Origin of the sequence: Arthrobacter sp. FW305-BF8 (genome assembly GCF_021789315.1) — a bacterium.
Taxonomy (GTDB): Bacteria; Actinomycetota; Actinomycetes; order Actinomycetales; family Micrococcaceae; genus Arthrobacter.
In genome coordinates, this window is sequence record NZ_CP084561.1 from 4288676 (window position 1) to 4519361 (window position 230686).

General features: G+C 66.4%; 206 protein-coding genes and 2 pseudogenes (2 of these 208 cut by a window edge). 115 read left to right on the forward strand and 93 right to left on the reverse strand.

The window, feature by feature from the left end:
• Positions 1–807, reverse strand: the 5' portion of a protein-coding gene (locus LFT45_RS19505; RefSeq protein ID WP_236805226.1) for an aspartate transaminase. 402 nt of this gene lie to the left of the window's left edge; the window shows 807 of its 1209 coding nt (coding positions 1–807); it begins with the start codon at positions 805–807; the stop codon falls past the left edge of the window.
• A 242-nt stretch (positions 808–1049) separates the two neighbouring features.
• On the opposite strand from LFT45_RS19505, the gene LFT45_RS19510 reads away from it, so the two are divergent.
• From LFT45_RS19510 to LFT45_RS19550, 9 genes are all read left to right on the forward strand, one after another.
• A complete protein-coding gene (locus LFT45_RS19510; protein WP_236809447.1) occupies positions 1050–1583 on the forward strand; it encodes a hypothetical protein in 534 nt (177 codons plus the stop codon).
• A 99-nt stretch (positions 1584–1682) separates the two neighbouring features.
• On the forward strand, positions 1683–3860 hold the full coding sequence (locus tag LFT45_RS19515; protein WP_236805227.1) for an amylo-alpha-1,6-glucosidase: 2178 nt from the start codon (positions 1683–1685) through the stop codon (positions 3858–3860).
• Between the two features lie 187 nt (positions 3861–4047).
• Positions 4048–5709, forward strand: a complete 1662-nt coding sequence (locus LFT45_RS19520) for a TIGR04028 family ABC transporter substrate-binding protein (RefSeq protein WP_236805228.1) — start codon at positions 4048–4050, stop codon at positions 5707–5709.
• A 1-nt stretch (position 5710) separates the two neighbouring features.
• The gene (locus LFT45_RS19525; protein ID WP_236805229.1) at positions 5711–6670 is read left to right on the forward strand and encodes an ABC transporter permease; all 960 of its coding nucleotides are present in this window, start codon (positions 5711–5713) and stop codon (positions 6668–6670) included.
• Complete coding sequence (locus tag LFT45_RS19530; protein WP_440157894.1) at positions 6667–7545, forward strand: ABC transporter permease; 879 nt, start codon at positions 6667–6669, stop codon at positions 7543–7545. Before LFT45_RS19525 ends, LFT45_RS19530 begins: the two co-directional genes overlap by 4 nt.
• Positions 7542–9215: a dipeptide ABC transporter ATP-binding protein gene (locus LFT45_RS19535; RefSeq protein ID WP_236805230.1), complete on the forward strand. Its 1674-nt coding sequence runs from the start codon at positions 7542–7544 to the stop codon at positions 9213–9215. The genes LFT45_RS19530 and LFT45_RS19535 overlap by 4 nt, the downstream gene beginning before the upstream one ends.
• A complete protein-coding gene (locus LFT45_RS19540; RefSeq protein WP_236805231.1) occupies positions 9212–10357 on the forward strand; it encodes a putative FMN-dependent luciferase-like monooxygenase in 1146 nt (381 codons plus the stop codon). The genes LFT45_RS19535 and LFT45_RS19540 overlap by 4 nt, the downstream gene beginning before the upstream one ends.
• Positions 10290–10958: a CMD domain protein gene (locus LFT45_RS19545; protein ID WP_236805232.1), complete on the forward strand. Its 669-nt coding sequence runs from the start codon at positions 10290–10292 to the stop codon at positions 10956–10958. The genes LFT45_RS19540 and LFT45_RS19545 overlap by 68 nt, the downstream gene beginning before the upstream one ends.
• A complete protein-coding gene (locus tag LFT45_RS19550) occupies positions 10955–11575 on the forward strand; it encodes an alkylhydroperoxidase domain protein (RefSeq protein ID WP_236805233.1) in 621 nt (206 codons plus the stop codon). Before LFT45_RS19545 ends, LFT45_RS19550 begins: the two co-directional genes overlap by 4 nt.
• Before the next feature lie 170 nt (positions 11576–11745).
• Here LFT45_RS19550 and LFT45_RS19555 read toward each other — a convergent pair whose 3' ends face one another.
• Together LFT45_RS19555 and LFT45_RS19560 are read right to left on the reverse strand one after the other, a co-directional pair.
• Complete coding sequence (locus LFT45_RS19555; RefSeq protein WP_236805234.1) at positions 11746–12027, reverse strand: efflux RND transporter periplasmic adaptor subunit; 282 nt, start codon at positions 12025–12027, stop codon at positions 11746–11748.
• On the reverse strand, positions 12024–12539 hold the full coding sequence (locus LFT45_RS19560) for a flavin reductase family protein (protein WP_236805235.1): 516 nt from the start codon (positions 12537–12539) through the stop codon (positions 12024–12026). Before LFT45_RS19560 ends, LFT45_RS19555 begins: the two co-directional genes overlap by 4 nt.
• Positions 12540–12756: 217 nt before the next feature.
• On the opposite strand from LFT45_RS19560, the gene LFT45_RS19565 reads away from it, so the two are divergent.
• From LFT45_RS19565 to LFT45_RS19580, 4 genes are read left to right on the forward strand one after another with little or no spacing between them, the layout of a single operon-like run.
• Positions 12757–13167 (forward strand): TOBE domain-containing protein, encoded by a 411-nt coding sequence (locus LFT45_RS19565; protein ID WP_236805236.1) that lies wholly within the window; start codon positions 12757–12759, stop codon positions 13165–13167.
• A complete protein-coding gene (modA, locus tag LFT45_RS19570; RefSeq protein WP_236805237.1) occupies positions 13164–13967 on the forward strand; it encodes a molybdate ABC transporter substrate-binding protein in 804 nt (267 codons plus the stop codon). Before LFT45_RS19565 ends, modA begins: the two co-directional genes overlap by 4 nt.
• Positions 13942–14805, forward strand: a complete 864-nt coding sequence (locus LFT45_RS19575; RefSeq protein ID WP_236805238.1) for an ABC transporter permease — start codon at positions 13942–13944, stop codon at positions 14803–14805. The genes modA and LFT45_RS19575 overlap by 26 nt, the downstream gene beginning before the upstream one ends.
• Positions 14802–15851, forward strand: coding sequence for a sulfate/molybdate ABC transporter ATP-binding protein (locus tag LFT45_RS19580; RefSeq protein WP_236805239.1), 1050 nt, complete (start codon positions 14802–14804; stop codon positions 15849–15851). Before LFT45_RS19575 ends, LFT45_RS19580 begins: the two co-directional genes overlap by 4 nt.
• Here LFT45_RS19580 and LFT45_RS19585 read toward each other — a convergent pair.
• The 10 genes from LFT45_RS19585 to LFT45_RS19630 all read right to left on the reverse strand — a co-directional run bounded on the left by LFT45_RS19585 (position 15839) and on the right by LFT45_RS19630 (position 26548).
• A complete protein-coding gene (locus tag LFT45_RS19585) occupies positions 15839–16678 on the reverse strand; it encodes a nucleoside hydrolase (RefSeq protein WP_236805240.1) in 840 nt (279 codons plus the stop codon). The genes LFT45_RS19580 and LFT45_RS19585 overlap by 13 nt on opposite strands.
• Positions 16679–16729: 51 nt before the next feature.
• Positions 16730–17992 (reverse strand): MFS transporter, encoded by a 1263-nt coding sequence (locus LFT45_RS19590; RefSeq protein ID WP_236805241.1) that lies wholly within the window; start codon positions 17990–17992, stop codon positions 16730–16732.
• The gene (locus LFT45_RS19595; protein WP_236805242.1) at positions 17989–18534 is read right to left on the reverse strand and encodes a TetR/AcrR family transcriptional regulator; all 546 of its coding nucleotides are present in this window, start codon (positions 18532–18534) and stop codon (positions 17989–17991) included. Before LFT45_RS19595 ends, LFT45_RS19590 begins: the two co-directional genes overlap by 4 nt.
• Positions 18531–19112, reverse strand: coding sequence for a sugar O-acetyltransferase (locus tag LFT45_RS19600; protein ID WP_236809449.1), 582 nt, complete (start codon positions 19110–19112; stop codon positions 18531–18533). The genes LFT45_RS19595 and LFT45_RS19600 overlap by 4 nt, the downstream gene beginning before the upstream one ends.
• Positions 19113–19202: 90 nt before the next feature.
• Positions 19203–20741, reverse strand: a complete 1539-nt coding sequence (gene arfA / locus LFT45_RS19605) for an arabinosylfuranosidase ArfA (protein WP_236805243.1) — start codon at positions 20739–20741, stop codon at positions 19203–19205.
• 64 nt (positions 20742–20805) lie between these two features.
• On the reverse strand, positions 20806–21702 hold the full coding sequence (locus LFT45_RS19610; protein ID WP_236805244.1) for a carbohydrate ABC transporter permease: 897 nt from the start codon (positions 21700–21702) through the stop codon (positions 20806–20808).
• A gap of 2 nt (positions 21703–21704) precedes the next feature.
• Positions 21705–22697, reverse strand: coding sequence for a carbohydrate ABC transporter permease (locus tag LFT45_RS19615; protein WP_236805245.1), 993 nt, complete (start codon positions 22695–22697; stop codon positions 21705–21707).
• A 44-nt stretch (positions 22698–22741) separates the two neighbouring features.
• Positions 22742–24043 carry an ABC transporter substrate-binding protein gene (locus tag LFT45_RS19620; protein ID WP_236805246.1) on the reverse strand — a complete coding sequence of 434 codons (1302 nt, stop codon included), beginning with the start codon at positions 24041–24043 and terminating at the stop codon, positions 22742–22744.
• A 246-nt stretch (positions 24044–24289) separates the two neighbouring features.
• Positions 24290–25291, reverse strand: a complete 1002-nt coding sequence (locus tag LFT45_RS19625) for a LacI family DNA-binding transcriptional regulator (protein WP_236805247.1) — start codon at positions 25289–25291, stop codon at positions 24290–24292.
• 42 nt (positions 25292–25333) lie between these two features.
• Positions 25334–26548 carry a hypothetical protein gene (locus LFT45_RS19630; RefSeq protein ID WP_236805248.1) on the reverse strand — a complete coding sequence of 405 codons (1215 nt, stop codon included), beginning with the start codon at positions 26546–26548 and terminating at the stop codon, positions 25334–25336.
• A 117-nt stretch (positions 26549–26665) separates the two neighbouring features.
• Here LFT45_RS19630 and LFT45_RS19635 point away from each other — a divergent pair, with 117 nt between their 5' ends.
• Positions 26666–27244, forward strand: coding sequence for a 4a-hydroxytetrahydrobiopterin dehydratase (locus tag LFT45_RS19635; protein WP_236805249.1), 579 nt, complete (start codon positions 26666–26668; stop codon positions 27242–27244).
• 76 nt (positions 27245–27320) lie between these two features.
• Positions 27321–28232: an NmrA family NAD(P)-binding protein gene (locus LFT45_RS19640; protein WP_236805250.1), complete on the forward strand. Its 912-nt coding sequence runs from the start codon at positions 27321–27323 to the stop codon at positions 28230–28232.
• Between the two features lie 63 nt (positions 28233–28295).
• Here the strand turns inward: LFT45_RS19640 and LFT45_RS19645 are convergent, their stop codons facing one another.
• Positions 28296–29081, reverse strand: a complete 786-nt coding sequence (locus LFT45_RS19645) for an alpha/beta fold hydrolase (RefSeq protein WP_236805251.1) — start codon at positions 29079–29081, stop codon at positions 28296–28298.
• 94 nt (positions 29082–29175) lie between these two features.
• On the opposite strand from LFT45_RS19645, the gene LFT45_RS19650 reads away from it, so the two are divergent.
• Positions 29176–29556, forward strand: coding sequence for an alpha/beta fold hydrolase (locus LFT45_RS19650; protein WP_236805252.1), 381 nt, complete (start codon positions 29176–29178; stop codon positions 29554–29556).
• A gap of 198 nt (positions 29557–29754) precedes the next feature.
• Here LFT45_RS19650 and LFT45_RS19655 read toward each other — a convergent pair whose 3' ends face one another.
• The 5 genes from LFT45_RS19655 to LFT45_RS19675 form a co-directional block, all read right to left on the reverse strand.
• On the reverse strand, positions 29755–30651 hold the full coding sequence (locus LFT45_RS19655) for a tetratricopeptide repeat protein (protein ID WP_236805253.1): 897 nt from the start codon (positions 30649–30651) through the stop codon (positions 29755–29757).
• An 80-nt stretch (positions 30652–30731) separates the two neighbouring features.
• Positions 30732–31136, reverse strand: coding sequence for a VOC family protein (locus tag LFT45_RS19660; protein WP_236805254.1), 405 nt, complete (start codon positions 31134–31136; stop codon positions 30732–30734).
• A 57-nt stretch (positions 31137–31193) separates the two neighbouring features.
• The gene (locus LFT45_RS19665; RefSeq protein ID WP_236805255.1) at positions 31194–31439 is read right to left on the reverse strand and encodes a hypothetical protein; all 246 of its coding nucleotides are present in this window, start codon (positions 31437–31439) and stop codon (positions 31194–31196) included.
• Between the two features lie 89 nt (positions 31440–31528).
• Complete coding sequence (locus tag LFT45_RS19670) at positions 31529–32413, reverse strand: aminoglycoside phosphotransferase family protein (protein WP_236805256.1); 885 nt, start codon at positions 32411–32413, stop codon at positions 31529–31531.
• Positions 32414–32433: 20 nt separating this feature from the next.
• Positions 32434–33231, reverse strand: coding sequence for an IclR family transcriptional regulator (locus tag LFT45_RS19675; RefSeq protein WP_236805257.1), 798 nt, complete (start codon positions 33229–33231; stop codon positions 32434–32436).
• Between the two features lie 121 nt (positions 33232–33352).
• Here LFT45_RS19675 and LFT45_RS19680 point away from each other — a divergent pair, with 121 nt between their 5' ends.
• From LFT45_RS19680 to LFT45_RS19715, 8 genes are all read left to right on the forward strand, one after another.
• Positions 33353–33856 carry a tripartite tricarboxylate transporter TctB family protein gene (locus tag LFT45_RS19680; protein WP_236805258.1) on the forward strand — a complete coding sequence of 168 codons (504 nt, stop codon included), beginning with the start codon at positions 33353–33355 and terminating at the stop codon, positions 33854–33856.
• 2 nt (positions 33857–33858) lie between these two features.
• Positions 33859–35358, forward strand: coding sequence for a tripartite tricarboxylate transporter permease (locus LFT45_RS19685; RefSeq protein ID WP_236805259.1), 1500 nt, complete (start codon positions 33859–33861; stop codon positions 35356–35358).
• 56 nt (positions 35359–35414) lie between these two features.
• The gene (locus tag LFT45_RS19690) at positions 35415–36416 is read left to right on the forward strand and encodes a tripartite tricarboxylate transporter substrate binding protein (RefSeq protein ID WP_236805260.1); all 1002 of its coding nucleotides are present in this window, start codon (positions 35415–35417) and stop codon (positions 36414–36416) included.
• An 89-nt stretch (positions 36417–36505) separates the two neighbouring features.
• Positions 36506–37132 (forward strand): RraA family protein, encoded by a 627-nt coding sequence (locus LFT45_RS19695; protein WP_236805261.1) that lies wholly within the window; start codon positions 36506–36508, stop codon positions 37130–37132.
• Between the two features lie 30 nt (positions 37133–37162).
• A complete protein-coding gene (locus tag LFT45_RS19700; RefSeq protein ID WP_236805262.1) occupies positions 37163–37948 on the forward strand; it encodes an NAD(P)-dependent oxidoreductase in 786 nt (261 codons plus the stop codon).
• A 79-nt stretch (positions 37949–38027) separates the two neighbouring features.
• On the forward strand, positions 38028–39377 hold the full coding sequence (locus LFT45_RS19705) for a TRAP transporter large permease subunit (RefSeq protein WP_236805263.1): 1350 nt from the start codon (positions 38028–38030) through the stop codon (positions 39375–39377).
• A 12-nt stretch (positions 39378–39389) separates the two neighbouring features.
• Entirely contained in the window at positions 39390–39647 is a 258-nt protein-coding gene (locus LFT45_RS19710) for a hypothetical protein (RefSeq protein WP_236805264.1), read from the forward strand.
• The gene (locus LFT45_RS19715) at positions 39644–40633 is read left to right on the forward strand and encodes a cyclase family protein (RefSeq protein ID WP_236805265.1); all 990 of its coding nucleotides are present in this window, start codon (positions 39644–39646) and stop codon (positions 40631–40633) included. Before LFT45_RS19710 ends, LFT45_RS19715 begins: the two co-directional genes overlap by 4 nt.
• Before the next feature lie 50 nt (positions 40634–40683).
• Here the strand turns inward: LFT45_RS19715 and LFT45_RS19720 are convergent, their stop codons facing one another.
• Entirely contained in the window at positions 40684–41709 is a 1026-nt protein-coding gene (locus tag LFT45_RS19720; protein ID WP_236805266.1) for an aldo/keto reductase, read from the reverse strand.
• A gap of 20 nt (positions 41710–41729) precedes the next feature.
• Positions 41730–42617 (reverse strand): aldo/keto reductase, encoded by an 888-nt coding sequence (locus LFT45_RS19725; RefSeq protein WP_236805267.1) that lies wholly within the window; start codon positions 42615–42617, stop codon positions 41730–41732.
• 102 nt (positions 42618–42719) lie between these two features.
• Between LFT45_RS19725 and LFT45_RS19730 the strand changes: the two genes are divergently transcribed.
• Both LFT45_RS19730 and LFT45_RS19735 read left to right on the forward strand, forming a co-directional pair.
• Positions 42720–43601: a helix-turn-helix transcriptional regulator gene (locus tag LFT45_RS19730; RefSeq protein WP_236805268.1), complete on the forward strand. Its 882-nt coding sequence runs from the start codon at positions 42720–42722 to the stop codon at positions 43599–43601.
• Positions 43602–43710: 109 nt separating this feature from the next.
• Positions 43711–44085, forward strand: coding sequence for a hypothetical protein (locus LFT45_RS19735; protein ID WP_236805269.1), 375 nt, complete (start codon positions 43711–43713; stop codon positions 44083–44085).
• A 1-nt stretch (position 44086) separates the two neighbouring features.
• On the opposite strand, the gene LFT45_RS19740 is transcribed toward LFT45_RS19735, so the two are convergent.
• Both LFT45_RS19740 and LFT45_RS19745 read right to left on the reverse strand, forming a co-directional pair.
• Positions 44087–46093 carry a vWA domain-containing protein gene (locus LFT45_RS19740; protein WP_236805270.1) on the reverse strand — a complete coding sequence of 669 codons (2007 nt, stop codon included), beginning with the start codon at positions 46091–46093 and terminating at the stop codon, positions 44087–44089.
• A gap of 60 nt (positions 46094–46153) precedes the next feature.
• Positions 46154–47554, reverse strand: a complete 1401-nt coding sequence (locus tag LFT45_RS19745) for a sigma 54-interacting transcriptional regulator (RefSeq protein WP_236805271.1) — start codon at positions 47552–47554, stop codon at positions 46154–46156.
• A 136-nt stretch (positions 47555–47690) separates the two neighbouring features.
• Between LFT45_RS19745 and LFT45_RS19750 the strand changes: the two genes are divergently transcribed.
• The 5 genes from LFT45_RS19750 (at position 47691) to LFT45_RS19770 (ending at position 51088) form a co-directional block, all read left to right on the forward strand.
• On the forward strand, positions 47691–48356 hold the full coding sequence (locus LFT45_RS19750) for an MSMEG_4193 family putative phosphomutase (RefSeq protein ID WP_236805272.1): 666 nt from the start codon (positions 47691–47693) through the stop codon (positions 48354–48356).
• An 18-nt stretch (positions 48357–48374) separates the two neighbouring features.
• Positions 48375–49082, forward strand: a complete 708-nt coding sequence (locus tag LFT45_RS19755; protein ID WP_236805273.1) for an SCO1664 family protein — start codon at positions 48375–48377, stop codon at positions 49080–49082.
• A 317-nt stretch (positions 49083–49399) separates the two neighbouring features.
• Positions 49400–50422 (forward strand): hypothetical protein, encoded by a 1023-nt coding sequence (locus LFT45_RS19760; protein ID WP_236805274.1) that lies wholly within the window; start codon positions 49400–49402, stop codon positions 50420–50422.
• A gap of 25 nt (positions 50423–50447) precedes the next feature.
• Entirely contained in the window at positions 50448–50678 is a 231-nt protein-coding gene (locus LFT45_RS19765; protein WP_236805275.1) for a hypothetical protein, read from the forward strand.
• Between the two features lie 47 nt (positions 50679–50725).
• The gene (locus LFT45_RS19770; RefSeq protein WP_236805276.1) at positions 50726–51088 is read left to right on the forward strand and encodes a hypothetical protein; all 363 of its coding nucleotides are present in this window, start codon (positions 50726–50728) and stop codon (positions 51086–51088) included.
• Positions 51089–51188: 100 nt separating this feature from the next.
• Here the strand turns inward: LFT45_RS19770 and LFT45_RS19775 are convergent, their stop codons facing one another.
• Positions 51189–52196: an NAD(P)-dependent alcohol dehydrogenase gene (locus LFT45_RS19775; RefSeq protein ID WP_236805277.1), complete on the reverse strand. Its 1008-nt coding sequence runs from the start codon at positions 52194–52196 to the stop codon at positions 51189–51191.
• Between the two features lie 101 nt (positions 52197–52297).
• On the opposite strand from LFT45_RS19775, the gene LFT45_RS19780 reads away from it, so the two are divergent.
• A complete protein-coding gene (locus LFT45_RS19780) occupies positions 52298–52966 on the forward strand; it encodes a TetR/AcrR family transcriptional regulator (RefSeq protein WP_236805278.1) in 669 nt (222 codons plus the stop codon).
• On the opposite strand, the gene LFT45_RS19785 is transcribed toward LFT45_RS19780, so the two are convergent.
• The 3 genes from LFT45_RS19785 to LFT45_RS19795 are packed head-to-tail and all read right to left on the reverse strand — an operon-like array spanning position 52915 to position 57640.
• Positions 52915–53943: an NAD-dependent epimerase/dehydratase family protein gene (locus LFT45_RS19785; RefSeq protein ID WP_236805279.1), complete on the reverse strand. Its 1029-nt coding sequence runs from the start codon at positions 53941–53943 to the stop codon at positions 52915–52917. The genes LFT45_RS19780 and LFT45_RS19785 overlap by 52 nt on opposite strands.
• Entirely contained in the window at positions 53940–56624 is a 2685-nt protein-coding gene (locus tag LFT45_RS19790) for an alpha/beta fold hydrolase (RefSeq protein ID WP_236805280.1), read from the reverse strand. Before LFT45_RS19790 ends, LFT45_RS19785 begins: the two co-directional genes overlap by 4 nt.
• A complete protein-coding gene (locus LFT45_RS19795; protein ID WP_236805281.1) occupies positions 56618–57640 on the reverse strand; it encodes a 3-oxoacyl-ACP synthase III in 1023 nt (340 codons plus the stop codon). The genes LFT45_RS19790 and LFT45_RS19795 overlap by 7 nt, the downstream gene beginning before the upstream one ends.
• A gap of 217 nt (positions 57641–57857) precedes the next feature.
• On the opposite strand from LFT45_RS19795, the gene LFT45_RS19800 reads away from it, so the two are divergent.
• Complete coding sequence (locus LFT45_RS19800) at positions 57858–59288, forward strand: MFS transporter (RefSeq protein WP_236805282.1); 1431 nt, start codon at positions 57858–57860, stop codon at positions 59286–59288.
• Positions 59289–59313: 25 nt separating this feature from the next.
• Here the strand turns inward: LFT45_RS19800 and LFT45_RS19805 are convergent, their stop codons facing one another.
• Together LFT45_RS19805 and LFT45_RS19810 are read right to left on the reverse strand one after the other, a co-directional pair.
• Positions 59314–59664 carry a hypothetical protein gene (locus LFT45_RS19805; protein WP_236805283.1) on the reverse strand — a complete coding sequence of 117 codons (351 nt, stop codon included), beginning with the start codon at positions 59662–59664 and terminating at the stop codon, positions 59314–59316.
• An 89-nt stretch (positions 59665–59753) separates the two neighbouring features.
• The gene (locus LFT45_RS19810) at positions 59754–60095 is read right to left on the reverse strand and encodes a CBU_0592 family membrane protein (RefSeq protein ID WP_236805284.1); all 342 of its coding nucleotides are present in this window, start codon (positions 60093–60095) and stop codon (positions 59754–59756) included.
• A gap of 260 nt (positions 60096–60355) precedes the next feature.
• Here LFT45_RS19810 and LFT45_RS19815 point away from each other — a divergent pair, with 260 nt between their 5' ends.
• Both LFT45_RS19815 and LFT45_RS19820 read left to right on the forward strand, forming a co-directional pair.
• Entirely contained in the window at positions 60356–61282 is a 927-nt protein-coding gene (locus tag LFT45_RS19815) for a LysR family transcriptional regulator (protein WP_236805285.1), read from the forward strand.
• Positions 61283–61500: 218 nt separating this feature from the next.
• Positions 61501–61650, forward strand: coding sequence for a lmo0937 family membrane protein (locus LFT45_RS19820; protein WP_104137503.1), 150 nt, complete (start codon positions 61501–61503; stop codon positions 61648–61650).
• A 129-nt stretch (positions 61651–61779) separates the two neighbouring features.
• Here LFT45_RS19820 and LFT45_RS19825 read toward each other — a convergent pair whose 3' ends face one another.
• The gene (locus tag LFT45_RS19825) at positions 61780–63351 is read right to left on the reverse strand and encodes an amino acid permease (protein ID WP_442863577.1); all 1572 of its coding nucleotides are present in this window, start codon (positions 63349–63351) and stop codon (positions 61780–61782) included.
• Between the two features lie 255 nt (positions 63352–63606).
• Here LFT45_RS19825 and LFT45_RS19830 point away from each other — a divergent pair, with 255 nt between their 5' ends.
• From LFT45_RS19830 to LFT45_RS19845, 4 genes and pseudogenes are all read left to right on the forward strand, one after another.
• Positions 63607–65010, forward strand: a complete 1404-nt coding sequence (locus tag LFT45_RS19830; protein WP_236805286.1) for a DUF6421 family protein — start codon at positions 63607–63609, stop codon at positions 65008–65010.
• Positions 65007–65765 (forward strand): SDR family NAD(P)-dependent oxidoreductase, encoded by a 759-nt coding sequence (locus LFT45_RS19835; protein ID WP_236805287.1) that lies wholly within the window; start codon positions 65007–65009, stop codon positions 65763–65765. The genes LFT45_RS19830 and LFT45_RS19835 overlap by 4 nt, the downstream gene beginning before the upstream one ends.
• Positions 65766–65829: 64 nt before the next feature.
• A pseudogene (locus LFT45_RS19840) lies at positions 65830–65945 on the forward strand (threonine aldolase); the annotation flags it as partial.
• Between the two features lie 140 nt (positions 65946–66085).
• Positions 66086–66382, forward strand: coding sequence for a hypothetical protein (locus LFT45_RS19845; protein ID WP_236805288.1), 297 nt, complete (start codon positions 66086–66088; stop codon positions 66380–66382).
• A gap of 136 nt (positions 66383–66518) precedes the next feature.
• Here LFT45_RS19845 and LFT45_RS19850 read toward each other — a convergent pair whose 3' ends face one another.
• A complete protein-coding gene (locus LFT45_RS19850) occupies positions 66519–66695 on the reverse strand; it encodes a CsbD family protein (RefSeq protein ID WP_111902233.1) in 177 nt (58 codons plus the stop codon).
• Positions 66696–67302: 607 nt separating this feature from the next.
• The gene (locus tag LFT45_RS19855; protein ID WP_236805289.1) at positions 67303–67452 is read right to left on the reverse strand and encodes a hypothetical protein; all 150 of its coding nucleotides are present in this window, start codon (positions 67450–67452) and stop codon (positions 67303–67305) included.
• A 478-nt stretch (positions 67453–67930) separates the two neighbouring features.
• Between LFT45_RS19855 and LFT45_RS19860 the strand changes: the two genes are divergently transcribed.
• Positions 67931–68455, forward strand: coding sequence for a cupin domain-containing protein (locus tag LFT45_RS19860; protein WP_236805290.1), 525 nt, complete (start codon positions 67931–67933; stop codon positions 68453–68455).
• Between the two features lie 572 nt (positions 68456–69027).
• On the opposite strand, the gene LFT45_RS19865 is transcribed toward LFT45_RS19860, so the two are convergent.
• The gene (locus LFT45_RS19865) at positions 69028–69729 is read right to left on the reverse strand and encodes a hypothetical protein (RefSeq protein WP_236805291.1); all 702 of its coding nucleotides are present in this window, start codon (positions 69727–69729) and stop codon (positions 69028–69030) included.
• A gap of 603 nt (positions 69730–70332) precedes the next feature.
• Positions 70333–71586 (reverse strand): S1C family serine protease, encoded by a 1254-nt coding sequence (locus LFT45_RS19870; RefSeq protein ID WP_336885590.1) that lies wholly within the window; start codon positions 71584–71586, stop codon positions 70333–70335.
• Between the two features lie 485 nt (positions 71587–72071).
• Between LFT45_RS19870 and LFT45_RS19875 the strand changes: the two genes are divergently transcribed.
• From LFT45_RS19875 to LFT45_RS23390, 3 genes and pseudogenes are all read left to right on the forward strand, one after another.
• Complete coding sequence (locus LFT45_RS19875; RefSeq protein ID WP_236805292.1) at positions 72072–72731, forward strand: TetR/AcrR family transcriptional regulator; 660 nt, start codon at positions 72072–72074, stop codon at positions 72729–72731.
• A 308-nt stretch (positions 72732–73039) separates the two neighbouring features.
• Positions 73040–73420: pseudogene (locus LFT45_RS23385) on the forward strand (alpha/beta fold hydrolase); the annotation flags it as partial.
• 143 nt (positions 73421–73563) lie between these two features.
• On the forward strand, positions 73564–73755 hold the full coding sequence (locus tag LFT45_RS23390; RefSeq protein ID WP_336885617.1) for an alpha/beta fold hydrolase: 192 nt from the start codon (positions 73564–73566) through the stop codon (positions 73753–73755).
• Positions 73756–74072: 317 nt separating this feature from the next.
• Here LFT45_RS23390 and LFT45_RS19885 read toward each other — a convergent pair whose 3' ends face one another.
• From LFT45_RS19885 to LFT45_RS19895, 3 genes are all read right to left on the reverse strand, one after another.
• Positions 74073–74540 carry a DUF4189 domain-containing protein gene (locus LFT45_RS19885; protein ID WP_236805293.1) on the reverse strand — a complete coding sequence of 156 codons (468 nt, stop codon included), beginning with the start codon at positions 74538–74540 and terminating at the stop codon, positions 74073–74075.
• A 10-nt stretch (positions 74541–74550) separates the two neighbouring features.
• The gene (locus LFT45_RS19890) at positions 74551–74928 is read right to left on the reverse strand and encodes a hypothetical protein (RefSeq protein ID WP_236805294.1); all 378 of its coding nucleotides are present in this window, start codon (positions 74926–74928) and stop codon (positions 74551–74553) included.
• A 291-nt stretch (positions 74929–75219) separates the two neighbouring features.
• Positions 75220–75399: a hypothetical protein gene (locus LFT45_RS19895; RefSeq protein ID WP_236805295.1), complete on the reverse strand. Its 180-nt coding sequence runs from the start codon at positions 75397–75399 to the stop codon at positions 75220–75222.
• 1191 nt (positions 75400–76590) lie between these two features.
• Between LFT45_RS19895 and LFT45_RS19900 the strand changes: the two genes are divergently transcribed.
• Positions 76591–77475 carry a lytic transglycosylase gene (locus tag LFT45_RS19900; protein ID WP_236805296.1) on the forward strand — a complete coding sequence of 295 codons (885 nt, stop codon included), beginning with the start codon at positions 76591–76593 and terminating at the stop codon, positions 77473–77475.
• 454 nt (positions 77476–77929) lie between these two features.
• Here the strand turns inward: LFT45_RS19900 and LFT45_RS19905 are convergent, their stop codons facing one another.
• The 5 genes from LFT45_RS19905 to LFT45_RS19925 form a co-directional block, all read right to left on the reverse strand.
• Positions 77930–78412 (reverse strand): hypothetical protein, encoded by a 483-nt coding sequence (locus LFT45_RS19905; protein ID WP_236805297.1) that lies wholly within the window; start codon positions 78410–78412, stop codon positions 77930–77932.
• A 21-nt stretch (positions 78413–78433) separates the two neighbouring features.
• Positions 78434–78736 (reverse strand): DUF4193 domain-containing protein, encoded by a 303-nt coding sequence (locus LFT45_RS19910; protein WP_236809452.1) that lies wholly within the window; start codon positions 78734–78736, stop codon positions 78434–78436.
• Positions 78737–78916: 180 nt separating this feature from the next.
• Positions 78917–79243: a hypothetical protein gene (locus LFT45_RS19915; protein WP_236805298.1), complete on the reverse strand. Its 327-nt coding sequence runs from the start codon at positions 79241–79243 to the stop codon at positions 78917–78919.
• A gap of 565 nt (positions 79244–79808) precedes the next feature.
• Positions 79809–80828 (reverse strand): LacI family DNA-binding transcriptional regulator, encoded by a 1020-nt coding sequence (locus tag LFT45_RS19920; RefSeq protein WP_442863578.1) that lies wholly within the window; start codon positions 80826–80828, stop codon positions 79809–79811.
• 14 nt (positions 80829–80842) lie between these two features.
• Positions 80843–82045, reverse strand: a complete 1203-nt coding sequence (locus tag LFT45_RS19925) for a Gfo/Idh/MocA family protein (RefSeq protein WP_236805300.1) — start codon at positions 82043–82045, stop codon at positions 80843–80845.
• Positions 82046–82234: 189 nt separating this feature from the next.
• On the opposite strand from LFT45_RS19925, the gene LFT45_RS19930 reads away from it, so the two are divergent.
• The 6 genes from LFT45_RS19930 to LFT45_RS19955 all read left to right on the forward strand — a co-directional run bounded on the left by LFT45_RS19930 (position 82235) and on the right by LFT45_RS19955 (position 89797).
• Entirely contained in the window at positions 82235–83179 is a 945-nt protein-coding gene (locus LFT45_RS19930; protein ID WP_236809453.1) for a carbohydrate ABC transporter permease, read from the forward strand.
• Positions 83180–83191: 12 nt separating this feature from the next.
• Positions 83192–84094, forward strand: coding sequence for a carbohydrate ABC transporter permease (locus LFT45_RS19935; RefSeq protein WP_236805301.1), 903 nt, complete (start codon positions 83192–83194; stop codon positions 84092–84094).
• A gap of 74 nt (positions 84095–84168) precedes the next feature.
• Positions 84169–85515 carry an ABC transporter substrate-binding protein gene (locus tag LFT45_RS19940; RefSeq protein ID WP_236805302.1) on the forward strand — a complete coding sequence of 449 codons (1347 nt, stop codon included), beginning with the start codon at positions 84169–84171 and terminating at the stop codon, positions 85513–85515.
• A 91-nt stretch (positions 85516–85606) separates the two neighbouring features.
• Positions 85607–87835 (forward strand): alpha-galactosidase, encoded by a 2229-nt coding sequence (locus LFT45_RS19945; RefSeq protein WP_236805303.1) that lies wholly within the window; start codon positions 85607–85609, stop codon positions 87833–87835.
• A 101-nt stretch (positions 87836–87936) separates the two neighbouring features.
• Positions 87937–88950, forward strand: a complete 1014-nt coding sequence (gene galE, locus LFT45_RS19950; protein ID WP_236805304.1) for a UDP-glucose 4-epimerase GalE — start codon at positions 87937–87939, stop codon at positions 88948–88950.
• The gene (locus LFT45_RS19955; RefSeq protein WP_236805305.1) at positions 88934–89797 is read left to right on the forward strand and encodes a LacI family DNA-binding transcriptional regulator; all 864 of its coding nucleotides are present in this window, start codon (positions 88934–88936) and stop codon (positions 89795–89797) included. The genes galE and LFT45_RS19955 overlap by 17 nt, the downstream gene beginning before the upstream one ends.
• Here LFT45_RS19955 and LFT45_RS19960 read toward each other — a convergent pair.
• Positions 89743–90861, reverse strand: a complete 1119-nt coding sequence (locus LFT45_RS19960) for an ROK family transcriptional regulator (RefSeq protein WP_236805306.1) — start codon at positions 90859–90861, stop codon at positions 89743–89745. The genes LFT45_RS19955 and LFT45_RS19960 overlap by 55 nt on opposite strands.
• Before the next feature lie 140 nt (positions 90862–91001).
• Between LFT45_RS19960 and LFT45_RS19965 the strand changes: the two genes are divergently transcribed.
• The 5 genes from LFT45_RS19965 (at position 91002) to pyk (ending at position 98217) form a co-directional block, all read left to right on the forward strand.
• The gene (locus LFT45_RS19965; RefSeq protein ID WP_236805307.1) at positions 91002–93215 is read left to right on the forward strand and encodes an alpha-galactosidase; all 2214 of its coding nucleotides are present in this window, start codon (positions 91002–91004) and stop codon (positions 93213–93215) included.
• Between the two features lie 3 nt (positions 93216–93218).
• Positions 93219–94502: an ABC transporter substrate-binding protein gene (locus LFT45_RS19970; protein WP_236805308.1), complete on the forward strand. Its 1284-nt coding sequence runs from the start codon at positions 93219–93221 to the stop codon at positions 94500–94502.
• A complete protein-coding gene (locus LFT45_RS19975) occupies positions 94499–95362 on the forward strand; it encodes a carbohydrate ABC transporter permease (protein ID WP_236805309.1) in 864 nt (287 codons plus the stop codon). Before LFT45_RS19970 ends, LFT45_RS19975 begins: the two co-directional genes overlap by 4 nt.
• Entirely contained in the window at positions 95362–96252 is an 891-nt protein-coding gene (locus LFT45_RS19980) for a carbohydrate ABC transporter permease (protein WP_236805310.1), read from the forward strand. Before LFT45_RS19975 ends, LFT45_RS19980 begins: the two co-directional genes overlap by 1 nt.
• Positions 96253–96726: 474 nt before the next feature.
• The gene (pyk, locus tag LFT45_RS19985) at positions 96727–98217 is read left to right on the forward strand and encodes a pyruvate kinase (RefSeq protein WP_236805311.1); all 1491 of its coding nucleotides are present in this window, start codon (positions 96727–96729) and stop codon (positions 98215–98217) included.
• A 396-nt stretch (positions 98218–98613) separates the two neighbouring features.
• Here pyk and LFT45_RS19990 read toward each other — a convergent pair whose 3' ends face one another.
• On the reverse strand, positions 98614–100629 hold the full coding sequence (locus LFT45_RS19990) for an ABC transporter ATP-binding protein (RefSeq protein WP_272912725.1): 2016 nt from the start codon (positions 100627–100629) through the stop codon (positions 98614–98616).
• Positions 100626–102377, reverse strand: a complete 1752-nt coding sequence (locus LFT45_RS19995; RefSeq protein ID WP_236805312.1) for an ABC transporter ATP-binding protein — start codon at positions 102375–102377, stop codon at positions 100626–100628. Before LFT45_RS19995 ends, LFT45_RS19990 begins: the two co-directional genes overlap by 4 nt.
• A gap of 155 nt (positions 102378–102532) precedes the next feature.
• Between LFT45_RS19995 and LFT45_RS20000 the strand changes: the two genes are divergently transcribed.
• From LFT45_RS20000 to LFT45_RS20055, 12 genes are all read left to right on the forward strand, one after another.
• Complete coding sequence (locus LFT45_RS20000) at positions 102533–103012, forward strand: hypothetical protein (RefSeq protein ID WP_236805313.1); 480 nt, start codon at positions 102533–102535, stop codon at positions 103010–103012.
• Positions 103009–103536: a YbaK/EbsC family protein gene (locus LFT45_RS20005; RefSeq protein ID WP_236805314.1), complete on the forward strand. Its 528-nt coding sequence runs from the start codon at positions 103009–103011 to the stop codon at positions 103534–103536. Before LFT45_RS20000 ends, LFT45_RS20005 begins: the two co-directional genes overlap by 4 nt.
• 156 nt (positions 103537–103692) lie before the next feature.
• Positions 103693–104541, forward strand: a complete 849-nt coding sequence (locus tag LFT45_RS20010; protein WP_236805315.1) for a PhzF family phenazine biosynthesis protein — start codon at positions 103693–103695, stop codon at positions 104539–104541.
• Positions 104542–104909: 368 nt separating this feature from the next.
• A complete protein-coding gene (locus LFT45_RS20015) occupies positions 104910–105491 on the forward strand; it encodes an AAA family ATPase (protein ID WP_236805316.1) in 582 nt (193 codons plus the stop codon).
• A gap of 271 nt (positions 105492–105762) precedes the next feature.
• Positions 105763–106707 (forward strand): SRPBCC family protein, encoded by a 945-nt coding sequence (locus LFT45_RS20020; protein ID WP_236805317.1) that lies wholly within the window; start codon positions 105763–105765, stop codon positions 106705–106707.
• Positions 106708–107067: 360 nt separating this feature from the next.
• Positions 107068–108297 (forward strand): glycosyltransferase family protein, encoded by a 1230-nt coding sequence (locus tag LFT45_RS20025; protein ID WP_236805318.1) that lies wholly within the window; start codon positions 107068–107070, stop codon positions 108295–108297.
• The gene (locus LFT45_RS20030; RefSeq protein WP_236805319.1) at positions 108284–109504 is read left to right on the forward strand and encodes a glycosyltransferase; all 1221 of its coding nucleotides are present in this window, start codon (positions 108284–108286) and stop codon (positions 109502–109504) included. The genes LFT45_RS20025 and LFT45_RS20030 overlap by 14 nt, the downstream gene beginning before the upstream one ends.
• Positions 109504–110685 (forward strand): glycosyltransferase family 4 protein, encoded by a 1182-nt coding sequence (locus LFT45_RS20035; protein WP_236805320.1) that lies wholly within the window; start codon positions 109504–109506, stop codon positions 110683–110685. The genes LFT45_RS20030 and LFT45_RS20035 overlap by 1 nt, the downstream gene beginning before the upstream one ends.
• On the forward strand, positions 110685–112604 hold the full coding sequence (locus LFT45_RS20040; RefSeq protein ID WP_236805321.1) for an ABC transporter ATP-binding protein: 1920 nt from the start codon (positions 110685–110687) through the stop codon (positions 112602–112604). The genes LFT45_RS20035 and LFT45_RS20040 overlap by 1 nt, the downstream gene beginning before the upstream one ends.
• On the forward strand, positions 112601–113896 hold the full coding sequence (locus LFT45_RS20045; protein ID WP_236805322.1) for an aminoglycoside phosphotransferase family protein: 1296 nt from the start codon (positions 112601–112603) through the stop codon (positions 113894–113896). Before LFT45_RS20040 ends, LFT45_RS20045 begins: the two co-directional genes overlap by 4 nt.
• Positions 113860–115002 (forward strand): phosphotransferase, encoded by a 1143-nt coding sequence (locus LFT45_RS20050; protein ID WP_236805323.1) that lies wholly within the window; start codon positions 113860–113862, stop codon positions 115000–115002. The genes LFT45_RS20045 and LFT45_RS20050 overlap by 37 nt, the downstream gene beginning before the upstream one ends.
• Before the next feature lies 1 nt (position 115003).
• A complete protein-coding gene (locus LFT45_RS20055; protein WP_236805324.1) occupies positions 115004–116410 on the forward strand; it encodes a UDP-glucose dehydrogenase family protein in 1407 nt (468 codons plus the stop codon).
• Positions 116411–116462: 52 nt separating this feature from the next.
• Here LFT45_RS20055 and LFT45_RS20060 read toward each other — a convergent pair whose 3' ends face one another.
• On the reverse strand, positions 116463–116669 hold the full coding sequence (locus LFT45_RS20060) for a hypothetical protein (protein WP_236805325.1): 207 nt from the start codon (positions 116667–116669) through the stop codon (positions 116463–116465).
• A gap of 371 nt (positions 116670–117040) precedes the next feature.
• On the opposite strand from LFT45_RS20060, the gene LFT45_RS20065 reads away from it, so the two are divergent.
• The 9 genes from LFT45_RS20065 to bcp all read left to right on the forward strand — a co-directional run bounded on the left by LFT45_RS20065 (position 117041) and on the right by bcp (position 125534).
• Positions 117041–117364: an ArsR/SmtB family transcription factor gene (locus LFT45_RS20065; RefSeq protein ID WP_236805326.1), complete on the forward strand. Its 324-nt coding sequence runs from the start codon at positions 117041–117043 to the stop codon at positions 117362–117364.
• On the forward strand, positions 117361–117774 hold the full coding sequence (locus LFT45_RS20070; protein WP_236805327.1) for an SRPBCC family protein: 414 nt from the start codon (positions 117361–117363) through the stop codon (positions 117772–117774). The genes LFT45_RS20065 and LFT45_RS20070 overlap by 4 nt, the downstream gene beginning before the upstream one ends.
• Before the next feature lie 261 nt (positions 117775–118035).
• Positions 118036–118836, forward strand: coding sequence for a hydroxypyruvate isomerase family protein (locus tag LFT45_RS20075; RefSeq protein ID WP_236805328.1), 801 nt, complete (start codon positions 118036–118038; stop codon positions 118834–118836).
• A gap of 40 nt (positions 118837–118876) precedes the next feature.
• Entirely contained in the window at positions 118877–119755 is an 879-nt protein-coding gene (locus LFT45_RS20080) for a 2-hydroxy-3-oxopropionate reductase (protein WP_236805329.1), read from the forward strand.
• Positions 119756–119932: 177 nt separating this feature from the next.
• Positions 119933–121711, forward strand: coding sequence for a glyoxylate carboligase (gcl, locus tag LFT45_RS20085; RefSeq protein WP_236805330.1), 1779 nt, complete (start codon positions 119933–119935; stop codon positions 121709–121711).
• Positions 121712–121755: 44 nt separating this feature from the next.
• Positions 121756–122961 (forward strand): glycerate kinase, encoded by a 1206-nt coding sequence (locus tag LFT45_RS20090; protein WP_236805331.1) that lies wholly within the window; start codon positions 121756–121758, stop codon positions 122959–122961.
• Entirely contained in the window at positions 122954–124297 is a 1344-nt protein-coding gene (gene allB, locus LFT45_RS20095; RefSeq protein ID WP_236805332.1) for an allantoinase AllB, read from the forward strand. Before LFT45_RS20090 ends, allB begins: the two co-directional genes overlap by 8 nt.
• A 10-nt stretch (positions 124298–124307) precedes the next feature.
• Positions 124308–124970 (forward strand): winged helix-turn-helix domain-containing protein, encoded by a 663-nt coding sequence (locus LFT45_RS20100; protein WP_236805333.1) that lies wholly within the window; start codon positions 124308–124310, stop codon positions 124968–124970.
• An 84-nt stretch (positions 124971–125054) separates the two neighbouring features.
• Complete coding sequence (gene bcp / locus LFT45_RS20105) at positions 125055–125534, forward strand: thioredoxin-dependent thiol peroxidase (protein WP_236805334.1); 480 nt, start codon at positions 125055–125057, stop codon at positions 125532–125534.
• A gap of 211 nt (positions 125535–125745) precedes the next feature.
• Here the strand turns inward: bcp and purU (LFT45_RS20110) are convergent, their stop codons facing one another.
• The 7 genes from purU (LFT45_RS20110) to glyA are packed head-to-tail and all read right to left on the reverse strand — an operon-like array spanning position 125746 to position 134555.
• Positions 125746–126645, reverse strand: a complete 900-nt coding sequence (gene purU / locus LFT45_RS20110) for a formyltetrahydrofolate deformylase (protein WP_236805335.1) — start codon at positions 126643–126645, stop codon at positions 125746–125748.
• A gap of 4 nt (positions 126646–126649) precedes the next feature.
• Positions 126650–128023 (reverse strand): L-serine ammonia-lyase, encoded by a 1374-nt coding sequence (locus LFT45_RS20115; protein WP_236805336.1) that lies wholly within the window; start codon positions 128021–128023, stop codon positions 126650–126652.
• Positions 128023–128658 (reverse strand): sarcosine oxidase subunit gamma, encoded by a 636-nt coding sequence (locus tag LFT45_RS20120; protein ID WP_236805337.1) that lies wholly within the window; start codon positions 128656–128658, stop codon positions 128023–128025. Before LFT45_RS20120 ends, LFT45_RS20115 begins: the two co-directional genes overlap by 1 nt.
• Entirely contained in the window at positions 128651–131602 is a 2952-nt protein-coding gene (locus LFT45_RS20125; protein WP_236805338.1) for a sarcosine oxidase subunit alpha family protein, read from the reverse strand. The genes LFT45_RS20120 and LFT45_RS20125 overlap by 8 nt, the downstream gene beginning before the upstream one ends.
• Complete coding sequence (locus tag LFT45_RS20130; RefSeq protein ID WP_102971526.1) at positions 131599–131970, reverse strand: sarcosine oxidase subunit delta; 372 nt, start codon at positions 131968–131970, stop codon at positions 131599–131601. The genes LFT45_RS20125 and LFT45_RS20130 overlap by 4 nt, the downstream gene beginning before the upstream one ends.
• A 27-nt stretch (positions 131971–131997) precedes the next feature.
• Positions 131998–133218, reverse strand: coding sequence for a sarcosine oxidase subunit beta family protein (locus LFT45_RS20135; protein ID WP_111904398.1), 1221 nt, complete (start codon positions 133216–133218; stop codon positions 131998–132000).
• Entirely contained in the window at positions 133215–134555 is a 1341-nt protein-coding gene (gene glyA / locus LFT45_RS20140) for a serine hydroxymethyltransferase (protein ID WP_272912726.1), read from the reverse strand. Before glyA ends, LFT45_RS20135 begins: the two co-directional genes overlap by 4 nt.
• Before the next feature lie 144 nt (positions 134556–134699).
• Here glyA and LFT45_RS20145 point away from each other — a divergent pair, with 144 nt between their 5' ends.
• Positions 134700–135371: a GntR family transcriptional regulator gene (locus tag LFT45_RS20145; protein WP_236805339.1), complete on the forward strand. Its 672-nt coding sequence runs from the start codon at positions 134700–134702 to the stop codon at positions 135369–135371.
• A 254-nt stretch (positions 135372–135625) separates the two neighbouring features.
• Here LFT45_RS20145 and LFT45_RS20150 read toward each other — a convergent pair whose 3' ends face one another.
• Positions 135626–136177, reverse strand: a complete 552-nt coding sequence (locus tag LFT45_RS20150; protein WP_236805340.1) for a hypothetical protein — start codon at positions 136175–136177, stop codon at positions 135626–135628.
• A 265-nt stretch (positions 136178–136442) separates the two neighbouring features.
• Between LFT45_RS20150 and LFT45_RS20155 the strand changes: the two genes are divergently transcribed.
• Positions 136443–137513, forward strand: a complete 1071-nt coding sequence (locus LFT45_RS20155; protein WP_236805341.1) for a quercetin 2,3-dioxygenase — start codon at positions 136443–136445, stop codon at positions 137511–137513.
• A gap of 88 nt (positions 137514–137601) precedes the next feature.
• Here the strand turns inward: LFT45_RS20155 and LFT45_RS20160 are convergent, their stop codons facing one another.
• The 11 genes from LFT45_RS20160 to LFT45_RS20210 all read right to left on the reverse strand — a co-directional run bounded on the left by LFT45_RS20160 (position 137602) and on the right by LFT45_RS20210 (position 152884).
• Positions 137602–138840, reverse strand: coding sequence for a DUF3500 domain-containing protein (locus LFT45_RS20160; protein ID WP_236805342.1), 1239 nt, complete (start codon positions 138838–138840; stop codon positions 137602–137604).
• Positions 138818–140593, reverse strand: a complete 1776-nt coding sequence (locus tag LFT45_RS20165; protein WP_236805343.1) for an FAD-dependent monooxygenase — start codon at positions 140591–140593, stop codon at positions 138818–138820. Before LFT45_RS20165 ends, LFT45_RS20160 begins: the two co-directional genes overlap by 23 nt.
• On the reverse strand, positions 140593–141471 hold the full coding sequence (locus LFT45_RS20170; RefSeq protein ID WP_236805344.1) for a fumarylacetoacetate hydrolase family protein: 879 nt from the start codon (positions 141469–141471) through the stop codon (positions 140593–140595). Before LFT45_RS20170 ends, LFT45_RS20165 begins: the two co-directional genes overlap by 1 nt.
• A gap of 119 nt (positions 141472–141590) precedes the next feature.
• Entirely contained in the window at positions 141591–142448 is an 858-nt protein-coding gene (locus LFT45_RS20175) for an alpha/beta hydrolase (RefSeq protein WP_236805345.1), read from the reverse strand.
• 144 nt (positions 142449–142592) lie between these two features.
• Entirely contained in the window at positions 142593–143600 is a 1008-nt protein-coding gene (locus LFT45_RS20180; RefSeq protein ID WP_236805346.1) for an alpha/beta hydrolase fold domain-containing protein, read from the reverse strand.
• On the reverse strand, positions 143597–146281 hold the full coding sequence (locus LFT45_RS20185; protein WP_236805347.1) for an alpha-L-rhamnosidase: 2685 nt from the start codon (positions 146279–146281) through the stop codon (positions 143597–143599). Before LFT45_RS20185 ends, LFT45_RS20180 begins: the two co-directional genes overlap by 4 nt.
• A 2-nt stretch (positions 146282–146283) precedes the next feature.
• Positions 146284–147255 carry an alpha/beta hydrolase gene (locus LFT45_RS20190; RefSeq protein ID WP_236805348.1) on the reverse strand — a complete coding sequence of 324 codons (972 nt, stop codon included), beginning with the start codon at positions 147253–147255 and terminating at the stop codon, positions 146284–146286.
• Between the two features lie 41 nt (positions 147256–147296).
• A complete protein-coding gene (locus LFT45_RS20195; protein WP_236805349.1) occupies positions 147297–148304 on the reverse strand; it encodes an oligopeptide/dipeptide ABC transporter ATP-binding protein in 1008 nt (335 codons plus the stop codon).
• Positions 148301–150316: a dipeptide/oligopeptide/nickel ABC transporter permease/ATP-binding protein gene (locus LFT45_RS20200; protein WP_236805350.1), complete on the reverse strand. Its 2016-nt coding sequence runs from the start codon at positions 150314–150316 to the stop codon at positions 148301–148303. The genes LFT45_RS20195 and LFT45_RS20200 overlap by 4 nt, the downstream gene beginning before the upstream one ends.
• Positions 150313–151254, reverse strand: coding sequence for an ABC transporter permease (locus tag LFT45_RS20205; RefSeq protein WP_236805351.1), 942 nt, complete (start codon positions 151252–151254; stop codon positions 150313–150315). The genes LFT45_RS20200 and LFT45_RS20205 overlap by 4 nt, the downstream gene beginning before the upstream one ends.
• 73 nt (positions 151255–151327) lie before the next feature.
• On the reverse strand, positions 151328–152884 hold the full coding sequence (locus LFT45_RS20210) for an ABC transporter substrate-binding protein (protein WP_236805352.1): 1557 nt from the start codon (positions 152882–152884) through the stop codon (positions 151328–151330).
• A gap of 253 nt (positions 152885–153137) precedes the next feature.
• Here LFT45_RS20210 and LFT45_RS20215 point away from each other — a divergent pair, with 253 nt between their 5' ends.
• Positions 153138–153965, forward strand: a complete 828-nt coding sequence (locus tag LFT45_RS20215; RefSeq protein WP_236805353.1) for an IclR family transcriptional regulator — start codon at positions 153138–153140, stop codon at positions 153963–153965.
• Between the two features lie 63 nt (positions 153966–154028).
• Here LFT45_RS20215 and LFT45_RS20220 read toward each other — a convergent pair whose 3' ends face one another.
• Positions 154029–155291: a glycoside hydrolase family 1 protein gene (locus LFT45_RS20220; protein ID WP_236805354.1), complete on the reverse strand. Its 1263-nt coding sequence runs from the start codon at positions 155289–155291 to the stop codon at positions 154029–154031.
• 153 nt (positions 155292–155444) lie between these two features.
• Between LFT45_RS20220 and LFT45_RS20225 the strand changes: the two genes are divergently transcribed.
• A complete protein-coding gene (locus LFT45_RS20225) occupies positions 155445–156080 on the forward strand; it encodes a TetR/AcrR family transcriptional regulator (RefSeq protein ID WP_236805355.1) in 636 nt (211 codons plus the stop codon).
• Positions 156081–156112: 32 nt separating this feature from the next.
• On the opposite strand, the gene LFT45_RS20230 is transcribed toward LFT45_RS20225, so the two are convergent.
• Positions 156113–156757: a TetR/AcrR family transcriptional regulator gene (locus tag LFT45_RS20230; RefSeq protein WP_236805356.1), complete on the reverse strand. Its 645-nt coding sequence runs from the start codon at positions 156755–156757 to the stop codon at positions 156113–156115.
• Positions 156758–156858: 101 nt separating this feature from the next.
• On the opposite strand from LFT45_RS20230, the gene LFT45_RS20235 reads away from it, so the two are divergent.
• Positions 156859–157863 (forward strand): EAL domain-containing protein, encoded by a 1005-nt coding sequence (locus LFT45_RS20235; protein WP_236805357.1) that lies wholly within the window; start codon positions 156859–156861, stop codon positions 157861–157863.
• A gap of 60 nt (positions 157864–157923) precedes the next feature.
• A complete protein-coding gene (locus tag LFT45_RS20240; protein ID WP_236805358.1) occupies positions 157924–160398 on the forward strand; it encodes an alpha-L-rhamnosidase in 2475 nt (824 codons plus the stop codon).
• 984 nt (positions 160399–161382) lie between these two features.
• On the opposite strand, the gene hxlA is transcribed toward LFT45_RS20240, so the two are convergent.
• Positions 161383–162006: a 3-hexulose-6-phosphate synthase gene (hxlA, locus tag LFT45_RS20245; RefSeq protein ID WP_236805359.1), complete on the reverse strand. Its 624-nt coding sequence runs from the start codon at positions 162004–162006 to the stop codon at positions 161383–161385.
• Between the two features lie 77 nt (positions 162007–162083).
• Entirely contained in the window at positions 162084–162701 is a 618-nt protein-coding gene (gene hxlB, locus LFT45_RS20250) for a 6-phospho-3-hexuloisomerase (RefSeq protein WP_236805360.1), read from the reverse strand.
• A 140-nt stretch (positions 162702–162841) separates the two neighbouring features.
• Here hxlB and LFT45_RS20255 point away from each other — a divergent pair, with 140 nt between their 5' ends.
• From LFT45_RS20255 to LFT45_RS20265, 3 genes are all read left to right on the forward strand, one after another.
• Positions 162842–164161 carry a helix-turn-helix transcriptional regulator gene (locus LFT45_RS20255; RefSeq protein ID WP_236809456.1) on the forward strand — a complete coding sequence of 440 codons (1320 nt, stop codon included), beginning with the start codon at positions 162842–162844 and terminating at the stop codon, positions 164159–164161.
• 47 nt (positions 164162–164208) lie between these two features.
• Complete coding sequence (locus LFT45_RS20260) at positions 164209–164781, forward strand: GNAT family N-acetyltransferase (protein WP_236805361.1); 573 nt, start codon at positions 164209–164211, stop codon at positions 164779–164781.
• Positions 164782–164859: 78 nt separating this feature from the next.
• A complete protein-coding gene (locus tag LFT45_RS20265) occupies positions 164860–165666 on the forward strand; it encodes an IclR family transcriptional regulator (protein WP_236805362.1) in 807 nt (268 codons plus the stop codon).
• Here the strand turns inward: LFT45_RS20265 and LFT45_RS20270 are convergent.
• Positions 165663–166913: a macrolide family glycosyltransferase gene (locus LFT45_RS20270; RefSeq protein ID WP_236805363.1), complete on the reverse strand. Its 1251-nt coding sequence runs from the start codon at positions 166911–166913 to the stop codon at positions 165663–165665. The genes LFT45_RS20265 and LFT45_RS20270 overlap by 4 nt on opposite strands.
• 390 nt (positions 166914–167303) lie before the next feature.
• On the opposite strand from LFT45_RS20270, the gene LFT45_RS20275 reads away from it, so the two are divergent.
• Complete coding sequence (locus tag LFT45_RS20275; RefSeq protein WP_236805364.1) at positions 167304–169202, forward strand: BCCT family transporter; 1899 nt, start codon at positions 167304–167306, stop codon at positions 169200–169202.
• Between the two features lie 174 nt (positions 169203–169376).
• Here LFT45_RS20275 and LFT45_RS20280 read toward each other — a convergent pair whose 3' ends face one another.
• Positions 169377–169700, reverse strand: a complete 324-nt coding sequence (locus LFT45_RS20280; protein ID WP_236805365.1) for a DUF6457 domain-containing protein — start codon at positions 169698–169700, stop codon at positions 169377–169379.
• A gap of 352 nt (positions 169701–170052) precedes the next feature.
• Here LFT45_RS20280 and LFT45_RS20285 point away from each other — a divergent pair, with 352 nt between their 5' ends.
• From LFT45_RS20285 to mshA, 3 genes are all read left to right on the forward strand, one after another.
• A complete protein-coding gene (locus LFT45_RS20285; RefSeq protein ID WP_236805366.1) occupies positions 170053–171192 on the forward strand; it encodes an S-(hydroxymethyl)mycothiol dehydrogenase in 1140 nt (379 codons plus the stop codon).
• Positions 171189–171809, forward strand: coding sequence for an MBL fold metallo-hydrolase (locus LFT45_RS20290; RefSeq protein WP_236805367.1), 621 nt, complete (start codon positions 171189–171191; stop codon positions 171807–171809). The genes LFT45_RS20285 and LFT45_RS20290 overlap by 4 nt, the downstream gene beginning before the upstream one ends.
• Before the next feature lie 139 nt (positions 171810–171948).
• Entirely contained in the window at positions 171949–173157 is a 1209-nt protein-coding gene (gene mshA / locus LFT45_RS20295) for a D-inositol-3-phosphate glycosyltransferase (protein WP_442863632.1), read from the forward strand.
• A 159-nt stretch (positions 173158–173316) separates the two neighbouring features.
• Here mshA and LFT45_RS20300 read toward each other — a convergent pair whose 3' ends face one another.
• Positions 173317–174402 carry an inositol-3-phosphate synthase gene (locus tag LFT45_RS20300; protein WP_236805369.1) on the reverse strand — a complete coding sequence of 362 codons (1086 nt, stop codon included), beginning with the start codon at positions 174400–174402 and terminating at the stop codon, positions 173317–173319.
• A 375-nt stretch (positions 174403–174777) separates the two neighbouring features.
• Between LFT45_RS20300 and LFT45_RS20305 the strand changes: the two genes are divergently transcribed.
• Positions 174778–176244 carry an MFS transporter gene (locus LFT45_RS20305; RefSeq protein WP_111904440.1) on the forward strand — a complete coding sequence of 489 codons (1467 nt, stop codon included), beginning with the start codon at positions 174778–174780 and terminating at the stop codon, positions 176242–176244.
• 72 nt (positions 176245–176316) lie between these two features.
• On the opposite strand, the gene LFT45_RS20310 is transcribed toward LFT45_RS20305, so the two are convergent.
• The 3 genes from LFT45_RS20310 to LFT45_RS20320 form a co-directional block, all read right to left on the reverse strand.
• The gene (locus LFT45_RS20310) at positions 176317–177261 is read right to left on the reverse strand and encodes a glucose-6-phosphate dehydrogenase assembly protein OpcA (RefSeq protein WP_236805370.1); all 945 of its coding nucleotides are present in this window, start codon (positions 177259–177261) and stop codon (positions 176317–176319) included.
• Positions 177258–178832 carry a glucose-6-phosphate dehydrogenase gene (gene zwf / locus LFT45_RS20315; RefSeq protein WP_236805371.1) on the reverse strand — a complete coding sequence of 525 codons (1575 nt, stop codon included), beginning with the start codon at positions 178830–178832 and terminating at the stop codon, positions 177258–177260. Before zwf ends, LFT45_RS20310 begins: the two co-directional genes overlap by 4 nt.
• A 215-nt stretch (positions 178833–179047) precedes the next feature.
• Positions 179048–179728, reverse strand: a complete 681-nt coding sequence (locus LFT45_RS20320) for a GntR family transcriptional regulator (protein WP_111904442.1) — start codon at positions 179726–179728, stop codon at positions 179048–179050.
• 116 nt (positions 179729–179844) lie between these two features.
• Here LFT45_RS20320 and purU (LFT45_RS20325) point away from each other — a divergent pair, with 116 nt between their 5' ends.
• The 9 genes from purU (LFT45_RS20325) (at position 179845) to LFT45_RS20365 (ending at position 190918) form a co-directional block, all read left to right on the forward strand.
• Positions 179845–180759, forward strand: a complete 915-nt coding sequence (gene purU / locus LFT45_RS20325) for a formyltetrahydrofolate deformylase (RefSeq protein WP_236805372.1) — start codon at positions 179845–179847, stop codon at positions 180757–180759.
• 55 nt (positions 180760–180814) lie between these two features.
• Entirely contained in the window at positions 180815–183307 is a 2493-nt protein-coding gene (locus LFT45_RS20330) for a GcvT family protein (RefSeq protein WP_236805373.1), read from the forward strand.
• Between the two features lie 113 nt (positions 183308–183420).
• Positions 183421–184047, forward strand: coding sequence for a cyclodeaminase/cyclohydrolase family protein (locus LFT45_RS20335; protein WP_236805374.1), 627 nt, complete (start codon positions 183421–183423; stop codon positions 184045–184047).
• A complete protein-coding gene (locus LFT45_RS20340) occupies positions 184044–184922 on the forward strand; it encodes a bifunctional 5,10-methylenetetrahydrofolate dehydrogenase/5,10-methenyltetrahydrofolate cyclohydrolase (RefSeq protein ID WP_236805375.1) in 879 nt (292 codons plus the stop codon). The genes LFT45_RS20335 and LFT45_RS20340 overlap by 4 nt, the downstream gene beginning before the upstream one ends.
• Positions 184919–185167, forward strand: coding sequence for a hypothetical protein (locus LFT45_RS20345; protein WP_111904434.1), 249 nt, complete (start codon positions 184919–184921; stop codon positions 185165–185167). Before LFT45_RS20340 ends, LFT45_RS20345 begins: the two co-directional genes overlap by 4 nt.
• Before the next feature lie 46 nt (positions 185168–185213).
• On the forward strand, positions 185214–187580 hold the full coding sequence (locus tag LFT45_RS20350; RefSeq protein ID WP_236805376.1) for an FdhF/YdeP family oxidoreductase: 2367 nt from the start codon (positions 185214–185216) through the stop codon (positions 187578–187580).
• Positions 187581–187827: 247 nt separating this feature from the next.
• The gene (locus LFT45_RS20355) at positions 187828–189120 is read left to right on the forward strand and encodes a molybdopterin molybdotransferase MoeA (RefSeq protein ID WP_236805377.1); all 1293 of its coding nucleotides are present in this window, start codon (positions 187828–187830) and stop codon (positions 189118–189120) included.
• A gap of 3 nt (positions 189121–189123) precedes the next feature.
• Positions 189124–189990: a formate dehydrogenase accessory sulfurtransferase FdhD gene (gene fdhD, locus LFT45_RS20360; RefSeq protein WP_236805378.1), complete on the forward strand. Its 867-nt coding sequence runs from the start codon at positions 189124–189126 to the stop codon at positions 189988–189990.
• 118 nt (positions 189991–190108) lie between these two features.
• The gene (locus LFT45_RS20365; RefSeq protein ID WP_236805379.1) at positions 190109–190918 is read left to right on the forward strand and encodes an IclR family transcriptional regulator; all 810 of its coding nucleotides are present in this window, start codon (positions 190109–190111) and stop codon (positions 190916–190918) included.
• A gap of 36 nt (positions 190919–190954) precedes the next feature.
• Here LFT45_RS20365 and LFT45_RS20370 read toward each other — a convergent pair whose 3' ends face one another.
• Positions 190955–192181: an aromatic ring-hydroxylating oxygenase subunit alpha gene (locus LFT45_RS20370; protein ID WP_236805380.1), complete on the reverse strand. Its 1227-nt coding sequence runs from the start codon at positions 192179–192181 to the stop codon at positions 190955–190957.
• 53 nt (positions 192182–192234) lie between these two features.
• The gene (locus LFT45_RS20375) at positions 192235–193476 is read right to left on the reverse strand and encodes an NAD(P)/FAD-dependent oxidoreductase (protein WP_236805381.1); all 1242 of its coding nucleotides are present in this window, start codon (positions 193474–193476) and stop codon (positions 192235–192237) included.
• 248 nt (positions 193477–193724) lie between these two features.
• Between LFT45_RS20375 and LFT45_RS20380 the strand changes: the two genes are divergently transcribed.
• Genes LFT45_RS20380 through LFT45_RS20390 form a run of 3 tightly spaced genes read left to right on the forward strand, consistent with a single transcriptional unit; the run spans position 193725 to position 197626 of the window.
• The gene (locus tag LFT45_RS20380; RefSeq protein WP_111904427.1) at positions 193725–194075 is read left to right on the forward strand and encodes a bifunctional 3-phenylpropionate/cinnamic acid dioxygenase ferredoxin subunit; all 351 of its coding nucleotides are present in this window, start codon (positions 193725–193727) and stop codon (positions 194073–194075) included.
• Positions 194076–194111: 36 nt separating this feature from the next.
• Positions 194112–195083, forward strand: coding sequence for a formyltetrahydrofolate deformylase (gene purU / locus LFT45_RS20385; RefSeq protein ID WP_236805382.1), 972 nt, complete (start codon positions 194112–194114; stop codon positions 195081–195083).
• Between the two features lie 35 nt (positions 195084–195118).
• Entirely contained in the window at positions 195119–197626 is a 2508-nt protein-coding gene (locus tag LFT45_RS20390; protein WP_236805383.1) for a GcvT family protein, read from the forward strand.
• A gap of 143 nt (positions 197627–197769) precedes the next feature.
• Here LFT45_RS20390 and LFT45_RS20395 read toward each other — a convergent pair whose 3' ends face one another.
• From LFT45_RS20395 to LFT45_RS20435, 9 genes are all read right to left on the reverse strand, one after another.
• On the reverse strand, positions 197770–200118 hold the full coding sequence (locus LFT45_RS20395; protein ID WP_236805384.1) for an FdhF/YdeP family oxidoreductase: 2349 nt from the start codon (positions 200116–200118) through the stop codon (positions 197770–197772).
• Between the two features lie 133 nt (positions 200119–200251).
• On the reverse strand, positions 200252–200872 hold the full coding sequence (locus LFT45_RS20400) for an MBL fold metallo-hydrolase (protein ID WP_236805385.1): 621 nt from the start codon (positions 200870–200872) through the stop codon (positions 200252–200254).
• Positions 200869–201969 carry an S-(hydroxymethyl)mycothiol dehydrogenase gene (locus LFT45_RS20405; protein ID WP_236805386.1) on the reverse strand — a complete coding sequence of 367 codons (1101 nt, stop codon included), beginning with the start codon at positions 201967–201969 and terminating at the stop codon, positions 200869–200871. Before LFT45_RS20405 ends, LFT45_RS20400 begins: the two co-directional genes overlap by 4 nt.
• A gap of 59 nt (positions 201970–202028) precedes the next feature.
• Positions 202029–203684 carry an APC family permease gene (locus tag LFT45_RS20410; protein WP_236805387.1) on the reverse strand — a complete coding sequence of 552 codons (1656 nt, stop codon included), beginning with the start codon at positions 203682–203684 and terminating at the stop codon, positions 202029–202031.
• A gap of 162 nt (positions 203685–203846) precedes the next feature.
• Positions 203847–205400, reverse strand: a complete 1554-nt coding sequence (locus LFT45_RS20415) for an aldehyde dehydrogenase family protein (RefSeq protein WP_442863579.1) — start codon at positions 205398–205400, stop codon at positions 203847–203849.
• Between the two features lie 9 nt (positions 205401–205409).
• On the reverse strand, positions 205410–207128 hold the full coding sequence (betA, locus tag LFT45_RS20420; protein ID WP_236805388.1) for a choline dehydrogenase: 1719 nt from the start codon (positions 207126–207128) through the stop codon (positions 205410–205412).
• A gap of 352 nt (positions 207129–207480) precedes the next feature.
• Positions 207481–208065, reverse strand: coding sequence for a TetR/AcrR family transcriptional regulator (locus LFT45_RS20425; RefSeq protein WP_236805389.1), 585 nt, complete (start codon positions 208063–208065; stop codon positions 207481–207483).
• 38 nt (positions 208066–208103) lie between these two features.
• Entirely contained in the window at positions 208104–209504 is a 1401-nt protein-coding gene (locus tag LFT45_RS20430) for a sensor histidine kinase (RefSeq protein ID WP_236805390.1), read from the reverse strand.
• Positions 209501–210184, reverse strand: a complete 684-nt coding sequence (locus LFT45_RS20435; RefSeq protein ID WP_236805391.1) for a response regulator transcription factor — start codon at positions 210182–210184, stop codon at positions 209501–209503. Before LFT45_RS20435 ends, LFT45_RS20430 begins: the two co-directional genes overlap by 4 nt.
• A gap of 333 nt (positions 210185–210517) precedes the next feature.
• Between LFT45_RS20435 and LFT45_RS20440 the strand changes: the two genes are divergently transcribed.
• From LFT45_RS20440 to LFT45_RS20455, 4 genes are read left to right on the forward strand one after another with little or no spacing between them, the layout of a single operon-like run.
• The gene (locus tag LFT45_RS20440; protein ID WP_236805392.1) at positions 210518–211639 is read left to right on the forward strand and encodes a PP2C family protein-serine/threonine phosphatase; all 1122 of its coding nucleotides are present in this window, start codon (positions 210518–210520) and stop codon (positions 211637–211639) included.
• On the forward strand, positions 211636–213657 hold the full coding sequence (locus tag LFT45_RS20445; RefSeq protein ID WP_236805393.1) for a glycosyltransferase family 2 protein: 2022 nt from the start codon (positions 211636–211638) through the stop codon (positions 213655–213657). The genes LFT45_RS20440 and LFT45_RS20445 overlap by 4 nt, the downstream gene beginning before the upstream one ends.
• Complete coding sequence (locus tag LFT45_RS20450) at positions 213647–213979, forward strand: STAS domain-containing protein (RefSeq protein WP_236805394.1); 333 nt, start codon at positions 213647–213649, stop codon at positions 213977–213979. Before LFT45_RS20445 ends, LFT45_RS20450 begins: the two co-directional genes overlap by 11 nt.
• A complete protein-coding gene (locus tag LFT45_RS20455) occupies positions 213972–214400 on the forward strand; it encodes an ATP-binding protein (protein WP_236805395.1) in 429 nt (142 codons plus the stop codon). The genes LFT45_RS20450 and LFT45_RS20455 overlap by 8 nt, the downstream gene beginning before the upstream one ends.
• 50 nt (positions 214401–214450) lie before the next feature.
• Here the strand turns inward: LFT45_RS20455 and opgC are convergent, their stop codons facing one another.
• The 3 genes from opgC to LFT45_RS20465 are packed head-to-tail and all read right to left on the reverse strand — an operon-like array spanning position 214451 to position 218164.
• On the reverse strand, positions 214451–215965 hold the full coding sequence (gene opgC / locus LFT45_RS23395) for an OpgC domain-containing protein (RefSeq protein ID WP_336885591.1): 1515 nt from the start codon (positions 215963–215965) through the stop codon (positions 214451–214453).
• Positions 215868–216899, reverse strand: coding sequence for a hypothetical protein (locus LFT45_RS23400; protein ID WP_336885592.1), 1032 nt, complete (start codon positions 216897–216899; stop codon positions 215868–215870). The genes opgC and LFT45_RS23400 overlap by 98 nt, the downstream gene beginning before the upstream one ends.
• 8 nt (positions 216900–216907) lie before the next feature.
• Complete coding sequence (locus tag LFT45_RS20465; RefSeq protein ID WP_236805396.1) at positions 216908–218164, reverse strand: GAF domain-containing sensor histidine kinase; 1257 nt, start codon at positions 218162–218164, stop codon at positions 216908–216910.
• 253 nt (positions 218165–218417) lie between these two features.
• Between LFT45_RS20465 and uraD the strand changes: the two genes are divergently transcribed.
• Genes uraD through purM form a run of 6 tightly spaced genes read left to right on the forward strand, consistent with a single transcriptional unit; the run spans position 218418 to position 223563 of the window.
• Positions 218418–218915: a 2-oxo-4-hydroxy-4-carboxy-5-ureidoimidazoline decarboxylase gene (gene uraD, locus LFT45_RS20470; protein WP_236805397.1), complete on the forward strand. Its 498-nt coding sequence runs from the start codon at positions 218418–218420 to the stop codon at positions 218913–218915.
• Positions 218912–219250 (forward strand): hydroxyisourate hydrolase, encoded by a 339-nt coding sequence (uraH, locus tag LFT45_RS20475; protein ID WP_236805398.1) that lies wholly within the window; start codon positions 218912–218914, stop codon positions 219248–219250. The genes uraD and uraH overlap by 4 nt, the downstream gene beginning before the upstream one ends.
• 11 nt (positions 219251–219261) lie before the next feature.
• Positions 219262–220119 (forward strand): fumarylacetoacetate hydrolase family protein, encoded by an 858-nt coding sequence (locus LFT45_RS20480; protein ID WP_236805399.1) that lies wholly within the window; start codon positions 219262–219264, stop codon positions 220117–220119.
• 56 nt (positions 220120–220175) lie between these two features.
• Entirely contained in the window at positions 220176–220622 is a 447-nt protein-coding gene (locus tag LFT45_RS20485; protein ID WP_442863580.1) for a hypothetical protein, read from the forward strand.
• A gap of 47 nt (positions 220623–220669) precedes the next feature.
• Positions 220670–222400 carry an amidophosphoribosyltransferase gene (purF, locus tag LFT45_RS20490; RefSeq protein WP_236805400.1) on the forward strand — a complete coding sequence of 577 codons (1731 nt, stop codon included), beginning with the start codon at positions 220670–220672 and terminating at the stop codon, positions 222398–222400.
• The gene (gene purM, locus LFT45_RS20495; RefSeq protein ID WP_236805401.1) at positions 222400–223563 is read left to right on the forward strand and encodes a phosphoribosylformylglycinamidine cyclo-ligase; all 1164 of its coding nucleotides are present in this window, start codon (positions 222400–222402) and stop codon (positions 223561–223563) included. The genes purF and purM overlap by 1 nt, the downstream gene beginning before the upstream one ends.
• Positions 223564–223657: 94 nt before the next feature.
• On the opposite strand, the gene LFT45_RS20500 is transcribed toward purM, so the two are convergent.
• Positions 223658–224458 carry a VOC family protein gene (locus tag LFT45_RS20500; RefSeq protein WP_236805402.1) on the reverse strand — a complete coding sequence of 267 codons (801 nt, stop codon included), beginning with the start codon at positions 224456–224458 and terminating at the stop codon, positions 223658–223660.
• Between the two features lie 221 nt (positions 224459–224679).
• A complete protein-coding gene (locus tag LFT45_RS20505; protein WP_003803040.1) occupies positions 224680–224913 on the reverse strand; it encodes a DUF3073 domain-containing protein in 234 nt (77 codons plus the stop codon).
• A 326-nt stretch (positions 224914–225239) separates the two neighbouring features.
• On the opposite strand from LFT45_RS20505, the gene LFT45_RS20510 reads away from it, so the two are divergent.
• Positions 225240–226001, forward strand: coding sequence for a septum formation family protein (locus LFT45_RS20510; RefSeq protein WP_236805403.1), 762 nt, complete (start codon positions 225240–225242; stop codon positions 225999–226001).
• Between the two features lie 36 nt (positions 226002–226037).
• Here the strand turns inward: LFT45_RS20510 and clpB are convergent, their stop codons facing one another.
• Complete coding sequence (gene clpB / locus LFT45_RS20515) at positions 226038–228695, reverse strand: ATP-dependent chaperone ClpB (protein ID WP_236805404.1); 2658 nt, start codon at positions 228693–228695, stop codon at positions 226038–226040.
• A 272-nt stretch (positions 228696–228967) separates the two neighbouring features.
• On the opposite strand from clpB, the gene LFT45_RS20520 reads away from it, so the two are divergent.
• A complete protein-coding gene (locus LFT45_RS20520; protein WP_236805405.1) occupies positions 228968–229303 on the forward strand; it encodes a YciI family protein in 336 nt (111 codons plus the stop codon).
• Positions 229304–229306: 3 nt separating this feature from the next.
• Here LFT45_RS20520 and LFT45_RS20525 read toward each other — a convergent pair whose 3' ends face one another.
• A complete protein-coding gene (locus tag LFT45_RS20525; RefSeq protein WP_236805406.1) occupies positions 229307–230104 on the reverse strand; it encodes a S1 family peptidase in 798 nt (265 codons plus the stop codon).
• Positions 230105–230613: 509 nt separating this feature from the next.
• Here LFT45_RS20525 and LFT45_RS20530 point away from each other — a divergent pair.
• Positions 230614–230686 carry the 5' end (the start) of a metallophosphoesterase gene (locus tag LFT45_RS20530; protein WP_236805407.1) on the forward strand. Its footprint extends 788 nt past the window's final position, so 73 of the gene's 861 nt are visible here — the first part of the coding sequence; its start codon is at positions 230614–230616; its stop codon lies beyond the right edge, outside the window.

Here is a 230686-nt window from a genome sequence, read left to right on the forward strand (position 1 = left end):
CTGGGACTGGAGCTTATTGATGGCCGCGATCAGCGGCGCCGGTCCGGAAGCGTAACCCAGCCGCCAGCCGGTCATGGCGTAGGCCTTCGAAACACCGTTGACAGCAAGGATGCGGTCCTTGAGTTCCGGAGCAACCTCCACCAGGCTCAGAATCCGGCCGGAGCCGAAGTAGATCTGGTCGTAGATCTCATCCGTCAGGACGTTCACGTGCGGGAAGTCCGCCAGAACATCGGCCAAGGCCCGCAGTTCCGACTTGGAGTACACGGCGCCCGTGGGGTTTGACGGGGTGTTCAGGATGACCCACTTGGTCCGCTTGTTGAGGGCACCGGCCAATGCTTTGGGGGTGAGCTTGAAGCCCGACTCCTCGCCGCAGGTGACAACCACGGGCGTGCCCTCGTTCGCGAGCACCATGTCCGGGTAGGAGACCCAGTACGGTGCGGGAACCACAACCTCGTCGCCCGCGTCCAGGGAGGCCATGAACGCCGTGAAGATCACCTGCTTGGCGCCACCGCCGATCGTGATCTCGGCCGGGGTGTAGTGGACGCCGCTGCGCAGCTCGATGGTCTGGAGGATCGCCTTCTGCAGCGCCGGCGTGCCGGTGACCGAGGTGTACTTCGTCTCCCCCTTGCTGATGGCTTCAACCGCTGCCGCCTTGATGTGCTCAGGGGTATCGAAGTCCGGCTCGCCGACCGTCAGGTCCAGGATCCGGCGCCCTTCTGCCTTCAGCTCACGCACGCGGGCCGCTGCGGCCACGCTGGCAGATTGCTTGATGCGGGACACTCGCGATGCAGGTTCAAATTCAGACATGGTCTCTTCCTAGGGAGTCAGGACGAAGCGATATTCGTTCCTTCGACACTAGGGAATCCCGGCCGGTCTGGATAAGACCTAATCTGCGTGGACGGATAAGCGTCTCTTATGGACCGCCGTCGTCATTCTGCCTAAGCACCCGACCCAAACTTTTTGGTTATGGCTCCACTCACTATAGGTATTTCCGCCCCTCCCTCCGTTCTGCCTAGCCTTCTAGGTAAGTCGTGAACCCGATCCGAGGAGTGCTGTTGGTTATTCTGCACCGTGATGACCGCAGCGCCGGCTACTACCGCTACCGGGGCACCGCGAAACCCGACAAGGCGGCTGTCCAGGCGGAAAAGACGCGCAAGCTGCTCCGGGACAGCCGGCAGCGGATTTCCTTCAATGCCACCAGCATGCGCGCCCTCTCGGTCCGGCTGAACCAGCAGATCGCGCAGGCGCTGTGCGACGGCATGAAAGTGACCCGCCTCGCCGAGGCCGCGGAACTCGCCCGCTGGGCAGTGCGCACCGTGGGGCTGTCGTCCGACGACCTGCTCCCGTCCGGGATGCCGGCGGAGCAGCATCTTGCCCTGATCCGCCAGCTCAAGTCGGAGCTGGTTGAACTTGAAGAGTCCAAAGCCGTGCTGGAACACCGCCGCCTGAACCTTTTGGCAGTAGCACGACGGCGGGGAGTTTTGGATGACTACGAGCTGGCCGCCCTCAGCGGTTTGCAGCGCGAAACCATCCGGAAGATGACCTGGGGCGTCCAGCCCGAATCCGGCGCCATCCCGGCGTAAGTCTGCGCCCGGCGTCGTGCAAGTCAAGCCCTAGCGAGGCGGAGCGCGCAAGCGTAGCGTCGAACTGCACGCTGTTGCTGGTTGCTCGGAGGTGGCGCAATGGCTGGATGGAATGCTGATACGGCGGCGGGTCCATTGGGGGCCGGGACGGTCACCTTGGTCGAGGGATCGTCCTTCTGCATCTCCCTACCGAACGGGGACATCAGCACAGAGCATCCGCATGGCCTCTTTGTGCAGGACGCCCGCATCCTCTCGGGCTGGAGCCTGACGGTTGACGGCCTGGCGCTGGAGCCGCTGGCAGCTGAGACGAAGGAGCCGTACCGGGCGCTGTTTGTGGGTCGGGTTCCCCGCTCGGACGGCTACGCCGACAGTCCCCTGATCGTGGAGCGGCTGCGGGAGGTGGGGGCCGGCATCCAGGAGCAGGTCACCGTCCGTAATTTCTCCCTCGAGCCTGTCGACTGCGTCGTCGCTGTCAAGATCGGGGCGGACTTCGCGGACCTCTTCGAGGTGAAAGAGGCTCGCATCCTGCGGCGCTGGGACGAAAAACGGCAGGCCGACGGCGGTTCGCTCACCATTCGGGCGGCGTGGCAGGACGTCCGGAAGGGCGTGGTGGTCCAGGCTCCGGGTGCGGACGTTACGGCGGACGCCGTGACGTACCGGGCCACGGTTCCGGCGCACGGACACTGGAGCACGGTCCTGACAGTGCTGCCCAGTACCGAGGGATCCAATGCGCCGGTGGCTTTCGTGCATTCCGGGGGTGATGGCCTGTCTCCCCGGGACGTACGCCGGCGGGAGTGGGTGGCGAAAATTCCGGTCCTGCAGATGGGCAACCGGTCGGTGGAACGCACCCTGCGCCGCAGCTATGACGACCTGGGCGCCCTGCGGATCGAGGACCCCGACCATCCTGAGCGCGTCGTGGTGGCCGCCGGGGCGCCCTGGTTCATGACCCTGTTCGGCAGGGACTCGCTTTGGGCTTCGGTCATGGCGATGCCGGTGGATCCATCCCTGGCCCTGGGCACGCTGCAGACCCTGGCCGACCGGCAGGGATCCGTCGTGGACCCGATGACCGAGGAGGAACCGGGCAAGATCCTCCATGAGGTCCGGCTCGACGTTTCCAGCGGGCTGTCCCTGGGCGGCAAGTCGGCCTACTACGGCAGCGTCGACGCGACACCCCTGTTCCTGATGGTGCTCGGTGCGGTCAGCCGCTGGGGCTTCGGTGCGGACACGATCGCTGCTTTGCTGCCCCACGCGGACCGCGCACTCGAGTGGATCATGAAATACGGGGACAGGGACGGCGACGGCTTCGTCGAGTACGAGCGCCTCAACGACCAGGGCCTGATCAACCAGGGCTGGAAGGATTCCTGGGACGGAATCAACTTCGCTAACGGCAGGCTTGCCGAGCCGCCGATCGCACTCTGCGAGGTCCAGGCCTACGTTTACGTCGCTTACCTTTCGCGCGCATGGCTGGCGTACGACGCCGGGGACACGGCTTTTGGTAATGAGCTCGCCGACCGCGCGGCCCAGCTGAAGAAACAATTCAACGAACAGTTCTGGATCCCTGAACGCGGGTACTACGCCATTGCCCTGGACGGGAAGAAAAGACAGGTGGATGCCTGCGCTTCGAATATGGGTCACTGCATGTTGCAGGGCCTCATTGACGAGGACAAGGCCCCTCAGGTGGCCGAACGGCTGATGTCCCCGGAGATGTTCAGCGGCTGGGGCGTGCGTACCCTGGCCAGCGACATGGGCGCCTACAACCCCGCCAGCTACCACAACGGATCGGTGTGGCCGCACGACAACGCCATCGTCGCGGCCGGGCTCCTCCGCTATGGCTTCGTCGAGGAGGCACAGCGGATCGCCACCGGCATGATGGATGCTGCCGAATACTCCGACGGCCGGCTCCCGGAGCTGTTCTGCGGTTTCAGCCGGGAACAGCTCGCCGCTCCCGTCCCGTATCCGACGGCGTGCTCGCCGCAGGCCTGGGCAGCTACCGCGCCCATCCAGCTGGTGACGAGCCTGATGCGGTACGACCCCGTCGTTTCCGCGGGCGGCGTCTGGATGGACCCGGTCCTTCCTCCGTCCTTTGGGGACCTGCACATCACCAACGCTCCGCTGGGCGGCGGCCGCATCACCATCGACATCGCCAATTCCGTCCCGTCGGTCCAAGGGCTGTCTCAGGGGATGACGCTCCACCAGGGGCACCGGCCGTGGATGGTCGAACTGGTCCAGCAGGCCGATCACCGCCGGAGGGAGCGGTTGGAAAACTGGGGCAGGTAGGCACCCGTTTTCGTTGCGGAAAATGTCGCAGTTTTGCGCAGTGCTAATCAGGGTGACCGACGGTGTCGGGCCGCTTCAGCAGGGGAGCAGAAGGAACCTATGGTGATGAAAACGTCCCCATTCGCACCTCGCGTTCCCGGCCCGTCAGGGAAGCGCAGGCCCGTTCTCCCTGAAAGAAGGATCCCCCGTGGCTCTACCCAAACCTGTCCGGAGTCTCGCTGCCGGCGTCGCTGCCCTGGCCCTGGCCACCGCGCTGGCCGGCTGCAGCACCAGTTCGGGCGCGGCACAGGTCGATGCCGGCAAGCCCGTCAGCGGAGGCACGCTGACCTATCTGGAACAGCAGGCCCACACCAACCTGTATCCCCCGGCCGGCGGTTTCTACCCCAACGGCGGCATCCTTAACCAGATCACCGACAAGCTGACCTACCAGAACCCGGAGACCCTCAAGATCGAGCCGTGGCTCGCCGAATCCTGGACCAGCAACCCGGCGCTGACGGAGTACACCTTCAAGCTGCGCAGCGGCGTCACCTTCTCAGACGGCACACCGGTGGATGCTGCCGCCGTCGCCCGGAACTTCGACACCTACGGCCTGGGCAACAAGGCCCTCAACCAGCCGGTGTCCGAGGTGATCAACAATTACGACCACAGCGAGGTCATCGACCCCCATACCGTGAAGTTCCACTTCAAGAAGTCCTCCCCGGGCTTCCTGCAGGGCACCGCCACCATCGGCTCGGGCATCGTGTCCATCAGCACCCTGGACCGGAACTTTGACGACCTCGGCAGCGCCAAGAACATCATCGGCAGCGGCCCGTTCACCGTCGCCAACGAAGTTCTGGGCAAGGAAGTCGACCTCAGTGCCAGGCCCGACTACAACTGGGGACCCAAGACGGCCGACCACCAGGGCCGTGCGTACATGGACGCGGTGAAGATCGTAGTGACCCCGGAGGACAGCGTGCGCACCGGCTCACTGATCGCCGGGCAGGGCGACCTGATCCGCCAGGTCCAGGCCTACGACGAGAAGCAGGTGGAGTCCAAGGGCTTCAAGATCTTCGCGCCCGGCACCCGCGGCGTCAACGACAGCATCGTCTTCCGCCCCGACAACGCCCTCGTTGCCGACGTCCGCGTTCGCCAGGCGCTCCTCAAGGCCACCGACAGGGACGAGATCGTGGAGACCATCTTCTCCGACAACTACCCGGTGGCCACCTCGGTGCTGTCCAAGGAAGCCATCGGCTACGTGGACCTCTCCGCCAAGCTCGGTCACGACCCGGAGAAGGCCAAGGAACTGCTGGACGACGCCGGGTGGAAGCCGGGTGCCGACGGCATCCGCAGCAAGGACGGCAAGCAGCTGTCCCTGACGATTTATGAATCGCTGCCGCAGCCGCAGAACAAGGCCGTGCTGCAGCTGGTCGCCCAGCAGTGGGAGAAGGTTGGCGTCAAGCTCAACATCCTCGCCGGTGACTCGGGCAGCAAGACCGTCGACAGCCTTGACCCGGAGAAGACCCCGGTGTCCGTGGCGATGGTGGGACGCGCCGATCCGGATGTCATCAAGAGCCAGTTCTACCCCAAGAACCGCGATGCCCTGCTCCAGAAGGGCGGCAGCAGCCAGAAGGTGAAGAGCTTTGTGGACCAGAAGCTGAACGCGCTCCTGGAAGCCGAAACGTCCCGCACCGATCCGGCACAGCGCCTCAAGGATGTCGCGGAGGTCCAGAACCACCTGATCGACCAGGCCCTCGTGATTCCGATCTTCGAGGAGCCGCAGGTCTTCGCCGCAGCACCGTACTTGCAGGGCCTCGGCTTCGAAGCTGTCGGACGCCCCAGCCTGTACGGCGTTTGGCTCGCCAAGCACTGACATGCGCCGCCACCTTCTGAGCCGCCATCTTCTGAGCCGTGCAGGGCAGGCCACGCTGGTGCTGTGGGCCGCCTTCACTGTCGCGTTCATCCTGCTTCAGGCGCTGCCCGGTGATGCCCTCCTGATCAAGTACCAGAACCCCGACATGGGGCTGAGCCCGCAGGAGATCGAGGACATCCGCACCTCCTACGGCGCGGACACCCCGCTATTCCTGCAATACCTGCATTCCCTGGCGGGCTTCCTCACGGGAAACCTGGGCTATTCGGTTCAGGCCGGCGTTCCGGTGGTGGACCAGCTGGCGGCCAACGTGCCGTCAACCCTGGCCCTGGCCGGACTCGGCTTCCTGGCCGCGGTGGTCCTGGCCGCTGCGATAGCGTTCCTCTCCAGCCTGGCGCCGTTCAGCTGGCTGCGGAACGCGGTCCAGTCACTGCCGTCACTGTTCATCTCGGTGCCGGTGTTCTGGCTCGGGATCGTGCTGATCCAGATCTTCTCCTTCCAACTGAAGCTCATTCCCGTGATCAACCCGCCCGAGGCGCTGGGCCTAGTACTGCCGGTGGCAACGCTGGCGATCCCGATTTCGGCGCCACTGGCACAGGTGCTGATCCGCAGCATCGACGACGTCGGGACACAGCCTTTCGTGGCCGTCGCACGGTCACGGGGCGGCAGCAACGTGTGGGTGCTGGGCCACCACGTGGTACGGAACGCCGTGCTGCCCGCGCTCACGATCGCCGGTGTCCTGCTGGGCGAACTCATTGGCGGGGCGGTGGTCACGGAGACCGTCTTCGGCCGCAACGGCATAGGCCAGCTGACCCAGGAGGCCGTGAACAGCCAGGACGCCGCCGTACTGCAGGCCGTCGTGGTCCTGGCCGCCGCGGCGTTCGTGCTGGTCAACTTGGCCGTCGACCTCCTATATCCCGTCCTGGACCCCCGACTGAAGCGAAAGGCAGGTGCCCTCACGTGAGCCACGTCAGCCTGGCCGGCACACCGGTAACGGCCACCCCGGACACGGACAGCCCGGAAGAAGTCCCCAGTCGCCCCCGCCTCCGCATCCAGCCCGGACTGGTGCTGTCCTGGCTGGTCCTGGGCCTCGTGGCGCTCTGGACCATCGCCCCGGGGCTTTTCACCGCCCACAGCGCCACCTCGGGAACCGCCCGGGACAAGCTGCTGCCACCCGGCGGCGGGCACCTGCTCGGCACCGACGAGCTGGGACGTGATCTCTACTCGAGGATCGTGCATGGCTCCATCAACTCCGTGACCGGCGCCTTGGTGGCCGTCGCGGTGGGGCTGGTGGTCGGAACCCTCCTGGGTCTCCTCGCCGGTTCCATCGGCGGGATCACCGACGCCGTCGTGATGCGGATTGTGGACGTCCTGCTGTCCATTCCCGGCCTCCTGCTGTCGCTGAGCATCATCATCATCCTCGGCTTCGGCACCGTGAACGCGGCCATCGCCGTCGGCGTCGGCTCGGTGGCCAGCTTCGCCCGGCTCTCGCGTGCCGAGGTCCTGCGAGTCCGGCGCAGCGACTTCGTCGAGGCCGCGTTCGGCAGCGGCGGGACCTTCGCCGCCGTCCTCCGCCGGCACATCCTGCCCAATTCCGCCGGTCCCGTCCTTGCACTGGTCGCGCTTCAGTTCGGAGCCGCGATCCTGGCGATCTCCACCCTTGGATTCCTTGGCTACGGTGCCCCGCCACCCACGCCCGAATGGGGGCTGCTGATAGCCGAGGGACGGAACTACGTGGCCACGTCCTGGTGGCTCACCACCTATCCCGGGCTGGTGGTGGTGGCCGTCGTCCTGTCAGCCAACCGCATCAGCCACTCGATCCGAAAGGTTCAGCCGTGACCGGAATCCTCACAGCAGGGGCCACAGCCGCCGGCCCAGGGGCCCACACCGGTCCCGTCCTGGAACTCGAAAACCTCTCAGTGTCCTACGCGGACCGCCACGGATCGCACCGCCGCGTGGTCCACAACGTGTCGCTGAACCTCGCGCCCGGCGAAGTGGTCGCCCTGGTAGGCGAATCCGGTTCAGGGAAGTCGACGACCGCCCAGGCCGTGATCGGGCTGCTCGCCGGAAACGGCAGAATCGACGGCGGCAGTATCCGGCTCAACGGCACGGACATTGCGGGCTGGTCGCAGAAGCGCCTGGAAGCGATCCGCGGGGCCAAGATCAGCCTCATCCCGCAGGACCCGACGAGCTCCCTGAACCCGGTGACCACGGTGGGCATGCAGGTGGAGGAGGTGCTGCGCCTGCATACCAGGCTGCCGAAGGCGGAGCGCAGGCAGCGCGTCCTGGAACTGCTGGGGCGCGTGGGCATACCTGACCCCGAGCGCCGCGCCAGGCAGTACGCCCACGAACTTTCCGGTGGCATGAAGCAACGGGTGCTGATCGCCGCGGCCATCGCGCTGCAGCCTCAACTGATCATTGCCGACGAGGCCACGTCTGCCCTGGACGTCACCGTACAGCGGCGAATCCTGGACCTGCTCGATGACCTGCGCGCCGAATCCGGCACAGCCGTTCTGTTCGTCACGCACGACCTCGGCGTCGCCGCCGACCGCGCCGACCGGACCGTGGTCCTCAAGGGCGGGCGGGTCCAGGAACAAGGCCCTACAGCCGAGGTACTCGCGCACCCCACCAGTTCCTACACCCGGCAGCTGATCGCTGACGCGCCGTCGATCTCTGACGGCAAGGCTCGGCTCCTGCCCGCCGCCGGTGAACGCGCCGCCAGCCGGGACACCGCCGTCGCGGTCCGCAACCTCATCCAGGAATTCGCAACGGGGCGGAACCAACCCGCTTTCCGGGCCGTGGACGGCGTCAGCTTCAGCGTTCCGCGCGGCACGACGCACGCCATCGTGGGTGAATCGGGATCCGGAAAGACGACGACGGCGCGGGCCCTCGCCGGTTTCCAGCGCCCCACGGCCGGCCACATCGTCATCGGCGGCCAAGACCTCTCCGAACTGGACGCGAAAGGGCTGCGGCTGTTCCGCAAGCACGTGCAGCTGGTCTACCAGAACCCCTTCACCTCCTTGGACCCACGGCAGACCATTGCCAGAATCATCGAGGAACCGCTGCTGAACTTCAACGCCGGGCCCAAACCCGGGCGGGACGCCACAGTGCGGGAACTGCTGAACCGCGTCAGCCTGCCGGAGTCGCTCCTCGCCAAGCATCCCCGGGAACTCTCCGGTGGCCAGCGCCAGCGGGTGGCGATTGCCCGCGCGCTGGTGCTCGACCCGGAGGTGCTGATCCTGGATGAGGCCGTGTCCGCCCTGGACGTCACTGTCCAGTCCCAGATCCTGGCCCTCCTCGGGGAACTGCAGTGCGAACTTGACCTGAGCTATGTCTTCATCACCCATGACCTCGCCGTCGTCCGCCAGATCGCGGACACGGTCTCCGTCATGAGCAACGGCCGCCAGGTGGAACAGGGCACGGTGGATGACGTCTTCCTGAACCCGCAGCACTCCTACACCCGGGAACTGATCGACGCGATCCCCGGAAACCGAAAGGCACAACCATGACCCGCCCCGCCGCACTGGCCAAGCAAGGCACGGCCAAGAGGATCGGCTTCTTCACCCGGCTGCTGGACGACGCCGGACCCGCCGAACGCTACCGGCTCGCCCTGGAGCAGATCCTCAGGGCCGAGGAGCTGGGATTTGATTCCGCGTGGGTGGCACAGCACCACTTCAACGAGTCGGAGGGCGGGCTTCCCTCGCCCCTGGTGTTCCTGTCGCACGTTGCGGCAAGGACCTCCCGCATCCGGCTGGGAACCGGGATCATCACTCTTCCCCTCGAGGACCCGCTGCGCGCGGCCGAGGATGCCGCCGTGCTGGACCTGCTCTCCGGCGGCCGGCTCGAGGTTGGCGTCGGGACGGGAGGTACGCCGTCCGCCTTCACAGCGTTCGGGTTGGACTCCGACGAACGCCGTGGGATCTTCGCGGACAAGCTGCAGCTGCTCGCCGAGGCCTGGGGCGGCAAGGAGCTCGGAACCTCAACGAACCGGCTCTACCCGGCTGCCCCGCAACTGCTGGAGCGGATATGGCAGGCCACCTTCTCGGTGGCTGGCGGCGAGCGCGCCGGCCGGGCAGGTGACGGTGTGATGCTCTCCCGCACCCAGCCACGGTCCCCCGAAAAGCCGTCGGCGCCGCTGGACGAGCTTCAGAATCCGATCATCGATGCCTACCTGGCGGCGCTGCCGCACGGAGCAACGCCAAGGGTCCTCGCTTCCCGCACACTCTTTGTTGCCGACAGCCGGGCCGAGGCGCTCCGCTTCGCCGAGGCCGGACTGCGCCGGATCGTCCCGCACTTCGAGCGCCAGGGCCACGTCTTTGAAAGCCACGGCGTCGAGGGCCTGATAACTGCGACCGACTCGCACGTCGGAACCGTGGACGACGTCGTCGAATCCCTGGCCCGCGACAGCTCCCTGCAGCGGGCAACGGACATTTCCTTCCAGGTCCATTCCATCGATCCCCCGCACGAGCACATCCTGCGCTCCATCGAGCTCGCCGCCACCGAAGTGGTTCCGCGGCTCGGCTGGAAAGCAGCCCCCGCATCTGTCCCCGCCCAGCAATCTCACCCGTCCAGCAAGGAGCGAAATGAGCAACACAGCACAAGACGCCGTCGACACCATTTTGGGGGTCTCCCCCGGGTCGCCCTTAGATGAACTGCGGCGGCGCCGTCCCGTCACCCGGGAGAACACCCAAGCCAGTTACCTGGCCCTCTTCGAGCCCGACGTGCTCACGGCAGCCAGCCTGCCAGAACGGTTCGCCGTCGCCGTGTTCGTGGCGGCGCTGCACGGGAACGCTGAGGCGACGGCGTTCTATGAGCAGGGATTCAAGGCGGCCGGAGCCGGCGATTCGCTCCACGCCGCCGTCCTCGAGGCAGCGGAATCGGGCGTGGCGCTCGGGCCCTACGGCGAGTACCGCGAGCCCGGTCTGCAGGCCGAAAGCCGTCCGGGGCTGCGATGGGCTGCCCCTGCCGCAGTCAGGGGCATCTTGGGCGACAGGCTGAGCTCGGCCCTGGACCACGCGCACCTGCTGGTCTTCCGGCCGCGGGAAGCTTCCCCGGCAGCCCTCGGCACCCTCGTGGCGGCGGGGTGGTCCACCACGGGCATCGTCACGCTCTCGCAGCTCGTTGCGTTCCTCGCCTACCAGCTCCGGGTGGTCAGCGGGCTGCGGATTCTGGCCGCCGCCCTGCCGGAACCCGCCCTGACAGAAATTGCCGCGAACCCGGCTGACGCCCAGACCGTAAGGATCGGATCATGACCGATGAAGTGACCACCTACCCCACCCTGAACCGACCGGAGGCCTTCACCCAGGACGAACTAGGATGGCGGCCCTGGCTGCAGGCGCCCGACGCCGCGGCCCTGACCGAGCGGCAGCTGGCCGGGCTGGTGGACCGCGGGCGCGCCGGAAGCGACTACTTCCGGCTATTGGCCCGCGACCCGGACATCCTGGGCGCTCGGACGCGCACCGATAAGGACATCTTCTACAACACGAAGGAAGGCCTCCCCCGCGGCGAGCGGGAACTCGCGGCAGCTGCGACGTCCCGCGCCAACGGCTGCGTCTTCTGCGCGTCCGTCCACGCCCGGTTCGCCTCACACCACTCAGACCGGCACGACGACGTCCAGCAGCTTCTCGACGACGGCACCTCCGCTGACCTCGGGTCGCGCTGGAACGCCGTCGTTGCGGCAGCGGCGGCGCTGGCGCAGACACCGCCGCGGCTGAACGAGGCCCACGTCCGGGCCCTGCAGGACGAGGGCCTCGACGTGCTGGACCTGGCCGACGTGATCCACGGCAGCGCGTTTTTCAACTGGGCCAACCGGCTGATGCTGTCGCTCGGGGAACCGGAACAGCCAACGCAGCCTAAGCCGCAGGCGTAAAGCCAACACAAGCGAAAAAGGAGGGTGGGCATCCAGCGGATGCCCACCCTCCTTGCTGTTCAGGTCTGCTGCAGATTTCCCGGGCGCAGGGCCTCTGCGCCCGCGGCAGAAAAGGTGCGCGGCCGCCAGGAAACCGCGGGGAACCAGAAGGACGCTCACGCGCGTGGGCCTCACACCGGGAGGAGGCGCACTCCGTCGCGGTTGCCGTACATCTGGCGTCCCTGCCCGGCCGAACTGATGATCCACACCAGGTCCGAGTCCGGCGTCTTGGAGTCAACGCGGCCGGTGTACGAGTGCCCCGAGGGAAGCGTGACCTCGACACTGGCCCCGACCTTGATGGCTGCCCAGTCCTCCGCGGGCAGCCACACCTCGTCGGTGATGTCCGGCTGCGCGAGCCGGCGGCCACGCCGACGGGACGTGGCCTTGACCTTGGCCACGCCACCCCGTGTCATGCGACGCCCTCCAGGATTTTGACCCGTGGCTGCACGGAGACGTACTCGCCCTTGAAGAAAAGGAGGGGATCGACGTCGGAGCGGGCGCCCAGGGCGTGGATCGCGGCCACCACTATGGTGTGGTCGCCGCCGTCGTACTCCTGGTGCAGCTCGCAGTCCACCCAGGCCAGGGCGCCGTCGAGGACAGGGTTGCCGAGGGGCGACGGCGAGTGCTCGACTCCGGCGAACTTGTCCGCACCGGACCGCGCGAACTGGGCCGCGAGATGCTGGTGGTCCGCGGGAAGGATGTTGACGGTGAAGCGGCCTGCCTGGCGCAGCAGCGGCCAGGTACTGGAGGTCCGTGCCGGGCTGAAGGTCACCAGCGCCGGTTCCAGCGAGAGGGACGCAAAGGACTGGCAGGTGAACCCGGCAGGGCCGTTCTCGGTTGCCGCGGTGATCACGGTCAGGCCCGTCGCGAAGTGGCCCAGCACGTTGCGGATCCGGCGCGGGCTGAGGTCTGAGAGTTCCGTCATGGCGAGTCCTTTCGAAGCGTGTAGACCCAATCAAGCACCTTGCTGGCGGCTTCCCAAGCCCGGCTGCAACGAACTGACGCGCACGGAAACGCAGCTTCACCGGCCGAAGCGGGGCGTAACAAAACCGGCCAACTCCCAAGCCCCAGCAAATCGGGACCAGTTCCGAATTTGCGGACAGAACGTCGCGAAATTGCCGCATATGGGCCAATATGGTGTCATGCCGAAAATACGCATCTCCGAAGCCGCGCGCTTCCTGGGCGTCAGCGATGACACCGTCCGCCGCTGGACCGAAAGCGGGACCCTGACCCCCGTCAAGGACGCCTCCGGCAGACTCGCCGTCGACGGACTGGAACTGGCACAGCTCGCCCGCAACCAGGCGCAGCTGCCCGAGGACCCCACCCGGGTAGGCAGCTCGGCGCGCAACCGGTTCGTTGGCCTGGTCACCGGCATCACCGCGGACAAGGTCATGGCCCAGGTGGAGCTGCAGTGCGGCCCGTTCCGCGTTGTCTCCCTGATGAGCAGCGAAGCCGTCCGTGACCTCGGCCTTGAACTCGGGTCCGTGGCCACGGCCGTCGTCAAGGCCACCACCGTCATCATCGAAACGCCTCAGGGAAAGAGCATCATATGAGCACCATCCACGTGCGCATTGGCGCCGTGCTGGCCGCCGGAGTCGTTATCGCCGGGCTGGCCGGCTGCGCCGCCTCCAATATGGCGGCCGGCACAACCCAGAGCGGCAGTTCGACGGCGGCCGGCACCGGCACCGTGACCGTGTTCGCCGCCGCGTCCCTCAAGCCGACGTTCACCAGGATCGCCTCCGAGTTCGAGGCCGCAAACCCGGGCACCAAGGTCACTCTCAACTTCGCCGGGTCCTCGGACCTGGCCACGCAGATCAGCCAGGGCGCCCCGGCCGATGTGTTCGCCTCCGCCGACACCAGGAACATGGCCAAGCTCTCCGACGCCGGGCTCATCGGCGGAACGGCAAGCAACTTCGCCACGAACGTCCTGGAGATCGCCGTCCCGCCGGGCAATCCGGCGTCGGTCAGTTCCTTCGCCGACCTGGCGAAGCCGGGCGTCAAGGTGGTTGTCTGCGCACCCCAGGTCCCCTGCGGCTCCGCCACCGAGACCGTGGAGCAGGCCGCCGGAACCACCCTGAAGCCCGTCAGCGAGGAATCCTCCGTGACTGACGTGCTCGGCAAGGTCACCTCCGGGGAAGCCGACGCCGGGCTGGTCTACGTCACCGACGTCAAAAACGCGGGCGACAAGGTCAAGGGCATCCCGTTCAGCGAGTCGGACAAGGCAGTAAACACCTACCCGATCGCCACCGTGGGCAGCAGCAGGAACAAGGAACTGGCCAAGGCCTTCATCGCCACGGTCACCGGCAGCGAAGGCAGGAAGGTCCTCAGTGACGCCGGATTCGGCACCCCGTAGCAACGCTTGGACAGCAGGCAAGACTAGGCGCTGGGATGCCGGCTACACCGGCGCCCCGCCGTGGGTCTTCGCCCTCGCGGCAGCGGGAGCGCTGTTTGTCCTGCTGCCGTTGGCCGCCATGGTGGCCAAGGTCAACTGGGGCCAGTTCATCCCGCTCATCACCTCGGAATCCTCCCTCACCGCTCTGGGCCTGAGCCTGCGGACCTCGGCCGCCAGCACGGTGCTGTGCATCGTGCTCGGCGTGCCGCTGGCCCTCGTCCTGGCCCGTGCCAGTTTCCCGGGCCAGCGCCTGCTGCGGGCCTTCGTGCTGCTCCCGCTCGTGTTGCCCCCGGTCGTCGGCGGCATCGCCCTGCTCTACACGTTCGGCCGCCAGGGCATGCTCGGGCGCAGCATCGAACTGGCCGGAATCCAGATCGCTTTCTCCACCACCGCCGTCGTCCTCGCCCAGACGTTCGTGGCGCTGCCTTTCCTGGTGGTCAGCCTCGAGGGCGCCCTCCGCACGGCGGGCACCAAATACGAGGCGGTCGCTGCAACCCTGGGCGCCCGTCCCACCACGGTGCTGCGCCGCGTCAGCATCCCGCTGGTACTGCCCGGCCTGGCTTCCGGTGCCGTACTGTCCTTCGCGCGCTGCCTGGGTGAGTTCGGCGCCACCCTGACATTCGCCGGCAGCCTGCAGGGCGTCACCCGAACCCTGCCCCTGGAGATCTACCTGCAGCGGGAAACCGACGCCGATGCCGCCGTCGCCCTTTCCCTGGTGCTGGTGGCCGTGGCCGTCGCCGTCGTCGGGCTTTCCTACCGGCGCCCCCGGGCGCTGGCGGCAGAGGCAGGAGCAAAGTGACTTTCACGCTTAACGCCGCGCTGACGGCACGCAACTTCGACGTCTCCCTCACGCTCGGAGCCGCCGAAACCGTCGCCGTGCTGGGCCCCAACGGCGCCGGTAAGTCGACACTGCTGGGGATCATCGCCGGGCTCCTCCGCCCCGACAGCGGGCACGCCGTGCTCGGACAGAAATCGCTGTTCAACCTCGACGGCGGGAACAGCCGTTTCCTGCCGCCGCACACGCGGGGAACAGCCTTGCTCGCACAGGAACCGCTCCTGTTTCCGCACATGAGCGTGCTGGAGAATGTCGCCTTCGGGCCCCGGGCAGCCGGCGCCAACCGGGCAGGTGCGCTGGAGACGGCGCGGCACTGGCTGGCCGAGGTGGAGGCCGCGGAGTTCGCGGACCGGCGGCCCGGCCAGCTCTCGGGCGGTCAGGCGCAGCGGGTCGCCATCGCCCGCGCCCTGGCCACAGACCCCGAACTGCTTCTGCTCGACGAACCCATGGCTGCCCTCGACATCCATGCCGCCCCCATGCTCCGCCGGCTCCTCAAACGGGTCCTCGCCAACCGCCGGGCCATCATCATCACGCACGATGTCCTGGACGCGCTCATGCTCGCGGACCGGGCCATCGTCGTCGAAGGCGGACGCATCACGGAGGAGGGGCCCACCCGCGCGGTCCTGGAGAAACCGCGCAGCAAGTTCGCCGCCGGTTTGGCGGGCATGAACCTTCTGGCCGGCATCATCACCGGCCACGGGCTCACGTCCGACGGCGGGCTGGACATCACCGCCCACCCCGAGGACGGTGCCGTCCCCGGCCAGGACGGCGTCGCCGTCTTCTCGCCGACGGCGGTTTCGGTCTTTCTTACCGCTGAGCACGGCAGCCCGCGGAACTCGTTCGCCGTCACCATCACGGACCTGGAACCCCACGGCGACCAGATCCGCGTCCACGCCGGCGGCCTGTCCGCGGACATCACCCCAGCAGCCTCGGCAGACCTGGGACTCACCCCGGGAATGACCGTCTACTTCGTCATCAAGGCCACCGCCATCGCGGTTTATCCGGCGTGACTGTGCAGCTGCAGCCGCGCAAAAAAGTCCGCGATGATCAGTCTCGAGTCCACACTCGTGTAGGTCCTTCTGGATGGCGAACTGCCCGTTTCCTCGAACCTGGATGTGACGTCGTCGAGCCCGGTGACGACGAGCGGCGCACTGTCTCCCAGGCACCACAGCGGCCCGAATTTGACGAAGTCCGGAACCTTTAGGCTGTTGAACCGCTCCCACAGCCACGCGCCGCCCGCACCCGCGTTCCTGAGCGAGTAGTCGAGCTGGGCAACGGATATGACGACTTGCCGGTACGTCTCCATGGGAAACTGCCACACGGCGAGTTGTTGGTTGTCCAGCACAAACCGGGCGGCGGCAGGATCGGTGTGATAGTTGTATTCGTCCTCGTTCGCGGCGGCCCCGCCGACCCAAGCAAGGGTGAACGAGGCGGCGATATCCGGTTCCAGAAGGAGCGCGTCTGCGACGTTCGTCAGCGGGCCGGCGCATACGAGGACCGTTGGCATGTCTGCAATAGCTCCTGCACGGACAGCGTCAACGATGGCCTGTGCGGCGGCTGTGTTCCGAGGCTGCCCGGTGAACGGCGCGTCGGAGCCGGCGTGAACGGGGGCCAGATCCGGGAGCTTCAGCACGCGGAGCAAGTCCTCGGCCAGGTCCGCCCCTTCCCGTGCCATGCCGTCGGGCGGCCCGAACATCGGGTTGGTCAGCGAGCTCGTGACCGCGATGATCCGGTTGGCAGGAGACAACGCATGATGGGCTAGCCCGATAAGCCCATCCGGATCACCTGCCCAGTCATTGTCCAGGATGATCCGGCAGCGCGGCCCTACATTGATCATGTTCACCTGACTAAGCGTCCCCCGGTCAGGCCTGCCCTGCCTTCGACGATTTCAATGGGTGAAACCCGGTTTCAGCCGCTTGGCCAGCACCGCCGACAGCGCCAGCACCAGGAGTCCGGCCAGCGGCACCACGAAGAGGCCGGCGCGCAGGCTGGCGGCATCCGCGATGGCGCCGACAACCGGCGGCGAAACCAGGAAGCCCACGCGCATCAGCCAGCTGACCATGGTGAGCCCGGTCCCGGGCCGCAGCCCGGGTAGTTCGTCCGCGGCGTGCATGGCCGCGGGAACGAGCGTGGCCACGCCGAGGCCAGCGGCCGCGAAGCCGAGAATCGTGCCGGGGATGCTGGGGACGGCCAGGGCCGTACCCATGCCGACGGCGGCAATCAGTCCCCCGGCCCGCGCCACCGTCCGCTGGCCGAAGCGGTCTACGAGCCGGTCGCCCAGCAGGCGGCCGATGAACTGCGCCCCGGTCAGGGCCACGAAGCCGAACCCAGCGGGTGTGGTGGCCGCGCCGAGGGTGTCGCTGAGGTAGATGGCCGACCACGAGCTGCCGGCATCCTCCACCAAAGCCCCCGCCGTTGCGATGAGCACCAGGGCGGCCAGGACGCCGTACTTGGCGACTGTTCCCCGGGCGGCCGACGAAGGCTCGGAGCCTGGCGCCGCTGTCCCGTTCGCCGCATCAGCGGCGGCGAGCTCGCCGTCGTCGTCCGTTTCCGGCCCGGGCAGGAGGAAGCGGTAGCAGCACAGCGTCAACGCCGCGAACAGTGCGGCTGAGATGCTGAGGTGGATTCCGGGTGCAAGATCCAGGCCCGCCGCCGCGGCCCCCATCAGGCCGCCCAGCACGGCTCCGATGCTCCACACCGCGTGCAGCGAGTTGATGATGGAGCGCTGGTACAGCCGCTGGACACGCAGCCCGTGGGCGTTCTGGGCCACGTCGGTCACGGCGTCCATCGCTCCGGCGAAGAACAGTGCAGCGGCCAGCATCGCCCAGGACGGTGCCATGCCCGCGCAGAGGATCCCGAGGCTGGTCAGGATGGTGCCCGCCACCGCGACCCGCGAGGACCGAAAGCGGCGGATCAGCACTCCGGCGGCGAGCCCGGCCAGAAGGGCGCCGAGCGGGAATGCCGCCACTGCAAGCCCGAATTGGGCGTTGCTCAGACCCAGCTCCGCCATGATGGCCGGGTAGCGGGGCAGCAGGTTGGCGAAGAGCGCGCCGTTGGTGAGGAAGAGGATGGCGACGGCGGCGCGCGCCTTGCCGGGCACGGCCTGGGCGGCGATCGCAGTGGACGGCGCCGTTGTTGAAGGGTTGTTCACTGCGGAGTCACTATTCTGTTCACGGCGTCGCGAACGGTCTCAACGGACATGGGTTCCAGGGCCAGCGCCCGGTGGATGGAGAGGCCCTCAATCAGGGCATCCAGCATCACCGTTGTGGCCGGATCAAAGTGGCGTTCCAGGGCGGCGCGGCTCCTGGCCATCCAGTTGTCGGTCACCCGGCGCAGGTCCGGGCGGCGCGCGGCCAGGGCGTAGAGCTCGTAGGTAAGCAGGATGTTCCGGCGTTCCCCGAGCAGCTCCCCCGTGATGAGGCCCACCACGGCTTCCCGCGCCGCGTCCGGTCCGTCGGCGTTAGCCAGGGCTGCCTCGAAACCGTCCGCTGTTTCGTCAGCGAGCTTCGTGAAGGCGGCCGCGAACAGATCGTCGAGGCCCTTGAAATGGTAGGTCAGCGAACCGAGGGGCACGTCCGCTGCCTGGGCGACCTTCCGGTGGGTGGTGGCGGCAACGCCGTGTTCGGCGATGACGTCCAGGGCCACCTCGATAAGCCGCTGCCGGCGGTTGGGGTCGTGGCGGCGCACGCTCATATGCTGCGGATGACGCGGGCCGGGTTGCCGACGGCGACGACGTTGGCCGGCACGTCCTTCGTCACCACGGCCCCGGCGCCGATCACCGAGTTCTCCCCCACGGTCACGCCGGGGAGGATGATCGCGCCTCCGCCGATCCAGACGTTGTTCCCGATGGTGATGGGCTGTGCGGCCTCAAGCTTGTCCCGGCGCGGCCCGGGCTCCACGGGATGGGTGGGCGTCAGCAGCTGGACATTGGGGCCGATCTGTACGTCGTCGCCGATGGTGATGGGGGCAACGTCCAGCGCCGTGAAGTTGAAGTTGATGAAGGTCCGGGCGCCGATCCGAATGTACTTGCCGTAGTCGACGAAGAACGGCGGCCGGATGTCCGTACCCTCGCCGACCGCGCCGAGGAGGTCGGCCAGGATCCGCTTCGCCTCATCCCGGTCCCCGGCCCACGTCCTGCCGTAGCGGTCGGCGAGCTCCATGCCGCGGGCGTTGTCGGCGGCGAGGTTCGGATCGTCGGCGATGTACAGGTCCCCGGCCATCATCCGTTCCTGCATCGTCCTGCTGTCGCCGGCAAAATACTGCTCCACAATAAATCCCTCCAAAAGGCGTTATGTACAAACGTACACTGGTTGTGTACGGATGTACATAACGCCTTGGGAAGGTCCTGGACGGGAAGGGGATCAGTTCTTCGCCACGTCCAGCTCGACGACGGCCCAGGACAGCGCCGGCAGGCTCAGCCTAAGTTCGGAGCCGCTTGCCTTGGCCCCTTCGAGCGGCTTCAGGCCCACGCGGTCCGGGCTGCCCTGGGCGTTGATCGTGAAGCGGTCCCCGCCCTCTGGAATTTCCAGGACCTCGGCGCGGAGCACCTGCCGGGCGTCGAAGCCACGCAGGGCCACCTCGACGTCGGCCGCCTCCTCCAGGCCGCGGTTGGCGAAGAACAGCGCCACCCGGCCCGTCTCCTCGTTCCACGTCGCGCTGACGTCCACCAGGTCGGTGTCCCCGAAGCGGGCGTTCCCGTACTTGTCCGAGTCGACGGACAGGCGCAGGATCTGGCCCTTGGCCAGTTCGGCCATCCGGGCGAAGGGGTGGAAGATGGTCTGCCGCCAGGCCGGGCCGTTCTCCTCACTGAAGATCGGCGCGATCACGTTCACCAGCTGTGCTTGGTTGGCGATCTTGACCCTGTCGCCGTGCCGGAGCAGCGAGTTGAGCAGGGTGCCGACCACCACGGCGTCCGTCACGTTGTACTTATCCTCGATGACCCGCGGGTGCTCGCGCCAGCCCGCCTTGGTGACGTTGTGCGGCTGGTCCTCGGTGTCGAGGCCGCGCTGGTACCAGACGTTCCACTCGTCGAAGGACAGGTTGATGTGCTTCTTGTGCTTGCCCTTCGCACGGACGGCATCGGCCGTGGCGATCACCGACTCGATGAAGTAGTCGGTGTCGACAGCGCTGGCCAGGAAGCTGCCGACGTCGCCGTCGTGCTCCTGGTAGTAGGCGTGCAGCGAGACGTAGTCCACTTCCTCGTAGGCGTGGGTCAGCACGGTCTGTTCCCAGGCGCCAAAGGTCGGCATGCCGGAGTTGGAGCTGCCGCAGGCCACCAGTTCGATGTCCGGGTCCACGAACCGCATCGCCTTGGCGGCCTCCTGGGCCAGCCGGCCGTATTCCTCGGCCGTCTTGTGGCCGATCTGCCATGGCCCGTCCATCTCGTTGCCGAGGCACCACAGCTTGATGTTGAACGGGTCCTTGTGGCCATTCTTGGCGCGCAGGTCGGACAGGTAGGTGCCGCCGGGGTGGTTGGCGTACTCCACGATCTCGCGGGCCGCGTCCACTCCCCTGGTGCCGAGGTTGATGGCTTCCATGATTTCCGTGCCGGCCTGCCGGGACCAGTCCACGAACTCGTGCAGGCCGAAGGCGTTGGTCTCCAAGGTGTGCCAGGCGCCGTCGAGCCGGCGGGGGCGGTTTTCCCGCGGGCCGATGCCGTCCTCCCAGTTGTAGCCGGAGACGAAGTTGCCGCCGGGGTAGCGGATGACGGTGGCGCCGAGCTCCTTGACGAGCTTGAGCACGTCCTGCCGGAAGCCGTTCTCGTCGGCCTCCGGGTGGCCGGGCTCGTAGATGCCGGTGTAGACGCAGCGGCCCATGTGCTCAACAAAGGAGCCGAAAAGGCGGCGGGGTACTTCCCCGATGGTGAAGTCGCGGTCGAGGGTGATCCTTGCGCGGGACATGTGGGGTTCTCCTTGGTGGTGGAACTGGATCGTCAGAAATCAGGTGAAAAGCGAAGGTGCCGGATCAGGTGCCGGCGAGTCCCGTCGTCGCAACGCCCTTGATGATCTGGCGCTGGAAGAACAGGAAGACGAGGATGAGCGGCAGTGCCGCGAGCAGCGCGGACGCCATGTTCTGCGCGTACTGGATGCCGTAGGCGCTCTTGATGGTCTGCAGCCCCACCGGCAGGGTCAGGATGGAGCCGTCGTTGGTGGAGATGAAGGGCCAGAGGAAGTTGTTCCAGGCGCTGATGAACACGAAGATCGCGACGGCGGCCAGGATGGGGCGTGAGAGCGGCAGGATGATCTGGGTGAAGATCCGCATCCGGCTGGCACCGTCCATCACAGCGGCCTCCTCAAGCTCACGCGGGATCTGGTCGAAGAACTTCTTGAGCACGAACACCATGGCGGGGTGGATGACCTGCGGCAGGATGATGGCCCACGACGTGTCAATCATGTGCAGCGCCACCATCTGGTAGAACAGCGGGATGATCAGCACCGGCGGAGGGATGATGATGGAGGCGATGATCACCGTCATCAGCACTTTCTTGCCGCGGAAGTCGATCCGGGACAGGGCATAGGCCACCAGCGCGGAGATGGCCAGCGTGATCACGGTGATGGCCGCGGAGGTGTAGAGGGAGTTCCACGTCCACAGCGGGATGTTGCCGTCCTGGAATACCTTGACGAACGCATCGGCAGTGAAGCCCGACGGCGGGATCCAGCTTACTTTCGGCGCTGTGGCATCCGTTTCGCTCTTGAAAGCGGTGACCGTAGCCCAGGCGAAGGGGATCAGCCACAGGACGGCGAGGATCGCGGCGACCGCCAGGACGGCGGCCCTGCCGGCGGTCATCTTCTTGCGGGGCTGGCGGAGTTGCGTGGCGGACGTGCCGCGAAAGGCGGGACGGGTGAGGGTCTGGGTTGCCATGGTTATGCACTCCTGCGGCGAGTGATGAAGAACTGCATGACCGAAACGGTCACGATCAGCCCGAAGAAGATGTAGGAGATGGCTGCGGAGTAGCCCAGCCGGTAGCCGGTGAACCCGGTTTCGAAGATGTACTGCACCACGGGCCGGGTGGAACCCGCGGGGCCACCGGCGGTCATCTGGTAGACCTGATCGAAGATTTTCAGCGAGGCCAGGATCTGCAGGAGCACGATCATCACGGTGGTCGGAGTCAGCTGCGGCAGGGTGATGGAGAAGAACTGCCGCCAGGCGCCGGCCCCGTCCAGCGACGCGGCCTCGTAGTGCTGGGCGGGGATGTTCTGCATGGCGGCCAGGTAGAGCAGGAAGTTGAAGCCCACCGTCCACCACAGCGTGGCGATGACGATGGCCCACATGGCTACGTTCGGGTCGTTCAGCCAGGCCACCTTGGGAAGCCCGATCTTGGCCAGCGAGTCATTGATCAGGCCCAGCTGCGGGTTGTACATCCAGGAGAAGAAGAGGGAGACCACCGTGGATGCGAGCAGGTACGGGGCGAAGTAGGAGAGCCGCCACAGCCACTGGGCCGGCAGCCCGACGTTGACCAGTGCCGCCATAACGAGGGCGACGAGTACCAGCGGAACCGTGCTGATCACCGTGAAGTAGAGCGTGTTGCCGAGCGAGTGCCACATGTCGGCGTCGGCCAGGGCTTCGGCGTAGTTGGCCAGGCCGATCAGGCTGTCGTTGGCTCCCGTAAGGGATTTGCCGGTGAGGCTCATGTACAGGCCGTACAGCAGCGGCCAGACGAGGAACACCAGGAAGAACGCCAGGAACGGGGCGGCGAAGCCCCAGCCGTTGAGGTTGTCCCGGGTCCGGCGGGGACTGGACTGCGATGCGTTGGACCGGCCGGGTCCGGACGGTCTTTTGCGGGACGGGTTGCTGCGGAACTGGCCGGGCAGCGACGGCGCCTGCTCAGCACTTTCGGATGTTGCTAAGGAACTCATTGGGGACTCCTTTGTCGCTCAGTGGCCTCAGATACTCAGTGGCCTCAGACCGGGTTGGGCCGGGAAAGAAGGGTGTTGGTGCGCCGGACAAAGGCGTCCCAGCCGTCGGCTGCCTTGTCGCGGCCGAGGAGTACGTTCTGCACGTTTTCCGCAAAGTAGGTCTGCCAGTCCGAACCCGAGCCGCTGAACCAGGACTCGGGGTCGTAGGTGATGATGTCCGCGGCATTGGCGTAGTGGATCTGGGGCGTGAGGTCCCTGTAAGCCTGGGACTGCACAATAGGCTGGTAGGCCGGGATGTGGCCGGCTTCGGCCCAGGACAGCGACCCCTTGAGGATGTCGCTCACAAACTTGTACACGTCGCGGCGCTTCCCGTCGTCGACGTTCAGTTGCCGCGGCAGGACGAAGGAATGCGAGTCCGCGTACGACGCAGGGGTCCCGTAGAGCGTGGGAATGGTGGCGGCGTCGACTGGCAGCTCGGCCTTCTTGAAGGTGGGGAGTTCCCAGACGCCGCTGAACAGCATCCCAGAACCGCCGCGGGCGAATTCGGCGATCCCGGTGCCGATGTCCCCGCTCTTTGCGGCGACGGTGTCATCCAATAGTGAGGCCATGAATTCCAGGGATTCGACGGCGGCGTCCCGGTCGGCCTTCATCGGCTGGCCCGGCGTGAGTTCCATGTCCGCCCCGTGCTGCTTGTAGAGCGTGTAGAAGAGACGCCACATCTGCGAACCGCTGCCCAGGTAACCGAAGGACAGGCCGTGCGCCTGCGTCACCTTCTGCATCTCACGGGCCATGGCGAGGAAGTCCTGCGGGGAGCTAACTTCCTGCAGCTGGCCGTTGGCGGCGAGCACTCCCGCCTTGCCGGCAACCTCAGTGTTGTAGAACATGACGAAGGGGTGGGAATCCAGTGCGATGGAGAACACCTGGCCGTCGTGCTGGCTCTTGTCCCAGATCCTCGGGGCGAAGCTTTCGGCCGTTACGCCGTGTTCAGCCAGCAGGGACATGTCCCACGGGTCGATGAGCCCGCCCGGCGCGTACCCGGGAACCCGGCTGGCGTGCATGATGGCCAGTTCCGGAGGCCTGCCGCCCGCCGATGCCATGGCCAGCTTGGTGTAATACGGCGGCCCCCACGCCAGGACGGTCGGATGGACCTGGAAGCCGAGGTTGGCCCCGTTCGCCGCGCTGATCATGGCCTGCATCTTGATGCCGTCGCCGCCGGACAGCAGATGCCAAAACGCAATGTCCCGAACAGCCGCCGCGGAGGCGGTTCCGCCGCAGCCCGTGAGTCCGGCGGCGGCAAAGACGCTGCCTAGGGCCGCGGTTCCTGCCAGTAGCTGTCGCCTGGACACCTGTCTGCCAGGCAACTGATTCCTCGCGAAAAAATCAAAGTGCTTCACCCGTCACTCCTTTGGATGGGTCCGCTGAAAGTAATCCTTGTGGCACCGCGCCAGCCGTTCCGGTTCGCTGTACCCCGTGATCGGTAGCGGCTGGCGTGTGATGCAGACCTCACATTACATCGTTGTAAAACAGGGCACAAGGAAAATTGTTAGCGCCAACAATGTGATGGGGCGGTCTCGCTTAGCCCGGATCCTGGTTCAGGATGCGGTGCTCTCCCGTTCCACAATCCTGTAGTCCACGGTGACTACCTGCTGCTCACTGGCACGGTCCGCCATCCGCGCGGTGAGGAGGCGCAGGGCCTCGCTGGCCACCAGTCGCTTGTCGAAGGAAACGGTGGTCAGCGATGGCACGGCATATTGCCCATCGGCGATGTCGTCGAAACCGGCCACGGCGACGTCCTCCGGAACCTTGATTCCGCGCTTCCACAGCACGCTGAGCGCGCCGATGGCCATGGAGTCAGTGAAGCAGAACAGCGCGTCGGGGAGCGGGTGCGCGTCCAGATAGGAGGCGAGCGCGTCCGCAGCCGTCTGGGGCGTCCACTTCTCGCAGGGGATCAGCAGCGAGTCATCAGGATCAATGCCGAGTTCATCCAGCGCGGCCTGGTAGCCGCGGGTCCGCAGAACTGCCGCTGCCGAGTGCCGGCCCTCTGCAGTTCCCAGCACGGCGATGCGGCGGCGGCCCGTCCGGGCGAGCGCGAGGGTCATGTCGCGGGCGGCGGCAACGCTGTCAACCCACACGCGGTCGGCCAGCTGCTGGGAGACCTCCCCCAGCAGGACCACCGGCGGCAGGGAGACGCCCACTTTGACGGCACTTTCATCGAGCACCACGGGGTTGAGGATCAGGCCGTCGATGAGGTTGGAACGCGCCCGGGACATCAGTTCGTATTCGCGCCTGGGGTCGGAGCCGGTTTCCTCGATCTGTATGCTCCAGCCCTGCTCGTGGGCGACCTCCACCACGTGGTGCGCGATCTCCGCGGAGTAGGGGGTGGCCAGGTCCGGCAGCGCCAGGGCGATGACGCCTGACCTGCCGTTGCGCAGGCCCCGGGCGGAGAGGTTGGGCACGTAGTCGAGTTCGAGGATAGCCTGCTCCACCTTGAGCCGGGTGGATCCGCTGACCGGCACCACGCCGTTCATCACGTTCGACACAGTCTTAGGTGAAACCCCGGCATGGCGCGCGACGTCCTTGACGGTTGCGCGCACTGCTCCCCTTTCAACTACGGATGTGAACGATGTTACAGCCCGCTACCCCGCTTGGCTGGCGCCGGCAGCCAGCCCGGCTTTCCGGCGTCGGCCGTTCACCAGAATCAAAGCAACGACGGCGACGACGGCGGCCGTCGCTCCGCCGGCAACAACTGCGGGGAGAGCATTCCAGGAGCCGGGGGATGGTTGGGCCGCGGCTTCATTCGCCTGAGCTGCCGCGGTCGGCGCCCCGGACTCCGCCGGAGTTGCCGCCGTCGAATCGTGTGACGCCGCTGCCAGGGCTGCCGCGCTGAACCTGGACACCGCACCCCCGCCGGGGGAGGAACCCGGGCTGATCACGATGACCGAACCGTCGGGGGCCACCGCGAGGTGAGCGGGGCCGCCCTCGGTGGGGAGGGAGCCCGACACGTCCGAGGCCTCCGGACGGATGACGGACAGCTTCTGGGTCAGCAGGCTCGTCACGTACAGCGTGCCGTCCGGTGCGATGGCCACGTCCTGCGGGCCGCCCTCGACGTAGATCCGATCGGCCACGTCGCTTGCGCCAGGCTTGATGACGGCAATGTCACTGGACTTGATGACGGCCACGTAGACGGTCCCGTCAGGGCCGGCGGCGATGCCGTGCGGCGCCTGTGAGGTCCCGGTGTCTGAGACGAATTCGACGGTTTTCGAGACGGTGTCCGCCCCGGCCGGGATCACGGAGACCGTGCCGGCGATCTGGTTGGACACGAACGCGGTTCCGTCCTTCGTTACCGTTACCTCTGCCGGACCCGCCCCGACTTTGACAGTCCGGTCCACGGCTGTCCCGTTCGGCGCGATGACGGAGACGGTGTTCCCCTCGGGGTTGGCGACATATAACGTGCCGTCGGGTCCGGCGGCGAGCGAGTGGCGGCCTGCGGGTACCGGAATGGTCCGTGCCATGCCCATGCCTCCAGCCGGGACAACCCCGACGACGTTCTGGCCGGCGTCGTCCGATGTGGCCACGTAGAGCGTACTGTCCGGGCCGAGCGCGAGCCCGGTGGCCGGGTGGCCTCCCGTGCTGATGGTGCGGGACGCCCTGGCGGCTCCGGCGGGAACCACGAAGACACCGCCGCCTTGGCCGTAATTGCCGAGATAGGCCGTGCCGTCGGCGGCAATCGCTACCCGCACCGGGGTGCCCCCGACGGAGATTGCCTCCTCAGGCGCTGCCATGGCCGGTGCGGCGGCCAGGCCCAGGAGTGCGCCGAAAACGACAGTGAATGTGGCCCAGCGGTACTTCATGAAATTTTCCCCCAAGATTTCCCAATGATGCGTCGGCGTAAAGCCAACCGGAAGAAGCCTACTAGTTACCGGGACCGGCCCATTGACCGCCGGCTCCGGAGTCCGAATAGTGGGGGCATGGCCACGCAGATTTCCGATGCAGACTTCTCATCCGCCGAGGGCGTCGCGGAGTGGCGCGTGCTCTTCTGGGGCGCAAAAACGCTCTACGAAACTGGCGACTTCGCCACCGGCGCGAAGTTTGTTGCCGCGATCGCGGAGGCAGCCGAAGCGCTCGGCCACGCCCCGCTGGTGGACCTGCGGCCGGACACCGTCACAGTCCAGGTCGTCACGCCCGGTGTTGGGCTCAGCGACCGCGACCTCCAGCTTGCCCGCAGCATCTCCGGCATTGCCGCCCGGTTTGGGCTGAAGCCGGACCCGTCGGCTGTGCAGCACGTCCAACTCGCGTTCGACGCCGAGGACCGGCCGGCCGTCATGGAGTTCTGGCGGGCGGCGCTGGGTTACGTCGCCGTCGGGGACGAGGACCTGATCGAACCCAACCTCATCGGCCCGCCCGCATGGTTCCAGGACAAGAAGTTCGTCCCGCCGCGCAACCGCATCCACATGGACGTCTCGGTTCCGCATGAATCGACGCAATCGTGGCCGCCGGCGGCCGCGTCCTCGGCGACCGCTTCGCGCCCGCGTGGGTGTCCCTCATAGACCCGGAGGGCAACGTGGTGGACATCTGCACGTGGCAAGGACGGGACTGACGTTCATCAAACAGTGAGGAGACACAATGAGCAACGAAGGTCCAGTGCTGGTCGTGGGCGGCACCGGCATGCTGGGCGGCAAGGTGGTCTCCGCCCTGCAGGCCAACGGCAAGAAGGTACGGGCTTTGGTCCGTCCCGGTTCAGACGCCGCCGGGCTGCAAAGAGCTGACGTGGAGGTTGTCCGCGGGGACATGCTGGACCCGGAATCCCTGCTCCGCGGCATGGAGGGGGCTGACGCGGTCATCACCACGGCGGCCGGATACACCCGGCACAGCAAGGGTGACACCGCCGACATTGACATCACCGGCAACGCCAACCTGGCCGATGCCGCCGCCCGCGCCGGTGTCCGCAGGTTCGTGCTCACCAGCATCCTCACGTGCGACCAGACGCCCGGCGTGCCGCACTTTTGGCACAAGAGGCTGGCCGAGGACCGGTTGGAGGACCAGCACGTGCCGTTCGTCGCGCTCCGGCCGGGCGCCTTCCTGGACCAGGTCGCCCGGTTCGGCGGTGACCCGTTCGTCAAGCGGCGGCTGACCTGGTTCGGCTCGGACCAGGTTCCGATGACCTTCGTTCTGACGTCCGATCTCGCCGGCTATCTCGCAGCCGCCGTCGACGCGGATGTGGCGCCCGGGACGCGGATCGATATCGGCTGGGACCGCCCGGTGTCCATGCACGAAATCGCGGACATTTCCGGTCGCCTCCTCGGCGAGCGGATCAGCGTCCGCTCCATTCCGGCCGGCCTCCTGCGCGCTGCCGGCAAGGTCCTCGGACCTGCGGTTCCCCTGACCCGGGACATGAGCGCCATGATCGACTGGTTCCAGACCGGCAAGTACGTCGCCGACACCACCCGCCAGCAGGAGGTCTTCGGCCCTCCTCCTACAGCGGAGGACGCCGTGGCCAGGTTCCTGACCGGCCTCGGGCACACTCTCCGGAAGTAGGCAGCTGGCCGAATCTCAAACGGAACGGACGACGGCGGAGGCTCCCGCCGTCGTCGTCCCGTCTTAAGCGTCCAGGAAGCGCAGGAGGTGCGGCAGGGTCGCGTGCATGTCCTGCAGGTCGCCGTCGCTGGCGGCGAGTTCGCCGAGGTAGTCGCCGTGGCCCCCGGGCACGATGAGCAGTCGGGCATCCGGGATGGCACGGGACATCCGCACGGCATGCTCCGGGCTCATTACGTCCTGGTCGGCGCAGACCACGAGCGTGGGTGCGGTGATCCTGGCGAGGTCCTGCTCGGACCAGCCGGGGAAGCCGACGATGCGCTGCCGGTCCAGCTCGAACAGCCGCTCGAGGTGCCCGGGCTCGGGATTGAGGCTGCGGTCCGCGTCCTGGTAGGCGGCTGGCATGTTGTCGAGAGTTGCTGACTCCATGCCTTCCCAGAATTCATCGGGCACGGCGTCCCGGCTGAAGAACGTGGAGGCTGTGTTGAGGCGGCGCACCCTGGTTGGGTTCTGCATGGCCAGAGCGAGGGCGGTGTGGCCACCGGCGCTGAAACCGAGCACGTCGACCCCGTCCAGCTGCAGCTGATCGAGGACCGCCAGGACGTCCCCGGCAGAATTATCGGCCGTGAGGGGGCGGTCGGTGGCGGCCGTGCGGCCGTGGCCCTCCTCGTCGACGGCGATCACCTGCCGCTGGGTAGCGAGGAGCGGGATGAGGTTGGCGAAGTTCGTTTGGATGGTGGAGCCTCCGCCGGGGATGAGGAGTAGCGGGCTCGTGTCTTGTGCTGGTTGGCCGTGGACCTCGTAGTACATGCGCAGGTCGCCGTTGGCCGCGTATCCATGGGTGAAAGTCACACGGCATCCTAACGCCGCGTGGTTTCGGGTGGGTAGGGTTCCCGTCCGGTCCTCCCCCTGCTCCGAATACCTTCCAGAGACCCAGGAGCAGCAGATGACCATCAGTATTCAGCAGGCAACCGCCCGCACCGGAGCCACCGCGCTACAGGCGTGCATTGTTTTAACAGAGTTGGGTCCTGTCTCCGTGCGTGTTCAGAGGGGCACCGGATATGTTCACGTGGCGGCACGGACACCAACCGTCTACTTACACGGCGCCGCGGGATCTTGGACCACGTTCCAGCCGCTGCTGTCCACGGCGCCGGACATTGACCGCGTGCTCATCGATCTGCCCGGTTGGGGTGAGTCCACGGCGGGCGTCCGGGTGGAAGAGCTTAGCGTCGAAGCGATGGGGCGTGCCGTCGTCGAGATACTGGATTCACTCAGCTACCGGCGCTGGAACCTGGTGGGCCATTCGATGGGAGGCTTCCTGGCTTGACATCTGGCCGCGAGATGGCCGGAGCGCGCTGCCAGCGTTGCAGCGATTTCGGCCACAACCTTCGCCATGTCCGATGCACGCGTTCGTCCCGCACGTCCGGCTGGAGTCGATCCGCGTTGCGGCCGCTTCGCCAACGCCGAACAGCCGGAGCATCTGCAGCGGCTGCTCGATACCATTCGGCCTGCGTGAGGTTCTTTGTTACCAGAGCAGTTCGAGGTTATGGATCTCTATGCCGGGCCTGCTGTCCAGCCACGCCGCCATCATCTCGCCAAGAAGACTTTCGTGGCCGGCAAGTCCCAGCCGCGTAGCCTCTGCGTTTGCAGGTGCATGGTCATGTCCCTCCCGCGGTGCACCGTGTGAACAGCCGGAGCACATCAACCGGATCCCGGACCAGTCGTCGACGCCGAGTCCGCGCGGTCCGAGAAGGTCAGATAGTGCTTCGAGATCGTCGGAGCCCGCTCCGCTGACCTGCGCTTGCCATGTGGGAAGCCCGGACTCATCCAGCCGTTCTAGCTCGTCGAAGACGGAGACTTCTTGATCGCCTAACAGCCGGGATCCTTTGGGTTCGCCGTCATGAAGGATGACATCCCTAAACCTGTGCCCGGACTCGGGCAGGGGAACGCTCGAAATGACGGCATGGGCAGGACTCCTGCGCCAGCACCAGACCACCTCGGCAGTGCCGGAGGTAGGCGGCTCTTGGTGGGGAAGGCTGGGCTGGTCGGGATTGAGCCGGAGTGGAGCCAGCCCGCAATCCACATCGATAATGCCGGTTTCGGCCCCGAAGCTGTCCAGTCCATAGGCCACCCATGCACGTCTGGCGGTGGCCCAGTCACCCAGCGCTGTTGCTGCAATACCCAGGTTCCAGGCGGCGGGATTGGCACCGTAGAATGCCTCTGCGTCCTGGGGCGTGAAGTGTTCCAACGCCCGGGCATTGCGCTCCGCACTTTCGGGCCAATCGCGGCGGGCCTTGGACAGGAGACCTGCCTGGAACCAGCTGAAATACGACTGCGGGGTCAGCTGCAACAGCTCGGCGGCAAGCGCCGCCGCTTTGCCCGGGTCTCCTGCCTCATCCGCGGCCTGCCAGTCGGACCACACTTCCTGTGGCTTTCGTTTTTTCCCGAACCCAGCCCATCCATGTCCCCTCATGGGTACAGTATGCAGCGCACGCGAAGCAGCTACGATGCGGCGGGATCCAGGTGCGCGCTCTTGACCTCCGGAGGCGTTGCACCCTGGATGACCCAGCGGTTGCCGTCGGGGTCGCTGAGGAAGGCAAACTGGACCCCGCCCATGTCCTGGACCTCGCTGATGCCGGCGCCGCGGTCCAGCAGTTCGGCGCGGACGGCGCCGATGTCGGGCACGACGAGCTGCAGCCCTTCCAGGCTCCCCGGCGGCATGCTGGTCATCCCCGTGCCGATGACGATCGAGGCAGCGGATCCGGGGGGCGTCAGCTGCACCACCCTCATGCCGGGGATGTGTTCCACATCGTGGTCCAGGACAAAGCCCAGCTTGTCCACGTAGAACGACTTGGCCGTGTCCACATCAGCGACCGGCACTTGCACAACTTCAAGGCGCATCTCCATGCGCCCCACCCTACCGCCGCCCGAGCAGCGGATACGTTTATTTTCGAGCCTGACCGCTCAGTTGGCGGACGGGAGCGCCGGCGGTTTCGACTCAGAACGACGCCTGGCGGCCTTGAGCCCTCGCTTCCGTGCCAGGACAGCCCGCTTTGGGACGTGGCTCCTGTGGCTTTCGCGCTCCTTCATGCGCAGCGCCTTCCTCTGCTGCCGCCAGGCCCGCCGCGCATCCCGGTTGATCCTTGAGAACAGCACCACCGGAACGGCGAGCCACAGCAGCGCCACCGCGAACACCAATAAGATCGACACCAGCGGTTCCATGCAACAAGTGTAGGGTCGCCCACAATGGGTGGTAAGTAAACTTATCAATTCGTTATAAGGCGGCCGGCTACGGCGGCTCACCGCCCCAGGACCTGCCGGAGTCCGAACTCCCCCACGGAGAACATCGGCGGGTTGTCGTCGGAGTTGCTGAGCATGGCGGTGGACAGGATGAGGGCCCAGCCGCGGGCCCGCGCCCAGGTGTCCCGGTCCACCGAGGAGCCAAAGGCACGGATGAAGCGCTGGCGGGTGCCGGCGTCGAACATCAACCATCCCACCGCAAGGTCGACGGCGGGATCCCCGGCCCCCACATCGCCGAAGTCGATCACACCGGCCAGCGACCCTTCGGCCGCCAGCAGGATGTTGGCCGGATGCAGGTCCCCGTGGAGCATCATCGCCGGGCCGTCCCACGCCGGAGCCGCGCAGGCCTGCGCCCATAGCGCTTCCAACTCCGCGGCCTGCCGGTAGCGCTTCCCGTCTGCGAGCCGTGCCATTACCGTGGCATCGCGGTCCGGCAGCGGCACCCCGCGGAGAGGATTCACAGGAACTCCTGCGGCGGCGGGCACGTGAAGCGCCTTGAGGAAGGCGGCCAGGCCATCAACGGCCGGCGCGCGGTCCGCCGGCCTGCGATCCAGGGCGGCAGTGCCGGGCACCCAGCGGACAATGCTCCACGGCCAGGGAAAGTCCGGCGCCGGCCGGCCGGCATGGACCGGCACAGGAATCGGCACCGGGGACCGGCGGGCGATGCCGGGAAGGCACAGCTGCTCGTGCACGATCAGCGGTACTGCCTCGTTCCGGCGGGGCAGCCGGACTGCCAGATCGTCACCGAGCCGGAAGGTCGCGTTGTCCCAGCCGTTTGCCACCCGCACCAGGGAGCGGTCTGCGAGGTCCGGCCGCTGGTCCCGGATGAGGGCATGGACGACGGCGGCACCCACCTCCACGGTGGCCGGCGGCATTCGCGCCATGAAACCCGCCTTTCTGTCCGTTAGTAGACGCTGCCCTCCAGCAGTTCAGCGAGCCGGGCCGCAGCGCGGCGAAGTTCCGGCACCCCAGCCCTGAGCCCCTCCTCGGTGGCCGCTTCCACCGGGCTGGTCAGGGCGACGGATTCACTGGGCAGCCCGGACCTGTTGATCGCAATTGCCACAGAGAGCACTCCTGTGGCGCGCTCATCGGCCGAGTAGGCATAGTCCGTTCCCGGTTCGGGCAGGCGGGCCTTGAGCTCGGCCAGGCTGAAGCTCGGCTCTTCGTGCCCGCCTGCCACCGCCCCCTTCACCACTTCCTGGAGATGCTCATCCGACGCACCGGCCAGCAGGATTTTTCCGGCAGCGCCGACGGTCAGGGGTAGCCGCTTGCCCAGCGGCATGTCGTACCGCAGCGGGGCATCACCGTCGACGCGGACCACCAGAATGCGCTCGAAACCCAGCCTGGTGTACAGGGACGCGGTCATTCCAGTCTGTGCCGCCACCTGCTGAAGCACCGGACGGGATGCGGTCACCAGGGGGTCGTTCTCGATGTAGCTGCGCGCCGCCGGCAGCACGGCCGGGCCGATCCGGTATGTCTTGTCGGTCTGGCTGACCATGCCGAAATCCTGCAGCACGCGCAGGATGCGCAGCGTGGTGGGCAGGCTCATGCCGCAGTTCCGCGCCAGATCGCTGAGCCGCTGGGGCCGGTCGGCCCGCTGGAGTTCCGCGAACACCTCCATGGCCCGCGACAGCGAGCGCATGTTGGAGGGCTTGCCGCCGTCGTCCGCTGCGGTGCCGGGCTGCGTGTTGGTGACCGTCATTCTTTCATTCTATGTAACTTCCGCTGTGCACCACCTCGCTTGACAGCACCTGTGGGCCGTGTCACTATTTCTTCTGATGTAAGACACTTTCATTCTATGAAAGCAATTGGAAGGCATTTAGATGACAACGGAGTCGACCATGACCCAGTCCCCCACCCGGGCGAGGCCTGCGCGCAGCGTCCTGGCCGGGATCGCCGCCTTCGGGGCACTGGGCGCCTACGTACTAGTCAGCTCGGTGGGCCTCGGTCTCTGGACCTCGCTGGGACCCGGCCCCGGGCTGTTCCCGTTCGCGATGGGCGTGGTGCTCGCCGCAATGTCGGTTCTGTGGCTGCTTCAGGAGCTCAAGCGCCCCAGCACCACTGGTGAAGGGGCCGACGGCGGACTGGTGCTCGCCGTCGTCGTCAGCCTTCTGCTGCTGGCAGCGCTGCTGGACCTCCTCGGCTTCCAGCTGAGCATGTTCCTCTTCCTGATGTACCACCTGAAGATCCGGGGGAAGCGGAGCTGGCTGTCCTCCCTCCTGACCGCCCTGGCCGGAAGCGTCGGCGCCTTCTACGCCTTCAACTACGGACTGAACGTGGCCCTGCCTGTCTCATCTATTCCCGTCCTGAACCTGATCGGACTCTAGACATGGACACCCTCAACGAACTGCTGAACGGCTTCGCCGCCGCCCTGACCTGGCAGAACCTCATCTTCGCGTTCCTGGGCTGCCTGCTGGGCACCGTGATCGGCGTGCTGCCGGGCATCGGCCCGGTGGCCGGCGTCGCCCTGCTCATCCCGCTCACGCTGAACATGGACCCTACCGGCTCGATCATCATGCTCTGTGCCATCTTCTACGGCACCGCGTACGGGGGCACCATCACCAGCGTGCTGCTGAACACCCCGGGTGAGGCGGCATCGGCCATCACCACCATCGACGGCCACGCGATGACAAAGATGGGCAAGGCCGGCGCGGCCCTGACCATCGCCGCCATCGGCTCCTTCGTCGGCGGCACCATAGCCACCCTCGGCCTCGTCGCCGCCGCCAAGCCCCTGGGCGAACTCGGTCTGCTCGTCGGTCCCCCGGAGTTCTTCGCCCTGATGGTTGTCGGCATCTCGCTGCTGGTCGCACTGGCCGGCAAATCGATGGTCAAGGCCCTGATCTCCGGAGCCCTGGGCCTGCTGATCTCCATGGTCGGCATCGATCCTGTTGCCGGCGCACCCCGCTTCACGTTCGGCATGGACCGGCTCCTTGACGGAGTGAGCTTCGTGGCCGTCATCGTCGGCGTCTTCGGCTTGTCCGAGATCCTCTCCTACCGCAAGGGTGAGTCGACCGTAGTGCACGCCCCCGGTTTCCGTTCGCTGCTGCCCACCCGGAACGAATGGCGCCGCAGCGCACCTTCCATGGCCCGCGGAACCGGCATCGGCTTCGGCCTCGGCCTGATCCCCGGCATGACCGGATCGGTCGCATCCCTGCTCTCCTACGGCGCCGAGAAGAAGTTCTCCAAGCACCGCAACGAACTGGGCAAGGGCGCCGTCGAAGGCGTAGCCGGACCGGAAACGGCCAACAACGCGCACGCCAACGCCGCGCTCATCCCGCTGTTCACCCTCGGCATCCCCGCCTCCCCCACCATCGCCGTCCTCATGGGCGCCTTCCTCCAGCAGGGCCTCACACCCGGACCGACGCTGTTCACCGAGCACTCCGAAATTGCCTGGGCCATCATCGCCAGCCTCTTCATCGGCAACCTCCTGCTGGTGCTGCTCAACGTCCCCCTGGTGGGCCTCTGGACCTCGATCCTGCGGGTCCCGGCTCCGATCCTGACCGCGCTGATCCTGCTGTTCATGGTCATCGGCGCGTACACCATCAACTTCAGCGTCTTCGACGTCTTCGTGATGATCGGCTTCGGCCTGCTGGGCTTGGCCCTTCGGCACCTGGAGATTCCGCTGGCCCCCATGGTCCTCACCCTGGTCCTGGGCCCGCTGATGGAGCGGTCGCTGCGCGAATCACTGGAAATCTCCCAGGGTGACTTCAGCATCTTCCTCAACCGCCCCATCTCGGCCGTGCTCATCGGAGTCGGTGTCCTGATCATCTGCAGCCCGCTGCTGAAGCTCCGTAAGCCCAAAGCCCTGATGGACGACCCCGAAACCTAGACCCAGCCCGCACTCCCCCTCAACCAACAAAGCAACCTCTTCGAAGGAGAAGACACATGTCCCGCAAGAAAGTAACCGCAGCCATCGCTGCAGCCGCCCTGCTCGCCCTCACCGGATGCGGTGCCAACGCCGGGGCACCCTCCGCAGCCGGCGACGACTTCCCCAAGAAGGGCAAGTCCATTGACCTCGTCGTCGCCTTCTCCTCGGGCGGGGCCGTGGACACCGCAGCCCGCCTGGTCCAGCCCGTCCTGGAGAAGGAACTCGGCACCAACGTCGAGGTCATCAACAAGCCCGGCGCCGGCGGCCAGATCGGCTACACCCAGCTGACCAGCGCCAAGCCCGACGGCTACACCATCGGCGCCACCGGGTCCCCGTCCGTCGTCGTGTCCCCGCTGGACCCGGCCCGCGGTGCAAAGTACACGCGCAGCAGCTTCCAGCCGCTGGGCCGCCAGGTCATTGACCCGGCCGTCATCGCCGTCCAGCCGGACAGCCCGTACAAGACGCTGAAGGAACTGCTGGACGCGGCCAAGGCCAAGCCCAAGTCCATGACCGCCAGCACCACCGGGCTGCAGACCGGCGAGCACTTCGCGCTTGCGCAGATCCAGGAGACCACCGGCGCCGAGTTCGCACCGGTCCACTTCTCCGAAGGAGCCTCGCAGGCCACCACGGCATTCCTCGGCAAGCACGTCGACATCCTCGTGGCCAACGTCAGCGACGTTACCGACCTGACCAAGCAGAACAAGGCCCGTGTCCTGGGCATCATGACCGCCGAGCGGTCCCCGTCGCTCCCGGACGTTCCCACGTTCAAGGAAAGCGGATACGAGGTTGAAGCCGGCACCGCCCGCGGTTACTCCGCCCCCGCAGGCCTGCCGGACGCCGTCGCCAAGAAGCTCGAGGCCGCGCTGCAGAAGGCCATCGAGGATCCGGAGGTCGTCAAGAAGATGAACGACCTCGGCCTGCAGACCAGCTACCTCTCCGGCAAGGACTACGAGACGTTCTGGGCCGGTCAGGAGTCGGACTTCAAGAAGGTCCTGCCCATGGTTCAAAAGAAGGACTAGTGCAGAAAAAGGACTAGTGCAGAAGAAGGACTAGCCCACGCGCACACCGCCCGTTCCAGCCCACCAACACCACCAGGGAAGACACAGCCATGACCACCCCCGCCCTTCAGGACACCTCCTTCACCCGCCCGGACCAGGAACTGGTCGACCGGCTGGCCAAGCTGCCCGCCGCCAACATCGGTGACGCCATGGACCGGCTGGGAGTTGCCGACTCCGCGATCCAGGCGATCTGGCCCGGGGCGAAAATCGCCGGTCCCGCCTTCACCGTCTGGACCCGCCCGGGGGACAACCAGGGCATCCACCAGGCCCTGGGGCTGGCCAAGCCGGGGGACGTCATCGTGGTCTCCGGCGGCGGCGACGAGTCCCGCGCCCTCCTGGGCGAACTGATCGGCGAGCGCGCCATCAACCTCGGCATCGCAGGCTTCGCCCTTGACGGCGCGGCACGCGATGCCGAGGCCCTCGGCGAGATCGGCATGCCGGTCTTCGCCCGGGCGGTCACCCCCGCAGGCCCGTACAAGAACGGGCCGCACCGCATCGGGGGCCCCGTCGCCTTCGGCGGCGTTCCCGTCCTGCCCGGCGACATCATCATCGGTGACTCCGACGGCGTCGTGGTCATCCCCCTGGAGCAGGCCGAGGCAGTGGCGGAAGCCGCCGAAGCCGTCTTCGCGGACGAAACCAACCGCCGGGCGTCGATCGTCGCCGCCCGCGGTAAGTAATGTACGCCAGTAAGTAAGGAAACACATCCCATGACTAAGTGCACCATCATCGGCCTGGGCGAAGCAGGTGCGGCCTATGCGGAAGCACTTGCCGCAGCGGGCCACCAGGTCACCGGGTTTGACCCCGTTGCCACCGCCACCCCGCACGGAACGTCCCGGGCCGCCACCGCCGCCGAGGCCTGCGAGGGCGCGGACATCGTCCTGGTGCTCACCGGCGCGGCCGCTGCCCGCAGCGTCGCCACTGAGTGCCTGCCGGTACTCGCGGCAGGCAGCACCTATGCCGACTTCACGTCGTCGTCCCCCGCCGTGATGCAGGAGCTCGGCCAGCTGCCCACCCAGGCGAGCTTTGCCGACGTCGCAATCCTTGGGCCCGTCGCCGCCCTGGGCGCCAAAACGCCGCTCATGGTCAGCGGCCCCGGATCCGCCGCGGTGGCGCAGCTGCTGGCACCGCTGGGCGTCGACGTCGAAATCGCCGACGGCGGGCCGGGGGCGGCCATGTCTCACAAGCTGCTGCGCAGCGTCCTGATGAAGGGCCTGGCATCGGTGGTGGTGGAAGCGGTCACCGCCGGCCAGGCAGCCGGACTTGAAAGCTGGATCCGGGAGCAGATCGCCCGCCAGCTCGCCGGCGACGGCCAGGCCGTCATCGACAGGTTCCTGGCGGGAACGTCCAAGCACGCCGTGCGCAGGTCCCGGGAAATGCAGGACACCGCCAACTACCTTGCCGATCTCGGCGTCCCCGCAGAGATGACTGCCGCTTCGGCTGCTGCGCTGACACGCATCGCTGCGGCACCGGCACCGGAGGCCGCCCTGCGCTGAACGCGCATGAGGCAGAATCAATGAACAGGGAGTCAACGATGAATCCGGAAGCAAACGAACACCGCGAAGGAGCAGCCCGATGATCGGCATCTGGGCACTGGGAGCCTACCTGGCTGTCATCCTGCTCTGGACGACTGTCATCAAACGCAGTGTGGGCGAAGCGATGCTCCTCGGGTTCCTCGTTGTCCTTCCGTTTACCGGGGCCGCCGGCCAGGTCGGCTGGGACGCGTTCCACGACGCCATCACCGATGAAATCGTCTATGCCACCATGGCGTTCGTGTTCATGGGTTACCTGCTGGAGCGGACCGGCGTGCTCGACCGGCTCATCGACCTGCTGAACTCCCTGATCGGCGGGGTCAAGGGCGGCCCGGCCTGGGTCTCCACGGTCGCGTCGGCCGGTCTGGGCGGCGTGGTGCACAACCAGGCCGCAATCGCCGCCACCGTGGGCTCGGTGACCATCCCGTGGATGGAGAAGTCCCGTCTCGACAAACCGTCCGCGGCAACGCTGGTGGCAGGGAACGCGGGCATGGGCATCACGTTCCCGTTCAGCGCGTCCATGTTCGTCCTCGTGGGATCCTCCACGGTCGGGCCGCTGCTAAAGGTCAACGACCTCATCCTTCCCCTTCTGCTCGGCGGGCTCTGGTGCTTCCTGCACCGCCTGATCGTCACCTACGTGCTGATCCGCAAGAGCGACATGGCACCGCTCGACGCGGCGCACCGGACACCCGTCCGCCGGGCCTTCGCCCAGGGCTGGGCCACCATGATCCTGTTCGTGGTGGTGGCCGTCCCGCTGATCCTCACCTCCGGCGCAATCGCCAACGCCCTCTCGGACTGGACGGGCTCGGACGTGGCCAAGACCGTCAGCGTCATCGTCTGGATCCCGGTAGTCCTGATCCTCACGGGCATCATCCTGGGCAGGAAGCGGCTGCCGCGCAGCAGGAAAGCGTACTGGGACTTCCTGCAGCAGTCCGCGCCACGTTTCGGCGTCGTCGGCGTTACCGTGGTGTTCGCCTTCGCCGGCGCCAACGCCCTGGCCGCCACCGGGCTGCCCAAGCAGATGACGGCGCTGCTGAACCAGTTCAACCTGCCGCTGTGGCTGCTGGCCATCCTGATCGGACTGATCGTCATCGCCGTGGCCGCTCCCCTGTCCGCGACGGCGACCATGGCCGCCGTCGGAACGGTGGGTGTGGCCACGCTGGTGGCCGCCGGCGTTCCGGCCACCACGGCGGCAGTCGCCGTGCTGGTCTTCTCCTCCTGCGAGGCGGCCGTGCCGCCCGGCGGCGCTCCCCTTTATGTCGCGTGCGGCATCGCCGACGTAGACCCTTACAAGACCTTTGCCCGCCTGTTCGTCCTCTACGCCCTGCCGCTGCTGGCCATCGGCGTGCTGATCGCCGTCGGCGTCCTGCCTATCGGTGTCCTGCCTACCTAGGGAAGCGTGGAAATGCAGAAGCTACAACACACCATCAACGCCGTCTTCGTGATCAGCCTGGCGCTACTCCTCATCGCCGGAATAGTTTTCGTGGCCGGGCAGGCCCTCGCCCTGATCACCGGGCACGGCGACTGGCTGGCAGTCCTCAACGAGGCCGTTAAGGGCCCGGCGTGCATCGCCGCCTCCGTTTGTGCCATCGCCGGGTTCCTGCTCAGCTACAAGAAACCCGCGAAACAGAACAGCCCGCAGCAGGAAGCCCGCACCCAATGACCGCCACGGAATCCGGCACCACCTATCCCCAGTACAAGGCTTTGCTGGAACGGGAAGGGCACCTCTCGGGCACCTCGTGGGGGCTGTTTTCCGACGCCGAGCGCGGCACCCCGTCCTTCATCCGGCCCGATTCCGTCCGGGAAGCCGCGGGCTGCGTCCGGACCGGCACGGCCTTTGGCCTCGACTACCCCGCCGACGCGTTCGACCCCGGCATGTCCCTGAAACGCAGGGCTCCGCGGCACACAATCTACTCGGCACACCCGGCGCATCGCGACGATTTCCTTGACGGGTACTACCTGCAGGGCTCCAGCCAGATCGACGGGCTCCGGCACCGCCGGGCGGACGACGTCGGCTTCTACAACGGGACCCCGGACGACGAGATCCGGGAGGGAACCGCTGCCCTCGGAATCCAGGCCTGGGCCGAGCAGCCCATCGTCGGCCGGGGCGTGCTGGTGGATCTCGGCGGATATAGCCGGGGCCAGGGCACGCCGATCGACCACGCGGCCGGGCAGCCTCTTGGGCTTGGCCTGATTCAGGCCGCGGCCGAGGCCCAGTCCGTTGCCCTCCGGCCCGGCGATATCCTCATGCTGCACACGGGGTGGTGCGAGTGGTTCCTCGCGCTCCCCGCCGAGGAGAAGGAGAGCCTCCGGGACAGCCGCCGGGCCAGCGGCATCGAACAGTCGGCCGAGTTCGTCGCCTGGGCCTGGGACAACCGGCTCGCGGTCATCGCCGCGGACAACTTCGCCGTCGAGTGCCTGCCGCCGGTCCCCTCCAGCCCGTTCCGGGAGACAGCCCCCAACGACCACGGCATGATGCACCAGCAGTTGCTTGCCAAGCTCGGCCTGCCGCTCGGGGAACTCTGGCAGCTCGGCCCGCTCAGCCGGCACATGAAGGCCACCGGCAACTGGGACGCGCTGGTTACCGTGAAACCGCTTAACATCACCGGTGCCACAGGCTCGCCGGCGAACGCGACAGCGGTAACGTAACTATCCTTCGCTACGTCACCATGTTCGATGCGACGGTGCGGGCTATACACTCACGCCTGTTTCCGTCGCCGTGCCTGGGCGGTGAGTTCGTGCGCGCCGTAGCTGTTGTCGTCGGGGTTGACCGTCACGCCGGGTGCGACGATCTTGTCGATGCGGTCCAGCACGTCGGTGGACAGGGTGATGCCCGCCGCCGGGAGGTAGGACGCGAGCTGGTCCATGGTGCGGGGTCCGACGATGGCCGAAGTGACGCCGGGGTGGTTGATGACGAACGCGATCGCCAGTTCGATGAGGCTCATCCCTGCCTGTTCGGCGAGCTGGGCGAGTTCCTCCACGATGTCGAGCTTGCGCTGGTTGGCCGGGCTGGTCATGTCGAAGCGCGCGCCCGGGCGGGCACTCGAGGTGGGTGCCGATGCTGCGTCCTTCCGCCACCGTCCTGACAGCCAGCCGCCGGCGAGCGGGCTGTAGGTGAGGGTGCCCATGCCGTGGCGCTGCACGGTAGGGAGGACGTCCTCCTCGATGCCGCGCACCAGGATCGAGTACGGCGGCTGCTCGGTGACGAACCGCTCCAGGTTGCGTTCCCGGGACGCCCACTGGGCTTCCACGATCTGCGCTCCGGAGTACGACGACGAGCCTATGTACCGTACCTTGCCTTGACGGACGAGGTCGGTGAGCGCACCGAGGGTTTCCTCCACGTCGGTGTCGGGGCTGGGCCGGTGGACCTGGTAGAGGTCGATGTAGTCCGTGTTCAGCCGGCGGAGAGAGTTTTCCACCTCGCGGATGATCCAGCGGCGGGATCCGCCGCGCTGGTTCGGTTCCTCGCTCATGGGCATGAAAAACTTCGTGGCGAGGAAGACGTCGTCGCGCCGGCCCTCCAGCGCCCGCCCGACGATCTCCTCCGACGCCCCGCCCGAGTAGACGTCGGCGGTGTCGATGAAGTTGATGCCGGCGTCGAGGGCGCGGTGGATGATGTGGGTGCTGTCGGCGCGGTCGTCGTTGCCCCAGGGGCCGAACATCATCGCGCCGAGGCACAAGGGGCTGACCTGAACGCCGGTGCGGCCAAGCGGGCGGTACTCCATAGTGACTCCTTTTCTCTGTTTCAGGCCTCGGGGATGACCATGGCGAAGCGCTCCTCGCGGGCTTCGTCCGGGTCGGGTCCGTTGCGCACGCCGGCGTCGAGCGCGTCGATCGATGCGAGTTCCTCGGCACTGAGCTCGAAGTCGAAGACGTCGAAGTTCTCCGCGATGCGTGCCGGGTTGGTTGATTTCGGGATGGCTGAACGGCCCTGCTGCAGGTGCCAGCGCAGCATGACCTGGGCGGAGCTCTTGCCGTGCGTTTGCCCAATGGCGGCGATCGCAGGGTCCTCCATCACGTTCCGGCGGTCCTCGCCCCAGCCAGGGTAGAAAGTGATGCCGCCGATGGGTGACCAGGCCTGGGTGAGGATGCCGTTTTCGGCGTCTGCTGCCTGGACATCCGCCTGGGTGAAATAGGGGTGCAGCTCGATCTGGTTCACCGCCGGGACGATGTGGGTCGCGGCGAGCAGCTGTTCCAGGTGGTGCGGCATGAAGTTGCTGACGCCGATCGCCCGGACGCGCCCGTCTGCGAGCAGGGTCTCCAGCGCCTTGTATGCGCCGATGGTTTTCTCGAACCGGTCGGGTGCCGGCTGGTGCAGGATGAGCAGGTCGAGGTAGTCGACGCCGAGCTTGCCCGCCGCTTTCTCCCAGGCATGCAGGGTCTCGTCGTAGCCGTAGTCGCTCACCCAGACCTTGGTCTCGATGAACACGTCCGCCCGGCGGACGCCGGAACAGCGGATGCCTTCGCCGACTTCCCGTTCGTTGCCGTACGCGGCGGCGGTGTCGATGTGCCGGTAGCCGGCCGCCAGCGCGGCCCCGACCGCCGCCGTCGTCTGCTCCGGCGGGCTTTGGAAAACGCCCAGGCCGAGGGCGGGCATCGTGATGCCGTTGTTGAGTGTGAGTTCGGGTTTCATGCCTTCAATGCAACCGTGATTTCCCAGCGGCCGGGAGTTCCTGCCGTTCCGGGTAATGCCAGTGCCTCCCTCGGGCACCAGCCCCCGCGTAGCGTTGATGCCATGACACATAGCGACGACGTGCGGAAATTCCTGACCTCCCGGCGGGCCAGGATCACGCCCGAGGAAGCGGGGCTACCGGTCTACGGTGGGAACCGGCGCGTGGCCGGGCTGCGCCGCGAGGAAGTCGCCCTGCTCGCCGGAATGAGCATCGATTACTACATCCGCCTGGAGCGCGGAAACCTCTCCGGCGCCTCGGACAGCGTCATCGAGTCACTCGCCCGGGCCCTGAAGCTCGACGACGCCGAAACGGCCCACCTCTTCGACCTCGCCCGTGCGGCCACGGCCTCCCCCCGCGCGCGGCGCAAACGCAGCCCGCAGACAGTACGGCCAAGCGTGCAGCGGGTCATTGACGCGATTACGACGGCGCCGGCCTGGGTCCGCAACGACCGCGGGGATGTCCTCGCCGCCAATGAACTCGGCCGGGCGCTGTACCTGGACCTGATGGCCGAGCAGGTCACCCCGCCTAACAGCGCACGGTTCACCTTCCTGAACCCGAAGGCGCGGGAGTTCTTTGCCGACTGGGAGCGCGCCGCGGACGACATCGTCGCGGTCCTGCGCTCCACCGCGGGGAAAAACCCCTACGACAAGGACCTTACGGATCTGATCGGTGAGCTCTCGACCCGCAGCGAGGAGTTCCGCATCCGGTGGGCCAGGCACGACGTGAAGTACCACCGCACCGGCCGCAAACGGCTCCGCCACCCGATCGTCGGGGACCTGGACCTGAGCTTCGAAGCGCTCGAGCTCCCCGCTGACCCCGGCCTGCGGATCAACGTCTACACGGCCGAGCCCGGCACCCCGTCCGAGGATGCTCTGAAAGTCCTTGCGAGCTGGGCCGCCACCCAACGGGCAGCGGCAGAAATCTCCGTCGAGGAGAAGAAATAACCGGCCGGCTCCAGCCCGGCGCCCCGCCGACTTGTTAGCCACGTCACATTCGTCTATCGTAGTCGGGGGCCACAGCGTGGTGGCCCTTTCTAAATTGGGGAGAAAATAAGTGAACGAGAAGCTGCGGGTGCTGGTCAGCGTTGACCTCGACGGCGCCAAGGCCCAGGTCAAGACCCAGGGTCACGTGACTATCCAAAGCATTCAGGGCCTGTACAGCGTGATGAAGCGCGCCGACGCGTTGGTCCCGGGACTGGCACTGGAACTCGATATGACCCTGGCCGAGGTGGAACCCCAGGCCATGGAGGAGCTCCGCGGCTGCGCCCGCTCCCATCACCTTCCGCTGCAGGTCGATCCGCTGCAGCGCGACTACCGGTTCAGCATCCTGGCACCGAAACTCCCAGCGCCGAAACTTACAGCGCCGAAGATCGCAGCGCCGAAACTGGTGACCCTCCCGGTCGCCGCACCTGTACTGGCAGCCGCCTGAGCTAAATCCCGGCGGCCCAGTCGTCGTCGTAATACCGGCCGCGGAAGTGGGCCCGGAGGTACTCCCCCACAACCGCGGCGCCGAGGTCCCCGGTGTCCGGTGCGACCACCCGTCCGTCGATCCGGCGGGCCAGCCGCCGGACGAACCGTTCAAGGCCCGGGTCGTCGCCGAGCCGGAAGAACGTGGCCTGCGTGCCCGCACGCCCTAGCCGGTCCAGTTCGGCGACCGTGACACGGATGGTCTCCGGGTCCGGCGGCCAGCAAAACCACGACTCGCCGTCGCCCAGCAGGTGTGCGGTGGGCTCGCCGTCGGTCACCACGAGGAGGACGGGCTGCATCGACGGGTGCTGCCGGAAGAACCGGCCGGCCAGCAGCAGGCCGTGGTGCAGGTTGGTTCCCTGCTCGCGAAACGCCGGCAGAGCCGTGAGCTCGCCGATGTCCATCGACTGCGCGTAGCGGCCGAATGTGATCAGCTGCAGCCGGTCTCCGCGGAACCGGGTGGACACGAGGTGGTGCAGGGCGAGCGCCGTGCGTTTCATCGGCACCCACCGCCCCTCGGCCGCCATCGAGAAGGACACGTCCGCCAAGAGGACGACGGCGGCCTGCGTGCGCGCCTCCGTCTCCGTCACCTCAATGTCCCCCACCGCCAGACGCAGTCCGCGGCCCGGATCACCGCCGTCGGCCATGGTGCGCCGGATGGCATTGTTGATGGTGCGGGTGACGTCCCACGGTTCGGCATCGCCGAATTCCCACTGCCGGCTCGAGCCGGTCTGCTCGCCTGCGGCCCCGGCGACGCGCGTGTCCCGGCCGCCCTGCCGGCCGGACAGCTGCTTGGCGGTGTCCCGCAGCAGCGACTTCCCAAGCCGCCGCATGGCCTGGGGCGACAGCCGGAGGTCGCCGTCGGCCCCGCGGCGCAGGTAGCCGCCGTCCTGCATCGCCCGCTCGATCTCGGCGAGGGTCCGGGCCGTCACGGCGGCGTCCTGCCCGAGCTGGCGGGCCAGGGCGTCCAGGTCCAGGTCGTCGAGGGTGGATCCGTTGTAGTGCTGGGAGAGCTGTTCGGACAGCTCGTCGAGTTCGGCGATGTCCTGCAGCACGCCGGTGCCGTCACCTAGCCCAAGTCCCTCCTGGCCCCCGAACCGCTCGGAGCCGCTCCAGTCCTCACCGGGCCGCAAGGCCCGCAGGCTGTCGTCGAGCTGATTGAGCTGGGCCATGAGGTCGGCCGACCCGAACGCCTGGGCGGACAGCCGCATCAGCTCCTCGCGCTGCTCCGGCGACATTGATTGCAGCATCCGCTGGGCCGCCGCGGCGCGCTTAGCGAGGGCGTCCACGAGCTCCTCGACGGACTGCGGATTCTCCGGGAAGTAGTCACCGTGTTTGGCCATGAACTCCCGGAAATCAGCGTCCGTATCCTCGCCGCGGCGGTGCTTGCCGAGCAGTTCGTTGAGGTCGCGCAGCATCTCGCTCACGGCCTCGCGGTCCTCGTCGGTGGCGTTCTCGAGCGCCTGCTTCATGCCGGCAAACCGCTGGTCAAGGACTTCGCGGCCGAGCAGATCCTTGATCCGCTCGTAGGCTTCCCGGGCGCTGCTCGACTGCCAGTCATAGGATGCGAGCTCGTTCACCGCCGCCGCCGTGGACTGCGGGAGATTCTGCAACTGCATCTCGCGGAAGGCGCGGTCGTTGTTGTCCATCATGGCGTCGCGGGCCAGCTGCTTGCGCTCCTCCAGCACGGCAGTGTCCAGCAGCTTCCTGACCTCGTTGAGGGTGCCGTCCAGCCGGTGCCGGCCCAGCAGTTCACTCCGCCGCTGCTGGACGCGGCGGGCCAGCTTGTCGAGCCCGTCGCGGTTACGGCCGCCGCGCCGCAGGAACTCCTGCAGGGCATGCCGCGGCGAGTAGCCTTCCATGACGTCCTCGGCAATGGCCTCCAGTGCCTCCGCCAGGTCCACCGGCGGGGCAAGCGGATCCGGACCTCCGGCGTACCGGCCGTACCTGGACCGGTTGTGCAGGGTCATGGTGCCTCCTGTACTCGCAAATCTGTACCGGCCCTAATCTGTACCGGGCAGAAACTGGACTTAGCCGTAGACCGTTGCCTCGTCGTCGGACTCCTTGGAAATCCGGCGGGCGAGGTAGAGGCCTTCCAGCGCAAGTTCGACGGCCGCAGCGCGCTGCCCGTCGTTTTTCGCGCCCAGGCGCTCACTGATTTTGTCGTAGAGACTCGATCCGTGTCCGGTGCCGTTGAGGGACGGGAGGTTCTGGAGGAACTCCCGTGCCGTGACCTGGTCCCCGGTGGTCACGGTGGTGTGGCCGTCGAGCGCGGCCACGAGCGGCCCCATCTCAATACCCTTGAAATGCGCGCGCACGGCTTCGGCCGTGGCAGTGCGCAGCAGGTGGTCGAGGATGCCCTGTTCACGCCCTTCCTCGCCCGACTCAAACTCGATCTTGCCCGTGAGGACTTCCACGGCGGTCTCCAGGTCGATGATCCGGGCAACAGCTTGGTCCTCCCCTCGCACGCTGGCCCGGCGCAGGGCCGCCGCCGCCACAGTTTCGGCGCCCGCGATGCCAAAGCGGGCGGAAACGCCGGAGGTCTGGTTGATGGCCGGGGACTGCCGCAGCGCCCGGGTGTAGCGGGCCAGGATCTCCAGGATGACGGGCGGGACGTCGGCCACCAGTTTCCCCTCCTGGCGGATGACGGAGACCTCGTCGTCCAGCTCGATCGGGTAGTGGGTGCGGATCTCGGCGCCGAAGCGGTCCTTCAGGGGCGTGATGATCCGGCCGCGATTGGTGTAGTCCTCGGGGTTGGCGGACGCGACCACCAGCACGTCCAGCGGAAGCCGCAGCACGTAACCGCGGATCTGGATGTCACGTTCCTCCATCACGTTGAGCATCGACACCTGGATCCGCTCGGCGAGGTCGGGCAGCTCGTTGATGGCGATGATGCCGCGGTTGGAGCGCGGGACCAGGCCGTAGTGGATGGTCTCGGGATCGCCGAGCCGGCGGCCCTCGGCCACGCGCATCGGGTCGACGTCGCCGATGAGGTCGGCGACGGAGGTGTCCGGCGTCGCAAGTTTTTCGACGTAGCGCTCCGAGCGGTGGCGCCAGGCCACCCGCATCCGGTCCCCTTCGGTGAGGGCACGGGCGCGGGACTGCTCGGTGATCGGTTCGTAGGGGTGCTCGTTGAGTTCCGAGTCCTCGATCACCGGCGACCACTCGTCCAGCAACCCGGCCAGGGTGCGGAGCAGCCGGGTCTTGCCCTGCCCGCGTTCGCCGAGGAGGACTACGTCGTGGCCGGCAATCAGGGCGCGCTCAAGCTGCGGCAACACGGTCCGGCTGAACCCGTACAGCCCGGGCCATGGATCGCGCCCGGCGGCGAGCGCCGCGATCAGGTTGTCGCGGATTTCGTGGCGCAGGTCCTTGTGGACGTGGCCGGATGCACGCAGTTCGCCAACGGTGAAGATATCTGGACGATCACTCACCCCTCTACGTTAGTCCTCGACTGTGCGGGGAATCGAGAGATTCCCTCCGATTCCTACCCGTCAGAACGCTAGCGCTCCGCGGCCCCCCACCCTCGCAAGCTCGGGCGGGGTCCCCTGCCGCTACGCTTAGATCACGATGACTGCAGAAACGCCGTCGGCACCATCACCGCCGTCGAAACCGGAAAACACGCTCCTCCTCCTGGTGCGCCACGGGGAGACGCCCACCACCGGCATGGTGCTGCCCGGGCGGGCGCCGGGACTGCATCTTTCGGAGCGTGGCCGGGCGCAGGCCGAACGGGTTGCGGAACGGCTCGCGGGCCTTAAGGTCGACGCCGTGTACTCCTCACCGCTGGAGCGCACCTGCGAGACGGCGGAGCCAACGGCGGCCGCTGTTGGGCTGGCGGTGCACGAGGAGCCCGGCCTGCTCGAATGCGACTTCGGTGAGTGGACCGGCGTCGCACTCGCCGAACTGTCCGGTCTGCCGGAATGGCAGACGGTGCAGCACAACCCCTCGGCCTTCCGCTTCCCCAGCGGGGAAAGCCTCACGGAGATGCAGGCGCGGATCGTCGGGGCGCTCGAGGGGCTGGGGACAGCGCACGCCGGGGGCGTCGTCGTCTGTTTTTCCCACGCCGACCCGATCAAGGCGGCAGTGGCCCACGCCCTGGGCACGGATCTTGACCACTTCCAGCGGATAGTCATCAGCCCGGGGTCGGTTTCTGCCATTTCATACTCGGACGGTCAGGCGCCTGCCGTACACATGGTGAATTCGACGTCGGAACCGTTGACCGGGCTGCGGGCGTGAAGGTCATGGTGCCGTGATATGGCTGGCTGTGGACGCGAGCTGACACTTCTTTCGGAAGGGCAGGTCGAGCTGATCGGACGCATCCCGCGCAGCAGCAACGAGACGTTCCTCGTGGAGATTTCCGGCGGGAACGAGACCGGCTTTGCGGTCTACAAGCCGGAGGCAGGAGAACGGCCGCTATCCGATTTTGAGCCCGGACTGTACCGGCGGGAACGCGCCGCGTACCTGCTCAGCGAGTCCCTGGGCTGGGGATTCGTGCCGGCGACGGTGATCCGCGAGGAGGCACCCTTGGGAGTCGGGTCGCTGCAGTGGTTCATCGACTGCGACTTCGGGGAACATTACTTCACGCTGTACGCCGACGTCCCGGAAACGCACCCCGACCTGTCACGGATCGCCCTGTTCGACTACGTCGCGAATAACACGGACCGCAAAAGCGGGCACGTGCTGCGCGGCGACGACGGCCGGGTGTGGGGCATCGACCACGGGTTGTGCTTCTCGGCAACCTTCAAACTGCGCACCGTGATCTGGGACTTCGCGGGCGACCCCGTCCCGGAGGCCCTGCTCGAGGACATCGCCCCGCTCGCCGAGTCCGTGCCCGAGGAGGTGGCCGAACTCCTCGATGGCTCGGAGGTCACCGCCCTGCAGCGGCGGGTCCGGCGGCTGCTGCACGAACCGGTGCTTCCGGTGGACCGAACCGGCATGCGGTACCCGTGGCCGTTGGTGTAGGGGGCACCGGGTTCAGCGCGGGCCCCCACCACCCAGTACGCATCAGCGAGTTGTAGGGTGGGGCAGATGCAAGCATGTTCGCTGCGCGAGCCTGCACTGCCAGCCCCTCCCATTCAGGCGCTTCTCGAGAATCTCAGGCATGCCGCGGGGCCCTTCTCGCGGAGACGTTGAGGGAAATTCCAAGGTTTATCCAAGATTCGTACCGTATACGTCACCATCCGTTCCGAGGGTGCTGCCCAGCTCATAGTCTGACATCGGTTGACGGGACGGAAACTCAATGACTGAGTGCTGCGATGCCGGCCAGCAAGGAGGATCTGATGAGTGCTTTGGGGCGGCAACCAAGGTGGAAATTCCGGTCAGCGGCAGCGGCCGTCGCACTGGCGGCATCCGCGGCCGGCTTCGCGGGTCTCGCCGGACCGGCGCAGGCAGCATCGTCGAAAGGGTGCGTCGGCGGCGGGTTCCGGGTCCTCGGGCAGGCCGGAGAATTTGACGGAACCGTTGCGGCCCCCGGTAGCCGGTTCGTGGTCCAGGGCACGTTCGTCCGGTTCGAGGTGGACCCGGCGAACTTCGCGATCCACAACTACGCCTTCACGGGCGCGCCCAACGAACTCGATATCACCGGCGGCCGGTATACCCCGGTCTTCGCCAGCAAGGTCCCCGACCACCGCGGCCTCGCACTGACCAGCAGCATCGCCCTCGAGGTCAAAGACGAAGAAGTGACGCTCGCCCGGACGGGCACCGGCGGGCTGTCCATGAGCATCCAGGCCAAGGACTGCGCCACCGGCGGACTGTTCCAGATGGAGCCCGAGCGCGGCGACGGGAACCGGACCCGCATCGTGCACCGCCTCGCCAACGAGGCCTTCTACTTCGACAACGCCAACTTCCGGGCCCGCCTCGGTGACTTCGTCGGCTCCGCCTGCACCAGCGTGCAGACCGGGCCGCCGAGCCAGTTCTGCGTCCAGGTCAGGCCGCGGGTGAACATCGGCAACAGCGTTTCGGCCAAGTTCGCCGTCCGCGACAGCGCCCAGGTCGCCGACCGGGTCCCACAACCGGCCTGCGGCCCGGACTTCACCAACACGCTGGGCCTGAACGAGACCGGCAACCACTGCGGTGCGATGTCCATCTGGGACGTCGCCAGCGGCGGCCGGATGGGCATGGTCACCGGTGAGGACGCCGTCGAAGTGGCCAACTCCCCCAGCGACTGCATCCAGGACTGCCAGGCCCAAAACCAGGTCCGCGGCCGCCTCGCAGTCCTCGGCTTCCCGTTCCCGGTGCCCGACGGAAGCCGGCTCGCGCCCAGGACCTCAACAGACGGGCTTACCGCGCCGCTGATGCCCTGACCGTCAGCAAACTAGGATGACGCGAATGCCAATCACAAACAACGTCGCGTGGGACGCGGACCTTGAGGCCTTCAAGGGACGGGATACGACGTCTTACGTGGCCGTCACCGCGGCCACAGCCACCGCCTGTGCGGCCTGCCGGTTGGCCTTAGCTCCAGCCACCCAATACTTCACCTTCGACGCGGAGATCTGCCACCGGAGCTGCCGGGAACCGGGCCTGACGTGCTGTCCTCCCGGGAGCCTGGCGGTGAGCTGACCTCCGCGCTGGTCGCCGCACTGCTGTCCCAAGGGTTTCAGCTGTGCATGAGCGGCGATTACGGCGAAATGCTCCAGCAGTCCTCGCCGGCCGGGACTGTTTTCGCCATCACGACGACGCCGCAGGGGCTGATCTCCCTGCGGGCCGGCGAAGCGACGATGTACCGCGAACAGCTCGACATCGCCAATCCCGACGACGCCACTTGGCTGGACGCCGCAATGAACGCCGCTGTGCTGGTGATCGGCGGCGACAACCTCACTCTCGCTGGCAGCGGCCTGAATACGGACACGGCCGCCCGCTTGGGCACGCTGGTCACGGGCCTTGTCCCCGTCCTGGCCTCAGGCGTGATCCCGCATCACGGGACGTCGGCCATGCCGCGCAGAGCAGGCGACCGGCCGGGCACCAACTAACAAAACGCTAGCGGACGACGCGGTGATGCCGGCCTTTCAGGAGCAGCCCATAGCGGCGGCTCGCTGATTTCGGCTGGCGACTGAGCCTCTTCTCTGCCGTTTAGATGGTGAGCACTACCTTGCCGGACACCTGGCCGTTTTCCAGGAAGCGGATCGCGTCCTTGGCCTCAGCCAGCGGAAAGGTCCGGTCGAGGGCTGGCGCGACTTTGCCGGCCTCGATGAGCGGGGCAAGATCCTGAAGTTCGGCGGCACGGACCAGGCCGAGGAACGTGGTCAGCCGTTGGCCGATGAAGGGGGACAGCGCCAGGGCGCCGAGTTGGCGGTGCAGGCCTCCGGTCAGTTTGCCGCCGCCCTCACCGCCGGTGATGACGGCCGTTCCTGTGGGTGTCAGAGCGCGGCGCAGGCGGGAGATCGGGGGGTTTCCGGCGATATCCAGGATGAGGTCGTACGGGCCGGCGTCTGCGAAGTCTTCACGGGTGTAGTCGATGACGTGGTCGGCGCCGAGGGCACGGACAAACCCGGCCTTGCCGGTACTGCAGACTCCCGTGACCTGCGCACCGAAGGCTTTGGCCAGCTGGACCGCGTAGCTGCCGACGCCGCCGGACGCTCCGGTGACCAGCACCTTCTGCCCCTCGCTGATTTTCCCGGCGCGCAGGCCCAGGAGGGCAGTGACCGCGGAGACCGGCACCGCCGCGGACTGCTCGAAGGAGAGGCCCTGGGGCTTCGCGGCCAGTTGAGCCTCCGGTGCAACGGCGTATTCAGCGTAGGAGCCACGGCCGCTGCCGTAGACCGCGTCGCCGACTGCGAACCGCGTGACGTCGGGACCTACGGCTTCTACGGTTCCTGCGAGATCAAGGCCCAGAACCGGGTTCCTCGGTTTGCGGATTCCGAATGCGAGACGGCCGAGGTAAGGCAGGCCTGTCATCAGGTGCCAGACTCCGCGGTCGACGCCGGCCGCCCTGACACGGATGAGCACGTCGTCGCCTTTGACAACAGGGCGAGGCACCTCGTCCAGACGCAGCACCTCCGGCCCTCCGTAGGTATCCCGGACAATAGCGCGCATGCCGTCCCCGTTCCTGGTGCCCTGTTGTTGAGAGCGCTCCTGCATTTTCATAGCGTTCCTTTCTTCATTTGCAGGTGATTGTCGTACGCTGTACGAGAACAATATCGTACACTGTACGTAAACGGAAGGGCTAGGAGGATCCCATAATGAAGGACGCAGTAGCGGGCGGCAGGGACCGGCCGGTGCTCAGCCGGGAGAAGGTAATGCGGAAGGCTCTGGAGTTGGCAGACCGGGACGGTATCGCTGCCCTATCGATACGCTCCCTCGCACAGAGCCTGGGCACCAAGCCGATGACGCTCTACTACTACGTGGCCAACAAGGACCAGATCCTTGACGGCCTCGTGGACCTCGTCTTCACGGAAATTGAAACACCGGACGCTGGCGGTGAGTGGAAGGAACAGATGCGCCGCCGGGCCCACTCGGCGCGCGAAGCGCTGCGCCGACATCCGTGGGCGGTGGGGCTGCTGGAATCCCGCAAAGCGCCAGGCCCGGCGACCCTAAAGCACCACGAGGCAACCCTGGGGACACTGCGCGCCGCGGGCTTTACCGTCCAACAGACCGCCCGGGCCTACTCCCTGCTGGACAGCTACATCTACGGGTTCGCCCTCCAGGAAGCCGCACTGCCCATAGCAAAGCATGAGCCGATGGCTGAGGTGGCCGGTCCCATCATGGAACGGTTCGCAACCGGTGACTACCCGCATATGGTCGAGATCGCCATGCAGGTGGTCATGCAGCCCGGCTACGACTACGGCAACGAATTCGCCTACGGGCTGGAGTTGATCCTCGGCGCGTTGGAGCCGGCACCGGCTGGGTAGCGTGCTTCGACGGAACCGTAGTGCTCGGCCAGCCTCGCGAGGCCCTCATCAAGCGAGACGGCGGGCGTCCAGTTGAGAAGTTCGCGGGTCTCGCGCTGGTCGAACCAGTGGGCGGTGGAGAGCTGCTCAGCAAGGAACCTGGTCATCGGCGGCTCCTCTTTCCGCCCGGCCCAGGTCCACAGCTTCTCCACCACCGCTCCCGCCGCCCGCGCCACCCCGCCCGGCACAGACCACGACGGCGCGGGGACGCCCCCCGCGGCACAGATGCCCGCCAGCAGCTCGCCGACCGGGCGGGGTTCGCCGTTGCTGACGACGAGGGACCGGCCGTGGATGTGCTCCATGCGGTGCAGCGCGGCGACGATGGCCGAGGCGGCGTTGTCCACGTAAGTGGTGTCGATCAGGGCCGCCCCGGCGTCGAGCAGCGGCAGGCGGCCGCGGCCTGCACGTTCCAGGACCCGTTCCACGAGCTGGGTATCGCCGGGGCCCCAGACGATGTGCGGGCGCACTGCCGTGACCCGGAAATCCGGAGCGTCCGCTGCCAGTGCCAGCAGCTCCGCCTCGGCCTTGGTGCGGGAGTAGTCGCCATGCGCATGCTCCGGATCAGCGGGCTCCGCGCCCAGCCCGGCGATGGCGGCGCCGGAGTTGGCCACGGACGGGGAGGACACGAACACCATGTCCCGCACGCCTGCATCGCGGGCAGCACCGAGCAGACGGCGTGTGCCTTCGACGTTCACCTCGTCGAACTCCGCGGTGCGGCCCGTAAAGGAGACCTTCGCGGCCAGGTGGATGACGCCCTCGGCGCCGGCAACCGCGCGATGGACAGCGTCATCGTCCGTGACGGACCCGCAGAAGTCTGCAGCGCCGTCCACCCCTGACGGACGGCGCTGGAATGTAACGACGGCGTGGCCTTGCCGGACCAGCAGCCGGGCCACTTCCCGCCCGAGCAGCCCGCTTGTGCCGGTGACGAGGACCCTCACGGCGTGCCCGGACGGCCGCCGGCCAGCACCCGCGAAGCCCAGCGGGACAGACGGGTCCTGTCGATCTTGGCGTTGTGCCGGATGTCGGTGGGCTGTGCCGGGACTGCGAGCACTGCGGCGACACTGACGCCCGCGGCGAGTGCCGCCGCGCGGACACGCCCGGCAAGCTGCGGCGCAGCGGGGCCGGGTTTGCGGGCGGGAGGCACGGTCTCGACGACGGCGACGACGGCCTGCGTTCCGGACGGACCCACCCCGACGACGGCGGCCAGCCCGACGTCGTCGAGGCGTTCGATGGCCTGTTCGGCGCCCACGGGCGTGACCACGGAACCGGCCGCCGTCACCACGTGCGCGAGACGTCCTTCCACCCAGAGCCGGCCGGCGGCGTCGAAGTGCCCCACGTCGCCGGTGCGGTGCCATCCGGACAGACTGCTGCTCTCCCGCTGGGTCAGCCAAAGCCTGTCGTACGCTTCCTTGACGTGCGGTGAACTCACGAGGATCTCGCCAGTCACGCCGGCTTCAGTCACCAAATCGGTGCCGGGTGCGGTGCCATCCGCCGCCAGTGCGACGACGGCCACGCGCGCGCCATGCACGGGCCGCCCCACGCACACGCCATTGCCTGCTCCCGCCACGGTGCCGGCGGCAGCTTCGGCATCGGCGGCCTGGATTTGGTCGAGGCTGATGTCGGTGACCGGCAGCGCCTCGGTCATCCCGTACGGGGTATGCAGCGAGGCCCGGGGCAGCAGCCGCTGCACCTCCACCAGGAGCGGTTCGGGAATGGGCGCGCCGGCAGACAGCAGCAACTCGACACCCTCCAAGGCTTGACGCCCTCCACCACTCACGCCAGCCCGCGTGGCAAGGACGTTACGCAGGGCCGCCGGCGAGGCGAAAACCACGGTAGCGTCTATGGCCGCGGCGGCGTCGGCCAGCGCGCGGGCCGTCAGGGTCCGGGGCGCAGTGACGTCCATGGCCGGCGTCACCGAAACCGCTCCGAGCGCGGGCCCCAGCAGGGCGAACGGCGCGAAGCCCGCCACCAGTCTGGCACCGGGCCGGATCCCGAACGTTTCGGCCACCGTATCCCGCATCGCGGCCAGCTGCCGGTGCGTGTAGAGCACACCCTTGGCGGGACCGGTGGAGCCGGACGTGAAGAGCACGGCGGCGTCGGCATCCGGACCAGGAGCCAGGGCCGGCGGTTTCGGGCTGACGCTCGCTCCCCGCCGGGCGAGGGCGGTGAGGGAGGTTTCGACGCCGAGAAGGCGGCGGCGGGCGGCCGGCAGGTCCTGGACACTGATGCGGCGTCCCGGCCAGCCGAGCACCGCGGCAGCCGCCAGCGCCCTGTCGATGCCGATCAGGAAATCCGGGGTGGCGCCCTTCACGGCGCGGCTCAGCCCGCGGCGGCCAAGCCCCGCGTCGGCCACGACCACCACGGCCCCAAGCCGCAGGCACGCGTAGAGGGCCACGGTCAGGTCCACGCCGGGCGGGACCATCAGGCTCACCCGGCAGCCATGCCCTACGCCGGCTTCCGTCAGGCCCGCCGCGAGCGCGGCGATGCCCTGTTCCAGCTCCCGCCAGCTGAGCGAGCGGGCAACGCTGCCGTCCGGCGCCATTTCCGCGACGGCGGTGTCCCCGCCGGCGGCTCCTGCCGCCAGCTCGGCGAGCGGCGCCCAAAGCGGCGGGACGGCGTCGGCCGGGGCCTTTGTCCGTTGCCGATCAGGTCCGCCGTCCCGGCCCAGCTCGGCAAGCCACTCGACGACGGGAGCGGCGATGTCCCGGTCTTCCGCGACCAGGTGGCCGGCACCCTCGAAGCGGTGCACCTTGGCATGCGGCAGACGGCCGATGAGGTCCTTCAGGTACCGGTCGGAAAAGATCGGGTCCCGCGGGCCCCACAGCATGAGGGCCGGAACCCTCAAGTCGCGCAGCCCTTCGGCGACGCCGGTGAGCGCCGGATGGCTGGGATGGGACGTGTCGGCGGGAATGTCCGCGACAAAGTTCCCCACGCCGGTGCGGCGGCCGGCACCACGGTAGGGGGCCATGAAGGCATTGCGGACATCAGCGGCGAGCGGCGGGCGGGCCAGGGCATGCGTCACCCGCAGGAAGGTGTCCGACGTCGTGGTTCCCCAGCGGTGCACGGCCGGGTGCAGGGCAAGCCGCAGCGCCGGCGGGATGCCGGAGCCGGCGGGCTGGTGGACGGCGGTGTTGGTCAGCACCACCCCGGCCAGCTGCTGCGGATGGGCCAGGGCCCAGCCGAGGCTGATCACGCCGCCCCAGTCGTGGCCCACCGTAACCACCGGCCCGTCCAGGCCGAGTGCGTCGGTGAGGTCGCCCAGGTCATTGATCCGGTCGGCCAGGCGCCGGAAGGTGCCGGTGCGCTCCGAGTAGCCCATGTCCAGCTGGTCCACCGCCACCACACGCCACGGATGCGCGGGGTCGGTTCCGGCGGCCAGCAGGGTCCGCCACAGGTAGGACCACGTCGGGTTGCCGTGCACGCACAGCAGGGTGCCGGCGGGAGCCAGGCCGCGGCGGGAAAGCTGGGCGCCATTGTCGAGCAGATGCCAGCGGCGCACGGTTCCCGGGTCATCCGCGGCGGAGGTGGACGCCACCGCAATTTCGCGCGACCATTCGGGGTCGACGCCGGGCCAGCCCGCGCCGGGCCAGTCAACGCCGGGCCAGCCCGCGGCTACCAAACGATTTCCATCATGGCGGTGTTCAGGCCGGACCCGACCCCCATGCACAGCACGCGGTTCCCCGTTTCGAGGCTTTGGGCTTCCGCGGCCAGGGTCATGGGGAGGGACGCCGGCCCCACGTTGCCCCAGTGCGGGAACGTGATGGGCACCCTGTCCGGGTCAAGGTCGATGGCGTCAATGATGGCCTTCGTATAGGCATTGCTCACCTGGTGGGTGACGTAGCGGTCCATCGAGCCCCAGTCCCACTCGGGCTGGGCCTCGTGCCAGGCGTCCACCACGAGCTGCAGGCCGCCATCGAGCAGGCCCTTGGTGTCGGTGGCCATGCCGTCGATGCCGCCCACGCACAGTTCATGGTGCTCAGTGCCGGCCCGCACCACGCCGCCGACGATCCGGTGCGCGCCGGGGTGCTGGTCCGCGGGGCCCAACACCGCTGCGGCGGCGCCGGAGCCCAGGGTGAGGGTGGCGAACTCGCGGTTGAAGTCCTCGCGGGTGGTCTCGGGGCGCTGCAGCCGGGCCAAAGTGGCCTCCTGCGTGGCCTGGGCGTCCTCACCGTTGACGATCATCGCGTACTTGATCTGCCCGGAGTCAATCATGTTGGCCGCCAGGGTCATGCCGTTGACGAATCCAAGGCAGGCGTTGGCCAGGTCAAAGTTCATGGCCGACGACGGCAGGCTTAGTCCGTGGTGGATCTTCACCGCGACAGACGGTTCGAGGTTGCGCCGCGTGACCGAGGTGTTGATCAGCAGGCCGATTTCGGACGCCTCGACGCCGGCCTCGGCCAGGGCCTTCGCGCCAGCTTCGACCGCAGCATCGTCGAACGACGTCCCGGCGGCCCACCAGCGGCGGTGCGTTATGCCGGCAACGCGCTCAAGCAGCCGCGGCGGGAACTTCAGCCGCTGCAGGGTCGAAGCCAGCCTCCGGTCGAAATCCGTGGAACTCACGATCTTCGGAGCCTCGACACTGCTCACCGAAAGCAGCGCGGTGTTGCTGTGCCGGAAGGTTGCATTCCCTGCCAATTCAAGCCCCTGTTCGTTTCTGTCCTGCATTCATGCGGTGACTGTACCCATAACTGCAAGCTCAAGAACTTAACTATGCTGGTGCAAACCCGGATCCTCCACATTTGCCGCCCGTGGCACCCTTTTACTTAAGGCAGGCCGACGACGGCGGGACGTCCCGCCGTCGTCCGCTTAAGGGCCGTATCCGTGCCCGTCAGCTGTCAGTACACTGGGACGCATGACCGAGCAGGAACCCGCCCCGGTCCAGGATGCTGACACTGACGCCGAGGCTCCGACGCTGACCGATCCCGGCGCCGTCGATACTTCCTTGCGCAGTCCGGCACAGCGGTCCCTCACCTTTACCGGGATCCTGGTGAATACCGCGCTTGCCAACGTCACCACCAGCTACCTCTGGTTCGCGCTGACGTTCTGGGTGTACCTGGGGACGCGCAATGTGATCGCCACGGGGGTGGTCGGCGGGGCGTACATGCTGTTGATCGCCCTTTCCAGCATCAGCTTCGGCACCTTCGTGGACCGCTACCGCAAGCTGGCGGTGATGCGCTTCGCCGCCGCCTTCACCCTGGTGATGTTCACGCTTTCCGGGGTCATGTTCCTCCTGGCGCCCGCCGAACTGATCCTGGACCTGTCCCAGCCCTGGTTCTGGGCCTTTACGCTGATCATCCTGGTCGGGGCGGTAGTGGAAAACATGCGCAACATCGCGCTGTCCACCACGGTCACCATCCTCATCGAGCCCGACCGGAGGGCCAACGCCAACGGGCTGGTGGGCATGGTGCAGGGGCTGATGTTCATCGTCACTTCCCTGCTCTCCGGGCTGTCCGTCGGGCTGCTGGGCATGGGGTGGACCATCGTCGTCGCCCTGGTGCTTACCGCCCTGGCGTTCGCGCACCTGCTCACCCTGCGGATGCCCGAGGAACTGCGCGCCGCCGCCACCGATGCACAGGGCGGATTCGATCTGCGCGGTTCACTCGCTGCCGTGCTTGCCATCGCCGGACTGTTCGCGCTCATCCTGTTTTCCACCTTCAACAACTTCATCGGCGGCGTCTACATGGCGCTGATGGATCCGTACGGCCTCGAGATGTTCTCCGTGGAGATGTGGGGCGCCGTCTTCGCGCTCGGCTCAACGGGGTTCATCATAGGCGGGGCGCTGATCGGCAAATTCGGGCTCGGCGCCAACCCGTTGCGCACCCTGCTCATCGCTGTGGCCGTGATGGGGCTCCTCGGTGCGGTGTTCACGCTGCGGGAGTGGGCCTGGCTGTACGTCGCGGGCATCTGGCTGTACCTGGTCCTGATACCGTTCGTGGAGGCCGCCGAGCAGACTGTCATCCAGCAGGTGGTGCCCCTGCCCCGCCAGGGCCGGGTGTTCGGATTCGCGATGGCCTTCGAGTCGGCCGCGGCGCCGGTCACCGCGTTCCTCATTGCCCCTATCGCGCAGTTCTGGATCATCCCGTACGCGCGGTCCGCCGAGGGCGCAGCCCAGCTGGCCCCGCTCCTGGGCGAGGGCACCTCGCGGGGCATCGCTCTGGTGTTCCTGGTGGCTGGAATCATCATGATCGCGGCCGCATTGGCGGCCTTTCTGACGCCGGTCTACCGCCGGGTTTCGGCATCATATGCTCAGGCGGCCGCGGACGCCCCGGAGGCCTCTGCGTGAGTAGACGGTGCTTTAAGGGGTTGCCCTAACGGGGTCCGCCCATTTTCTGAATCGCGGCGGCGGTCCGGCTGATGGCGACTATCCGGACGGCGACGCCCGCCAAGACCAGGACGACGCCGAGCGCAATCAGGATCCAGGTGGGAACCGCTGCCACCTCGATGCTGCGGTAGCAATCCGCCGCTGATTTGGCTCCCCGGTGGAGCGCGTCGAACGTTTCAGCGGGACGACTGTCCGGTAGCAGCGGGCTGCCACAAAGCGGGCCGGTCTGCTGCAGTCCGAAGACGATCCCGGCAAGGAGCACAGCGAATCCGGCTCCGATCAGCCAGAGCCAGACCTGCCATACGGCGGAATTCCGCCGGACCGTTGTATCTCGCACATCACTCCCTAGATAGCGGCAGTACCGAAATCATAAGGGGAATTGTCCTGAAGCGGACGACGGCGGGAGGTCCCGCCGTCGTCGTTCGCTTAGGCGCAGCGCGCCTGGGGGGCTTCGATGATGGCCATCTGGCCGGTTTCGGGGACACCGGGAAATTGCACGTGCTGGGGCTCAGCAGCGGCAACCGTGGGCTCCTGCTGGGAGCGCATGCGAACAAGCGCTACCGCGGAGATAAGGAACCAGGCGACATTCGTGACCACGGACGGCCAGGCTTCGTGGAACGCGCCGTTGACAATGAAGGCACACGAACCGAGGAGATTCGCGGTCTGGAAGCCCTTGCCGGCCTTCAGCCAACCCATGGACACAGCCAGGTACGCACTCAGAATCGCAACAGCGCCTGCCCAACCGGAGATTTCCCACAGCAGTTCCATGATGTCCTTTCAGGGTTGATGCCCGGCTGCCATCCGCTGGGCGGAGTGCAGATGACGGGCCATATGTTTTGTTCGTAAGGGGCGCCATTGCCGACGGGATCAGGCATCGCTGAACAGTTTGTGCTCAGCCGTCCGGGCGGGACGTCGTCCGCCGGACCGCCCGGGCTGTCTCTTACCCCTAGTTTTAACAGCAATTATGAGTAAGAAGGGTCTTTAGATCAATTGCATTCCGCTGAAGACATGGTTTAGAACTACTTAACATGGATATTGATCCGCGCCGGCTGCGAGTTCTTCTTGCGGTTGCCCGCACAGGCGGGGTGCTCGCCGCCGCTGACGAACTGGGAATTTCGCCCTCGGCCGTGTCCCAGCAGCTCAATAAGTTGGAGGACGAGACGGGGCACGCCCTGGTGGTACGCACACCCAAGGGCTCGGTTTTGACACCCGCCGGCCTGGCCGTAGCCGAAGCCGGCGAGGAGATCGAACGCGCACTCAGCGTCGCCCGCGCGCGGATGGAAGGCGGGGCCAAGATCGCGGGGGTTGTGCGAGTGGGCGGCTTCACCAGCTTTGTCCGCACGGTGGTGATCCCGCGCCTGCCCGAGTGGCGCATCCAGTACCCGCAATTACAGATCCGGATGATTGAGGACGACTTCCCCGCCTTGATGCGGCTGCTTCGGCAGCGCGCCCTCGACGCCGTCGTGATTGAGCTCGATTCGACGACGACGGCCGGGCAGCGTTCACTGGGCGCCGGAATGATCGAGGAACCCCTCCTGGACGAGCCCTGGAAACTGGTGGTTCCCGCGGGTGCGCTCCTCACCACCGAGAACATCGACCTTGGCCGTCTGCCCCTTCCCTGGCTCGGCGTCGAGTCCTCAGCAGCCAACGCTTCGGTCCTCGGCCGGCTCCGTGAGTCAACGGGCGCCCAGTTGGAGACGGTGCATCAGTACCAGGACACGCTGACCGCTCTCGCACTCGTCGCGGCCGGCGAAGGGGTTGCCATCGTGCCCACCTTGGCGTTGACCGGTCTCGTCCAGGACGGGGTGGACGTCCTGGACGTTCCCGGGCTGGGCACGCGGCGCATTGTTCTGCGGCGGTTCGACCGGCGACGGTCAGCCAGCCTGCCTGTGGACACCGTGGCGCGCCTCCTGCGGGAATCGGCTGCGGCCTTCGACACGCGCTCGACGTCGTGATTGGTCCCGCCCTATTTCCGGCGAGCTGATCCAGGCATAGGCTGATAAGCACCACAGTAGATGCGGAGTCGGGCCCATGAGAGCGAGGGTTACGGGGATGATCCTTGCCGGCAGCGTCCCTCTGGCAGTCAGGTCATTACTGCCAGCCGCTTATCTACGCAGAGTGGCCGGGACGCAGAACTAGCGTTTCCATCCGCGTACAAACAAGGGAGACTCTCATGTTGCTTTGGATAGCCATCATTATCGCGGTTCTCTGGCTTCTCGGCCTGCTCGGCAACATCGGCGGCGGCTTAATTCACCTGCTTTTGGTTATAGCGGTGGTGGTCCTGATCTTCCACTTCGTCCGTGGCAGGTCCTCCCGGGTGTAGTGCAATTTATGACCCGGCGTGATTGACCTCCGCGGGTAACAGGGAAGCCGGGCGCAGTTCTCACCCGGCTTCCCTGGTTCCCGATCAATTTTCCCGATCACTGCGTGGGGTAGCCCCGCGGCAGCATGATTACGGCGTGCCGGCGCTTCGTTCGTCCTCGAGGTCTTTGGGTGCTGCGAGATCCATCTCGAGCAGCGGCACCACTTTGGACTTGGTCATGAAGCGGTGAGCCAGCCATAGGGCAATGAAGACCGGCAACCCGATGTAGGAGGAAAGCACCTCCATCACCCTCCCGGCAAGGACAGCCTCGTAGTTCTGTCCCGCGATCACAAGGACCAGCAGGGCGAAGGCCAGCAGCGGGCCAATGGGGAAAAGGGAGGCTTTGTACGGCAGGTCGCTGAGCTTGTTCCCCTGGGCCAGGAAGCCCCGCCTGAAACGGTAGTGGGAGACCGCGATCCCCGCCCAGACGATGAAGCCGCACAGGCCTGACATGTTCAGCAGCCAGGAGTAAGCCGCGCCCTGACCGACGATCGCGGAGAGGAACCCGAAGAGTCCCACAGCCGCGGTCGCCAGCAGCGCCGGGATCGGCACGCCACGTGCGTTGGTCCGGCCGAAGATCTTCGGCGCCATGCCGTCGTGTGCCATGGCGTAAAGCATCCGGGTGGAGGCATAGAGTCCGGAGTTGCCCGCGGACAGGATGGCGGTCAGGATCACCGCGTTCATCAAGGCCGCCGCGAAGGCGATGCCGGCGCGCGAGAAGACCAGGGTGAAGGGCGATGCTGCAACATCGGCCTCGCCGGAGGCCAGCAGGCTCGGATCGGTGAAAGGGATCAGGCAGCCGATGATAAAGATGGCACCAATGTAGAAAAGCATGATTCGCCAGAAGACAGTGCGGATAGCTTTCGGCACTTCGCGTCGCGGGTTTTTGGCTTCGCCTGCGGCCACGCCCACCAGCTCGGTGCCCTGGAATGAGAACCCGGCAATCATGAAGACCGAGATGATCGAGACCCATCCCCCGTGGAACACTTCATCGCGGTTTTCCCAGTTACTCAGTCCCGGGGAGTTGCCCCCGAGGATGCCGGAGATCATCAGCACGCCGGCGATCAGGAAGAGCACCACTGCGGTGACCTTGATGAGGGAGAGCCAGAACTCCGACTCACCGAAGGACTTCGCCGAGAGGGCGTTGAGCCCCGCCAACATCAGCAGAAAGATTCCGGCCCAGACCCATCCGGGGACCCCCGGGAACCAGAAGTCCATGATGATTCCGGCTGCGACCAGCTCGGCGGCCACCGTAATGGCCCAGTTGAACCAATAGTTCCAGCCGATCGCGAACCCGAAGGACGGGGAGACAAAACGGGTGGCAAAGGACTGGAAGGAACCGGCCACCGGGATTTTGGCCGACATTTCGCCCAGTGACTGCATCAACAGGAATACCATCAGCCCCACCAGCGCGTAGGCGGCCAACGCACCGCCGGGGCCCGCCTGGGAGATGGTGCCGCCCGAGGCCACGAACAGCCCGGTACCGATCGCGCCGCCTATGGCGATCATCTGCAGGTGGCGGCTGCTTAGCCCGCGCTTGAGTTCGTTGGGGGTTTCGACGGAGGTGCGAGCTGCCCCTGTGGCTGGGGCGTATCCGGCTTGTGCCACTTCATCGTCTTTGATTTCTGTGGAAGTTGTTTGCGTGAGGGAGCTGAGTCCCATGATGCCTCCGGGAAGGTAGCTGCGGTGGATGTGCTTTCCGGCGGGCCCGGCCGGGAAGGACGGTGATCAAGCTAACACAAAGAAAGAAAGAGCCCGCTGGCGAAGCGAATGTTGCCCGCCGAATGGTCGAAGTCTTGTTCTCAGGCCGGAGCAGCCCCGGCCTGAGAACAAGAGTTTCTTAGGCTTCGTCAAAAAACGCATCAATCATGCTTACCCATTGCTACGGTCTTCGGGACCCCTCAACGGAAGGAAGACATGTCTGTCATCGCAAGTCCCGAAGTGTCGACCACGCGGGCAGAAGACCTCAAGGCGCTCCCGGCATGGCAGGCTCTCAAGGCAGCCGTCATTGGACTGCAACAGGTTCAAGCGCAGGACGGTTCCGTTCCGGAGCCCGCTAACCACCACCAGGCCCGCCAGAATCTCAGCATCATTACCGGCTCAATCGACGACCTGCGTCCGCATCTTCCCCACGACTCGGAATACCTCGAACTGCTCGTGCAGGACTTCCAGCGGTGGGAGTCCGAGGGCTTCGCCGTACCTGATTTCCTCGACTCATTGGTGGCCTTTCACCCCGAGCAGTGGCGCATCGATGGGCTGCCGCATCTGGTTGTGTTCCCCATGTACACGCAGAACGGCAGCGCCAACCGATACTTTGAGGCCGTCCTCATCGAGGTTATTTGGCCATCCTTCGTCGCTGACCTGGAGGCAGGAAACTACTCCAACAAGCTATTCGTCCCCATCAGCTTCGCCGATTTCACGCCCGGCTATGACACGAACTCCGCAGTACTCTTCCCCGAGAGCGTAGCCGTCCGGAGCACCCCCTCGTTCACCTGGGGAGGCATCTTCGCCGACCGCGAAGCTGCCCGTTTCCGTCGCGTCCTGAAAGCTGCTGCCGACATTACTTCGCTGGACCTGCCGGATGACGCCGCGGAATTGCTCGAGGACCAACACCTCACGGAGAAGACCTTCGTGATGTGGGATCTGATCCACGACCGGACCCACATGCGCGGTGACCTGCCCTTTGATCCGTTCATGATCAAGCAGCGGATGCCGTACTTCCTGTACTCCCTCGAGGAGCTCCGCTGTGACCTGACCGCCTTCCGCGAATCAGTAATCATCGAGCGGGACGAAACGGCTTCCGATGACGCCCGCAAGCACGCCAAGCTGGTCCAGTACGCAGTGATCTTCGATCGCATTTTCCGCTTCGCGATCACCGGGAACAGGGTCCGCAACTACGACGCCGTGGGCGGCCAATTGCTGTTCGCCTGGATGCACCAGCACCGGGTCCTGCACTGGACCGATGGAAAGCTGAGCATCGACTGGAAGGACGTCGCCGGCGTCGTCGTCGAACTGGGCGTACGCATCGAGGAACTCTACTGGCGTTCGATTGACCGGCCGAAGCCGGCACACTGGCTGGCCGCCTATGAGCTCGTCTCGGAAACCCTCACGCCCAACCCGTCCTCCGTATGGGCCAAGGGGCCGGACGCCCTTCCGCTCGACGGCCCTCCCCGCGGACTGACCGACCAGGTCCTCGATGACGAATTTCCCCTGTCAATGTTCTATGAGGCACTGGAGAAGAAGATGCGCGCGGTCATTGAGTCAACTGCCGGGATCACCGGTACGAGCCCCGTGAAGTCCGAGGGTGAGGCACGCGCATGAGCCAGGATCTGTCGGGTCGCACGGTCGTCGTCGCCGGTTCCACAAGCGCTGCCGGCGTCGCGGCGGTCCGCACCCTCTCGCAGGCAGGGGCACGCGTAGCCGCCGTGGACATTCTTGAGGACCGGGTGCAGGAGCTCTCGGGCGCCTACGAGAACGTCACAGGTTATGTCTGCAACCTCGCAGATCTGCAAGCCGTCGAAGGCTTGGCGAAGTCTGTTCGGCAGGATCTGGGTCCCGTGGATGGCCTCATCCATCTTGTGGGAGGGTGGCGCGGTGGCGCAGGCATTAAAGGCCAGACGGACGAAGACTGGGACTTCCTGCACACCAGCGTCCTCACCACCCTGAGGAACACCAGCCGGGCGTTTTACGATGACCTGGCTGCCTCCCCTGCGGGTCGCCTGGCCATCGTTTCAGCACAGTCAGCTTCCTCGCCGACAGCGGATGGTGCCGCCTATGCTGCCGTTAAGTCTGCCGCCGAGGCATGGACCCTGGCTGTGGCCGACGGATTCCGGCAACTGCGGGGAGAAAAAGACAGCCCCGCCTCCGCTCAGCACTCAGCCGCCGTGGTCTTCGTGGTCAAGGCACTGGTCGATGACCGGATGCGCGCAGCCCAGCCGGAACGCAAATTTCCGGGATTCACCGATGTCAGCGTCCTTGCCGACGCCGTAGCGCGGATCTTCGACCTGGAGGCAGAACAGATCAACGGGCAGCGCTTGCCGCTCACCACCGGTCACCTTGTGGGTGCACAGACATAAGCAACGTCGATTCCACAGCAGGCGGCCCGCACGTACTGGCGGGCCGCCTGCACGACCCGAACCGGCCAACGCTGCAGCACATCTTGGGCTTCCTTTGCGCGCATTCACCACCGACGTCGGCGTTGACGTCCTGTCCTTCGGCGGCACCAAGACGGGCCGCTGTTCGGCGAGGCCGTTGTCTTGCCGGGGCGGCTGGACCGCTTGGATCCGGTCAACTTACTGACGGGTAAGGCTTATGTTCGCCGGACGCAGGGACTAACATTTTCGATGGTGGCCAGAGGCAACGATCTCGGGCGGGGAATCTTCGAAGGATCGGATTTATGGCAAAGGCGGTGTCATTCTCCGTGACGGCCATGCCCAAAAGCGGCGCACAGGGCAGCTTCCGCGACACCGTCATGAGCCTGCGGATTAGTGACCTCCAGGATTGCATTCTGTCCGTGTTTCACATCAGCGACTCATATGCCCTGTTCAGCGGCGAAGCCCTTCCTGCCCCGCACACGACCAGCAATGGCGCACTCCGGGCATATCTGCTGCACAGGCTCGCCGGAGGTGACGCCGGCTTAGACTTCGAGGTAAAGATCGCCCGCGTTTCAGAACCCGCCCGCTCCGGTTCGTGATCGAAACCACCGGCCGTTGCCTCGAAAGTTTGGGGCGCCTAGGCCGGAGCTGCGACCCAGTGAAAGTCAGCTGGCTGATCATGCCGACGCACAAAAGGGTGCACTGACGGGGTGCACCCTTTCGCTTGCGTTCGGGTCAGTCCTTCTTGAAGGCGTCCTTGACTTTCTCGCCGGCCTGCTTCAAATCGCCCTTGGCCTGATCGGCCTGGCCTTCGGTGCGCAGGCTTTCATCGCCGGATGCGGCGCCTGCTGCTTCCTTGCCCTTGCCGCCGGCCTTCTCAGCAGCGTTCTCGATCTTGTCGCCTAGTCCCATGGTGTTTCCTCCTCTGGTTGGCGGCCGTTCGATTCGGCCATAGGAACAACATAAGCATGCTTAGCATTCTGTTTCAAACTTTGGAGCGTACTGGTGACAGGAAATATGGAACCAGACGTTGCCTGCACCATCGCTGAAGGGCGCGGCCAGCGATAGGTTCCACGCGCTCTGAACCTTGTAGCTGTGTGGGTTTGTTGCCGGGTCCGGTGAGCTGGGGGATGCGCCGGACCCGGCAGTGCTGAAAGAGAGACCGGCGCTTATTTCCGGCTCCTTTAGGACGCTGTCAGTATTTGCCCGCCACCTCGGGAAAATGTTGGGCAACCTTGGGGCTGAGCTCGGCACCGCACTCCCCCAGAGTCCGTTCGCAAGGAACCACAGCATTCCTTCATGTGGAGGAAACCGGTGCGCGTTCAGACACCTTCTTCAGCGCCCGGGCCATTGTTTTCAGCTGAGCACGCACTGACGAACTCGCCGGATTTCGACGTCGTAGTCTGGGAGCGGCACCAACTCGCTCCAGGCGCTATCCCTAGCCGGGTGATTGCCGGCTACTGCCGGCCCCACTTGGTCGAGAACTCGACGAAGCGGGACTATTGCCTCAGGGTCGTGTCTAGAAAATTGCTTCCCATATCTCGCCTATGACAGGGATAGCTGTAGTGACGATAAAGTAAATGAGTGCGGCCACCATAACCGCCGCGACCGGGATCATCACGATCCAAAGCAGGACGCTGGATGGATGTCGCTCTGGGTTTTCAACCATGGCTATTCCCTCAACTTTCCGTCTTGGGCTACTCCGGGTCAGTAGTCGATGTAGCACCCATGGTGCTGGGCGAATCTGGGAATTTCGTGGAGATAACCCCTGTAAACACCCGTTGTTTAGGTCGGGCCCGACAGGAAGGAGCGGCACCAAGGAGGCTTTGGCCTTTCCGAGTGGCTCCAAGTTTGAGCCATCGGCCAATTCGGATCCCTGCACGCCATCGGCAACACCCCCTCAGCCCATCCCTTCAGGCACCCGCAACCATTCGGAATCCCAGATGCCGGGGCTGCGGGCGGCCCCGGTCCCTGTTCAGGCTGACGAAAGGCCCGCTATCGGCGTTCGGACTTGAGCTGGGGAGTGCATTCAAAAGGGGCTGTTCCTCGCATGCTGCAGACTGGCAAGGGGGGCATTGCCTGCCGCCTCCACCCGCTCCACCTGTCAAGGGTTGTTTGGCATGCGTGGGCAAGCGGACCATGTTCCCATGAACGCACACAACTTCGGACCCGCCAACGCCGGCCCGTTGGTCCGTTTCGGTGACGCCATGACTGCCCGGACGATACTCGCAGCAGGAGCAACGTCAGGAGGCTTCGCCGTGGTCGAACATTTGCTCGCACCGAAGGAGCTCGCAGCACCGCTCCATATGCACAGCCGCGAAGACGAGTTCACCGTGGTCATGAAGGGTCGTATTGGGTTCCTCCTGGGCGAGGAAGTCTTTCACGCAGGCCCAGGCCAACTCGTCCGAAAGCCCAGGGGCCAGTGGCATACCTTCTGGAACGCCGGTGACGAACCGGCCCAGGTTCTGGAGGTAATTTCACCTGCTGGTTTCGAAGAATACTTCCAAGAGATTGGACCGTTCTTCCCCGACGACGCTGCACCGGATCTCGAAGGCATGGCAGCAGCCAACGCAAAGTACGGGCTGCGCATGGACTTCGAATCCCTGCCCAAGCTCATCAATCGCTTCGGTTTGATCCGGCCCTTGGAAATGGACGGCGAAGCACCCACGTAGAAAGGGGCTTGGCCGTCCAGACCGCCGACGCACGCCTGAATCGGCAGCGACGCAGAAACCACCTGCCCCCCCTTGCTTGGAGCGAGTGGCTATGCCTAAAGGTGGGGAAAGTTTCACCTACTTTCACCCGGCGGTACCGTGCAGAACCGTTCAAGCCCACAGCGGGAGCCACACCGCCAACACTGGTCGGTCGCGCAGGGGCACCGGGGCTTTTGACCATCATCACTGGGTTCAGGGGTATCGGCAAGACGGTGATGTTGAGCGCAGCCAAAGGGGATCGCCCGGGCACACGGGGGGCTGTCATCTCCCGAAGGGCCACGCCCGGATTCCTAGCCGGAATCGGCGATGACATGTTTGGCCTCCCCGATGAGCTCGGCGAAGGACCTCCCGCCGGCAAAATCACAGCCTTCTCTGCAGCCGGGTTCGGGTTGACGACTGGGCATCCGTGGCGACAACCACCAACCTCCAGCGCGCCGCAGCCGGACTGGGCCTGGACGGCGCCAACTTTGTTGGAGTCGGTCCCGGCAAAGTGGACCCGGCCGTTGGCGCCGACACTGGGGACAATGCAGACATCAATGAAGGTCACAGGCTCGTACTCCAGAGCAAACTGGTTCGTTTTCACCAGCCGAGTGGGCCCTATCTGCTTTATTTAGCATTTCATCTCCACCCTCTTCGGCTTGTGAAAGAACCTGGTTGACCACTGCAATGAGAGACTCCAAGGAAAGAGACAACGCGACAGGGTTCGCAAGTAGTTGCTCGACCATTCTTGGCGCGAAACGGAACAGCTCCAATCCGGCAACCACAACAGCCAGTTCATAGCCTTCATCGCACTCCACCGGCTGCATGCTGATCGGCGTGCCAGCAGCCGCAAAGTCTCCTTGGAGAAGTGATAGGTCAACAAGGCGGATTACGATGAGTTGCTGCTCTAGGAGGGCAGCGTGAACCTCGGCAGATACTGGATAGCTCACTGGTCCCATAAAGCCTGCTATGGGGTCCTGAATCATCTGAGTCAGAGTGTAAATGAGAGGGGTCGTCATGGACTGTAATTCTTGTAGTCTGGTTGACAAATTTCGTGGCTGCGTTCGACGAGTGTCGAATGCGAGGAGAAGATCATGTTCCCCTAATTCGTGTACTGCATATCCTGAGCACCCTTCCCGAGCCTCTAACAAAAACTCACCAATGCTATTCCACTCGGGCTGATGCATGCTGATATGGACGGCAATGCGAGTGATTTCACCTGGTTCCTCTACAATGCTTTCGGTTTGAAGAATCACGGTTATCTCCCTTCAACCCTCGGCTGTTATTAGACGGAATCACGCAGCAGCCAGCTGGAGGTATGCAAGTGTTGGACACTCTGGAGCGAGCAGCCACTGGGGTTTGTCGTGCCCGAACCGACTGTCCATCCCGCTGGTCGATGCTGGCAGGTTCATCCAGCGGAGAGTTACTCGATCATCCCCGATATACCTGAGGAGAATCTGAGGCCTTCCATGGAAATTGCCTTAGAAGTTCCACGTCCGGGAGGACGAGACATATAGGCCGATGCGGAATGGTCAGGGTGCTGCAGCGACCAGGCACGAGAGCGCCTCGGCCATGTGCCTTTGATTGAAACCGCTGTCGGGACAAACAGGTAGACGGAACGCCGGTTATCGACGTTCAGAGTACGCGTCATTAGACGAGGGAATCGCGCATCTATTAATAGCCTTGGCTCGGTCCCGAAGCGAATGCGCGGTAGCACAGGGCTAGCCGAGATTGGTCCTTCGGCTTCCCAGCAGCTGCTGTAACGTAGCCATTCGAGGAGCTGGGGCCCGGCAATTTGCGGTAAGCGGCCGCCCTCGATGTGGCCAGTTACGGCGCCGCTGCTGCGCAGCGCGCTGTTATCAGCAGGCAGTCGGTTCTCCGAAGGGCAGTGACGTACCGGCTATGAGCCAAGCGCTTCCGTTCCAATGCATGGCGTAGCGGATTTTCCAGCTTGAGCACGTTTGGCCGTTTCTGCCGTGCGCAGCATCCTGGCTGGTTTGTAGGTTTACATCTGCGGAAAGGGTATCGCCGCTTCCGGTGACGTCAACGATTTCGGCCTTTCGCCAGTACGAGGATCCGAGCTCGGCACTCCACGCAACTGAGTCACCGAAACTTGCTTGGAGTTCGGGGGTGAATTGCTTGAATGCAGCGGGGTAGGCCCCTTGGTTGATGCCCTGGCCATGAAGTAAGAGGCTCTGTCCGATGTTGCGCGCTTGATCGTGGCTGGCCAAGACCGTCAGCGGGAAGAATCCTGACCCTGGTGCCGGGGCGTTACCGCATTCTTTGAGCCTTACCGGCACCGATCGTGCCTCCCATTCCTGAACGGCCGCAGCAGCTCGCGGTGCAGTCACCGCGTAGGCGATCCCTTCGGCCCGGACATCTTGGTCGAATTCGATAGTGACAACAACACCTGAAACCTCACCATCTTGGGTAATTAGCGGTCCACCGCTGTTCCCGTGGTTGATAGCGGCGTCAGTTTGAATCAGGTTACTGAGGATTCGATTTCCAATTTTCTGTTCCGCGTTCAAAGCACTCACTGTCCCTCGCGTCAAGGTGAATGGCCGCCCTAAGGGAAATCCTAGGGCCGCGACATCCGTCCCTATTGGCGGTGCAGTCGTTCTGAACTGAAACTGATGGCCTTGAACAGGAGTCTCGGTTCTCACAAGCGCTAAATCAGCTAGTTCATTCACGCCGAGAGTCGTGGCATTGACGGAGGTTCGACCAAACGAAATGCTTATGGCGGAAGCGTCCCGTACCATGTGTGCGGCGGTAACGACCAGATCAGGACCAACGAGAAATCCCGTGCCCGTGAAACTGTTCTCACATGTTGTGACGCTGAACTGCCCCACGCCCGATTGCACCTGGGTAACCACCTCGGGCCAGCTCTTGGGAACAGCTTCCGTGCTTGCAGTCGGGCTCTGGGCGGGGCTCTCACTGGGGGTAGTGCTCTGGCTTGGAACGGGCGTAGGCGCCGGCGCTGGTGTAGACAGACTGGGCGATGAATCAGGTGGGGGCGGGGGGCCAGGCAGATTTGTGCAGCCCGTGGTCGAAATACAAAGGCTCATAACTGCCGCAATCGCACAACGCCCGATAGGACTCCGCTTAGTGCTCATCAATTGCCTCCCGGTCCTGAAGGAACGGGGCACCCTTGTCAGTCGTGATTGTGGGTCACGCCTGCCTGCTGCCCCGCAAGGTTATTCTTAAGTTGTGAAAGCGGCACGAAGTGCTGTTTCTAGCAAGGAGCTAAATTGCGGGACCTTTCCATTGTTCGAATCGGCTGCCACTTATCCTGACTCAAGTACCCCAGCGATGACAGCGTAACACCGGGAAAACCAGGTTCTGCGTTCCGGAGCTTGAATTTTGTAGGTGTCTGTTGGCGTGAGGTGATTTTGTCCTGACATCACTAATGGGTTTTCCGACGCAAGATCGCCGTCTCGGTCGCACAGCGCGGCAACATTGGAGAGGCAGCGACCAGCGTAGCCATCAAGTAAGTTCTATTGTCTGCGAGGGGCACGGCGTTTCGCCGGGCTTCAATAGAGGAGAGGACCCGGCATTTGCCGGCGCCCGTCGAAATGGTGCCTATTTTTGGGGGATTCCAATGGCTAATTCAGCACGTGAACCTGGCACGTCTGCCTCATGGACCGGCGCGGATGCCCGGCACGGCTTTGCAGATCCGAGCCAGCACTCGTCGGCTGGCGCCGATACCAGGGAACGCATCCTGAGCACCGCATACGAGCTTTTCTCCCGGCGGAGTATCCGGGATGTCGGCGTCAACGAACTGATCGAGTCATCCGAAGTTGCCAAGTCGACGTTCTACCGGCACTTCCCCTCAAAGGACGATCTTGTCCTGGCAGTTCTGGCCCTTCGGGACCAGATCTGGTTCAGCGAAATCGTTGCCGAAGCTCAGCGCCGCAGCGCTACCCCGGAAGAGGAGTTGCTTGTCATCTTCGACGTTTTCGCCGACCGGCTCGGGGACGGCGGCTATAAAACCAACATGCTGATCAAGGTCCTCATGGAAATGGGCCCCGACCATCCGCTGGGCCAGGCGAGCGTCACATATCTGGCCAGGATCCGCGGGCACGTCCAGGCCGTGGCCGATGACGCCGGCCTGGAGCACTCTGAGCTGTTCGCCCGGGCATGGCACCTCCTGTTGAAGGGCTCCATCATTTCGGCCATGGAAGGGGACCAGCAGGCGGCCAGCCTGGCCAAGGACATGGCGGGGATCATCATCGCGCGCCACCGCCGCAGCTTGCCCTGACAGGCCCGCAGTCCCGACTTACCTGTGCATGCGGGCTAGGATGAGCCTCATGAGTTCCGATGATGAGAAGGAACCTCCTGTACCCGGAGATCTCGTCGGTACCCCGAAGCGCATCCACCGCGAACAGGGTTCCCAAAAATGACTTACTTCAAGGCGGGCCTAAAACTCATCCAGACGGGAGTGAGGGTATGGTCAAGGCATCAAGTGAGGCAGCTGCGGCGGTTATCCGTCGGAACAATGTCACCCTCTCTGGCCGGGATGATGGGCAGGTAGTGATGTTTGCCCACGGTTTTGGCTGCGATCAGGGTATGTGGCGGAAGCTGGTGCCCTATTTCGTTGATGATTACCGGTTGGTGCTGTTTGATCGTGTGGGTGCCGGACACTCCGACATCAGCGCCTATGACTGGGAGACGTACAGGTCCCTAGATGGGTACGCGGCCGACATGTTGGAGATTTGCGCCGCCCTTGAACTCGAGGACGTCATCCTCGTGGGCCACAGTGTCAGCACGATGATCGCGGTGATCGCCGCCGTGCAGGACCCCAACCGTTTCTCCCATCTGGTCCTGCTTGCTCCTTCACCCCGGCATACGGATGACCCGTACGACGGCTACGTGGGCGGGTTTTCACGGGAAGACATCGAGGCCCTGCTGGCATCTCTGGACAGCGACTATTTTGCCTGGGCCGCGGCCTTGGCGCCCGTGGTTATGGGCAACCTGCAGGAGCCGGACTTAGCGGAGGACCTGCGCGTCAGCTTTTGCCGGACAGATCCGTCAATCGCACGGCACTTCGCTGGGGTAACTTTCTTTTCTGACACCCGCCCTGAACTGAAAAGATGCGCACCAGCTGCCTCATTCTGCAGTGCTCCGACGATCGGCTTGCCCCGCCGGAAGTGGGCACCTACCTGCACAAGAATCTGGAACACAGCACCCTGGTGCAGCTTCAGGCCACCGGGCACTGCCCCCACGTCAGCGCGCCGGAGGAAACGGCCCGGGCGATTCTGCACTACCTCGGTACCCGCTCCTGACGGGCGCCACGGGCCCAGCACGTTCAACTTGCAGCCTTCTTCCCACCTGGCCACCCAGTGTGTATGCCACGCCGAGCTGCCTCGCCTGGCCACCCCTATGGCATGCACTAAATCTCCCTACGGGATACTGTGCCGGTTTAGTTAACGGAATCTCGATTATCGGCGTTCCAAAAAACTGCCAGGCGAGGCCCCCGCGGGTCGGGAATTCCCTTTGAGGATTCGCCGCGGGAGCCTGCTTGGGTGTCGTCCTGCTGTTTCCAGCGCATGCTGCAGCAGGCGGCGGTTCCGGGTTTGCGCGTTCCGGAGCCTGGCGAGGGCTATCCCTCGCTGGAGTGCCGGTTGTAGATTACGCGGCAGTCGTTGCCACCTCCATACTTCTGGCAGTAGTAAAGCGCCCACTGGCCGGCGTAGGTTGCCGAAGTGTTGGCATTAGAACCCCAAGCTCCGTACGGCTTTGAAACCGCGACTGCGAGGTACGCGTTATGGGCGTAACCGGTGGAGATACAGTTGTATTTGCCCTCCGATTGATTGCGGTTGCATTGGTCCAGTGCGATGTTGCGTGCTTCCTCACCCGAAGATGCAAAGGCCTGCCACCCCGCGAAGTTGCCGGGGTAGAAAGCGAAGGAGACGTAGCGGTCTGCGGCGGCGGCCTTAGCCTGCACAGTGGACTGAGCGAGCGTTGCCAGGGGCGAAGCCGCGGCCGTCAGACCGCTGCCGGAGAACAGAAAGGCCATGAGGAGGATTACGATGGCGAGTGGACGACGGCGTCCGGGACTTGTTTTCATGGTGAATCCTTTACCCCTGCACTTGGTGGCGGGGGTCTTCATGAAGGTGTGGCTGGGTGAAGTGAGCCAGGTCTGGTGACCCGGGAACGGCCAGTGTCAGGCGAGCCTTCCCTTCGGGACCGATAACTTTTTCGAGCACATTCAATGGCTGGACCGGATTGCGGGCCGACTGGGCATGAAGGTCGCTGCGTCTGGTCTGCCGCTTCGGCGTCTCTTCCGGCGGCATTTTCCCCAAGGTCCAGCGACCTGCTGCGTCATTTGCCACCCACAACAGGGCGCGTTCTTTTCCGAAACCACCTTTTAGATGTGAATCCGGAGGAGAATAAGACGCCGCTATTGTTTGCCTTTTCTCAAAACCAAGGGCAACCACGCCCTGGTACAGGTTCACAGAACGATGTTTGTGACGCGGCACCAGCCCCGCCAATGTCATTATAGGGAATTGGATTTCCCTGTAATCTCGGTGTGGGCTTTCCATGAATACGTCCGTTGCGGCACAGGATGGAAAGCGCGCTGAACCCGCGGATACTTGGGGTTCTGCTGCGTATCATGGACCTGCCGACCATAGAAATCAAGACCTACTTAATGCGTTTACGGGAAGTCAATGTTTGTTGGTAGGTGGTAACCTGCTTTTTCCAATCAATTCCAGCCAAGGGCCGCGGAGTACGCTGCCGACCGGACATCAGGGTGTCTCTCTCACGTTCCGGCGGTAGTTGAGGTATTGCTCTCCGTAGGTGCTGGTAAGGGTTGATTCCCCGTAGCCCTTCACGAACGCGGCGACGGCAATGAGGACGATCACGGCGTAGAGCGCGAGCGGCCAGCTGCCGAACAGGAGTGTCTGGCCCAGGATGATGGTGAGCACCGCCAGGTACTGGGGTTGCGTACGAACCGGTAGGGCCCTGCCTCGACCAGCGTCTCGGTGGGAGCTACCGGGGCCGAGGTTCCGGGGTGCGTGGCGAACAGCGCAAAGGCGTGCAGGAGGAAGCCGCGCCTGCAATGATCGCAGTCCAGCCGTTCTCGAGGGCCAGGCCCTGGAGATCGTGCTGGACGATGCCGGCGGTTAGGCCTACTTTCTGCAGGCCTACGGGCGAACCCCCTTGGGAGACAGCGTCCGAGAAGGTGATCACGGTCGGTGATGCCCGGCTTGCCGTAGAGCCCGGAACAGCCGACTGGACCACGGGTTCGTCGCACGCTGGCAACGGGCCACACTTGCCGAGCGGCACTGTCTGCGCGCGATGAGCCAGGACGATGAAGGCCCCTCGGCTACGGCAGACCTGAGCGGGGGCGCCTCGGGAAGGACCACAGCTCCCTCACCAGCCAGCGCCCCCGCCTCATCGAAAAGGGGATCATTTTCGCCCCCGAAGATGGGCTCGTACAGTACACCGTCCCTGGAACGGGCGCCTTCATTGCCCGCAAAAGACTAATTCGGCATTACCATAAGCAGCGCCCCGCAATCACCCGACCCCGCCAGTATGCGGGGCCCGACATCGTCGAGATCGCGGCAACAGCCACTCGTAGTTAGACCCTCCGCCGCGAGTGCGGAGGACAAGGAAAACGCGGGCCCAGGGTAAGCGATTGGCCGGGATCGGCCCGGTGCAGACCCGGCAGGTGGGGATAAAATCGCTCATAGGCCGGGATGGAAACGCAATCGGTCCGGCCTCTGATCCTCACCCCGCCCCTGATGGCGATTACCTGACCCATCCGGTGGCAATCTGGCAGCACCGCTGGCGTTTCTGTCCGACCGCTCCTTGCAGTGGACTTTCCGTGCCCTTTGGTGTGCCCACAACTGCATCTTTCCAAGTGAGCCGTGCCGGCCGCGCCCTTCCGGAAGAGGGGCTCCGATCTCATCCATGCGGACGGTATGTGCAGCAGGGGGTTGCGCCCAATTAGGAGCCAGCACGCGGGTGGTGCGGTTGTCCTTCGGGTGAGCGTCCGGTCCCGAGGACCGAAGTCAAAGTCGACGGTTCCGCACACCTTCGGTGCGGCCTGGCTTTGCCGCGCCCAAAAGCCAATGCCTGGCGGGCAGCAGCCACCACCTGTGAGAAGAAAACCCATGAATAACGCCCCCCGGCGCATCCGCGCCACTCTGACCGCGGGAGCAGTCTCCGCGGCCGTCCTTTCCACCCTGTTCAGCGGCCCAGCCGCGCAACCAGCCACCCCATCGCAAATCCAGGCACCGATCCAAGTCCAGGCGCCGCTAAGGGCAGCGGCAGCCGGCGTCTATGTCGTCAGACGAGGTGACACCCTCAGCGGAATCGCCGCCCGCCACGGCGTCAGCTTGAGGACCATCCTCGCCATCAATCGAATGAACATGCGCACTATCATCTATCCGGGCCAGAGGATCCGGATCCGGATCGGCACCGCGGCTCGATCCGCAATTCACATTGTGAGGCGCGGAGAAACCCTCAGCGGAATCGCGGCGAGGTATGGGATCAGCCTCAGGACAATCCTTGCGGTCAACCGGATGAACATTCGCACCGTCATTTACCCGGGTCAGCGGATCATCATCAGCCGGTCGGGTCGGGGATGGGCCCCGGCAACGAACCCGAGTGTTGCGCAGCTGAAGTCCATGGTTGCAAACACGGCCCGCCGGATGGGTGTCAGGCCGTCCCTGGCCTTGGCCATCGCCCTGCAGGAGTCCAGCTTCCGGCAGAACGTCACCTCCTGGGCAGGTGCAATTGGCACCATGCAGATCATGCCGAGCTCGGGTGTCTGGGCGTCCCAGCTCGTCGGCCGGCCCCTGAACCTGCGCAACGCCCAGGACAATATCACCGCCGGGGTGGCCATCATCCGGGTTTTGATTTGGACCAGCCCGAACCTGCGAATCGCGATCGCTTCCTATTACCAGGGACAGCGGTCCGTCATGACCCGCGGCATGTACAGGGACACCCGTGCCTACGTCGCCTCGGTACTGAATCACGAGAGGAGATTCCGCTGACCCGATAATCGAATGACCCAGACACCGGCGCCGTACGTCCTGGTGAAGCCCGGGATACCCCCGCCCGGCAGATCACGTTTGGCCGCAGTTCTACCGGCCCTTCGACGGCGGCGGTGATCTGGCTGGGGGTACCCTCGCTCGCTCTCCGACTGTCCCGCGACAAGACGCTTTACCGCAGCTCTCGTAAATCTCAGGTGTTGCCGGCCTTTCCGCATAGCGCTGCGCCAGCTTGTCCCTTGGGCCGACCCGGCGCCGCCCGTTCAGGGTGACGGAACATCGATTATCGGCGTTGCAGAATGGCGAGGGGAGTGCCCTGCCCCGCTAAGGGCCACGTAAAATCTGGGTCAGGAGATTGGCTTCCCTCGTAGTGTCTGAACAAGGAATGACGGTTCATCTCTGATGGGGGCCGCAGCCCAGCGATGATTGCCGTCGACGAGCACAGTTCTGCCGTCACCTAGCTCGACAGCGAGTGGTCCTTGAGTGCCCCAGGATGAGGCTTCGTCATCAAAGTTCGCTTTGGCTGCGCCAGGTAGAACTCCAAGACATCCTTCCTCAAGATCCCCTGATGGCTCGCACCAATGCTTGACAGCCGAACGTCTTCTGGGGCATCAAGGGCAAGCCGCCCGCGCTGCCCCATGCCCGGTGGAAAGCTGAAGACGCCGCAAACTGTTTCTTGCTCACCGGCTCCAGCCGCTTGTACCCCTCTCTTGCAGCGCGTAAAGAAAGAGGCGGCCAATGCGGCAGGCCCGCCGGTTTTGAAGTCAACCCATATTTTCAGCCGCTTTGATTCTGGAATGTTGGGGCGATCGCGCGACAGGCAACTGACGCGGTGCATTTGGTTCTGGTCCGCTTTGGTTGTGCCCGTGCTGCCGGGGCGGTCGACGGCGCTGCCGCCCAGCGTCGGCACCGGAGGATTGACTGCCTCCGCCAGTTTCACCGCACTCCGCTGGGAGCGGCCTTAGCCTTCGCACTCAATGCAGTATGAATGGCCGTTGCTCTCGCGCACGAGTTGGGACCGGTGCCGGACCAGGAAGCAGGAATAGCAGGTGAATTCATCCGCGGCCTCTGGAATGACCTGGACGATGAGTTCCTCGGAGACGATCTCTCCACCGGGGGTCAGTCCTTCATCGAATGCATCGGCTTCGTCCAGTTCCTTGACGACACTGCGGGCATCCGGAGCGTTCGCAGACTGCAACGCCTCCAGCGACCGGTCCTGGGATTCCTTGACGTCGGAACGGACTTCGTCGTAATCGGTTGCCACTTGGGTGATTCTCATTTCTGATGTTTTCGTTGATGTTCTTTTCTGACGAGACTGCAACGCCTACCAATGCGTCGTTGTTCCCGTATCCAGGACCGTGAGGCCGTGCCGGCCCAGGCAGGCAGCGCCGGTGGAACCTCCGCCTCGTGTCCAAAGCAGGACACCGCGCCGGGCGCCCATAGGTCATCCGGTCAGGTTCAAGTCCCGCATCGGATCATGACTCGCCGAATAGTATTGAATCGAATGATGCGCGTCTGCGGCCAGCACGGCGTCGACCTGGGCCGTCTGGTGCGCCCGAAAGGCCTTATCGGCGTTGGCGTTCGTGCTGGCGAGGGACGGTATGTCGAGGCCGGCATTGCATCCTCTGCAGCGAATCTCATCGGTGCCCACCCAGCTGTATGCCGGGTGCAGTTTACGCACCTGCTGCATTGCTGCGGTGACAGCTTCGGTCTGGGCTGCAAAGTGCACTTCGTCCTCATGACTGAGGATGAGCCCGATGTCGATGGTCATGGTGCCTCTAACTTCGTCCCGATGGTCCATTGACAGTAATGGGTGCAGCGCCGCCGAGGAACGCCCCGAGGGTCACGGTTGCCTAACCCTTTCTGGGCTCCTCGGAGGAGCGGCGTCCGCAGGAAGCTAGCTATGAAGCAAATGGTCAGCGCCGAGGATTCGGCGGACGTTCGCGGACGCGTCCTCCTGATCGGTGATGAATGACGCGTGGGTGTCCCCGTCGTTGACGCGATGCAGGCTGATGGGACAGGGAGGGATGGGCTTCCTGCGAAGCACCACCCGAGCAGACTCCCCCGTGCCAACTGTCAGGACGACCAGCGGCCTACCGTGAAATTCGTCAGGGCCGCAGCCTGCGTAGAGGCCGCAGAATGAATGTCCTGCACGTACATAAGTGCGTGGAGGTTGGAGGCGACCGGCGCGCCATCCTGTATGACGTTCGCGGTGTCGCACCACCCGACGCCTGCCGGCCGTATCTCTGGCTCAGGCCTGCCCCACCTTCATGTCGCTCATTGGTCCGGCGGCGACCCCGGCAATTCGTCGGATGCCTTCGTCTGAGGTTGCGCCTTTAGTGGCAGCCGCAGGAGTTCCGGACGCGCAGGTGCGTGGGAAAGGTCCGGTGCTCCGGTTTTTCCCCGCGTCGGGCTCCGATAAGTGCTCGTACGGCCGCTTCGGCCATGGCATGTGCGGGCTGTTCTACCGTGGTCAGCGACGGCCAGCTGTATTCAGCCTCCGCGGAGCCGTCGTATGCGGCCAGGGCTATGTCCTCGGGCACCGATAGGCCGGCTTCGTGAAGCGCCCGGAGAATGCCAATGGCCTGCATGTCCGAGCTAGCGAAAATCGCGGTCGGCCTGTTTGCGGCGGCCAGCAGGCGTTGGCCTGCGGTGTAGCCGCCGTCGCGCGTGAAAAAGCTGCGGACGATGGGGCCTTCGGGCAGCCCGGCCTCGGTAAGGGCCTGCAGCCAGCCCTGTTCACGTCCGTCGGAAAAGTTGCCGGCGTTGATGCCCATTGCCAGGGCGATGTTCGTATGCCCGTGGCTTATGAGGTGCTCCACTGCGGATTTTGCAGCTGCGACCCGGTCTACGCCCACGCTGTTGAAACCGGGTATGTCGGCATCGTGGTCCAGGAGCACGGCTGGGATTTCTGCCGCTTCAAGTTCGGTGAGGTCTGGCTCGAACAGGACGCTGGACAGAATCACGCCGTCTACCTGCCGGGCGGCGAGGTTGCGGACGTTCCTGCGTTCCTTGGTGAGATTTCCGTCGGAGTTGGTCAGCAGGAGGGCGTAGCCGAGGTTGGCTGCCGCGTCCTCCACGGCACGGGCCAGCAGGGAGAAGAAGGGGTTGCCGTTGTCCGGGACGATGAGGCCGATCGTCTCGGTTGAGCCGAGCTTAAGCGCACGGGCGGCGGCGTTGGGCCGGTAGCCCAGGAGGCGGATGGCCTCCTGCACTTTGGCTTCTGTGGCGGGGGCGACCTTTTTGGGACCTTTATTGACGACGTAGCTGACAACAGCGGTGCTCACCCCGGCGAACCTGGCGACATCCTTGCGGGTCACTTGGGTACGCGGGGCGGGCACTGCTGATGTTGTCATGAGGTCCATGCTAGCTAGAGTGAGGCCGGGGCATCGCCAAAGTCCCGGACGGGCAGGCGTTCGCCGTTGCGCCGGGCGGACTCGTGGGCCACGATGCCCGGCAGGGTGAACCGCGCCGCGGTCCATGCGTTGACCGGCGGAAGTGTACGGTTATTGACCGCCGTGACGAAGTCATCAACGAGGAAGTGGTGGCTGCCTTCGTGTCCGTTGGGCGCTCCGCGGAATTCCTCAGGAAGGCGACTGCTGTCGTGGACCGGCGCCAGGCCGGAGACAAAGGCATCGCGGAGTTCGGGTGCCACATTGGCCAGTGATGGGTCGTCCAGGGCCATGCTGGGCCTGGACTCCACCTGCTCCGAAATGTCGTGGATATTGGTCTTGTCCTGCCAGACCGTGACCTTGGCCAGCTGTTCAAAGCTGGCCTCTGTGCCAAAGAACCTGAACCGGGACTCCCGAAGGTGGGATGGGTAACCCACCCGCCGCATTTCGTTGGTACGCATCACGCCGCCGTCGTTGAGTTCAAACAGCGCCGTTGCGTTCGAAAAATCGTTCCCGAACATGCTGATGTCCTTATCGAACACGCCGTCCTGCCGGTCATCCTTCACGCCCACACAGCTGACGCTGACAGCGTGGGCGGGAATCGCGCCCAAGACTCCACCGATAGCATGCGTCGGATAGAGCATTGGCGGATAGCTGGCGGTTTCCTTCCAGCGCTCACCGCCGCTGTACTGGTAGGCGTCATAAAAGCCGAGGTCCATGTCGTGGACGTAGTCGCCCTCGGTGTAGAAAACCCTGCCGAACTTTCCGGCCGCGTGCTGCTCGCGGGCGTAGACGGTGGCTGGGTTGTAATAGCTAGTTTCCCCCATCATGTAGACGTTGCCGGTCTCCCGGACCGCTTCGATGATGCGGGCAATTTCATCCTCGGAGACCGCCATGGGAACTGCCGAGTAGACGTGCTTGCCGGCCCGGAGGGCCCGCTCCACCAGTGGGCCGTGGGTCCACCGCTGGGTGAAGATGGCCACAGCGTCGACGGCTGACTCCAGAAGCTCCTCGAAGCTGCCTACGGTACCTGACAGGCCGTAGCGTTCCACCGCTTCGGCTGCCCGCTCCGGCCGCTCGTCCACGACGAATACTTCGCTTACACCCGGGTGCAAATGGAACAGGTGCGCGAACTGGCCACCGAACTGCCCGGCGCCCACCACTCCAATGGAAAACGTCATTGTTTCTCTCCTCTAACTCGATCCAGCTGTTTGCCTCATCTTCCACGATGCTATCTACACGCGTCAACGTATTTTTCTAAGGCTGGAAAAAAGCCTGTGTTTCTTCGGGAGACTCTTGCCCTTCCACTTCTACCCGTGTAGATTCGCTGGCAATTGTTAGTCACATCACACACTCAGGAAGGGTCGATGATGACCACCCTTACCAAGCACCCACCCACCGCAGCGCATAAGGCGCCGCAGCGTCCCACCCGCCCCCGGGGCGTCGCGAAACTGCGTGACCTCAGGATCGCGCTGCTGTTCATCCTTCCGGCGATGATCGGCCTCGTTGCTTTTTGTCTCGTCCCGACCATCCGGGGTGTCTACTTGAGCTTCACCGAGTACAGCCTGCTGGGCGAACCGGAGTGGATTGGAATCAAGAACTACACCGCGATTTTCGCGGACGAACTGTTCTGGAATGCCATGGCGGTGACCATCCAGTACGTCGCAATCAACATCGTGTTCCAGACCGTCATCGCCCTGGGCCTGGCGCTGCTGATGCACCGGGTCGCGAAGTCCACGTTCATCCGGGGAGCCCTGCTGCTGCCGTTCCTCGTGGCCAACGTCATCGTTGCCCTGTTGTGGTTCTGGATGCTCGACTACCAGCTCGGCATCGTGAACGAGTTCATCAGCTGGATGGGACTCCCTCGCATCGCCTTCTTCGGCAGTGAACAGTGGGCCATCCCCACCATCGCCTTCGTCAACGTCTGGCGCCACATGGGCTACACCGCCCTGCTCATCTTCGCCGGCCTCCAGGCTATCCCCCATCATGTCTACGAAGTGGCCTCCCTGGACGGCGCCTCGCCCACCAGGACTTTCTGGTCCATCACCGTGCCGCTCCTGCGTCCGGTCCTGGCACTGGTCCTGGTGGTCACCGTCATCGGCTCCTTCCAGGTCTTCGACACCGTCGCGGTCACCACCGGCGGCGGCCCCGTCAACGCCACCCGCGTCATCCAGATGTACATCTACCAAAAAGCCTTCGGCGAATCGGACTTCGGGTACGCCTCAGCCCTGTCCGTCATTCTCTTCGTGATCCTCGCACTCGTGGCCTTCATCCAAATGAAGTTCCTCAAGGGCAACGAAACGGATCTGGACTAAGGAACCCCCGCCATGACCACTCAGACACTCACCACCCGCAAACCCCTCAACTGGCACCGAATCGGCGCGTGGGCCATCATCGCCATCGCACTGGCCGTCACCATCCTCCCGTTCCTCTGGATGCTCCGGACAGCCCTCTCCAGCAACCACTCACTGGCCTCCAACTCAACGAATCTCCTACCGGCAGACTTCTCCTGGGGTGCCTTCAAACGCGTCTTCGGAATGCAGACCACAGACGAGGCGATCGCCGAAGGCGGCTCCGGTGCCGCCATCGACTTCTGGCTGTACCTGCGCAACTCCATACTCTTTTCCACCGTGACCACCGCAGCCCAGGTCTTTTTCAGCGCACTTGCCGCCTACGCGTTCGCGCGGCTCCGCTGGCCCGGACGGGACAAGGTCTTCTCCGTGTTCCTGGCAACCATGATGATTCCGGGGATCTTCACCGCCCTGCCCAACTTCCTGCTCATAAAGAACCTGGGTCTGCTGAATACGTTCGCCGGGCTAACACTGCCCTTCCTGTTCATGTCCGCGTTCGGCATCTTCTTCCTGCGCCAGTTCTTCCTGAGCATGTCCCGCGAAGTGGAAGAGGCAGCCATGCTCGACGGGGCCAAGCACCTGCGCATCTTCTTCCAGATCGTCCTGCCCAACGCCGCCGCACCTCTGGCAACCCTCGCTCTGCTGACGTTCATCGGCCAATGGAACGAATACTTCTGGCCACTGCTGGTCGGCAACGACGAAAACGTCCGCGTTCTCACCGTGGGCCTGAGCGTTTTCAAGTCCCAGTCCCCACAGGGTGCTCCCGACTGGTCCGGACTGATGGCGGCCACCATCGTTGCGGCGGTGCCCATCCTCATCCTGTTCCTCGCCTTCGGTAAGAAAGTGGTCAACTCCATCGGATTCTCCGGCATCAAGTAGACCGCCAAACCCCAAGCACTTCCCTGTACATACTCCGTTCCGGGCAACCCCATGCCCTCTTCGAAAGGTCAATCATGAAAAAAACCCTGGGCGCCGTCGCCGCCGCCGCAGCCATCGCCATCTCCCTCTCCGCCTGCGGGGGCGGATCCCCTTCCGCCACCGCCGGTGAGGCCAAGGGCGACATCAACTACTGGATGTGGGACGCCAACCAGCTCCCGGCCTACAAACAGTGCGCCGCCGATTTCACCAAGGCCAATCCCGACATCAAGGTCAAGATCACCCAGCGCGGCTGGGGCGACTACTGGACCACCCTGACCAACGGCTTTGTCGCCGGAAACGCCCCGGACGTCTTCGCCGACCACCTGTCCAAGTACCCGGAATTCGCCGCCAAGAAGCAGCTCCTGGCCCTCGACGACGCCGTCAACAAGGACGGGGTCAAACTGGACATCTACAACAAGGGCCTCGCTGATCTTTGGGTGGGTCAGGACGGCAAGCGCTACGGACTGCCCAAGGACTGGGACACCGTCGCCATGTTCTACAACAAGAAACTCGTCAAGGACGCCGGGTACACCGAGGAACAGCTCGGCAACCTTGACTGGAACCCGCAAGACGGCGGCAGCTACGAAAAGGCCATCGCCCACCTGACCGTGGACAAGAACGGCAAGCGCGGCGACGAGGCTGGCTTCGACAAGAACAAGGTTGCCGTCTACGGGCTCGGCCTGGAAAATTCCGGCACCGGCATGGGACAGACCCAGTGGAGCTTCCTGACAGCGACCACCGGCTGGACCCACACCGACAAGAACCCGTGGGGCACCAAGTTCAATTACGACGATCCCAGGTTCCAGGAAACCATCAAGTGGTGGAAGGGGCTGGCCGACAAAGGCTACATGCCCAAGCTGGAAACCACCGTGGGCGCCAGCGTGGCAGACGCCTTCGGCGCCGGCAAGGCCGCCATCAACACCAACGGATCCTGGATGATCGGCCAGTACACCAGCTACAAGGGCATTGAAACGGGCATTGCCCCCACCCCCAAGGGGCCCAATGGCAAGCGCGCCAGCATGTTCAACGGCCTGGGCGACTCCATCTACGCCGGCACCAAATACCCTGTGGCATCGATGAAATGGGTCGAGTACCTCGCCTCCCCGGCCTGCCAGGATGTTGTCGCCTCCAAGGCTGTGGTCTTCCCTGCGATCACATCCTCTTCCGAGAAGGCCGCCGCAGCGTTCAAGGCCAAGGGCATCGACGTTACGGCGTTCACCACCCACGTCACGGACGGCACCACAGTCCTCCTCCCCATCACCGAAAACTCGGCAAAGGTCGATGGACTCATGGGACCGGCCATGGACGCTGTTCTGTCCGGCAAGAAGGACGCCAGCAGCCTGAGCGAGGCCAACGAGAAGGTCAACGCCCTCTTCAAGTAGGCAACCCGCCACACAGCTTGCGCGCCGCGGGCGCCTCTCCTTCCCCGCGGCGCGCAGCCCACCCCTTACTTCCAAGCAAAGGACAGCATTCATGGAACCCCTCCACCTCCGTACCGCCGGCACCAGCCTGCTAATCGGCTTCAGCAGCGGGGAGGCCGAGGTCATCCACTGGGGCGCCAAACTTGATAGCCGGCTGCCGGACCTCGCCATCCTCACCGAAGCCGTCCCGCCCTCCGCGATCGACGCCACGGTCCCCACCGGCCTGCTGCCCCAGGCATCGTCCAGCTGGCGCGGGCGTCCGGCCCTGCGCGGCCACCGGATTGCCGACGGCGTTTCGGGCCTGGACTTCTCCGTCCGCCTGCGCGCCCTGCACACGGCGGTGAACGGCAACTCCGCTGTCATCGTCCAAGAGGACGCGGACGCCGGTATCACCGTTGAGTCCACGCTCACGCTGCACGACGGCGGGCTGCTGGAACTGCGGCACACCGTCACCAACACCGGAACGTCGCCGTTCCAGGTCGACGAGCTGGCCGCTGTCCTGCCGGTGGCTCCGGACGCCGTCGAGCTTCTGGACCTCACCGGACGCTGGTGCCGGGAACGGCACCCGCAGCGCCGCCCCGTCCAGCAGGGAACCTGGGTCCGCACCGGCCGCCACGGACGCACCGGCCACGACTCCTCGCTCCTCCTTGCCGCCGGAACCGCCGGCTTCGGCAACCGCCACGGCAGGGTATGGGCAACACATCTCGCCTGGAGCGGCAACCACGAAGAGTTCGCGGATACCCTGGCCGACGGCCGCACCATGATCGGCGGCTCGGAGCTGCTGGGCCCCGCTGAAGTCATCCTCGGTCCCCGTGAGAGCTACACCACCCCTGCGCTCTTTGCAGCCTACTCGGACCGCGGCCTGGACGGGATTAGCGAGGCCTTCTACTGCTGGTTCCGTTCCCGACCGCACCATGTCCTGCCAGCCCCGTCGGCCAATGCCGGGGCCGGAAAACCACGTCCGGTGGTCCTCAACACCTGGGAAGCCGTCTACTTCAACCACGACCTTGACGCCCTCATCAAGCTTGCCGAGTCCGCTGCCGACCTCGGCGTGGAGCGCTTCGTCCTGGACGACGGCTGGTTCCGGGGACGCCGCGATGACCACGCTGGCCTGGGCGACTGGTACGTGGACGAGACGCTCTGGCCCAACGGGCTCACGCCGCTGATCGAGGCGGTGATATCGAGCGGGATGGAATTCGGCCTCTGGGTGGAACCAGAGATGATCAACCTGGACTCCGACATTGTCCGGGCTCACCCGGAATGGATCGTGGGACCTTCGGTCCAAAGCTACAAGGACGGCGGGCGCCTGCCCCTCGAATGGCGACACCAGCACACCATTGATCTGGCCAACCCCGCAGCCTGGCAGTACATTTACGAGCGCATTGACGCCCTCCTGCGCGAGAACAACATCAGCTACCTCAAATGGGACCAGAACCGGGACCAGTTGGAGCACGGCCATACCGGGCGCTCCTCGGTCCACGAGCAGACCCTGGCCGCCTACCGGCTCTTCGACGAACTCCGCAAAGCCCATCCCGGCGTCGAAATTGAAAGCTGCTCCTCCGGCGGCGCCCGCGTGGACCTGGGAATCCTGGAGCGCACGGACCGGATCTGGGCGTCGGACTGCAACGACCCCCTGGAACGCCAGATCATCCAGCGCTGGACCGGCCTGGTAGTCCCGCCGGAGCTCGTCGGGAGCCACATCGGCCCCACCACATCCCACACCACCGCCCGCACCCACGACCTGTCCTTCCGCGCCATCACGGCCCTTTTTGGCCACTTCGGCATGGAATGGGACGTCCGGCAGGTGCAGGGAGCAGAACGTGAGGAGCTCAGGCGCTTCATCGGCCTTTACAAGGAACACCGGGGGCTCATCCACAGCGGCCGGATGGTGCGCGCTGATGTCCCCGACGAGTCGCTGATGCTGCACGGCGTTGTCGCAGACACCCCATCGGGAGGCAGTGTTTCAGCCGGCGCGGCCGGCACCGTTGCCGCCGGTACGACAGCGGCGCTGTTTGCTCTCGTGAGCACACGGACATCGTTCGCCGAACAGCCCGGACGGATCACCGTTCCAGGTCTGGAGGGCGGCCGTACCTACCGGGTGGAAGCAATTTACCCGGCGCCCGGTGACGCCGACTACGCCCACACGTTCACGCAGGCCCAGCCGCCGGCATGGCTGGCCTCGGCCGCCGAAGCCAGCGGCAGTTTCCTCGCCGAGATCGGCCTCCCCATGCCGGTCCTGAATCCGGAACACGCCCTGGTGCTGAAGTTCACGGCGCTCTAGCAGTCACAAAACCCATCCGAAGACTGCCCCGTCGTGCCCCGGCCCCCCCAAGGGTGGCCCGGGACGTCGGGGCAGTCTTCGCCAGTCAAAATGGAAGGCGCATGAAAGTACTTGTCACAGGTGGCACCGGATACATCGGCTCCCACACAGTTCTGTCCCTGCAGGAAGCCGGCCACGACGTGGTGGTCATCGACAATCTGGTGAACTCCGGCGAGGAGTCCGTGCGCCGCGTCGCCGAGCTCAGCGGTAGGACGCCCGAATTCCACAACGTGGATCTCGTCGACGAAGCAGCCCTGGAAGACGTCTTTGCCGCCGCCGACTTCGATGCCGTCATTCATTTCGCCGGGCTCAAAGCCGTGGCCGAATCGGTCCGCGAACCCCTGAAGTACTATTACAACAACCTCGTGGGCACCCTCAACCTCATTCGTGCCATGGACCGCCATGACGTTCGCTCCCTCGTGTTCAGCTCATCGGCCACTGTGTACGGGGAACATAACCCCGTCCCCTATGTCGAAAAAATGGAAATCGGCGCCAACAACCCCTACGGCAGAACAAAGGAACAGATAGAGGACATCCTTTCGGACCTCGGCGGCGCGGATCAGCGCTGGCGCATCGCCCTGCTGCGCTACTTCAACCCGGTGGGCGCCCACCCGTCCGGCCGGATCGGCGAGGACCCCCAAGGCATTCCCAATAACCTCGTGCCCTTCATCGCCCAGGTGGCCGTGGGGCGCCGTGAGAAACTGATGGTCTTCGGAGGCGACTACAACACGCCGGACGGCACGTGCCTGCGCGACTACATCCATGTCGTAGACCTCGCTGAGGGGCACGTTGCCGCCCTTAACCACGTGGCCGAACCCGCCGGCATTTTCCGCTGGAACCTGGGCTCAGGCCAAGGATCCTCGGTGCTGGAGGTCATCAGGTCCTTCGAGAAGGCGGCGGGCCAGCCGATTCCGTACGAGGTCACCGCACGGCGGCCCGGTGACCTGCCGGCGTTCTGGGCTGACGCCACCTCGGCACTTGCGGATCTGGGCTGGGCTACCACCAAGACCCTGGACCAGATGTGCGAGGACCACTGGCGCTGGCAGAAGAACAATCCCAATGGCTATGGCACCTGAAACCGAGATTCCCGCGGCCAACCCCGGCAGCCCTGCGGCCAGGGCAGCGGACGTGCATGTCCACGCCCAACAGTCCACAGGCATCCGGGAGGTTGCGGCGGCCGCCGGGGTTTCCACCGCCACCGTCTCCCGTGCCCTCCGGGGACTCCCCCGAGTCTCACAATCCACCCGCCAAAGAATCGAGGCTGCCGCAGCCAACCTCGGCTACGTCGCTTCTTCCGCGGCATCGGAGCTTGCGCGGCGCCGGGGTGACCGCAGGGCCACGCTCCCGGAGCAGCTGATGCGGGTACAACCTCCTGCGTCGGGCACCGCAGAATTCTCCCGGACCGGCTCCGTGGCCGCTCCCGGGCACCCTGCGTCACCCGGCCGGGGCACCATCGTCGTTGTCAACGGGCCCTTGACCGATCCGGGCATACCGGACGAACGCGGCGTGCCAACGCCAGCCGGTATCGAGCAACTTGTCCAGTCAATCGCGTCGGCACACGGCTTCACTGTGTGCGTCAAGTCCTGCCAGTACGCACGCATGCCCGATGCTGTCCGGAGCGCCGCTGCCTCTGCCGTCGGAATTATCATCAACACGGGCAGCCTCAGCCCCGTATCAACCGAGCTGCACGCTGCGCTGGCCTCCGTGTCCGTTCCTACTGTCGAAATCCGCACCAACAACCTCCACCCCGGGAAAATTGGCAGCGGCCCTCCGTCCTTCGCCTGCACGGTCCTGATTTCCGGCGCGGGCATCTACGGCTACAAACTGGCCATCGACTACCTGGACTCAGCCGTCCAATCCATACGGGTTCAACCGGACACAGAGCGCTGGATGGCGACGGCAGCAGCGCCGCGTGCCCACTGATTGAACCCAAGGGATTCCAACCGGATATCGACTGGCCGGGCCTCAGGATCCCGGTCGGCGGCCATGGCTTCGTGCAGGGGCCCGTCAATCAGCTCCAGGATGCCTATTCCTTCTCCGGCCAGGACGACCGTATTCACCATGGCGAGATTCGCGACCGCGGCTATCATCCTGCCCAATGCGCGTCCTGCCGAGTTCACTACGTAGGCAGCAGCAGGATGGCCTTCCGCGGCCAGGCTGAGCACATCCTGGTATTCCACTGGCCGCCCCAGCGCGGAAGCCGTTTGCGAGCAGATGCTGTGGGTCGAAAGCAAAGCGGTGGAACAACCCCGGTGCCCGGCAACGCACAGGGGCCCGGCCGGATCGAGCGGAAAGTGCCCTCCAAGTCCCAGACCGGTGTCAGGGACGCTGATAACCCGGTTGTTGATGACCAAGCCGTAGCCAACTCCGGCACCGATGGTGATCAGGGCAAAGCTCTCGACCCCGCGGCCCACACCGAACCACTGTTCAGCAACGGTCAGGGCGACAACGTCGTTTTCGATGACTACCGGCAGCGCGAGCTCCTTCTCCAAGGCCGGCCGCAGTGGTACGTGGCGCCAGTCCAGAAATGGAGCGCGGAGCACAGTTCCGGCACCGTCGACATGTCCGCCGATGCTGATGCCGATCCCGGATACTGCAATCTCCCCCGATCCTGTCAGGGTGCGGACGCCCTCCGCCAGGGCATGGACCACGCCGTGCAGACTGCGGTCAGTGAGCTGAAGTTCCGAACTTTCCAGCTGTTCGGCCCTCATGTCGGTGAGCACCAAGGCGATTTTGTCGCCGGTGATTTTCGCGCCGATGAAGTGGTGGGACTCCTGCCGGATATCGAGGAGCCGGACGGGGCGTCCCACGGTGCCGTCGTTCACGAGCGGGCCCTCAACGAGGAGGCCTGCGTCTATCAGAGGTTTCCCTAACCTGGTGAGACTGGCCATCGACAAGCCGAGCCGTTCGGCCAGTTGCCCACGGGACATCGGGCCGTTAACGAGGACGGCACGGGTGAGTTCCCGTACGGATTCTTCAAGTTCCACACCAGCTCCTTAGCTGAGCACACCTGCTAGTTTATTTCATTCTGAAGCTAACCAGCTCAAAAAGCAGGACTTCCGACGCCACTCGACCCCTAAAGTATATGACCTTTGACACAGGATTTGTTTTGCCGTAAAAATAAACCATGTCTTCTCCCCTCTATCACCTCCAAGCAGGCGGAACTTCGGTAATCGTCGATGCCTCCGTTGCCGGAATGCCTGCAATTCTTCACTGGGGCCCCGAGCTGGGTCCGCTCGGCCGGGATGAGCTGGACGCAATGAGCGCGGCCGCTAAACCCCAAAGGGTTTCAGGGGGAATTGACCACCCGGCCCGGCTCACGCTGCTGCCTCAGGAAGCCCAGGGCTGGCAGTTGGCCCCCGGGCTCTCGGGCCACCGCTCCGGTACCGGCTTCTCGCCTGACTTTCAGATCAGCGACATTTCCGGAACCGGCTTCTCACCGGACTTCAAGGTCACGGAAACCGCAGGGTCAGGCCGAAGCCTCACCATCACGGCAACGGATCCCCACGCGGCGTTGAGCCTGACCAGCCGGCTCGAAGTGACGGCATCTGGACTTTTCAAACAGCAGCAAACGGTGACCAACACCGGAGACGGCAGCTATGACCTTGGCTCACTCGCCCTGTTCTTTCCGTTGCCGCCCGCCGCTGCGGAAATCCTGGACACCACTGGGCGGCACCTGAAGGAACGTTCCCCGCAACGGCGGGATCTCACTGTCGGCGCACATGTGCGCGAAAGCCGGCGCGGGCGCCCCGGCGCCGACGCATCACTGCTCATGGCAGCCGGAACCAAAGGCTTCGGCTTCCGCAGCGGCCTGGTCCACGCCGTGCATCTGGCATGGAGCGGAAACCACCGCCTCAGCGCTGAGCGAAGCATCAACGCGCAGAACTTCCTCACAGCCTCCGAGCTCCTGCTGCCGGGGGAAGTGCGCCTGCAGCCAGGCGAGAGCTACAGCACCCCGTGGGCCATCGGTTCATGGGGCAACGGACTGGACGAACTTGCCGCACGCTTCCATGAGGACCTCCGGGCACGCCAACACCACCCCAGCTCTCCGCGTCCTGTCACGATGAACAGCTGGGAGGCCGTCTACTTCGACCATGACCTCCCCCGGCTGAAGGCAATAGCCACCGCCGCGGCTGCGGCAGGAGTGGAACGCTTCGTTCTCGACGACGGCTGGTTCCTGGGGCGCCGCGACGACACCGCGGGTCTTGGCGACTGGATTGTGGACAAATCGGTCTGGCCCGAGGGTTTCAGCCCGATCATTGATCACGTCCGCGGCCTCGGAATGCAGTTCGGGCTCTGGTTTGAGCCCGAGATGGTTAATCCGGACAGCGAACTGGCCCGGAGCCACCCCGAATGGATGCTGCAGGTCAACGGGCGGATGCCCGTTTCAGCCCGCCAGCAACAGGTCCTGAACCTGGCCCTTCCGGCGGCCTGGGAGTACATTTTCCAGGCGATGCACAGCATTCTGGATGAGTACCCGATCGACTACATCAAGTGGGATCACAACCGTGACCTGCTTGACCCCGCCAGCGCGGCATCGGGCCAGGCAGCGGTGCACGCCAACACGCATGCCGTGTACCGGCTGATGGAAGCACTCAAGGAACATCACCCCGGCCTGGAAATCGAGTCCTGCGCCTCCGGCGGGGCACGGGTCGACCTGGGCGTGCTGGACAGGACGGACAGGATCTGGACAAGCGACTGCATTGATCCGCTAGAACGGCTGGACAACCAGGCCTACACAGGGCTCCTTGTCCCCTACGAACTAATGGGAGCCCACATCGGCGGACCTGCCTCCCATTCCACGCGCCGCCGCCACAGCCTCGACTTTCGCGCCGCCACCGCCCTCTTCGGCCACTACGGCATCGAATGGGACATTTCCGGCCTCCCACCGGAGGAACTGGCTGCGTTGCGCGGCTGGGTGGACTTCCACAAGGCGAACCGGTCCCTCTTCCACACCGGCCGAAGCGTGCATTCGGATCATCCGGACCAGTCCGCCGACCTCAGGGGTGTGGTGGCCAAAGACCAGCAGCGGGCCGTCTTCATCTACACGCAGCGCAGTGCCAGCGTCACCTACCCGTCCGGGGCGTTCACGCTGCCGGGCCTGGATCCGGACACCCTCTACTCGGTTGCCCTCAGCGCACCGCTGACCGACGCAGCCAGCCCGGGACAGTCGGCGCTGGAATGGGCCCAGAAACCCGTGCTCCTCAGTGGCCGCGTCCTCGAGACCGTCGGGCTGCAGGCACCTGTGCTCTTCCCCGAAACCGCCGCCATCATCACCGTTGAATCCGCGGGCGGCCCGGCAACGCCGCTCACCCCGGCCTCCATCAGGACCAAGGACTAACACATGTTCCAGCTCAAGCAAGGGCGGGCTAAAGCCCTCACCGCCGCACTTGCCGCAGCATTGCTGGCCGGCTGCGCCCCGCCACCGGCGGGAAACGAGGTCACGCTCAATTTCTTTCAGTTCAAACCCGAAGCAATACAGGAATTCGCCGGTCTCATCGACGAGTTCGAGGCAGCGAATCCCGGTATCCGGGTGCTGCAGAATAACGTCCCCGACCCGGATACGGCCATTCGAACCCTCCTTGTGAAAGACAAGACACCGGATGTGCTGACCCTTAACGGAAACGCCAGCTTTGGCCTCCTCGCGAAAGCCTGCGTGTTCGCCGACCTCAGCAAGGAACCCTCAGCAAAAGAGGTCCTTCCCGCTGTGCAGGACATCCTCAACGCCAACGGTCGCTGCAATGACTCGGAGATCAACGGTCTTCCCATGGCGAACAATGCCAGCGGCATCCTGTACAACCCCGAACTCTTCGCCAAGTACGGGGTTTCCGTTCCCCGGACCTGGGACGAGCTCATTGCGGCGGCCGAAACGTTCAAGGCCCATGGGGTCGCACCGTTTTACATGACCCTCAAAGACGCCTGGACCACCTCCCCGGCTCTGGTAAATCTTGCTGCCCAACTGCAGCCCGAAGGATTCTTTGACCGGCTGAACGCGGCCGGCGCCGACCGGGCCAACAGCCCCGTATCCTTCAGCAAGGATTACCAGGAAGTTGCCGACAAGCTGCTCCAGCTCTTCAAGTACGCCCAGCCGGGCGCGATCGGAGTGGACTACGCGTCAGGCAACAAGGCCTTCGCCGACGGCAAGGCCGCGATGTACCTCAATGGCAGCTTCGCCGTGCCAGCCATCAGAGCCGCTAACCGGGACGCAAAAATCGCTTCCTTTCCCTACCCCGTGACGAACGATGCCGCCCACACCACCGTGGTGTCCGGCGTCGACGTCGCACTGGCCATGGGCAGGGAGACACCGCACCGGGCTGAAGCGCAAAAATTCATCAACTTCCTCATGTCCAAGGAAGTGATTGACAAGTACGCCAAAAACCAGAGCGCCTTCGCCCCCATCAAGTCAGCTGCGCCACAACAGGACCCGGCCCTGAAGGGCCTGGCCAGCTACTTCACTGCCGGGAAGGTCGCCGGCTACATGGACCACCGGCTGCCGCCCAGCATTCCGCTGGTCAACATCACCCAGCAGTTCGTCCTGGACGCCGATAAATCCCGCTACCTGAACACCTTGGACAACGAATGGTTCAAGATCGCCGCCCGCACGCCCAAACGAGGTGACCAGCAATGACGCATTCCACCAAGGCCTTCTACTGGATGGCCGTTCCCGCGCTGGTTCTTTTCGTTACCCTGCACACCGTCCCGGTGGTCACCGGCATGTTCTTCAGCCTCACGGACTACGCCGGCTACGGAAAATGGAACTTCGTGGGCCTGCAGAACTACCTCAGCCTTTTCAAGGATGACCGGGTCCTGGCCTCCTACGGATTCACTTTCCTGTTCGCCATCACGGCGACGGTAATCGTCAACGTGCTGGCACTGGGTGTCGCCATGCTGCTGAACGCCAAGATCAAGTTCCAGACGGCATTCCGGGGCCTGTTCTTCATTCCCAACGTCCTGGCGATCCTCGTCATCGGTTACGTCTTCAACTTCATCTTCTCCAATTCGCTCCCCCTGCTGGGCCAATCGCTGGGGATCGACTGGCTTTCGACGTCCATCCTGGCCAACAAGGACCTCGCGTGGCTGGGCATCGTGGCAGTTTCGGCCTGGCAGTCGATCGCGTTCAGCGTCATCCTGTACCTCGCCGGGCTGCAGACCATCCCGGCGGAGCTGTACGAGGCGGCGGGCCTGGACGGAGCCAGCTATTGGCGGCAGTTCAGCTCCATCACCTTTCCGATGATCGGGGCGTTCTTCACCATCAACATGGTGTTGGCGCTCAAGGGCTTCATGCAGGCTTTCGACCAGATTGTCGCACTGACCGGCGGCGGCCCCGGCACTTCCACCGAATCCGTCTCCATGGTCATCTTCCGCGGAGGCTTCCAAGGCGGGGAATTCGGCTACCAGATGGCCAACTCAGTTGTTTACCTGCTGGTGATCGTGGCGGTGTCCCTGATCCAGCTCCGGACACTCCAGCGCAAAGAGGCGGACTTCTAATGACTACAACCGAGACCGCAGCATCAGCCCGAACCGTACCGGATACCCGCGGCCTGCGGCGCCGAGGCCGGCTGAGCGACGGCGTGAACTGGCCGCTGACGGCCCTGGCAGCGGTCCTCGCGCTGACCGTGCTCATCCCGCTGTACCTCACGGTCGTCACCGCACTCAAGACCCCGGACCAACTAGGCGGCTCCGGCTTCGAGTTGCCCACCCGCGTCCGGCTGCAGAACTTCTCCGATGCCTGGAACCTGACCAACTTCCCCCGCGCCCTGCTCAACTCAGCTATCGTCACCGTGGGTGCAGTGGTTCTGACCATCCTGTCCAACTCCTTGGTGGCCTACGCCATTGCACGGAACCTGCACAAGCGCTTCTTCAAGTTCCTCTACTACTTCTTTGTCGCGGCACTCTTCGTGCCGTTTCCTATCATCATGCTGCCGGCCACCAAGGAAACCGCACTCCTCGGCCTGGACAACCCCGTGGGACTGTTCCTGCTCTACACGGTCTACGGGCTCAGCTTCAACGTCTTCGTCTACACCGCTTTCATCCGCTCCATCCCCCGCGAGCTCGAGGAAGCGGCAACCATGGACGGGGCATCCACCTGGGGCATCTTCCGCCGCATCATCTTCCCGCTGCTCACGCCGATGAACGCGACCGTAGGAATCCTCACTTGCCTCTGGGCGTGGAACGACTTCCTGCTGCCCCTCGTCATCCTCTCGGACCCCGCAACGCGCACGCTCCCCTTGGCGCAATACGTGTTCCAAAGCCAGTTCAACACCAACTACACAGTGGCCTTTGCTTCCTACCTGATGGCCCTGGCGCCCCTGCTGCTGGTCTACCTCTTCGCGCAACGCTGGGTGATTTCCGGCGTCATGCGAGGCTCCATCAAATGACACCAGCCGCTACCCAAACAGCCGGTCTCAAACTGCCCTGCGCGGGCAGCACCACACTCCTTGCTTCTCCGGCACAACCAGGACCCGCTCCAAAGCCACTACTGCAAGTGCCCCTTTTGTAAATATCGCCGACCAACCAATCACCTGTTCACAGCGGCAGGCAACGAATAGGCCCTCGAGGAAGGACACAACCGACATGGGACCCCAACTCGCGCACCGGGAAGTTCGAATTCCCTGCCCCAGCCAGCTCGAAGAGCTATTGAACGCCGCAGAGAACGACTTGCGAACGCGTGCCATTTGCCGTGGAACACATGGCATTTTGGTGACTAGGCGCCGGCGCGACCTCTACCTGCTCGAACTCAGTGATCAAGTTCCTTACGGCCTCACCTACGAAAAGGACTCAGCGCTCTAGGGCTCACGAGACGGTGCAGAGAAACACCCGAACGGCTACAACCGACAGACAAAGGAACGTAAATGAGACGCGCCAAAATCGTGGCTACGTTCGGCCCGGCAATCGCCAGCTATGAAAACACCCTCGCGGTGCTGGAAGCCGGCGTTGATGTAGCCCGGATGAACATGAGCCACGGCGACTACACCGTGCACGACAACGCGTACGAGAACGTCCGAAAGGCAGCCGCGGAACTGGGTAAGCCGGTTGCGGTCATGGCGGACCTCCAAGGTCCCAAGATCCGCCTGGGCCGGTTCATCGACGGCCCCCACGCTCTGGGGGTCGGTGACACGTTCACCATCACCACCGAGGATGTTCCCGGAACCAAAGTCATCTGCTCCACCACCCTGAAGAGCCTCACCGAGGATGTCAACGTGGGCGACGCCCTCCTGATCGATGACGGGAAGGTAGCGCTCCGCGCTGTTGAGGTCGACGCCGTCAAGGTCGTCGCCGAGGTGACCGTCGGCGGTATGGTGTCCAACAACAAGGGCATCAACCTTCCGGGGGTGGCCGTCAACGTTCCCGCCCTGAGCGAGAAGGATGAGGACGACCTTCGCTGGGCCATGCGCCGCGGTGTCGACCTGGTGGCCCTGTCCTTCGTACGCGATGCCGCTGACATCATTCGCGTCCACGAGATCATGGATGAAGAAGGCCGCCGCGTGCCAGTCATCGCCAAGATCGAAAAGCCGCAGGCGGTCGAGCAGCTTTCCGAAATCATCGACGCGTTTGACGCAATCATGGTGGCCCGCGGTGACCTTGGCGTCGAGCTGCCGCTGGAGGAAGTGCCCATCGTTCAGAAGCGGGCCGTCGAACTGGCCCGCCGCTGGGCCAAACCGGTCATCGTGGCAACCCAGGTCCTGGAGTCCATGATCGACAACCCGCGCCCGACCCGCGCCGAGGCCTCGGACTGCGCCAACGCAGTGCTCGACGGTGCCGACGCGGTTATGCTCTCCGGCGAGACCAGCGTGGGCAAGTACCCCATCGAAACCGTCAAGACCATGGCCCGGATCATCGAGTCCACCGAGGTCCATGGCCTCGAGCGCGTTCCTCCACTGGGCACCAAGCCCAAGACCCGAGGCGGTGCCATCACACGTGCCGCCGTCCAAATAGCTGACCAGCTGGACGCCAAGTACATTTGTGCGTTCACGCAGTCCGGTGACTCCGCCCGCCGTCTCTCACGACTGCGCCCGATCAAAACGGTCTTCGCCTTCACTCCGGTGGAGCAGGTCTGGAACCAGCTGGCGCTGACCTGGGGCATCCAGCCGGTGCTGGTGAAGATGGTGGACCACACCGATGAGATGACCGCTCAGGTTGATCGCAGCCTGCTGGAAATGGACCTCATTGAGGACGGCGACCTGGTAGTTATTGCCGCCGGTTCGCCTCCCGGAAAGGCTGGTTCCACCAACTCGCTGAAGGTGCACAAGGTGGGCGACCTCGCCGATTCAACCCGTACTGGCAGAGCCACCAACAACAAAGAAAAGCTCGGCCCCTGGCCGGAAAAGAAGAAAAGGCCCTAGCCTTCAAAGAACGAGAGGAGGATCCGGTTAGCCGCATCCTCCTTTCGCCTTTGCCAGGAAAGCAAAAGCAAACCTGCAGCGGCGGAGGGCGTGTACCTATCCTGAACCATCGGTGCCGCTCTCCCGTCGGAGTCGGAGGAAGGCCGAAGGCATTGCCTGTCAGCGGCTTCCATCGAGACGCTTCAAGCGCCGGCGTTAGATCCCGGAAGCGCATATCGTTGGCGGCCGTCAGACTGGAGTACACCCCAACCTGATGTCAGGCCACCGCCTAAAAAGCGTCAGAATAGGGTCTGATAATGCATCTCCTGACGCACCCATTCGAAGGTCTCAGACCCCAACCTGACACTTTCGCAACTGGAGGCTCCCCGGATGAGTAGCGGCAGCCCGCAGGCGACTCTAAACTTCCGCCGCCGGCGCCGCGAACTGCGCCTCGTACAGCCGCGCATATGCCCCACCCGCAGCGAGCAGTGAAGCGTGCGTCCCCTGCTCCACGATCTGGCCGGCCTCCATCACCAGGATGAGGTCGGCGTCACGGATGGTGGACAGGCGGTGCGCAATAACGAACGAAGTCCTATCCGAACGCAAAGCGCTCATCGCCTTCTGCACCAGCAGCTCCGTGCGGGTGTCAACGGAGGAAGTCGCCTCGTCGAGAATCAATACGGAAGGCCGGGACAGGAACGCCCGGGCAATCGTCAGCAGCTGCTTCTCCCCTGCCGACACGTTGGAGCCCTCGTCCTCGAGCACCGTGTCGTACCCTTCCGGCAGGGCACGCACGAACCGGTCCACGTACGTCGCCTGCGCCGCCTCCACGATCTCGGCCTCCGACGCCGACGGCCGGCCGTACGCGATGTTGTCGCGGATCGTCCCCCCGAACAGCCACGTATCCTGCAGCACCATGCCCATCCGGGAGCGCAGCTCGCGCCGCGGGACAGAGGTGACGTCCACGCCGTCGAGCGTTATCCGCCCCGCATCCAGCTCGTAGAACCGCATCATCAGGTTCACCAGGGTGGTCTTGCCCGCCCCGGTGGGGCCCACGATCGCCACCGTCTGCCCCGGCTCGGCCACCAAAGAAAGGGAGGAAATCAGCGGCTTGTCCGGTGAATAGGAGAACGAGACGTTCTCAAACACGAGCCGGCCCCGCCCGCCGTCGAACGAACGGCCGCCGTCGGGCCCAAGCGAAACCGACTGCTCCTCCTCATCCAGCAGCTCGAACACCCGCTCCGCCGACGCCACCCCGGACTGCAGCAGGTTGGCCATCGAGCCCAGCTGGGCCAGCGGCTGGGTGAACTGCCGCGAGTACTGGATGAACGCCTGCACGTCGCCCAGCTGCATCGCACCGGACGCCACCTGCAGCGCACCCACCACCGCGACCCCCACGTACACGAGGTTCCCGATGAACGTCAGCGCCGGCATGATCAGGCCGGAAATGAACTGCGCGCCGAAGCTCGCCTCGAACAGCTCCGCGTTCTTCTGCCGGAACCGCTCCTCCACCTCCCGCTGCCGGCCGAACACCTTCACCAGCGCGTGCCCCGTGTACGTCTCCTCGATCTGCCCGTTCAGCTCCCCCGTGTGCTTCCACTGCGCCACGAACAGCTTCTGCGAGCGCTTGGCGATCAGCGCGGTCGTCACCAGCGTCAGCGGCACCGTCACCAGCGCAATCACCGCCAGCACCGGCGAGAGCAGGAACATCATCACCAGCACGCCCGCCACCGTGAGCAGCGACGTGACCGCCTGGGAGATGGACTGCTGCAGACTCTGCGAGATGTTGTCCACGTCGTTCGTCACCCGGCTGAGCAGCTCGCCGCGCTGGATCGAGTCGAAATACCGCAGCGGCAGCCGGTGAATTTTCGCCTCGATCCGCTCCCGCAGCCGGTACACGGTCCGCTGCACCACGCCGTTGAGCACGTACGCCTGGATCCAGCCGAACGCCGACGCCAACACATACAGCGCCAGCGCCCACAGCAGCACGTTCGCGAGCGCCGCGAAGTCGATCCCCGCCCCCGGCGTCAGCGTCATCGCCCCGATCATGTCCGCCTGCGCGTCCTGCCCGGACGCCCGCAGCCCGGCAATCACCTGCTCCTTGCTCACCCCGGCCGGCAGGTTCCTGGACACCACGCCGGCGAAGATCAGGTTGGTGCCTTCGCCCAGCAGCCGCGGCCCGGTCACCGAGAAGGCCACGCTGACGACGGCGAGCGCCAGTACCAGCGCCAGCCAGGCCCGCTCGGGGCGCAGCTCCCCCAGCAGCCGCCGGGCCGAGGCTCCGAAGTTCAGCGCCTTCTCCGCCGGGACATTCATTCCAGCGAACGGTCCGCCGCGCCCCGGCCCTCCCGTTGGCCGGGGAATGCGTACGACGTCGGCCTGCCGGGTTCCGGCGGCGGCGCCCGTCCGCGTGGGGGTGCTTCGCGTGCTCATGCCGCCTCCTCCGCCGCCAGCTGGGAGGACACGATCTCGCGGTACGTCTCCGAGGTCTCCAAAAGCTCACTGTGCGTTCCGCGCCCGACGATCCTGCCGCCGTCGAGCACCAGAATCTGGTCCGCGTCCACGATGCTGGAGACGCGCTGGGCGATGATCACCAGCGTGGCCCCGGCCGTGTCCCGGCGCAGCGCCTGCCGGAGCCGGGCATCGGTGGCGGTGTCCAGCGAGGAAAACGAGTCGTCAAAGATGTACAACTCGGGCCGCTTCACCAGGGCCCGGGCGATCGCCAGGCGCTGCCGCTGGCCGCCGGAGACGTTCGTGCCGCCCTGCGAGACGGGGGCATCCAGCCCGCCTTCCATCTGCCGCACGAAGTCCTCCGCCTGGGCCGTGGCCAGTGCATGCCACAGCTCGTCCTCGGTGGCGTCCGGCTTGCCGTAGAGCAGGTTGCTCCGCACGGTCCCGGAGAAGAGGTACGGCCGCTGCGGCACCAGGCCGATGTGCCCCCACAGCAGATCGGGGTGCAGTTCCCGCACGTCCACGCCGCCCATCAGCACGGCCCCGGAGGTTGCGTCAAAGAGCCGCGGCATGAGGTTCACCAGGGTGGTTTTCCCGGAGCCGGTGCTGCCGATGATTGCCGTGGTCCTGCCCGCGGCGGCGGTGAAGCTGACCCCGCTGAGTACCGGCCGCTCGGCACCCGGGTAGGCGAATCCGACGTCGCGCATTTCCAGCTCGCCGCGGGCGGTGCTCCCGGACGCCTCGACCGCAAAATGCACCGGCCGGGCCGGCGGCCGCACGGACGACTCCGTCTCCAGCACCTCCCCGATCCGGTCCGCCGAGACTGCAGCGCGAGGGATCATCACGGCCATAAACGTGGCCATCATGACGGACATCAGGATCTGCAGCAGGTAGCTGAGGAACGCCACCAGCGTGCCCACCTGCATGGAGCCGTCCTCGATCCGGAACGATCCGAACCAGATCACCGCCACGCTCGAGACGTTGAGCACCAGCATCACCACGGGAAAGGCGAGCGCCATCAGCCGCCCGGCCCGCAGCGCCGTGTCCGTGACGTCCGCGTTGGCGCCCGCGAACCGCTCCGTTTCCAGGTCCTCGCGCACGAACGCCCGCACCACCCGGATGCCCGCCAGCTGCTCGCGGAGCACCCTGTTGACGGCGTCGATCCGCAGCTGCATCAGGCGGAACAGCGGCACCATCCGGCTGATGATCACCCCGACTCCGAGCAGCAGCGCCGGCACGCTCACGGCAATCAGCCAGGACAGCTGGGCATCCTGCCGTACGGCCATCACCACGCCGCCGATGCTGAGCATGGGCGCGGCCACCATCAGCGTCGCGGACATCAGCACCAGCTGCTGCACCTGCTGGACGTCGTTGGTGGACCGGGTGATGAGGCTGGCCGGGCCGAACCTGGTGACCTCCTGCTCGGAGAACCCGCCGACCCGGGTGAAGATCGCCCCGCGTAGGTCCCGCCCCATGCCCATCGCCGCTTTGGCCCCGAAGTACACCGCCGTCACCGCGCACGCGATCTGCAGCAGGGTAATGAACAGCATGAGGCTGCCGACGCGCAGGATGTAGCCGGTGTCCCCCGTGGCCACGCCAAGGTCGATGATGTCCGCGTTCAGGGTGGGGAGATAAAGGGAGGCAATGGACTGAGCCAGCTGGAAAACGACGACGGCGATCAGCAGCCGCCGTTGCGGCTGCAGGTACCGGACAAGAAGCTTCCACAGCATGCAGGCCCTCGCAGCAGGTCCTCGAAGTGATCGGAAGGCCAGTTTACGTCCGGCGGCTTGGGGCAGCCTGTAGGCTGGGGCCATCGGCGGAATTCCGGAAACGCGGCAGTTGAACACCGCGAATGAACACCGCAAATTGAAGAATGGGGACTTCTTTGAGCGATCAGCAGCTGGGCTTTCACGAGCCCGGAACAATTGGGCCGGCAAACGTACCGCAGGCTGTCCGGCTCGCGGCCGCCTGCTGGGTGGCCAGCGCCGTGGTGGCGGGCATGATGCCTGTCATCTTGGAGGTGGCCGGTATCGACTTCGGCCAGTCGATACCGGACTGGGCCGTGCCCTATCTCGTGGCGTTCGCCGTTCCGCTGACGGCCCTGCAGGTGTTGGCGGCCCAGCATTTGCTGCACGGCGCGCGCTGGGCCCGCATCCTCCTGACCGTCGCGGCCGCCCTGTCGGCGCTCGGCGCACCGGTCGACCTCACCGCTTTGATCCTTGCCGGCCTGGTGCTGACGCTGGCGGGTGCCACGCTGATGTGGCTGCCCGCGTCCAACCGGTACTTCCTGCTGCGCCGTATTCCTGCCTATCCGGTACCTGCTGTCGCTGGTCCGGACCCCGCCCTCAAGGGAGAACTCCTGTGACTGACGCCCTTCTGCTCCCCGCCGTGGCCAAGGCCCTGGCCGCCCACGGCGTGGCCCACGAGGTCCTCGAGTGTTCGCCGGATCTGGCGGACACGGCGGAGTTCTGCGCCCACTACGGCTTCAGCCTGGAGCAGGCGGCCAACACCATCCTGGTCGGCTCCAAGAAGGTGGAGCCGCCGCGGTACGCGGTATGCGTGGTGCTGGGCATCACCCGGCTGGACGTGAACCGTTCGGTGCGGGCCCTGCTCGACGTCAAGCGGGCCTCCTTTGCCGACGCCGATACCACCACCTCGCTGACCGGCATGTTGGTGGGCGGCGTCACCGTGCCCGGCATCGAGGGGTTGCCCGTCTACGTGGACCGCGCCGTGCTGGACGTGCCCCGGGTGGTCATGGGCGGGGGCAACAGGTCCAGCAAGATCGTCCTCGACCCCGCCGAGCTCCTCAAACTGCCGGGGGTCGAGGTGGTGGACGGGCTCGCCACGCCTCGTGAACCGGCGTCGGCGCGGGCTGACTCCGGCTCCTGACTGTCGCCGGCCCCGCTGTAGCGGCACCGCTGCCGCGGCACTCGTCAGGGCCACTTTCCTGAATTGGCTCTGGCGCGCGGTCCGGCAGGCTGCCTACCGTGGTTGGGGACTCCACGTGAGTTCCAGCCGACGTTGAATCTCCACAGAAAGACCAGCATGCCCGCCACCGTGAACGAGTACCCCTTCTCGCAGGTCGACGTCTTTGCCCCCGGGCCCAGGCCCGGCAACCCGGTGGCCGTCGTCCATGGCGCCGACGGCCTGTCCGACGAGCAGATGCAAAGTTTCGCCAACTGGACCAACCTCTCGGAAACCACCTTCCTGCTGAAGCCGACGCAACCGGAGGCGGACTACCGGCTCCGGATCTTCACCCCGGCATCCGAGCTTCCCTTCGCCGGCCACCCCACGCTCGGCTCCGCGCACGCGTGGCTGGAGAACGGCGGCCAGCCGCAGCGCCCCGGCGAACTCGTGCAGGAATGCGGGGTGGGCCTCGTCAGGATCAGCCAGACGGCCGGCGAACAGTTCTTCGAGGCCCCTCCGCTGCGCCGTTCCGGTCCCGTGAAACCCGAGGTGCTGGAGCAGGCCATCGCCAGCCTGGGCATCACGCCTGAGCAGGTCCTGGACAGCAACTGGGTGGACAACGGCCCGGGCTGGCTCGGCATTCGGCTCGCCTCGGCCCGGCAGGTGCTGGACCTGACGCCGGACTTCGTGGCCATGGGCAAGCTGAACGTCGGCGTCATCGGCGCTTACGGGGACGGCGGCCCAACGGACTTTGAGGTGCGCGGGTTCGTTCCCGGCCTGGCCGTCCCCGAAGATCCGGTCACCGGCAGCCTGAACGCCGGCCTTGCGCAGTGGCTCATCGGGTCAGGTGTGGCGGAGGGCGGCTACACCGTCAGCCAGGGCACCGTCCTGGGCCGCGACGGCCGGCTGACCATCACCACCGAAGGCAGCAGCATCTGGGTGGGCGGCACCAGCCGCACCGTCATCAGGGGCAGCGTCTCCCTGTAATTTCATACTCGGCTGGAATAAGACTGGAATAAGAACTGCCGGGGACGGGCGGTGCCCCATTGAACCTGCCCGCCCCAGTCTGTGGTGTCTCTTTGCTGATCTTCGTAGAGGTCTCTTGCGGGGCCGCGGCGCTTCTGCACGGCCCCTGGGAATACTGTCGCGCCGCAGGCTCAAGCCTGGCGCAACATTGCGGCAGGATCGCCGCAAGATCCGGCGGGCGCCGCCGTCGGCCGTTCATGACGGCGGGCCCTATGCCGGTTGCGCACCTGTGCGCCGCCTGTGAATCCGGCCCATCAACGTGAGGTGGGACTCAAAGCCGCAACGTTGCCCGGGCGCTGGCCGTTGGACTGGGAGACGGAAGGAGGCACATGCTCATTGTTCTGACAGGAATCGACGGTTCGGGAAAGACGACGGCGGCCCGTTCCCTGGTGGCGGCGGCCCGCGCGGAAGGCAGCAGGGCACTGCTGCTGAGCAACTATGCAGGCCGGCGGCGCATGTCCTTGCTCAGCGCCAGGCTCGGCATCCAATTGCCTGCCGGGCTTGCCGACGCGGCGGAAACCACCATGCGCGTCTTCAACGTGCTGGTGTCCACGGGCCGGGCAGCCCGCTTCGAGGGGCTGGTTGTTATGGACCGGCACCTCCACTGCCAGCTGGCGCTGCGCGAGGCAAGGGGCCTGCGCCGCGGGCGGTTTCTCCCCTGGCTGCTCCGCACCCTCCCGGCCCCGGAAATAGTCCTCCATCTCGACGTGAGCCCCGACGAGGCGCACCGGCGGATTCTGGCACGCGGCACGGACGAGGAATCCCTGGCCGACCTGACAGCCCTGCGGAACGCCTACCGCGCGCTGCCCGAGTACGCGGACATGGTTAAGATCGACGCCGGCGGCCCGCCTGCGGATGTGCTCGTCGGGCTGATCGATGCCGTGGATTTCCAAGATCAACTCAAGGTTTAGTCAAGAATTCCCGAAACGGCCGAACACGCCTTTCCGGAAGCCCATCCGGCTGTACATTAGTGCCAGCTCTCCTCTTTCCCCCCAAATCGGAGCGCTGGAAGCCTCCGCGCTGGAGTCCTTTGATTCGCGCGGAGGCTTCCCCTTTTCACCCACGCAACCACGGTCCGGGCACCGCCGGCTCTGGCCACGCTCCGCCGTCGACGATATAGTAAGCAAGCTGATGACTTCGGATTCCGGACCATCATCTGTTCACTTCGACGAAGGAGACACTATGAGCACGAGGGTTGAGAAGCGCATTCTGGTGAACGTGCCGGTCAGCACGGCATACAACCAGTGGACCCAGTTCGAAGACTTCCCGCACTTCATGGGCGGCGTCAAAAAAGTGACCCAACTCAGCGACGACCGCCTCGAATGGGTCGCTGAGATCGCGGGCGTGAAGCGCAAGTGGGAGGCGAGAATCCTCGAGCAGCAGCCGGACCGGAAGGTTGCCTGGGCTGCCACTGAGGGTGCCACCAACGCGGGCTCCGTGGAGTTTGAAGACGTGGGCGGCGGCCAGACCTCCATCAAGCTGTTCATCGACTACGAACCCGAAGGGATCGTAGAGAAGATCGGCGACAAGCTGCACGTCGTGGAACACCAGGCGGAGTCCGACCTCAAGAGGTTCAAGGCATTCATCGAGGACGAAGGCTACGCCAGCGGCGCCTGGCGGGGTTCCGTCAACGAAGGCGGCTCGGTGGGCACCCCGGGCGTTGAGCACGCTGCCGGATCGCTCGGCGACAGCGGCAAGGCCGGCGTCTCCGGCAAGATGGCTGCCGCAGCCGGCGTGGCCGCTGCAGCAGGCGCAGCCGCGGCAGTTGCCGCGGGCGGGAAGGACAAGGACGCCGACACCGTGTATGTCGTCGACGAAACCGTCACCCCTGTGGTGCCGGAGTACACCGAAACCACGGTGGTCACAGACACGACGGGTACCCCGGGCTTCGCCGGAGGAACGGCGGCGGACACTGTTTCGGGCACGTCTGCGGCCGGCGCCGGTTCGGCACTGACGGACGAGACCGTCGCCCATCCCTTCGACCAGACCAACGGCCTGATTGACGACGAAGGCGACTCGGACGAAACCGCGGCAAGCGACACGCGAAGCGCGGCAGACCGGGCCGAACGCGAAGACGGCGGCCCCGGCACCCTCCCGCCCCTTGGCGGTACGTCCGGCCAGCACTAGGCAGCACCAGGACAGAAACACCCAAAAACGACGGCGGGCTCTCCCCGCCGTCGTTTTTCCATTCACCGCCCTAAATGCCCTGCCTGAACGCTTTATTTTGAGCATTGACCTCCGCGGGGTGCAGTGGCAACGTGGGATTTACCTTTCATGCCCCATGGCGGGGGCTCCGCACAGGCCATTGCTTGCCCCGCTTGCGCCCGGCAAGCACCACTCGATATTTCAATAGTCGCGGCATAGATGCCGCAGCGCCCGGACACTATGGGAGTTCTTCAGCCGTTCTCCCGTATCCGAGCAAGTCGTCTCATTGAGGCCTGCCGAAACAAAAGTTGTCATTCGATTCGGCAGGCAGTGGGGGACCACATGGACCGCTTAAGGATTGTTCTTTATTCACACGACTCGGTGGGCCTCGGCCACGTGCGGCGCAACCTCGCGCTGGCCCATGCCCTGAGTAACCAGCTTCCCGTCCTGACCGGCCGCGATGTGACGGGCATCCTCGTTTCCGGCACGGCGCTGGCTCCCGGGTTCGACGTTCCTGCAGGCTGGGACTGGATCATCCTGCCTGCGGTGGAAAAGGGGCCAGCCGGCTACCAGCCCCGCAACCTTAGCGTCCCGATGCAGGACCTGGTCTCGCTTCGCGCAGGCCTGCTCGACTCTGTGCTGGGCGGGTTCCTCCCCGACCTCGTGGTGGTTGACCGCCACGCGACGGGCATCCACCGTGAACTGGAATCAGCCCTGCGCCGCGCGCGCGCAGCCGGGTCCGTCCGCACGGTGCTGGGGCTGCGGGAGATCCTGGATGCCCCTGAAGCGGCCATCGCTGAGTGGGAGAGGGTGGGCGGCGCGCCCGTGGTCAACGACCTGTTTGACGCCATCTGGGTCTACGGCGATCCCGCCGTGCATAACCCCGTTGCCACGGGCGAGATCCCGCCGTCCGTGCAACAACTGATCCACTTCACGGGCTACCTCGCGGCCGGCAGACCGGCGGCTCCGGGAAACCTAACAATGCCGGGTCCCTACTTCATGACGACGGTGGGCGGCGGTTCCGACGGACACGCGCTGGCCGCCTTGGCGGCGGAGGCGGAACTGCCGGAGGGCGTCGGGCACCTGATCGTCGCGGGACCCCAGATGCCGGCAGAGCAGCTCGCAGACCTGCGCCGGCGGGCCGGAGCAGGCGTCAGGATCATCGAGAGGCTTGATGGCATGGTGCCCCACCTGCGCGGTGCCCAGGCCATTGTGTCCATGGGCGGTTACAACACCGTCTGCGAAATCATGAGCACCGACGTTCCCGCCCTGATTGTGCCGCGCATCCACTCGCGGTCCGAGCAGCGGATCAGGGCCGCTTCCCTGGCTTCCGCGGGCTACATGGAATATCGCGAGATCGGCACGCTCACGCCGGGCGCCCTCTCCCGGTGGCTGGCTCGCCGGCTGGGCACGAAGGTGGACCGCGGACGGGCGCTGCTCAACGGGCTGGTCCGCGTGCCGCATCTGGCGGCCGAACTCCTGCAGCCCGAGCTGATCCCCGCCGTCGGCAGCGTCAACAGTGCCAGCAGCGTCAGCAGCGTCAGGGAAGGTGCAGCACATGCTGCAGTCTGAACCGGCCACTGCCTACATCCTCAAGATGTACCCGCGGTTCTCCGAGACGTTCATCGTCTCGGAGATTCTGGCACGCGAGGCAGCCGGGGACAGGATCGAGATCTTCTCCCTGCGCCCGCCCGACGATCCGCGGTTCCATCCCGAACTCGCCCGCGTCAAAGCTCCCGTGACATATATCGGCCGGCCGAAAAGTGCCATCGGCGTGTGGAATGTATTCCGCGCGGCCGAGGCCGCCGGTCTGGCCCCCGCCGTCGCCCGGCTTTTCTCGGAACTGGCCACCACCGAATCGAATGATGCCATCCAGGCCATCAGCCTCGCCGTCGCCCTGAAGGACCGCAACGTCCGGCACCTGCACGTCCACTTTGCGTCCACCCCCACCAGCGTGGCCAGGCTGGCCTCGGCCATCACCGGCATCCCCTATTCCTTCACGGCGCATGCTGTGGACATCTTCCTGGACTCCGTCAGCCAGGACGATCTGCGGATCAAGTTCGCCCAGGCCCACCATTCCGTGACGATCAGCGAGTACAACCTGCGCTTTCTGCGCCGCCTCTTCCCGGACGCCACCTCCCGCCTCCACCTGGTGCGGAACGGCCTGGAGCTGGACCGGTTCCCCTACCGGGATCCTCGCCCGCCAGGGGCGACTGTCCGGGTGGCCGCCGTCGGCCGGCTGGTGGAAAAGAAAGGGTTCCAGTACTTGCTGCCAGCCGCAGCGGAGCTGGTGGCCCAGGGATTTCCGTTGGACCTGCGGATCGCCGGCACGGGGGTGCTGGCCGAACAGCTGCAGTCCACGGTGGAACAGCTCGGGCTGGTGCGGAGTGTGCGGTTGCTGGGCCCGCAGACGCAGGACCAGGTCCACGAATTGCTGGATTCGGCCGATGCCTTCATCGCACCCTGCGTGGTGGCGTCCGACGGCAACGCGGACGGCATGCCCACAGTCCTGCTCGAGGCCATGGCCGCCGGTGTTCCGTGCATCTCCACGGCCGTCACCGGCATCCCCGAGGCGGTACGCAACGGGCGCACCGGGATACTGACCCGGCCCGGACAGCCCCATCTGCTGGCCCAGGCGATCCGCCGCATCAGCTCGCCCGCCACCGACCGGGTTGCGATGGCCCGCAACGCCCGGGCGCTGATCGAAAAGGACTACGACGTGCGGCGGCAGGCGGTTGCGCTCCGGGCCCTGTCGCTGGACGCAAGGAAGGTGGCCTGATGCGCGTCGCCTACGTCTGCGCCGACCCCGGAGTTCCCGTTTTCGGCACCAAGGGATCCTCCGTCCATCTGCAGGAGATCGCGCGGGCCTGGCGCCGGGCCGGAGCCGAGGTCACGGTCTACTGCACCCGCGCTGGAGCCGGCCGGCCTCCCGATCTGGCCGATCTCGCCGTCGTTGAACTTCCTCCCCGCCCTGCCGACGGGGAAGAGCGCGAGCGTGCCATCGATGAGGCCGCGGCGGGTCTGGCCGATGCCGTGATCCGCGACGGCTGCGACGTGGTCTATGAGCGCTACTCGCTGTTCAGCGTAGCCCTGGCCTCGGTGGCGGACGCGCTTGGTGCCCCCGCGGTCCTCGAAGCCAACGCGCCGCTGATCGAGGAGCAGCAGCGGTACCGGCAACTCTTCGACGTCCGCCTCGCTGATGCCGCGCTGCGCCGCAACGCGCTGGCCGCTGACGTGGTGGCCTGCGTCTCGGAGCCCGTGGCGCAGTGGGTGGAGCGCAGGGTTCCCAGCGCCAGGACGCTGCTGGCACCCAATGGCGTGAACACCGAACGGGTACGGGCCCGGCCGCGCGGCCGCCGGCATCCCGGCCACCTCACCGTGGGATTTGTGGGAACGCTGAAGCCGTGGCACGGAGTCCCGGGCTTGCTCACAGCGGTGGCGATGGCAAACGAGGATTCCGCCAACGGAGCCCTGGCGGGCGCCGGCTGCAGATGGACTGTAAAAATCATTGGCGACGGACCCGGCAGGCAGGACCTGCAACGGGCGGCAGCTGGACTGGGCGTGGAGGCCGAGTTCACGGGAGCGGTGCCCCCGGATGACGTGCCCGGGCTGCTGCACCAGTGTGATGCCGCGGCCGCACCGTACCCGCGGCCCGTCCCCGGCCGGGACGACTACTTTTCGCCGCTGAAGGTCTACGAGTACCTCGCCGCCGGCATGCCGGTCGTGGCCACGGCAGTGGGCCAGATACCGTCCATTGTGGAGGACGGACGCACCGGACTGCTCGTCCCGCCCGGTGACGCGTCGGCTTTCGCCGCGGCGCTGCGGCGCCTGGCTGCGGACGCCGCGCTCCGCGAGCGCCTGGGCACCCAGGCGAGGGCCGCCGCCGTCGGGCTCTACAGCTGGGACGGCGTGCTGTCCCGGATTACCGCTGCGCTGCCCATCACCCAAGAGGTGGCATGATGAGCGCGACCCCCTCCCGGGCAAGCCCCGCCCGCTCCTCGCGCCGGGCCAGGCGTGCTCGCCCCGCCAGGCCGGAATCCGGGCTCCGCCGCACGCTGCGCTGTGTGCGCCCGCACTTGCAGGGCCACCGGTGGCTGATGGCGGGCGGCTTCTCCGCCCTGGCGTTCGACGTCATCTTCCGCTTAGTGGAGCCATGGCCGGTGAAGATGGTGGTGGACGCCGTCTCCCGCGCCCTGGGCGCCACCCTGCACAAGCCCGGGCCTTCCATGGACGCCAACGTGCAGACACTCATCCTGTGTGGGGCGGCGGTGGTGGCCATCAGCATTGGACGCGCCATTGCCAACTACTGGTCGGCCATCTGCTTCGCACTGGTCGGGTCCAGGGTGGCATCCGATCTGCGGGCGAGGGCCTTCCGCCATGTGCAAAGCCTCTCCATGCGCCACCACACGCGCGCCTCCACCGGCGACACGGTCCAGCGGCTCGTCGGGGACGTGTCCCGGCTGCAGGAGGTCGCGGTCACCGCCGGCCTGCCTCTGCTGGGCAACACCATCACCCTGGTTCTGATGACCGGCATCCTGCTGTGGCTCGACCCGCTGCTCTCCCTGGTGGTGTTCCTGGCCGGCGGGGTGTTCGCGCTGCTTTCCCGCGCCAGCTCGGGCCCCATCACCGCGGCCGCCGGCAGCTCCCGCAAAGGCGAAGGACACCTCGCCACCACGGCGGCGCAAACTCTCGGCGCGATCCGTGAAGTCCAGGCCTATGGGCTGGAGGACACCATCAGCTCCGGCTTCCGCAAGAGCAACCAGGCCACCCTCGGAACCGGCGTCGCCGCGCTGCGGCTGGCGGCCGGTTTGGAGCGGCGCACCGACGTGCTGATCGGGATTGCGACGGCGGTGGTCCTGGCCGGTGGCGGCTGGCGCGTCCTAGAGCACGCGATCACCCCCGGCGACCTCGTGGTGTTCCTGATGTACCTCAAAACCGGAATGAAGCCGCTGAAGGACCTGGCCAAACAGACCGGCCGGATCGCGCGCGCCACCGCCTCCGGCGAGCGCGTCGCGGACCTCCTCGAGGCCCAGACGGACCTGCCTGAGGCCCCCCACGCCCGCCCCCTGCGCAGCGCCGCCCCGGACATCGTCCTGGACAACGTCTTCGCCGGGCACGGCGACGGGACGGTGCTGCACGGCATCACCCTGACCATCCCGGCCGGCGAACACCTCGCCATCCTGGGCCCCTCCGGCGCCGGCAAGTCCACGCTGGCCAGCCTGATCCTGCGCATGATCGACCCCAGCACCGGATGCGTCCGGATCGGCGGCGAAGACCTGCGCGATCTCAGGATCGCCTCCGTCCGCTCGCACGTGTCCATCCTGCTGCAGGACTCGGTGCTCTTCGGTACCTCCGTGCGGGACAACATCCGCTTCGGCCGGCTCGACGCCACAGACCAGGACATCGAGAAGGCCGCCGCCCTGGCCCAGGCAGACGGATTCGTGCGCGCCCTGCCCAACGGCTACGACACCGTCCTGGGCGAGGCGGCAAAGGACCTCTCCGGCGGCCAGCGGCAACGGATTGCCATCGCCCGCGCCATCCTCCGCGAAGCGCCCATCGTCATTCTGGACGAGGCCACGGCAGGCCTCGATCCCGTGTCGCGGAACTCCGTCCTGCAGGCCCTCGCCGCCCTCACCCGGGGGCGCACCTCCATCACCATCACCCACGATGCGCACTCCGCGCGGTCCTGCGACCGCGTCGTCTGGCTAGAACACGGCCGCATCGTCGAAGCCGGGCGGCCCGAAGACCTGGTTCGGGATTCCGGCACCCGGTTCGCCCACTGGATGGCGGACCAGGACCCCGGCGTGCACCACCCGCCTCGCGAAGCCGGCATGGCGGCCGGCCCTAACCCCGGCGAACTCAGGCAGGAGGTGCCGTGACCGCCTCATCATCCGGTTTCAGCGGCCCGGACCGTTCCCTGGCCAGCCGCGACGCGGCGCTGCCTGCCCTTTCCTGGCTGCTGGACAACAGCCGCTTGTCCGAACTGCTCGGCGAGACCGTCCGTGTCACGCGCGTCCGCTACAAGCCCGGCACTTCCCTGCTGGTGGCTTTCCGCAGGATCCGCAACGGCAGCTTCGACTACGGCTGGGCGTATACGCTGGCCGCGCCCACCGCCAAGCTGCTCCGGCGCGAAAGCACGTCACGGTCCCGCGGCGGGAACATGCGCGTCCTCCGGCCGGACCCCGGGCAACAGGACACGCTGGTGGCGGTAGGCGGAGTGGAGGACGACTGGGCCCTGTACAAGAACCTCCTGTGGCTGCGCAAGCACGGCGCCGAACGGCTGGGCATCTCCAACAGACCGGGCGGGACTCTGCTCGCGGGCAGCAGCGTGCTGCGGTACAAGCCGGAACGGCGGCTGGTGCTGTCCGCGCGCCAGGGGAGCACCGCCGTCGTAATTAAGGCCGCGGCGAAACCTGCCACCGCCGGACAGCAGACCCACTTCCTGGATCGCCTCCGTCTGCACGGGGTCCCGCTCCTCCCCCAGCTGGGCGACGCGGAGTGCCTGGACCACGGAATCAGCGCGTGCGTCGCCTGGGGCGGCGGTGACCTCGCGGGGCTCGACGACGACGCCAGCGCCTTCGCTGCCGGGGAAGCCCTGGCCACGCTGCACGGCGTTGCTGATGCGCGCCTCCAGGACGGTGCGGGGAGTTGGCCGGCGGGGATCAGCACGCAGCTGCAGGCCACCCGCAACATGGTTTCCTCCCTCCTGCCTGCACTGGAGGAACCGGCAAGGCGCATCGAAGCCGAACTTAGTGCATTGCTGCTTAACGGCCAGCCCGGCCACGTGCTGGTGCACGGCGACTTCTCGCCCGATCAGGTGCTGGTGGGGGGTTCGGAGGTGCGCCTTATTGACTTCGACCGGGCGCACGCCGGGACGGCCGAGGCCGACCTGGGATCGTTCGCCGCGGCGGAAGAGACGGTTCTGCCTGCGGCCGGCGGCGCTCCTGGTGGAAATAGACCTGCCCGCGGTGCATCTGCCGGCGGCCCCAAAACCGCCGGTCTTGTGGACGGCTACCTCCAGGCGGGCGGGCGCTTCACTCAATCCGGGGTGGATGCCTGGGCGGCCTTCCGGCTCTTCAACAGCAGCGTTGACCCCTTCCGCGACCGGTCCCCGGAATGGGCAGCAGACATGTCATGGCATCTCAGCAGGGCAAGGGCGCTGATCCCATGAACTGGCATCCTCCTGTCCCCCGCCGCGTGACCGACGCCGCAGGCGGCGTCTGGTCCGTCCAGCGTGCATGGCCCGAAATGGCGGCAGGCCGCTATGTCCTTGAGGTCCGCAAACCGGGCTGGCCGGGTGTCCTGGCGGGACGCTTCGCCGAGGGCCGGTTCGACCCGGTCACGGTGACTGACCGCCGCCTGCCCGCCCTCGCCGCAGAGTCAGCCAAAGGCGAAGTCGTGGTTCACCGTGCCCACAGGCGCGCCGTGCTGCGCACCCCAGCCGGCTACGTCAAGGTGCTTCCGCCGGGGTGGGCGCCAACTGCGGCTGCCAGTCACACTATTGCCGCCGCTCCCTTGGCCGCGGCCGGGTTTAACACGCCCCGACTCATTACCGCAGGGCGGGACGTCCTGGTCTTCAGTGCCGTCCCCGGCCGCTCCTTCTACGAGCTCGGCCAAGACAGGACCGGAATCACGGACGCGTTCTATGCCGCCAAGTGGGCCGAGTGGCAGCGGGCGTGGACTGAGACCGTGGCCAGCGCGAGCAGTCCGGCATTCCGGACGGACTTGGAGCGGCTTCCGCTGCACGATGCGGAGGAAGAAGCCGTCAGCATGCGGCGGTGGATCGACCACTGGCTGCACCACAGCGAGGGCATTGCCGAAGCCGCCAAGGCACGCGCTGCCCTGATGGTGCAGGCGGATGCAGTCACAGCGGGCCTCCTCGCCCAACCCCGGGACCCCCTGGGTTGGGCTCATGGAGACCTGCACGAGAAGCAAATGCTCGGCACAGACCACCCGGGCGCCCCGGGCCTGCTGGATTTCGACGAGTCCTGCCGGGCCGAGGCTGCCCTGGACCTGGCCAACTTGGACGTGCACGTGGAACTCAGGTGGCGGCAACACCTGCTCAGCACCGGCCGGTACATCATCGCCCACGCCAGCATCATGTCCGCGGCCGAACGCCTAGATGTCAGCCCCGGCAGGCTTGACGCCTATTGCGCGTCAGCACGCCTACGGCTGGCCTGCCTGTACTCGTTCCGCCCGATATGGGGACCGCGGCCAGCTTCGTATCCGACGTCCCTGGTTGCGGCTCATCCGGAACAGACACGGTTTGGAACCTGACATGATCAATTTCCCAACACGGGGCCCGGGCGGACTTTCCCTTTCCGTCCTGGGGACGGGCTATCTTGGCGCAACGCATGCCGTCTGCATGGCCTTGCTGGGGCGCCGGGTGGTAGGGATCGACGTCGACAGCGACAAGATCCGTCTACTGTCGGCCGGAGAGCTGCCGTTCTACGAGCCGGGACTGAAAAAACTGCTGCGCCGGATGCTGGAGACCGGCAGGCTGAGCTTCACCACGGACTTCGCGGCAGCGAGGGGCGCTGATATCCATTTCCTCTGCGTCGGCACGCCGCAGGAGCCCGATTCGCCGGCCGCTGATCTCCATTTTGTATATGCCGCCGTTGCCGGGCTCGCACCGTACCTCGACCGGGAGTGCCTCGTCGCCGGCAAGTCCACGGTCCCGATCGGCACTGCGGAACGCCTCACCTCGTTCCTGCAGCAAAACGCTCCGGCCGGCGCGGGTGTTGAACTCGCCTGGAACCCGGAGTTCCTGCGGGAGGGGCACGCGGTAGAGGACACGCTGCATCCGGACCGGCTGGTTTTCGGCGTGGCCTCCGAGCAGGCCCGCGCGCTCCTCGCCGCCTGCTACGCGCCGGTCATCCGGGGCGGCACTCCGGTGGTGGTGACGGATCTAGCCACCGCCGAACTGGTGAAGGCCGCGGCGAATTCCTTCCTGGCCACCAAGATCTCCTACATTAACGCGATGGCCGAGATCTGCGAAGCCACCGGTGCCGACGTCAGCCAGCTCGCTACAGCCCTCTCCTATGACAGCCGCATTGGCGGCCGGTTCCTCAAACCCGGCCTCGGCTTTGGCGGGGGCTGCCTGCCCAAAGACATCCGGGCGTTCACGCACCGGGCCAGGGAACTCGGCGTCGGGCAGGCTGTGGGGTTCCTCCAGGAAGTGGACGCCATTAACCAACGGCGCCGCCAGCGCACCGTGGATCTCATCACCGAAATGGCGTGCGGGGACCTGTCCGGGGTCCGCGTCACCGTCCTGGGCGCCGCGTTCAAACCGGATTCGGACGACGTACGGGATGCCCCGGCGCTGGACGTTGCCCGCATGCTGCACCAAGCCGGGGCGAAGGTCACCGTGTTTGACCCCAAGGCCATGGACAACGCGCGGCGCAGCTACCCGGACCTGGCCTATGCCGAGACCCTCGAGGCCGCCGTGACCGGGGCGGAGATCGTGGCGCTCCTGACCGAATGGGACCTGTTCCGCCGCGCCGATCCGGCCGCGCTCGGCGCTCTGGTGCAGCTGCGGAACATCGTGGACGGCCGGCACGCGCTGGACGCCGAAGCGTACCGCGCCGCCGGCTGGGACTACCGCGCACTCGGCGCCCCCAGCCGGCTGCCGGTGCGTGGTTCACAGGGGCAGGTACTGGTTGGGCAGGTGGCGCAAGAGGCGTAGCGGGCGTCCGGTACGTCCCCCGCTCTTGGGTGATGCCTTATTGGGTGATGCTCTAGAGTGCCGGGTCCGGCGTTCCTGCTGACTTGCTGCGGGTGTCCATCAGGCGCAGCTGCAGTTTCGCTTCTGCTTCCCGGCGCCGTTTGGCCCGCTCGCGCATCTGCCGTGTGGCCTCGGAGCCTTCGGAGTGGATCAGTCCGGCCGTTCTATTGCGGGGAGCGCCACCGCCGGAGGGTGCCGCCGCCATAAGTTCTTCGCTCATGCCCAATGGTCACATGAGCGTGATCTGGCGGGAAGATCCGTGACCGGATCGAAACCTGGCGGCGTTCATAAGGGCCGGCGGCGTTTTGGGAAGGCGCCCCGGGCTCGTAAGGATCGCTCTCCGGGGCTCGTGCCGTCGGCCCCACCTTTATTTTACGAGCGCGGAGCTCCGTGAAACAGGGGTTTTTTCGGTTTCCCGGCTGCGATATTTCCACCCAGCATCCGAAAGCGGCCGGGGACCCGGCAAGTCTGCACTGCTTTGATCGGGAGCCACAGGGGCCGCCCCCGGAAATCCGCCGGGACTCCCCGGCCAAGCGCATCAGGACGCGGCCAGCACTTTCATTTCGGAAATTTCCGACATATTCTACAACCGTGCCTACCGACATCTTCGGCGCCCTGGCCAACCCGGCACGGCGCACCATTCTGGACGAGCTCCGCAACGGGCCGCGGACGGCGGGCGACCTCACGGGGCTGCTCGAGCAGAGCCGCTCCGCAGCATCGGAGCACCTCGCCGTGCTCCGCGAGGCCGGGCTCATCCGGGAAGAGCGGCGAGGACGGCACCGGGTGTATCACCTTCAGGCCGCCGGCCTGGCCGAGGTGGGCGGTTGGCTGAAGCGTTACGAGCACTACTGGAACCAGCGCTTCGATGCGCTGGGCAACCTACTGGACGAACTATCGGAAGAAGAGAACCCATGACCGACAACACGATCCGCCTCACCCGCCACTTCCCGCACGCGCCGGAGGCAGTCTGGAAGGCACTCACCACGCCGGAACTGCTCGCGCGCTGGTGGGCGAGTGGCGACATTGCTCCCGTCGCCGGGCACCGGTTCACCTTGGACATGGGCGCCTGGGGCGCCCAGCAGTGCGAAGTCCTCAGCGTCGACCCCGACACCTCCATCAGCTTCCTCTTCGCCGAAGGCGGCCTGGACACCACCGTCACCTGGACTCTTGAGGCCGTGGAAGACGGAACCGTACTGCATCTCGAGCACGCAGGCTTCCAACTGGATACCCCGATGGGCCAGCAGGCCTTCGAGGGCATGGGCAACGGCTGGCCCGGCGTACTGTCCCGGATCGACGGCGTCCTCATCGACGCAGCGCGGGCGTAACACCCGACGGCAAAAATACAGACCACACACATCAGAAAGGGCCGGCACGTCGAGTGCCGGCCCTTTCTGCGCTTCCGTGCTGGCTCCAGAACTGCGCCATCGCCTGCGCTGTCCTTCCACGCTGACCGCTCCCCTTGACTACCCCACCACTCCTTCCCTACACTTTTCATAAAGCAGAATCTAAATTCCACAAAGCGGAAACGGTAAAGAAGCCGAGAAGCAGGGAAGATAGATCAAAGCCCCTCCCCGGAAGGACCTACGATGACGTACACAGTGAACTGCTCCATCCTCCTGACGGAGCTGCCCCTGCTCGAGCGCCCCGCGGCCGCGAAGGCGGCCGGATTTGACGCCGTCGAATTCTGGTGGCCCTTTGAGAGCTCTGTCCCTTCCGACGCCGAGACCACGGCTTTCGAGCGCGCCATCACCGACGCCGGCGTCCAGCTCTCCGGCCTGAACTTCAACGCCGGCAACATGCCCGGCGGCGACCGTGGCCTGGTCTCCTGGAAGGGCCGCTGCTCCGAGTTCAAGGACAACATCGACGTCGTCGCCGGCATCGGCGAGCGCCTCGGCTGCACCGCCTTCAATGCCCTCTACGGCAACCGCCAGGAGGAATTCAGCCCGGAGGAGCAGGACGAACTCGCAGCCAAGAACCTGGCCGCGGCAGCCGAGGGCGTGGCCCGCATCGGCGGCACCGTCCTCCTCGAACCCGTCAGCGGAGCCCCGCGTTACCCGCTCCTCAAGGCCCAGGATGCGCTCGACGTGATCGCCAGGGTCAAGGCGGAATCCGGCGCCCAGAACATCAAACTACTCGCGGACTTCTACCACCTGGCCGTCAACGGGGACGACGTCGCCGCGGTCATCGAGAACCACGCCAAGGACTTCGGCCACATCCAGATTGCCGACAACCCCGGCCGCGGGGCTCCCGGAACCGGTGAGCTTCCCCTCGGCGAGTGGATCGCCCGCAGCCGAGAACTAGGCTACGACGGCTACATCGGCCTCGAATACAAGGAACCGCAGGAATCCGCCTTCAGCTGGGCGATCCGCGAACACGCCGCATCCTAGTCCCCACCCGCACAACAAAGACTTCAGAAAGAGAACCATCATGAGCAACGTTGCAGTCATCGGACTCGGAATCATGGGCCTGCCCATGGCCATCAACCTCGTCAAGGCCGGCCACACCGTCACCGGCTTCAACCGCAGCCAGGACAAGATCGACAAGCTCGTCTCCGAAGGCGGCAAGGGCGCCTCCAGCATCGCCGACGCCGTCAAGGACGCCGACGTCGTCATCACCATGGTGCCGGACTCCCCCGACGTCGAAGGCGTCGTCAGCGGCGCGGACGGTGTCTTCGCCAACGCCAAGCAGGGCACCCTCTGGATTGACGCGTCCAGCATCCGCCCCGACGTCGCCAAGCGCCTGTCAGACGATGCAACCGCAGCGGGCATCCGTCCCCTCGATGCCCCGGTTTCCGGCGGCGAACAGGGTGCCATCGACGCCATCCTCTCCATCATGGTCGGCGGCGAGAAGGCCGACTTCGAGGCAGCGCAGGACGTCCTGAACGCCGTCGGCAAGACCATCGTCTACGTCGGCCCCTCCGGCTCCGGCCAGACCGTCAAGGCAGCCAACCAGCTGATCGTCGCGGTCAACATCGAGGTCCTCGGCGAAGCCATCGCGTTCCTTGAGGCCTATGGCGTGGACACCGACGCCGCCCTCAAGGTCCTCGGCGGCGGCCTGGCCGGCTCCAAGGTCCTGGACCAGAAGGGCCAGAAGATGCTGGACCGCAACTTCGACCCCGGCTTCCGCCTCGCCCTGCACCACAAGGACCTCGGCATCGTCACCTCCGCCGCCCGCGAAGCCAACGTCTCCATCCCGCTCGGCGCCGTCGTCGCCCAGCTCGTCGCCGCCACCGTCAACCAGGGCGACGGCGGCCTGGACCACTCGGGACTTTTCAAGCAGGTCCTGCAGCTCTCCGGCCGGGAGTAAAGAGTTTTTGTCCAGATAATCGGCCCTTAAGGCCCTTTAGCGGCCATTATCTGGACAAAAACTCCCACCAACAGCAGGACTCGAGAACCGCCGTCGTACTTCAACGACGGCGGCTCCCCCAGCACACCCAAAATCCGCCCCGAACCGGGCAAAACACAGACTTTTTAGGAGCACACCATGACCAAGATGCGCACCGTAGACGCTGCCATCGCCATCCTGGAAAAGGAGGGCGCCACCGAGGCGTTCGGCCTGCCGGGTGCGGCGATCAACCCGTTCTACTCCGCCATGCGGGCCCACGGCGGCATCCGCCACACGCTGGCCCGGCACGTTGAAGGCGCCAGCCACATGGCCGACGGCTACTCCCGCGCAGCAGACGGCAACATCGGCATCTGCATCGGCACCTCCGGCCCCGCCGGCACCGACATGATCACCGGCCTCTACGCCGCATGGGCAGACTCCATCCCCATGCTCTGCATCACCGGCCAGGCCCCCGTTGCCAAGCTGCACAAGGAAGACTTCCAGGCCGTGGACATCGAGTCCATCGCCAAGCCCGTCACCAAGATGGCCATGACCATCCTGGAGCCCGGCCAGGTTCCCGGCGCGTTCCAGAAGGCCTTCCAGCTGATGCGTTCCGGCCGCCCCGGCCCGGTCCTGCTGGACCTGCCGATCGACGTGCAGATGGCCGAGATCGAATTCGACATCGACACCTACGAGCCGCTTCCCGTTGAAAAGCCCAAGGCCTCCCGCAAGCAGCTGGAAAAGGCACTGGACATGCTGACCGCGGGTGCGCGCCCGCTGATCGTGGCCGGCGGCGGCATCATCAACGCCGGCGCCTCCGCGCAGCTGGTGGAACTGGCCGAGCTGCTGAATGTTCCCGTCATCCCCACACTGATGGGCTGGGGCGCCATCCCGGACGACCACGAGCTGATGGCCGGCATGGTGGGCCTGCAGACCTCCCACCGCTATGGCAACGAGAACTTCCTGCGCAGCGACTTCGTGATCGGCATCGGCAACCGCTGGGCCAACCGCCACACCGGCGGGCTGGACACGTACACCGCCGGCCGCACGTTCGTGCACATCGACATCGAGCCCACCCAGATCGGCCGCGTGTTCTCCCCGGACTTCGGCATCGCCTCGGACGCGGGCGCAGCCGTGGACGGCTTGCTGGAACTGGCCCGCGAACGCCAAGCCGCCGGAACCCTCCCGGACTACAAGGGCTGGGTTGCCGAGTGCGCCGGGCGCAAGGCCACCCTGCACCGCAAGACCCACTTCGACAACGTGCCGATCAAGCCGCAGCGCGTGTACGAGGAGATGAACAAGGCGTTCGGCAAGGACACCACCTACGTGTCCACCATCGGCCTGTCCCAGATCGCCGGCGCCCAGATGCTGCACGTGTTCGGCGCCCGCAGGTGGATCAACGCCGGCCAGGCAGGCCCGCTGGGCTGGACCGCCCCGGCCGCCCTCGGCGTGGTTCGCGGCAAGCCGGGCGAGACCGTGGTGGCGCTGTCCGGCGACTACGACTTCCAGTTCATGATCGAGGAACTGGCCGTGGGCGCGCAGTTCAACCTGCCGTACATCCACGTGGTGGTGAACAACTCCTACCTGGGCCTGATCCGCCAGTCCCAGCGCGGGTTCAACATGGAGCAGAACGTGTCCCTGGGCTTCGACAACATCAACTCCCCCGAGACCGAGGGCTACGGCGTGGACCACATCAAGGTGGCCGAGGGCCTGGGCTGCAAGGCCATCCGGGTGACCAGCCCGGAGGACATGCCGGCCGCGTTCGACAAGGCCAAGGCCCTCATGGGCGAATTCCAGGTTCCGGTGGTGGTTGAAGTGATCCTGGAAAAGGTCACCAACATCTCCATGGGCCTGGAGATCAACGCCGTGAACGAGTTCGAGGAGCTGGCCGCCACCGCCGCCGACGCCCCCACCGCCATCCTGGCCCTGCAGGACTAACAACCTGCAGGACTGGCAGGCACCGTACCGAAGATAGGCAAGCAATGCGCATCGTGATCGCGCCGGACAAGTTCAAGGGCTCACTCTCCGCCCCGGACGTCGCCCGGCACCTTGAAACCGGGCTGCGTTCCGCCACAGCGGACCGCCCCGGCACCCTTGGACAAGAGGGCACCCTTGAGGTACTGCGGATTCCCGTGGCCGACGGCGGCGAGGGCACCCTCGACGCCGCCGTCGGCTCCGGCTTCATCCGCCGGAGCGCCGTGGTCAGCGGCCCCACCGGGCAGCCGTTGACGGCGGAGTTCGCGGTCCGCGGCCGGGAGGCCGTGATCGAAATGGCCGCGGCGTCCGGCCTCGCGGTTTTGCCGAATTACGACGGCGGGCGGCCCGGTTCCGCAACCGCCCGCACCGCCAGCAGCGTGGGAACCGGTGAACTGATCCGCGCGGCGCTCGACGCCGGCTGCCGGCACATCATCCTGGGCGTTGGCGGCAGCGCCAACACCGACGGCGGCGCGGGCGTCCTGCAGGGACTCGGCGCCCGGATGCTCGACGCCAACGGCAACGAACTGCCCGTCGGCGGCGCCGCCCTGGCGCACCTCGCCTCCATCGACTTCTCCGGCTTCGACACCCGGCTGGAGGAGTCCCGCTTCATCCTGGCGAGCGACGTGGACAACCCGCTGCTCGGGCCGGAAGGCGCGGCGGCCATCTTCGGGCCGCAGAAGGGCGCCACCGCCGCCGACGTCGGCGAGCTGGACGCTGCACTGGCCAACTTTGTCCAGGTACTCGCCGCGGAGATCGGGCCGCGCGCGGTCAAGGCCGCCAACGCACCGGGTGCCGGAGCGGCCGGCGGCGTCGGCTATGCCGCCATCGCGGCACTGGCGGCATCACGCCGCCCGGGCATCGACGTCGTGCTTGAATTCACCCGGCTGGCAGAGCGGCTGGCCGGAGCGGACCTGGTGATCACCGGCGAAGGCAGCCTCGACGAACAGAGCCTGCTCGGCAAGACGCCCATGGGCGTGGCCCGGGCAGCCGCCGAAGCCGGCGTGCCGGTTCTCGCCGTCTGCGGCCGGACCACCCTTTCGCAGGAACAGCAGGAGAGTTCAGGTTTCCGGAAGGTCTACCCTCTGACGGCGCTGGAAAGCAATGTAGAGATATGTATAGCTGAAGCAGGCCGACTGCTTGAAGAATTGGGTCAGCACATCGGCGCGGACCTGACCCACAGTGCTTACACGAAGGAGCCCCTGAATGTCTGAAGAACGCTTTGACCTGGTCATCCGGGGCCGGCGCATCCTCACCACCGCCGGGATCGCAGCCCGTGAAGTGGGCGTGCGCGGCGGCAAGATCGTTGCCTTGGAACCGCTCGGCAACGGGCTCGCCGGCGCCGAGGTCATCGAACTCGCCGACGACGAAACCCTGATCCCGGGCCTCGTGGACACCCACGTCCACGTCAACGAGCCCGGCCGTACCGAGTGGGAGGGCTTCGCCTCCGCCACCCGCGCCGCCGCGGCCGGCGGCGTCACCACCATCATCGACATGCCACTGAACTCCATCCCGCCCACCACCAACGTGGACGGCCTCAAGCTCAAGCGCGAGGTGGCCGAGGACCAGGCCTTCGTGGACGTCGGATTCTGGGGCGGCGCCATCCCCGGCAACAAGGCCGACCTGCGCCCGCTGCACGACGAGGGCGTCTTCGGCTTCAAGTGCTTCCTGCTGCACTCCGGCGTGGACGAGTTCCCGCACCTGGAGGCGGACGAGATGGAGGAGGACATGCGCGAGCTGAAGTCCTTCGACTCCCTCATGATCGTCCACGCCGAGGACTCGCATGCGATCGACCACGCACCGCACCCCGGCGGCGCCCACTACTCCACCTTCCTGGCCTCCCGCCCCCGCGGCGCCGAGAACAAGGCCATCGCCGAGGTGATCGAGCGCGCCCGCTGGACCGGCGCCCGCGCCCACATCCTGCACCTCTCGTCGTCGGACGCGCTGCCCATGATCGCGTCGGCAAAGCGCGACGGCGTGCACCTCACCGTGGAAACCTGCCCGCACTACCTCACGCTGATGGCCGAGGAAATCCCCGACGGCGCCACCGCGTACAAGTGCTGCCCGCCCATCCGGGAGGCCTCCAACCGCGAGCTCCTCTGGCAGGGCCTGCAGGACGGCACCATCGACTGCATCGTCTCCGACCACTCGCCGTCCACACTGGATCTGAAGGACCTGGAAAACGGTGACTTCGCCGTGGCCTGGGGCGGCGTCTCCTCGCTGCAGCTGGGCCTGTCCCTGATCTGGACCGAGGCTCGGCACCGCGGCATCCCGCTGGAGCAGGTGGTGTCGTGGATGGCCGAGAAGCCTGCGTCCTTGGCCCGTCTGTCCAACAAGGGCCAGCTGGCCCTGGGGTACGACGCCGACTTCTCCGTCTTCGCACAGGACGAGGCCTTCGTGGTGGACGTGTCCAAGCTCAAGCACAAGAACCCCATCACCCCGTACGACGGCAAGGCACTCTCCGGCGTGGTCCGCCGCACGTACCTGCGCGGCAACGTAGTGGACGGCCAGACCCCCGGCGGCAAGCTGATCCGCCGCGGCGGCATCTGAGGACCGTGCGGTGGCTGTGCATGCCCATTCACCGCGCGGCACAGGTGCGCAGACGGGCCCCGCGCTCAAGGCCCACGGGCTTGCCGTCTGGGTAACCCCGGATGACGAGGACATCGATGTAACGGTCCTGGCGCGTGCGGCGGAACTGCTGCTGGCACGCGCCCTGAAGTTTGCTCCGGAGGCGGAAGTCCATGTCTGGCCCGCCGCCGGAGCTGCAACCTCCGCTGCCGGCGCCCCAGGGGAGGGTGCGGCTGGCAGCGGAACCCGGGAGCCGTCGTCGTCCGTTCCGGAGGACTCCCCGGAAACGGACGACGACGGCGCACCGCACCTCCCGCCGTCGGCCGGGCACGTCAGCCGGGTGGCCGTGGACCTTTCCCGGTCCGAAGTGCTGCTCGACGGCGAGCGGGTGCCGCTGACCGGCGTCGAGTTCAAGCTGCTGCGCTACCTCGTGGAGCACTGCTCGCGGACCGTCGACAGGGAGGAGCTGCGGCTGTTCCTGGAGTCGTTCGACAGCCCCGGCGCCGCGACCCGCTCCATCGACGTCTACGTGGGGCGGGTGCGGCGGAAGCTGCGCGGCGGCCGGCACGCGATCGCCACGGTCCGCGGCGGCGGCTACCGCTTCATCTGCGGACCCGCAGCAACCGTGCGCGGCCCGGCGGAATACAGTATCTAGGGCTGCTGTTATCCATATCAGTCCGATCAGTCAATGTGCTTGACCAGATTTTTCGCTCGACCCAGATCCATCAGAAGGAATGCCATGAGCCCCAAACTGACCACCAAGCTCCAGCCCGGAACCCAGGCGCCCGACTTCACCCTGCAGGACGCGGAAGGCAAGCAGACCGCGCTGGCCGACTACCGCGGCAAGAACGTCATCGTGTACTTCTACCCGGAAGCGGCCACCCCCGGCTGCACTACCGAGGCCTGCGACTTCCGCGACAACCTGGCCTCGTTCCAGGGCTCCGGCTACGCGGTGCTGGGCATCTCCCCCGACGCCCCGGAGAAGCTGGCCAACTTCACGGGCGACTTCGATCTCACCTTCCCGCTGCTGGCCGACGAGGACCATGCCGTGGCCCTGGCCTACGGTGCCTGGGGCGAGAAACTCATCGACGGCGAAGTCCACGAGGGCATCGTCCGCTCCACCGTGGTCCTGGATCCCGAAGGCAAGGTCACCCTGGCCCAGTACCAGGTCAAGGCGCAGGGCCACGTCCAGGCGCTCCGCGAACAGCTCGGCGTCTAGCCCCAGACGCGTCCTCACCTTTCGTCGCTTCACCCCAAACGCGTCCTCACCTTTGGTCGCCTAATCCCAGACGCGTCCTCAACTTTGGTCGCTTAAAACGAAACGCTCCTGCATCAACTGCAGGAGCGTTTCGGGTTAAGCGGCAAGATTTGAGGAAGGGTCCTGTCTGAAGCGACGGGATGTGAGGAAGGGTCCTAGTTCAGGACCAGGATCATTTCAGGACCACGGTGCGGTTGCCGTTCAGGATGATTCGGCCTTCGCAGTGCCAGCGGACGGCGTTGCTGAGCGCCTTGCACTCGGTGTCGCGCCCGGCGGCGACCAGGTCCTCGGGACCGAAGGTGTGGTCCACCTCCACCACCTGCTGCGCGATGATCGGGCCCTCATCGAGCTCCGCGTTGACGTAGTGCGCGGTGGCGCCCACGGTCTTCACGCCGCGGGCATAGGCCTGGTGGTACGGCTTGGCGCCCTTGAACGACGGCAGGAACGAATGGTGGATGTTGATTGCCTTGCCGTCCAGCTTCCGTGCGAGGTCGTCGCTGAGGACCTGCATGTAGCGGGCCAGCACCACCAGCTCGACGTCGAGCTCGTCCACGATTTCCAGCAGCCGCGCCTCCGCCTGCGGCTTGGTGGCCGCCGTGACAGGGACGTGGAAGAAGGGGATGTCGTGCCACTCCACAAGGGTCTGGTGGTCGGTGTGGTTGGACACCACGCCCACAACCTCGATGGGGAGCTCCCCCACCCGGGCCCTGAAGAGCAGGTCGTTGAGGCAGTGGCCGAACTTCGAGACCATGATCAGGACCTTGCGGCGGGACCCGTTCCGCTCCAGCCGCCACTTCATGTTGTACTTCTCGGCCACCGGGGCAAAGCCGGCGCGCAGCTGCTCCAGCGTGGCTTCGTTGCCGTCGGACGCGAAGTGCACTCGCATGAAGAAGTGGCCTTCGGACCGGTCGCCGAACTGCTTGTTGTCGATGATGTCGCAGCCGTACTCCAGCAGGAAGCCGGAAACGGCGTGCACGATGCCCGGGCCTTCGGGGCAGTCGAGGGTCAGGACGTGCTCGACGCCGCTGTTCGCCTGTTCGGAGGCGCGGTTCTCAGTCTGGATAGCAGTCATGGTTTCAGCACTCAATCACATTCACGGCGAGGCCTCCTCGAGAGGTTTCCTTGTACTTGGTTTTCATGTCGGCGCCGGTTTCGCGCATGGTCTTGATGGCCTTGTCCAGCGACACCTTGTGGCTGCCGTCCCCGTGCAGGGAAAGGCGCGCCGCGTTGATGGCCTTGACGCTGGCGATGGCGTTCCGCTCGATGCACGGGATCTGCACCAGGCCGCCCACGGGGTCGCAGGTAAGCCCGAGGTTGTGTTCGATCCCCACCTCTGCGGCGTTCTCCACCTGCTCAGGCGTGCCGCCCAGCACCTCGCAGAGCCCGGCGGCTGCCATGGAGCAGGCCGAGCCCACCTCGCCCTGGCAGCCCACCTCGGCACCGGAGATGGAGGCGTTGATCTTGAAAAGAATCCCGACGGCGGCTGCCGCCAGCAGGAAGCGGACCACACCGTCGTCGTCGGCCCCCGGAACAAACTTCACGTAGTAGTGCAGGACCGCCGGCACGATTCCCGCCGCCCCGTTGGTGGGGGCGGTGACGATGCGGCCGCCGGCCGCGTTCTCCTCGTTGACCGCCAGCGCGAAGAGGTTCACCCACTCCATGGCCCGGAGCGGATCCGTCACACCAGTGTCCGCCGTCAGCGTCTGGTACAGCTGCGGCGCCCGCCGCCTCACGTTCAGCCCGCCGGGCAGGATGCCTTCCGCGGCGCAGCCGTTGTCCACGCATTCTTGCATGACGGCCCACAGCTTCAGCAGCTCCTCCCGGAGCTCCGCCTCGCTGCGCCACACCAGTTCATTGGCGAGCATCACGTCCGAGATCGACATGTTTTCGCGGCTGCAGATCTCCAGGAGCTCATTGGCCGTGGTGAAGGGGTACGGCAGCGGGGTCTCGTCCGCCACCACCTTGGCGCCGGCGTCGGCATCACCGTCAACGACGAAGCCGCCGCCGATCGAGTAGAAACTGCGCTCGCTCAGCACCGAGCCGGCGTGATCCAGGGCGCGGAACGTCATGCCGTTGGGGTGGGCCGGCAGCGACTTGCGCCGGTGCAGCACCACGTCCTCGTCCCAGTTGAAGTCCACCCGGTGGTCCCCGCCGATCCGCAGTTCGGCGTCCAGCGCGGCGGCTGCCACCTGGTCGTCGGCGGTTGAGGTGTCCACTGTTTCCGGATCAAGGCCCTGCAGGCCCAGCACCACGGCCTTGTCGGAGCCGTGGCCCCGCCCGGTGGCACCGAGCGACCCGAACAGCTCCGCCTGGACCCGGGTGGTGGCGCTCAGCAGCCCGCCGCCCTTGAGCCCGTCGGCGAACTGCTTCGCCGCCCGCATCGGGCCGACCGTGTGTGAAGACGACGGCCCGATGCCAACGGAAAACAGGTCCAGGGCGCTAAGCGCCATTAGGGCACCTCGGGGGAAGCGAACTCCCTCATGGCGTCCAGCAGCCAGCGGCCCAGGTAGTCAGCGAACGAGGCGCGGGGGAACAGCCGGTAGCTTTCCTCCCCGGTCTTGAACAGGACCACCGGGATGTTGCCGACCTCGGTGTTCAGGGCGGTGCCCGGCTTGAGGACGCGCGGGTGCAGGTCCAGGGCGCAGCCCTTTTCCAGCACTGCCCGGGCCTGCGGTCCGGACAGCTCGAACGTGGTGCGGTTGGCGGACAGGTCCACCACCTGCCCGGCGCCGTCGCCCAGGGCGGACGTGAGGGAGCCGATCAGGTCCCCGCCCAGGGAGTCGTGGGCGTCTTCCGGCGCCACGACCAGGAACTCCTGCGGGCCGAGCCACAGAACGCTGAGCCGGTCCGTGCCGCGGACTTCGCCGCAGCGCACCGGCAGGCCGCCGGTGACGGAGCCGATCCGGGTGCCGGCCTCGGAGTTGGGGTCCACGCGGACACCGGCCATGGTCTGGAACGGGCCCTCGTTGAGGGTGAGTGTTCCCTGCACGGACCCGGCGTCGAATGCTTCGGCCAGGTGGGAGGCCGGGCTGCGGCGGATTTCCCGGAGTCCATTGATGCCTGTGAAGGCTGCGGTGTTAGCCATCTTTGCGGGTCCCTTCGGGGTCAAACAGTACGGTTTCTGCCACGACTACGTCGACGAGCTGGTTGCCGGCCGCGGCCACCAGTGTCTCGCCGATCCGGTTGCGGCCGTTCTTGATCAGGGCCAGGCCGAACGAGCGGCCGAGGGCGGCACTGTGGTAGCTGGAGGTCACGAAGCCCTGCATCGGGACCGGGCCGTAGGCGGGGTTCGCCGGGATGCCCTTCTCGATCAGCTGGGTTCCTTCCGGCAGCCTCAGCGAGCCGTCCACCGGCAGGACGCTGACCAGGTGCTTGCGGTCATCGCGGTGCTGGTCGATGCGGGAGTAGGAGCGCTTGCCGATGAAGTCCTTGGCCTTGGAGACGATCCATTCCATGCCGGCGTCCTGCGGGGTGACGGTGCCGTCGGTGTCCTGCCCGACGATCGGGTAGCCCTTCTCGGCGCGCAGCACGTGCATGGTTTCGGTGCCGTATGGGGTGATGTTGAATTCGGCACCGGCCGCGGCCACGGATTCCCAGGTGTTCAGCCCGTACCAGGACGGCACGTTGATTTCGTAGGCCAGTTCACCGGAGAACGAGATCCGGCAGATGCGCGCCTTCACGCCGGACGCGAGGGTGGTTTCGCGGAAGGTCATGAACGGGAACACCTCGGCGTCCAGTCCGCCGTTGGCGGCCAGTTCCGGGGCAACCTTGGCGATGACGTCGCGGGATTTGGGCCCGACGACGGCGATCGTGCTCCACTGTTCGGTCACCGAGGTGCAGTGCACGTCGAGTTCCGGCCATTCGGTCTGCAGCCATTCCTCCAGCCAGTCCAGCACCTTGGCGGCGCCGCCGGTGGTGGTGGTCATGAAGAAGGTTTCCTCGTCCAGGCGCAGGGTCACGCCGTCGTCGAAGATCATGCCGTCCGAGAGGCACATGACGCCGTAGCGGGCGGAACCCGGCTTGAGCTTCTTGAACGCGTTGGTGTAGATCCGGTTCAGGAACTCACCGGCGTCCTTGCCGCGGATCTCGATCTTGCCGAGGGTGGTGGCGTCCATGAAGCCCACGGAATCACGGACGGCGGCGCACTCGCGAAGCACTGCCTCGTCCATGTCCTCGCCGTTCTGCGGGTAGTACCAGGGACGCTTCCACTGCCCGACGTCCTCGAACAGGGCGCCCTGGGCAACGTGCCACGGGTGGATAGAGGTGACGCGGGCGGGGTCGAACAGCTCGCCGCGCTGGCGTCCGGCCAGTGCCGCGAAGGCCACCGGCGTGAACGGTGCACGGTAGGTGGTGGTGCCGATGTCGCCGATGCCCCGGGAGGCCTCGCCGGCCTGGCGGAGCGCCGCGGCGATGACGCCGATGGCGTTCACGCCGGACGTCTTGCCCTGGTCGTTGGCGGTGCTGATGGAGGTGTAGCGCTTGACGTGCTCGACGGACCGCATGCCTGCGCCGGTGGAGCGCAGGACGTCGGCCACGGACTGGTCACGCTGGAAGTCCACGAAGTGGTGGTGCCAGTCGTCCGGGGTTCCGGTCTGGCCGGGGACCAGCCAGAGCTGGCGGGTCGGGGCGGATGCCTTCGGCTCCGCCAGGGTGGACGGCTCGACGGCGGACTCGAAGCCGGCGGCAATCGCGGCGGCCGCACCGGCCGAGATGCCCTCGGCCAGGCAGTCAGCCAGTTCGAAGCTGCCGCGGCCGGAGCCGATGGTCTGCTGGTTCGGGACCACGGTGGCCGGCACGAAGGCTGCCAGGTCCTCGTCCCAGCGCAGCTTGCCCTGGCGCTGTGAGTGCAGGTGCACCAGCGGGCTCCAGCCGCCGGAGACAGCCAGCAGGTCGGCGGCGATCTCTTCGATGCCCGAGGTGAGTTCGCCGTCGTCGTTGATGCTGCGGACGGTGACGCTGTTCAGCCGGCCGTCTGCTGCGTCCTCCGAGGAGGAGGTGTTGGCAACCGCGCTGCCGATCAGCACCCGGGTGCCGGCTTCGGCGGCGGCGGCAGCCACCGGCGTGAGGGCGGGACGGGCGTCGACGACGGCGGCGACCTTGACGCCGGCGGCGACCAGGTCCGAGGCCAGGGCGTAGGCGCTGTCGTTGGTGGTGCTGATGACCACGCGCTGCCCGGCGGCCACGGCGTAGCGGTTCAGGTAGCTGCGGACGGCCGAGGCGAGCATGATGCCCGGGCGGTCGTTGTTCTCGAACACCAGCGGACGCTCGTGGGCGCCGGGGGCCAGGACAACCTGGCTGGCGCGGATGTGCCAAATACGCTGGCGGGAGACGCCTGCTGCGGCCGGGCTGGTGAGGTGGTCGGTGCGGTTCTGGACCGCGATGACGTAGTTGGCGTCGTAGGCACCGAAGGCGGTGGTGCGGTTCAGCACGGTGCTTTCGGCGCCGGAAACCAGCTCGGCCTCGACGTCGGCGACCCATTCGAGGGCGGGCTTGCCCTCGATGGTTTCCGCCAGGTCGGGGGCGGTCGACCCGGACAGCAGCGACCCGCCGAGTTCGGGCTGGTCGTCCATGAGGATGACGCGGGCGCCGCTGCGGACAGCTTCGCGGGCAGCGGCCAGGCCGGCGGGGCCGCCGCCGATCACCAGGATGTCGGCGTGGACGTACTTCTTGTCGTACTCGGCGCGGTCGTCCGCCGGGTCCAGCTTGCCCAGGCCGTTCAGGAAGCCGGCCTTCAGGCCGTCCACCAGGGAAACGGTGGTGGCGGGGAGCATGGACTCGGCAACGTCGCCGGGGAACCGGGCCTCGATGCGGACCAGGGCGTTGGGTTCTTCCACGCCGGCGGCCAGGATGCCGCGGGCGCGGTCCTCGTACAGGGAGTTGCCGGCGGCGACGCGGCCGTTGGCCAGCAGTGCGGAGGCCAGGGTGTCGCCCGGGTGTCCGGTGAATTCCTCGCCGTCCACGGTGAAGCGCCAGGAGATGCTGCGGTCGATGCGGCCGCCGCTGCTGAGGCGCGCGTTCTGGGAGGTCACTTGGTCGCTCCTTCCGGGGCGGTGCTGGGGCTGAGGGGGGTGGTGCTGGCGGCGCCGGTGCTTGCGGTGCCGGTGTCAGCTGCCGGGGGGAAGGGCGCGGCGGGCCGCGGCACCCCCATCGGGTAGACGGCCTGGATGTCATACGTGACCGTGTCGCGGAGCATGTTGAACCACTGCCGGCAGCCGGTGCTGTGCACCCACCGCTCGGCGAAGGTGCCCTTGGTGTTCTCGCGGTAGAACAGGTACTCGGCCCATTCCCGGTCGGTGAGGTCGTTGGGGTTCTCGGGGTACGGCACGTGGGCCTGGCCGCCGTAGTGGAACTCGGTTTCGTCCCGCGAGCCGCAGTTGGGGCAGGAGATAAGCAGCATGTGCGTCTTCTTTCTTGTGGACCGTGGCTAGTGGGCGACGGCGGCAGCGCCGTGTTCGTCGATCAGGGCACCGGTTTCGAAGCGTTCCAAGGCGAAAGGCTTGTTCAGCTTGTGCGGTGCGCCGGTGGCGATGGTGTGCGCGAAGGTCAGGCCGGCGGCCGGCGTGCCCTTGAAGCCGCCGGTTCCCCAGCCGCAGTTGACGAACATGTTGTCCACCGGGGTGGTGCCCACGATCGGCGAGGCATCCAGCGTGGTGTCCACGATGCCGCCCCAGGTCCGGAGAACGTGTGCCCGGGCAAAGATCGGGAACAGCTCGACGGCGGCCGCCATCTGGTGCTCGATCACGTGGAAGGAGCCGCGCTGGCCGTAGCCGTTGTACGAGTCGACGCCGGCGCCCATGACCAGTTCGCCCTTGTGTGCCTGGGAGACGTACACGTGGACGTGGTTGGACATGACCACCGTCGGGTGGACGGGCTCGTGCAGCTCGGAGACCAGTGCCTGCAGCGGGTGGGACTGGATGGGGAGCCGGAAGCCGGCCATCTCGGCCAGGACCGAGCTGTGCCCGGCGGCGCAGAGGCCCACCTTCTCAGTGTTGATGGTGCCGCGGTTGGTCTTGACGCCCACCACGCGGTTGCCGTCCTTGACGAAGCCGGTGACTTCGCAGTTCTGGATGATGTCCACGCCCAGCTCGTCGCACTTGCGGGCGAAGGCCCAGGCTACGTGGTCGTGCTTGGCGATGCCGGCGCGCGGCTGGTAGGTGGCGCCCATGACCGGGTAGCGGATGTCGTCCCGGATGTTCAGGATGGGGCAGAGTTCCTTGACCTGCTGCGGGTCCAGCCATTCCGCGTCCACGCCGTTGAGCTTGTTGGCGCCCACGCGGCGGATGCTCTCACGCACGTCGCCCAGGGTGTGGGCCAGGTTCATCACGCCGCGCTGGCTGAAGAGGAAGTCGTATTCCAGCTCCTCGGGCAGGATCTCCCACAGCTTCAGGGCGTGCTCGTAGATGGCGGCGCTCTCGTCCCAGAGGTAGTTGGAACGGATGATGGTGGTGTTGCGCGCCATGTTGCCGCCGGCCAGCCAGCCCTTTTCCAGGACGGCGATGTTGGTCATGCCGTGGTTCTTGGCCAGGAAGTACGCGGTGGCCAGGCCGTGCCCGCCGCCGCCGACGATCACGGCATCATAGGAGGACTTGGGCTCCGGGTTGTGCCACAGGAAGTCCGGGTGCTCCGGGAGCTGCTGGGTGCTCACTGGGCTGCTCCAATCATGTCGTTTTCAAAGGCGGCAATCTCGTTGGCGCCGCTGAGCTGGGGGTACAGGGGGAACTGCTCGGCGAGCGCAGTGACGCGGGCGCGGAGCTCGGCGGCGGTGCCGTCGTCGAGCGTTCCGGTGCCCGCCGCACTGGTGAGGGCGTTGGCGATGATGTCCGCGACCTCGGTGAATGCGGCGGCGCCGAAGCCGCGGGTGGCCAGCGCGGGGGTGCCGATCCGGAGGCCGGAGGAGACCATCGGCGGGCGGGGGTCGAACGGGACCGCGTTGCGGTTGACGGTGATGCCGATGCGGTGCAGCACGTCCTCTGCCTGCTGTCCGTCCAGTTCGGAGTTCCGCAGGTCAACGAGGACCAGGTGGACGTCCGTACCGCCGTTGACCACCGTGATGCCGGCGGCTTCGACGTCGGGCTGCAGGAAGCGTTCGGCGAGCAGCTTGGCGCCCTCCAGGACGCGTTCCTGGCGTTCCTTGAAGCCCTCGGTTGCGGCGAGCTTGAAGGCCACGGCCTTGGCGGCGATGACGTGCTCGAGCGGGCCGCCCTGCTGGCCGGGGAAGACGGCGCTGTTGATCTTCTTGGCGTACTGCTCCTTGGCGAGGATGACGCCGCCGCGGGGGCCGCCCAGGGTCTTGTGCGTGGTGGTGGTGACGACGTCGGCGTACGGCACCGGGTTGGGGTGGAGGCCTGCGGCGACGAGGCCGGCGAAGTGGGCCATGTCCACCATCAGGTAGGCACCGACCAGGTCGGCGATCCGGCGGAACTCGGCGAAGTCGAGCTGGCGGGAGTAGGCGGACCAGCCGGCCACGATGAGCTTGGGCTTGTGCTCGAGCGCCAAGGCCTCGACCTCTGCCATGTCCACCCGGAGGTCGGATTCGCGCACGTGGTACGGGACCACGTTGTAGAGCTTGCCGGAGAAGTTGATCTTCATGCCGTGGGTGAGGTGGCCGCCGTGGGCCAGGGAAAGGCCGAGGATGGTGTCGCCCGGGTTCAGCAGTGCGAACATGGCGGCGGCGTTGGCCTGGGCGCCGGAGTGCGGCTGGACGTTGGCGAACTCGGCGCCGAACAGTGCCTTCACGCGGTCGATGGCCAGCTGTTCAACGACGTCGACGTGCTCGCAGCCGCCGTAGTAGCGCTTGCCCGGGTAGCCCTCGGCGTACTTGTTGGTGAGGACCGAACCCTGCGCCTCCATGACGGCCGCGGGAGCAAAGTTCTCCGAGGCGATCATTTCCAGCGTGGACTGCTGGCGGTCCAGCTCGCGGGCGACGGCTTGCTGGATCTCGGGATCGACTGCGGAAAGTCGGTCGTTCAACTGCTCAACCACGAATGCTCCTTATGAAATACCACTTAGCTTGGGACTGATATATCAGTGTGAGGTCAATGGTATGATTGAGCTCACAACAGAGTCAATAGCAGGGAGCAAAATGACAACCAGCTTCCGCTTGGAGCCCACGAACGGAGTCCCGCTGTGAATGCTCTTCCCGCCATGCCGCCCGCCGAGGACGAAACACTGTCCCAGGCCGAGGCTGCGTACCGGCAGCTGCGCGACAAACTGATCATGCTGGACATCCGGCCGGGCGAGCCCATCAACGACGGCCAGCTGGCGGCTGAGCTGGGGTTCGGGCGCACGCCGGTGCGTGAGGCCATCAAGCGGCTGGAGGTGGACCACCTCGTGGTGTCCTACCCGCGCCGTGGAACATTCGCCACCACCGTGGACTTCACGGAACTGGCCGACGTCTCCGAAATCCGGGAACTGCTGGAGCCCCTCGCGGCGCGCCGGGCGGCCAAGCGGGCGAACACCGCCATGCGCGAGGAGCTCCTGGACGTCGCGAAGGCCATCTCGGAGCTGGCGCCCACCCCCGCGCAGTCGCGGGAGCTCATGCGCTACGACCTGACGGTGCACCGCCTGATCTACCGTGCCGCCGCCAACCCGCACCTCGAGGACACCCTGATCCGTTATGACAACCTGGCCACGCGCATCTGGTGCCTGGTCCTGGACAAGGTCCCCTCGGTGAGCGGCCACATCAACGAGCACGTGGACCTGCTGAAGGCTGTGGCGGAGGGGGACGCGGACAAGGCAGGCGAGCTCGCGCTGCATCACGTGACGAGCTTCGAGGAGACCATCCGCAAGGTGCTGTAGAACAGGACGCCGCGCCGTTACGCCGCCTGGACCAGTCGCATCAGTGCGGAAGCGTCGCACCTCACGCGACAGGACCTGAGGCCGCGTCCCACCTCAAGCGACAGGACCTGAGGACGCGTTCGGCATCAAGCGACAGGACCTGAGGCCGCGTCCCACCTCACGCTTCTTAACCCCCAAACGCTTCCTCAGGTTTCGGGGGAATCCCCCGGGGTGTTCCCCGGGGGATTCCCGCCTCATCGGGTGTTCAAAGGAAGTTAGTGGCCACCGCCCCCGATCACGCCCTTCTCGACGGCCTTCGTGACCGCGTCAGCTTCGGCCTGGGTCAGGGTGCCGTCCTTGACGGCCGCGTCCAGCCTGGTCTTCAAGGCTGCGGCTCGCTCCGCCTGGCCGGCGGCGCGGATTTCCGTCAGCGCCGCTGTGACCTTGGATTCGTCGACGCCGAGGGCCGTCGCCAGGGACTTCGCCATTGCCGCGTCCTGGGCGGTGTGGTCAGGCTTGGTGCCCTCAGTCGGCGCCGTCGTTGGCTTGTTGGCCTCGCGGAACGCCTGGATCGCCTCGGTCACCTTCGCTTCGTCAACACCCAGCTTGGTGGCAAGGTCCGCCGCGATCTGGCCGCGGTCCCCGCCCTTGTGGCCGCCGCGCATGCCGTGGCCGTCAGTCGATGCGCTGCTGTCCGCCGTCGTACTGGACGTTGCGCTGGGGCTCGGAGTGGTGGCGGCTGAGGCCATTCCCGTGACCCCCAGGCCGGCGCCCAGCGCCAGGGCGCCGGCGGTGATGCCGAGGGTGATTCTCTTGGTTCGTGACATGGTGTCTCCTTAATCGGCCGTGCGGTACGGCTTTGAACGGAAGGGCATCTGTCCTAGCCCTTCATCAAAGATCCGGCAGCAGCTTAGGGCGCCGCTGTTCGGAAACTGTCAGGAGGCTGTGAACCCTGGCGGCAGCAAAACCGACCCTTGGTACGACTGACGGAAATTTTCAACCAATGAAATCCGGGCATACTTTGGCCCCCCTGGTCCGCCAAGCTTGTCCGGAAAGACGTCCCCGCGGCCATGCCGAAGAAAGAAGGAAGCAATGACCCTCAGCGTCGAGGAAATGAACAAGCAGCTGCCGGTTGCCAATGCGTTGCCCGGCGAAGCCGTGCCCTACTACATGGCCTCCGGCGAGGGTGCCCGCTACGAAATCGACGGGCAGCTGGTGACCGTGATCGCCCGCGCCGCGGACACCGGCGGCATCTTCAGCGCCGCCTACATTTCCGGTGGCATGGGAGCCGAATCCCCCTTCATCAGCCACCGGATCGAGCACAAGACCCTGTACGTGTTTGACGGCATCCTCCATGTCTGGCTTCCCGGCGAAAGCCGTATCCTGACCCCGGGTGATTCTGTGGTGATTCCGCCGGGAACACCGCACGCGTACCGGATGGCCAGCCACTACACGCGCTTCCTGAACTGGATGACGCCCGGCGGTGCCGAGGCCTACTACGAGCGGGTCGGCACGCCCATCGATTCGCACGTTCCGCCGGTCCACGCCGGCCACCGGCTGAGCTCCCGGGAAGCTGCGGAAGTCGGCGCCGAATTCGGTATCACCTTCCCGGACGTGGAGCGGGTGGCACCGTCCCTGCAGCAGAATGCCGGGCTGCCTGCCACGCTGAGCCCCTACTTCCTCAGTGCCGGCGAAGGCGAGCGCTTGGTCAGCTACCAGACCATGTTCAGCTACCTTTCCCGGCCGGAGAACACGGGCTCGAACTACTTCGCCGTCCACACGAAGGGCGCCAAGTCCCCATACATCCCGCTGCACTTCCACTCGGAGCACACCGAGAACTTCCTTTGCACCGAAGGCCGCATGTGGCTCTACGCCAATGGCCGTGAGGTCCTGCTCACCAAGGGCGACTTCCTGCACGCCCCGGCGGGCACCGTCCACTCCTTCGCGTTCGACTCCCACAACACGCAGATGGTCGGCTTCCTGACGCCGTCGGTCTTCAACGGCTTCTTCGAGTACTTCAACAAGCCCACGGACGACTACATGTACACGGAAGGCGGCGAGCCCTACATGGACATGGAAGGGTTCGGCCGGGCCCAGGCGGAAATGGACCTCACCGTCGTCGGCCCGCCGCCCCAGCGCCGCGCGGCCCTGGACATCTCCTAACCGCAAAAAGCAACGCGGGGTCACTTTCCGCCCAATAACAAGGGTTTTTTGGGCGGAAAGTGACCCCGCGTTGCGGTATTTAAAGGGGTTACCGTTCCTGCGCCTGCCGGACCAGTGCACGGCCGTAGTCGTTGCCGTTGGGCGTGCGGAGAACGGTGTGCATGTGGAACGGTGCCGGCTTGTGGTTGCTGAGGAACACGCCGGTGTGGTGGTCCAGCTCCATGACTGCCACGGGGCTCTGGATCCGGAAGTAGAACGCGTCCTCGCCCTGCCAGCCGCCGATCCAGGAGAACCGGGTTTCGCCGTAGTGCTCCCGGATTTCCCGCATTCGCGCGGCACGGGGCCCTGCGGGAAGGGCGGCGACAAAGTCCTCCACCAGCCCGTCCAGCAGCGCCAGCGATTCCGGCGGCATGGACTCAGCCAGGATGCCCTCGTAGGGGATCACCCGGTTGTCCTGGAAGCAGCCTGCCAGGTGGCGTTCGTCCCCGGGATGCAGCCGGCCCTCGGGCATGGCCGGATCCACCATCTCCGCGAAGGAAACGGCATCACCCCGCAAAGAATCGGGCAGTGACGCCATCAGTTCACGGGCCAGGCTGATCCGTTCCTTGAACACCTTTACGCCCTTGTGCGGCCCGGCGTCGATGACGTCCGGCTCGGCGCCCAGGAACATCGGCGACAAAACGAGCTGGGTCCCGGCCACGAGGCAGTTGAGCGCCACGTGATGGCCGAACAGCTGCCAGCCCCACGGCTCCGATTCCGACGGCTCCCCGTAGAGGGCGAAGTTGTAGCTGTACTCGTTCATCAGCTCCGGCAGTTCCACCAGCTCGCCGAGAAAGCCGTTGATGCGCATCAGGTTCCGTGCCAGCGCGTACCCCTCCGGGCTGAGGCTCGCTTCCATCACGCCGAGCGCAGCATCGCGCACGGCCGGGTCCAGGTCCTCGAGGCGCAGCCCTGTGTCGTGCTGCATGAATTCCGGGTTCGCCCAGCTCTGCCATTCGTGCGCGTCCACGGGATAGCTCAGACGGTCGAGCTGTTCCGGCGAGGCAGCGGCGAGTAGCTTGCCCGCGGCGGCCACCATCTCCGCCGTCGGCGCCTCTTCCCCTGCCCTTGCCTCGGCGAGGCTGAACAGCCCGGGCCGGATGACGCCGTCGTTGGTTATGCCCGTGAAAGGCTCCGGGTAAAGCTTCTGCCAGCCCTCGATCATCGGGCCGGCAAAGGAGTCCGACTTGGCCTCCTCGGCATAGGAGCGCGCGTCCAGTCCGCGCAGGTGCGCCACGCGCGGATGGCTGGGCGGGTACAGGAAATCACGAAACGACGGCGCCGGCATTGGTGCCCTCCTTCAGTTGCTCGAATGGTTCGACGGCGGTTCCCCAGCCGGCCGCCACAGCCAGGGCAGCGGCGGCCGCCTCAGCGGAGGAACCGCGCCAGGCGACGTGCTGGTCCGGCCGGACGAGGACGGCCTCTGCCGCCCACAGTTCCGCCATCGGCGTCCCGTCGTCGGAAGGCCCGACGGCGGTGGCGGTCACCGGGATGCCGTGGCAGGCACCCGCCGCGAGGACCGGCGCGAAGGCCTCCTCCGGTGCGATGCCCGCCGTGCTGCCGGCCTCCACAAGCAGCGAGAATCCCGGCCCGAGAACGTCGTAGAGGGATGTGTTTCCGTCCAGCCAGGCATGGGGCAGCAGGGCCCCAGGGCTGGCCGAGGGCACGTAGCGGATCGGGTCCTCGGCCGGCACCGGGGCGCCGTCGGGGACCACGAGCGGCGAGGCGGAGTAGCTGTACCCGAGCACCAGGCCCAGGGAATCGAACTCGCTTTGCTTGACGGCCAGGGCGTCGTGCGCGGTGGCGCGGGCGGCCTCCCCCTCCACCCCGGCAGCCGCCAGGGCGGAATCGGCGAAGTGGTAGGCGAGGGCTTTTCCATTGGCCGCGGCGTCGCGGATGGTCCTCGCGGCAACGGGCCGGCGCTCCAGGCCGTAACTCTCCAGCAGTCCCGGCCCCGCCCACCCCTCGAAGGCGGCGGCGATTTTCCAGGCGAGGTTGGCGGCGTCGCCGATGCAGGTGTTGAAGCCGTGGCCGCCCCAGGGCGGATTCTGGTGCGCGGCGTCCCCCACCAGGAAGACGCCGCCCGTGCCGGAGGAACCTGTGCCGTAGGACGGGGCAAGCAGCATGCGGGCGGTCCAGGGATCGGTGGCGATCACGTCGACGTCGACGTCGGCTCCCACGAGCGACCGCACCAGGGCGGCCGGATCAGGCCCGGGCGCGTCGCCATCGATGCCGTCGCCGTCGGTGCCAACGCCCTGGGTGCCAACGCCCTGGATGATCGCCCACCAGGTCTGGTCCAGGTCCATCCGTCCCACCATGCCGGCCGCGCCGGGTCCCAGCACCCAGTACTGGACGGCGGGGTCAAGCGTGATGGTGGTGGCCAGGTCGCGGGAGCGGAAGAGGACGCTGATGTTGGACAGGGCGGCGGACTCCCCCTCGAGCCGGAGGCCCAGGCCGCGGCGGACCGTGGAGGAGCCGCCATCGGCCCCTGCCAGGAAGGCGCAGTCGACGGCGGTGCGGTACCCGGAAGCGTCGGCCACCGTCACGCGCTGCCCGCCGCCGGGAAGGGCAGCGAAGCTGTCCACCCGCAGTCCGGTGAGGAGCGTGGCGCGGGCGGACGCCGCCACGGCTTCCCGCAACACCGCCTCCAGCACAGGCTGCGGCACCTGCTGGCCACACTCGGGCTGGGGCTGGTAGCGGCCGGTTTCGAGCTGGAAGGCGTTGGGAAACCGCCGGATTTCGCGGCCGGTCAGGGCGGAACAGAAGATGACGTCCTGGGCGAAACCCACGGGCAGCGGCGCGGCCTCCCGGAGCGCGTCGGCCAGGCCGAGCCTGCGCAGGTGCGTCATGGTGCGCGCGTTGGTGGTCTTGGCGCGCGGCCGGTCCGGATCGATCAGCGTCCGGGGTTCGATGACCGTGCTGCGGATGCCTCGGCTGGCCAGGTCCAGGGCCAGGAACAGCCCGCTGGGCCCTCCCCCGGAAATGAGGACCGGTGTCTCGGCCGGGACGTCCTGCAGTTCGGCGTAGTTGACGGCGGTCATCAGGCCCTCGCCCGGAGGAACGGTTCGCCGACGGGAGTGACCAGGGTGCCGAGGCGTTCAATCTCGACCTCAACGGTGTCCCCGGGCTGCAGCAGCCACTGCGGTGTTCGCGCGTACCCGACGCCCTCGGGGGTGCCGGTGGCGATCACATCGCCCGGGTGGAGGGTGAACGTCTGGCTGACCAGCGAGATGATCGCGGGCACGGAAAAGATCATGTCCCGGGTGTTTCCGTGCTGGACTTCGGTGCCATTGACGCGGGTCCGGACCTCGAGCCCCTCGCGCAGGTCGCCCACCTCGTCGCGGCTGACCAGCGGTCCCAGCGGACCGGTGAAGTCGCCGTTCTTGCCGAGGGTCCACTGCGTCGTGAGCTTCTGGGCGCGCCGGGCGGTGATGTCGTTGAAGGTGGAGTAGCCGAAGATGGCCTCGGCGGCCTCGTCTTCGGTCACGGACTCCGCGCGCTTGCCGATGTACGCGGCCACCTCGCCTTCCCAGTCCAGGCCTGCCTCACCGCCGGGCACCGGGACCGGGACGTTCCCGACGGACAGCGAAGCCGTCCAGCGCCCAAAGAGCGTGGGGTATGGAGGCAATTCCTGGTCCTTGTAGCTGCCTTCCGCGGCGTGCGCCTTGTAGTTGAGGCCGACGCAGATGACGCGGGCCGAGGCCGGAACCAGGGGCACCTCAGCGACGCTGCCGCGCTGGAGCGAGCCATCCGCGAGCGACCCTGCAGTGAGGGACAGTGACTTTTCCTGCCACCCCTCGGCGTCCGCCCAGAAGTCCGTCACGGGAGCCAGCGGAAACACCCTGGCGTTGTCGGGACCGGTGCCGTTCAGGGCGGCTGCCCAGGTGTCGCCGTCGTGATTGATGCCTATGTACTGCATGGAGGGCCTTTCAGGTTCGCCCGGGGGCGGTGTTGGTCGGAGGGCACGGCAAGTAGAGCCTCCCTTGAGGCAGTTGCCGAAGCGGGGGTGTTACCGAAAAATCAGGGGGCTGCGTCAAACTACGGAACGGCGGCTTGCCGGCGGAAGAAGCTGACCGTGGCGGCCAGTGCCTTCTCCGCCGCGGCGGGGCTGCCGTCCGGAAGGGACCACATGTGGTCCGCCCCGTCGAGGAGGAGAAGTTCGACGGCGGCGCCCGCCTTTTCGAGTTCGGCCGCCAGGGTTTCGGACTGGGCGGCCGGGACAAAGCGGTCGGCTGTGCCATGGACCAGGAGGAAGGGCGGAGCGCCGGGACCGACATAACTGATGGGACTGGCCGCTGCTGCCTTCTGCGGCTCGTCTGCCAGCACGGCGCCGATGAGCTGTTCCTCGCGGGAGGCCGGGTCGTTGGCTCGCGCGACGGCGTTGGGCAGGGCCTGCTCCCCCATGCGGTTCAGGTCTGTGGGCGGGTACCAGGCCGCCACCGCCGCGACCGGGCTGTCGCCGGCAAGCAGGCCCACCAGGCTCGCCAGGTGTCCGCCGGCGGAGTCACCCCAGGCGTAGATCCGGTTGGGGTCAACGCCGTAGTCGGCGGCGTGGTCCCGCAGCCAGCGGACCGCGGCCTGGGCGTCGTGCAGTTGGGCCGGGTAGTGGGCCTCAGCGCTCAGCCGGTAGTCGGCCGAGGCGACGACGAAGCCGGCTTCAGCAAGGACCTCGAAGGGTGACAGCCCGAAGCCGTCCGCGACGGGACCCAACGATGACCGAGCCCCGACCCGCCAGCCGCCCCCGTGGAAGTGGACGATGGCCGGCCGGAGCGCGGCGCCGTTCCCGGCATCGTTGTGGGCCGGTTCCGGAAGGTACAGGTCCATCAGGAGCGGGCGGGCGGCGGGGCCATCAGCGGTGGCGAACTCCACGCCTTTGAGCACACGGCCTTCCGTCATCTTCGACTCCTTTGCTGCCTCTGCCGGTTCCTCGTTGGCCCGGCCTGTCCTTCTAAGACTGTCGGATCAGGAACGGGGCCAGTAGCAGCCATTTCAATCATTGAAAGGGCTTTGGCCTCGTCTGCCTGGGCGCCGGTCCGTCAGTCAAAGTCCTCGGTGCGCCAGCTGGTCAGCCAGGAACTGCAGGCCGCGCTGGACCACCCCCAGCGCCGCGGAGTGGTTGAGGTAGCCGTGGGTGGCTCCGCGCTCGACTCTGTAATCAACCGGGATGCCTGCCGCGCGCAGCCCCTCGACGAAGGCCTCTGCAGAGAAGCGGAGGTCGTCATGGCCGCAGGCGAGCACGGCGGCTGGCGGCAGCCCGGCCGGGTCGGCGTGCCCGGGCATGGCGTACGACGACGCCATGGCCAGCGGCCCGCCGATGTAGTTCTCCACCATGTCCCGGCAGTCCTCGTCTGTGAACCGGAGGGACGGCGGCAACTCATCCATGGCGGGCGCCTCCCGTTCCTGGCTGGCCGGACGTATAGACGGCAGTCCGGCCGGCAGTTCACCGTGCAGGAACGGGTACGCGAGCACGAGTTTGGCCGGCAGCTGCAGACCCGCGTCCATGAGGAACAGGGCCGCGCCGACGGCCAGGTTCCCGCCGACGCTCGCCCCGCCCAGGCAGATCCGGGACGGGTCAACGCCGAGTTCCCGGGCGTGCTTCCTGGTCCAGAACCAGGCTGCCAGCACGTCCTCATGCGGAACAGGAAAATGGACGCCGTCCAGGGCCAGCCGATAGCCCACGCAGACCACAACGCCGCCGCTTCTGGCAGCGACCTCCCGTCCCAGCTGGTCGGATTCCCGCATGTCCAGGCTGCCGACGGCGAAATTCCCGCCGTGCATCCAGACCAGGGCGGGCGAACCGCCGTCGGGTGAACCGCCGCCGGTACCTGCGCCATAGATCCGGACCGGCACCGGGCCGTTGGGGCCCGGCACCTCCAGGTCGTGGACCGGGACGTCCGGCGGGCTGTACGGCAGCAGGCCGCCGCAGAACGCGTCCAGCCGTTCCGGCCCGCCGGGCTCGGTCAGAAGCGCGGGGACGGACTCCACTCCGGCCAGGTGGTGCAGAAGACCGGCCAGCTCCGGATCCAGGGCCGTGCCCGCCTCCGTCATGGCGATACCGACAGTTGCGGAGCTCCCTCAGCCGAAGCCACGTCGCAGCTGAAGGAGTGCGTCCCGGACCCAACCTCCACTGCCGCCGAGCCGCCCGGCAGGTGCACCGAGGCCGTGCAGCCGGCAGGGACCGTGAGGGACAGGGCGAAGGTGCGGCCGTCGTGCTCCCAGCGCACCGCCGCCTCGCCGTACGGCGTCTCGTGCCGGGCGGCTGCCCAGGTCAGACCGCTGCCGGGCAGAGGCCGGACCAGCAGTTTCCGGCCGGCGAGATCAGCGGGGGCGAGGCCGGCGACAGTGCGGTGCATCCAGTCGGCCACAGCGCCGAGCGCGTAGTGGTTGAAGGAGGTCATGTCGCCGGAGTTGATGGTGCCGTCCGGGAGCATGGAGTCCCAGCGTTCCCAGATGGTGGTGGCGCCCATCGTGACGGGGTACAACCAGGACGGGCACTCGGTCTGCAGCAGCAGGCGGTAGGCCGCCTCCACCTGGCCCTCGTCGCTCAGCGCGTCGGTGACCAGCGGTGTCCCGACGAAGCCGGTGGCGATCCGGTAGCCGTCGGCGGCCACGGTTTCGGCCAGCCGTTCGCCGGCTGCGGAGTGCTCCTCCGGCTCGAGCAGCCCGAAGCGCAGGGCCAGCGCGTAGGAGGTCTGCGTGGCGGGCCGGAGGCTGCCGTCGTCGGCAATGTACTGCTTGCGGAAAACGGCCCGCGCCTGGCGGGCCACCTCGGCGAGGCGGACGGCTTCGCCGTCCTCGCCCAGCAGGTCCGCCGCCTGCGACGCGATCGACGCCGAGTAGGCCAGGTAGGCCTGGGCCACCAGCTGCCAGGGGGTCCTGGCGGCGCCGGGATTGTTCGGCGGCGCCGCCGGATCCAGCCAGTCGCCGAACTGGAAGCCCTGCTCGAAGCGCAGCTCCGGGCCGGCGGCGTCTGCCGCTGCGGCGAGCCACGCCACCATGCCGGGCAGCTGCCGGCTCAGGAACTCAAGGTCTCCCGTCTGGCGGTACATCACCCAGGGAACCAGCACCGCGGCGTCACCCCAGGCGGCCATCACGGGACGGGTGGGGAACGGTGGCATGTCGTTGACCACCTCGGGGACCACCAGCGGCGGCGGCCCGTCCGTTCCCTGTTCAGCGGCCAGGTCCTTGAGCCAGGACGTGGTGAAGCCGGGAATCCGGTAGAGGAAGGAGGCGGTGGGCGCGAACACCTGGAAGTCGCCCGTCCAGCCCAGCCGTTCGTTGCGCTGCGGGCAGTCGGTGGGCACATCCACGAAGTTCCCGCGCATGCCCCACACCACGTTGCTGTGCAGCTGGTTCAGCATCGGCTCGGAGCACTCAAAGAAGCCGGTGCGCTTAAGGTCTGAATGGACCACGACGGCGGTGAAGGCTTCCGGGTCCAGCTCACCGGGCCAGCCGCTCACCTCGGCGTAGCGGAAGCCGTGAATGGTGAATTCGGGCGCCCAGACTTCTTCTTCCGTTCCGGAGCCGCGGAGGATATAGGTATCCGTCTGGATGGCTGTCCGCAGCGGCCGCATGCCGAGTTCGCCGTGCTCCAGCACCTCGGCGTGCCGCAGCACCACTTCCGTGCCGGCCTCGCCGCGTACGCTGAACCGGACATGGCCAACGAGGTTCTGGCCGAAGTCCAGGATGGTCTTTCCGGACGGCGTGGTCAGCATTTCGCGTACGGGCAGCTCCTCGGTGGCGCGGACCGCGGGCCCGTCGGGTGCCACCAGGAGCGCTGTGTCGAAGTGGCCGACGACGGCGGGCTCCAGCCGGGCGCCGCCCTCACCGGCCGCCGAGGCTCCAGCTCCGGCTCCGGCTCCCGCTCCGGCCCACCCGGCGTCGGCCAGCCGCGCGTCGTACGTTTCCCCCTCGTAGAGGCCGGCGGCCACAACGGGGCCGCGGCCGGCCAGCCACGAGTCATCGGTACCCAGCACGGTGAGCTGCCCGTCGGCGTCGCGCAGTTCCAGCTGGCCGATCACGCCGGTTCGGTTTCCATACGTATTGCGCTTCTCCTGGAAGCCGAGCTGGCCGCGCCACCAGCCGTCGGCCACCTCGAAGCCGATCACGTTGGTGCCCTGCCGGAGGTATTCGGCGACGTCGTAGGCCTGGTACCGGAGGCGGTGGTGGTAGCTGGTCCAGCCGGGGGCGAGGAGGTCCCGGCCCACGCGCCGGCCGTTGATGGACGCGACGTAGATGCCGTGCGCACTGGCGTACAGGCGTGCGGAGGCCACCGGGCCGGTGACTTCGAAGGTGCGGCTGAGGCGGGCCGCCGGTTCGGGTGCCACGCTGTCGTCTTCCCAGCCGGGGCGGATCATCGCTGCCTGCCAGTCTGCTCCGTCCAGCAATCCGGCCTCCACCCAGGCGACCGGGCTCCAGGCGGAGGGCCCGGCGTCGTCATTGCCCCAGACCCGGACCCGGGCCGCGACGCGCTCACGGCTGGCCAGCGGCGCCGCCGGCCAGGGCTGCAGGAGCTGCTCGGCGGAGTCAATGCGCCCGTAGCTGACCAGGGTGCCCTCGGCCGGGCCCAGCTCCAGTTCGTAGGCCGTCTGCACCCAGCCCGGCGCGTCGGTGCGGACCTGCCAGGACAGCCGCGGCCGGTCCTCACCAATGCCGAAGGGCTCCTCATGGTGCTCGAAGCGGAGGGCGGAAGGGGTGGTCATCGGGGTGGCTCCTGTAGAGGTTGTCATGGCTAAGTGAGTTCCTTCGTGAAGAAGGACACTGCGGTTTCGAGGAGGCCGCCCACCTTGTCCTCGGCGAAGAAGAAGGCGTGGTCACCGCCCTCGACGGTGATGAGTTCCTGCCGGGCGCCCGCCTGGGCCAGCGCATCGGCGAGAAGTTCGCTCTGGGACAGCGGAACCAGACCGTCGCTGTCGCCGTGGATGAGCAGGAAGGGCGGCGCATCCGGAGTGACGTAGGCCAGCGGGCTGGCAGCGTCCAGCAGGGCCGGGTCGTGGGAGTTGCCCACCAGCATGGGACCGGGCTCCAGCGAGACGCCCTCCGGTACGGCCGCCAGCAGCGGCCCGGTCATGAAGTCGCCAATATCCTCCAGCCGGGGCATGTGGGTCAGCGAGGAGACGCCGTAGAAGTCGACGACGGCACCCACCGAGCTGGGCTTCCCCTGTACGCCCAGGCCTCCCTCGAGGTCCGCGCGGTTGTCCGTCAGGCCGAGCAGCGCGGCGAGGTGGCCGCCCGCGGACTCGCCCCAGGCGCCGATGCGTCCGGGATCGATGCCCAGCACGTCGGCGTGGTGCCGGAGGTACCGGACGGCGGCCTTGATGTCGTGGAGCTGGGCGGGGAACGGCGCCTCCAGGGCATGCCGGTAATCCACCGTGGCGCACGCGATGCCGGCCTCGTTCAGGAGGCGGAACACTGAATCGGGTTCGTACGTCGGCGGCAGTTCGCGGCGGTCGCCGAGCTGGAAGGCTCCGCCGTGGATCCACACCACCACCGGGACCGGGCCGCCGCCGGTGTTGCGCGGGAGCCAGATGTCCATGGAGAGGCGGCGGAAGCCGACGGCGATCGCGTAGTTGAGCTCACGGTGCACCAGCGAGTGCCCGGAGACTTCCTCGGGCGTCCCGGGCGTCTGGAAGGCGGGGAACGGCGGCGGGGCGGGCATGCGGCGGGTAGTTGCTTCTTCAGCCGTCACGGTTTCCGGGGTCACTCGGCACTCCTTGAAGTCTTGTGGTTGGTGGTCAAAGCGGTTCAGGCGTAGTGGCAGGCGACGTCGGACTGGCCCACCGTGCGCAGGGCAGGGCGTTCGGCGGTGCACAGGTCGGTGGCGAGCGGGCAGCGCTGGCTGAAGGGGCAGCCGCCTGCCGAGGCGGCCACGGCGGCGGCCGTCCGGACGCCGAGCGACTCGCGTACCTTCCGCCGTTTGGCCTGCTCCGCGGGACGTGGCACCGGGGACGCCGCAACCAGGGCCTGGGTGAACGGGTGCCTCGGGTTTTCGGTGACAGCGGCGGCCGGCCCTGCCTCCATGACCTGGCCGCGGTAGAGCACCACCACGCGCTGCGCCAGGAACTGCACCACCGCGATGTCGTGCGCGATGAACAGGTAGCTCAGGCCGCGCTCATCCCGCAGGTCGGCGAGGAGGTTCAGCACCTGGGCCTGGGTGGAGAGGTCCAGGGCGCTCACCGCCTCGTCGCAGACCACGAGCTGCGGTTCGCAGATCAGGGCACGCGCCACAGAGATGCGCTGGCGCTGGCCGCCGGAGAACTGGCTGGGGTACCGGTCCACGGCGTCGCGGGGAAGCCCCACCCGTTCCAGCATGTCCCCGGCCCGGGTCCGTGCCTCTGCGGCCGCGACGCCGCGGACCCGCAGCGGTTCGGCCAGCGAGGCCCCGATGGTCTTCCGCGGGTTGAGTGACGAGTTAGGATCCTGGAAGACGGCCCGCAAATCGCCGCCGAGTTCCTGCCGGCGGGTGGAGCTGGCATGGGTGATGTCGCTGCCTTGGAAGCTGATGGAGCCGCCGAACACGTTCTGCAGGCCCAGGATTGCCTTGCCGATGGTGGACTTCCCGGAACCGGACTCCCCCACCAGGCCGACGGTTTCGCCGGGGCGGATGGTGAAGCTCACGCCGTCCACCGCGGCCGGGGCCGAGGCTGCCTTGCGGCCGCGGCCGTAGCGGACCGTTAGGTTCTTGACCTCCAGCATGGCGGGGGCGGGCAGCAGAGCTTCGGCGTCCTGGCGTTCTACGGTGCTGATGCTCATGCCATGTCCTTTTCAACGATCTCGAGTACGCGGTGCGTGGGCACTTCGGTGGCAACCCATTCAAGGCCCTCCACGGCCAGCTCGTCCGCCTTGACGCAGCGGACCTCGCCGTCCTCCGAGCCGGAGGGCAGCAGCGGCACCGGGGTTGTGCAGGCGGAGCCGGCGAACTGACAGCGGGCGGCGAAGCGGCAGCCGGTGGGCCAGTCCTTGGGCTGCGGGACCTGACCCTTGATGGTGGCCAGCCGTTCCGGCATGTCGGAGGCGGTGTTGGCGTGCGGGTCGGCCGCCAGCAGCGCGAGGGTGTACGGGTGGCGCGGGTTGTCCAGGATGCCGGCGGTCCGGCCGCTCTCCACCACCTGGCCCGCGTACATGACGGCGACGTTGTCGCAGATGTCCGCGACCACTCCGAGGTCGTGGGTCACCATCACCACGGACATGCCGGTGTCCTTCACCAGCGAGCGCAGCAGCGAGAGGATCTCGGCCTGCACCGTGACGTCGAGGGCGGTGGTGGGTTCGTCGGCCACCAGCAGCCGCGGCTTGCCGGAGAGGGCCAGCGCGATGGCCACACGCTGGGCCATGCCGCCGGAGATCTGGTGCGGGTACGCCTTGAGGATGCGCCCGGCGTCGACGATGCCCACCTTTTCCAAGAGGCCCAGCGCCTGGGCCCGGGCTTCGGCCTTTCCGGCCTTCCCCAGCCGGCGGATGGCGGCGGTCAGCTGGTAACCCACGGTGAACATGGGGTCCAGGGCCCGCATCGGCTCCTGCGAGATGAGAGCGATGTCGCGGCCCCGGATGTCCTCCAGGTCCTTCTCGGTGGCCGACGCGAGGTTCCTGCCGTTCCAGAGGATCTGGCCGCCGGTGACCGAAACGCCGGATGGCAGCAGCCCGAGCAGGGACAGCGCGGTCATCGTCTTGCCGCAGCCGGATTCGCCGACGAGCCCCAGCACAGTGCCCGGTGCCACGTCGAAGGTGACGTCCGTGACCAGCGGGGTGCCTCCGTCGACCCCTACGGAGAGGCCGCGGACGCTGAGCCAGCCGGCAGCGGGCAGGCTTTCGACGGCGGGTGCGGCGGCCGCGGCAGCTGCCGCATCGGCGGCGCGCTTGCGCCGGATGGCCGCCGAGGGCAGGTGTGATGCGGCGGCGTTCGGGGACTTGCCCAGGGCGTTGCCGATCGCGTTGGCGGAAAGGACAGTCAGGGCCAGCACCGCGCCGCTGGGAACCATGAGCCAGGGCGCGTCGTAGACGTGCTGGGAGGCGCTCTGGATCATGCCGCCCCAGCTCGGCTCGGGAATGGGTGGGCCGAAGCCGATGAACGCCAGGCCCGCCTGGATCAGTATGCCGACGGCGAAGATCAGGGCCGACTGCACCACGATGGTGTTGGTCAGTCCAGGGAGCACGTGGCGGACGCTGATGCCCAGCGTGCCGACGCCGTCGACCTTCGCCGCGTCCACGTAGAGCTGGGACTGCAGCGACTTGGCCTGGCCCAGCATCACCCGGTAGATGCCGGCCGACATGAGGACGCCGAGGATGGCCATAATCAGCGGGATGTTCGTCCCCACGGCTCCGATGACGGCCAGGATGATGACGGTGCCGGGCAGCGACATCATGATTTCGGTGACCCTGCTGATGACCCCTTCGGCGCGGTCGCCGGCGGCAGCGGCGGCCATGGCCAGGATGGTCCCAAGCCCGACGCCGACAAGCACCGTGATGAACGACGTCCCCAGGGTTCCGGCGGCTGAGGCGAAAATACGGCTGAGCAGGTCACGGCCGAGTTCGTCCGCGCCCAGCCAGTGGGCGGCGGTGGGGCCGGAGAGGACGGCTGTGAAGTCCTGGTCCTCGGTCTTGTACGGCAGCCACCAGGATGCGGTGAGGGAAGCGGCCACCAAGGCGGCGAGCCAGACTGTGCCGGCCAGGCCACCGGGGGAGGCGAGGAGCCGGTGCCCGGAGAACTTAGCCAGGGCGGTCTTCCGCGGGGCTGCAGTGGGTGCAATGGGTGCAATGGAGGGGATCATGAGGCACGCAACTTCGGGTCAAGGAATTTGGTGGCGAGTTCGAGGACCAGGTTCACGGCAACCACCACAACCGTGGCGATGACCACCACGCCCTGGACTGCCGGGGCGTCATGGGTGTTGACCGAGGACTGGACTGCCTGGCCGAGGCCCGGCATCGCGAACAGCTGCTCCGCGATAACGGAGCCGCCGAACAGGCCGATGAACTGCAGCGCAATGCCGGCAACGATGGGCAGGCTGGCGTAGCGCAGCGCGTGGACGTAGAGGATCTTCCACGTGGGGGTGGCCGTGGCCCGCAGGGTACGGATGTGTTCCTGCTGGAGGGCCTCAAGCATGGAGGCCCTGGTCTGCCGGGCGATGAAGGCCGCCCCGCCGGCGGCGAGGGTGATGACGGGCAAAGCCAGGGACAGCGCCCAGTCCTGCGGCGAGACCTCGAAGGGAACGTAGCCGGTGGCGGGAAACACCGACGACTGGACGGCGAACAGGTAGACGAAGATGATGCCGATCCAGAAGGCGGGGAGTGCCACCAGGAGACCGACCACGCCGCCCACAATGCGGTCTGCCAGGCCGCCGCGTACGGCTGCGGTGACGCCCAGTCCGATCCCGAGGACGGCGCTGAGCACCGAGGCGCCCGCGGCAAGTGATGCCGTGACCGGAAGGCGGCTGGCGAGGTCGGCGCTCACCGACCTTCCGTCAATCAGGGAGGTCCCGAGGTTGCCCTGGACGGCGTCGCCGAGCCAGCGGAAGAACTGGACCGCGAGGGGATCATTCCAGCCGAGCCGCTGGTTGACCTCGTCGATGGCTTCCTGCGCCGCGCCTGCGCCGAGCGACACGGCGCCCGGGCTGCCGGGCATGGCGTGGACCAGCAGGAATGCCAGCACCGCGACCACCAGCACGGTGGCGAACGCCATCAGCAGGCGCTTGGCGATGAACATTGCCATGGGAAGACCTCCATTGGTCAGGTGTCCGGCCGGACGTCTTCCGTGCGGGGAAGACGTCCGGCCGGTGGATGGATCAGTTGGTGGGGGCGTAAGAGGAGAGCAGCGGGTAGGCGTTGGTACCGGCGAACTTCACCTGCTGGACCTTCTTGGTGTTGTAGCCCTGGTTGGTGAGGGACTCGTAGAGCGGGATCATCCAGCCGGATTCCACCAGGCGCGTGTTCAGCTTGGTCAGCGCGGTCTTCTTTGCGGCGTCGTCCTTCGCGGCTGCTGCCTCGCCGGTGGCGGCGCTCAACTGCTCGTCAGTGGCCTTCTGCACGTTGGTGAATCCGTTCAGGACCACGCCGTACATCAGGCCCACCGGGTTGTCCCAGCCGAGTGCGGCGTAACCGAGTGGTGTGGTGGCCACTGCGGCGAAGGCTTCGTCCGTAGAGCTGGCCATCTTGATGTTCATCTTGATTCCGACGGCGGACAGGTCCTTCTGGACGGCCTGCAGGTCGGTCTGGGTTTCGGCGCTGCCCACAATGGTGAACTCGAAGCCGTTGGCGTAGCCGGCCTCAGCCAGGAGGCTCGTGGCCTTGGCCGGGTCGTAGGCGAACCGGGTGTTCAGTTCCTCGGTGTACCCGGCCGAATCCTTTGGCAGGGCGTTCCACGCCGCAATGTCCCCCTTGTGCAGGGCATCCACGAGGGCCTGGCGGTTGATGGCGTACTGGAATGCCTGGCGGACCTTCTCCTTGGCAAAGGCCGGGGAGGTCTTGCCGATCTTGTCGAAGGAGACCATGGTGTGCAGGGTTCCACCGATCTGGGACACACCGAGACCCTTGGACTTGGCGAAGTCAACCGTCGGCGAGGTGAGCGCCGCGACGTCGGCCTGGCCGGAAACCAGCGCGTTGGCGCGGGCCTGGGGGTCCTGGATGACGGTGAAGGTGATCTTCTTGTAGGGGTACTTGGCGGCATCCGAGTACTTCTCATTCTTGGTGAACACGTACTTGTTGCCCTTCACCGTCCCGGTGGCGTCAAGGGTGTAGGGGCCCGAGCCGTCCGGGGTGGCGGCGAGGCTGGCGCTCTTGGCGGTGGCCGTCTTGCCGACGATCATGCCCATGGTGCCGGTGAGGTTCTTTTCGAATCCTGGCTGCGGCTTAGCGAACTTGATGGCCACCTTCATGGGGGTGACCGCGGTCACCGAGGTCATTTCCTGCGCGGCGCCCTTGGTAATCGCCGAGTAGGCACTGAGCGCCGGGTCGCTGCGGCGGTCGAGGTTCGCCTTGACCAGTGCCGCGTCCATGGTGGAGCCGTCCGTGAAGGTGACGCCCTCCTTGAGGGTCAGCGTCAGGAGCGTGTTGTCCGCGCTGTAGCTGAACTCCTTGGCCAGGCCCGGTGCCACGGAACCGTCCGGCTGCAGGGTCATGAGGTTCTCGTAAAGGCCTTCGAAGAACTGGCGCTGCGCGTCGGCAACTCGCAGCGGATCGAACCCGAAGGAGGCCGAGTCGCTGTCCACCGCGATGGTCAGGGCGTCCTTGTTCACGGTGGATGCCGCCTGGGTCCCGCCGCCGCAGGCGGTGAGCGAGCTCATGAGGAGCACACCGGCCAGGACGGCCGCGCTCCGGCGGGCAGGGGTGGAAAGAAGTTTCATGTGGTGCGCCTTTGCATTCTCGATGACGAACGGGAATCAACATCTGGGGGCCGGGGCCCGCCGCGGTCGGCATCGACCACATCACGGGCCGTTCGGTCGGCGCCCTCTCGTCAGATGGCTTCCGGTGACCGGCTTCTTCAAGAATCCTTTGGACCGCCTCACTGGCCACACGGGAATTTCATTGGTTGAAACGATATTGTGGTGCTGGTCACTCGGCAGCTGAACGGGTCGATAACAAAATGAAGGGATGGCAGTGGCGGAAGAACCAGGACCGCAAGCGGAGGCCCCCCAGCGCGGCAAGCGCCCCAAGCAGGGCGAGCCGGTGATTGACCGGGCCCTGAGCCTGCTCGCCGTCTTCACCGACCGCCGTCGCGCTTTGACGCTGTCCGAAATGGCCCGCCACGCGGGCATGCCGGCGCCGACGGCGCTGCGCCTCATCGCCCGGCTGGTGGCGTGGGGCGCGCTGGAGCGGCTCGAGGACGGGCGTTACGTGGTGGGCGTGCGGCTGTGGGAGGTGGCGTCCCTGTCGCCGCGCGGGCACGGCGTCCGGGAGATCGCCCTGCCGTACCTCGAGGACCTTTTCGCCGTCACCCGGCACCACGTGCTGCTGGCCGTCCGGGACAAAAGCGAGGCCGTGCTGATCGAACGGCTGTCCTCCAAGGAGGCCACCGAGGTGGCGTACCGGGTGGGCGGCCGTGCGCCGCTGAGGTCGACGGCGGTCGGCCTGGTGCTGCTGGCGGGAGCCGATGCGGCATTCCAGGAAACGGTCATCCGGCAGCCGCCGGACGCCGAGGCCGGGGTGGACGCCATGCCGGAGGGGCAGCTGAGGCGGACGCTGTCCGACGTCCGGCGGACCGGCGTCGCGATGATCAGGAGGTCCGCGCCGTCCCTCACGGTGTCCGTCGCCTCGCCCATTTTTGACGCTGAGGGCTCCGTGGCCGCGGCACTTTCCATCGTGGTTCCCGACGGCGCCACTCCCCCCAACGTCCTGGCACCGGCCGTCCAGGCTACGGCCAGGGCCGTCTCGCGAAACCTGGGCTACAACGCGCAGCCCACCTTGGGGATCCCGGCAAGGCCTTAACCACGGCCGACGGCGGCCCGCACTTTCTGTGCGGACCGCCGTCGTGCCTTTGTTGGGGCTGTTTCAGCCCACCGTGGTGAGCCGCTCCTGGGCGGCGCGGGCCACGCCGCCGAGCCAGTGCGCGCTGGGCTTCGGCGTGCGCTCCTGGGTAGTGCGGTCGACGGCGATGAGGCCGAACTTGGGTGCGTAGCCGAAGATCCACTCGAAGTTGTCGAACGCGGTCCATGCGATGTAGCCGCGGACGTCGATGCCGTCGGCGAGGCACGCCGAGACGCCGGCGACGGCCGTGCGGAGGTACTCGACCCGCTGCGTGTCGTCGTCGGTGGCCAGCCCGTTCTCGGTGACCATGACGGGGATGTTGGCGATCCGGTGGGCCTCGCGGATGGTCACCTCGAGGGCCTGCGGGTAGATCTCCTCCCCCATCGCGTTGACGGGAGCACCTTCGGGTGCCGGGGCCACACCGTCCGGACCGAACACAGTCCGGCCGTAGGTCTGGATGCCCACGAAGTCATCGCCGCGGGAGGCTGCGAGGAAGCGTTCGTTGACGTCCCGGCGGACCTGGTCCGCCATCTGCCGGCCGCCCTCGGCCGCCTGGATGTCGGAGTTGGCGAGGGTCCAGCCGACCGGCAGCTCCGGCCGCAGGGCCTTGATGGCGTCGCGGCCGGCTTGGTGGGCAGCGAGCTTGATGTCGAAGCCGGCGTCGGACACGGTGAACTGGAAGGGCGCAACCCTGGCCGCCTCGATGCCCAGGCGCCCGGCGGCCGCCGCCCAGAGCGGCACGTCCGCACGGCGGTCGGCCGGCTCGCCGCCGATGCCGAGGGCCTTGAGCAGCCACGGCAGGTTGGGTTCGTTGAGGGTGCAGGCCACGCCGATGAGGTCGCCGAGGTGCTCGGTGACGCGGCTGCAGTGGCGCGCGAAGCGTTCCGGCGTGGCTTCGTCCTCCCAGCCGCCCGCAGCGAGAAGCCAGCGCGGCGAGGTGAAGTGGTGGAAGGTGACCACCGGCGTCAGCCCGTGCTCATGGCAGGTTTCCAGCACCCGCCGGTAGTGGTCCAGTTCGGCCACGGAGAAGTGCCCTTCCTCGGGTTCGATGCGCGCCCATTCCAGCGAGAAACGGTAGGTGGTGAACCCGAGCGAGGCGATCAGCGCGATGTCCTCGCGGTAGCGGTGGTAATGGTCGATCGCGTCACCTGAGGGCTCGGCGAAGATCGTGCCGGGGAGGTGTTCGAGGAGCCATGTGTCGCTGTTGGTGTTGTTCCCCTCCACCTGGTGGGCCGCGGTGGCCACACCCCAGAGGAAGGTGTCGGGGAAGTGCTGGAGGTCGGTCATGGTGTTCCTTTCCGTGGTTGACCTTCACTGTAGGCAAACATTTTCCAAGTTGGAATACTTTGAAGAAAATTTCTTGACCAAAGTGGAAAAGAAACTTGGTAATCTCATGGAAGGCAAGACTTTGGCCACGGCGGCCACGGGAGGAGGCGGAGCGTGACGGAGACGACGGAGACGACGGAGACGACGGCGGCGCGGCAGCCGGCGCGCAGCGGCCGGCGGGCGCCCTACGCCAACGGCGAGCGCAAGCGGGCCGAGCTGGTGGATTCGGCCTTTGCGGTGTTCGCCGAGAAGGGCTTCCAGCGCCTGTCGATCCGCCAGATCGCAGAGGAAATCGGAACCAGCCACACAGCCCTGCTGCACCACTTCGGGAGCAAGGATGCACTGCTGGAGGCCGTCCTGGTCCGGCGCGAGGAGCAGGACGGCCCCTGGCGGCGCACCCTGCTGGCGGAGCAGGGCCTGCTCGGAACGGTGCCGGAGGTCATGCGCCGCAACGCAGGCATTCGCGGAGTAATCCAGCTGGATGCCACCCTGCGCGCCGAGGCCGTCCGACCGGACCACCCGGCCCACGGCTTCATCCGGCGCCGCGACGAGGAAATCATCCGCTCACTGCATGCCGAGATCGAGCGGGAGGTTGCCGCGGGCCGCATTGCCTCCGGCCTCGACCCCGCGGTACTGGCCCGGCAGGTCGCCGCGCTCATCGAAGGCGTCCAGCTGGCGTGGCTGTACGACGAGTCCGTGGACATGGCCGCGCACCTGGAAGGGTTCATGCAGCTGGTTAAGGCGCCCTGAGACTAGGGCGCCCGGCGCTTGATTCCGGACCCTCAGAGGTTTGGTTCGCCGTCGTCCCCGTTTGCCAGAACCGAGCGGGCCAGCCGGCGGGCGTAGTCCCGGATCCCCTCGACCAGATCCAGCCTGCCTCCGGAGAGAACCCATTGCAGCTGCAGCCCGTCGCTGACGGCAATAATTTCCCGCGCGATGGCCTGTGCATCGGTATCCGGCCGGAAGAAGCCGCGCTCCACCCCGCGGGCGAGGAGCACCGCGGTCTCGCTCACTGCCTGCTCATACCACTTGCCGTACAGCTGGTGGGCCGGGGTGGACGGGTCAGCGGCTTCGGCCGAAACCAGCACGAAGAGCTCGATCAGCCCCGGCTCGGCCACCAGCCTGCGCGTGGATTCCACCATGGACCGGAACAGTTCATGCGGATCGTCGCCGCCGTCCGCCTGGACGGAGCTCCACCACAGCGCCGTCTGCTCCAGCCGCCGCTCGGCGACAGCCAGCAGGAGGTGCTTCTTGGAGCGGAAGTGGTGGAGCAGGCCGCTTTCGCTGAGTCCGACGTCGGCAGCTACCTGCGACAACGGCACCCGGTGGTAACCCGAAGCGGCAAAGAGCCGCGTGGCGGCATCCAGAATCTCCGCGCGCTTGGCCCTGCCTACCTCGTAGCTGCCTGTTTTTCGCCTCGTCCGCACCGCTTCAGGGTAACGGCCCGCAGTGCGTCAACGTAAAGGACGGCCGCAAGGGCCACACCCCTCGATCGCGGCATCAACTACCGAGGAGTAGTGTGAAGGCCATGGACGAGTCGCCTCCGGACGGTGAACATACACCGGAACTGTTCCGCAACGTGGACGGGGAAACGCTCCGGCGCCAGGTGCTGGAGATCATCAGCGATGTCCTGGCAGACTCCGATCCGCAGAAGGCCTGGGCCAGGGAGCAACTGCTCCACCTGCTGGCGGCCCACATGGACGACCCCGAACAGGCGCTGCTGCACCACCTGATCAGCACCAGGAACGTCCCCGCTTCCTCACACGAGGATTCAGCCGAGGATCCTCCCGGGAACACCCCGGCCGCACCGGCAAAGAGAATGCTACTGACGGCCTTCCAGCCCATCAGGCAACTGCCGGGCGGAGACGTGATCGGCGTTGAAGCGCTGGCACGGTTCGTCAGCCACGAAGGGACCAGCCCAGACGTCTGGTTCCGGGGAGCCGCGGCCATGGGGCTGGGGCCCGACCTGGAAATCGCAGCCCTGCACCTCGCTCTTTCCGCGGCAGGAGAAATTCCGCCCCACCTTTTCGCGTCAGTCAACCTCAGCCCCACCGCCTGCGCCGATCCCCGCGTTCAGGCACTGATACTGGGAGGGACCGTCGACCCGGAGCGGATGGTCATCGAAATCATGGGCGACATATCGGACCGCGACCTGACGGCCCTCACCACGGTCCTGAGCCCGCTGCGCCAGGACGGTGTGCGTCTTGCCGTGGACGGCTCCGGTCCGGCGGCCACCTCGGCGAAGCAAATCCTCCATCTGCTACCCGACATCATCAAAGTCGACTGCGACTTCCTCGCCGGTGCCGCCGCTTCAGGACACCAGCCTGCTGCACCCCCCTTCGTTTTTGCCTTGGCCGAGCAGACCGGCGCGACGCTGTCCGCAGAGGGAATCGAAAGCGCAGAGGAGCTCGCCGCCGTTGTGGAACTGGGAATCACCAGAGGCCAGGGCTATCTGCTCGGCAGGCCATCGGTTGATCCCCGCGACTGGGCGGCGTGGACCGGCAAAACTGACCCGGTGGAGGACCGCGGATAAAAACAGTGCGTACTCGGTTTTAATCGGATACTCTTTGAGCACACTTTTCAAGGAGAAACCGTGACTGCCGCTGCTTCGCACACCTCCGTCCAGAATTCGCTGCGTGATGCCGCCTGGATTTCCCCTGCTGAGACGGGCTGCACGGAAGCCGGCAGCCGGCCCGCGTACTGGCTCCGTGGCACCTTCGACCGGACTGCCGCCAACCAGAACCCGGACGCCCCGAACGCTGCCGACGAACGCGTTGTTGTGCATGCCACCGCCCACGGCATCTACGAGCTCTTCGTCAACGGAACGCGAGTTGGCGAGGACGAACTAACCCCCGGCTTCACGTCCTACCGGAAGCGGCTCCAGGTGCAGCGGTGGGACATCACCGAACTGCTGGTCAGCGGCCCAAACGTCGTTGCCGCCCTGCTCTCGGACGGGTGGTTCCGGGGCCGGCACGGCTTCGAGCGCCGGCCGGACGGCTTCGGAACCGAGACCGCCTTCCTGGCGTCGGTCACCAACGCCCCCGGCACGCAGACCTTCCTCAGCACCGGCGACAGCTGGCTCTGCCGCGAAAGCCACATCAACCGCGCCGACCTGATGGACGGGCAGACCACCGATTTCCGCCGCAAGGAGCCCGCCTGGCTCAGCCCGTCCGGCGATGCCGGCCCTGGCTCTGCCGGGACAGCGGGAACGACGGCGGAGGGCTGGGTTCCGGTGGTCCGGCCAGCCGGTCCGCTTTATGAGGACCGCTCCCGGTTGGTCCTGCCGGTCTCGCCGCCGGCGCGGCGCATCGAGGAGCTGAGGCCCGTCTCGGTGGCAACCCCGGAACCGGGCATCACCGTCGTCGATTTCGGGCAGAACATCAACGGCTGGGTCCGGCTGGGCAGCCTGGGGCCGGAAGGGACACGGACTGTCCTCCGGCACGGTGAAGTCCTGGACAAGGACGGCCTGGTTGCCACGGCGAACATCCGCGCCTTCAACTTCGCCTCCAAGACGCCACTGCCCGCCGGACAGGTCGACGAGGCTGTCTCTGCCGGCCGGCCCGGGGACGTCTTCGAACCCCGGCACACCACACACGGCTTCCGCTACGTCCAGGTCGAGGGCCAGCCCGGGACCCTCGCCGCGGAGGACATCACCGCCGTGGTGGTGCATACACCCCTCGACCGCTCGGGCTGGTTTGAATGCAGCGATCCGCGGCTGAACGCCCTGCATGGCGCCATCTCCTGGAGCTTCCGCGGCAATGCCTGCGACGTCCCCACCGACTGTCCGCAACGGGAGAGGTCGGGCTTCACGGGCGACTGGCAGGTTTTTGTGGACACGGCGGCCCTGATGTTCGATGTGGCCGCGTTCAGCGAAAAGTGGCTGAGGGATCTCGCTGCCGACCAGTGGCCGGGCGGGCGGGTGCCCACCGTCGTGCCCAATCCCGCCGGCGACGGCCCCTCCGGCAACGCCTTCGAAGACATGGCCGCGGGCTCTGCGGGCTGGGGGGATGCCGCCGTGCTCGTCCCGTGGTCCCTCTGGCGGGCTTACGGGGACAAGCCGGCGCTGGCCCGGGCGTTCCCCACCATGCGCGGATGGGTCGACTACGCAGCCGCGGCGGCAGCCGGCGCCCGCCATCCGGAACGCTCCGGCCGGCGTCCCGTGCCGCTGGCGCATGAGGGGTTCCTGTGGGACACCGGCTTCCATTTCGGGGAGTGGCTCGAGCCGGACAGCCCGCCCAACCCGGACCCGTCGCGGGACCACGGGATCGTCGCCACGGCCTACCTGTTCCGCTCCGCCAGTGTCCTGGCCCGTACCGCCAAGGTGCTGGGGGACGCGGCCGCGGCCGCACACTATGAAGTCCTGGCGGAGCAGGTGCAGGCCGCCTGGCGGACCGAATATTTGGACGAAAACGGCATCCTGGGCGAGGAGTCCCAGGGGCACTATGTTCGTGGCCTGGCCTTCGGGCTGGTGCCGGAAGCTCTTACGCACCGGACGGCGGCCCGGCTGGTGGAGCTAATCCGCGGCAACGGGAACCGGCTCGGCACCGGATTCCTGGCCACTGGGCTGCTGCTGCCCGTCCTTGCGGACCACGGCTACCTGGATGTCGCCTACGAGCTGCTGCTCTCCACCGGGACACCTTCCTGGCTGGGAATGCTGGAGGCCGGTGCCACCACCATGTGGGAGTGGTGGGACGGGGTGACGGAGCAGGGAGCCCGCGGTTCCCTGAACCATTACAGCAAGGGTGCGGTGGGGGCGTTCCTGTACACCCACCTGGCCGGCATCCGCCTGCCGGAGGATCCGGCAGCGGAGGAGACCGCCTACCGGAGGGTGACCATCGCCCCGCAGCCCGGCGGCGGAATCACGTCGGCGAGCGCCGCCGTCGTCACTCCCCAGGGCCGCATCAGCGTTTCCTGGACGCTTGAGCACAGCCAGTTCACGCTCGAAGTGGACCTGCCCGACGGCGTTCGGGCCGCCGTCGAACTTCCGGACGGCAGCAGCAGGCTGGTGGCAGGAGGCTCACATCACTGCAGCTGTGAGTTCCGTGTTAATCCGGCTCAGGGCGTCTAGGTGATCGTGCGGCGGGGCTATCGTTCGCGTAAGGGCCGTCCGGCTCTGGAACGTCGGTCGTCAGGTCCGGAAGTATGACGTTGCAATCCTGATACGGGCGACAGCCGCAGATTCCCATAGCCGTTGAGAACGGACATCTCGGGATTGGGGGCGGACGCAACTGCTGGAGAAGCAAGCAGAGGGCGTCAGGCCGTCGTCCAGTCTCCCGTGCGCGCTGGCTTCGATGTGGTATTGAGACACCTGCCTGGGGTCGAGACCGGTCAGGGGTTGTGTTCCTAGCTGCGATCCACGCCCAGGGCTGCGCTGGCCGTTTCGCTGTTTGTGGCCCCTGTCGACACGCGCGCTTTGCAAAACGGGTCATCGCCGCGGCTGCGCGGCAACCCACAGGCACTCAGGTGGACAACCACCGCACAGTGGGGAGGTGCCTCCCCATCTGCGCAGCAGCTTCTAGAAGTAGGTATCCCGCACTGCGTCGATTAGCGGCGCAACGTATACAACCATCACGTCCCAAATCGCAGCGACGACCGCTGCCAGAACTAAGAGGCACACCACCCAAAAGAGCAGGGATGAGGAGGCCCGCCGACGGGTAGCGTCCATGACAATCACCACTTACAGGTTTGTTAGAGTCTGCCTTCCAAAAGTGGAATGGCAGTATTTCCGACGGTCCTCACGTGAGTCCTGTCGGCCGCGTTGCGAGCCACCCATCGGACCCCCGGTCTAGCTGCACGGGGCGCCTACCAGCCGCTCCGTGGTGCTGGACCCAACGAGGTAGTCTCACTCTTTGAACTTAAGTCCTGCGTCTGGGGATTCCATGAGAAGCAGCCGTGCATTCACCCACTCTTCGGGAAAACCGAGCCTCCAGGGGAAGGTTCGATCGTTACAGGCGAAGGCGCCCCTTCCTGAAAACGCCGATGGCGGCCCCCACCCCTCGGTGAGGACCGCCCGCGCGGTAAGTACCGCCGTTGGCCTTGAATGCGGAAAGACCTAGATGATCGCGGCGCGCAGTTCCTTGGCGGCCAGCTCCGGGTCAGCGGCGCTGTAGATCGCGCCTCCGGCGACGGCCACGTCGGCGCCAGCCCGCTGGACGGCTTCGATCGTGGAGAGGTTCACGCCACCGGCGACGGAGAACGGAACGCGGGCTTCCTCGCCGGCGCTCAGCAGCACGTTCAGGTCGAAACCGGGCTTGGCCTGCTCATCCAGGCCGGCGTGCATCTCGACGAACTTCGCGCCCAGGGCCCGGACTTCCTTGGCACGGGTCACCTTGTCCTCGACACCGATCAGGTCCACAACGACGCCCTTGCTGTGGGCCTTGGCTGCCTTGACGGCACCGGCGATGGTGGAGTCGTCGGCGGCACCCAGCACGGTGATCAGGTCGGCGCCGGCCTTGAAGGCGATGTCAGCTTCGAGTTCGCCGGCGTCCATCGTCTTGAGGTCCGCGAAAACGATCTTGTCCGGGTGGGCGTTCTTGATGGCGGTAATGGCGGAAAGCCCTTCGCTCTTCACCAGCGGCGTGCCGAGCTCGATGATGTCCACGTGCTCGGCGACCTTGCCGGCAAGTTCGAGGGCGGCTTCGGTGGTGAGGAGGTCGATTGCGACTTGCAGTTTCATGTGTTTCTTCCTTGGTTTGCGAGGGTTTTTGGTGGATTGGTGGCGTGATGGGCTAGCCGGGTTCGGAACCCGCAGGGCTACTCGAGGTTTGCGTGGCGCAGCCAGAGGTCTTCCGCAGCAGCAGCATCCTCTTCCCAAAGGCTTTGGAATACTGCCTCGGTAGTGGTGAACAGCACCTGTTCGAACAGGCTCCCTGAGTACTGGCGCGAGGCGCCCGACCCGTGGTCCGTCTTCTGCACGCCCGGGATAACGACGACGGCGGACGCCGCCTCTGCGAGCGGGGAACCGGGGTTGGTGGTGTACACAGCTACCCGAGCGCGCTGCGCGGCGGCGGTCTGCGCTGCCTTCACGACGCTCGACGTCGTGCCGGAACCGGAGGCAGCGAGCAGGACATCCCCCGTGCGGATGGCGGGCGCGGTGGTCTCGCCCACCACGTGCACCGTCAGCCCCAGGTGCATGAGCCTCATGGCGGCCATCTTCAGGACGAGGCCGCTGCGGCCTGCGCCGGTGACGAAGATCCGTTCTGCATCCTTGATTTCCGAAGCCAGGGCGGCAACCTGCTCCGGATCCACCCGGGCGGCGGTCCGCTGGATCTCATCCAGGACCAGGAGCTGGTTCCTGGTGACCGATGCTGCCGGAACTGCGGTGGACGTTCCTGCCGGCGTGGCGGGAACGGTGTCCGTGATGACACTCAAGGGTTACCTCCTTCGGGACGATGTTGCCCTTCCATCTTCGAACGCCAATCGGGTGGGCACCACGGCATGATCGGACGGTTTGACCCACCCAAAGGGATAGGCATCGCCACAGATTCCCCTACAATGGACGGGTGTCCGCCATCACCGAATCCACCGTTACGCCCGCCGCGCCCGAGACCGCCGAAGGCCTGAAGCCCCTGCTTGGGGCGATCACGCGGCTGTCGGCCGCTCCGCTGTCCCAGATTGCCCAGCGCTTGCACCAGGCCACGCTCCCCTACCTGCGGAGCAGCGCCCTGGTGATCTTTACCGAAGACTGCACAGGCCGGCCGCAGAAGAAGTCCGGCGACGAGGCCGTCATCAGCCAGGTGTCCATCGCCGAACTGGACGCCATCAGGGCGGCACTTTCAGGAAGCGAAACGTGGCATGGCCGGACACCGATCGGCGGGCAGGAGCGCCCGGTCCTCGCCCTCCCCTCGCCCACAAATGCTCTTCTGGTTCTGGTCGATCCCGAGCCGGCGGCGGGCGAAGCCGGAGGGGGACCTTCCGGGCAGGAAGTTCCGGTGCCGTGGCTGGTCCGCTACCTGTGGACCCTCGCGGCCGAGCGGATCCGCGAAAAGGTGGCGGATGCACCGCCGTCGTACCTCATCGAGTCCCGGGCGGCGTCCGCCGAACGGGTCAGGGTGACGGCGGAGCTGGTGGACCGGCATTCGACGACGCTGGAGACCCTGCTCGCCGCGCTGCGCTCCCCCTCCTTGGCTGACGAGGTGGCACGGAAGTCCGCCACGGACGTCGCCGCCAAGGCCCTCGTGGAACTGCGGACGTTGAACGACCGCACCACCGAACTCGTCGAAGAACCTGTTGCCACGGCGTTCCAGCGCCTCCGTGAGGATCTTCGCCCGCTCATGCACTTCAGCGGCATCGACGTCCAGTTCATCGAGCCGCCGGTCAATGGCCGGGCACTTCCCGGGGAAGTTGCGCATGCTGCCAGGGCAATCGTCCGGGGCCTCGTGCTGGCAATGGTTGAACAGCCGGACGTGCGGCGCATCCGCACCCAGTGGGACTGTGACGGCGAGAACCTCCTCATCAACGTGCGCGATGACGGCCTGGGCAGCCTTTCGGCCGAGGCCCCCAGCATCGCCCGCCTGGCGCAACGCGTGGAGGTCCTGGACGGCCGGATGACGATTGACCTGATGCAGGGCTGGGGTGCCGACGTCGCAGTCGCCCTGCCGCTGGACCCGCCCGGGCGCAAGCTGCCCGACGTCGCCGCCTGGAACCTGGGCGATCGCGAACTCGAGGTGCTGCAGCTGCTCGCGGCCGGGCAGCGCAACCGGGCGATCGCGGCAAAGCTGCACGTCAGCGAGAACACGGTGAAGTTTCATCTCCGCAACATCTATCGCAAGCTCGGCGCCACGTCGCGCACCGAAGCGATCGCCCTGGCGCACAGCAACGGCCTGCGCTAGGGAAACTGCAGCTTGTCCCCTCCGTAAACCGGTGACAGGGTGGCGGCATGGCGATCGAAATTCGTCCGGCGACGCAGTTTGAGGACGTGAAAGCGGTGCTCGGGCCCAAGCGGCCGGACGCAACGGTGTGCTGGTGCCTCAGCTACCGCATCCCGTCAAAGCAGAACGTGGAGCTTCGGGCCACCGCCCGCGGGGAGCTGGTCCAGGAACTGCTCACACAGGATCCGCCGCCCGGGGTGCTGGCATACGACGGCGGCGAGGCAGTTGGGTGGGCGGGTGTCCATCCCCGCGCCGATACCAGCTTCGCCCGCAACCGCCGGATCCCCCACGTGGACGATCTGGACGTCTGGTCGGTGTGGTGCATCCGGGTCCGGCCTGGGCATCGGGGAAAGGGACTCTCCCATCGGCTGCTGCAGGGCGCCGTCGACTTTGCGCGCTCCTACGGCGCGCCCGCCATTGAGGGTTATCCGGTGGACAACGGGGGCAAGAAGGTGGACCTGACCATGGCCTACGTGGGCACCCGCAAACTATTTGAGGAGGCCGGTTTCACCAAGGCCGCGGAGACGGACTCCGTCCTCAACGGCTTCCCGCGGGTACTCATGCGCCTTGAGCTGGGCTGATTGGGCATGGCGCCCGACGCCGTTACCCGGCTTGACGCGATGTCGGCTCCGTCACACTTCCCAGCATAGGATCAGGTCATGGCTTCGAATAATGTCCTTGATTCCGATGCCGAGGGTGAGGGCGGCCAGGGCGGCGTCCAGTCCGTCGACAGGGCTCTCGCTGTGCTGGAGATACTGGCCCGCGACGGCCATGCAGGCGTGAGCGAAATCGCCGGGGAAATGGGCATTCACAAGTCCACCGTTTCGAGGCTGCTCGGTTCGCTCGTAGTCAGGGAGATGGTTCACCAGAACAGCGAACGGGGCAAGTATCAGCTGGGATTCGGCATCCTTCGCCTGGCCAGTTCCATTCCCGGCCGGCTTAGCCTGGTCCGCGAGGCGCGCCCGGTACTCGAAAACCTGGCCGAGGAATTCAAGGAAACCGTCAACCTCGCCGTCCTGCGCTCCAATTATGCCGTCAACGTAGACCAGGCCATGGGGCCGTCAACCCTGGCCACCTTCGACTGGGTGGGAAGCCTGACGCCCTTGCACGCGACGTCGAGCGGGAAGGTCCTGCTGGCAGCGCTGACCGCAGACGAACGTGAGCGCATCCTGAAAGAGACAGGACTGCCGGCCCGGACACCGCGGACCATCACCAAGCGGGACAAGCTCGAAAAGCAGCTGATCGACGTCGTCCACAACGGCTACGCGGTGACCCTCGAAGAGTTCGAAATAGGGCTGAACTCCATGGCGGTGCCCGTCTACAACCACCTGGGAACGGCGATCGGGGCGGTCAGCATCTCCGGCCCGGCCTTCCGCTTCGACCCCAAAAAGACACCCGGCCTCATCGAGGGCCTGGGCCAGGCTGGCCAGCGGATCAGCGCCAACATGGGCTACACGCGGCGTTAGGCTGGGGCGCTCAGGTACTGCTCCATGGCGTCGGCGGCTGCCGCTGCCCCGCCAGAGCTGCCGACGCGTTGGCTCATCGCCGCAACGGCGCTCCGGATCCCTTGGTCCCGGCTGACGTCCGTCACGACGTCGTGGATCAGCTGTGGCGTGACGGCGTCCGTGGGAAGGCGGCGTCCCAGCCCCAGGTCCTCGACGCGGCGCGCATTGGCCTCCTGTTCCGGCTGCAGCGGAAACGCCACGATGGGGACGGCCAGATACAGCGCCTCCATGGTCGAGTTCATCCCCGTGTGGGAGAGGAACACATCGGCATGCCGCAGAACATCCAGCTGTGGGAAGAAAGGCCGGACCTCCACGCTCTCCGGGATCTCCCCCAGTTCAGCCCCATCCATTCGGTCGCCGATGGCCATGGCCACCTGCCATTTGGTGCCCGCGAAGGCTTCCAGGCACATACGGAAGAAATCCGGCCGGTCGTTCAGCGGCGTCGTTCCCAGCGAAATGAACAGCAGTGGCCCTTCCTTCACGCGGGGCTCCCATTCCTCCCCGTCCACCCTCCGGCCAAGGCTGGGTCCCACGAAGTGGAAGCGGTCATCGAAGGTGTCTCCTGCGGGCTGGAATTCCCGCGGGATGAAACAGATGTTCAAGGAAGCCGGCGGTCCTTCCATGAAGTTAAATCCTGCCAGACCCTGCTCCGCGGCGAAATCCCCGATGAGCTGGCGTGCCTGTTTCCAGGCCCGCAGCATTTCTGCCGGCGGACGGGTGGGCATCAGCTCCCGCATGGAGAAATGTTCGTTGGTGGCATAGGTCGGCAGTAACGCGATGTCGGGCAGGGAAAGCTTCATGGCGGCCATCTTCCCGGCGAGGGTCATGGCGTCGTAGCAGACGGCGTCCGGCTGATCGGCAGCGAGCTTGGCCAGCAAGGCGGGAAAATCTTCGCGCGCCCTCTCCAGCAGCCGGTCGAGCAGTCCAGACATCATCCCCGCCCCCAGCCCCGCGAGCATGCCCACCCGAGGCGACCGGCCGGCGTCGTCCCCGGGACTGCCCGGCGCCGTATTGCCGAACCGGGGGAACTGCGCGGACAGGTCCTCGCCGTTCTCGAAGAAGCTGGCCCCGGCAGATTCGACGGCGGCTGCGTACTTGGCCGAGGTGACATACGTGACGCGGTGGCCCCGCCTAACCAGCTCTGCGACCAAAGGCAGCGTTGGGTTCACATGGCCCGTGGCTGGCAGGCAAACGAAGGCGAAATGCATGACAGATACTCCTCCGCCCGGCAGTGACAGGATCATCGTACGCGCCTCGCACGGCCTTTCCCGCAATTGCTTTATGCGCAACGCAGGCCACTTCAAGCAACAGGCTTGTTCATGACAGTCGCACTGTCAAAAGGTGACGTCAGCAATAAAAAATCCTTGACAACGCGTATGAGCTGGCGCACTCTGTTGCTGAAGGCGAAGTGTGTTGATTACTGCGGAACTCGTCGGACAGACGCTCTGGTGAGCTGCCCATCCGCATTCACGAGGTCATGATCGTCGACGGCGACCGTCATGACCATCGACTCCGAGGACGAGCCGAACCGAACGCCGGGCGTAACCGCCTACGGCCACGGCTGGGCCGTCCCTCATATTCAGTGAAGGAAACCCCTCATGACAATCAATAGTGACGTCACTATCGATGAAAGCAGTGAAGACGACCGGGCCTCGGGGGCGGAACCGGCGTTGGAACGAGAGCCTGTTCCTCCCCAGGAAGACCTGCAAATCCTGCAGGCCCTGCGGGAAACCGAATCAGAACATGAAGAAGCGCGGCGCAGCAGCCAACTGTTCCGGAAGGGAGGCATCGACAAGGTAGTCTTCGGCGTCGCCGGACTGCTCACGCTGGCATTCGTTATCTGGGGATTTGCCGGCAGGGAGAACCTGGCCACCACCTCCCAGGTGGTCCTTGATTGGGTCATGAAGAACACGGGCTGGCTCTTCGTTGCGCTCTCCTCCCTGTTCGTGGTCTACGTTCTCTGGCTGGCGGTCAGCCGCTTCGGGAACATCCCGCTGGGGAAAGACGCGGAAAAGCCCGAGTACTCCATGGTCTCGTGGGTCTCGATGATGTTCGCGGCCGGCATGGGCATCGGCCTGATGTTCTACGGCGTGGCCGAGCCGCTCTATCACTACATCTCCCCGCCGCCGGGCACGGTGGACGGCCAGACTCCCGCGGCGGTCCAGACGGCGATGGCAACCTCGATCTTCCACTGGACCCTGCACCCATGGGCCATGTACGCGGTGGTGGGCGTTGCCATGGCCTACGGAACGTACCGCCTTGGCCGCAAACAGCTCATTTCCAGCGTCTTCACGTCGCTGTTCGGCATCCGCAGGGTGGAAGGTCCCATCGGCAAGGTCATCAACATGCTGGCCATCTTCGCCACACTTTTCGGCACCGCCGCGTCGCTGGGTCTTGGTGCGCTGCAGATCGGCAGCGGAATGGCGTCCAACGGCTGGATCAACGGCCAGCTTGCCACTCCTGTGCTGGTGGTCATCGTTGCCGTGCTCACAGCCTGCTTCGTGGCCTCGGCGGTTTCCGGCATCAGCCGCGGCATCCAGTGGCTGTCCAACATCAATATGGTCCTGGCTGCAGTCCTGGCCGTCATCGTGTTCGTGGCGGGGCCGACGCTCTTCATCCTTAACCTGATCCCGGCCGCAGTCGGCGACTATGCACGGGACCTGGCCGAGATGGCCTCCCGGACTGAGGCTGTCGGCGATGACGCCCTGCGCACGTGGATGTCCGGCTGGACCATTTTCTACTGGGCCTGGTGGGTCTCCTGGACGCCCTTCGTTGGCCTGTTCATCGCCCGCATCAGCCGCGGCCGCACCATCCGCCAGTTCGTCACCGGCGTCCTGCTGGTCCCCAGCATCGTCAGCGTCATCTGGTTCGGCATCTTCGGCGGGGCCGCCATCAACATCCAGGCCACCGCAGACGCCACCCCGGACACCGGCGATGGCCTGGCCAAGATCGTCGACGGGGCTCCCTCGATTTCCTTCGACGGTGCCCTGTTCGACCTGCTCCACCACCTCCCCCTGCCCAATGCCATTGCCGGCGCGGTCGCCGTCCTGGCGATGGTCCTGGTGGCCATCTTCTTCGTCACCGGCGCCGATGCGGCCTCCATCGTGATGGGGTCACTCAGCTCCGACGGCGCAGAAGAACCACGCCGCGGAGTCGTCATCTTCTGGGGTGCCCTTACGGGAGCCGTTGCCGCAGTGATGCTCCTCGCCGGCGGCGACAAGCCTGCCGAGGCGCTCGCCGGACTGCAGCGGATCACCATCGTGTCAGCCCTGCCCTTCGTGGTGGTGATGTTCCTGATGTGCTTTGCCCTCACGAGGGACCTGCGCCGGGACCCGCTGTCGCTGCGCGCGCGGTTGGTGACGTCCGTCGTCGAGCGCTCCATTCGCAGTGGGGTGGAACAGCACGGCGGCGTCCAGTTCGATCTGGTGACCAAACACGAATGTGATGAACGGTGCGCCAAGAATGAGCTTGAGCCCGGAGGGGACAAGCAGCACTGAGTACAGAGGGCGGCCTGCTCCCGAAACGACCGGGGGCAGGCCGCCCTACCGCTTGTCCTCTAATAGAAACGCACTCGCTGCCCTAGGAAAGGCATCCCGTATGGCATCGACGTCCACAATCACACACGCTGAAACGGAAGCGGACAAAGAACGCACCGTTGATGACTGCGACTATCACGGCTGCTTCTTCTGTTCCGGCCCCGAGACCGACTGACTGCCGGCTCGCTGCTCGCACAGCCCGAACGCGATGCCTGCGGCCCGGACGGTCGCCGCCCTGGACGCCTCAGAACCAGCGTTTCCCGTTCCGGCTTCCTGTCCGGCCACGTAGCCCACCATGAAGGCTGTCACCGGTGCTGCAGCATGAATTACTGAATCGGCAGATTTCCTTGCCAGATCCAGCAGCAGCTCTTGATCGACGTCGAGATCCGGGATCTGCAACGCCCTCGCTAACTGCTCGCACCACTCGCCCAGGATCTGCATCTCATCATCGACAGCCATGATCTCTCCTTGTACAGGACACTTCCGCTTTTGGAGCTGGTTCCCTGACCCTACAAGGCATGGCCACGGTAAGTCACCGGGCTTTTACTTGCCAACGACGTAACACTCTGCCGCAGGTCTGCGCCGCTCCCCAGATACGTTGACGGAGCCAAGGTCCGGGGCATACGATCACTTATATATCAGTTATCTAGCTCACACATACCAATGGCATATCAGCCGCTTGCGGCGCCGCTGACGCCGCACCCAGAGACCTCCGGCAACCGCCAGCTCCCCTCGTAGGGCAGCGCGTAAGCGCTGCTGATAGCGACGGGTCGATTGTGGCGGGCCGCAAACCCGAAAGGAACACTTACTCATGGTTCATAAAGTCAAGGCTGTTGTTGTCAGGGCGAAGGACGCTCCGGTGTCGGTGGAGACGATCCTGGTGCCGGATCCGGGCCCGGGCGAGGCCCTGGTGGACATCCTGACCTGCGGGGTGTGTCATACGGACCTGCATTACAAGCTGGGCGGGATCGGTGATGAGTTCCCGTATCTGTTGGGCCATGAGGCTACCGGTGTGGTTTCGGCGGTGGGTGAGGGTGTGACCGAGGTTGTCCCGGGTGACCGGGTGATCCTGAACTGGCGTGCGGTGTGCGGGCAGTGCCGGGCGTGTGCGAAGGGCCAGCCGCAGTACTGCTTCAACACGGCCAACGCCACGCAGAAGATGACTTTGGAGGACGGCACGGAGCTGTCCCCGGCGTTGGGGATCGGGGCGTTCGCGGAGAAGACCCTCGTTGCCGCGGGGCAGTGCACGAAGGTTGATGAGGACGCGGACCCGGCCGCCGTGGGCCTGCTGGGCTGTGGTGTGATGGCCGGCATCGGCGCGGCGATCAACACCGGCGAGGTCAAGCGCGGGGAGTCGGTGGCCGTGATCGGCTGCGGCGGGGTGGGGATCGCCGCGATCGCCGGGGCGAAGCTGGCCGGGGCGACGACGATCATCGCCGTGGACATTGACGAGAACAAGATCGCGATGGCCAAGTCCCTGGGCGCGACGCACGGGGTGAACTCCCGCACCTCCGACCCGGTCGAGGCGATCCGGGCACTGACGGGCGGGAACGGCGCGGATGTGGTGATCGAGGCCGTCGGCCGGCCCGAAACCTACAAGCAGGCCTTCTACGCCCGCGACCTCGCCGGCCGGGTGGTCCTGGTCGGCGTCCCGACCCCGGAGATGCAGTTGGAGCTGCCGCTGCTGGATGTCTTCGGCCGGGGCGGGTCGCTGAAGTCCTCCTGGTACGGGGACTGCCTGCCGTCCCGGGACTTCCCGATGCTCGTGGCCCACTACAAGGCCGGCAACCTGGACCTGGACGCGTTCGTCTCCGAACGGATCACCATCGACCAGGTCGAGGAAGCCTTCGACAAAATGCACGAAGGCAAGGTCCTCCGATCAGTTGTTGAAATCCAGCCCGCGGCAGCCTCCACGGCCGCTGCTGCCGAGCCGGCGGTGGCTTCGGCATGAGCGTCACGATCGAAAACCTCGTCACCTCCGGCACGTTCTCGCTCGACGGCGGGACCTGGGATGTGGACAACAACGTCTGGATCGTGGGCAACGAGACCGAGTGCGTGATCATTGATTCCCCGCACGACGCCGCCGCGATCATCAACCAGGTCCGCGGCCGCAAGGTCCTGGCGATCCTGCTGACCCACGCGCACAACGACCACATCGGTGCCGCCCGCGACGTCGCCGACACCGTCGGGGCGCCTGTCTACCTGAACCCGGAGGACCAGGTCCTCTGGGAACAGGTCTACCCCGGCACCACCCCCGATGCGGCCATCGCGGACGGGGACGAGTTCCAGGTCGGCGGGGCCACCCTGAAGGCGATCCACACCCCCGGCCACTCACCCGGGTCCACCTGCTTCCACCTCGCAGCAGAAAACACCGTGTTCACCGGGGACACCCTGTTCAACGGCGGACCCGGCGCCACCGGACGCTCCTACAGCGACTACCCCACCATCCTGGCCTCCATCCGCGAACGGCTCCTCACCCTCCCGCCGGAAACAACCGTCAGGACCGGACACGGGGACAACACCACCATCGCCGCCGAACGCGAAACCCTCGCCAACGTGACCCACTAAGACACAGTTGAAGCTGAACGGCCCCCGTCCTGGAGACGGGGGCCGTTCGTGTACCCCTTTAGCAGACGTAACAGACCAGAAGGAATGGGCCGTGACCCCACTCAAGCGCGTGGCTTTCCTGTCGCTGCACACCTCCCCCATGGAACAGCCCGGTTCCGGCGACGCCGGCGGCATGAACGTCTACATCCGCGGTCTCGCCGCCGCCCTCGCGGACTCCGGCGTGGAGGTTGATATTTTCACCCGCGCCACTTCTGCCGGCCAGCCCGCCGTCGAACATCCCCGTCCGGGAGTCCGTGTTCACAACGTCACCGCCGGGCCGCCGCGCCGGCTGTCGAAGGAGGAACTGCCGGACCTGCTGCACTGCATGGTGGCCGAGATCGAGCGGATCCACGCCCGGCAGCGCCACGGCCGCTACGACGTCATCCACTCCCACTACTGGTTGTCCGGCATGGCCGGGCTGGAGCTCTCCTGGCTGTGGGACGTTCCCCTGGTTCACACGATGCACACCATGGCCAAGGTCAAGAATTTGGTGCTGCAGTCCGGCGAAGAGCCCGAGCCGTGGCGCCGCGAGGAAGGCGAACACCGCATTGTCGACGGCGCCACCCGCCTGATTGCCAACACCGGCGCCGAGGCCGCCGAGCTGGTTTCGCATTACGATGCCGGCGCCGAACGGATCGATGTCGCTCCCCCGGGCGTTGACCTTTCGGTCTTCACGCCCGCGTTCCGCAGCCGGTCCCGCGCCGATCACGGCATTGCGCCGGGCACGTTCCATCTCCTGTTCGCCGGGCGCATCCAGCGGCTCAAGGGCCCGCAGGTCCTGATCAGGGCCGCCGCTATCCTCCGCCGGCGGCGCCCCGACATCGACCTCAAACTGACCGTTCTCGGCGCGCTGAGTGGCGCGCGGGACTTCGACCTGAACGCGATTGTCACCGCTGAAGGAATGGCCGACGCCGTCACCCACCATCCGCCGGTCGGCGCACCGCAGCTGGCCTCGTGGTACCGCTCGGCCGACGTCGTCGTCATGCCCTCCTACAGCGAATCGTTCGGGCTTGTGGCCCTGGAGGCGCAAGCCTGCGGCACCCCCGTGGCGGCCACACGGGTGGGCGGCCTGCCCCGCACCGTCATTGACGGCCACACCGGGCTTTTGGTGGACGGCCACGACGCCGCCGACTGGGCCGACGCCCTCGAAGCCCTCCACGACGACCCCGCCACCCGCTGCGACATGGGCACTGCCGCCGCTATTCACGCGGCAAACTCCGGCTGGCAACGCACCGCCGCCCTTACCCTCGACAGCTACCACGCCGCCGCGGCACAGCGACTCGGCCGTCTCACAGTCCTGGCCGGGTAGCCCCCGCATCCCTTAAGCAGCGCTGCTCCCCCACCCAAAGGTGAGGGAGCATCGCATGAAAACCTGCAGAAGGTGAGGACGCGTCCGGTCAAAACCTGCAGGAGGTGAGGACGCGTCCGGTCAAAACCTGCAGGACCTGAGGAAGCGTCGGGGCGGGGTTTAGCGGTCGAGGTCGCCGCGGATGAAGGCCTCGACCTTTTCGCGGGCGAGGTCGTCGTTGAACTGCTCCGGCGGGGACTTCATGAAGTAGCTCGAGGCCGAGACCAACGGGCCGCCGACGCCGCGGTCCAGGCCGATCTTCGCCGCACGAATCGCATCGATGATCACACCCGCGGAGTTCGGCGAATCCCAGACCTCCAGCTTGTACTCCAAAGACACCGGCGCGTCACCGAAGTTCCGGCCCTCCAGCCGTACGAACGCCCACTTCCGGTCATCGAGCCACTGCACGTAATCGGACGGGCCGATGTGGACATCCTTCGCGGCCAACTCGGCCTCGACGTTGGACGTCACGGCCTGGGTCTTGGAAATCTTCTTCGACTCCAGCCGGTCCCGCTCGAGCATGTTCTTGAAGTCCATGTTGCCGCCCACGTTCAGCTGGTACGTGCGGTCCAGCGTCACACCGCGGTCCTCGAACAGCTTCGCCATCACACGGTGCGTGATGGTCGCACCGATCTGGCTCTTGATGTCATCACCCACGATCGGCACACCCGCAGCGGTGAACTTATCAGCCCACTGCTTCGTCCCGGCGATGAACACCGGCAGCGCATTCACGAACGCCACCCCCGCGTCGATCGCGGCCTGCGCATAAAACTCCGCGGCCTCCTGCGACCCGACCGGCAGGTAGCAGACCATGACATCGGCCCGGGCGTCCTTCAGGGCCTGGACAACATCAACCGGCTCCTCCGTGGACTGCTCAATGGTCTCCAGGTAATACCGGCCCAGCCCATCCAAGGTGTGCCCGCGCTGCACCGTCACACCGGTCGGCGGGACCTCGGCCAGCTTAATAGTGTTGTTCTCGCTCGCCAGGATCGCATCAGCCAGGTCATGTCCGACCTTCTTGCCATCCACATCGAACGCGGCCACAAACTGCACATCATTGACGTGGTACTTGCCGAACTCCACGTGCATCAGACCCGGAATCGTGGCCTGGGGGTCGGCATCCCGGTAGTAATGGACACCCTGGACCAGCGAAGCGGCACAGTTACCCACGCCGACGATAGCTACACGAATCGGATTTGAAGACACGGAACTCCTTTGGGGGAAAAGCTGTTGCCGGGAGCAGCCGGGATGACCGGGATGGCCGGCAGGGATATAAGCTGTCTCGGACATTCGAAGCGCCGCCCCCGCGGTGCCGATCTCATCCGAATATGCTGCCCTCCATCATCTCCCGAAGGCGTGCCCGCCTGCTATTCCATGATCGGACGGTTGCACCTACCCGAACGGGCAGGTGTGCCCCAGCAGGGACGCCAGGGAAGCGGAACGGCCCAAGTCATGTTCTTGACATTAGGTTGTGAGCTAACGCACTCTGTTGCATAAGCCGAAGCCTGTTGATTACTGCGGAACACCAGAGGGACCCACACGCTTGGGTACCCCCCGCCAAAAATTCAGTAAGGAACCTGTATGACGATCAAAGGTGATGTCACTACCGATCACAACAGCAAAGACAGACAGTACTCCCGCCGGCTCACGACCTCAGACATTAACGTCGTGGACCAGCGGATGCTGAAGAAGGCTCTCGGCGGCACAGTCGTGGGCAACACCATGGAGTGGTACGACGTCGGCGTGTTCGGCTACCTGATCACCACCATGGGGCCGGTGTTCCTGCCGGAAGCGGACAGGACCGTGCAGACGCTGTTCCTCCTGGGCACGTTCGCTGCCACCTTCATTGCCCGCCCGATCGGCGGCGTCGTCTTCGGGTGGCTTGGCGACAAAGTGGGGCGGCAGAAGGTGCTCGCCGCCACCCTCATGCTGATGGCGGCCAGCACGTTCGCCGTCGGCCTCCTGCCCGGCTACGCACAGATAGGCATCTGGGCCGCAGCGCTGCTGGTGCTTCTGAAGCTCGTGCAGGGCTTCTCCACGGGCGGCGAGTACGCCGGCGCCACCACGTTCGTGTGTGAGTATGCCCCCGACAAGCGGCGCGGCTTCTTCGCCAGTTTCCTCGACATGGGCTCCTACATCGGGTTTGCCCTGGGTGCTGCCACCGTCTCCGTCCTGCAGGTCACCCTCGGGGAGGCCGCGATGGAGGAATGGGGCTGGAGGCTGCCGTTTCTGGTGGCCGGGCCGCTGGGCCTGATCGCCATCTACTTCCGGAACAAGATCGAGGAGTCCCCCCAGTTCCAGGCAGCCCTGGACGCGCAGGAGTCCGCCGCCGTCAAAGCCGCCGCTGGCGACTCGGCTGTCGCCAAGGGCCCGCTCGGCCTCATAACAACGTACTGGCGTCCGATCGTACTCGCCATGATCCTCGCCGGCGCTGCCAACACCGTTGGTTACGCGCTGACGTCCTACATGCCGACGTACCTGACCGAATCCAAGGGCTATGACCCCGTTCACGGGACATTGCTGACCATTCCGGTGCTGGTGGTGATGGCCCTGTGCATCCCGCTCACCGGCAAGCTTTCGGACCGCATCGGGAGGCGTCCCGTGCTGTGGATCGGCGCCGGAAGCACCGTCCTGTTTGCCGTCCCTGCATTCACCCTGATCGGCATTGGCGAGCTCTGGTCCACGTTGGCGGGCCTGTCACTGGTTGCCTTCCCCGTGACGTTTTATGTGGCTAACCTCGCCTCGGCGCTGCCTGCACTGTTCCCCACCTCAAGCCGCTACAGCGGCATGGGCATCGCCTACAACTTCTCGGTGGCGATCTTCGGCGGGACAACGCCGTTCGTGATCCAAGGCCTGATCGCGGCCACGGGCGACGACATGGCCCCCGCCTACTACCTGGTGGGCACCTCGGTCATCGGTGCGATTGCCATCTATTTCCTTCGCGAATCCGCCGGCCGCCCGCTGCCCGGCTCCATGCCCAGCGTGGACACGGAAGCCGAGGCGCAGGAGCTCATCGCCGCCCAGGACACCAGTCCAGTGCTGCGTTAGCCGCGCTTTCCACACAGAAGGTGCCCCCGTCGTATGAACGACGGGGGCACCTTCTTTTATGCCACCTTTTTATTAGACCAACGCCAACAGCGGCGCATCCTCCCAGTCCCGCACCAAATCAAGCGCTCCCAGCACGAGGCCGAAGGTGTCGTCGGGGTCGAGGCGGCGGAGTTCTTCTGCGAGGCAGTCGCGGAGGCTGCGGCGTGGGAGGGAGATGCGTTGTGCGGGTTGGCCGGGTTGGGTGAGTTCGGCGATGGAGAGGCCGGGGCGGAAGAGTTGGACGTCGCCGCTGGTGCGGGTGAGCCGGACGCGGCGGATGCCGGTGCCGGCGGGGTCCGCGACGATGGTGACGGGGGCGTCCAGGGACAGGGTCAGCCAGGCTGCGAGCAGGATGGTGCTGGGTGAGTCCGAGGCGCCTTCGACCGCGACGGCGGTGACGGGTGAGGTGTCGGCCTGGTCCAGGACGGCGGCGAGTTGGATGCGCCAGTTCGTCAGCCGGGTCCAGGCGAGGTCGGTGTCGCCGGCTTTGTAGGTGTTCCGGATGTTTTCCAGTGCGACCTGGGGTTCGGCCTCGTTCGCGGAGTCGGTGATCCGGCGGTGCGCGATCCTCCCGATCGAGGTTTCAGACGCGTTTTTGGGGGCGCCGTGCGGCCACCAGGCCACGATCGGGGCGTCGGGCAGCAGCAGCGCGGCGACGAGGGATTCGGATTCCTCGGCGAGTTCCCCGAAGCCGCGCAGCACGATGACTTCCGAGGCGCCGGCGTCCCCGCCGACGCGGATCTGCGCGTCGAGCCGGTTCGGCGCGGACGAGCCGGCGTCGGCGAGCACGATGATCCGGCAGGGGTGTTCGCGGCTGGCCTCGTTCGCGGCCTCGATCGCTTCCTCTTCGAGCCCGGACTTGGTGACCACCACGAGGGTCAGGACCCGGCCGAGCGCGATCACCCCGCCCTGCTCGCGCAGGGACTGGATCTTCTTGGACACCTTCGAGGTGGTGGTGTTGGGCAGGTCTACGATCATGGCCTTCTCCAGGTGCGTCCGTCGCGGGCTAGCAGCTCATCGGCCGAGGCCGGGCCCCAGCTGCCGGGCGCGTAGGGCTCGGGCTGTTCACCCAAACCGGCCCAGTATTCTTCGAAGGGGTCCAGGATCTTCCAGGACAGCTCCACTTCCTCGTGCCGCGGGAACAGCGGCGGCTCGCCCAGGAGCACGTCCAGGATCAGCCGCTCATACGCTTCCGGCGAGGACTCGGTGAACGAGTGCCCGTAGCCGAAGTCCATGGTCACATCCCGCACTTCCATCTGCGTGCCCGGGACCTTGGACCCGAACCGGATCGTGGCGCCCTCGTCGGGCTGGACCCGGATCACGACCGCGTTCTGCCCGAAATCATCATCCCCGTGGCCGGCGCCCCCGTGAGTGCCGAAGAGCAGGTTCGGTGCGCGCTTGAACACCACCGCGATCTCCGTGACCCGGCGTCCGAGCCGTTTGCCGGCGCGCAGGTAGAACGGCACCCCGGCCCAGCGCCGGGTGTTGATGTCCACCCGGATCGCGGCGTAGGTTTCGGTTTTGGAGTCGGCCGGGATGCCCTCCTCCTCCAGGTAGCCCTGGACCTGCTCCCCGCCCTGCCAGCCGCCGGCGAACTGGCCGCGGGCCGAATGGGTGGACAGGTCCTCGGGCAACCGCACCGCGGCGAGGACCTTTTCCTTCTCCGCGCGGAGGTCGTCGGCGTTGAAGGAGATCGGTTCCTCCATCGCGGTCAGGGCGAGCAGCTGCAGCAGGTGGTTCTGGATCACGTCACGGGCCGCGCCCACGCCGTCGTAATACCCGGCCCGGCCGCCGGTACCGATGTCCTCGGCCATCGTGATCTGCACATGGTCCACGTAGTTCGCGTTCCACAACGGCTCGAACAGCTGGTTCGCGAAACGCAGCGCCAGGATGTTCTGCACCGTCTCCTTGCCCAGGTAATGATCGATCCGGAACACCGCGTCGGCCGGGAACACCGACTCCACAATGTCGTTCAGCTGCCGGGCCGAGTCCAGGTCATGCCCGAACGGCTTCTCGATCACCACCCGGCGCCACTTCCCGCCCTCGGCCTGCGCCAAACCATGCCTGGACAGCTGCCGGCAGACCTGCTCAAAGGCCTTCGGCGGGATCGAGAGGTAAAACGCGTGGTTGCCGCGGGTGCCCCGGACCTCGTCGAGTTCATTGATCGTCTCCCCGAGCCGCTCAAACGCCGCATCGTCATCGAACGCGCCCTGCACGAACCGGATACCCTCCGAGAGCTGGTTCCAGACCGCCTCATCAAAAGGCGTCCGGGCATACGCCTTCACCGCGTCCTTCACCTCCGCGGCGAAATCCTCGTTGTCCCAGTCCCGCCGGCCGAAACCCACCAAAGCGAAACTCGGCGGCAACAAACCACGGTTGGCAAGGTCATACACGGCAGGCATGAGCTTCTTACGGGCAAGGTCCCCGGTCACTCCGAAGAGCACAAGCGAGGACGGCCCGGCAATCCGGTTCAACCGCCGGTCCCGAGGATCCCGCAAAGGATTCCCGGACCGGCCCGCTGACCTTCTGCCGTTCAAAGTATCTGGCATGGTTAATTCAGGGCCTTAGCTCTCAGTGGCGGACGGGCGTCAGTTGCCGATGCGGCAGGGCGCAGCTGGCCACAGGGTATTTGCTCTAAGGCTGTCACCTGCCCGGGTAGCGCTGAACCACCAAACCGGGCGGCGCCACCCACCCTTTAGGATGGGCGTGCTTCGCGACGGCGAGCCAACGTCCCGGCGTCGTCGTTGCCAGGCAACAACAAGCGTTAGGCTGCGAACAACGCCGTCCGCACGGCCTTCTCAAAGCCGTCGACGTGAACGCGGGCCAGTTCCTCGGCCTGGGCCTCGTCCCCTTTGATCACCGCTTCAAGCAGGTCGACGTGCTCGTGCACGTGCCGGGAAAGGTTTGGCAAGCGGTCCAGCACCATGCACCAAATGCGCGTCGCGAGATTGTCGTAGCGGATCAGGACGTCTTCCAGGTGCGGATTCGCTGCTGCGGCATAGATTCCCTGGTGCACCCTGGCGTCCAGCCGCAACGTCTCCACCACAGATGCGCTGTCCACATCGAAGGACTCGACCTCCTCCACGATGAGGCGGAGACGCTCACGCGCTGCCGCTGTGGCCACCCGGGCGGCACGGGCGGCAGCCAGGGGCTCCAGCTGGGCCCTGATTTCCGAGATGAATGCGAGGTCCGTGACCTCCACCCGTGTTGCGAAGGTACCCCGTCTTGGATAAGTCACAACGAGCCGGTCCACTTCAAGCCGCTTAAGCGCTTCCCTGACCGGGGTGCGCCCGATGCCGAGTTCCTTGGCAATCCCCTCGTCGTACAGCGGATCGCCAGGCCGGATCTCCAGGGTCAGCAGGCCGTCACGGATACGTTCATAGGCCACATCGGCCAGGGACCTCGAACCTCCGGCCTCCGACACCGCCAAAGCTTCAAACGCCACCGCTCCGCCTCTCCTATGGGCCAACATCTATTGACCTCATCCGCACACCAGTATACGCTGACAACCAGCCCTGATATATCAATAAGGTGATCAGCCATATATCTAAAGGATGCGACATGACCGTTGTGGACACAGCCACAAAAACCAGGCCGGCTGCGCAGACAGAAGCCTTCAAAGAAACCAACACCGGCAAGTTCGTGCTCACACTGTCGTGTGTCGAACGTGCCGGCATCGTCCAGGCAGTAACCACATTCCTGTTCGAGCGCGGATTTAACATCGAACAGCACCAGCAGTTCGACGACGGCCTCCGCCAGACCCTGCACCTGCGCACGGCCTTCTCGGGAGCCACGGATTTCGATCTGCAGACGCTCGAAGCGGAGTTCCGCCCCATTGCCGAACGCTTTGACATGAAGTTCAATGTCCACGACGAGACCAAGCACCGCGTTCTGGTCATGGTGTCGAAGTTCGGTCACTGCCTGAATGACCTGATTTTCCGCTGGCGTGGCGGCAGCCTCGGCGGGGAGCTGGCCCTGGTGGTTTCCAACCACGAAACGCACCGGGCAATGGCCGAGGCTGCCGGCCTTCCGTTCGTGCACATCCCCGTGACTCCGGAAACCAAGCAGGATGCCGAGCGGCGACTGCTGGAGCTCGTGGACGAATACGACATCGACCTCGTCGTCCTGGCCCGGTACATGCAGGTGCTTTCGGACGACTTGTGCCGGTCCCTCGAGGGCAGGGCCATCAACATCCACCACTCGTTCCTGCCGGGATTCAAGGGCGCGCGCCCCTACCACCAGGCCTACGACCGCGGCGTGAAGCTGGTGGGCGCAACGGCCCACTACGTAACCGCCGACCTTGATGAGGGCCCAATCATCGAGCAGGAAGTCATCCGCGTGGACCACAGCTTCGGTCCGACCACCCTGTCCACCATCGGTCAGGACGCGGAGGCACTGGCCCTGTCGCGAGCCGTCCGCTGGCACTGCGAGCACCGTGTGCTGATCGACCAGGCCAGCACCATCGTCTTCCGCTAGACGAGCCAACGTACAGGCCGCGGAAGCCCACTACTTAAATCAGCAGGAGAACCACATGGCATCAACGCCTCGAATCGTCATTATCGGAGCTGGCATCGTCGGCACGAACCTGGCCGACGAACTGGTCGCCCGGGGATGGAACAACATCACAGTGCTGGACCAGGGGCCTTTGAACATGCCCGGAGGATCCACCTCCCACGCTCCGGGCCTGGTCTTCCAGACCAACCCGTCCAAGACCATGGCAGCTTTCGCCAAGTACACGGTGGAAAAGCTGCTCTCCCTGACAGAGGACGGCGTCAGCTGCTTCAACCAGGTGGGCGGCCTGGAAGTGGCCACCACCGAAACCAGGCTCGCTGACCTCAAGCGCAAGCTCGGCTATGCAGCCTCCTGGGGGATCGAAGGACGGATCCTCTCCTCCACCGAGTGCAAGGAGCTCTACCCGCTGCTCAATGATGAAAACATCCTGGGCGGACTCCACGTGCCAAGCGATGGCCTCGCAAGCGCTGCCCGTGCCGTCCAGCTGCTGATCAAGCGCACCGAAGCCGCAGGCGTCAAATACCGCGGCTCCACCTCCGTGACGGGCATCGAGCAGTCCGGGGGGCGCGTCACCGGCGTCGAGACCTCCGAAGGCGTCATTCCTGCCGACATCGTCATCTCCTGTGCCGGCTTCTGGGGCGCGAAGATCGGTGCCATGATCGGCATGGCGGTTCCCTTGCTTCCGCTGGCCCACCAGTACGTGAAGACCACCGCGGTGCCCCAGCTGAGCGGCCGCAATGAACTGCCGAACGGGGCCACGCTGCCCATCCTGCGCCACCAGGACCAGGACCTCTACTACCGCGAACACGGCGAACGCTACGGCATCGGCTCCTACGCCCACCGGCCCATGCCCGTCGACGTCGACACCTTGGGCACCTATGCCCCCGAGACCGTCAGCGAACACAACATGCCTTCCCGCCTGGACTTCACGCTGGAGGACTTCCTGCCTGCCTGGGAGGCCTCGAAGCAGATTCTTCCCGGACTGGCAGAAAGCGAAATCGAGGATGGCTTCAACGGCATCTTCTCCTTCACCCCCGACGGCGGACCGCTCCTTGGCGAGTCCAAGGAACTCGACGGTTTCTATGTCGCAGAGGCCGTCTGGGTGACGCACTCCGCAGGCGTTGCCAAGGCGATGGCCGAGCTCCTGACCACGGGCAAGTCCGAAACCGACCTGGGCGAATGCGACATCACCCGCTTCGAGGACGTGCAGCTCACCCCCGAGTACGTCAGCGAGACCTCGCAGCAGAACTTCGTGGAGATCTACGATGTCCTCCACCCGCTCCAGCCCAAGCTCTCCCCTCGCAACCTGCGAGTCAGCCCGTTCCACGCCCGGCACAAGGAACTCGGAGCCTTCTTCCTGGAGTCCGGCGGGTGGGAGCGGCCATACTGGTTCGAATCAAACGCTGCCCTCCTCAAGGAGATGCCGGCCGAATGGCTGCCGCCGGCACGGGACGCCTGGTCCAACATGTTCAGCTCCCCCATTGCGGCCGCCGAAGCGTGGAAGACCCGCACGGCGGTGGCCATGTATGACATGACGCCACTGAAGCGGCTGGAAGTGTCCGGGCCCGGAGCCCTGAAACTGCTCCAGGAGCTGACGACGGCGGACCTGGACAAGAAGCCCGGCGCGGTCACCTACACGCTTCTGCTCGACCACGCCGGCGGCGTGCGGAGCGACATCACCGTCGCCCGCCTGAGCGAGGACACCTTCCAGCTCGGAGCCAACGGCAACATCGACACCGCCTACTTCACGCGGGCTGCCCGGCACCAGACGCAAAGCGGGTCCGCTACTGACTGGGTCCAGGTCCGCGACACCACCGGCGGCACCTGCTGCATCGGACTCTGGGGCCCCCTGGCCCGCGACCTGGTCGGCAAGGTCAGCGACGATGATTTCACCAACGACGGCCTGAAGTACTTCCGGGCAAAGAGCGTCGTCATCGGCGGGGTCCCGGTCACGGCAATGCGGCTGTCCTATGTGGGCGAGCTCGGCTGGGAGCTTTACACCAGCGCGGACAACGGACAGCGGCTGTGGGATGCGCTGTGGCAGGCAGGACAGCCCTTCGGCGTCATCGCGGCCGGACGGGCGGCGTTCAGCTCCCTGCGCCTCGAAAAGGGCTACCGCTCCTGGGGATCGGACATGACCACGGAGCACGACCCCTTCGAAGCAGGCCTCGGATTCGCCGTCAAGATGGCCAAGGAGAGCTTCATCGGCAAGGGCGCGCTCGAAGGCCGGACCGAGGAGGGCTCCGCGCGCCGGCTGCGGTGCCTGACCATCGACGACGGCCGGTCCATTGTCCTGGGCAAGGAGCCCGTGTTCTACAAGGATCAGGCAGTCGGGTACGTGACCAGCGCAGCCTACGCGTACACGGTGGCCAAACCGATTGCCTACGCCTACCTCCCGGCCACCGTATCGGTGGGCGATTCGGTCGAGATTGAATACTTCGGGCGGCGGATCACGGCCTCTGTATCGGAAGAGCCGCTGTACGACCCGAAAATGACCAGGCTCCGCGGCTAACCAGCCCGCAGAGCCCTCTGGGGGCACGCAGCCCGGCTCATCCTCGCAACGGGAGCCGGGCTGCGTGCACCCCCCTTTTCCGCTCCAGCTTCTACCAGCCCAGGAATGAACAAATGATCGGTTCAGAAACAATTAACGACTACCTCGGCAGGCTTGCCGCCCGGCAGCCCACCCCCGGTGGCGGCGCGGCCGCCGCGCTCCACGCGGCGCAGGGAGCGGCCCTGGTGGCGATGGTGGCAAGATTCAGCACCGGCGGCAAATATGAACAGCACGCAGAGACAACGTCCAGGATCATTGCCGCCGTCGACGAACTCATCGGCGAAACGCTGGGGCTGGCAGACGCCGACGAAACTGCCTTCAAAGCCGTGATCACCTCTTACAAGCTGCCCGCCACCAGCGACCCCGAGCGTGCAGCGCGCGCAGCCGCGATCGACGACGCGCTTGGCCAGGCCGCGCAGCCGCCTGCCCGGTTGATCAGGCTCTCAGGTGCCGTCGTGGAACTCGCGACCGAACTTTTGGATATTGCAAACCCGAACGTCATCAGCGACATTGCAGCAGCAGCCGACGCCGCCAGGGCAGCGGCCACCACCGCCCGCGTCAACATCGACATCAACGTCGTAGCCATCAAGGACGCCCAGGCGCGCGCCGCACTGGCGGAACAAACAGATGGCATTGAAGAAAAAGTCGTTCTGGCAGCAGACTCGCTCTCACGCCAGGTACGGGAAAGGATCCTCCGATGACGGCATCCGTGCTTTCCGGCAAGCCCCTCGCCAAACTCATCCAGCAGCAGGCAACTGCCCAGGCCGCGGCACTGGCCGAAGAAGGCTCACGCCCCACCCTCGCCGTCGTGGTTGCCACCGAGGACAGCTCCACGCACTGGTACGTTCGCTCCATAGAGCGCGCCGCGGAAAACGCCGGCATCGGCTGCAGGATCATCGACGTCGGCCATGACGCAACCGAACAGGTGCTGATCGCTGTGCTGAAGGACCTCAGCGCAGAAGCTTCCGTCAATGGCATCATCCTGCAGACTCCCCTGCCCCCCGGCGTCAAAACCCAGGAGCTGGTCAAGTACATCGCCCCGGAAAAGGACATCGACGGCGCCAACCCGGTGAGCCTCGGTCTTCTGGCCGTAGGGGAACGTGCGTTCGCGCCGGCCACGGCACGCTCCGTGGTGGAAATCCTGGACCACTTCGAGATCCCGGTGGCCGGGCGCAACGTGGTGGTGGTGGGCCGTTCCACCGTGGTGGGCAAGCCGTTGTCCCTGCTGCTGCTGCAGAAGGACGCCACCACCACCGTCTGCCACTCGAAGTCCGGCCCGCTCGGGAAGTACACCAAGGATGCCGACGTCGTGGTTGTTGCCGCGGGCCGCACCGGGTTGCTCACCGGGACCGATGTTTCGGAGCATTCAGTGGTCATTGATGTGGGAACCAACGTGCTTTCCGACGGCTCACTCGCCGGCGACGTCGACGAAGCCAGTGTTCGGCCTGTCGCTGCCGCGCTGACGCCCGTCCCCGGCGGTGTCGGCTCAGTCACCACGGCACTGCTGCTACTGCACACCTCCGAAGCGGCGCGCGAACAGTTCCGTGCAGCCCGGACGCCGGTCCTGGCGCGGTGACCGAGGCAGTCATGGCGCGCAGCACCGCGCCTCAGCCCACCAGCACCAAGGTCGTGGCGGACTGGACTGCGCTCATGCCCGGCGATTTCGTCACCGTACTGGAGCAGTACACGGTTCCCTACAGCGGCTGGATCGATGACCTGACCGAGGACGGCCGCATCGTGTGGCTGGTCCGCGCCTTCGGGGGTGGCCGCCGCATGTTCTTCCGTGAGGACGGCTGCATCGTCACGGTTGACGTTCCCTAGTCATTGCACCCGCTACTGCCCGGCATAGATTTTTTAAGGAAAGCCAATGGCCTCTAAAGCCCCCCGCGAAAACATCGACGAGTCCAAGCTGACCGTCAGCAAACCCAAAACCAAGGCCGTGGGCATCCCCGCGGTGGCCAACGCCCTGAAAATCTCGTTGGAGCAGATGGGGCCGCTGCGCAGCGTCCAGACGCTCATGGCCGTCAACCAGATCGACGGCTTCGACTGCATGGGCTGCGCCTGGCCGGAACATGAGAAGCGCAATGCAGCGGAATTCTGCGAGAACGGCGCAAAGGCGGTGGCGGAGGAGGCTACCCGGCGGCGGGTCAGCCCGGAGTTCTTCGCCAGGCACTCCATTGCGGACCTCAAGACCCGCGATGACTACTGGCTGGGGCAGCAGGGCAGGCTGACCCACCCGATGGTCCTGGATGAGGGCGCAACACACTACCGGCCCATTGACTGGGACGCCGCCCTGGAGCTGATCGCCCAGGAACTCAGGGACATGGACCACCCCGACCAGAGCGTCTTCTACACGTCCGGAAGGACGTCCAACGAGGCGGCGTTTGTGTACCAGCTGCTGGTCCGCGGCGTGGGCACGAACAACCTTCCGGACTGTTCGAACATGTGCCACGAGTCCTCCGGGTCGGCGCTGGTGGAGACCATCGGCATCGGCAAGGGTTCGGTCAGCCTGAAGGACCTGGAAACGGCGTCCCTCATCTTCGTGGCGGGCCAGAACCCGGGAACAAACCATCCGCGCATGCTCAGTGCCCTGGAGAAGGCCAAGAAAAACGGCGCAGCCATCGTCTCGGTCAATCCGCTCCCCGAAGCCGGCCTCCTGCACTTCGAGAACCCGCAGACCATCTCGGGAACGCTGGTAGGCACGGAGCTGACTGATGACTTCCTGCAGATCAGGGCCGGCGGCGACCAGGCACTGTTCCAGGGCCTCGGGAAGTACCTGCTGGACGCGGAACGCGCTGGCAGGAACACCCCCGGCCTGTCCACCGTTTTTGACCACGACTTCATCAGGAACCATACGGTGGGCCTCGAGTCCTACCTTTCACAGCTGGAACAGGTGCAGTGGGACGACATCGTCGAGGCAACCGGCCTGACCATGGAGCAGATCAACGCCACCGGTGAACGGCTCCTGGCGTCAGGCTCCACCATCGTCTGCTGGGCGATGGGCCTGACACAGCACAAGCACTCTGTCCCCACCCTCCGCGACGTCGTCAACGTCCTGCTGCTGCAGGGCAACATCGGCAAGCCCGGAGCCGGAGTGTGCCCCGTTCGCGGCCACTCCAATGTCCAGGGCGACCGGACCATGGGCATCTTCGAACGGATGCCCGATAGCTTCCACGACCGGCTCGACCAGGAGTTCCAGTTCCAGTCACCCCGGGCGCACGGCTATGACACCGTCGCCGCAATCCGGGCGATGCGTGACGGCAAGGTCAGGCTGTTCGTGGGCATGGGCGGTAATTTCGTCCGGGCGGCTCCGGACTCTGATGCCACCGAGAAGGCCCTGGCCAACACCCGGCTGACCGTGCAGATCTCGACGAAACTGAACCATTCGCACCTGTCGACGGGAAAGCGCGCCCTGATCCTCCCAACGCTGGGCCGCACGGAGCGGGATAGCCAGCGCTCCGGCGACCAGAGGGTCACTGTGGAGGATTCAATGAGTGCTGTCCATGCCTCGCGCGGCCGGCTCAAGCCCGCCAGCGAGCACCTGATGTCCGAGGTGGCCATCGTCTGCAATATCGCGCACAAGGTGTTCACGGACGCCAACGGCGCGCCCCTTCCCAACGCGCCGGCGGCCGACTGGCTCTCGCTCCGGGACGACTACGCGCTGGTCAGGAAGCACATCGAGGCTGTCATCGATGGCTTCGAGAACTTCGAAGAGAGGATCCAGCACCCCGGCGGCTTCGTTCTACCCCACCCGCCACGGGACAACAGGGAATTCAAGACCCTGTCGGGCAAGGCCCACTTCACGTCCAATGCCCTGGAGTACCTCCGTGTGCCGGCCGGCAGGCTGATCCTGCAGACCCTGCGTTCACACGACCAGTACAACACCACGATCTACGGCAAGGATGACCGCTACCGCGGAATCCACGGCGGCCGGCGCGTGGTGCTGGTCAACGAGGCGGACATCGCCGAGCTGGGCTACGCCGACGGGGACATGGTGGACCTGGTTTCAGAGTTCCGCGGAACAGAACGCAGGGCGGAGAACTTCCGCATCGTCGGCTACTCGACGCCGAAGGGCTGCGCGGCCGCCTACTACCCGGAAACCAACGTGCTGGTCCCGCTGGACTCGGTGGCTGACACCAGCGGAACTCCCACGTCCAAGTCCGTGGTTGTGCGGCTGGAACCGGCGGCGGTGAAGGCGAAGGAAAATCAGATGTCTGCAGCCCTTCCCCACTGATATATCTTTACGATATATTTGTAATATCAGTTCGCGGCGCCCGGCTCAGGCCCGCGCCGCCGGGAGAACACCCTAGTTTCGTTTCCCGTAAACGGTGTTTCGGAGGCCTGAAATACCTGGGGAGGTAAGCGCCGGAGCACCGCTTTCGGGAAACGACCAGGAGCGGCAGGAATCCCTGCAAGGCGCCGCCACGAATGTGGCGGCGCCTCCCGTCTATCAAGCGATTTCACCAACGAGGGAACGACCAGTGGTAGCTCTAGCCCTTCAAGCCGTCGACAGGCCCGGCGAAAGTGGCGGGCCTGTCACTCACGGGGAGCACTCGTGGGCTGAAGCCCGCCGTCTGGCTTTCGACTGCGCCAGCCCCCTCGGACCGGAGCGCATCCCGCTTGCGGAGGCGAACGGCAGAGCCTTGGCCGCCGACGTCGTCGCGCTGCAGGAGATGCCCCACTACGCCTCGTCCGCCATGGACGGCTGGACGGTTAGCGGTGACGGCCCTTGGACACTGACGGAACCGGGAAAGGCCCTCCGCAACGGAGAGGCCAGCCCGGTGGTCACCGGTGGCGTAATCCCCCCGGGCACGCAGGCGGTGCTCCGCGTGGAGAGCGGACGGCTTGCAACTGACGCCGGCGGCCGGGCTACATTGCTGCTTGGAAACGGGGCCTCCCCGGGCGAACCCCGCCCGGGCCAGCACATCCGCAGGTCGGGCGAGGAAGCGGCAGCGGGCGAGGTGCTGATCCCCGCCGGGACGCCTTTGAACCCTGCGCATATCGCCCTGGCCGCCGTCGCCGGCTTCGACCAGCTGACAGTGCGCGGCAAGCCACTGGTCAAGATGCTGGTCACCGGCTCAGAGGTGGTCACGGCCAGCATCCCGGCCCCGGGACAGGTCAGGGACGCCTTCGGGCCACAGCTCAGCGCAGTCATCCAGATGCTTGGGGGTGTCCCGGGCCCGCTGGTCCGGATCGGGGACTCCTACGAGGAATGGCTCACGGCACTGGGGGCAGCCGAAGCGCCGATGGGGCAGTGGCCCGACGTCGTGGTGACCACCGGGGGGACAGGGCGCTCGGGCGCTGACCACTTCCGGAATGCCGTGGCAGCGCTCGGCGGGCGACTCCTCATCGACGGCATCGCCATGCGGCCCGGCCACCCTGCTGCCCTGGGCAAACTGCCCAACGGACGGTTCGTCGTCGGGCTTCCCGGCAACCCGCTCGCCGCCCTCATGGCGCTCTTCACCGTCGGCGGTCCGCTGTTGGCCGCCCTCGGCCACCAGCCGCTGCCGGGCACCAGCCGGGTGCCGTGCGGCACCGCCATCGACGCCCACCGTGCGTCCACACGGCTCATGCCGTTCCACTGGGTCAAGGACCTTGCTACCCCCGCCCACTACACCGGCCCCGGAATGATGCGCGGACTGGCCACCGCCGACGGCGTCATGGTGGTTCCGTCCGGCGGCGTTCAGCTGGGTGAGCCGGTTCCGGCATTTGCGCTCCCGTGGCGTCCGGAGCTGCGGCCTCCACTTACCGGCAAGTTGATCTGGGAGAACTAGGCAATGGCACGCATGACCCAGCGACGGAAGGTCCACCGCTACCTGCTGGACGGCTCCGAGGCCGCCAGGGAATACCCTGTGCGGTTGCGCGAAGACGTGCTGGCGGCGGAGGAGCCGCTGGAAATCCGCTTCAGTAACCTGTCCTTTGCCGTGACGATGCGGACCCCCGGCGATGACTTCGACCTCGTTGCGGGTTTTCTCGTCTCGGAGGGCATCATCGCCAGTCAGGCGGATCTGGTTTCGCTGCGCTTCTGCGCCGGCGAGGACGAAACCGGCAAGCAGACGTTCAATGTGGTCGAAGCGCAGTTCCGTCCGGGCCTGGCACTGCCGGACGCCGGGAGGCACGTTTTTACGTCAAGCTCCTGCGGCATCTGCGGCAGCACTTCCATCGAGGCCGTCCGCAAGACCCTCACGTATGACGTTCACGGGGACCAGCTGCGCGTGCCGGTCGAGGTCATAGCGCGTCTGCCCGAACAGCTGCGCGAAGCCCAGGCGCTGTTCGACAAGACCGGCGGCGTCCACGCAGCAGGACTGTTCAAGATCGGTGACGGGGGCGAAGCGGAACTGCTTTGCCTCCGCGAGGACGTGGGCCGGCACAATGCCGTAGACAAGGTGATCGGGTGGGCTCTGCGCGACGGGCTGCTGCCGTTGCGCGGAACCGTCCTGCAGGTCTCGGGCAGGGCATCATTCGAGCTCGTTCAGAAGGCTGCCCTCGCCGGCATTCCGGTTCTGGCTGCCGTCAGCGCACCCTCGAGCCTGGCAGCGGACCTCGCCGCCGACACCGGTGTAACCCTTGTGGGCTTCAGCCGGGGCAAGAGCCTCAACGCGTATGTGGGCCAGGAACGGCTGGTGCTTGCCTCCGGAACGTAGGCGTTGTGTTCAGGAAATGACGGTCGGAGTTCGTCGCAGTCTAGGATCAGAGTTGTGAAGCAGGCGGAATAGCGCAGAGCTAACCGCTGGTCACGGCGACGACATGGGAGCACCTCTGATGGCTGCAAGAGACGAACCAGCGAACGACAGGGACCCGGACGCCGCAGGCGGAGGCGGCGTCCAGTCCGTTGACCGCGCCCTCCAGATCCTGGAAATCATCGCCAGGGACGGGCACGCGGGCGTCAGTGAGATCGCCGACGAAATGGGGGTCCACAAGTCCACCGTTTCGCGGCTGCTCGGGTCACTGGTGTCCAGGGAGATCGTGCGGCAGAACCATGACCGCGGCAAGTACCAGCTGGGATTCGGCATCCTTCGCCTGGCCAGCTCCATTCCCGGCCGGCTGAGCCTGGTCCACGAGGCGCGTCCCACCCTGGAGAGCCTCGCAGACCAGTACAAGGAAACCGTCAACCTCGCCGTCCTGCGTTCCAGCTATGCGGTGAACGTCGACCAGGCCATGGGCCCGTCAACGCTGGCAACGTCCGACTGGGTGGGCAGCCTCACGCCCCTCCATGCCACGTCCAGCGGCAAAGTACTGCTGGCGGCCCTGCCGGTTGAAGAACGGTCCCGGCTCCTTCAGGAGGCGGGCCTTCCGGCCCGCACCCCGCGGACCATCACGGACCGGGATACCTTGGAGAACGAGCTCCTGGACGTTGCCCGCGACGGCTACGCCGTTGTTCATGAGGAATTCGAAATCGGCCTGAACGCTGTTGCCGTGCCCGTTTACAACCACTTCGGGACGGTCATCGGGGCCGTCAGCATCTCCGGGCCCGCCTTCCGCTTCGACCCGGAAAATACCCCCGGCCTGATCCAGGGGCTCCAGGAGGCGGGCCTGAGCATCAGCGGAAAGATGGGCTACACGCACCGATGACCCCGGACGGGGGTCCGGGGTCATCGAAATGATTGCTCAGGTGGCCGGGGTAGCGGTCTCTTTGCGCTGCAGGGTTTCGGCACGTTCCTCCAGCGGCGGGGTGTCCGCGGTGAGGCCCAGCAGTGCCTCGCCGGACAGCACCACGTCGCCAACCTTTTCCTGGACCCAGTCGTGGAAAGCACCAATGTGGTGTTCGCTGGGAACGAGCACGCCGCCCTTTGCGTAGGACTTGGAGGCCATGCCCGGCTGGCACCGCTCGCAGGCGTCGAAGTCCTGCATGTTCACGCGGTGGAACAGCTCAACGGAGGCGGTGACGTCCTTGCCGGACTCCACCACTGAGGGCAGGTACAGCCAGTCGCATTCGACGATCGTGTGGTCTGCGGACATCGGGAACATGCGGTGGATGATCACGTGGTCCGGGACCAGGTTCACGAACACGGTCGGCTTGATCGTGATCGCGTAGTAGCGGCGGTCCTGGTCCTCGGCCACGCCGGGGATCAGGTCCAGGCCCTCGGAACCGTCGACCGTGAAGCCCTTGATGTCCTCACCGAACTCCGCACCGTGGCCCACGAAGTACTGCGCGGCCAAACCGTCGGCGAACTCGGGCAGGACCTCGGTCAGCTCCGGGTGGATGGTGGCGCAGTGGTAGCACTCCATGAAGTTCTCAATGATGAGCTTCCAGTTCGCCTTCACGTCATAGCGGATGCGGCGCCCCACAGACAGGTTTGCGACGTCGTACCCGTCGATAGCGTGCACGTTGCCCAGGCGCTCCTCGATCGCGCCCATCACTTCTTCTTCGAAGGACGGCGGCTCCTCAGCCAGGCAAACCCACACGTAGCCCAGGTATTCACGGATGTGGACCTTGGACAGGCCGTACTCGTCACGGTCGATGTCCGGCATCTTGGTCAGGTTCGGGGCCGCGATCAGCTTGCCCTCGAAGTCGTAGGTCCAGGCGTGGTACGGGCACTGGAAGTTGCGGGCAGCTTCGCCCTTTTCCTCCATGCACAGCTTCACGCCGCGGTGCCGGCAGACATTGTAGAAGGCCCGGATCTCGCCCTTGCGGGTGCGCGAGATCAGCACGCTTTCCCGGCCAATCTGCACCGTCTGCCACGCCCCGGGCTTGTCCAGGTCCGCGGACCGGATCGCGCAGAACCACATCTGCTCGAAAATACGCTCCTGCTCGGCCCGGAAGATAGCCGGATCCGTGTACAGGTGACCGCCCAGCGTCGGGATCAGGCTCGGGGTGGATACCTCAACAGACAATTTGTTCTCCTAACAAAACAACACGAACAACACGACTTACAAGAAGAGTTGGGCTAAAGCCCCATGGCGGCACCGGCAAGGGCGGGTTCGCCCACCGGCGCCAAAACTGTAGGCACGACGGCTGCCGCCGGCTTGGGTGCAGACGCCGCGAGGCTCCTGCGCCACTTGGTGAACAGCCGCGGCTGGTTCATGCCCAAAACCGCGACGGGAACGTCTTCCCGGTAATACACGGCCAGCAGGCTGTGCTCGGCAGCATCGCCCGCTTCGACCTCAAGGCGGTCGTAGCCGGCTGAGTGGCCGGCGAACTGGATTTTCACGCCGTGCTGGTCCGACCAGAAGTACGGCGGCTTCAGCGGCTGCGCCGGGGCTTCGTCATCGAGCAGCCCCTGCACCGCCAGCGCTGCCCGTTCCAGGGCACCCGTCCAGTGCTCCACGCGGCGGTGCCTGTCCACCGCAGCATCGAACCACGCGGCACAGTCCCCCACGGCCACAATGCCCGGAACACTGGTGCGCCCCATTGCATCACACAGCACACCGCCGTCGACCTCCACCCCGGAACCGGCGAGCCATTCAACATTCGGCTCCGCGCCGATCCCTACCACCACAACATCCGCAGCCACGAAAGACCCGTCGCCCAGCCGAAGACCGGTCACGTTTCCTTCGCCTGCGTAAAAGTCCTCAATAACGGCCGACGAGATGAGCCGGACACCTTTCCCGGTGTGCAGGCCGGCAACCACCGAGCCCATCTCCGTTCCCAGCTGGGCTGCAAACGGTACCGGCTTGGTGTCGACGAGGGTGACGTCCATGCCGCGCGAGGCGGCGGAAGAGGCCACCTCGGCACCCACGAAGCCCGCTCCGATGACGGCCATCTTGCTTCCCGGTACCAGTTCCGGTGCCAGGCTTTGAGCGTCGGCGAGGGTGCGCAGGGAGAAGACGTTGCTCAGGCCGGCCAGGGCCGGCAGCTGGCGGGCCCGTGCGCCGGTGGCGATGACGATGCCATCGGCCTGGACAACGCGGCCGTCAGCCAAGCCGATGGTTTTCGTTGACGCGTCCAGGGAGACTGCACGTGCACCCAGCAGCCATTCAGCGTCGAGGCCGTCAGTTTCGGTCTCCAGATACAGGTCCTCGGCTGTGATGGATCCCAGCAGGAAGTCCTTGGAGAGCGGCGGCCTGTCATACGGACGATGCTCTTCATCGCCGATGATGACGAGACGTCCGGTGAAGCCTTGGGCGCGGGCTGCCCGCGCGGCGGAAAGACCGGCCAGCGAGGCTCCCACGATCGCAAGCGTCTGCATATTTACACCCCTCCTTCTATTGCTATTAGCGCAACAACAATCGCTATATGCAACAGCGTGATCCATGCCACGGCGACTGTCAAGGGTTCGTTGACTCATTAATACGGGCACGCGTAATCGGGCCGCCAACCCTTGACAAAACAGTGTGAGCGAAAGCACGCTGTTGCATATTACGACTGCGGTTGATCCATTCGGAACAAGGCGCCAGCAACTCCCATATACCTCCCCACAACGAGAAAGAGGCCACCATGCACAAGGCATGCCCGCTCAGCGAACTGGCACCAGGGGAAGCCCTTCGCCTGAACACCGCGCCGCCCATCGCTGTCTTCCACACCGAGGAAGGCGAGCTCTTCGCCATCGATGACACATGCACCCACCAGGACGCCTCGCTGACCGACGGCTGGGTGGAAGGCTGCGAGGTCGAGTGCCCCCTGCACGCCTCAAAGTTCAATCTCCGGACCGGGCAGGTTGATGCACCGCCGGCCAAACTTCCCGTCCGCACGCACGAAGTCACCGTCGTGGACGGCGACATCATGGTCATCGAGTCCGAGGAAGCGCCCAACCTTCCCCCCGGGCTGACAGTTAACGGCCACATCTAAGCCGCCCCGCTCTGCCACTACATTTCGGAGAAAATCTTGTCCACAGTTCTTGAAGGCGCGCCCGCGGCCGGTGCCAGCGCCAAAGCCCGTAACGCCGAGTTTGTCCTCACCCTGGCCTGCCCCGAACGGCCGGGCATCGTCCGGGCCATCACGACGTTCCTGGCCGACCGCGTCTTCGACATCGTGGAGCACCAGCAGTTTGACGACCACGTCAGCGGCAAGCTCTACCTGCGGACCGCGTTCACCCAGAGCGGCGACGACGCCGATCAGGGTCCCTTTGGCCGGCTCAACCAGCGTGACGGTCTCGACAAGCTCGACCAGCAGGGCCAGCAGACGGCGGAAGGCCTCAGCTCCGAGTTCGCGGCCATCGCCGGCGAGTTCGGCATGGAGTTCAGCATCCACGACGGCCGCCCGCAGCGGTTGCTGGTCATGGTCTCGAAGTTCGGCCACTGCCTGAACGACCTCATCTTCCGATGGCGGGCGGGAAGCCTGGGTGCGGAGATCGCCGTCGTGGTTTCCAACCATGAGGACCTGCGGCCCATGGCCGAGGCGGCCGGGCTGCCCTTCATCCACGTGCCGGTGACGGCCGGCACCAAGCCCGAGGCGGAAGCACGCCTGCTGGAGCTGGTGGCCGAATATGACGCCGACCTCGTGGTGCTGGCCCGCTATATGCAGGTGCTGTCCAATGACCTGTGCGGCAAGCTCCGCGGACGGGCCATCAACATCCACCACTCGTTCCTCCCCGGATTCAAGGGTGCGAAGCCGTACCACCAGGCCTACGACCGCGGGGTGAAAATGGTCGGCGCGACGGCCCATTACGTCACTGCGGACCTCGATGAAGGTCCCATCATCGAGCAGGAAGTCCTCCGGGTGGACCACGCCCTTGACCCGGACGCGCTGGTGACGGTGGGCCGGGATGCGGAGACCCAGGCGCTCTCCCGCGCGGTGAAGTGGCACTGCCAGCACCGCGTCCTGCTTAACAAGACCCGCACCGTCGTCTTCCGCTAATTTTCCGCTAACGCGAACCAGGAGAACCACACACCATGAGCGCATCACCACGCGTCGTCATCATCGGTGCCGGCATCGTCGGCACCAACCTCGCGGACGAGTTGTCCAGCCGCGGCTGGAACAACATCACCGTCGTCGAGCAGGGCCCGCTGGAACTGGCCGGGGGCTCCACGTCGCACGCCCCCGGCCTGGTGTTCCAGAACAACTCGTCCAAGACCATGACGGAATTCGCCACCTACACCGTCAACAAATTGCTCGCGCTGAGCAAGGACGGCGAGTCCTGCTTCAACCAGGTGGGCGGCCTGGAACTGGCAACCACTCCCGAGCGCCTGGCTGACCTCAAGCGCAAGATGGGTGTGATGACCTCCTGGGGCGTCGAAAGCCGGATCATCGACGCCGATGAATGCGAAAAGATCTACCCGCTGCTCAACACCGGCAAGCTCACCGGCGGCCGCGAGGTGCTGGGCGGCCTGCTCATCCCCACCGACGGCCTGGCCCTGGCCGCCCGCGCCGTTCAGCTGCTGATCGAGCGTTCGCGCGAGCGCGGCGTGACCTACCTCGGCTCCACCAGCGTCACCGGCATCTCCCAGTGGGGCGGCAAGGTCACCGGCGTGGAGACCTCCTCCGGCGTGATTCCTGCCGACATCGTGGTGTCCTGCGCAGGTTTCTGGGGCCGTGAGCTCGGCAAGATGGTGGGCCTGGAGGTGCCGCTGCTGCCTCTGGCCCACCAGTACGTCGTCAGCACCCCCCTTGCCGAACTCGAGGGCGTCAACGAGCTTCCCAAGGGCGCCAGCAAGCCCATCCTCCGCTATCAGGACAAGGACCTGTACTACCGCGAATGGGGCAACCGCATCGGCATCGGCAGCTACGCGCACCGCCCGATGCCCGTGGACATGTCCGCCCTGCCCAAGGTGTCGGCCGAGGAAATGTCCGACCACCGCATGCCTTCCCGCCTCGACTTCACCCTGGAAGACTTCGTGCCCGCGTGGGAAGACAGCCAGGACCTGCTGCCGGCTCTGCGCAGCGCCGCAATCGAGGACGGCTTCAACGGTATCTTCTCCTTCACGCCCGACGGCGGCCCGCTGATCGGTGAAGCCCCGGAACTCTCCGGCTTCTTCGTCGCCGAGGCCGTGTGGGTGACGCACTCCGCAGGCGTCGCCAAGGCCGTGGCCGAGCTGCTCACCGAGGGCCGCTCCCGCACTGACCTGCACGGCACCGAGCTCTCCCGCTTCGAGAAGGTGCAGACCAGCGACGAGTACGTCAGCGAGACCTCACAGCAGAACTTCGTGGAGATCTACGATGTCATGCACCCGCTGCAGCCCAAGGAATCGCCGCGGGACCTGCGCGTCAGCCCGTTCAACGTCCGGCAGAAGGAGCTCGGCGCGTTCTTCCTCGAGTCGGCCGCGTGGGAACGCCCGCACTGGTTCGAGGCCAACCGTCCCCTGCTGGACGAACTGCCGGCCGAGTGGCAAGCGCCGGAACGCGAGCCGTGGGCGGCCATGTTCTCCTCCCCCATCTCCGCTGCCGAAGCGTGGAAGACGCGTACCGCCGTCGCGCTTTACGACATGACGCCGCTGAAGCGGCTGGCCGTCAACGGCCCGGGCGCCCAGGCGCTGCTGAACCGGCTGAGCACCGGAAACATCGCCAAGAAGCCCGGGGCTGTCACCTACTGCCTCCTGCTGGAGCACGACGGCGGCATCCGCAGTGACGTGACCGTCGCCCGGCTCGGGGAAGAAGACTTCCAGCTCGGAGTGAACAGCAACGTGGACTTCGACTACCTGCGCGTCGAGGCCCGCAAGCAGTCCGCCGCCGATCCGGCCAAGTGGGTGCACGTCACCGACATCACCGGCAGCACCTGCTGCATCGGCCTGTGGGGCCCGCTGGCCCGCGAAGTCATCGGCAAGGTCAGCACCGACGACCTCACCAACGACGGCCTGAAGTACTTCCGCACCAAAGAAATCAACATCGGCGGTATCCCCGTCACGGCCATGCGCCTGTCCTATGTGGGCGAACTCGGCTGGGAGCTGTACACCACCGCCGAATACGGCCTCAAGCTCTGGGACCTGCTGTTCGAAGCCGGACAGGAACACGGCATCATCGCCGCCGGCCGCGGAGCCTTCAACAGCATGCGCCTGGAGAAGGGTTACCGCCTCTGGGGCACGGACGTGACCACCGAGCACCACCCCTACCAGTCCGGCCTCGGCTTCTCTGTGGCGAAGGACAAGGAAGGCTACGTGGGCGCCGAAGCCCTGGCGGCCCTCAAGGAGCAGCCCGCGGAGAAGGTGCTGCGCTGCCTGACGGTCGACGACGGCACCTCCATTGTGATCGGCAAGGAACCCGTGTACGTGAACGGCGCTGCGTCCGGTTACGTCACCAGCGCGGCGTACGGCTACTCGATCCGCAAGCCGATCGCCTACGCCTGGCTGCCGTCCACTGTCTCCGAGGGCGACGCCGTGGAGATCGAGTACTTCGGCCGCCGCGTCGCCGCCACGGTCAGCGCCGAGCCGCTGTTCGACCCCGGCATGGAGCGCCTCCGCGGCTGACGCTGGCCCTTCCACCCGGTGGTTGAGCTTGGCGAAACCCCGTCCTGACCCTAATTGAAGAAAGAACGACGGCGACACCCCGGATTTCCGGTGTGTCGCCGTCGTTCTTGGTTAAGAAAAGGTCAGGACGGAGGAGCGCGACCCTAGACTGTGGCCGCCTCGAGCGCGCCCGCCTCGGCGGCCGCTTCGACGCCGGCGTGCGGCTCGAAGCGGACGAACATGGCCTTGAAGCCGGGGGTGTTGGACACCCGGGCCACGTTTTCCTTGTGGACCAGGGCATTGGCTTCAGGGAAGTACGCCGCCGCGCAGCCCTTGGCCGTCGGGTAGGCCACCAGCCGGAACTTCTCCGCGCGCCGGTCATTGCCCTGGAAGGTGCTCACCACGTCCACGAGGTCGCGGTCCTTGAAACCCTGCTCGGCGAGGTCCTCCGGGTGCACCAGGATCACGCGGCGGCCGTCGGAGATTCCGCGGTAGCGGTCGTCCAGGCCGTAGAACGTGGTGTTGTACTGGTCGTGGCTGCGGATGGTCTGCAGCACCAGGTGGCCGGCCGGCGGCGTGAGGTACTCCAGCGGGCTGACCGTGAACCTGCCCCGGCCGATGTCCGTCTTGAAGGAGCGGGTGTCGCGCGGCGGGTTGGGCAGCACGAAGCCGTTCTTCGTCCGGACCCTGGCGTTGAAGTCCTCGAACCCCGGCAGGACCCGGGAGATGTGGTCGCGGACCACGTCGTAGTCCTCGGCCATGGCCTTCCAGTCCACCGCGTGGCCGGGGCCGAACGTTGCCTCGGCCATCCGTGCCACGATCACCGGCTCGGCGAGCAGGTGCTCGGACACCGGCTGCAGCCTGCCCTGGGTGGAGTGCACCACGGACATGGAGTCCTCCACGGACAGGAACTGGGCGCCCTTGGGGTGCTTGTCATCCTTGTCCGTCCGGCCCAGCGTGGGAAGGATGAGCGAGGTGCGGCCGTGCACCACGTGTGAGCGGTTCGGCTTGGTGGAGATGTGCACGGTCAGGCCGATCCGCTGCATCCCGGCTTCGAGGGTCTCGGTGTCCGAGCAGGCGAGGGAGAAGTTGCCGCCCATGGACACGAACACGTCCACCTCGTCGCGCTCGAAGGCCTCCATGGACTCCACGGCGTCGTGGCCGTGGTGCCGTGGGGACTCGATGCCGAACTCCTTGTCGAGGGCCTCCAACAGCCATTCCTTGGGCTTTTCCCAGATGCCCATGGTCCGGTCGCCCTGCACGTTGGAGTGGCCGCGCACCGGGCACGCACCGGCACCGGGCTTGCCGAAGTTGCCCTGCAGCAGCAGGACGTTGACCATTTCCTTGATGGTATCCACCGAGTGCGGCTGCTGCGTCACGCCCAGCGCCCAGCAGAAGATGCTGGCCTTGGACGCCACCAGCATCGCGGCCACGTCCTCGACCTGCTTCCGGGACAGGCCCGTGGCCCGCTCCGTCTCTTCCCAGTCCAGGTCCTGGCGGGCCTCGCGGTACGCGTCAAAGCCGTCGGTCTGCGCCTCGATGAAGGAACGGTCGACGACGGTGCCCGGGTTTTCTTCCTCGGCCTGCAGCAGCAGGTGGCCAAGTGCCTGGAACAGTGCCAGGTCCCCGCCGACCTTGATCTGCAGGTATTCGTCGGCCAGCGGCGTGCCGCCGCCCACCACGCCGGAGATGGTCTGGGGATCCTTGAAGTTGAACAGGCCGGCCTCGGGCAGCGGGTTCACCGCCACCACCTTGCCGCCCTTGTCCTTGCATTCCTTCAGCGCGGACAGCATGCGCGGGTGGTTGGTGCCGGGGTTCTGCCCCACGACGAAGATCAGCTCAGAATCATGGATGTCCTCCAGGGACACCGTGCCCTTGCCGATGCCGATGGTCGGGTTCAGCGCGGACCCCGAGGACTCGTGGCACATGTTGGAGCAGTCCGGCAGGTTGTTGGTGCCCAAGGCCCGGGCGAACAGCTGGTACATGAACGCGGTCTCGTTGGCCGTACGGCCCGAGGTGTAGAACACGCAGCGGTCCGGCGTGCTGGCCCGGATGTGCTCGCCGACCAGCTCGAAGGCATCCGCCCAGGAGATCGGCGAGTAGTGCGTCTCCCCCTCCCGGATGACCATCGGCTCGCTCAGCCGGCCCTGGTTGCCCAGCCAGTACTCCGTCTTCTCGGACAGCTCGGCGATGGAATGCTTCGCCCAGAACTCCGCCCCCACGGTCCGCAGGGTGTTCTCCTCGGCCACGGCCTTGGCGCCGTTCTCGCAGAACTCGGCCGCCTTGCGCTTCTTGTCCGACTCCGGCCAGGCGCAGCCCGGGCAGTCAAAGCCGCCGCGCTGGTTGAGCCGCAGCAGCGACTGCGCCGTGCGGGTCACGCCGGCCTGCGCCACGGCGCGTTCCAGCGCCACCATCACGGCCTTGACGCCGGCGGCTTCGGTCTTCGGCTTGTGGACCTCGAGCTTGTCTTCGTTAATGTCCGCGACGGGGGCGGGCTGCTTCCCGAACTTCATTGTTCCAACTTCCTAACCGGCTGCTTTCGTCCCTGTCTTGATCGCTACGAAGGCGCGCCAGGCATTCCTGGCGCGCCTTACGTGTGGCGATCTTGTCTTTCTTCTTACTCTTTCACCTGTTACTGGCCGCCTGTTACTGGGCCACGTTGGCGAGGGTTTCGCGTTCGGCGGCGATGGTGGTGTTCTCGCCGTGTCCGGTCCTGACGGTTGTTTCCGGCGGGAGGGTCAGGAGCCGTTCGCGGATGGAGGTCAGGATGGTGGGGTAGTCGCTGTAGGAGCGGCCGGTGGCGCCGGGTCCGCCGTTGAACAGGGTGTCCCCGGTGAACACGGTGTTCTCTGCTGCGAGGTGGAAGCAGGTGGACCCGGGTGAGTGGCCGGGGGTGTGGATCGCCTTCAGGGTAGCCCCGCCGACCTGGAACTCGTCCCCGTCGGTAATCTGCCGGTCGGGGGTGGTGCCGGGGTAGACCTGTTCCCAGAGGACCTGGTCCTCCGGGTTCAGGTAGACAGGCGCCCCGACGGCGTCGGCGACGTCGCGGGCGGCGCCGATGTGGTCGTTGTGCGCGTGGGTCAGCAGGATCGCCAGGACCTTCCGGCCGCGGACGCCGTTGATGATCGCGGCGGCGTCGTGCGGGGAATCAATGATCACGCACTCGGTCTCGTTGCCCACGATCCAGACGTTGTTGTCCACATCCCAGGTCCCGCCGTCGAGCGAGAACGTGCCGGAGGTGACGAGGTTTTCGATCGTGACGCTCATGCCGGTACTCCCTGGATTTCAACAACTGAGCGGAGGACTTTGCCTTCGTGCATTTTGTCGAAGGCTTCCTCGACCTGGTCGATGGTGATCCGTTCGGAGACGAACGCGTCCAGGTCCAGGTTGCCGGCCTTGTAGTGGGCCACGAGCATCGGGAAGTCCCGGGAGGGCAGGCAGTCCCCGTACCAGGAGGACTTCAGCGACCCGCCCCGCCCGAACACATCCAGCAGCGGCAGTTCCAGCTGCATTTCCGGGGTCGGGACGCCGACCAGGACCACCCGGCCGGCCAGGTCGCGGGCGTAGAACGCCTGCTTGTACGTCTCGGGCCGGCCGACGGCCTCGATCACCACGTCCGCGCCGTTCCCGTTCGTCAGTGCCCGGATCGCCTCGACCGGGTCGGACGTGCGGGAGTTCACCCCGTGCGTCGCGCCCAGGGACTTGGCCATCGCGATCTTGTTCTCGTCAATGTCCACGGCGATGATCGTCGTCGCCCCGGCGAGCTTCGCCCCGGCGATCGCGGCGATCCCCACCCCGCCGCAACCGATCACGGCCACCGACTCCCCGCGCTTGACCTCACCGGTGTTGATCGCCGCGCCGATACCGGCCATCACACCACAGCCCAGCAGGCCCACGGCGGCCGGGTCCGCGTCCTCATCAACCTTGGTGCACTGCCCGGCGGCGACGAGGGTCTTCTCCGCGAACGCCCCGATCCCCAACGCCGGGGACAGCTCCGTGCCGTCCTCCAAAGTCATCTTCTGCGTGGCGTTGGCCGTGTTGAAACAGTACTGCGGCTGGCCCTTCGCACACGCCCGGCACTGCCCGCACACCGCACGCCAGTTCAGGATCACCCGGTCACCCGGGACAACCTCGGTCACACCCTCACCCACCGCCGAAACCACACCGGTGGCCTCATGGCCCAACAGATACGGGAACTCATCACCGATCCCGCCCAGCTTGTAATGCAGGTCCGTATGACACACCCCGCAGGTCAGGATGTCCACCAGGGCCTCGCCCGGGCCCGGATCCGGCACCAGGATCGTCTCCACCGACACCGGAGCGTCCTTCGCCCTGACAACAACAGCCTTGACTTTATGAACCATGAGTAAGTGTTCCTTTCCTGAGTCCTGGGGACTCGTTGGCAACGGCACCCGTTGCCAATCTAGCTGACTCGTTGCGGTTCAAGATCATCGTCCACCGGATCGAAGCCATCCTCCACGCCTCCGCCTGCCCGGACCGGTTGCGGCTCCGGCTGCGGCGGCGTAACCGGACCCGACGACGGGTGGGCCGCCACTGCTGCCGCATGCTCGGCCAGGACACCGGTCTGGTGCCTGATCTTCAGGCGGTAGAGCAGGGTGCCCCCGATGGTGACGGCGGCGACGAAGAGGACGCCGCCCCACTGGAAGTACCACTCAAACGGCGGCACCGAGTTGTAGATCTCCGGCCGCGGCCAGATCAGGTTGAGCGTCATCGCCCCGCCCCAGAGCACGGCAAGGATGTTCACCGGGAGTCCCCATTTGCCCATGCTGAAGCCCACTTCGCCGTGTCCTTCATCGCGCAGGGGCCACTTCTTCAGGAACCGCCTGCGCAGCATGGGAACCGTGACCAGCAGGTAGGACAGGTAAATCAGGACGATGCTGATGCTGGACAGAATCGTGAAAATCGCGGGCTGCATGACATTGACCAGCAGCGGGATGACGGCCAGGACGCCGATCACGATGGCCGCAACCGTCGGGGTCTTGCGGACCGGGTCCACCTTGCTCAGTTGCCGGCTGAACGGCAGGTTGTTGTCCCGGGCCATGGCGAACATCATGCGGATGGCAGCGGCGTGGACCGCCAGCGTGCAGACCACCACGGCCACCACGATGCACACCAGGAAGGCCTTGCCGAAGGGTCCGCCGAGGACGGAGAGGACGATGTGCTGCAGGCCGCCGTCGGCCGCGCCGATCTTCGGATCGGTGAGGTCCGGCGCGGCAAGGATGCCGAAGAGCAGGATCAGCCCGCCCAGCAGGAAGGAGGCGGTGACGGCGCGCAGGATGGCTTTGGGTGCCGTACGCTTCGGGTCCTTCGTTTCCTCACCGAGGGAGCTGGCGGTGTCGAAGCCGTACATGACGTAGCCGGAGGCCATCGCGCCGATGAGGAACACTCCGAAGAAGCCGAGGTCGTGGCCTTCGCCGAACCCGGCGGTGTCGAAGAAAACCTCGGGACCGCGCACCACGTGCCAGCCCAGGGCGAGGATCAGCAGCACCGCTGCGACGAGCTCCACGAACACGCCGATGCTGTTGATCATGGTCATGAGCTTCACGCCGAAGGCGTTGATGAGGGTGGAAATGGTGATCATGATGGTGGCCAGCACGACGCCGTTCATCGCGAAATCAAAGGGGCCGGTGCCGTCGCCGACGATCTGGAATCCTGACCACAGCTGGGGCAGCGTGATCTGCAGGGCCAGCGCCACGGATCCCAGCGCCATGATGGAGGACAGCAGCAGCAGCCAGCCGGCGAGCCAGGCCGAGGTCCCCGAGGCGAGTCGCTTGGCCCAGTTGTAGACGGAGCCGGCCACAGGGTAGCGGCCTGCCAGTTCGGCAAAGCACAGCGCCACCATCAGCTGGCCGACGAAAACGATGGGCCAGGACCACGCATACGCCGGGCCGGCCATGGAGAAACCAAAGTAGAACAGTTGAAAAACACCCGTGAGGATGGAGATGTAGCTGACGCCTGCGGCGAAGCTGGCGAACTTGCCGATGCTCCGGTCCAGGGTCTGGGCATAGCCGAACTCGTCCATGCCGCTTGAATCAGTACTCTTGCTGGGTTCCAACATCTGAACTCCTAAGTAAGAAAAGCACGATGGTGATGACCCGCGCCCTCCTTTGGACGCGGGTAACACTACACGCACGTGAAATCGCACGCAGCTGAAATCACGCAGGTGTATCGACGGCCGGGCGCGGGCTGCAGCGCCCGGCCGTCTCCCCCAAGCTGATGCCTAGCCGGCTGCGGCCGCCCCCGTCTCCAGCGAAGTTTCCGCGGGAGCTACCCCGGCAGCTGAGCCGAACCATCCGCTCGGGGCGGGGGCGATGTTCTGCCAGATGTGCTTGGCTTCGCGGTATTCGGCCAGGCCTGCCTGGCCGAGCTCACGGCCGATCCCGGACTTCCCGAAACCGCCCCACTCCGCCTGCGGGACGTACGGGTGGTAGTCGTTGATCCACACCGTTCCGTGCCGGAGGGCGCCGGCGACGCGCTGTGCCTTGGACGCGTCTGACGTCCACACCGCGCCGGCCAAGCCGTACTCGGTGTCGTTGGCGATCGCAATCGCCTCGGCTTCGGTCCGGAACGTCTCCACGGTCAGTACCGGGCCGAACGATTCCTCCCGCAGCACGCTCATGCCGGAGCGGCAGTTGCCGAGCACTGTGGGCGGGTAGAAGAAGCCGTCCGCGAGCGGCCCGTCGTCGGGAATGTAGCCGCCGCACAGGAGCTCAGCCCCCTCCGCGATCCCGGATTGGACGTAGGCGTGGACCTGCTCCCGGTGCTTGGCAGAGATGAGCGGGCCGGTCTCGGCGTCGGGGTCGAACGGTCCGCCCATCCGGATCTTCTTCGCCCGCTGGACCACCTCGGCCACAAAACGCTCGGCGATCGTCTCCTCGACGACCAGCCGCGCCCCCGCCGAGCAGACCTGGCCGGAGTGCAGGAACACCGCCGTCAGGGCGTTGTCGACGGCGGCGTCCCAGTCCGCGTCCGCGAAGACGACGTTGGGGTTCTTCCCGCCGAGCTCGAAGGCCACGCGCTTCACGGTCTCCGCGGCGGCGGCCATGATGGTCTGCCCGGTGGACAGGCCGCCGGTAAGGGAGACGAGGTCGACGCGCGGATCGGAGGTGAGCGGGCCGCCCACCTTAGACCCGGTGCCCGTCACCAGGTTCGCGACGCCGGCCGGGACGCCAGCCTCGGCGAGGGTTTCCATGAGCAGGATCGAAGTGGACGGCGTGAGCTCGCTGGGCTTGAGCACGAACGAGTTCCCCGCGACGAGTGCCGGCGCGACCTTCCACGCCGCCTGGAGGAGCGGGTAGTTCCACGGCGCAATGAGCGCGCAGACCCCGAGCGGCTCGTACACCACACGGCTGATGGCATCCGCCCGGCCGGTGTCGATGACCCGGCCGGCGTCGAGCCCGGCGACCTTGCCGTAGTACCGGAAGCAGGCGGCGATGTCGTCCATGTCGTACTCGGCTTCCACGAGCCGCTTGCCGGTATCGAGCGCCTCGGCCAGCGCATAGGCGGCCTTGTCCCGCTCAAGGAGGTCCGCGACGCGGAGCATGACCGCGCCGCGCTCGATGTCCGTGAGCCGGCGCCACGGGCCGGCGTCGAACGCGGCCCGTGCACTGGCGATCGCCCGCTCCGCGTCCTCCACCGTCGACGAGGCGACGACCGCCACCTCGCGCCCGTCCGCCGGACAGCGCACGGTGGTGGTCCCGCCGTCGGACGCCTGCTGCCAGGCGCCGTCGACGTACAGGCCCCGGGCGAGCTTCACTTCAGTATCGATCGTCACGCTGATCCCCTAGCCCTTCGCCGCAACCGCAGCTGCTGCTACTGGCATTGATCCGCCGCGTTCCAGCGGGCTCACGCCGTGCCGGTAGAACTCGGCGTGCTGGGGCGCGAGCGGCGCCTTGCCGGCGATCAGGTCGGCAGCCTTTTCGGCGAGCATCATCACCGGGGCGTAGATGTTGCCATTGGTCACGTAGGGCATGGCCGACGCGTCCACCACGCGGAGGCCGCGGGTGCCGTGCACGCTCATGTCCAGCGGGTTCACCACGGCCATGGGATCGGAGTCCGGACCCATCTTTGCGGTACAGGACGGGTGCAGCGCCGTCTCGGCGTCGCGGGCAACCCAGTCAAGGATCTCCGCGTCGGTCTGCACGCTCCGGCCGGGAGAAAGCTCGCCGCCGCTGAAGGGGCCCATGGCGGACTGGCCGAGGATGTCGCGGGCAACGTGGATCGCCTCGACCCACTCGCGGCGGTCCTGGTCGGTGGAAAGGTAGTTGAACAGCATGGACGGGTGCACCGTGGGATCGGTGGACTTGATCTTGAGGCTGCCGCGGGCGTCGGAGTACATGGGTCCGATGTGCACCTGGTAGCCGTGCTTGGCGTCCGCCTTCTGGCCGTCGTAGCGGACGGCAACGGGGAGGAAGTGGAACATCAGGTTGGGGTAGGCCACGTCGTCGTTGGAGCGGACGAATCCGCCGCCTTCGAAGTGGTTGGTGGCGGCCGGACCCTTGCGGCCGAGCATCCACTGCATGCCGATCCACGGCATGCGCCAGACGTCCAGGGCCGGCTGCATGGAGACCGGCTGGGTGCAGGCGTGCTGGATGTAGACCTCGAGGTGGTCCTGGAGGTTTTCGCCGACGCCGGGCAGGTTGACCACGGAATTGATGCCCAGCGAGTTCAGGTGGGCTGCATTGCCGACGCCGGACAGCTGCAGCAGCTGCGGGGTGTTGATGGCGCCGCCGGCCAGGATCACTTCACCCGCGGTCACCTGGTGGGTCTTGCCGTTGCGGCGGTAGGTGACGCCGGTGGCCACGTTGCCCTTGAAGTTGACCTTGGTGACGAGCGCACGTGTCAGGACGGTCAGGTTCTTCCGGCCGAATTCGGGCCGGAGGTAGGCGCGGGACGCGGACAGCCGCTGGCCCTTGTGGACGTTGCGGTCAAATGCGGCGAAGCCCTCCTGGCGGTAGCCGTTGACGTCGTCGGTCAGCGGGTAGCCTGCCTCCTGGGCCGCGGCGAAGAAGGCCTGGAACAGCGGATTGGTGGCGGGGCCGCGCTCCAGCACCAGCGGCCCGGAGTGCCCGCGCAGTTCATCGTCGGGATCGGCGGCGAGCGCGTTTTCCATCCGATTAAAGTACGGGAGGCAGTGCGCGAAGTCCCACGTTTCCATGCCGGCGTCGGCACCCCAGCGCTCGTAGTCGAGCGGGTTTCCACGCTGGAAGATCATGCCGTTGATGGAGCTGGAGCCGCCCAGGACCTTGCCGCGGGCATGTGCCACCCGCCGGCCGCCCATGTGGGGTTCGGGATCAGATTCGTAGCGCCAGTCATAGAGCGGGTTGCCGCTGGGGAAGGTCAGCGCGGCGGGCATCTGGATGAAAAGGTCCCAGGGGTAGTCGCTCCGTCCGGCTTCGAGGACCAGGACGCTGCTCTGGCCTCCGTCGCTCAGGCGGTTGGCGAGCACGGAACCCGCGCTTCCGCCGCCGACGATGACGTAGTCGTAGTTGGTCTGTGTCATGCAAAATCTCCTTCTACCTGGTGCAGATCAGCGTTCACGAAGGTGTGAGTCCTTGGTTTGGCCCAGGTCCTGTGACCGGCGGTCCATAACGCGATGTGGGGGTTGACGGGTTGGTCAGAGGCTGCGGCGAGTGACGTTGTGCCTGGGCCGGAAACCGGAAGTCGCCGATGAAACGCCTTTATTTCCGCGGGACCCCGTTTGTGTGGTGTAGGTCATACACATGCAGAGTAGTCCAGCTTGAACAAGTGTTCAAGGTTAAAACTGAACCGATGTTCAAGAAATTTTGGGCAGGGGTTTTGGTCAGGGGGTGCCGAGGCACGAGCGCTGGCGTTTTAGTTAGGGCTTGTTTCCGCTAGCCCGCGAAGGCGATCTGCTCCGTGCGGGCGAGGCTCCGCCTGATGGAGGCGTCGTCTACGCCAAGGAGCGCCGTCAGCCACATGCCGTTCTGCACGACGACGATGTCGGCTGCCCGCTCTCTGCATTCATCGCTGGAGAGCTCGGGTTTGGCATTCCCTATCAGCGCCGCCAGCCCATCGAGATACCGCTCAAACGCGGCCGCGTTGATCAGCCCAAAGTCTTCATCGGCTTGCGCGAGCGCCCAAAGATGGAGTCGCAGGGACAGATACTGAGTGGTAAGGAGTTCCGGGCCGGCAACGCGCCGGAGGGCCGTGCGGAGCTGTTCGTCGGGGGGCGACTCGGGGTCGGCCGCGACCAGCATGAGGTCGTGCTCGTCGATCCGGTGCAAGGCCGCACGGATCAGGCTGGATTTGTCTTCGTAGTAGTAATTCACTAGCCCCAGTGCGACGCCGGCTTCACGGGCCACAGCCCGCATATTCACACCCGAGATGCCGTGGCGTGACAGCAGGCCCAGCGCCGCTTCAAGAATGCGCGCCTGCCTGTCAAGCTGTTCGCCGGAGTTCACGGTGCTTGTTTCCACTTGGCCAGAATATGGCGAAACCTGTCATGGTGCATCCGTCAGGGGCGCGCGGCGGCCTTGAATGTGACGCGGGCGTCCAGGCCCGGGGCGCCCGGCCTGGCGTCGAGGGAGGCCGCGGCACCGCTGGCTTCGGCGAGCTGCTGGACGATGGCCAGGCCCAGGCCGCTGCCCTCGGACGTCGACTGGCCGCGCCAAAAGCGGTTAAAGGCCTTCTGCCGGTCCTCCTCGGAAAGCCCGGGGCCGTCGTCGAGCACGTGAAGCTCATAGCCTCCCGACGAAGCGTCGGGGCGCACCACCAGGCGGATCTCGGAGTCTGGCGGCGCCACGGCCAGGGCGTTATCGATGAGGTTGTCGATGATCTGTTCTGCCGCGCCGGGCATGGCCACCACCCTGGCTTCCGGAACCGCGTCCAGTACCGTCCGCACCCGGCTTTCCTCGGCCAGCGCTTCCCACTGCTCCACGCGGTTTCGGGCGATCTCGCTGAGGTCCACATCCTCCCGGTCCACATGGCGGCTGTCCGCCCGGCTCAGGAGGAGCAGGCCCTCAATGATGCGCTGTAGCCGGTAGGTCTCCTCCAGGGAGTCGGCCACCATGACGCGCGCGCCGTCCGGATCGTTGCCGACGGCATCCACGGCGTTCTCCAGCCGCAGCCGCAGCCCCGTCAGCGGGGTGCGCAGCTGGTGGGACGCATCGCTGGCGAACCCCCGCTGCTGCTGCAGCAGGTGCTGCAGGCGGTCCGCCATCTGGTTGAAGGACCGGGCCAGGGTGCGCAGCTCCGGCGGCCCCTGTTCCTCCTCGGTGCGGGTGTCGAGGTTGCCTTCCGCGAGCAGTTCGGTGGCCTTCTGCAGCCGCTTGATCCGCCGGGTCACGGCCCCGGCCATCAGGTAGGCCAACAGTCCCGCGAGCAGCACGGTGATGCCCGCAACCGACCACATCACCCGCAGCTGGCCGGAGACGCGGTCGTCCACCACGGACGCCGGGTAGGTCAGGCGCACCGCACCGGTGATGTTCTCGCCGCTGAGGACGGGAACCGTGACGTAGACCAGGTCGAACCCCAAGGTGTCCGAGTGCCGCTGGCCCGAGGTGATCTGGCCGGCGAGCGCGGCGGAAATTTCGGGGCGCGAAAGGTAGGAGGCCCCGGTAGCAGATTGGTCGTCGTCGGACGTTGCAACGGCGGTACCGGAACGGTCCACCACCACGACGCGGGTCCCGCTGGCGTGGCCGTAGTCGCGGACGGCGGCGGCCACGGTGCCGGGTTTTGAACCGCCCGTTTCGAGCAGCTGCCGTGCCCGGCCGCTGAGCAGGAAGGCGTCGCGTTCAAGGGAGGTGGCCAGCCGGTCGCGTTCCACCCGGACCAGGTAGCTGCCCAGCGGTATGTCCTGCACCAGCACCACCAGAAGCGTGATGGCCATGAACACGGAAATCAGCCGCCACCTCATCCGGGCACGTCCAGCCTGAACCCTACGCCGCGCACCGCCTCGATCCAGCGGGGGTCACCGAGCTTCTTGCGGATGGCTGCCACGTGCGCGTCCAGGGTCTTGGTGGTTCCGTACCAGGTGCCGTCCCACACGGCGCGCAGAATGTCGCTGCGCTGGCACACGGCGCCGGGGTCCTCCGCGAGGTAGTAGAGGAGCTCGAACTCCTTGGCGGTGAGATGGATTTCGGTTCCGTCCACCTGCACCCGCCGGGAGCGCTGGTCGATGCTCAGGGTGCCGATGACGCGTGTGCCATCAACGGGCGGGGTGGTCTCGGACTGCGGGTCGGCCGTACGCCGGGCCACCGCCCGGATCCTGGCGACGAGCTCGCGCATCCCGAACGGCTTGACCAGGTAGTCGTCCGCCCCCAGCTCCAGGGCCAGCACCCGGTCGATCTCCTCGTCGCGGGCACTGACAACGATGATCGGCGTCTTGGTCAGGGACCGGATGGACCGGCAGACGTCCGTGCCGTCCATGTCCGGCAAGCCCAGGTCAAGGAGCACGAAATCAGGGCTGGAGGAGCGGACCTCGGCGAGCGCCCCTGCCCCGTCGGCGACGTGCCGGGCCTGGAAGCCGGCCCTGGTCAGGCCCTCCAGCACGCCGGCGGCCACCGATTCGTCGTCTTCAACCACCAGGATCTGCATATCCGATTATCTTCCGGCCGGAGCGTTGCCGCGGCGGATAGCCACGGCCTGAACAGGCTACTTCTTCGAGCTTTGACAATTCTTGGCCCCTCAAGGGCCCCCAACCACCCCTCCATCCCCAGACCCTTCCTCAGATCCTGCAGAAAAAACCCAATCCCTTCCTCACCCATCGCGGAAGGGATTGCCAAAAGCCTGCAAAAGCTGAGGGAGCGTGGGGAGAAACACGGCGAAAAGTGGACGAGCGTCGACACGGAGGTTTACGCAGGCAGGGGCCAGGCGGACATGTTGCGGGTGTGGCGTGACAAGTCTGTAGCGGCAGGAGTTAATAGAGTCATGTCTTCAACCCCTGAGCCGCGCCGCGCCGTCGTGATCGAAGATGATCCGGACATTCGGGGGCTGCTGGTCCGGGTCCTGGCCAAGCAGGGCTTCGAAGTCACCGAGGCCGGCGCCGGCCTGCCGGGCATCGAGGCGGTGCGGAACACCAAGGCGGACCTGGTCACGCTGGACCTGAACCTTCCGGATCTGGACGGCCTGGAGGTCTGCAAGCGGCTGCGTGAGTTCTCGGACGCGTTCATCATCATGCTCACGGCGAGGGTGGACGAACTGGACAAGCTCACAGGCCTGGACAACGGGGCGGACGACTACATCAACAAGCCCTTCAGCCCGCGGGAATTCCAGTCCCGGATCAACGCACTGTTCCGCCGGTCCCGCACCCCCGCAACGGACGAGGCCGCCCAGAACGACCTCTGCCGCGCCGCCGAGGTGCAGCAAAGCCTGCTCCCCCGCGAAAAGGTCCGACTGGACGGCTACGAGGTGGCAGGCGTGTTCCGCCCCTCGCGCAGCGTGGGCGGGGACTTCTACGACTGGTACCAGACACCCGACGGGCTGCACCTGACGTTCGCCGACGCCATGGGCAAGGGCATGGGCGCCGCCCTCATCGCGGCCACTGCCCGGGCCGTGATGCGCTCGGTCCGCCACGAGCCGGACCTGGGCAGCGCCTTCAGCCTGGCCAGCCGCTCCATCGCATCGGACCTGGACATCTCGGGATCCTTCGTGACGCTCTTCCACGCCCGGCTGGACGCCGGTTCCGGAAAGGTCAGCTACGTCGACGCCGGCCACGGCCTGGCGATTCATCTGCACGCCGACGGCGGTGCGCAGCGGCTTCCGTCTGCCGGCCCGCCCGTCGGCGCCTGGGCCGACGCCAGCTGGACCGAAGCGGACCTGGACCTTGCCCCCGGCGACTCGCTCGCCGTCGTGAGCGACGGCGTCCTTGACGTCTTCGGCTCTGTTGAGGAGTTCACCGACGCCGTCCGCCGGTCGACGCACGGACAGCCCACGGCCGAGGCGGCCTGCGCCGCCCTGCTCCAGCTGGCCCCGGCCGACACCGCCGAGGATGATGTCACCGCGGTTGTGGTGCGGCGCCTGGCCGGGACGGCCGGAACGGCTGCTCCGTGACGCGTTTCTGGACCCGGGTGGTAGTGCTCCTGACGGTCATTCTGGGGATCAACTACATCGCCTGGCGCTGGCTGGCCTCGCTAAACTGGGAGGCTTGGTGGATCGCCGTGCCGCTCGTGGCCGCCGAGACCTACAGCCTCATCGACGTCATGCTGTTCGGCATGACCGTGTGGCGCCTGAAGATCCGCAAGGCCGCGCCCCAAGCTCCGGCCGACGCCACCGTGGACGTCTTCATCACCACCTACAACGAGCCGCTGGACCTGGTGATGACCACGGCCCTCGCCGCCAAGCGCATCCGGCATCCGCACAGCACCTGGATCCTCGACGACGGCGCCCGCCCCGAGATGCGCCGGCTCGCCGAGGAGCACGGGCTGGGGTACGTCACCCGGAGCGCGGACTGGAAGAACATGCCCCGCCATGCAAAGGCGGGCAACCTCAACAACGCCCTGATGGTCACCGAGGGTGAGTTCCTGCTGATCCTCGACGCCGACCAGATCCCCGAGCCGGACATCCTCGACAAAACGCTGGGCTACTTCACCAACCCCAAGGTTGCGCTGGTGCAGACGCCCCAGTACTTCAGCAACGTCCCCGCCAGCGATCCCCTGGGCAGCCAGGCGCCGCTGTTCTACGGCCCAATCCAGCAGGGCAAGGACGGCTGGAACGCGGCCTTCTTCTGCGGCTCCAACGCCATCCTCCGCCGCGAGGCGCTGATGCAGCTGGGCCTGGTGGGGTACGTGAAGGAGACGGAAAAGAGCATCCGGCGGGCTCTGGCGGCATCGCAGTCGGCCATCCGCAAGGCCCGGAAATCGGCTGACTCGGACAACCTGCTCGTGGCGCAGATGCTGGACGAGGTGGAGGCCGCCACCACCGAAGCCCGGCGCCGGCTCGACGACGGCGAGTCCCTGAGCGAGATCACCTACCGCGTCCGCCGTAAGGTGGACCAGGCTGTCCAGGCGCTCGTCCAGGCCGATGTGTCCGCGCTGCAGGCAGACCTTGAGGAAATCGCCGCCATGGAACTGGCGCACGTGGGCGATTCCGGCGTCCCCGTAGTGGCCGACGACGCAGTGCAGCGCATGTCCGCCCGGGACTGGTCCCCGCTCGGCGCCATCGAATCGGTGCAGGCCGTGCTGGACGCCCTATCCGTGGAACGTACCGGCGAAGCCCAGCCCGTCATGCCGCTGGCCACCATCTCCGTGACCGAGGACATGGCCACGGCCATGCGCATCCACGGCATGGGATGGGAAAGCGTCTACCACCATGAGGTCCTCGCCTACGGCCTCGCCCCGGAGGACCTCGCCACCATGCTGACGCAGCGGCTGCGATGGGCCCAGGGCACCATCCAGGTGATGCTCCGCGAAAACCCGCTGGTGCAGCGCGGCCTCAAACTAGGCCAGCGGCTCATGTACTTCGCCACCATGTGGACCTACCTGAGCGGCTTCGCCGCGGTGATCTACTTTGCCGCCCCCATCATCTACCTGCTGCTCGGGATCCTGCCGGTGAGCAGCCTCAGCGCTGACTTCTTCATCCGGTTCATTCCGTTCATGGTGGTCAACCAGCTGCTGTTTGCCATCGCCGGCCGCGGCATCCCCACCTGGCGCGGGCAGCAGTACAGCCTGGCGCTGTTTCCTACCTGGATCAAGGCATGTACGACGGCGGCCCGGAACGTCTGGTTCGGACGTCCCCTGGGGTTCGCCGTCACGCCCAAGGACCGCCAGACCGGCGGCCCCAGCTGGAGCCTGATCCGGCCGCAGATTGTAGTTTCCGTGCTGCTGGCCATTTCCTCGGTGGTGGGCATCGTACGGCTGGCCGCCGGGATGTCTGAACCGATCGGTACGTTGGTCAACGTGGCCTGGGTGGTGTTCGACCTCGTGGTCATGAGCATCCTGGTCCGGGCGGTGCTGTACAAGGGTTTTGAACAGCACGGTTTTGAAGTAGAGGGTTTTGAAGTAGAGGGTTCGGCGCCGGAGCCCCTTCCGGCAGCGGGTTTGATCGAAGAGAGGAAGACGGATGGATCTTAGTTACGAGGTCAAGGACTCATACGCCGAAATCAAGGCCGCCGGCCGCCTGAACATGGTGTCCGCGCCCAAGCTCAGGGAGTTCGTGGCGGACGTTGTTGCCTCGGGATCCAGCCGGATCGTGGTGAACCTGGAAGATACCGCGTTCATGGATTCTTCGGGCTTGGGAGCCCTCATCGGCTGCCTGAAGGCGGCCCGTCAGGCTGGCGGTGACCTCCGCATCGCAGCCGTCCAGCCCCAGGTGAAGATGGTTCTGGAACTCACCAGCATGGACCGCGTGCTGACGTCCTACGCCACAGCTGCCGAGGCGTTCGGCAATGACTGACGTCCTGGCCCGCCGGAACTTCCGGAGCCTGGCCACACCCGAAGCCGTCGATGCCGTGCACGGCCAGCTGGACGACCTCTGGGAGGACGCCCCGTTCGTTCCCGACATGGACCGGATGACCTTCGCCACCGCCGTGATTGAGGCCGCCGCCAACGTGGTCCAGCACGCGGAGCCGGAATCGTCGGACCCGGTGGAACTCGGCGTGGACATCTGCATCCGCCAGTCGAGCCTGCGGGCCAAGGTCAGCGCCTTCGGCGCCGCCAGCCCCTCCATCGACGACGGCAACCCCGCCATGCCAGGCGAGGACGCCGAGTCGGGACGCGGGCTGGCACTGATCCGCGCCCTGGTCACCACCGTGACGTTCACCCGCCTGGACGCGACGAATACCTGGATCCTGTCCCGGGACCCCATCGGCTCCTGACACCTGCTGTACCGGCAGAAGCAGGAAGGTGGGCAGTCAGGTGGACGCCGTCAGGTGGGGATGACGCGGAAGAGGAACCGGGTCCGGACCATGACCCAGAGCAGCGCCAGGATCACTGCGTAGGCCGCCGTGTTGAACAGCACCCGGCCCTCCTGCAGGGCCGGGATATTCGCGATGACGGCGATCAGGGCCACGTGGATGATGAAGACGTACAGCGTGGCCCGGCCCAGCGGGATCAGGAACCAGCCCAGCGCCCGATGGGCCGGCTTCCAGTACGCAGTCAGCAGCGCGTACGCGGCCACCACCAGCACCAGCACGTTCAGCAGCCGCCCCACCCCGAGGTAGGTCCGGCCGAAGTAGGCGTCGTACAGTGCACGGTAGGCCGTGTCCGGCAGGATGGCCACGCGGACGTCGAAGCTGTTGGCCAGGTAGGGGTTGCCCCAGGCCAGGAAGGCGAGGGCCGCCGCGGCCACGGTGCAGGCCACCACCACCCAGGAATGAGCGGCCAGCCAGTCGATGATCCGCTGCCGGTGGTAGCCGGCCACCATGCCGACGATGAACAGCACCTGCCACACCAGCAGCGGGAAGGAGTCCTCGAATTCGGACGGCAGGAGCCGGATCCGGAAGATGGTCCCGGCCGCGTACAGCGCCGTGGTGGCAGCCAGCACCCACAGCGCCTTTCCCCGCGACAGTGCCCAGAGGACCAGCGGGCTGGCCAGGAGCAGGACCACGTACAGGCCCATGACGTTGAACTGCCAGGGGCCGAACTGCAGGAGCAGGATGCCAGGAACGACTTCCGGCGCTACCGGGAAGTGCAGCAGCGAATCCATTCCGGCGTACAGGTCGTAGGAGCGGCCCGCTCCCCCGTGACCGGCCGCGCCGGTGCCCTGGTCCACGAACGACGTCAGGGTGTCCGCGTTGATGGCGGGAACGAGGGAGATCAGGAATACCCCGATCAGCACTGTGAGCGCGGTGGCATAGAGCTTGCCGGCGCGTTTGGTGGTGTGGTCAACCACGTCACCAAAGTTGTCCTTGACCCGGGGGCCGAACACCATGCCCAGCACCAGCCCCGAGAAGAGCACAAAGAGCTCCGCGCCGGAGACAAAACCCACCGCTTCCTGGGTGAACAGCTGAAACAGCGACGTCATGCCCACGTGGTTGACCACCACGAACACAATGGCCAGGCCGCGAAGGAAGTCCACCCGGGAATCACGGGAGGAGGGATCGCCGTACGCCCAGCCCGCCACCCGTGGCAGGAAGCGGGGAAGCAGCCAGAGGAGGCCGACGACGGCAGCCAGGCCACCCGCCGTCGTCCACGCGCCGATTCCACCGAGAACTTTCCCTGCGCCGCCTGATTCACCGCCGGCAAGGTTCCCGCGGGACGTCACCGGCCCCGTGACCAGCGCTGATTCGGCGAGCTTTGCGCCGGCTGCCGCGGCGATGCCGGGCTGCCCCGCCAGCCGCCAGTCAATCGCCGCCACGCCGGTGTCCCGGGTGCTGGTCCGCTCGTCCCAGATAACGGCGCCGATGTGTCCGAACCCTTCGGACGAAGCGACGGCGAGCACCTGGTTCCACCAGGCCAGCTTGATCTCCGACTCTGCCCGGGCCGCCCGTGGTGGAGCTGAAGAATGCGGCCGTCTGCAGCATCAACGGCTTGCCGCGGCCCTGCGCGTAGTCCACGTAGAAGTCGCCGTAGCCGTCGCTGCCGTCGCTGCCGGTCAGCATGCCCGTCAGCTCGCCCTCAGCCGGAAGAGTATTGACGGCGGACGCCCCGCCGGTGTCGTCGTGATAGGCGCCCAGGCCGGACCACTCAACGGCGTCGTCACCGGGGTAGTACGGCGAGTAGGCGTCGTCGGCGCCGTCCCAGCGTCCGTCGCTGTTGGTGTCCAGCAGCTTGAAGCCGCCAGACCCCTGGGCCGGAGCGTTGCGGTTCCTCGCGAAGGGGTAGTCGCGCCCCAGGAAGGGCTGCCACACCATGACGGTGCCCGCATCGTCATGGGATTTGAAGGCTGCCGCCACGGCGCGGAATGCCTTCTGATACGCCTCCGGCTGCTGGCCCCAGGAAACCCAACTGGTGTTCATGTCCGGTGCAAACTTGACGTACAGCCTGCCTTGGAAGCCGGCGCTGAGCTGCCCGATTGTCCGGGCAAACGCTGCCGCGTCCTCGGCGGATACCTGGTCCAGGGGCCGTGCGGGCTTGACGGTCAGCAGGGCGTGGGCTCCCTGTGAATCGCTCTGCCGCAGGAATTCGCGGATGTGGACCTTCTCGGATTCCTGCAGCGGGAAGCCGACGTCGTGTCCGAAGATGGCCGGCACCGCACCCAGGCGTTCCGCGAAACCCGCGGCGCTGTCCTCGCCCCACTCCAGTGCGGCGCCGAAGAGCGGCCCGTCCCCCGCGCCGCTAGTTTCCCCCGGGGCCGCGGCGGCTTGCGCCGGAGCGGCTGGCAGCAGCACGAGCAGGAGCACCAGCAGGAACGCTCGGACCACGGCGCTGCTCACGACGCTGTTCACAGGGAAGCCGGAAAGGTCAGCACTACGGTGGTGCCGCCGCCGAGGGTCTCCGTCAGGGTCAGGTCACCCCCGTGTGCCTGGGCGATCCGCCTGCAGGTGGCCAGGCCCAGCCCGGAGCCCGGGCCGTCCCCTTCCCGGTGCAGGCGGACCAGCGGCTCCAGCACGCGCTGCCTGTCCTCCGGGCTGATTCCCTTGCCGTTGTCCGCCACGAGGACCGCGGTCCCGTGATAGTTCGAGACCGCGGTGACCCGGATTTCCAGGGGCCGCTCCGGACTGCGGTAGTTCAGGGCGTTGGAGAGCAGGTTCTGCAGCAGGGCGCGCAGCTGGAGCGGATCCGCGTGCAGCCGCGCGTCATCGGAGTCCAGCATGGCCCCGCTCCCGAACGGGATGCCGAGGTCGCGCGCGGCGTCCGAGACGGCGTCGCGCAGCGAGACGGGCTGCTGGTGCAGCGCACCGCCCACCTTCGAGTAGTCCAGCACGTCCTCGAGCATGGCGAGCATGCGCCGGCCGCTGGAACCGATGAGCTGCAGGTACTCGGCGGCCGGGTGCTCCGGCGGCATGTCCGGATCATCCTCGCCCAGTTCGACGTAGCCAAGGATCGTGGTCAGCGGAATGCGCAGGTCGTGGCTCACGCGGCCGGCGAACTCGCCGAGCTTGGCGTTGCTCCGCCGCACCTCGTCCAGCGCCACGTTCAGCTGCAGGGTCCGGTGCTGGAGCTCCAGCAGCTCCACGGCCTGCTGGGCGAGGAGCTCCAGCATGGCGATCTGCTCCGGGTCGGGGTCCGCCGGCCTGTCGGAGAAGACACACAGCGAACCCAGCACGAAGCCGGAGGCGGTTACCAGCGGCACCGAGGCGTAATAGCGGACGCGGGCGATCTCACCGGTCACAAACGGATTGTTGGCAAAGCGCGGGTCCCCGGATGCATCGCGGACCACCGTGGTTTCCCGGGCCAGGAAGACCCTGGCGCACATCGAATCCTCCCGGGAGCAGATGCCCGGTTCCACCCCCGACGCCGCGATCTGGCGCTGCTGGTCCGCGGTGATCACGTTCACCACGCTGTAGGGCACCTGGCACAGCTTCGCGGCCAGGTCCACGAGGTTGTCCAGGGCAGGGCGGGCAGTATCGGCGCGGGCAGTGCCGCCGACAGGCGGAGAGGCGACGCCCTCCTGGCCAGGCAACAACCCGTACGCCTTCAGCACGGCCTCCCGATCGTTGTCCCGCTCCGGGCGCGTCCGAGCGCTGGCCCCTTTCATCCGTCCCCTATCGCCGCGCGGGACTCCGACCCAGCGTCAAGTCCCCCCGGCGCCGATACTATCCGCCCGACCTCAACGCCTGCGGTAGTCTCTTGACACCGGCAGACATGCTCGGCTTCACTATTACGTATGCTGAAATAACAGTTCCATGATGCGGAACTCGACGCCTCGAAGGGTTGTCGATCGCCGGGAGAGGACCCGGCCTCCGCATAGCCGTCACCATGGATGCCAGCATCTGCTTGAGGATCACAACGTGAAGCTTGCCGAATTCAATGCCGCGGACAGGGACGCTGCCAACGCGGTCCTGCGCCCCTGCATCGACGTCCCCCGCTGGGTGGACCAGATTGCCGCCGCGCGGCCCTTCGCCTCCCGTGAGGAGCTCCTCGATGGAGCCCGGGCCGCCGCCGCGCCGTTCACGCCGGACGAGGTGGCAGGCGCCATGGCCCATCATCCGAGGATCGGCGAACGTCCCGCCGCGCAGACCACCGAGGCGGCCATGTCCCGGTCCGAGCAGGCAGGCGTGGACCCGGCCGACACCGGGGTGGCGGACGCCCTGGCGCGCGGCAACCGCGCCTACGAGGAAAAGTTCGGCCGAGTCTTCCTGATCCGCGCCGCCGGACGGACGGCCCCCGAAATCCTGGCAGCGCTGAACGAGCGCCTGGCCAATACCCCGGCGCAGGAAGACGCCATCGTCGCGCAGCAGCTGCGGGAAATCGCCCTGCTGCGCCTGGAAGGAGTGATCAGCGAATGAGCGTTTCCCACGTAACAACCCACGTCCTGGACACCGGCGCCGGGCGCCCGGCGGCGGGTATCGCCGTCGTGCTTTACGCGAACGACGGCGGCAGCTGGACTCAGCTGGGCAGCGGCACCACCGATGCGGACGGCCGCGCGAAGGGCCTGGGACCGGAGGTTCTGGCCCCCGGAAACTACCGGCTCAACTTCGCCACCGGCGACTACTACGCCCGGCAGGGCGGCACCACATTCTTCCCGGAGGTGGACCTGGTCTTCGAAGTCACCGGCACCGAGCACTACCATGTGCCGTTGCTGCTGAGCCCGTTCGCCTACTCCACCTACCGCGGCAGCTGAAAGGAAACAGAATGCGGCTGATGCGCATTGGCCCGGCGAGCAACGAGGTTCCGGTGGTCATCGACGATGACGGCCAGGCCTATGACCTGCGGCCGGTCACCCAGGACATCGACGGTGACTTCCTCCAGACCTGGGCCGGCCAGCTCACTGACCTGGACCTGTCCGGCCTCCCGCGGGTGACCCTCGACGGCAAACGGATCGGCGCGCCGATCGCCCGGCCCGGGGCCGTGATCGGCGTGGGGCTGAACTACGCCGCGCACGCTGCAGAATCCGGCTTGCCTGTGCCGGAGCGGCCCATCATCTTCTTCAAGCATCCCAACACCGTGGTTGGTCCGGACGACGACGTCGTCATCCCGCCGGGGGCGCAGCGGGTGGACTGGGAGGTGGAGCTGGGCGTGGTCATCGGCCGGCGCGCCAGCTACCTGGCATCCGACACCGAGGCAGCGGACTGCATCGCGGGCTACGTCCTGTCCAATGACGTCTCCGAGCGCGAGTACCAGCTGGAGCACTCCGGGCCGCAGTGGTCGCTGGGCAAATCCTGCCCCACCTTCAACCCGGTAGGGCCCTGGCTGGTGCCCGCCGCGGGAGTGGATGCGGACGGCATCCGCCTCGCATCCTGGGTCAATGACGAGGTCCGGCAGGACAGCTCGACGGCGGACATGGTCTTCGGACCGGCCGAACTGGTCCGCCGGCTCTCGCAGTACATGGTGCTCGAACCCGGCGACCTCATCACCACCGGCACCCCGGAGGGCGTGGCACTGTCCGGCCGCTTCCCGTTCCTGAAAGACGGCGATGTCATGCGGATGTCCGGCGGGGACCTGCTGGGCGAGCAGCGGCAGCGGCTGGTCCCGGCGGGGCCGCAGGCCTGAGCAGGCTGAACCCGCCGGAGCAGGCTGGGGGCCGGGATGACAGTAGGCTAGATGGCATGTCTTCCGACCAGCCCACCCCTGAACGGCGCGAATTTCCCGAACGGCGCGAGATTACCGTCCGGCGCGCCCCCAAGTACGTTCCCTTCCTGATCCTGGGCGGGCTCGTGGGCTTCGCCGCGGCGGCTGTCATTGCGTACGCGCTGCCCGGCGATGCCAGCTACGACCGCGGCGCCGTGTACGGCTTCTTCATGGTGCCGTGCGCCGCGGCCGGTGTGATTCTCGGCGCAATTGCCGCCCTGGTGCTGGACCGCACCAGCGTGCGGCGTGCCCGCCGCGGCGTCGTCGAAGCGGTGCCGGAAGCCGAGCATTCCGCGCCGGGTACGGCACCGGCCACGCAGCCAGCCGAGGAACCGGGCACGGCGCCGGGCACGGCACTGGGCACCGAAACAGGCCCCGCACCGGAGCGGACCACGGACGACGGCGGGCCCGGCCAGCGGTCATAATCCGGCGGCCGGAATTTCCATACCCCATGACGTGAGATAATCGACCAGTGGCACGCGGCGATGGAAAACTTTCTCATGATCTTCTCCCTGGCGAAAAGGGCCCACAGGACGCTTGCGGCGTCTTCGGGGTCTGGGCACCAGGTGAAGAAGTAGCAAAACTCACCTACTACGGGCTGTACGCGTTGCAGCACCGCGGTCAGGAGTCGGCTGGCATAGCAACCAGCGACGGCAAGCGGATCAACGTCTACAAGGACATGGGCCTCGTATCCCAGGTCTTCGACGAGACCACGCTTAACACCCTGACCGGGCACCTGGCCGTCGGCCACTGCCGCTACTCCACCACCGGAGCCAGCCACTGGGCCAACGCCCAGCCCACCCTCGGTGCGACCAGCACCGGCACGGTGGCCCTGGCGCATAACGGCAACCTGACCAACACCGCCGAGCTCAACGCCATGATCCTGGAACGCAACGGCGGCCAGCTCAGCGGCGAAATGAAGCAGGGCAACACCTCGGACACCGCATTGGTGACGGCGCTGCTGGAGGGTGAAGAGGGCAAGTCCCTCGAACAGACCGCCATCGAGCTGCTGCCCAAGATCAAGGGCGGCTTCTGCTTCGTCTTCATGGACGAGGGCACCCTGTACGCCGCGCGGGACACCTACGGCATCCGCCCCCTTTGCCTGGGCCGGCTGGAACGCGGCTGGGTGGTGGCGTCCGAACAGTCCGCCCTGGCCACCGTGGGTGCCAGCTTCATCCGCGAAATCGAACCCGGCGAATTCATCGCCATCGATGAGCAGGGCGTGCGGTCCCAGCGCTTTGCGGAGCCGACGCCGGCCGGATGCGTATTCGAGTACGTCTACCTCGCGCGCCCCGACGCCGCGATCGCCGGGCGGTCCGTGTACGAATCCCGCGTGGAGATGGGCCGCCAGCTGGCCCGCGAGAACACGCAGGAAGCGGACATCGTCATCCCGGTCCCGGAATCCGGTACCCCCGCAGCCGTGGGCTACGCCGAAGAATCCGGCATCCCGTTCGCGCACGGCTTCGTCAAGAACTCCTACGTGGGCCGCACGTTCATCCAGCCCTCGCAGACGCTGCGCCAGCTGGGCATCCGGCTGAAGCTCAACGCCCTGGAGTCCGTGATCCGCGGCAAGCGCGTGGTGGTGGTGGATGACTCGATCGTCCGCGGCAACACGCAGCGCGCCATCGTCCGGATGCTCCGCGAAGCCGGCGCCGCCGCCGTGCACGTCAAGATTTCCTCCCCGCCGGTCCAGTGGCCGTGCTTCTACGGCATCGACTTCGCCTCCCGCGCCGAGCTGATCGCCAACGGCGCCACGATCGAAGAGATCTCCCAGGCCATCGGCGCCGACTCGCTGGCCTACATTTCCGAAGACGGCATGATCGGCGCCACCCAGCAGCCCCGCGAACGGCTCTGCACCGCCTGCTTCACCGGCAAGTACCCCATCGAGCTCCCGGGCTCGGACAAACTGGGCAAGAACCTGCTGGAGCGCACGGACCTGGGCGGCCTGCCGGCATCCTCACGGAGCGGCGCTCCGGCCACCACGGGCGACGCCGCCGCGGAAGCCGCCATCGAACCGGCCACCGCCACGCCAGGCAATCCGGACAGCATCCCGGTGACCGAGGATCCTGCCGAGAAGCCGGGCGCCACCGGCTGTGATCCGGGGCCGGATGCCGAGTTCGAGAACCTGCTTACCGACGCCGACCGCGTGCCCGATCTCCACCACGACGCTGCGACCGTCGGCGCTGACAAGAAAGAGTCCTGATGACCTCCGCTTCCTCCACTGCTGACATGAATGCTGCCCAGAACAACGCCGGCATCACCTACGCGGCCGCCGGTGTGGACGTCGAGGCCGGCGACCGCGCAGTCGAACTCATGAAGGATGCCGTCAAGGCGACCCACAACGCATCGGTGATTGGCGGCGTCGGCGGTTTCGCAGGCCTGTACGACGTCTCGAAGCTCCTGACCTACAGGAAGCCCCTGCTCGCCACGTCCACGGACGGCGTCGGCACCAAGGTGGCCATCGCCCAGGCCATGGACATCCACGACACCATCGGCTACGACCTCGTGGGAATGGTGGTTGACGACATCGTGGTGGTGGGCGCCGAGCCGCTGTACATGACCGACTACATCGCCTGCGGCAAGGTGGTTCCCGAGCGCATCGCGGACATCGTCCGCGGCATCGCGGCCGCCTGCTCGGTTGCCGGCACCGCGCTGGTGGGCGGCGAAACCGCCGAGCACCCTGGCCTGCTGGGAGAACACGAGTACGACGTCGCCGGCGCTGCCACCGGCGTTGTTGAGGCAGACGCCCTGCTGGGGCCGGACCGCGTTCGCGAAGGCGACGTGGTGATCGGCATGGCTTCCTCGGGCCTGCACTCAAATGGCTACTCCCTGGTCCGCCGCGTCATCAACCACGCCGGCTGGGCCCTGGACCGCCAGGTCTCCGAGCTTGGCCGCACGCTGGGCGAGGAACTGCTGGAACCCACCCGCGTCTACGCCGCGGACTGCCTGGACCTGGCGCGGGCGTTCCCGGTCACAGCAGAGAAGGCCGTGCACGGCTTCAGCCACGTCACCGGTGGCGGCCTCGCCGCCAACCTGGCGCGCGTGCTGCCGCAGGGCCTCGTGGCCACCGTTGACCGCTCCACCTGGGAGCTGCCCGCCATCTTCAAGCTCGTCTCCGAGCTGGGCCGCGTCCCGCTACCCGACCTGGAGCGCACGCTGAACCTCGGCGTCGGCATGGTGGCCGTGGTCTCCGCAGAAGCCGCAGACGCCGCCGTGGCCCGCCTCAACGAGCGCGGCCTGCCGTCCTGGATCATGGGCTCCGTCAGCGCCGATTCCGACGCCGTGGTCAAGACCGGACCGGACTACGTGCAGGGCGCCAAGGGCGTGGACGGCGGCGCTGTCCAGCTGGTCAACGCCTACGCCTAGTCCCCACCAGCCCCCTCATCGAGTGCTCCGTAACCGCCCTTTTGAACCTTCATAAGGGCATCTGCGGAGCACTCGACGCTTAAATCCGAGGCTGCTAAACCTCCAGGACGCTGAACACGCCGCCCTGCGGGTCCTTCAGGGTGGCGATGGTGCCGCCGTCGTCGTCGAACTCCGGCTCCACCAGCACCTCGGCTCCGGCTGCCACGGCCGACAGCACGGCTTCCTTGACACTGGAGACGCCGAAGTAGACCTGCCAGCCGCGGCTGCCGGGCTCGCCGTCCCCGTCCTCGTCGTCCACGTCCTCCTGCGGGGCAGGCGCAATGCCCGCCACCTCCGCGCCGTTCACCATCAGCGTGGTGTAAGTTCCGCCGTCGTCCTGGGGGTATTCCGTCACCTCATGGCCGAACAGCTGCTGAAAAAACCCGACGGCGGCCTGCGGCTCGGGCGTGAGCAGTTCGGCCCAGGCGAATGCGCCGGGCTCGTTGTGCCGCCCGCTGCCGGGGTGGGTTCCGGCCTGCCAGACGCCGGTGGCACCGCCTCCCGGCGGCTCTACAAACACCATGGTTCCGGTGTCCCCGATGTCCTCCGGTCCGAACTGCACCGCGCCGCCGGCATGGTCGGCTTCCTCCGCAGTGGATCCGGCGTCGTCAGTGGCAAAGTAGATGTTCCACTGCGCGGGCCGTTGCGTGTCACCCTGCTGCGGCTGCGGTGCCACCGTCGCCACGACGTCGTCGTCCAGGAAGGCCTTCGCGTAGCTGCGGCCGTCCGGGGTGGGCAGGTCCTCGTACCGCCACCCGAACACGGCGGCGTAGAAGGCCTTGGCAGCAGCCACGTCCGGCGTCTGAATGTCCGTCCAGCAGAGCTCTCCAAGGCTGTACCCGCTGCGCTGAACCATGCGTCCGTACCTTTCGTAGGCTGAATTCTTTCCAGCCTAGTTCCTGAAGGGCAAGGTTCCTACGGGCGCGTACGTGACGGGGGGAGGCCCAGGGGCGCATGCGCGGCAACGCCAAAGGCCCGTTGGCCACGCCGAAGACCGGCGTGCCCAACGGGCCTGATAACTATGGTGTACGACGGCGGCTCGCAGCCAACTGCCTTAAGGCAGTTCAGCGGGAACGACTAACCGATACGACGGCTGTCTACCTCGTCGTCGTCTTCATCCAAATCGTCCGCGTACTTATCCACGTAGGCTGAATAGTCCGGCTCGACCGGTTCATTCGCGAAATGGCTCGTGGCACGACTTCCCGGACCCGTGAGCTCTCGCTGTAGGGCCGAATAATCGGTGTTCGGGGAGTAGTACTTGATGTCCCGAGCCTGCTTGGTAGCTTTTGCCTTTTGACGGCCGCGCCCCATGGCGTGACCCCCTTTTGTACTTGGACCGGAGGTGGTCACCTTTGGCGATCGGTGAGGCCCCGGAATGTTTGGTCAATTTGTCGTACCCCTAGATTACATGCTTTCGGCGGCATCTGCTTGCCACGGAGGCGTCCAGCGACCGCCGCGACCCCCTTCTCCGCGGCAATCCGGGGCTTGCAGGGATTTTTTGTTCGATAGAGTCTCCTGAACGACTGAATTAAGCGGGCATGGGAATCCGGCAATCGGCCGCCCGGGCCACACCGCGGAAACGCATATGGCCGGAGACCCAGCGCTCGAGCGAACGCCAGGAAGGGGTGCCGCCCCACATGAATGACAACGATCCCAGCCACGACGGGGAACGCGGGCCGGCCCGCGCCGTCGCCGTGCAACCCGAACCGGCCGTGCAACCCCAACCGGCCGAGCGCAAACCGGCAGAGCGCAAACCGGCAGAGCGCAATGCGGCAGAGCCGGAATCAGCCGCACCGGGGCAAGCTCAGCCCGGTGCGGTCCAGCCCGGAGGCCTCGTCGGCGCGGTCCGCTCCTGGCTCGCACAGCCAGAGGTCCGGCAAACCCTGCTCAAGTCCGGCTTTGTCCTTGCGCTGCTGGTGGTGGGTGGCCTGCTCGTGTGGCTCCTGACGTCACTCCTCGCCGGCGCCACCATGCAGGCGGCGAACCGGCCGGGCGCCGCGGCGGCAGACCCCTCCCCCGCCCCGCCGGCGGTGTCACCCCGGCCCAGCCTGCCCGTGGCCAGCGTGAGCCCGCTGGATTTCCGGGTGGGCGACTGCCTCAAGGACTTTGACCCCGAGGCATCCAAGTCCACTGTGGTTGCGTGCAGCACCGGCCATTCCGCCCAGCTGGTGGCGGTCACGCACTACGCCGACGGTGACGCATACCCGGGCCGTGAGGCCATGAAGACCAGGGCCAGGGAAACGTGCCAGGACGCGCGGCTGACGGCGAAATCCAACGACTACAACCTGATCTACCGCCTCGCGTATCCGAGCACGGCCAGCTGGGCCAAGGGTGACCGCCGCGTGGACTGCTACATCACCGCGTCCGGCAACATCATCAAGGCAAGCCTGCTCCCCTAGCTCCCTGAGGAACCAAGGGAGCGGGCTTGCGCGCTGCTAGTCCCGGCGGCGGACGGTGAGCCCGCTACCCAGGGGACTGCCGCCGTCGGGCCCCGACAGTGCTTCCAGGCCCTCGACGGTGAGCTCCCCGAGGTCGGCGGCGGTGTCCACCAGGACGGTGTCGCCGTCGGAGATTTCACCGGCCAGGATGGCCTTGGCCAGCCGGTCGCCGATTTCGCGCTGCACGAGGCGCCGCAGCGGCCGGGCGCCGTAGGCAGGGTCGAAGCCGGACATCGCCAGCCAGGAGCGGGCCCCTTCGGTGACCTCGAGCGAAAGCCGCCGCTCCTGCAGGCGCTTGGTCAGCTCCGCCACCTGCAGCTCGACGATCCGGGCGAGCTCGTCCACGGACAGCGGATCAAACAGCACCACCTCATCCAGCCGGTTCAGGAACTCCGGCTTGAAGGAAGCGTTCACGGTGGCCATCACCGCGTTGCGCTTGGCGTTCGCATCCAGCGTTGGGTCCACGAGGAACTGGCTGCCCAGGTTTGAGGTGAGCACCAGGATCACGTTGCGGAAGTCCACGGTGCGGCCCTGGCCGTCGGTGAGGCGGCCGTCGTCGAGCACCTGCAGCAGGATGTCGAACACCTCGGGGTGAGCCTTCTCCACCTCGTCCAGCAGCACCACGGAGTACGGCCGGCGGCGAACGGCCTCGGTAAGCTGGCCGCCCTCCTCGTAGCCGACGTAGCCGGGAGGCGCACCGACGAGGCGGGCCACGGAGTGCTTTTCGCTGTACTCCGACATGTCGATCCGCACCATGGCGCGTTCGTCGTCGAAAAGGAAGTCCGCGAGCGCCTTGGCGAGTTCGGTTTTGCCGACGCCGGTAGGGCCGAGGAACAGGAACGAACCTGTGGGCCGGTTGGGGTCGCTGATGCCGGCCCGTGCGCGGCGCACGGCGTCGGACACGGCGGTGACGGCCTTGGACTGCCCGATCAGCCTCCTGCCGAGCTCCCCCTCCATGTGCAGCAGCTTCTGGCTTTCGCCCTGGAGCATGCGGCCGGCCGGAATTCCGGTCCATGCCGCGATGACCTCGGCGATGTCGTTGGCCGTGACCTCCTCCGCCACCATCAGGGCAGATTTGTCGGCGACGGCGGCCTCAGCTTCTGCGGCGTCGTTCAGTTCGCGTTCCAGTGCAGGAATTTCGCCGTAGAGGACCCGGGACGCGGTCTCAAGGTCTCCCTCGCGCTGCGCCTTGTCCGCAGTGGACCGCAGCTCGTCCAGCTTTGCCTTCAGGTCGCCAACGCGGTTCAGGCCTGCTTTCTCGGCCTCCCAGCGGGCGTTCAAGCCGGCCAGTTGCTCCTTCTTGTCCGCCATGTCCGCCCGCAGCGCAGCGAGGCGCTCCACGGACGCGGCGTCCGTCTCACCCTGCAGGGCGAGCTCCTCCATGGTGAGCCGGTCGACGGCGCGGCGCAGCTGGTCGATCTCCTCCGGGGCGGAGTCGATCTCCATGCGCAGCCGGGAGGCGGCCTCGTCCACGAGGTCGATCGCCTTGTCCGGCAGTTGCCGGCCGGAAATGTAGCGGTTGGAGAGCGTCGCGGCAGCCACCAGCGCGGAGTCTGCGATGGCGACCTTGTGGTGGGCCTCGTACCGCTCCTTCAGGCCCCGCAGGATTCCGATGGTGTCGTCCACGCTGGGCTCCCCGACGTACACCTGCTGGAAGCGCCGCTCCAGGGCGGGGTCCTTCTCGATGTTCTCGCGGTACTCGTCGAGGGTGGTGGCGCCGATCAGCCGCAGCTCACCCCGGGCCAGCATCGGCTTGAGCATATTGCCGGCGTCCATGGCGCTTTCGCCGCTGGCCCCGGCTCCCACCACTGTGTGCAGCTCATCGATGAACGTGACAATCCGGCCGTCAGAGTTCTTGATCTCTTCAAGGACGGCCTTCAGTCGCTCCTCAAACTCGCCCCGGTATTTGGCGCCGGCCACCATGGAGGCCAGGTCAAGGGCGATCAGAGTCTTGCCCCGAAGACTCTCCGGCACGTCACCGGCGACGATGCGCTGGGCGAGGCCCTCGACGACGGCCGTCTTGCCGACGCCCGGCTCACCGATGATCACCGGGTTGTTCTTCGTGCGGCGGCTGAGCACCTGGATGATGCGGCGGATTTCGGCATCCCGCCCAATCACGGGGTCCAGCTTGCCGGAGCGGGCGGTCGCGGTCAGATCGGTGCCGAACTTTTCCAGGGCCTGAAAAGTGTTCTCCGGGTCAGGCGAGTTGACCTTGCGGTCGCCGCGGACACCCGGCAGGGCCGCTGCCAAGGCCTCATGCGACGCGCCGGCGTCGCGCAACAGCCTGCCAACGCCGTCGCTTCCCGCCGAGAGGCCGAGCAGCAGGTGCTCGGTGGAGACGAAGGAGTCGCCCAGCTTGTCGGCTTCGTTCTGGGCGTTCTGGATCGCCTGCAGGGAAGGCCGGGACAGCTGGGCCTGCTGGACCGAGCTTCCGGACGTGGCAGGCAGCGCCTTGATGGCGGTACTGGCCTGGACGCTGACCGTATCCGGATCCGCTCCGGTGGCGCGAAGGAGAGCGACGGCGACGCCCTCCCGCTGATCCATCAGCGCCTTGAGCAGGTGGGCGGGTTCCACCTGCGGATTCCCGGCCGTGGAGGCGTTCATCGCGGCAGCTGAAAGAGCCTCCTGGCTCTTGGTGGTGAATTTGGCGTCCAAAGAGAGCTCCTTTCGAAGACGTTTTAGCTACGTTGAGTCTACTACGCTCAACTTTGCTTTTTACGTCATCACTGCCAAGTTTTCCCACAGCGAAATGCCCTCTCAGGGGCGGGCGGATATTCCGTGAACAGTGGCCCTTGAACTGTATCGCCAGCGGCCGAATCCCCCTAGGATCGACCTGTGGCTGCGAGGGCCAAGCCCTCGAGGCGGCAGCCGCCAAGAGCGTCAGTCCACAATCCCCAAAGACCACTACCCCAGAGACAGGACCGGCAATGAAGAAGTTTGTAGTTCTTTACAACGCACCGCAGTCGGCACAATCCCAGATGGCGGAGAGTTCCCCCGAGGCCGCGCAGGAGGGCATGAAGGCCTGGATGGAGTGGGCGTCCCGGGCCGGCAGCGGCATCGTGGACATGGGCCAGCCCCTGGGCGCCGGCAAGGAGGTCAGCCAGTCCGGCACCTCGGACACGAACGCCAGCGTTGGCGGATACGGAATCCTGCAGGCCGAGGACATGGACGGCGCCCTGGCCCTCCTCGAGGGACACCCGCACCTCATGATGCCCGGCGCGAGCATCCAGGTATACGAGACCCTCGACCTGCCCGGGATGTAACCGCTAGGAGCCCCGAACCCCGGAGACGCTGGTGATCCAGGCCAGGTTGCGGACCACGGAGGCGTGGTCATTGAAGTAGCCGGTGTAATTCGAAGGGTTCGGGGCCGGCAAGATGTCCGACGAGGACAGGACCCCTGCAAGTTTGCCGTTCACGATCAGCGGGCCGCCCGAGTCGCCGCTCAGCGTGTGACCGCTCTTCGACCGCGTCCGGATAGACGGACCGCCGTAGTTGTCCACGCCCTGCCACACCACCGAGACGTCCGCCGCCTTGAGGTAGTAGGACATGGCGCCGGACCCCTCGGACTGATCGCCCCAGCCATAAACCCTCGCGGGAGTTCCGGTGGCAGGAAAGGAACTGGACAGGCCCACGTAGGAGCCGTAGTACGGCGCGGACAGTCTCAGCAACAGGACGTCCCCGGCAGGGGCGGGGTAGCGCGCGGCCACCGAACGGACGGCACCTCCGGTTCCGAGGTAGCTGGTGCCGAGCCGGACCGACCTAAGGCTCGTGGAGTTGCAGTGCTTGGCCGTAATGACCCAGCCCGCAGCGATCTGACTGCCGGCACAGCCCACGTTGATGCCTGCGGAGTCGAAGGAAACTTGCGCCGCGAAGGGGGCTGCTGAAACCGTAGTGATGCCGCCGCCCGCGATGTCCCGGCTCAACGTACCGTCGCCGTCGGGGGCCGGCACGTCCTTGACCCGCGCTTCCCGGGCCGCGGCGGCCTGCGCTGGCGGACCGCCGAGTACGGGAGCCAGCAGGGCCGCGCTGGCCGTGGCAGCGGCCAGGATTTTGGCGATCTTCAACGTGAGGCTCCTTGGCGTCGGGGGCGAGGGGTCCGACCGCGAGCGTACGTGTCATGACAACAAATGTCATATCCATTACAGAAAAAGTCACTGCAGTCCGCGCCGGCGCCGGCGCATGGCCCCGAAGCGCCGGGGGGATTACCCTGAGGGCCAAGCAGGAATCACTTTTTTCGCCAGCCGACGGCGGCATCAGGCTCAGTTCCGCGGTGTGAGGGATCATGACTGGACTGTCGAAACAACGGAGATGGCCCGGCGTTGCTCCGGCCGTACTTTCGATGGCGCTGCTGGTTACAGCGTGCCAGCCCGCTCCACCCCTGCCGCCGCCCTCGTCGTCCGGGACGCCGGTTTCGCCTGCTGGGACCGGACCGGCAACCCCGTCATCCAGCCCCGGGCAATCCTCCTCCCCTGCAGGGCCTTCCCCAGACGCGGAGTCCTCCTCCACCACAGCGCCAGCCGCCGTCCACTTCACGGCCCAGGGCGACATCGGGCTGGGCGCGGGGGCCAGGAAGGTGCTTGACACAATCGGCGGCCTGCGGCCTGAGCTGAACCTGGCCCTCGGGGACTTCCCCTACGAGGCAGGGC

Coding starts and splice junctions, on each gene's coding strand:
- LFT45_RS20130 (WP_102971526.1), bottom strand. CDS start 131,970: ATGCTGCTTATCTCCTGCCCCAACTGCGGCTCGCGGGACGAAACCGAG.
- purU (WP_236805335.1), bottom strand. CDS start 126,645: ATGACTGCTATCCAGACTGAGAACCGCGCCTCCGAACAGGCGAACAGC.
- LFT45_RS20280 (WP_236805365.1), bottom strand. CDS start 169,700: ATGGCTGTCGATGATGAGATGCAGATCCTGGGCGAGTGGTGCGAGCAG.
- LFT45_RS20480 (WP_236805399.1), top strand. CDS start 219,262: ATGCGGCTGATGCGCATTGGCCCGGCGAGCAACGAGGTTCCGGTGGTC.
- LFT45_RS20050 (WP_236805323.1), top strand. CDS start 113,860: ATGGCATCTCAGCAGGGCAAGGGCGCTGATCCCATGAACTGGCATCCT.
- LFT45_RS19525 (WP_236805229.1), top strand. CDS start 5,711: ATGCGCCGCCACCTTCTGAGCCGCCATCTTCTGAGCCGTGCAGGGCAG.
- LFT45_RS20275 (WP_236805364.1), top strand. CDS start 167,304: ATGACAATCAATAGTGACGTCACTATCGATGAAAGCAGTGAAGACGAC.
- LFT45_RS19810 (WP_236805284.1), bottom strand. CDS start 60,095: ATGGAACTGCTGTGGGAAATCTCCGGTTGGGCAGGCGCTGTTGCGATT.
- LFT45_RS20060 (WP_236805325.1), bottom strand. CDS start 116,669: ATGAGCGAAGAACTTATGGCGGCGGCACCCTCCGGCGGTGGCGCTCCC.
- gcl (WP_236805330.1), top strand. CDS start 119,933: ATGACCAAGATGCGCACCGTAGACGCTGCCATCGCCATCCTGGAAAAG.
- LFT45_RS19920 (WP_442863578.1), bottom strand. CDS start 80,828: ATGACAACATCAGCAGTGCCCGCCCCGCGTACCCAAGTGACCCGCAAG.
- LFT45_RS20025 (WP_236805318.1), top strand. CDS start 107,068: ATGGACCGCTTAAGGATTGTTCTTTATTCACACGACTCGGTGGGCCTC.
- LFT45_RS20395 (WP_236805384.1), bottom strand. CDS start 200,118: ATGAAGTTCGGGAAGCAGCCCGCCCCCGTCGCGGACATTAACGAAGAC.
- LFT45_RS19755 (WP_236805273.1), top strand. CDS start 48,375: ATGGCTGGCTGTGGACGCGAGCTGACACTTCTTTCGGAAGGGCAGGTC.
- LFT45_RS19700 (WP_236805262.1), top strand. CDS start 37,163: ATGACTAAGTGCACCATCATCGGCCTGGGCGAAGCAGGTGCGGCCTAT.
- LFT45_RS19885 (WP_236805293.1), bottom strand. CDS start 74,540: ATGAAAACAAGTCCCGGACGCCGTCGTCCACTCGCCATCGTAATCCTC.
- LFT45_RS20485 (WP_442863580.1), top strand. CDS start 220,176: ATGTCTTCCGACCAGCCCACCCCTGAACGGCGCGAATTTCCCGAACGG.
- LFT45_RS20500 (WP_236805402.1), bottom strand. CDS start 224,458: ATGGTTCAGCGCAGCGGGTACAGCCTTGGAGAGCTCTGCTGGACGGAC.
- LFT45_RS20455 (WP_236805395.1), top strand. CDS start 213,972: ATGACTGACGTCCTGGCCCGCCGGAACTTCCGGAGCCTGGCCACACCC.
- LFT45_RS19845 (WP_236805288.1), top strand. CDS start 66,086: ATGGCAAAGGCGGTGTCATTCTCCGTGACGGCCATGCCCAAAAGCGGC.
- LFT45_RS20235 (WP_236805357.1), top strand. CDS start 156,859: ATGGACGAGTCGCCTCCGGACGGTGAACATACACCGGAACTGTTCCGC.
- uraH (WP_236805398.1), top strand. CDS start 218,912: ATGAGCGTTTCCCACGTAACAACCCACGTCCTGGACACCGGCGCCGGG.
- LFT45_RS20160 (WP_236805342.1), bottom strand. CDS start 138,840: ATGCCGGCGCCGTCGTTTCGTGATTTCCTGTACCCGCCCAGCCATCCG.
- LFT45_RS19935 (WP_236805301.1), top strand. CDS start 83,192: ATGACCACTCAGACACTCACCACCCGCAAACCCCTCAACTGGCACCGA.
- LFT45_RS20220 (WP_236805354.1), bottom strand. CDS start 155,291: ATGACCGACCTCCAGCACTTCCCCGACACCTTCCTCTGGGGTGTGGCC.
- LFT45_RS19815 (WP_236805285.1), top strand. CDS start 60,356: ATGGATATTGATCCGCGCCGGCTGCGAGTTCTTCTTGCGGTTGCCCGC.
- galE (WP_236805304.1), top strand. CDS start 87,937: ATGAAAGTACTTGTCACAGGTGGCACCGGATACATCGGCTCCCACACA.
- LFT45_RS20430 (WP_236805390.1), bottom strand. CDS start 209,504: ATGAGGTGGCGGCTGATTTCCGTGTTCATGGCCATCACGCTTCTGGTG.
- LFT45_RS19875 (WP_236805292.1), top strand. CDS start 72,072: ATGGCTAATTCAGCACGTGAACCTGGCACGTCTGCCTCATGGACCGGC.
- LFT45_RS19975 (WP_236805309.1), top strand. CDS start 94,499: ATGACGCATTCCACCAAGGCCTTCTACTGGATGGCCGTTCCCGCGCTG.
- LFT45_RS19820 (WP_104137503.1), top strand. CDS start 61,501: ATGTTGCTTTGGATAGCCATCATTATCGCGGTTCTCTGGCTTCTCGGC.
- LFT45_RS19855 (WP_236805289.1), bottom strand. CDS start 67,452: ATGGTTGAAAACCCAGAGCGACATCCATCCAGCGTCCTGCTTTGGATC.
- LFT45_RS19860 (WP_236805290.1), top strand. CDS start 67,931: ATGAACGCACACAACTTCGGACCCGCCAACGCCGGCCCGTTGGTCCGT.
- LFT45_RS19945 (WP_236805303.1), top strand. CDS start 85,607: ATGGAACCCCTCCACCTCCGTACCGCCGGCACCAGCCTGCTAATCGGC.
- LFT45_RS19640 (WP_236805250.1), top strand. CDS start 27,321: ATGAGCAACGAAGGTCCAGTGCTGGTCGTGGGCGGCACCGGCATGCTG.
- LFT45_RS19650 (WP_236805252.1), top strand. CDS start 29,176: ATGACCATCAGTATTCAGCAGGCAACCGCCCGCACCGGAGCCACCGCG.
- LFT45_RS20090 (WP_236805331.1), top strand. CDS start 121,756: ATGCGCATCGTGATCGCGCCGGACAAGTTCAAGGGCTCACTCTCCGCC.
- pyk (WP_236805311.1), top strand. CDS start 96,727: ATGAGACGCGCCAAAATCGTGGCTACGTTCGGCCCGGCAATCGCCAGC.
- LFT45_RS20390 (WP_236805383.1), top strand. CDS start 195,119: ATGAGCGCATCACCACGCGTCGTCATCATCGGTGCCGGCATCGTCGGC.
- LFT45_RS19705 (WP_236805263.1), top strand. CDS start 38,028: ATGATCGGCATCTGGGCACTGGGAGCCTACCTGGCTGTCATCCTGCTC.
- LFT45_RS19695 (WP_236805261.1), top strand. CDS start 36,506: ATGACCACCCCCGCCCTTCAGGACACCTCCTTCACCCGCCCGGACCAG.
- LFT45_RS20150 (WP_236805340.1), bottom strand. CDS start 136,177: ATGTCACGAACCAAGAGAATCACCCTCGGCATCACCGCCGGCGCCCTG.
- LFT45_RS20080 (WP_236805329.1), top strand. CDS start 118,877: ATGAGCAACGTTGCAGTCATCGGACTCGGAATCATGGGCCTGCCCATG.
- LFT45_RS20165 (WP_236805343.1), bottom strand. CDS start 140,593: ATGACCGCCGTCAACTACGCCGAACTGCAGGACGTCCCGGCCGAGACA.
- LFT45_RS20400 (WP_236805385.1), bottom strand. CDS start 200,872: ATGAGCGTCACGATCGAAAACCTCGTCACCTCCGGCACGTTCTCGCTC.
- LFT45_RS20170 (WP_236805344.1), bottom strand. CDS start 141,471: ATGCAGTACATAGGCATCAATCACGACGGCGACACCTGGGCAGCCGCC.
- LFT45_RS20305 (WP_111904440.1), top strand. CDS start 174,778: ATGACGATCAAAGGTGATGTCACTACCGATCACAACAGCAAAGACAGA.
- LFT45_RS20265 (WP_236805362.1), top strand. CDS start 164,860: ATGGCTTCGAATAATGTCCTTGATTCCGATGCCGAGGGTGAGGGCGGC.
- LFT45_RS20120 (WP_236805337.1), bottom strand. CDS start 128,658: ATGGCTAACACCGCAGCCTTCACAGGCATCAATGGACTCCGGGAAATC.
- LFT45_RS19545 (WP_236805232.1), top strand. CDS start 10,290: ATGAGCAACACAGCACAAGACGCCGTCGACACCATTTTGGGGGTCTCC.
- LFT45_RS20365 (WP_236805379.1), top strand. CDS start 190,109: ATGGCTGCAAGAGACGAACCAGCGAACGACAGGGACCCGGACGCCGCA.
- LFT45_RS19670 (WP_236805256.1), bottom strand. CDS start 32,413: ATGGCGCGAATGCCGCCGGCCACCGTGGAGGTGGGTGCCGCCGTCGTC.
- LFT45_RS19730 (WP_236805268.1), top strand. CDS start 42,720: ATGACACATAGCGACGACGTGCGGAAATTCCTGACCTCCCGGCGGGCC.
- fdhD (WP_236805378.1), top strand. CDS start 189,124: ATGGCACGCATGACCCAGCGACGGAAGGTCCACCGCTACCTGCTGGAC.
- allB (WP_236805332.1), top strand. CDS start 122,954: ATGTCTGAAGAACGCTTTGACCTGGTCATCCGGGGCCGGCGCATCCTC.
- LFT45_RS19560 (WP_236805235.1), bottom strand. CDS start 12,539: ATGACGGAACTCTCAGACCTCAGCCCGCGCCGGATCCGCAACGTGCTG.
- LFT45_RS20270 (WP_236805363.1), bottom strand. CDS start 166,913: ATGCATTTCGCCTTCGTTTGCCTGCCAGCCACGGGCCATGTGAACCCA.
- LFT45_RS20205 (WP_236805351.1), bottom strand. CDS start 151,254: ATGGCAATGTTCATCGCCAAGCGCCTGCTGATGGCGTTCGCCACCGTG.
- LFT45_RS20375 (WP_236805381.1), bottom strand. CDS start 193,476: ATGCAGACGCTTGCGATCGTGGGAGCCTCGCTGGCCGGTCTTTCCGCC.
- LFT45_RS19930 (WP_236809453.1), top strand. CDS start 82,235: ATGACCACCCTTACCAAGCACCCACCCACCGCAGCGCATAAGGCGCCG.
- LFT45_RS20520 (WP_236805405.1), top strand. CDS start 228,968: ATGAAGAAGTTTGTAGTTCTTTACAACGCACCGCAGTCGGCACAATCC.
- LFT45_RS19715 (WP_236805265.1), top strand. CDS start 39,644: ATGACCGCCACGGAATCCGGCACCACCTATCCCCAGTACAAGGCTTTG.
- modA (WP_236805237.1), top strand. CDS start 13,164: ATGAGCACCATCCACGTGCGCATTGGCGCCGTGCTGGCCGCCGGAGTC.
- LFT45_RS19660 (WP_236805254.1), bottom strand. CDS start 31,136: ATGGAGATGCGCCTTGAAGTTGTGCAAGTGCCGGTCGCTGATGTGGAC.
- LFT45_RS20310 (WP_236805370.1), bottom strand. CDS start 177,261: ATGATCGTAGACCTGCCCAACACCACCACCTCGAAGGTGTCCAAGAAG.
- mshA (WP_442863632.1), top strand. CDS start 171,949: ATGGAACAGCCCGGTTCCGGCGACGCCGGCGGCATGAACGTCTACATC.
- LFT45_RS20210 (WP_236805352.1), bottom strand. CDS start 152,884: ATGAAACTTCTTTCCACCCCTGCCCGCCGGAGCGCGGCCGTCCTGGCC.
- LFT45_RS20330 (WP_236805373.1), top strand. CDS start 180,815: ATGGCATCAACGCCTCGAATCGTCATTATCGGAGCTGGCATCGTCGGC.
- LFT45_RS20285 (WP_236805366.1), top strand. CDS start 170,053: ATGGTTCATAAAGTCAAGGCTGTTGTTGTCAGGGCGAAGGACGCTCCG.
- LFT45_RS20380 (WP_111904427.1), top strand. CDS start 193,725: ATGCACAAGGCATGCCCGCTCAGCGAACTGGCACCAGGGGAAGCCCTT.
- LFT45_RS19635 (WP_236805249.1), top strand. CDS start 26,666: ATGGCCACGCAGATTTCCGATGCAGACTTCTCATCCGCCGAGGGCGTC.
- LFT45_RS20015 (WP_236805316.1), top strand. CDS start 104,910: ATGCTCATTGTTCTGACAGGAATCGACGGTTCGGGAAAGACGACGGCG.
- LFT45_RS19550 (WP_236805233.1), top strand. CDS start 10,955: ATGACCGATGAAGTGACCACCTACCCCACCCTGAACCGACCGGAGGCC.
- arfA (WP_236805243.1), bottom strand. CDS start 20,741: ATGTCCCGCGCAAGGATCACCCTCGACCGCGACTTCACCATCGGGGAA.
- LFT45_RS19970 (WP_236805308.1), top strand. CDS start 93,219: ATGTTCCAGCTCAAGCAAGGGCGGGCTAAAGCCCTCACCGCCGCACTT.
- LFT45_RS19835 (WP_236805287.1), top strand. CDS start 65,007: ATGAGCCAGGATCTGTCGGGTCGCACGGTCGTCGTCGCCGGTTCCACA.
- LFT45_RS19980 (WP_236805310.1), top strand. CDS start 95,362: ATGACTACAACCGAGACCGCAGCATCAGCCCGAACCGTACCGGATACC.
- LFT45_RS20260 (WP_236805361.1), top strand. CDS start 164,209: ATGGCGATCGAAATTCGTCCGGCGACGCAGTTTGAGGACGTGAAAGCG.
- LFT45_RS19690 (WP_236805260.1), top strand. CDS start 35,415: ATGTCCCGCAAGAAAGTAACCGCAGCCATCGCTGCAGCCGCCCTGCTC.
- LFT45_RS19770 (WP_236805276.1), top strand. CDS start 50,726: ATGAGCGGCGATTACGGCGAAATGCTCCAGCAGTCCTCGCCGGCCGGG.
- LFT45_RS19825 (WP_442863577.1), bottom strand. CDS start 63,351: ATGGGACTCAGCTCCCTCACGCAAACAACTTCCACAGAAATCAAAGAC.
- LFT45_RS19955 (WP_236805305.1), top strand. CDS start 88,934: ATGGCTATGGCACCTGAAACCGAGATTCCCGCGGCCAACCCCGGCAGC.
- LFT45_RS19900 (WP_236805296.1), top strand. CDS start 76,591: ATGAATAACGCCCCCCGGCGCATCCGCGCCACTCTGACCGCGGGAGCA.
- LFT45_RS20070 (WP_236805327.1), top strand. CDS start 117,361: ATGACCGACAACACGATCCGCCTCACCCGCCACTTCCCGCACGCGCCG.
- LFT45_RS19940 (WP_236805302.1), top strand. CDS start 84,169: ATGAAAAAAACCCTGGGCGCCGTCGCCGCCGCCGCAGCCATCGCCATC.
- LFT45_RS20115 (WP_236805336.1), bottom strand. CDS start 128,023: ATGGCGCTTAGCGCCCTGGACCTGTTTTCCGTTGGCATCGGGCCGTCG.
- LFT45_RS19780 (WP_236805278.1), top strand. CDS start 52,298: ATGAAGGACGCAGTAGCGGGCGGCAGGGACCGGCCGGTGCTCAGCCGG.
- LFT45_RS19775 (WP_236805277.1), bottom strand. CDS start 52,196: ATGCAGGAGCGCTCTCAACAACAGGGCACCAGGAACGGGGACGGCATG.
- LFT45_RS19750 (WP_236805272.1), top strand. CDS start 47,691: ATGACTGCAGAAACGCCGTCGGCACCATCACCGCCGTCGAAACCGGAA.
- LFT45_RS19925 (WP_236805300.1), bottom strand. CDS start 82,045: ATGACGTTTTCCATTGGAGTGGTGGGCGCCGGGCAGTTCGGTGGCCAG.
- LFT45_RS19565 (WP_236805236.1), top strand. CDS start 12,757: ATGCCGAAAATACGCATCTCCGAAGCCGCGCGCTTCCTGGGCGTCAGC.
- LFT45_RS19830 (WP_236805286.1), top strand. CDS start 63,607: ATGTCTGTCATCGCAAGTCCCGAAGTGTCGACCACGCGGGCAGAAGAC.
- LFT45_RS19800 (WP_236805282.1), top strand. CDS start 57,858: ATGACCGAGCAGGAACCCGCCCCGGTCCAGGATGCTGACACTGACGCC.
- LFT45_RS19515 (WP_236805227.1), top strand. CDS start 1,683: ATGGCTGGATGGAATGCTGATACGGCGGCGGGTCCATTGGGGGCCGGG.
- LFT45_RS19765 (WP_236805275.1), top strand. CDS start 50,448: ATGCCAATCACAAACAACGTCGCGTGGGACGCGGACCTTGAGGCCTTC.
- LFT45_RS20035 (WP_236805320.1), top strand. CDS start 109,504: ATGCGCGTCGCCTACGTCTGCGCCGACCCCGGAGTTCCCGTTTTCGGC.
- LFT45_RS20450 (WP_236805394.1), top strand. CDS start 213,647: ATGGATCTTAGTTACGAGGTCAAGGACTCATACGCCGAAATCAAGGCC.
- LFT45_RS20075 (WP_236805328.1), top strand. CDS start 118,036: ATGACGTACACAGTGAACTGCTCCATCCTCCTGACGGAGCTGCCCCTG.
- LFT45_RS20505 (WP_003803040.1), bottom strand. CDS start 224,913: ATGGGGCGCGGCCGTCAAAAGGCAAAAGCTACCAAGCAGGCTCGGGAC.
- LFT45_RS20290 (WP_236805367.1), top strand. CDS start 171,189: ATGAGCGTCACGATCGAAAACCTCGTCACCTCCGGCACGTTCTCGCTC.
- LFT45_RS20055 (WP_236805324.1), top strand. CDS start 115,004: ATGATCAATTTCCCAACACGGGGCCCGGGCGGACTTTCCCTTTCCGTC.
- LFT45_RS19630 (WP_236805248.1), bottom strand. CDS start 26,548: ATGAAGTACCGCTGGGCCACATTCACTGTCGTTTTCGGCGCACTCCTG.
- LFT45_RS20155 (WP_236805341.1), top strand. CDS start 136,443: ATGACCCTCAGCGTCGAGGAAATGAACAAGCAGCTGCCGGTTGCCAAT.
- LFT45_RS19740 (WP_236805270.1), bottom strand. CDS start 46,093: ATGACCCTGCACAACCGGTCCAGGTACGGCCGGTACGCCGGAGGTCCG.
- LFT45_RS19990 (WP_272912725.1), bottom strand. CDS start 100,629: ATGAGCACGCGAAGCACCCCCACGCGGACGGGCGCCGCCGCCGGAACC.
- LFT45_RS20440 (WP_236805392.1), top strand. CDS start 210,518: ATGTCTTCAACCCCTGAGCCGCGCCGCGCCGTCGTGATCGAAGATGAT.
- LFT45_RS19915 (WP_236805298.1), bottom strand. CDS start 79,243: ATGACCATCGACATCGGGCTCATCCTCAGTCATGAGGACGAAGTGCAC.
- LFT45_RS20465 (WP_236805396.1), bottom strand. CDS start 218,164: ATGAAAGGGGCCAGCGCTCGGACGCGCCCGGAGCGGGACAACGATCGG.
- hxlA (WP_236805359.1), bottom strand. CDS start 162,006: ATGAAACTGCAAGTCGCAATCGACCTCCTCACCACCGAAGCCGCCCTC.
- purM (WP_236805401.1), top strand. CDS start 222,400: ATGACCTCCGCTTCCTCCACTGCTGACATGAATGCTGCCCAGAACAAC.
- LFT45_RS20180 (WP_236805346.1), bottom strand. CDS start 143,600: ATGACGGAGGCGGGCACGGCCCTGGATCCGGAGCTGGCCGGTCTTCTG.
- LFT45_RS19850 (WP_111902233.1), bottom strand. CDS start 66,695: ATGGGACTAGGCGACAAGATCGAGAACGCTGCTGAGAAGGCCGGCGGC.
- purU (WP_236805372.1), top strand. CDS start 179,845: ATGACCGTTGTGGACACAGCCACAAAAACCAGGCCGGCTGCGCAGACA.
- LFT45_RS19720 (WP_236805266.1), bottom strand. CDS start 41,709: ATGGAGTACCGCCCGCTTGGCCGCACCGGCGTTCAGGTCAGCCCCTTG.
- LFT45_RS19995 (WP_236805312.1), bottom strand. CDS start 102,377: ATGCTGTGGAAGCTTCTTGTCCGGTACCTGCAGCCGCAACGGCGGCTG.
- LFT45_RS20040 (WP_236805321.1), top strand. CDS start 110,685: ATGAGCGCGACCCCCTCCCGGGCAAGCCCCGCCCGCTCCTCGCGCCGG.
- LFT45_RS19555 (WP_236805234.1), bottom strand. CDS start 12,027: ATGACACGGGGTGGCGTGGCCAAGGTCAAGGCCACGTCCCGTCGGCGT.
- LFT45_RS20185 (WP_236805347.1), bottom strand. CDS start 146,281: ATGACAACCTCTACAGGAGCCACCCCGATGACCACCCCTTCCGCCCTC.
- betA (WP_236805388.1), bottom strand. CDS start 207,128: ATGACACAGACCAACTACGACTACGTCATCGTCGGCGGCGGAAGCGCG.
- LFT45_RS20350 (WP_236805376.1), top strand. CDS start 185,214: ATGGCCTCTAAAGCCCCCCGCGAAAACATCGACGAGTCCAAGCTGACC.
- LFT45_RS20010 (WP_236805315.1), top strand. CDS start 103,693: ATGCCCGCCACCGTGAACGAGTACCCCTTCTCGCAGGTCGACGTCTTT.
- LFT45_RS20510 (WP_236805403.1), top strand. CDS start 225,240: ATGAATGACAACGATCCCAGCCACGACGGGGAACGCGGGCCGGCCCGC.
- LFT45_RS23390 (WP_336885617.1), top strand. CDS start 73,564: ATGCGCACCAGCTGCCTCATTCTGCAGTGCTCCGACGATCGGCTTGCC.
- LFT45_RS20335 (WP_236805374.1), top strand. CDS start 183,421: ATGATCGGTTCAGAAACAATTAACGACTACCTCGGCAGGCTTGCCGCC.
- zwf (WP_236805371.1), bottom strand. CDS start 178,832: ATGCCAGATACTTTGAACGGCAGAAGGTCAGCGGGCCGGTCCGGGAAT.
- LFT45_RS20340 (WP_236805375.1), top strand. CDS start 184,044: ATGACGGCATCCGTGCTTTCCGGCAAGCCCCTCGCCAAACTCATCCAG.
- LFT45_RS19760 (WP_236805274.1), top strand. CDS start 49,400: ATGAGTGCTTTGGGGCGGCAACCAAGGTGGAAATTCCGGTCAGCGGCA.
- LFT45_RS19585 (WP_236805240.1), bottom strand. CDS start 16,678: ATGATCAATGTAGGGCCGCGCTGCCGGATCATCCTGGACAATGACTGG.
- bcp (WP_236805334.1), top strand. CDS start 125,055: ATGAGCCCCAAACTGACCACCAAGCTCCAGCCCGGAACCCAGGCGCCC.
- LFT45_RS20410 (WP_236805387.1), bottom strand. CDS start 203,684: ATGTTGGAACCCAGCAAGAGTACTGATTCAAGCGGCATGGACGAGTTC.
- LFT45_RS19595 (WP_236805242.1), bottom strand. CDS start 18,534: ATGAGCGTGCGCCGCCACGACCCCAACCGCCGGCAGCGGCTTATCGAG.
- LFT45_RS20030 (WP_236805319.1), top strand. CDS start 108,284: ATGCTGCAGTCTGAACCGGCCACTGCCTACATCCTCAAGATGTACCCG.
- LFT45_RS19680 (WP_236805258.1), top strand. CDS start 33,353: ATGACAACGGAGTCGACCATGACCCAGTCCCCCACCCGGGCGAGGCCT.
- LFT45_RS19540 (WP_236805231.1), top strand. CDS start 9,212: ATGACCCGCCCCGCCGCACTGGCCAAGCAAGGCACGGCCAAGAGGATC.
- LFT45_RS19675 (WP_236805257.1), bottom strand. CDS start 33,231: ATGACGGTCACCAACACGCAGCCCGGCACCGCAGCGGACGACGGCGGC.
- LFT45_RS20405 (WP_236805386.1), bottom strand. CDS start 201,969: ATGGTTCATAAAGTCAAGGCTGTTGTTGTCAGGGCGAAGGACGCTCCG.
- LFT45_RS19710 (WP_236805264.1), top strand. CDS start 39,390: ATGCAGAAGCTACAACACACCATCAACGCCGTCTTCGTGATCAGCCTG.
- LFT45_RS19965 (WP_236805307.1), top strand. CDS start 91,002: ATGTCTTCTCCCCTCTATCACCTCCAAGCAGGCGGAACTTCGGTAATC.
- LFT45_RS20175 (WP_236805345.1), bottom strand. CDS start 142,448: ATGACGGAAGGCCGTGTGCTCAAAGGCGTGGAGTTCGCCACCGCTGAT.
- LFT45_RS19610 (WP_236805244.1), bottom strand. CDS start 21,702: ATGGCAACCCAGACCCTCACCCGTCCCGCCTTTCGCGGCACGTCCGCC.
- LFT45_RS20200 (WP_236805350.1), bottom strand. CDS start 150,316: ATGATCCCCTCCATTGCACCCATTGCACCCACTGCAGCCCCGCGGAAG.
- LFT45_RS20195 (WP_236805349.1), bottom strand. CDS start 148,304: ATGAGCATCAGCACCGTAGAACGCCAGGACGCCGAAGCTCTGCTGCCC.
- LFT45_RS19725 (WP_236805267.1), bottom strand. CDS start 42,617: ATGAAACCCGAACTCACACTCAACAACGGCATCACGATGCCCGCCCTC.
- LFT45_RS19870 (WP_336885590.1), bottom strand. CDS start 71,586: ATGAGCACTAAGCGGAGTCCTATCGGGCGTTGTGCGATTGCGGCAGTT.
- LFT45_RS20435 (WP_236805391.1), bottom strand. CDS start 210,184: ATGCAGATCCTGGTGGTTGAAGACGACGAATCGGTGGCCGCCGGCGTG.
- LFT45_RS20020 (WP_236805317.1), top strand. CDS start 105,763: ATGAGCACGAGGGTTGAGAAGCGCATTCTGGTGAACGTGCCGGTCAGC.
- LFT45_RS19615 (WP_236805245.1), bottom strand. CDS start 22,697: ATGAGTTCCTTAGCAACATCCGAAAGTGCTGAGCAGGCGCCGTCGCTG.
- LFT45_RS19685 (WP_236805259.1), top strand. CDS start 33,859: ATGGACACCCTCAACGAACTGCTGAACGGCTTCGCCGCCGCCCTGACC.